General features: G+C 63.5%; 216 protein-coding genes, 4 tRNA genes and 1 riboswitch (1 of these 221 only partly in view). Of the genes, 106 read left to right on the top strand and 114 right to left on the bottom strand.

The genetic code is table 11. The features are described from left to right. Positions 1-188: the end of an acyltransferase family protein gene (locus BMY91_RS16670; protein WP_090823887.1), read on the top strand. It extends 1,168 nt beyond the left edge of the window; 188 of the gene's 1,356 nt are visible here — the last part of the coding sequence; its start codon lies beyond the left edge, outside the window; the stop codon is at positions 186-188. Then, positions 185-541 carry a GNAT family N-acetyltransferase gene (locus BMY91_RS16665; protein WP_090823886.1) on the top strand — a complete coding sequence of 119 codons (357 nt, stop codon included), beginning with the start codon at positions 185-187 and terminating at the stop codon, positions 539-541. Before BMY91_RS16670 ends, BMY91_RS16665 begins: the two co-directional genes overlap by 4 nt. A gap of 3 nt (positions 542-544) precedes the next feature. On the opposite strand, the gene BMY91_RS16660 is transcribed toward BMY91_RS16665, so the two are convergent. Next, positions 545-1,093, bottom strand: coding sequence for a hypothetical protein (locus BMY91_RS16660; RefSeq protein WP_256212796.1), 549 nt, complete (start codon positions 1,091-1,093; stop codon positions 545-547). 153 nt (positions 1,094-1,246) lie between these two features. Between BMY91_RS16660 and BMY91_RS16655 the strand changes: the two genes are divergently transcribed. Continuing rightward, positions 1,247-2,875 (top strand): sigma-70 family RNA polymerase sigma factor, encoded by a 1,629-nt coding sequence (locus tag BMY91_RS16655; RefSeq protein WP_256212795.1) that lies wholly within the window; start codon positions 1,247-1,249, stop codon positions 2,873-2,875. 188 nt (positions 2,876-3,063) lie between these two features. Next, positions 3,064-5,982 (top strand): DUF7507 domain-containing protein, encoded by a 2,919-nt coding sequence (locus tag BMY91_RS16650; protein WP_090823882.1) that lies wholly within the window; start codon positions 3,064-3,066, stop codon positions 5,980-5,982. A gap of 55 nt (positions 5,983-6,037) precedes the next feature. On the opposite strand, the gene BMY91_RS16645 is transcribed toward BMY91_RS16650, so the two are convergent. Next, on the bottom strand, positions 6,038-6,412 hold the full coding sequence (locus tag BMY91_RS16645) for a hypothetical protein (RefSeq protein WP_090823880.1): 375 nt from the start codon (positions 6,410-6,412) through the stop codon (positions 6,038-6,040). Between the two features lie 286 nt (positions 6,413-6,698). Between BMY91_RS16645 and BMY91_RS16640 the strand changes: the two genes are divergently transcribed. The 5 genes from BMY91_RS16640 (at position 6,699) to BMY91_RS16620 (ending at position 12,997) form a co-directional block, all read left to right on the top strand. After that, positions 6,699-8,261, top strand: a complete 1,563-nt coding sequence (locus tag BMY91_RS16640) for a pyridoxal phosphate-dependent decarboxylase family protein (protein WP_090823878.1) — start codon at positions 6,699-6,701, stop codon at positions 8,259-8,261. Next, on the top strand, positions 8,258-9,613 hold the full coding sequence (locus BMY91_RS16635; protein ID WP_090823876.1) for a lysine N(6)-hydroxylase/L-ornithine N(5)-oxygenase family protein: 1,356 nt from the start codon (positions 8,258-8,260) through the stop codon (positions 9,611-9,613). The genes BMY91_RS16640 and BMY91_RS16635 overlap by 4 nt, the downstream gene beginning before the upstream one ends. After that, positions 9,610-10,200 (top strand): GNAT family N-acetyltransferase, encoded by a 591-nt coding sequence (locus BMY91_RS16630; RefSeq protein ID WP_090823874.1) that lies wholly within the window; start codon positions 9,610-9,612, stop codon positions 10,198-10,200. The genes BMY91_RS16635 and BMY91_RS16630 overlap by 4 nt, the downstream gene beginning before the upstream one ends. Further along, a complete protein-coding gene (locus BMY91_RS16625) occupies positions 10,197-12,038 on the top strand; it encodes an IucA/IucC family protein (RefSeq protein WP_090823871.1) in 1,842 nt (613 codons plus the stop codon). Before BMY91_RS16630 ends, BMY91_RS16625 begins: the two co-directional genes overlap by 4 nt. 179 nt (positions 12,039-12,217) lie before the next feature. Beyond that, the gene (locus BMY91_RS16620) at positions 12,218-12,997 is read left to right on the top strand and encodes an SDR family NAD(P)-dependent oxidoreductase (RefSeq protein ID WP_090823869.1); all 780 of its coding nucleotides are present in this window, start codon (positions 12,218-12,220) and stop codon (positions 12,995-12,997) included. On the opposite strand, the gene BMY91_RS16615 is transcribed toward BMY91_RS16620, so the two are convergent. Further along, the gene (locus BMY91_RS16615) at positions 12,994-13,548 is read right to left on the bottom strand and encodes a TOPRIM nucleotidyl transferase/hydrolase domain-containing protein (RefSeq protein WP_090823867.1); all 555 of its coding nucleotides are present in this window, start codon (positions 13,546-13,548) and stop codon (positions 12,994-12,996) included. The genes BMY91_RS16620 and BMY91_RS16615 overlap by 4 nt on opposite strands. 14 nt (positions 13,549-13,562) lie before the next feature. Continuing rightward, positions 13,563-14,678 (bottom strand): FUSC family protein, encoded by a 1,116-nt coding sequence (locus BMY91_RS16610; protein ID WP_090823865.1) that lies wholly within the window; start codon positions 14,676-14,678, stop codon positions 13,563-13,565. 132 nt (positions 14,679-14,810) lie between these two features. On the opposite strand from BMY91_RS16610, the gene BMY91_RS16605 reads away from it, so the two are divergent. Together BMY91_RS16605 and BMY91_RS16600 are read left to right on the top strand one after the other, a co-directional pair. Next, complete coding sequence (locus BMY91_RS16605; RefSeq protein ID WP_090823863.1) at positions 14,811-15,281, top strand: SRPBCC family protein; 471 nt, start codon at positions 14,811-14,813, stop codon at positions 15,279-15,281. Next, the gene (locus tag BMY91_RS16600; protein ID WP_090823861.1) at positions 15,278-15,799 is read left to right on the top strand and encodes a GNAT family N-acetyltransferase; all 522 of its coding nucleotides are present in this window, start codon (positions 15,278-15,280) and stop codon (positions 15,797-15,799) included. The genes BMY91_RS16605 and BMY91_RS16600 overlap by 4 nt, the downstream gene beginning before the upstream one ends. A 12-nt stretch (positions 15,800-15,811) precedes the next feature. Here the strand turns inward: BMY91_RS16600 and BMY91_RS16595 are convergent, their stop codons facing one another. Together BMY91_RS16595 and BMY91_RS16590 are read right to left on the bottom strand one after the other, a co-directional pair. Continuing rightward, positions 15,812-17,197, bottom strand: coding sequence for a sensor histidine kinase (locus tag BMY91_RS16595; protein ID WP_090823859.1), 1,386 nt, complete (start codon positions 17,195-17,197; stop codon positions 15,812-15,814). Continuing rightward, entirely contained in the window at positions 17,194-17,877 is a 684-nt protein-coding gene (locus BMY91_RS16590) for a response regulator transcription factor (RefSeq protein WP_177179936.1), read from the bottom strand. Before BMY91_RS16590 ends, BMY91_RS16595 begins: the two co-directional genes overlap by 4 nt. Before the next feature lie 62 nt (positions 17,878-17,939). On the opposite strand from BMY91_RS16590, the gene BMY91_RS16585 reads away from it, so the two are divergent. Then, positions 17,940-18,944 carry an endonuclease/exonuclease/phosphatase family protein gene (locus BMY91_RS16585; protein ID WP_090823857.1) on the top strand — a complete coding sequence of 335 codons (1,005 nt, stop codon included), beginning with the start codon at positions 17,940-17,942 and terminating at the stop codon, positions 18,942-18,944. Here the strand turns inward: BMY91_RS16585 and BMY91_RS16580 are convergent. Genes BMY91_RS16580 through BMY91_RS16570 form a run of 3 tightly spaced genes read right to left on the bottom strand, consistent with a single transcriptional unit; the run spans position 18,941 to position 20,959 of the window. Beyond that, on the bottom strand, positions 18,941-19,363 hold the full coding sequence (locus BMY91_RS16580; RefSeq protein WP_090823856.1) for a VOC family protein: 423 nt from the start codon (positions 19,361-19,363) through the stop codon (positions 18,941-18,943). The two genes, BMY91_RS16585 and BMY91_RS16580, sit on opposite strands and share 4 nt — an antisense overlap. Before the next feature lie 9 nt (positions 19,364-19,372). Then, positions 19,373-19,996, bottom strand: a complete 624-nt coding sequence (locus tag BMY91_RS16575; RefSeq protein WP_090823854.1) for an FMN-binding negative transcriptional regulator — start codon at positions 19,994-19,996, stop codon at positions 19,373-19,375. A gap of 30 nt (positions 19,997-20,026) precedes the next feature. After that, positions 20,027-20,959 (bottom strand): DMT family transporter, encoded by a 933-nt coding sequence (locus tag BMY91_RS16570; protein ID WP_090823852.1) that lies wholly within the window; start codon positions 20,957-20,959, stop codon positions 20,027-20,029. On the opposite strand from BMY91_RS16570, the gene BMY91_RS16565 reads away from it, so the two are divergent. Next, on the top strand, positions 20,958-22,373 hold the full coding sequence (locus BMY91_RS16565) for an aminotransferase-like domain-containing protein (RefSeq protein ID WP_090823850.1): 1,416 nt from the start codon (positions 20,958-20,960) through the stop codon (positions 22,371-22,373). The two genes, BMY91_RS16570 and BMY91_RS16565, sit on opposite strands and share 2 nt — an antisense overlap. Before the next feature lie 112 nt (positions 22,374-22,485). Here the strand turns inward: BMY91_RS16565 and BMY91_RS16560 are convergent, their stop codons facing one another. From BMY91_RS16560 to BMY91_RS16540, 5 genes are all read right to left on the bottom strand, one after another. After that, complete coding sequence (locus tag BMY91_RS16560; RefSeq protein WP_090823848.1) at positions 22,486-24,120, bottom strand: MFS transporter; 1,635 nt, start codon at positions 24,118-24,120, stop codon at positions 22,486-22,488. 780 nt (positions 24,121-24,900) lie between these two features. Continuing rightward, on the bottom strand, positions 24,901-28,047 hold the full coding sequence (locus BMY91_RS16555; protein ID WP_371261057.1) for a type I restriction endonuclease subunit R: 3,147 nt from the start codon (positions 28,045-28,047) through the stop codon (positions 24,901-24,903). 196 nt (positions 28,048-28,243) lie between these two features. Then, a complete protein-coding gene (locus tag BMY91_RS16550; RefSeq protein ID WP_090823844.1) occupies positions 28,244-29,407 on the bottom strand; it encodes a restriction endonuclease subunit S in 1,164 nt (387 codons plus the stop codon). Continuing rightward, complete coding sequence (locus BMY91_RS16545) at positions 29,400-31,031, bottom strand: class I SAM-dependent DNA methyltransferase (RefSeq protein ID WP_090823842.1); 1,632 nt, start codon at positions 31,029-31,031, stop codon at positions 29,400-29,402. The genes BMY91_RS16550 and BMY91_RS16545 overlap by 8 nt, the downstream gene beginning before the upstream one ends. Beyond that, entirely contained in the window at positions 31,031-33,082 is a 2,052-nt protein-coding gene (locus BMY91_RS16540; RefSeq protein ID WP_090823841.1) for a helix-turn-helix transcriptional regulator, read from the bottom strand. Before BMY91_RS16540 ends, BMY91_RS16545 begins: the two co-directional genes overlap by 1 nt. A 283-nt stretch (positions 33,083-33,365) precedes the next feature. Here BMY91_RS16540 and BMY91_RS16535 point away from each other — a divergent pair, with 283 nt between their 5' ends. Next, positions 33,366-34,781, top strand: coding sequence for a DUF2130 domain-containing protein (locus BMY91_RS16535; RefSeq protein ID WP_090823839.1), 1,416 nt, complete (start codon positions 33,366-33,368; stop codon positions 34,779-34,781). 55 nt (positions 34,782-34,836) lie between these two features. Here BMY91_RS16535 and BMY91_RS16530 read toward each other — a convergent pair whose 3' ends face one another. Continuing rightward, the gene (locus BMY91_RS16530; protein ID WP_218143856.1) at positions 34,837-35,628 is read right to left on the bottom strand and encodes a putative protein N(5)-glutamine methyltransferase; all 792 of its coding nucleotides are present in this window, start codon (positions 35,626-35,628) and stop codon (positions 34,837-34,839) included. Positions 35,629-35,873: 245 nt separating this feature from the next. Here BMY91_RS16530 and BMY91_RS16525 point away from each other — a divergent pair, with 245 nt between their 5' ends. Further along, the gene (locus tag BMY91_RS16525) at positions 35,874-36,074 is read left to right on the top strand and encodes a hypothetical protein (RefSeq protein ID WP_090823836.1); all 201 of its coding nucleotides are present in this window, start codon (positions 35,874-35,876) and stop codon (positions 36,072-36,074) included. Between the two features lie 71 nt (positions 36,075-36,145). Next, positions 36,146-36,406, top strand: a complete 261-nt coding sequence (locus BMY91_RS16520) for a hypothetical protein (protein ID WP_090823834.1) — start codon at positions 36,146-36,148, stop codon at positions 36,404-36,406. A 58-nt stretch (positions 36,407-36,464) separates the two neighbouring features. Here the strand turns inward: BMY91_RS16520 and BMY91_RS16515 are convergent, their stop codons facing one another. Further along, complete coding sequence (locus BMY91_RS16515) at positions 36,465-39,020, bottom strand: ATP-dependent DNA ligase (protein WP_090823832.1); 2,556 nt, start codon at positions 39,018-39,020, stop codon at positions 36,465-36,467. A 38-nt stretch (positions 39,021-39,058) separates the two neighbouring features. Here BMY91_RS16515 and BMY91_RS16510 point away from each other — a divergent pair, with 38 nt between their 5' ends. Next, positions 39,059-39,925, top strand: coding sequence for a non-homologous end joining protein Ku (locus BMY91_RS16510; protein ID WP_024819116.1), 867 nt, complete (start codon positions 39,059-39,061; stop codon positions 39,923-39,925). Positions 39,926-39,954: 29 nt separating this feature from the next. Here BMY91_RS16510 and BMY91_RS16505 read toward each other — a convergent pair whose 3' ends face one another. From BMY91_RS16505 to BMY91_RS22950, 4 genes are all read right to left on the bottom strand, one after another. Then, positions 39,955-40,221 (bottom strand): DUF7218 family protein, encoded by a 267-nt coding sequence (locus tag BMY91_RS16505; protein ID WP_090823830.1) that lies wholly within the window; start codon positions 40,219-40,221, stop codon positions 39,955-39,957. Between the two features lie 55 nt (positions 40,222-40,276). Further along, positions 40,277-40,966 carry a DUF6766 family protein gene (locus tag BMY91_RS16500; RefSeq protein ID WP_256212793.1) on the bottom strand — a complete coding sequence of 230 codons (690 nt, stop codon included), beginning with the start codon at positions 40,964-40,966 and terminating at the stop codon, positions 40,277-40,279. After that, positions 40,959-41,471, bottom strand: a complete 513-nt coding sequence (locus BMY91_RS16495; protein ID WP_090823828.1) for a DUF6328 family protein — start codon at positions 41,469-41,471, stop codon at positions 40,959-40,961. Before BMY91_RS16495 ends, BMY91_RS16500 begins: the two co-directional genes overlap by 8 nt. Before the next feature lie 300 nt (positions 41,472-41,771). Then, positions 41,772-41,942 (bottom strand): cytochrome c-type biogenesis protein, encoded by a 171-nt coding sequence (locus BMY91_RS22950; RefSeq protein ID WP_139244934.1) that lies wholly within the window; start codon positions 41,940-41,942, stop codon positions 41,772-41,774. Positions 41,943-42,258: 316 nt separating this feature from the next. Here BMY91_RS22950 and BMY91_RS16490 point away from each other — a divergent pair, with 316 nt between their 5' ends. Together BMY91_RS16490 and BMY91_RS16485 are read left to right on the top strand one after the other, a co-directional pair. After that, positions 42,259-42,738, top strand: a complete 480-nt coding sequence (locus tag BMY91_RS16490; RefSeq protein ID WP_090823826.1) for a Dps family protein — start codon at positions 42,259-42,261, stop codon at positions 42,736-42,738. Positions 42,739-42,781: 43 nt separating this feature from the next. Continuing rightward, the gene (locus BMY91_RS16485) at positions 42,782-43,738 is read left to right on the top strand and encodes a DNA topoisomerase IB (protein WP_090823824.1); all 957 of its coding nucleotides are present in this window, start codon (positions 42,782-42,784) and stop codon (positions 43,736-43,738) included. Positions 43,739-43,848: 110 nt separating this feature from the next. On the opposite strand, the gene BMY91_RS16480 is transcribed toward BMY91_RS16485, so the two are convergent. The 6 genes from BMY91_RS16480 to BMY91_RS16455 all read right to left on the bottom strand — a co-directional run bounded on the left by BMY91_RS16480 (position 43,849) and on the right by BMY91_RS16455 (position 49,188). Continuing rightward, positions 43,849-44,127, bottom strand: a complete 279-nt coding sequence (locus BMY91_RS16480) for an HPr family phosphocarrier protein (protein WP_090823822.1) — start codon at positions 44,125-44,127, stop codon at positions 43,849-43,851. A 40-nt stretch (positions 44,128-44,167) separates the two neighbouring features. After that, positions 44,168-46,198, bottom strand: coding sequence for a PTS fructose transporter subunit IIABC (locus BMY91_RS16475; protein ID WP_090823820.1), 2,031 nt, complete (start codon positions 46,196-46,198; stop codon positions 44,168-44,170). Next, complete coding sequence (locus tag BMY91_RS16470; RefSeq protein ID WP_090823818.1) at positions 46,195-47,187, bottom strand: 1-phosphofructokinase family hexose kinase; 993 nt, start codon at positions 47,185-47,187, stop codon at positions 46,195-46,197. The genes BMY91_RS16475 and BMY91_RS16470 overlap by 4 nt, the downstream gene beginning before the upstream one ends. Further along, positions 47,184-47,981 (bottom strand): DeoR/GlpR family DNA-binding transcription regulator, encoded by a 798-nt coding sequence (locus BMY91_RS16465; protein WP_090823816.1) that lies wholly within the window; start codon positions 47,979-47,981, stop codon positions 47,184-47,186. Before BMY91_RS16465 ends, BMY91_RS16470 begins: the two co-directional genes overlap by 4 nt. Positions 47,982-48,553: 572 nt before the next feature. After that, complete coding sequence (locus BMY91_RS16460; protein WP_090823814.1) at positions 48,554-48,796, bottom strand: hypothetical protein; 243 nt, start codon at positions 48,794-48,796, stop codon at positions 48,554-48,556. Positions 48,797-48,855: 59 nt separating this feature from the next. Next, positions 48,856-49,188, bottom strand: coding sequence for a hypothetical protein (locus BMY91_RS16455; protein ID WP_256212792.1), 333 nt, complete (start codon positions 49,186-49,188; stop codon positions 48,856-48,858). Between the two features lie 272 nt (positions 49,189-49,460). Here BMY91_RS16455 and BMY91_RS16450 point away from each other — a divergent pair, with 272 nt between their 5' ends. From BMY91_RS16450 to BMY91_RS16440, 3 genes are all read left to right on the top strand, one after another. Next, positions 49,461-50,234 carry an ANTAR domain-containing protein gene (locus BMY91_RS16450; RefSeq protein WP_090823812.1) on the top strand — a complete coding sequence of 258 codons (774 nt, stop codon included), beginning with the start codon at positions 49,461-49,463 and terminating at the stop codon, positions 50,232-50,234. A gap of 215 nt (positions 50,235-50,449) precedes the next feature. Then, a complete protein-coding gene (locus BMY91_RS16445) occupies positions 50,450-50,902 on the top strand; it encodes a hypothetical protein (RefSeq protein WP_090823809.1) in 453 nt (150 codons plus the stop codon). A gap of 42 nt (positions 50,903-50,944) precedes the next feature. Beyond that, positions 50,945-52,090, top strand: a complete 1,146-nt coding sequence (locus BMY91_RS16440) for a glutamate--cysteine ligase 2 (RefSeq protein ID WP_090823808.1) — start codon at positions 50,945-50,947, stop codon at positions 52,088-52,090. A 32-nt stretch (positions 52,091-52,122) separates the two neighbouring features. Here the strand turns inward: BMY91_RS16440 and BMY91_RS16435 are convergent, their stop codons facing one another. Together BMY91_RS16435 and BMY91_RS16430 are read right to left on the bottom strand one after the other, a co-directional pair. Next, a complete protein-coding gene (locus BMY91_RS16435) occupies positions 52,123-52,524 on the bottom strand; it encodes a VOC family protein (protein ID WP_090823806.1) in 402 nt (133 codons plus the stop codon). Positions 52,525-52,534: 10 nt separating this feature from the next. Further along, positions 52,535-52,984, bottom strand: coding sequence for a helix-turn-helix transcriptional regulator (locus BMY91_RS16430; protein WP_090823804.1), 450 nt, complete (start codon positions 52,982-52,984; stop codon positions 52,535-52,537). A 26-nt stretch (positions 52,985-53,010) separates the two neighbouring features. Here BMY91_RS16430 and BMY91_RS16425 point away from each other — a divergent pair, with 26 nt between their 5' ends. The 4 genes from BMY91_RS16425 (at position 53,011) to BMY91_RS16410 (ending at position 57,963) form a co-directional block, all read left to right on the top strand. Next, the gene (locus BMY91_RS16425; RefSeq protein ID WP_090823802.1) at positions 53,011-53,628 is read left to right on the top strand and encodes an alpha/beta hydrolase; all 618 of its coding nucleotides are present in this window, start codon (positions 53,011-53,013) and stop codon (positions 53,626-53,628) included. A 207-nt stretch (positions 53,629-53,835) separates the two neighbouring features. After that, positions 53,836-54,837 carry a LacI family DNA-binding transcriptional regulator gene (locus BMY91_RS16420; protein ID WP_256212791.1) on the top strand — a complete coding sequence of 334 codons (1,002 nt, stop codon included), beginning with the start codon at positions 53,836-53,838 and terminating at the stop codon, positions 54,835-54,837. Between the two features lie 8 nt (positions 54,838-54,845). Continuing rightward, positions 54,846-55,577, top strand: coding sequence for an HAD family hydrolase (locus BMY91_RS16415; RefSeq protein ID WP_090823798.1), 732 nt, complete (start codon positions 54,846-54,848; stop codon positions 55,575-55,577). Between the two features lie 31 nt (positions 55,578-55,608). Continuing rightward, positions 55,609-57,963, top strand: a complete 2,355-nt coding sequence (locus BMY91_RS16410; protein ID WP_090823796.1) for a glycoside hydrolase family 65 protein — start codon at positions 55,609-55,611, stop codon at positions 57,961-57,963. A gap of 33 nt (positions 57,964-57,996) precedes the next feature. On the opposite strand, the gene BMY91_RS16405 is transcribed toward BMY91_RS16410, so the two are convergent. After that, on the bottom strand, positions 57,997-59,697 hold the full coding sequence (locus BMY91_RS16405) for a PucR family transcriptional regulator (protein ID WP_256212790.1): 1,701 nt from the start codon (positions 59,695-59,697) through the stop codon (positions 57,997-57,999). Between the two features lie 128 nt (positions 59,698-59,825). On the opposite strand from BMY91_RS16405, the gene BMY91_RS16400 reads away from it, so the two are divergent. The 5 genes from BMY91_RS16400 to BMY91_RS16380 are packed head-to-tail and all read left to right on the top strand — an operon-like array spanning position 59,826 to position 64,221. Then, a complete protein-coding gene (locus BMY91_RS16400; protein ID WP_177179935.1) occupies positions 59,826-61,112 on the top strand; it encodes an alpha-hydroxy acid oxidase in 1,287 nt (428 codons plus the stop codon). A gap of 10 nt (positions 61,113-61,122) precedes the next feature. After that, positions 61,123-62,064, top strand: a complete 942-nt coding sequence (locus tag BMY91_RS16395) for an ABC transporter substrate-binding protein (RefSeq protein WP_090823792.1) — start codon at positions 61,123-61,125, stop codon at positions 62,062-62,064. Between the two features lie 41 nt (positions 62,065-62,105). Beyond that, on the top strand, positions 62,106-63,029 hold the full coding sequence (locus tag BMY91_RS16390; RefSeq protein ID WP_090823790.1) for an amino acid ABC transporter permease: 924 nt from the start codon (positions 62,106-62,108) through the stop codon (positions 63,027-63,029). Beyond that, the gene (locus BMY91_RS16385; protein WP_090823788.1) at positions 63,029-63,793 is read left to right on the top strand and encodes an amino acid ABC transporter ATP-binding protein; all 765 of its coding nucleotides are present in this window, start codon (positions 63,029-63,031) and stop codon (positions 63,791-63,793) included. The genes BMY91_RS16390 and BMY91_RS16385 overlap by 1 nt, the downstream gene beginning before the upstream one ends. A 32-nt stretch (positions 63,794-63,825) precedes the next feature. Next, positions 63,826-64,221 (top strand): RidA family protein, encoded by a 396-nt coding sequence (locus BMY91_RS16380; protein ID WP_090823786.1) that lies wholly within the window; start codon positions 63,826-63,828, stop codon positions 64,219-64,221. On the opposite strand, the gene BMY91_RS16375 is transcribed toward BMY91_RS16380, so the two are convergent. The 3 genes from BMY91_RS16375 to BMY91_RS16365 form a co-directional block, all read right to left on the bottom strand. Further along, a complete protein-coding gene (locus BMY91_RS16375) occupies positions 64,218-64,574 on the bottom strand; it encodes a hypothetical protein (protein ID WP_090823784.1) in 357 nt (118 codons plus the stop codon). The genes BMY91_RS16380 and BMY91_RS16375 overlap by 4 nt on opposite strands. 176 nt (positions 64,575-64,750) lie before the next feature. Further along, the gene (locus tag BMY91_RS16370; protein WP_090823782.1) at positions 64,751-66,241 is read right to left on the bottom strand and encodes an MFS transporter; all 1,491 of its coding nucleotides are present in this window, start codon (positions 66,239-66,241) and stop codon (positions 64,751-64,753) included. A gap of 97 nt (positions 66,242-66,338) precedes the next feature. Next, complete coding sequence (locus BMY91_RS16365; RefSeq protein ID WP_090823780.1) at positions 66,339-66,797, bottom strand: MarR family winged helix-turn-helix transcriptional regulator; 459 nt, start codon at positions 66,795-66,797, stop codon at positions 66,339-66,341. 79 nt (positions 66,798-66,876) lie between these two features. On the opposite strand from BMY91_RS16365, the gene BMY91_RS16360 reads away from it, so the two are divergent. Both BMY91_RS16360 and BMY91_RS16355 read left to right on the top strand, forming a co-directional pair. Further along, positions 66,877-67,632, top strand: coding sequence for a class I SAM-dependent methyltransferase (locus BMY91_RS16360; protein WP_090823778.1), 756 nt, complete (start codon positions 66,877-66,879; stop codon positions 67,630-67,632). A gap of 196 nt (positions 67,633-67,828) precedes the next feature. Beyond that, positions 67,829-68,164 carry a hypothetical protein gene (locus BMY91_RS16355; protein WP_090823777.1) on the top strand — a complete coding sequence of 112 codons (336 nt, stop codon included), beginning with the start codon at positions 67,829-67,831 and terminating at the stop codon, positions 68,162-68,164. A gap of 70 nt (positions 68,165-68,234) precedes the next feature. Here the strand turns inward: BMY91_RS16355 and BMY91_RS16350 are convergent, their stop codons facing one another. Next, a complete protein-coding gene (locus BMY91_RS16350) occupies positions 68,235-69,833 on the bottom strand; it encodes an HNH endonuclease (protein ID WP_090823775.1) in 1,599 nt (532 codons plus the stop codon). A 145-nt stretch (positions 69,834-69,978) separates the two neighbouring features. Beyond that, positions 69,979-70,806 (bottom strand): tryptophan-rich sensory protein, encoded by an 828-nt coding sequence (locus BMY91_RS16345; RefSeq protein ID WP_090823774.1) that lies wholly within the window; start codon positions 70,804-70,806, stop codon positions 69,979-69,981. Between the two features lie 111 nt (positions 70,807-70,917). On the opposite strand from BMY91_RS16345, the gene BMY91_RS16340 reads away from it, so the two are divergent. Beyond that, on the top strand, positions 70,918-71,439 hold the full coding sequence (locus tag BMY91_RS16340) for a MarR family winged helix-turn-helix transcriptional regulator (RefSeq protein ID WP_177179934.1): 522 nt from the start codon (positions 70,918-70,920) through the stop codon (positions 71,437-71,439). On the opposite strand, the gene BMY91_RS16335 is transcribed toward BMY91_RS16340, so the two are convergent. The 6 genes from BMY91_RS16335 to idi are packed head-to-tail and all read right to left on the bottom strand — an operon-like array spanning position 71,434 to position 77,257. Next, positions 71,434-72,699 (bottom strand): prenyltransferase, encoded by a 1,266-nt coding sequence (locus BMY91_RS16335; RefSeq protein WP_090823770.1) that lies wholly within the window; start codon positions 72,697-72,699, stop codon positions 71,434-71,436. The genes BMY91_RS16340 and BMY91_RS16335 overlap by 6 nt on opposite strands. Next, a complete protein-coding gene (locus BMY91_RS16330; RefSeq protein WP_090823768.1) occupies positions 72,696-73,052 on the bottom strand; it encodes a lycopene cyclase domain-containing protein in 357 nt (118 codons plus the stop codon). The genes BMY91_RS16335 and BMY91_RS16330 overlap by 4 nt, the downstream gene beginning before the upstream one ends. Next, positions 73,052-74,704 carry a phytoene desaturase family protein gene (gene crtI / locus BMY91_RS16325; protein WP_090823766.1) on the bottom strand — a complete coding sequence of 551 codons (1,653 nt, stop codon included), beginning with the start codon at positions 74,702-74,704 and terminating at the stop codon, positions 73,052-73,054. Before crtI ends, BMY91_RS16330 begins: the two co-directional genes overlap by 1 nt. Further along, positions 74,701-75,606, bottom strand: coding sequence for a phytoene/squalene synthase family protein (locus tag BMY91_RS16320; RefSeq protein WP_090823763.1), 906 nt, complete (start codon positions 75,604-75,606; stop codon positions 74,701-74,703). Before BMY91_RS16320 ends, crtI begins: the two co-directional genes overlap by 4 nt. After that, positions 75,603-76,706 carry a polyprenyl synthetase family protein gene (locus BMY91_RS16315; RefSeq protein WP_090823762.1) on the bottom strand — a complete coding sequence of 368 codons (1,104 nt, stop codon included), beginning with the start codon at positions 76,704-76,706 and terminating at the stop codon, positions 75,603-75,605. The genes BMY91_RS16320 and BMY91_RS16315 overlap by 4 nt, the downstream gene beginning before the upstream one ends. After that, a complete protein-coding gene (gene idi, locus BMY91_RS16310) occupies positions 76,703-77,257 on the bottom strand; it encodes an isopentenyl-diphosphate Delta-isomerase (protein WP_090823760.1) in 555 nt (184 codons plus the stop codon). The genes BMY91_RS16315 and idi overlap by 4 nt, the downstream gene beginning before the upstream one ends. 103 nt (positions 77,258-77,360) lie before the next feature. On the opposite strand from idi, the gene BMY91_RS16305 reads away from it, so the two are divergent. After that, positions 77,361-77,954 carry a MarR family winged helix-turn-helix transcriptional regulator gene (locus BMY91_RS16305; protein WP_090823758.1) on the top strand — a complete coding sequence of 198 codons (594 nt, stop codon included), beginning with the start codon at positions 77,361-77,363 and terminating at the stop codon, positions 77,952-77,954. Here the strand turns inward: BMY91_RS16305 and BMY91_RS16300 are convergent. From BMY91_RS16300 to BMY91_RS16275, 6 genes are read right to left on the bottom strand one after another with little or no spacing between them, the layout of a single operon-like run. After that, entirely contained in the window at positions 77,944-79,662 is a 1,719-nt protein-coding gene (locus BMY91_RS16300; protein ID WP_090823756.1) for a CocE/NonD family hydrolase, read from the bottom strand. The two genes, BMY91_RS16305 and BMY91_RS16300, sit on opposite strands and share 11 nt — an antisense overlap. After that, positions 79,655-80,617, bottom strand: a complete 963-nt coding sequence (locus BMY91_RS16295; RefSeq protein ID WP_090823754.1) for an MBL fold metallo-hydrolase — start codon at positions 80,615-80,617, stop codon at positions 79,655-79,657. Before BMY91_RS16295 ends, BMY91_RS16300 begins: the two co-directional genes overlap by 8 nt. Next, entirely contained in the window at positions 80,614-81,546 is a 933-nt protein-coding gene (locus BMY91_RS16290; protein ID WP_090823752.1) for an alpha/beta hydrolase, read from the bottom strand. The genes BMY91_RS16295 and BMY91_RS16290 overlap by 4 nt, the downstream gene beginning before the upstream one ends. A gap of 13 nt (positions 81,547-81,559) precedes the next feature. Next, complete coding sequence (locus BMY91_RS16285) at positions 81,560-82,669, bottom strand: FAD-dependent oxidoreductase (protein WP_090823750.1); 1,110 nt, start codon at positions 82,667-82,669, stop codon at positions 81,560-81,562. 20 nt (positions 82,670-82,689) lie between these two features. Next, positions 82,690-83,643 carry a phosphotriesterase family protein gene (locus BMY91_RS16280; protein WP_090823748.1) on the bottom strand — a complete coding sequence of 318 codons (954 nt, stop codon included), beginning with the start codon at positions 83,641-83,643 and terminating at the stop codon, positions 82,690-82,692. Between the two features lie 14 nt (positions 83,644-83,657). After that, on the bottom strand, positions 83,658-84,668 hold the full coding sequence (locus tag BMY91_RS16275) for a phosphotriesterase family protein (RefSeq protein ID WP_256212789.1): 1,011 nt from the start codon (positions 84,666-84,668) through the stop codon (positions 83,658-83,660). A gap of 176 nt (positions 84,669-84,844) precedes the next feature. Between BMY91_RS16275 and BMY91_RS16270 the strand changes: the two genes are divergently transcribed. From BMY91_RS16270 to BMY91_RS16250, 5 genes are read left to right on the top strand one after another with little or no spacing between them, the layout of a single operon-like run. After that, on the top strand, positions 84,845-86,587 hold the full coding sequence (locus BMY91_RS16270; protein ID WP_090823745.1) for an MFS transporter: 1,743 nt from the start codon (positions 84,845-84,847) through the stop codon (positions 86,585-86,587). 13 nt (positions 86,588-86,600) lie between these two features. Continuing rightward, positions 86,601-87,773, top strand: a complete 1,173-nt coding sequence (locus BMY91_RS16265) for a cytochrome P450 (protein WP_090823743.1) — start codon at positions 86,601-86,603, stop codon at positions 87,771-87,773. Further along, complete coding sequence (locus BMY91_RS16260) at positions 87,770-87,964, top strand: ferredoxin (protein WP_090823741.1); 195 nt, start codon at positions 87,770-87,772, stop codon at positions 87,962-87,964. The genes BMY91_RS16265 and BMY91_RS16260 overlap by 4 nt, the downstream gene beginning before the upstream one ends. Continuing rightward, complete coding sequence (locus BMY91_RS16255; protein WP_256212788.1) at positions 87,961-89,202, top strand: NAD(P)/FAD-dependent oxidoreductase; 1,242 nt, start codon at positions 87,961-87,963, stop codon at positions 89,200-89,202. Before BMY91_RS16260 ends, BMY91_RS16255 begins: the two co-directional genes overlap by 4 nt. Positions 89,203-89,211: 9 nt before the next feature. Continuing rightward, entirely contained in the window at positions 89,212-89,826 is a 615-nt protein-coding gene (locus BMY91_RS16250; RefSeq protein ID WP_090823739.1) for a TetR/AcrR family transcriptional regulator, read from the top strand. Between the two features lie 37 nt (positions 89,827-89,863). Here BMY91_RS16250 and BMY91_RS16245 read toward each other — a convergent pair whose 3' ends face one another. Beyond that, entirely contained in the window at positions 89,864-90,700 is an 837-nt protein-coding gene (locus BMY91_RS16245) for a CPBP family intramembrane glutamic endopeptidase (protein ID WP_090823738.1), read from the bottom strand. Between the two features lie 190 nt (positions 90,701-90,890). On the opposite strand from BMY91_RS16245, the gene BMY91_RS16240 reads away from it, so the two are divergent. Then, positions 90,891-91,997, top strand: coding sequence for an EAL domain-containing protein (locus BMY91_RS16240; RefSeq protein WP_090823736.1), 1,107 nt, complete (start codon positions 90,891-90,893; stop codon positions 91,995-91,997). Here the strand turns inward: BMY91_RS16240 and BMY91_RS16235 are convergent. The 5 genes from BMY91_RS16235 to BMY91_RS16215 form a co-directional block, all read right to left on the bottom strand. Next, complete coding sequence (locus tag BMY91_RS16235) at positions 91,994-92,881, bottom strand: SGNH/GDSL hydrolase family protein (RefSeq protein ID WP_090823734.1); 888 nt, start codon at positions 92,879-92,881, stop codon at positions 91,994-91,996. The genes BMY91_RS16240 and BMY91_RS16235 overlap by 4 nt on opposite strands. Positions 92,882-92,929: 48 nt before the next feature. Further along, positions 92,930-93,679, bottom strand: coding sequence for a maleylpyruvate isomerase family mycothiol-dependent enzyme (locus BMY91_RS16230; RefSeq protein ID WP_090823732.1), 750 nt, complete (start codon positions 93,677-93,679; stop codon positions 92,930-92,932). Next, on the bottom strand, positions 93,679-94,515 hold the full coding sequence (locus BMY91_RS16225) for a fumarylacetoacetate hydrolase family protein (protein WP_090823731.1): 837 nt from the start codon (positions 94,513-94,515) through the stop codon (positions 93,679-93,681). The genes BMY91_RS16230 and BMY91_RS16225 overlap by 1 nt, the downstream gene beginning before the upstream one ends. After that, positions 94,516-95,652, bottom strand: a complete 1,137-nt coding sequence (locus tag BMY91_RS16220) for a cupin domain-containing protein (RefSeq protein WP_090823729.1) — start codon at positions 95,650-95,652, stop codon at positions 94,516-94,518. It lies immediately after the preceding gene. Between the two features lie 94 nt (positions 95,653-95,746). Next, entirely contained in the window at positions 95,747-96,592 is an 846-nt protein-coding gene (locus BMY91_RS16215) for an IclR family transcriptional regulator (RefSeq protein ID WP_256212787.1), read from the bottom strand. A gap of 48 nt (positions 96,593-96,640) precedes the next feature. Here BMY91_RS16215 and BMY91_RS16210 point away from each other — a divergent pair, with 48 nt between their 5' ends. Continuing rightward, positions 96,641-97,939, top strand: a complete 1,299-nt coding sequence (locus BMY91_RS16210) for an MFS transporter (protein WP_256212786.1) — start codon at positions 96,641-96,643, stop codon at positions 97,937-97,939. After that, positions 97,932-99,182 (top strand): FAD-dependent oxidoreductase, encoded by a 1,251-nt coding sequence (locus BMY91_RS16205; protein ID WP_090823727.1) that lies wholly within the window; start codon positions 97,932-97,934, stop codon positions 99,180-99,182. Before BMY91_RS16210 ends, BMY91_RS16205 begins: the two co-directional genes overlap by 8 nt. 17 nt (positions 99,183-99,199) lie before the next feature. Here the strand turns inward: BMY91_RS16205 and BMY91_RS16200 are convergent, their stop codons facing one another. Further along, positions 99,200-100,474, bottom strand: a complete 1,275-nt coding sequence (locus BMY91_RS16200) for a beta-ketoacyl-[acyl-carrier-protein] synthase family protein (protein WP_090823725.1) — start codon at positions 100,472-100,474, stop codon at positions 99,200-99,202. Positions 100,475-100,520: 46 nt separating this feature from the next. Between BMY91_RS16200 and BMY91_RS16195 the strand changes: the two genes are divergently transcribed. Continuing rightward, entirely contained in the window at positions 100,521-101,180 is a 660-nt protein-coding gene (locus tag BMY91_RS16195) for a TetR/AcrR family transcriptional regulator C-terminal domain-containing protein (RefSeq protein ID WP_256212785.1), read from the top strand. Between the two features lie 4 nt (positions 101,181-101,184). On the opposite strand, the gene BMY91_RS16190 is transcribed toward BMY91_RS16195, so the two are convergent. Together BMY91_RS16190 and BMY91_RS16185 are read right to left on the bottom strand one after the other, a co-directional pair. Next, positions 101,185-101,658 (bottom strand): PaaI family thioesterase, encoded by a 474-nt coding sequence (locus BMY91_RS16190; protein WP_090823721.1) that lies wholly within the window; start codon positions 101,656-101,658, stop codon positions 101,185-101,187. Between the two features lie 126 nt (positions 101,659-101,784). Further along, complete coding sequence (locus BMY91_RS16185) at positions 101,785-102,612, bottom strand: helix-turn-helix transcriptional regulator (RefSeq protein ID WP_090823719.1); 828 nt, start codon at positions 102,610-102,612, stop codon at positions 101,785-101,787. Between the two features lie 86 nt (positions 102,613-102,698). On the opposite strand from BMY91_RS16185, the gene ilvD reads away from it, so the two are divergent. Continuing rightward, positions 102,699-104,561 carry a dihydroxy-acid dehydratase gene (ilvD, locus tag BMY91_RS16180; protein WP_090823717.1) on the top strand — a complete coding sequence of 621 codons (1,863 nt, stop codon included), beginning with the start codon at positions 102,699-102,701 and terminating at the stop codon, positions 104,559-104,561. Positions 104,562-104,636: 75 nt separating this feature from the next. Here the strand turns inward: ilvD and BMY91_RS16175 are convergent, their stop codons facing one another. Genes BMY91_RS16175 through BMY91_RS16150 form a run of 6 tightly spaced genes read right to left on the bottom strand, consistent with a single transcriptional unit; the run spans position 104,637 to position 112,445 of the window. Next, positions 104,637-105,314, bottom strand: coding sequence for a response regulator (locus tag BMY91_RS16175; RefSeq protein ID WP_090823715.1), 678 nt, complete (start codon positions 105,312-105,314; stop codon positions 104,637-104,639). Next, positions 105,311-107,884, bottom strand: coding sequence for a DUF4118 domain-containing protein (locus tag BMY91_RS16170; protein ID WP_090823713.1), 2,574 nt, complete (start codon positions 107,882-107,884; stop codon positions 105,311-105,313). Before BMY91_RS16170 ends, BMY91_RS16175 begins: the two co-directional genes overlap by 4 nt. 29 nt (positions 107,885-107,913) lie before the next feature. Beyond that, the gene (locus BMY91_RS16165) at positions 107,914-108,528 is read right to left on the bottom strand and encodes a potassium-transporting ATPase subunit C (RefSeq protein ID WP_090823712.1); all 615 of its coding nucleotides are present in this window, start codon (positions 108,526-108,528) and stop codon (positions 107,914-107,916) included. 9 nt (positions 108,529-108,537) lie between these two features. After that, the gene (kdpB, locus tag BMY91_RS16160; protein WP_090823711.1) at positions 108,538-110,676 is read right to left on the bottom strand and encodes a potassium-transporting ATPase subunit KdpB; all 2,139 of its coding nucleotides are present in this window, start codon (positions 110,674-110,676) and stop codon (positions 108,538-108,540) included. Then, positions 110,673-112,340 (bottom strand): potassium-transporting ATPase subunit KdpA, encoded by a 1,668-nt coding sequence (kdpA, locus tag BMY91_RS16155; protein WP_090823709.1) that lies wholly within the window; start codon positions 112,338-112,340, stop codon positions 110,673-110,675. Before kdpA ends, kdpB begins: the two co-directional genes overlap by 4 nt. A gap of 6 nt (positions 112,341-112,346) precedes the next feature. After that, positions 112,347-112,445, bottom strand: coding sequence for a potassium-transporting ATPase subunit F (locus BMY91_RS16150; protein WP_090823707.1), 99 nt, complete (start codon positions 112,443-112,445; stop codon positions 112,347-112,349). Between the two features lie 480 nt (positions 112,446-112,925). Here BMY91_RS16150 and BMY91_RS16145 point away from each other — a divergent pair, with 480 nt between their 5' ends. Beyond that, positions 112,926-113,147, top strand: a complete 222-nt coding sequence (locus BMY91_RS16145; RefSeq protein ID WP_090823705.1) for a hypothetical protein — start codon at positions 112,926-112,928, stop codon at positions 113,145-113,147. Positions 113,148-113,199: 52 nt separating this feature from the next. On the opposite strand, the gene BMY91_RS16140 is transcribed toward BMY91_RS16145, so the two are convergent. Next, positions 113,200-113,697 (bottom strand): hypothetical protein, encoded by a 498-nt coding sequence (locus BMY91_RS16140; protein ID WP_090823703.1) that lies wholly within the window; start codon positions 113,695-113,697, stop codon positions 113,200-113,202. A gap of 54 nt (positions 113,698-113,751) precedes the next feature. Continuing rightward, the gene (locus tag BMY91_RS16135; RefSeq protein WP_256212783.1) at positions 113,752-114,621 is read right to left on the bottom strand and encodes a LysR family transcriptional regulator; all 870 of its coding nucleotides are present in this window, start codon (positions 114,619-114,621) and stop codon (positions 113,752-113,754) included. Positions 114,622-114,689: 68 nt separating this feature from the next. Here BMY91_RS16135 and BMY91_RS16130 point away from each other — a divergent pair, with 68 nt between their 5' ends. Then, positions 114,690-115,631, top strand: a complete 942-nt coding sequence (locus BMY91_RS16130) for an EamA family transporter (RefSeq protein ID WP_090824077.1) — start codon at positions 114,690-114,692, stop codon at positions 115,629-115,631. 261 nt (positions 115,632-115,892) lie between these two features. Here the strand turns inward: BMY91_RS16130 and BMY91_RS16125 are convergent, their stop codons facing one another. Further along, positions 115,893-116,609, bottom strand: coding sequence for a hypothetical protein (locus BMY91_RS16125; RefSeq protein WP_090823701.1), 717 nt, complete (start codon positions 116,607-116,609; stop codon positions 115,893-115,895). Between the two features lie 370 nt (positions 116,610-116,979). Between BMY91_RS16125 and BMY91_RS16120 the strand changes: the two genes are divergently transcribed. Both BMY91_RS16120 and glsA read left to right on the top strand, forming a co-directional pair. Next, positions 116,980-117,360 carry an META domain-containing protein gene (locus BMY91_RS16120; RefSeq protein ID WP_090823699.1) on the top strand — a complete coding sequence of 127 codons (381 nt, stop codon included), beginning with the start codon at positions 116,980-116,982 and terminating at the stop codon, positions 117,358-117,360. Between the two features lie 38 nt (positions 117,361-117,398). Beyond that, positions 117,399-118,421 carry a glutaminase A gene (gene glsA, locus BMY91_RS16115; RefSeq protein ID WP_090823697.1) on the top strand — a complete coding sequence of 341 codons (1,023 nt, stop codon included), beginning with the start codon at positions 117,399-117,401 and terminating at the stop codon, positions 118,419-118,421. A 26-nt stretch (positions 118,422-118,447) separates the two neighbouring features. Here the strand turns inward: glsA and BMY91_RS16110 are convergent, their stop codons facing one another. The 3 genes from BMY91_RS16110 to BMY91_RS23180 form a co-directional block, all read right to left on the bottom strand. After that, on the bottom strand, positions 118,448-118,855 hold the full coding sequence (locus BMY91_RS16110; RefSeq protein WP_090823695.1) for a DUF6855 family protein: 408 nt from the start codon (positions 118,853-118,855) through the stop codon (positions 118,448-118,450). A 30-nt stretch (positions 118,856-118,885) separates the two neighbouring features. Then, on the bottom strand, positions 118,886-120,289 hold the full coding sequence (locus tag BMY91_RS16105) for an MFS transporter (RefSeq protein ID WP_090823693.1): 1,404 nt from the start codon (positions 120,287-120,289) through the stop codon (positions 118,886-118,888). 94 nt (positions 120,290-120,383) lie between these two features. After that, a complete protein-coding gene (locus BMY91_RS23180) occupies positions 120,384-120,548 on the bottom strand; it encodes a hypothetical protein (RefSeq protein WP_175538769.1) in 165 nt (54 codons plus the stop codon). Between the two features lie 199 nt (positions 120,549-120,747). Between BMY91_RS23180 and BMY91_RS16100 the strand changes: the two genes are divergently transcribed. The 4 genes from BMY91_RS16100 to BMY91_RS16085 are packed head-to-tail and all read left to right on the top strand — an operon-like array spanning position 120,748 to position 123,957. Then, on the top strand, positions 120,748-121,584 hold the full coding sequence (locus BMY91_RS16100) for a hypothetical protein (RefSeq protein WP_090823691.1): 837 nt from the start codon (positions 120,748-120,750) through the stop codon (positions 121,582-121,584). Further along, complete coding sequence (locus BMY91_RS16095) at positions 121,568-122,317, top strand: LamB/YcsF family protein (RefSeq protein WP_090823689.1); 750 nt, start codon at positions 121,568-121,570, stop codon at positions 122,315-122,317. Before BMY91_RS16100 ends, BMY91_RS16095 begins: the two co-directional genes overlap by 17 nt. A gap of 51 nt (positions 122,318-122,368) precedes the next feature. Further along, complete coding sequence (locus BMY91_RS16090; RefSeq protein ID WP_090823688.1) at positions 122,369-123,157, top strand: 5-oxoprolinase subunit C family protein; 789 nt, start codon at positions 122,369-122,371, stop codon at positions 123,155-123,157. Further along, positions 123,151-123,957: an MBL fold metallo-hydrolase gene (locus BMY91_RS16085; protein WP_090823686.1), complete on the top strand. Its 807-nt coding sequence runs from the start codon at positions 123,151-123,153 to the stop codon at positions 123,955-123,957. The genes BMY91_RS16090 and BMY91_RS16085 overlap by 7 nt, the downstream gene beginning before the upstream one ends. A 27-nt stretch (positions 123,958-123,984) precedes the next feature. Here BMY91_RS16085 and BMY91_RS16080 read toward each other — a convergent pair whose 3' ends face one another. After that, positions 123,985-125,364: a DUF445 domain-containing protein gene (locus tag BMY91_RS16080; protein WP_090823684.1), complete on the bottom strand. Its 1,380-nt coding sequence runs from the start codon at positions 125,362-125,364 to the stop codon at positions 123,985-123,987. A gap of 50 nt (positions 125,365-125,414) precedes the next feature. Here BMY91_RS16080 and BMY91_RS16075 point away from each other — a divergent pair, with 50 nt between their 5' ends. The 4 genes from BMY91_RS16075 to BMY91_RS16060 are packed head-to-tail and all read left to right on the top strand — an operon-like array spanning position 125,415 to position 127,836. Beyond that, positions 125,415-126,302: a glycerophosphodiester phosphodiesterase gene (locus BMY91_RS16075; protein ID WP_090824075.1), complete on the top strand. Its 888-nt coding sequence runs from the start codon at positions 125,415-125,417 to the stop codon at positions 126,300-126,302. Between the two features lie 36 nt (positions 126,303-126,338). After that, entirely contained in the window at positions 126,339-126,773 is a 435-nt protein-coding gene (locus BMY91_RS16070) for a DoxX family protein (RefSeq protein WP_090823682.1), read from the top strand. 17 nt (positions 126,774-126,790) lie between these two features. Then, on the top strand, positions 126,791-127,528 hold the full coding sequence (locus BMY91_RS16065) for an AzlC family ABC transporter permease (RefSeq protein ID WP_256212782.1): 738 nt from the start codon (positions 126,791-126,793) through the stop codon (positions 127,526-127,528). Continuing rightward, positions 127,525-127,836 carry an AzlD domain-containing protein gene (locus tag BMY91_RS16060; RefSeq protein ID WP_090823678.1) on the top strand — a complete coding sequence of 104 codons (312 nt, stop codon included), beginning with the start codon at positions 127,525-127,527 and terminating at the stop codon, positions 127,834-127,836. Before BMY91_RS16065 ends, BMY91_RS16060 begins: the two co-directional genes overlap by 4 nt. Before the next feature lie 3 nt (positions 127,837-127,839). Here BMY91_RS16060 and BMY91_RS16055 read toward each other — a convergent pair whose 3' ends face one another. Further along, entirely contained in the window at positions 127,840-128,469 is a 630-nt protein-coding gene (locus tag BMY91_RS16055) for a TetR/AcrR family transcriptional regulator (RefSeq protein WP_090823676.1), read from the bottom strand. A gap of 92 nt (positions 128,470-128,561) precedes the next feature. Here BMY91_RS16055 and BMY91_RS16050 point away from each other — a divergent pair, with 92 nt between their 5' ends. From BMY91_RS16050 to BMY91_RS16040, 3 genes are read left to right on the top strand one after another with little or no spacing between them, the layout of a single operon-like run. After that, positions 128,562-128,894, top strand: a complete 333-nt coding sequence (locus BMY91_RS16050) for a thiamine-binding protein (protein WP_090823674.1) — start codon at positions 128,562-128,564, stop codon at positions 128,892-128,894. Between the two features lie 40 nt (positions 128,895-128,934). Then, positions 128,935-129,606 (top strand): O-methyltransferase, encoded by a 672-nt coding sequence (locus BMY91_RS16045; RefSeq protein ID WP_090823672.1) that lies wholly within the window; start codon positions 128,935-128,937, stop codon positions 129,604-129,606. Positions 129,607-129,609: 3 nt separating this feature from the next. After that, complete coding sequence (locus BMY91_RS16040; RefSeq protein WP_090823670.1) at positions 129,610-130,101, top strand: GNAT family N-acetyltransferase; 492 nt, start codon at positions 129,610-129,612, stop codon at positions 130,099-130,101. A gap of 93 nt (positions 130,102-130,194) precedes the next feature. Here the strand turns inward: BMY91_RS16040 and BMY91_RS23175 are convergent, their stop codons facing one another. Continuing rightward, on the bottom strand, positions 130,195-130,578 hold the full coding sequence (locus tag BMY91_RS23175; RefSeq protein WP_177179933.1) for a hypothetical protein: 384 nt from the start codon (positions 130,576-130,578) through the stop codon (positions 130,195-130,197). Here BMY91_RS23175 and BMY91_RS16030 point away from each other — a divergent pair. The 3 genes from BMY91_RS16030 to BMY91_RS16020 all read left to right on the top strand — a co-directional run bounded on the left by BMY91_RS16030 (position 130,569) and on the right by BMY91_RS16020 (position 133,871). Further along, entirely contained in the window at positions 130,569-131,774 is a 1,206-nt protein-coding gene (locus BMY91_RS16030; protein ID WP_177179932.1) for a cupin domain-containing protein, read from the top strand. The genes BMY91_RS23175 and BMY91_RS16030 overlap by 10 nt on opposite strands. 64 nt (positions 131,775-131,838) lie before the next feature. Beyond that, positions 131,839-132,678 carry a sucrase ferredoxin gene (locus BMY91_RS16025; protein WP_218143859.1) on the top strand — a complete coding sequence of 280 codons (840 nt, stop codon included), beginning with the start codon at positions 131,839-131,841 and terminating at the stop codon, positions 132,676-132,678. Positions 132,679-132,968: 290 nt separating this feature from the next. Next, positions 132,969-133,871 carry a spermidine synthase gene (locus BMY91_RS16020; RefSeq protein ID WP_090823666.1) on the top strand — a complete coding sequence of 301 codons (903 nt, stop codon included), beginning with the start codon at positions 132,969-132,971 and terminating at the stop codon, positions 133,869-133,871. Here BMY91_RS16020 and BMY91_RS16015 read toward each other — a convergent pair. Together BMY91_RS16015 and BMY91_RS16010 are read right to left on the bottom strand one after the other, a co-directional pair. Continuing rightward, positions 133,854-135,608 carry an ABC transporter ATP-binding protein gene (locus BMY91_RS16015; protein ID WP_090823664.1) on the bottom strand — a complete coding sequence of 585 codons (1,755 nt, stop codon included), beginning with the start codon at positions 135,606-135,608 and terminating at the stop codon, positions 133,854-133,856. The genes BMY91_RS16020 and BMY91_RS16015 overlap by 18 nt on opposite strands. Beyond that, positions 135,605-137,287, bottom strand: a complete 1,683-nt coding sequence (locus BMY91_RS16010; protein ID WP_256212781.1) for an ABC transporter ATP-binding protein — start codon at positions 137,285-137,287, stop codon at positions 135,605-135,607. The genes BMY91_RS16015 and BMY91_RS16010 overlap by 4 nt, the downstream gene beginning before the upstream one ends. 127 nt (positions 137,288-137,414) lie before the next feature. On the opposite strand from BMY91_RS16010, the gene BMY91_RS16005 reads away from it, so the two are divergent. The 6 genes from BMY91_RS16005 to BMY91_RS15980 all read left to right on the top strand — a co-directional run bounded on the left by BMY91_RS16005 (position 137,415) and on the right by BMY91_RS15980 (position 143,305). After that, entirely contained in the window at positions 137,415-138,281 is an 867-nt protein-coding gene (locus tag BMY91_RS16005; protein ID WP_256212780.1) for a helix-turn-helix domain-containing protein, read from the top strand. Between the two features lie 146 nt (positions 138,282-138,427). Continuing rightward, positions 138,428-139,360 (top strand): ABC transporter substrate-binding protein, encoded by a 933-nt coding sequence (locus tag BMY91_RS16000; protein ID WP_090823659.1) that lies wholly within the window; start codon positions 138,428-138,430, stop codon positions 139,358-139,360. Continuing rightward, positions 139,357-140,238 (top strand): siderophore-interacting protein, encoded by an 882-nt coding sequence (locus tag BMY91_RS15995; RefSeq protein WP_090823657.1) that lies wholly within the window; start codon positions 139,357-139,359, stop codon positions 140,236-140,238. Before BMY91_RS16000 ends, BMY91_RS15995 begins: the two co-directional genes overlap by 4 nt. Beyond that, positions 140,239-141,333, top strand: coding sequence for an iron chelate uptake ABC transporter family permease subunit (locus BMY91_RS15990; RefSeq protein WP_090823655.1), 1,095 nt, complete (start codon positions 140,239-140,241; stop codon positions 141,331-141,333). Next, positions 141,333-142,436: a FecCD family ABC transporter permease gene (locus tag BMY91_RS15985; RefSeq protein ID WP_090823653.1), complete on the top strand. Its 1,104-nt coding sequence runs from the start codon at positions 141,333-141,335 to the stop codon at positions 142,434-142,436. Before BMY91_RS15990 ends, BMY91_RS15985 begins: the two co-directional genes overlap by 1 nt. Then, a complete protein-coding gene (locus tag BMY91_RS15980) occupies positions 142,433-143,305 on the top strand; it encodes an ABC transporter ATP-binding protein (RefSeq protein WP_090823651.1) in 873 nt (290 codons plus the stop codon). The genes BMY91_RS15985 and BMY91_RS15980 overlap by 4 nt, the downstream gene beginning before the upstream one ends. Positions 143,306-143,319: 14 nt before the next feature. On the opposite strand, the gene BMY91_RS15975 is transcribed toward BMY91_RS15980, so the two are convergent. After that, a complete protein-coding gene (locus tag BMY91_RS15975; protein ID WP_090823649.1) occupies positions 143,320-144,216 on the bottom strand; it encodes a LysR family transcriptional regulator in 897 nt (298 codons plus the stop codon). A 137-nt stretch (positions 144,217-144,353) separates the two neighbouring features. Between BMY91_RS15975 and BMY91_RS15970 the strand changes: the two genes are divergently transcribed. The 4 genes from BMY91_RS15970 (at position 144,354) to BMY91_RS15955 (ending at position 148,700) form a co-directional block, all read left to right on the top strand. Then, positions 144,354-145,742, top strand: coding sequence for an MFS transporter (locus BMY91_RS15970; RefSeq protein ID WP_090824066.1), 1,389 nt, complete (start codon positions 144,354-144,356; stop codon positions 145,740-145,742). Positions 145,743-145,746: 4 nt separating this feature from the next. Continuing rightward, the gene (locus tag BMY91_RS15965) at positions 145,747-146,496 is read left to right on the top strand and encodes a 3-hydroxybutyrate dehydrogenase (RefSeq protein WP_090823648.1); all 750 of its coding nucleotides are present in this window, start codon (positions 145,747-145,749) and stop codon (positions 146,494-146,496) included. An 84-nt stretch (positions 146,497-146,580) separates the two neighbouring features. Next, positions 146,581-147,129, top strand: coding sequence for a hypothetical protein (locus BMY91_RS15960; RefSeq protein WP_143054079.1), 549 nt, complete (start codon positions 146,581-146,583; stop codon positions 147,127-147,129). Between the two features lie 245 nt (positions 147,130-147,374). Then, a complete protein-coding gene (locus BMY91_RS15955) occupies positions 147,375-148,700 on the top strand; it encodes an HNH endonuclease (protein WP_177179940.1) in 1,326 nt (441 codons plus the stop codon). On the opposite strand, the gene BMY91_RS15950 is transcribed toward BMY91_RS15955, so the two are convergent. Continuing rightward, positions 148,697-150,157, bottom strand: a complete 1,461-nt coding sequence (locus BMY91_RS15950; RefSeq protein ID WP_090823641.1) for an amino acid permease — start codon at positions 150,155-150,157, stop codon at positions 148,697-148,699. The two genes, BMY91_RS15955 and BMY91_RS15950, sit on opposite strands and share 4 nt — an antisense overlap. 257 nt (positions 150,158-150,414) lie before the next feature. Between BMY91_RS15950 and BMY91_RS15945 the strand changes: the two genes are divergently transcribed. Both BMY91_RS15945 and BMY91_RS15940 read left to right on the top strand, forming a co-directional pair. Continuing rightward, entirely contained in the window at positions 150,415-152,490 is a 2,076-nt protein-coding gene (locus BMY91_RS15945; protein WP_090823639.1) for an ALF repeat-containing protein, read from the top strand. Positions 152,491-152,642: 152 nt separating this feature from the next. Then, positions 152,643-153,449 carry an IclR family transcriptional regulator gene (locus tag BMY91_RS15940; RefSeq protein WP_090823637.1) on the top strand — a complete coding sequence of 269 codons (807 nt, stop codon included), beginning with the start codon at positions 152,643-152,645 and terminating at the stop codon, positions 153,447-153,449. A gap of 13 nt (positions 153,450-153,462) precedes the next feature. On the opposite strand, the gene BMY91_RS15935 is transcribed toward BMY91_RS15940, so the two are convergent. After that, complete coding sequence (locus tag BMY91_RS15935; RefSeq protein ID WP_090823635.1) at positions 153,463-153,900, bottom strand: SRPBCC family protein; 438 nt, start codon at positions 153,898-153,900, stop codon at positions 153,463-153,465. Between the two features lie 229 nt (positions 153,901-154,129). Between BMY91_RS15935 and BMY91_RS15930 the strand changes: the two genes are divergently transcribed. The 3 genes from BMY91_RS15930 to BMY91_RS15920 all read left to right on the top strand — a co-directional run bounded on the left by BMY91_RS15930 (position 154,130) and on the right by BMY91_RS15920 (position 157,902). Beyond that, the gene (locus BMY91_RS15930) at positions 154,130-155,857 is read left to right on the top strand and encodes a urocanate hydratase (protein ID WP_090823633.1); all 1,728 of its coding nucleotides are present in this window, start codon (positions 154,130-154,132) and stop codon (positions 155,855-155,857) included. Positions 155,858-155,862: 5 nt separating this feature from the next. Beyond that, positions 155,863-157,455 carry a histidine ammonia-lyase gene (gene hutH, locus BMY91_RS15925; RefSeq protein ID WP_090823632.1) on the top strand — a complete coding sequence of 531 codons (1,593 nt, stop codon included), beginning with the start codon at positions 155,863-155,865 and terminating at the stop codon, positions 157,453-157,455. A gap of 198 nt (positions 157,456-157,653) precedes the next feature. Continuing rightward, positions 157,654-157,902, top strand: a complete 249-nt coding sequence (locus BMY91_RS15920) for a hypothetical protein (RefSeq protein WP_090823630.1) — start codon at positions 157,654-157,656, stop codon at positions 157,900-157,902. A gap of 123 nt (positions 157,903-158,025) precedes the next feature. Here BMY91_RS15920 and BMY91_RS15915 read toward each other — a convergent pair whose 3' ends face one another. From BMY91_RS15915 to BMY91_RS15880, 8 genes are all read right to left on the bottom strand, one after another. Further along, positions 158,026-158,247, bottom strand: a complete 222-nt coding sequence (locus tag BMY91_RS15915) for a hypothetical protein (RefSeq protein WP_090823628.1) — start codon at positions 158,245-158,247, stop codon at positions 158,026-158,028. A gap of 102 nt (positions 158,248-158,349) precedes the next feature. After that, positions 158,350-163,221 (bottom strand): NAD-glutamate dehydrogenase, encoded by a 4,872-nt coding sequence (locus BMY91_RS15910; RefSeq protein WP_090823627.1) that lies wholly within the window; start codon positions 163,219-163,221, stop codon positions 158,350-158,352. A gap of 108 nt (positions 163,222-163,329) precedes the next feature. Further along, on the bottom strand, positions 163,330-164,190 hold the full coding sequence (locus BMY91_RS15905) for a phosphogluconate dehydrogenase C-terminal domain-containing protein (RefSeq protein WP_090823625.1): 861 nt from the start codon (positions 164,188-164,190) through the stop codon (positions 163,330-163,332). Between the two features lies 1 nt (position 164,191). Then, the gene (locus BMY91_RS15900) at positions 164,192-164,992 is read right to left on the bottom strand and encodes a sugar phosphate isomerase/epimerase family protein (protein WP_090823623.1); all 801 of its coding nucleotides are present in this window, start codon (positions 164,990-164,992) and stop codon (positions 164,192-164,194) included. Beyond that, entirely contained in the window at positions 164,989-165,813 is an 825-nt protein-coding gene (locus BMY91_RS15895) for a triose-phosphate isomerase family protein (protein WP_256212779.1), read from the bottom strand. The genes BMY91_RS15900 and BMY91_RS15895 overlap by 4 nt, the downstream gene beginning before the upstream one ends. After that, positions 165,797-166,267 (bottom strand): ribose-5-phosphate isomerase, encoded by a 471-nt coding sequence (locus tag BMY91_RS15890; protein WP_090823622.1) that lies wholly within the window; start codon positions 166,265-166,267, stop codon positions 165,797-165,799. Before BMY91_RS15890 ends, BMY91_RS15895 begins: the two co-directional genes overlap by 17 nt. Next, on the bottom strand, positions 166,264-168,021 hold the full coding sequence (locus BMY91_RS15885; RefSeq protein WP_090823620.1) for a dihydroxyacetone kinase family protein: 1,758 nt from the start codon (positions 168,019-168,021) through the stop codon (positions 166,264-166,266). The genes BMY91_RS15890 and BMY91_RS15885 overlap by 4 nt, the downstream gene beginning before the upstream one ends. Positions 168,022-168,103: 82 nt before the next feature. Beyond that, a complete protein-coding gene (locus BMY91_RS15880; protein ID WP_090823618.1) occupies positions 168,104-169,471 on the bottom strand; it encodes an MFS transporter in 1,368 nt (455 codons plus the stop codon). Positions 169,472-169,681: 210 nt separating this feature from the next. Here BMY91_RS15880 and BMY91_RS15875 point away from each other — a divergent pair, with 210 nt between their 5' ends. Further along, positions 169,682-170,425: a FadR/GntR family transcriptional regulator gene (locus tag BMY91_RS15875; RefSeq protein WP_090823616.1), complete on the top strand. Its 744-nt coding sequence runs from the start codon at positions 169,682-169,684 to the stop codon at positions 170,423-170,425. 23 nt (positions 170,426-170,448) lie between these two features. On the opposite strand, the gene BMY91_RS15870 is transcribed toward BMY91_RS15875, so the two are convergent. The 5 genes from BMY91_RS15870 to BMY91_RS15850 all read right to left on the bottom strand — a co-directional run bounded on the left by BMY91_RS15870 (position 170,449) and on the right by BMY91_RS15850 (position 174,695). Beyond that, positions 170,449-170,522, bottom strand: a tRNA-Cys gene (locus BMY91_RS15870). 110 nt (positions 170,523-170,632) lie between these two features. Continuing rightward, on the bottom strand, positions 170,633-171,556 hold the full coding sequence (locus BMY91_RS15865; protein ID WP_256212778.1) for a glycoside hydrolase family 43 protein: 924 nt from the start codon (positions 171,554-171,556) through the stop codon (positions 170,633-170,635). Between the two features lie 133 nt (positions 171,557-171,689). Next, complete coding sequence (locus BMY91_RS15860) at positions 171,690-172,154, bottom strand: hypothetical protein (protein ID WP_090823614.1); 465 nt, start codon at positions 172,152-172,154, stop codon at positions 171,690-171,692. Positions 172,155-172,217: 63 nt separating this feature from the next. Further along, positions 172,218-173,165, bottom strand: a complete 948-nt coding sequence (gene hutG / locus BMY91_RS15855) for a formimidoylglutamase (RefSeq protein WP_090823612.1) — start codon at positions 173,163-173,165, stop codon at positions 172,218-172,220. Positions 173,166-173,252: 87 nt separating this feature from the next. Beyond that, positions 173,253-174,695, bottom strand: coding sequence for an NCS2 family permease (locus BMY91_RS15850; protein WP_090823610.1), 1,443 nt, complete (start codon positions 174,693-174,695; stop codon positions 173,253-173,255). 114 nt (positions 174,696-174,809) lie between these two features. Between BMY91_RS15850 and BMY91_RS15845 the strand changes: the two genes are divergently transcribed. After that, the gene (locus tag BMY91_RS15845) at positions 174,810-175,442 is read left to right on the top strand and encodes a copper resistance CopC family protein (protein ID WP_090823609.1); all 633 of its coding nucleotides are present in this window, start codon (positions 174,810-174,812) and stop codon (positions 175,440-175,442) included. Between the two features lie 150 nt (positions 175,443-175,592). Next, positions 175,593-175,785, top strand: a riboswitch (cyclic di-AMP (ydaO/yuaA leader). Between the two features lie 3 nt (positions 175,786-175,788). Continuing rightward, positions 175,789-176,562, top strand: coding sequence for an NlpC/P60 family protein (locus BMY91_RS15840; protein WP_090823607.1), 774 nt, complete (start codon positions 175,789-175,791; stop codon positions 176,560-176,562). Between the two features lie 114 nt (positions 176,563-176,676). Here BMY91_RS15840 and BMY91_RS15835 read toward each other — a convergent pair whose 3' ends face one another. After that, positions 176,677-177,369: a Rossmann-fold NAD(P)-binding domain-containing protein gene (locus BMY91_RS15835; RefSeq protein ID WP_090823605.1), complete on the bottom strand. Its 693-nt coding sequence runs from the start codon at positions 177,367-177,369 to the stop codon at positions 176,677-176,679. A 415-nt stretch (positions 177,370-177,784) separates the two neighbouring features. Here BMY91_RS15835 and BMY91_RS15830 point away from each other — a divergent pair, with 415 nt between their 5' ends. Then, positions 177,785-178,822, top strand: coding sequence for a universal stress protein (locus BMY91_RS15830; RefSeq protein ID WP_090823602.1), 1,038 nt, complete (start codon positions 177,785-177,787; stop codon positions 178,820-178,822). Positions 178,823-178,873: 51 nt separating this feature from the next. After that, complete coding sequence (locus BMY91_RS15825; protein ID WP_090824059.1) at positions 178,874-181,549, top strand: PEP/pyruvate-binding domain-containing protein; 2,676 nt, start codon at positions 178,874-178,876, stop codon at positions 181,547-181,549. Here BMY91_RS15825 and BMY91_RS15820 read toward each other — a convergent pair. Further along, the gene (locus tag BMY91_RS15820; protein WP_090823600.1) at positions 181,546-182,466 is read right to left on the bottom strand and encodes a cation diffusion facilitator family transporter; all 921 of its coding nucleotides are present in this window, start codon (positions 182,464-182,466) and stop codon (positions 181,546-181,548) included. The genes BMY91_RS15825 and BMY91_RS15820 overlap by 4 nt on opposite strands. Positions 182,467-182,476: 10 nt before the next feature. Further along, on the bottom strand, positions 182,477-182,986 hold the full coding sequence (locus tag BMY91_RS15815) for a metallopeptidase family protein (protein ID WP_090823598.1): 510 nt from the start codon (positions 182,984-182,986) through the stop codon (positions 182,477-182,479). A 90-nt stretch (positions 182,987-183,076) separates the two neighbouring features. On the opposite strand from BMY91_RS15815, the gene BMY91_RS15810 reads away from it, so the two are divergent. Next, complete coding sequence (locus BMY91_RS15810) at positions 183,077-184,000, top strand: carbohydrate kinase family protein (RefSeq protein ID WP_090823596.1); 924 nt, start codon at positions 183,077-183,079, stop codon at positions 183,998-184,000. On the opposite strand, the gene BMY91_RS15805 is transcribed toward BMY91_RS15810, so the two are convergent. Beyond that, positions 183,997-184,938 carry a DMT family transporter gene (locus tag BMY91_RS15805; protein WP_090823594.1) on the bottom strand — a complete coding sequence of 314 codons (942 nt, stop codon included), beginning with the start codon at positions 184,936-184,938 and terminating at the stop codon, positions 183,997-183,999. The genes BMY91_RS15810 and BMY91_RS15805 overlap by 4 nt on opposite strands. Positions 184,939-185,232: 294 nt before the next feature. Here BMY91_RS15805 and BMY91_RS15800 point away from each other — a divergent pair. From BMY91_RS15800 to BMY91_RS15790, 3 genes are all read left to right on the top strand, one after another. After that, positions 185,233-185,305 (top strand) — tRNA-Glu (locus tag BMY91_RS15800). A gap of 84 nt (positions 185,306-185,389) precedes the next feature. Then, positions 185,390-185,463, top strand: a tRNA-Asp gene (locus BMY91_RS15795). Between the two features lie 46 nt (positions 185,464-185,509). Then, positions 185,510-185,585, top strand: a tRNA-Phe gene (locus tag BMY91_RS15790). Between the two features lie 373 nt (positions 185,586-185,958). Here BMY91_RS15790 and BMY91_RS15785 read toward each other — a convergent pair. Beyond that, positions 185,959-186,903 carry a hypothetical protein gene (locus BMY91_RS15785; RefSeq protein WP_256212776.1) on the bottom strand — a complete coding sequence of 315 codons (945 nt, stop codon included), beginning with the start codon at positions 186,901-186,903 and terminating at the stop codon, positions 185,959-185,961. Positions 186,904-186,905: 2 nt separating this feature from the next. After that, positions 186,906-187,577, bottom strand: coding sequence for a DUF6318 family protein (locus BMY91_RS23510; RefSeq protein WP_256212775.1), 672 nt, complete (start codon positions 187,575-187,577; stop codon positions 186,906-186,908). A gap of 173 nt (positions 187,578-187,750) precedes the next feature. Here BMY91_RS23510 and BMY91_RS15775 point away from each other — a divergent pair, with 173 nt between their 5' ends. From BMY91_RS15775 to BMY91_RS15740, 8 genes are all read left to right on the top strand, one after another. Beyond that, complete coding sequence (locus tag BMY91_RS15775) at positions 187,751-188,257, top strand: hypothetical protein (protein ID WP_090823589.1); 507 nt, start codon at positions 187,751-187,753, stop codon at positions 188,255-188,257. Positions 188,258-188,347: 90 nt separating this feature from the next. Beyond that, positions 188,348-188,794 (top strand): Asp23/Gls24 family envelope stress response protein, encoded by a 447-nt coding sequence (locus BMY91_RS15770; RefSeq protein WP_090823587.1) that lies wholly within the window; start codon positions 188,348-188,350, stop codon positions 188,792-188,794. Next, a complete protein-coding gene (locus BMY91_RS15765) occupies positions 188,791-188,982 on the top strand; it encodes a DUF2273 domain-containing protein (RefSeq protein ID WP_026542624.1) in 192 nt (63 codons plus the stop codon). The genes BMY91_RS15770 and BMY91_RS15765 overlap by 4 nt, the downstream gene beginning before the upstream one ends. After that, on the top strand, positions 188,979-189,359 hold the full coding sequence (locus tag BMY91_RS15760; RefSeq protein WP_090823585.1) for a hypothetical protein: 381 nt from the start codon (positions 188,979-188,981) through the stop codon (positions 189,357-189,359). The genes BMY91_RS15765 and BMY91_RS15760 overlap by 4 nt, the downstream gene beginning before the upstream one ends. Beyond that, the gene (locus BMY91_RS15755) at positions 189,356-190,003 is read left to right on the top strand and encodes a DUF6286 domain-containing protein (protein WP_090823583.1); all 648 of its coding nucleotides are present in this window, start codon (positions 189,356-189,358) and stop codon (positions 190,001-190,003) included. Before BMY91_RS15760 ends, BMY91_RS15755 begins: the two co-directional genes overlap by 4 nt. Further along, entirely contained in the window at positions 190,000-190,611 is a 612-nt protein-coding gene (locus BMY91_RS15750; protein ID WP_090823581.1) for a hypothetical protein, read from the top strand. Before BMY91_RS15755 ends, BMY91_RS15750 begins: the two co-directional genes overlap by 4 nt. A 101-nt stretch (positions 190,612-190,712) precedes the next feature. Next, the gene (locus BMY91_RS15745) at positions 190,713-191,048 is read left to right on the top strand and encodes a hypothetical protein (RefSeq protein ID WP_090823579.1); all 336 of its coding nucleotides are present in this window, start codon (positions 190,713-190,715) and stop codon (positions 191,046-191,048) included. A gap of 118 nt (positions 191,049-191,166) precedes the next feature. Beyond that, positions 191,167-191,847, top strand: coding sequence for a DNA alkylation repair protein (locus BMY91_RS15740; RefSeq protein ID WP_090823576.1), 681 nt, complete (start codon positions 191,167-191,169; stop codon positions 191,845-191,847). Between the two features lie 13 nt (positions 191,848-191,860). Here BMY91_RS15740 and BMY91_RS15735 read toward each other — a convergent pair whose 3' ends face one another. Continuing rightward, positions 191,861-192,262: a helix-turn-helix domain-containing protein gene (locus tag BMY91_RS15735; RefSeq protein ID WP_090823575.1), complete on the bottom strand. Its 402-nt coding sequence runs from the start codon at positions 192,260-192,262 to the stop codon at positions 191,861-191,863. Between the two features lie 253 nt (positions 192,263-192,515). Here BMY91_RS15735 and BMY91_RS15730 point away from each other — a divergent pair, with 253 nt between their 5' ends. The 5 genes from BMY91_RS15730 (at position 192,516) to BMY91_RS15710 (ending at position 197,254) form a co-directional block, all read left to right on the top strand. Further along, positions 192,516-193,808 (top strand): ABC transporter substrate-binding protein, encoded by a 1,293-nt coding sequence (locus tag BMY91_RS15730; protein ID WP_090823573.1) that lies wholly within the window; start codon positions 192,516-192,518, stop codon positions 193,806-193,808. Positions 193,809-193,892: 84 nt separating this feature from the next. Further along, positions 193,893-194,915, top strand: coding sequence for a carbohydrate ABC transporter permease (locus BMY91_RS15725; RefSeq protein WP_090823570.1), 1,023 nt, complete (start codon positions 193,893-193,895; stop codon positions 194,913-194,915). Position 194,916: 1 nt separating this feature from the next. After that, on the top strand, positions 194,917-195,801 hold the full coding sequence (locus BMY91_RS15720) for a carbohydrate ABC transporter permease (protein ID WP_090823568.1): 885 nt from the start codon (positions 194,917-194,919) through the stop codon (positions 195,799-195,801). Further along, complete coding sequence (locus BMY91_RS15715; RefSeq protein ID WP_090823565.1) at positions 195,798-196,070, top strand: hypothetical protein; 273 nt, start codon at positions 195,798-195,800, stop codon at positions 196,068-196,070. The genes BMY91_RS15720 and BMY91_RS15715 overlap by 4 nt, the downstream gene beginning before the upstream one ends. 128 nt (positions 196,071-196,198) lie before the next feature. After that, on the top strand, positions 196,199-197,254 hold the full coding sequence (locus BMY91_RS15710) for a LacI family DNA-binding transcriptional regulator (protein WP_090823563.1): 1,056 nt from the start codon (positions 196,199-196,201) through the stop codon (positions 197,252-197,254). Between the two features lie 114 nt (positions 197,255-197,368). On the opposite strand, the gene BMY91_RS15705 is transcribed toward BMY91_RS15710, so the two are convergent. The 5 genes from BMY91_RS15705 to BMY91_RS15685 form a co-directional block, all read right to left on the bottom strand. After that, the gene (locus BMY91_RS15705; RefSeq protein WP_090823561.1) at positions 197,369-198,280 is read right to left on the bottom strand and encodes a DUF8083 family protein; all 912 of its coding nucleotides are present in this window, start codon (positions 198,278-198,280) and stop codon (positions 197,369-197,371) included. A 34-nt stretch (positions 198,281-198,314) separates the two neighbouring features. Then, positions 198,315-199,121, bottom strand: a complete 807-nt coding sequence (locus tag BMY91_RS15700) for an exodeoxyribonuclease III (protein ID WP_090824055.1) — start codon at positions 199,119-199,121, stop codon at positions 198,315-198,317. Positions 199,122-199,194: 73 nt separating this feature from the next. Then, positions 199,195-199,761: an HdeD family acid-resistance protein gene (locus BMY91_RS15695; RefSeq protein ID WP_090823560.1), complete on the bottom strand. Its 567-nt coding sequence runs from the start codon at positions 199,759-199,761 to the stop codon at positions 199,195-199,197. A gap of 27 nt (positions 199,762-199,788) precedes the next feature. Continuing rightward, positions 199,789-200,415: a response regulator gene (locus BMY91_RS15690; protein WP_090823559.1), complete on the bottom strand. Its 627-nt coding sequence runs from the start codon at positions 200,413-200,415 to the stop codon at positions 199,789-199,791. After that, on the bottom strand, positions 200,412-201,569 hold the full coding sequence (locus BMY91_RS15685; RefSeq protein ID WP_090823558.1) for a sensor histidine kinase: 1,158 nt from the start codon (positions 201,567-201,569) through the stop codon (positions 200,412-200,414). The genes BMY91_RS15690 and BMY91_RS15685 overlap by 4 nt, the downstream gene beginning before the upstream one ends. Positions 201,570-201,729: 160 nt before the next feature. Here BMY91_RS15685 and BMY91_RS15680 point away from each other — a divergent pair, with 160 nt between their 5' ends. Together BMY91_RS15680 and BMY91_RS15675 are read left to right on the top strand one after the other, a co-directional pair. Beyond that, positions 201,730-202,302: a GlcG/HbpS family heme-binding protein gene (locus BMY91_RS15680; RefSeq protein ID WP_175538791.1), complete on the top strand. Its 573-nt coding sequence runs from the start codon at positions 201,730-201,732 to the stop codon at positions 202,300-202,302. Between the two features lie 9 nt (positions 202,303-202,311). Beyond that, positions 202,312-203,034 carry an ankyrin repeat domain-containing protein gene (locus tag BMY91_RS15675; protein ID WP_090823556.1) on the top strand — a complete coding sequence of 241 codons (723 nt, stop codon included), beginning with the start codon at positions 202,312-202,314 and terminating at the stop codon, positions 203,032-203,034. Here BMY91_RS15675 and BMY91_RS15670 read toward each other — a convergent pair whose 3' ends face one another. The 3 genes from BMY91_RS15670 to BMY91_RS15660 are packed head-to-tail and all read right to left on the bottom strand — an operon-like array spanning position 203,035 to position 205,692. After that, positions 203,035-204,249, bottom strand: coding sequence for an acetyl-CoA acetyltransferase (locus BMY91_RS15670; protein ID WP_090823553.1), 1,215 nt, complete (start codon positions 204,247-204,249; stop codon positions 203,035-203,037). Further along, positions 204,246-204,956 carry a CoA transferase subunit B gene (locus BMY91_RS15665; RefSeq protein WP_090823552.1) on the bottom strand — a complete coding sequence of 237 codons (711 nt, stop codon included), beginning with the start codon at positions 204,954-204,956 and terminating at the stop codon, positions 204,246-204,248. The genes BMY91_RS15670 and BMY91_RS15665 overlap by 4 nt, the downstream gene beginning before the upstream one ends. Before the next feature lie 19 nt (positions 204,957-204,975). Then, positions 204,976-205,692: a CoA transferase subunit A gene (locus BMY91_RS15660; protein WP_090823551.1), complete on the bottom strand. Its 717-nt coding sequence runs from the start codon at positions 205,690-205,692 to the stop codon at positions 204,976-204,978. Between the two features lie 170 nt (positions 205,693-205,862). Between BMY91_RS15660 and BMY91_RS15655 the strand changes: the two genes are divergently transcribed. After that, the gene (locus BMY91_RS15655; protein ID WP_090823549.1) at positions 205,863-206,633 is read left to right on the top strand and encodes an IclR family transcriptional regulator; all 771 of its coding nucleotides are present in this window, start codon (positions 205,863-205,865) and stop codon (positions 206,631-206,633) included. On the opposite strand, the gene BMY91_RS15650 is transcribed toward BMY91_RS15655, so the two are convergent. Then, a complete protein-coding gene (locus BMY91_RS15650) occupies positions 206,626-207,198 on the bottom strand; it encodes a GNAT family N-acetyltransferase (protein WP_090823547.1) in 573 nt (190 codons plus the stop codon). The two genes, BMY91_RS15655 and BMY91_RS15650, sit on opposite strands and share 8 nt — an antisense overlap. A 335-nt stretch (positions 207,199-207,533) precedes the next feature. Between BMY91_RS15650 and BMY91_RS15640 the strand changes: the two genes are divergently transcribed. Further along, positions 207,534-208,214: a fasciclin domain-containing protein gene (locus BMY91_RS15640; protein WP_090823545.1), complete on the top strand. Its 681-nt coding sequence runs from the start codon at positions 207,534-207,536 to the stop codon at positions 208,212-208,214. Positions 208,215-208,307: 93 nt separating this feature from the next. Here BMY91_RS15640 and BMY91_RS23170 read toward each other — a convergent pair whose 3' ends face one another. The 10 genes from BMY91_RS23170 to purU form a co-directional block, all read right to left on the bottom strand. Next, positions 208,308-208,481 carry a hypothetical protein gene (locus BMY91_RS23170; RefSeq protein WP_175538792.1) on the bottom strand — a complete coding sequence of 58 codons (174 nt, stop codon included), beginning with the start codon at positions 208,479-208,481 and terminating at the stop codon, positions 208,308-208,310. A 40-nt stretch (positions 208,482-208,521) separates the two neighbouring features. Continuing rightward, positions 208,522-210,543: a BCCT family transporter gene (locus BMY91_RS15635; protein WP_254780003.1), complete on the bottom strand. Its 2,022-nt coding sequence runs from the start codon at positions 210,541-210,543 to the stop codon at positions 208,522-208,524. A gap of 460 nt (positions 210,544-211,003) precedes the next feature. Further along, entirely contained in the window at positions 211,004-211,810 is an 807-nt protein-coding gene (locus tag BMY91_RS15625) for an IclR family transcriptional regulator (protein WP_090823539.1), read from the bottom strand. A gap of 129 nt (positions 211,811-211,939) precedes the next feature. Continuing rightward, positions 211,940-213,166 carry a molybdopterin molybdotransferase MoeA gene (locus tag BMY91_RS15620; RefSeq protein ID WP_090823537.1) on the bottom strand — a complete coding sequence of 409 codons (1,227 nt, stop codon included), beginning with the start codon at positions 213,164-213,166 and terminating at the stop codon, positions 211,940-211,942. Positions 213,167-213,270: 104 nt separating this feature from the next. After that, positions 213,271-214,488, bottom strand: coding sequence for a formaldehyde dehydrogenase, glutathione-independent (gene fdhA / locus BMY91_RS15615; RefSeq protein ID WP_090824051.1), 1,218 nt, complete (start codon positions 214,486-214,488; stop codon positions 213,271-213,273). A gap of 187 nt (positions 214,489-214,675) precedes the next feature. Continuing rightward, on the bottom strand, positions 214,676-216,994 hold the full coding sequence (locus BMY91_RS15610; protein ID WP_090823535.1) for an FdhF/YdeP family oxidoreductase: 2,319 nt from the start codon (positions 216,992-216,994) through the stop codon (positions 214,676-214,678). A 10-nt stretch (positions 216,995-217,004) separates the two neighbouring features. After that, positions 217,005-217,889, bottom strand: coding sequence for a bifunctional 5,10-methylenetetrahydrofolate dehydrogenase/5,10-methenyltetrahydrofolate cyclohydrolase (locus tag BMY91_RS15605; protein WP_090824049.1), 885 nt, complete (start codon positions 217,887-217,889; stop codon positions 217,005-217,007). Between the two features lie 14 nt (positions 217,890-217,903). After that, entirely contained in the window at positions 217,904-218,530 is a 627-nt protein-coding gene (locus tag BMY91_RS15600; RefSeq protein ID WP_090823532.1) for a cyclodeaminase/cyclohydrolase family protein, read from the bottom strand. Positions 218,531-218,533: 3 nt separating this feature from the next. Beyond that, positions 218,534-221,026, bottom strand: coding sequence for a GcvT family protein (locus BMY91_RS15595; protein WP_090823530.1), 2,493 nt, complete (start codon positions 221,024-221,026; stop codon positions 218,534-218,536). Between the two features lie 56 nt (positions 221,027-221,082). After that, positions 221,083-221,997, bottom strand: coding sequence for a formyltetrahydrofolate deformylase (gene purU / locus BMY91_RS15590; RefSeq protein ID WP_090823528.1), 915 nt, complete (start codon positions 221,995-221,997; stop codon positions 221,083-221,085). 119 nt (positions 221,998-222,116) lie between these two features. Here purU and BMY91_RS15585 point away from each other — a divergent pair, with 119 nt between their 5' ends. Both BMY91_RS15585 and pdxS read left to right on the top strand, forming a co-directional pair. Next, the gene (locus BMY91_RS15585) at positions 222,117-222,797 is read left to right on the top strand and encodes a GntR family transcriptional regulator (protein ID WP_090823526.1); all 681 of its coding nucleotides are present in this window, start codon (positions 222,117-222,119) and stop codon (positions 222,795-222,797) included. Between the two features lie 218 nt (positions 222,798-223,015). Next, a partial coding sequence (gene pdxS, locus BMY91_RS15580; RefSeq protein WP_256212850.1) for a pyridoxal 5'-phosphate synthase lyase subunit PdxS occupies positions 223,016-223,719 on the top strand: 704 nt, incomplete at its 3' end.

Below are 223,719 nucleotides of genomic sequence, written 5' to 3'. Positions count from 1 at the left end.
CCGCATTCAATGGATTAACGCTTGCGCTGTTGGGCGGGGGAGCGGCGTGCTTCGCTCTTGCGGTCCTGCTTCTCGGCAGGGTTCCGACCCCGGTGCTGCAGCCGCCTCAAGGAAAAGTTGCGGATCTGCGGAAGGCACCCCTGTCCACGTTGCCAGAGGCCGGTTTACGTGCCAATCTCGAAACATGACCGAGTTCACGGATTCACTGGCAGAGTCGTTCCGCCCCGACGTCACCACGGTGCGCAATGACAAATTTCACCGCTATGAGCTTCATGTAGACGGAGAGCTGGCGGTGATCTCCCAGTTCCTCGACCGGCCAGGACATATCGATTTCATTCACACGGAAACCAGGCCCCAGTTCAGTGGTCAGGGCCTGGCCAAAGTGTTGGCTCACTTTGCGCTGGATGACGTGGTGGCGTCCGGCAAGCGCATCATCCCGCATTGCCCGTACATCGCTGCGTACCTGAAGAAGCATGAGGGTTACGAGCAGGACGTTGACTGGCCCGCCGAGAAGCCGGTGGGTGAACCGGACAACGAGTAGGCCTTACAGCGGCATTGATTTCTCATAGCCCTTCCACCGCTTCTGAGGCCGCCCGGCATGGCTTGAGGGGAAGGGCCAGTCCCGCCGTGTCCCGCACAGGGAGACGATTGCATCGTGCTCATCGGAAATGCGTTGGCCCCGGCAGCTGGCGTGGACCTGCATCGCGCTGACCAGGCTTCCCCCGTGGAGATGATCGGAATCCGTGACCACGTAGGAGAAGCTCCGCATGGCGGATTGGCCCGGAGCGAGGAGGCTGATCCGAAGGTCCCGTTCCACCGGTTCTGACGTGTACTGGAGCATCTCCATGCCTTCGTTGGTGAAGGAACGCGGTATCAGGGTGACGTCACGGAGATAGCCCGCAGAGTCATTGGTGATCCAGGCCGTGAAAATGACCGTGTCGCCGGGGATAGCCAGTGGCCGGTCCGCTCCGTAGACCAGGGCGACGTGTCCCGCGTTCTTCTTTCGGGCGAGCAGACTTGAGCGGCGTTGGGCCGTCTTGTGCTGGAGTGCGCGCGACTGTTTCAGGAGGGGGCGGCGCTGCCTGATGCCCATGTTTCCTCGAATCGCTCCAGGGGTTGGAAAGTTCACGCCTCATAAGTGGCGCCAACTGTTGATTCGTGACGCGAAATCTGCAAAAAGTAGCTTCTTTACCGGTATAAGGGGCTCGATTCAAGTCATGCGGCTTCTGATGTCACACTATTGTTTATGGATCAAGTATTTGCGGTAAGGGGCGATGACGCCGCCTCCCCAACCTTGGCGATGGCCCGTGGAAGCGATCCCCACATCATTTCCATGGTGCGCGAAGGGATCACAGATGCTTTCGATGTGCTCTACGAGCGGCACTTCAAGATCGCCCAGTACGTGGCCCGTTCCCAGACAGACAACCCCAGTGATGCCGATGACGTGGTTGCTGAGTCTTTTGCTTCAATCTTCCAACTTCTCAAGGAAGGCAAGGGGCCAAAGGAGTTCTTCCGGTCCTATCTCCTGACGGTGGTGCGGCGCACAGCGCACGACCGGAACCGCAAGGCACGCCGCATGCCAACCGCGGCGGATGACGCGATCCTGGATTCCGCCGTGATGGATGCCGATCCGCTCCTCAGTGACCTTGAGTCGAGCATTATGGCGAAGGCCTTCAAATCGCTGCCCGAGCGCTGGCAAGCGGTCCTGTGGCACTTGGACATTGAGGGTTTGAAGCCTGCAGCGGCCGCTCCGTTGGTGGGCCTGACCCCCAACGGAGTTTCTTCGCTGGCTATTCGAGCCAGGGAAGGGCTGCGGCAGGCGTACCTGCAGCAGCACATCAGCCAGACCGTAGACGAAGCATGCGACGAATACGCCAGCCAGTTGGGCAAATACGCGCGCAACGCGCTGAAACGCACGTCCCAGGAAAAAGTCAGCGACCACTTGGATGGATGCGCCAAGTGCACGGCGTTGTTGATTGAACTTAATGACGTACAAGGCGGCATGAGGGCCATCCTGTTCCCTCTGGTTACCGGGATCGCCTTTACGCCAGGCGCCCTTGCGGCCATCGGGTCGGGTGCAGCTGCCGTAGGGGTTTCTTCCGGGACCGGAGTCACGGCCGGGCCGGGCCAGGCAGGCGCCACCGCAGTGAAGGGTGTCAGCAAGGCATGGAAGCTGACTGCTGCCATGGTGTTGGCAGTGGTGGCGCTCGCTGGAGTGGTTGCGTGGTTGCTTCAGCCGACGTCCGCCAACGAATCAGCGGCCTCGGGCGAGGCCGCCACCAATGTTCCCCCGGTCCAGGAAACATTGGCCCCTGTAATAACGCCGAGCCCTGAACCGACTTTCGCAACGAACTCCAGCCCAGCCGAGGTTCCCCCAACGGTTCCGAAGGCAACAGCGGTGCCGCAGCCGTCCGCCGTCGTGATTCCACCGGCGGTGCCGCCGCGGAGCGCTGTAGTGGTGGACTCGGGCACGGTTTCCTCCACCACGGCGCCCCTGGCTTCGGCCCCGGCGGTGCAGCCCACCCAAACGGTTGATGCGACATTCGCGGCGGCCTCAGGGTCCGGTCCGGCGGAGCGGGAGCTCCACGTGCAGTTCTCGCTGGCAGGAGAGGGCAGCCCCACCACGGGCGAAGCTGTCTTTGCCCTCCCGGACCAAGCAACGTTCGTAGCGGGGAGAACCGTTGCGCCAGCGGGCTGGACCTGTGCCAATTCTGAGGTGCGGCAGATTCGTTGCACCACCGCCGCGCTGTCCACCCAGGACCTCGCCTTCACGCTGGGCGTTGCCATGCCACCAACCGCCGAAGGCGGAATGTTGAACTACCGGTTCAGCGGTCAAGGCATCTCCGCCACGTCGTTCGCCAACGCTTTCCACTAGGCGTTTGCACCTTCGTCACTTGGCGGTGAAGAAGCGCTGAAAACTTTCCCAAAAGTTTTTAGATTTTCGCGTCACGATTCATGAGTTGCCGGCACTAATCATTTGGGTCTCCGTGTTTGTCGGTGCCCTCATTGGATTTCTTGAGCTTCCAATGACACCACCCTTCGGTTACGCCCTGGAGACAACCCATGAAGTACGCACGTCCACGCAGCCTGCTGGCGGCCATGATCGCTACGGCGATGATGTCGCTGGGGGTGGGGGGCGCCTTGGCACCTCCCGGATTAGCCACCATGCCGGGAACCCCCGGTGCGGCCCAGGCCGGCACCACCGTCTACGTTGAGAGCTTCTCCAACGAGGACGCCACGGCCGGGGCCATCAGCATCCTGCGGTACGAGGGCGGCCCCGCTGCAGCCAATGAAACCTATACAGCTGACACGCCCTACGCCCCGGCCGGCGGACAATGCGACGGTTGGATCCTGAACTCCTCCACGCCGTTGCCCACCTCCGACTCCGGCTGCCTCAGGAATCAGCCGGCCGGTTGGGGTCAGCTTCAGCAAATGTCAGTGGCACTTGGCCTGGCCCAGGGGCAGATTCCAACCCAAGCCGCCCGCAACCAGGCGTTGTCCGAATACACCAACAGCGCCTCCGGAAGCCTTGATGCCGGCGTCCAGTTCCGGACAGAGTCGAACACCATCCCCGCGATCGCTGGCCGCTACTACGCTGTGTCCGGATACTTCGCCCAAGTCAACTGCCATGCAGCACACGCAAGCGAGACCTTCAGCCTCCTCATCAACGGAACACGGCACGTGCTCAGCGCCGGGCTGGATCCCTGCGGCAGCAGCACGCAGCCTGATGTCCAGGTCACCAGGCTTCAATCGGCGGCGTACCAGATTCCGCTCGGCACCATCAACCCGTCACTTGGCCTGGAATTGCGGAACGAGGCCACCACCGGGTTCGGCAACGACGTAGCTTTTGACCTCCCGCAGATTGTGGACGTCACCCCCCAGCTGGATCAGTCCTTCACGCCGTCCCTCATCGGCCCTGGGGGAACCTCGCGGATGACATTGACTGTCACCAACACGGCGGATTTGCTCACCAAAAACGATTGGTCCCTCACGGAATCCCTTCCTGCCGGAGTTGTTGTGGCTGACACGCCCAACGTCGGGGGCACCTGTGTGCAAGCTCCGGGAACCAATGCCTTGGTGCGCACGGCTCTCCCCGGAAGTACCGACCTCTCCGTTACTGGCGGGGATCTGGCGCAAGGAATGACATCGTGCACCATCACGGTTGAGGTCACCGCTGCTGCTGAGGGGAGCTACGTCGGTGGGCCCGCCACCATCGTCACCAACCTGAATCCGCCGGCGAACGCTACCTTGACCGTCCGCGCCCCACGCCTTGAACTGAGCACACAACTGGACGGTCCGCGGGCCCGGGATTCGGACCAGTTCACCGCTGAAATTCGTACGGGCTCGGCCGCGGGGCCGGTGGTCAGCAACTCGGCCAACTCAACCACCACCGGTTCCGGCGCCGCTGTTACTCCGGGTACTGGCGTTACCGGCGAATACGTCGCCACCGAAGGCACCACCTATTACCTGACGGAATCGGGCAGTAACCTGTCCGGCTACGACAAAACCATCACCTGCGCCGATGCCTCCGGTCTTCAGCCCGGCCTGCCCAACGGCGACGCCTTGAGCGGTTCACTGGCGCTCACTCCCGTTACCGGAGCTGACATCAGCTGTGTGCTGAGCAATAGAGCGACGGCGGCACCGGACCTGGAGTTCAGTGCGTCTGCTGACATTTCAGCGGTCAATTCGCCTGCCGTGGTGGGTGATCGGATCAGTTACACGTTCGCGTCGAAGAACACGGGGAACGTGAAGCTGAGCGATGTGGCTATCGATGACCCGATGGCGGGGGTGTCGGCCCTGGACTACTCCTGGCCGGGGATCCCCGGCCAACTGCTGCCGGGCGAAACTGTCACTGCCATAGCGACGTACCCGATCACCCAGGACGATATCGACGCCGGTTATGTCGCCAACAGTGCCACCACCACGGGCAACCCGCCCACCGGACCTCCCTTGACCCCGGCTCCCGGTGAGATCCGTACCGTGTTGGCCGCATCCCCGGGAATGCAGTTCAGCACGGCGGCCCAGGCACCCGTTGCCGATGCGGAGTCCAGGGTTGGCGACGTCATCACCTACTCTTTCGCCTCGAAGAACAGTGGAAACGTCACGTTGAAGAACGTCTCCATTACTGACCCGCTGACTGGGCTCTCAGCCTTGAACTACACCTGGCCGGGAGCTCCAGGAGTGCTCCTCCCGGGCCAGAGGGTGACGGCCACGGCGACGTATGCGGTGACCCAAGCGGATATCGACGCCGGTCATGTCGCCAACAGCGCCACCACCACGGGAACACCCGTCCGGGGACCTTCCGTCTCGCCTCTACCGGGTGAGACGGATACCCCCTTGAAGACGCGGTCGGGCTTGGAGTTCACCAAGACGGCCGACGCTTCCGGAGTGCGTGACCCAGCCCGGGAAGGGGATGTGATCACCTACAAGTTCAGCGTGAAGAACACGGGGACCGTGCCCATCACAGGGGTTGCGGTCAACGACCAGATGCTGGGCCTGGCGGACCTGGATTACCACTGGCCCGGCGCGGCGGGAACCCTGCTGCCCGGTGAAACGGTGACGGCTACGGCAGCCTACGCCATCACCCGGGCGGACGCCGACGCAGGCATGGTCAGCACCACGGCTACCGCAACCGGTGCGGCTTCCACCGGATCTATGGTCACCACTGCACCTGCAACTGTGGTGGTGACCTTCCCGCCTGTGGCAACATCCGGGGGCAGATCCCCAGCCGGATCAGTTGGCGGCACGCCACCTGAAAGCACAGCTACGGGGACCACCGGCGGCACATCTCCGACGGGAGAGTCCCTCACCACTCCACCTGCAAGTGCAGTGGTGAGCCTCCCGTCGGTGGTTCCGGACCAATCCGAAGGGCCACTGGCCAGCACGGGAGTTGTTCTCACCGTGGTGCCAGCCAGCCTTCTGGTTGTTGGTTCGGGGCTGTTCCTGTACCTCGCCGGACGCCGGAGGCGTTCAGAGGCATAGGACGTGAAGTGCGCGGCGGCCGGGGCCCCAACCCCGGTTGCCGCGCATTTTGCGGTTAACGATCGTTTGTTGGCGGGAGCCGCTTCTTTTGCCACTGCATTGCGTGCCAGAACAGCAAGCCGCCGGTGATCAGGGCGGCAGCAAGGAGCGCATAGGGCGCGTTGGAGAGAAGCATGTAATTCACTTGGGCTGCCTCGGCACTTCCCGGCGACATGATCGTGGCCGCGGCAGTAGTGAACGCCCACAGTCCAAACCAGGCCAGCCCGGCATCCAGCACCCAGAGCGCAACGATGAACGGATTGACGGTAAGCCGCCTTCGCGCCGGGTCCGCCTCCGGAGGCTGTGGTACGTGGGGGCTGATGGCCTGCACCGCGTTGCCATGCTGGTCGATTTCGCGGAAACCGATGTGCTCGTGGACGTGGTCCTTCATAGGGTCCCCCAACCGTTGACTGGATTGTCCTTGCACTCTACTCCTCGTGACGTGGCCACCTCGGGCAGGATGCCAGTGGCCCAAAAAGACAATTCGGTGGCCGAAAAGAGTGCCACATTTTGCACCCAAAGGGGCCTTAAGAAAAGTCAATGACGTGCTACCGCGCGGTAGGACCGCGAGAAACCGCCTTCTACGCGAAATAGGTCACAAAAGTTTGACGGAAAGGCTTACCTAAGTAAGGCTTACCTTGCTAATAAGCGCCCCAACGCAATGGAAGGAAGCTGACGTGACGTCACCTAGTGTCGAAGAGCGGATCGCTCAGGAGCATGATTTTGGCTCCAAAGTGGAACTGGCCCTCGCTGCCACCAACCAGCTGTTCAACGCACGAAATTCGCCCAGTTACGTCGCGCAGGTTCTCCAAGGAGTCAACGCCGTCTCCACCAAAGTCCAGCGGACCACCCAGCCGTTCACCGGCGTCGGGCATGCCGAACTGAAAGCCAAGGTTGGCGCCGTTGACCTCGAACGCCCCCTGCCGGACACGGCCGCTGCCCTGGAAGAGCTGGACGAGCTCTACCTCAAGGACGCCATCTACTTCCACGATTCCCGCTACGCCGCACACTTGAACTGCCCGGTGGTCATCCCCGCCCTGGTAGGTGAAGCCGTGCTCTCGGCCGTGAACTCGTCCATGGACACCTGGGATCAGAGCGCCGGTGCAACCATGATCGAGCGCCGCCTCATCGATTGGACCGCGGAGCGCATCGGTTTCGACGCGGACGCTGACGGCGTGTTCACCTCCGGCGGCAGCCAGTCCAACTTCCAGGCGCTGCTGATTGCCCGCAACCACGCGGTCGCCAAGCTGCGGGCGACGAATGGGGACGCCCGCCTGCCGCACCTGCTGGACCGGCTCCGGATCTTCACCTCCGTGGACAGCCACTTCAGTATTCAGAAGTCGGCATCCATGCTGGGCCTGGGCTTCGACGCCGTCATCGCAGTGCCCACCACCGAAGACCACCGCATGGACCCCACCGCCCTCGCGGCTGCTTTGGCGGAAGCGCACGACGCCGGGCTGGTGCCCATGGCGGTTGTAGCCACCGCCGGGACCACGGACTTCGGTTCGGTTGACCCGCTCCCGGAAATGGCCGCGTTGGTTCGCGCTTACGATTCCTGGCTCCACGTTGACGGCGCCTATGGTGGCGGCCTCATCGTGTCCGGCCGCCACCGGCACCTCCTGAACGGCATCCACCTGGCGGATTCTGTCACCGTGGACTTCCACAAGACCTTCTTCCAGCCGGTGAGCTCCAGCGCAGTCCTGGTCCGCAATGGCTCCATGATGGGCCATGTCACGTACTACGCGGACTACCTGAACCCGGAAAGCGCCGCGAAGGCCGAGATTCCCAATCAGGTGGACAAGAGCATCCAGACCACCCGCCGCTTCGATGCGCTGAAACTGTGGCTGACCCTCCGCATCATGGGCGCCGACGCAATCGGTGCGCTCTTCGACGAAGCGATCGACCTCGCCGCCCGGGTAGGAACCTTGCTGGCTGAGGACGCCGAATTCGAGCTCGCTGCCGCACCGCAGTTGAGCACTTTGGTGTTCCGCTACCGCCCGATGGTGGACGGTGCAGCCCTCGACGCCGACGCTGCAGACGCCCTCAATCCCGCCATCCGCGCCGCGATCTTCGCCTCCGGCGAGGCCGTGGTTGCCGGCACCAAGGTGGCTGGCCGCCACTACCTCAAATTCACCCTCCTCAATGCCGAAGCAAGCTTGAGGGACATCCAGGAAATCATCGAACTGATCCGCAGGACCGGCGACAGCCTCCTCGCAAACACCACGGAGGCCGCCGCGTGAGCACCCAGGACAATGGCAGGATTTACGACGTCGCAGGCATCGGCGTCGGGCCCTTCAACCTTGGCCTTGCGGCCCTGAGCGAGCCCGTGGAGAACCTCGACTGCGTCTTCCTGGACCGCCGCGAATCCTTCGACTGGCACCCGGGCATGATGCTGGAACCGGCGCACCTCCAGGTCCCGTTCATGGCAGACCTCGTGACGCTGGCCGATCCCACTTCCCCGTTCTCCTTCCTGAACTTCCTGAAGCAGACCGGCCGCCTGTACCGCTTCTATATCCGCGAGAACTTCTACCCGCTGCGCGCCGAGTACAACCAGTACTGCCAGTGGGTGGCCGGCCAGCTTGAGTCCGTTCGTTTTAGCACGGATGTGCTGGACGTGGCCTACGACGACGGCGTGTACCGCCTTTCGGTGCAGGGTCCGGACGGTGCTGAGGTGCTTCGCGCCCGCAAGCTGGTCCTGGGCACCGGCACGTCCCCCTACGTTCCGGATTCCTGTGCAGGAATAGTGCCCGCCGGCGGACTGGTCCTCCACAACGCCGACTACCTGTCGAGGAAGAGTGAGCTGCAGTCCAAGCGCAGCATCACCATTGTGGGCAGCGGACAGAGCGCGGCAGAGCTTTACTACGAACTCCTCCAGGAAATCGACGTGTACGGCTACCAGCTCAACTGGGTGACCCGTTCCGGCCGCTTCTTCCCGCTGGAGTACACCAAGCTCACCCTTGAAATGACGTCGCCGGAGTACGTGGACTACTTCCACTCGCTCCCGGGCGAGCAGCGGGATTCCTTGATCAAGAGCCAGAAGAACCTGTACAAGGGCATCAACTCGGACCTGATCGACGACATCTACGATCTCCTGTACACCAAGAGCCTCTCCGGCATGGTGGACACCCAAATGCACACGCACTCCTCGCTCACTGCCGCGGAGTGGGACGCCGCCACCGGCACCCACACACTCCGGTTGCGCCACGAGGAACATGGCCGCGATTACAGCCTGGAGTCCGAAGCCGTGGTGCTGGCCACCGGCTATACCTATAAAGAGCCTGCGTTCCTGGCCGGCATCCAGGATCGCATCCGTCGTGACTCCAAGGGCCGTTTCGATGTGGAGCGCAACTATGGAACCGGCGTGGAACCCGGCGAAATTTTCGTCCAGAACGCCGAGCTGCACACGCACGGTTTCGTCACCCCGGACCTCGGCATGGCCGCCTACCGCAACTCCTGCATCCTTCGCGAAATCACCGGCCGCGAGGTTTACCCGATCGAACGCAGCATCGCGTTCCAGCAGTTCGGTGCTCCCGCTCCGGCAATGACAACAGAATCCGCTGCCGTCCCGGAAACCGCAGGAGCAACCGTATGAGCTTCACGTTCCGGCCCGTCGACCCCGTGGCGGACGCACCTGTCCTCCACAGCTGGGTGAGCCAGGAGTACGCACGGTTCTGGGGCATGGTCTCGGCCACTGAGCAGGACGTTGTGGAGGAGTACACAAAGATCGCGGAATCGGGCCATCACCAAGCGTTCCTGGGACTCGACGACGGCGTTCCCGCCTTCCTGATGGAGCGGTACCGTCCTGAATCCTCGCCCTTGGCGGACGTTTACGAGGTCCAGGACGGCGACATCGGAATGCACCTCTTGGTGGCCCCGCCCAGCGGTGATCCGCAACCAGGCTTCACCACCGCCGTCATGCAGTCCGTGATGACGGAACTGTTCCAGGACCCCGCAACGCTGCGGATCGTCGTCGAGCCTGACGCCCGCAACCACAAGATCCATGTCCTCAACGAGAAGGTGGGCTTCCGGCCGCACGGCGTGGTGACACTTCCCGCCGTCGATCCTGCCGAAGACCACAAGCAGGGGCTCCTGAGCTTCTGCACGCGCGAGGATTTCCTTGCTACCCTGACCCCGATTCTGGCCGCGCCTGCCGCGGCGACCAGAGGAGAATCCCTGTGACCACCACTGCCGACAACGCGACTGCCACCGCTGGTGATTCCGTGTCCCACCTGACCCCTGAGCGCTGGGCCGCTGCCAACCGGCACGTGGTCCGCAAAGCGATCGCAGAGTTCTCGCACGAGCGCATCCTGGTTCCGGAGCTGATCCGTGATGAGGGTGCCGGCGTGGGCCTGTACAAGGTGGTGAGCGATGACGACGCCACGGAGTACCGCTTCCGCGCCCGGGTGCTGCAGCTTGAACACTGGTCTGTCGCCGCTGATTCCATAGCCCGCCTCCGTGACGGTGAGGAATTGCCCCTTGACGCTTTGGACTTCATTGCGGAGTTCCACGAGGCACTGGCCATCCGGATGGAAATGCTCCCGGTGTACCTCGAGGAGATCAGCAGCACGCTGGCCAGTCACGCCTACAAGCAGGGCAAGCCGTTCAGCTCGGCTGAATTGGCAGCGGGCATCACGGGCGGGACTGACCGGGCCGCTGACTTCCAGGCCATTGAGCACAGCATGACCGAGGGCCACCCCTGTTTCGTGGCCAACAATGGCCGGCTGGGATTCGGGATTGCGGACTACCACGCGTTCGCGCCGGAAACCGGTGCCACGGTCAAGCTGCAGTGGATCGCAGTACACCGCAGCAAGGCTGTTTTCACTTCGAGCGCCGGGCTGGATTACCGCACGCACTTTGAGGCTGAACTTGGGCCGGCCACGTTGGCCTGGTTCAACGCGGAGCTGTCGGCATCCGGACTGGATCCCGAGGACTACCTCCTCATGCCGGTGCACCCGTGGCAGTGGGACAACAAGCTCACCGTGACGTTCGCGGCAGAAATCGCCCAGCGCCACATCGTGAACCTGGGCACGGGTGAGGACTCCTACCAGGCGCAGCAGTCCATCAGGACGTTCTTCAACACGGATCACCCGGAGAAGGCGTACGTGAAGACGGCCATGTCCGTGCTGAATATGGGCTTCATGCGTGGACTGTCGCCGCAGTACATGAAGGCCACGCCTGCCATCAACGATTGGTTGCAGGAATTGATCGGCAATGACCAGGAGCTCCAGAACCGGGGCCTGGCCATGATCCGTGAAACCGCGGCCATCGGGTACCACAACCACTATTACGAGGCTGCTTCGGCCAAGGGTTCCCCCTACCGCAAGATGCTCTCGGCCCTGTGGAGGGAAAGCCCACTGCCGTTGCTCAAGGACGGGCAGCAGTTGGCCACCATGGCGTCATTGCTGCACGTTGATGGCACCGGCAATTCCGTGGTTTCCGCCCTGATCGAGCGGTCCGGCCTGGCGCCCACCGAGTGGCTGCGACGCTACTTCGAGGCCTACCTCGTGCCGCTGGTGCACTGCCTGTACGAGTACGAGCTCGCCTTTATGCCGCACGGCGAAAACGTGATCCTGATCCTCGAAGACGGCGTGCCTGTCCGCGCGATCATGAAGGACATCGCCGAGGAAATCGTGGTCATGGGGGACCGGCTGGAATTGCCGGAGGACGTCTCCCGCGTCAAGGCCGAGATCCCTGCCGAGGAAATGGTCCTGGCCATCTTCACGGACGTCTTCGACTGCATCTTCCGCTTCCTCGGAGCCATCCTTGTGGAGGACGGGACGCTGCGCGAGGACGAGTTCTGGGGAACTGCTGCTTCCGTGCTGCGCGAATACCAGCAGCGCCATCCGGACCTCGCGGACCAGTTCGCCATGCACGATCTGTTTGCGCCGGACTTCGAGTTGTCCTGCCTCAACCGCCTGCAGCTGCGGAACAACCAGCAGATGCTGGACATCTCGGATCCCTCCGGCGGGCTCCAGATGGCGGGACGGTTGGCCAACCCGCTGGCCAAGTTCGCTTAATTCCTGCGGTGAGGGGTAGGCGCTGTGGGGGGTTGATGAACCCGGAAGCCAACTCCTCACCGAGGGGCCGTTGCATCGTTTCAAAGCCCATCCTGCGCACCGACGTGACATAAGATGCCAGCGGACATTGTCATGAGGCGGCACTCGGCGCGGGATGGAGGGGCGACTAGTCTTGGCGCATGACGACTCGAGCCAACGAACTGACCGCCCTGATCACAGGGGCCACCGCCGGGCTCGGCGCCGAGTTCGCCCGCCAGCTTGCCGAGGCCGGGCACCATCTGGTCCTGGTGGCACGTGACCAGCAGCGCCTCAAGGAAAAAGCCGAGGAGTTTGAGCGCGACTTCAGCATCTCGGTGGAGATCCTGTCCGCAGACCTGACCACCGACGTCGGGGTTTCAGCGGTGGCGGACCGCCTCAGGGACGCCGGACGGCCCGTGGATGTGCTGGTGAACAACGCCGGAATCGGGCTTTTGAAGTCGTTCGAGCGAAACGAGTTGAACGAGGAGCGGCGCCACCTGAGGCTCCACGTCCAAACGCCCATGGAACTCTGCCACGCAGCCCTGGAGGTCATGTTGGCGCGCGGTAAGGGACGCATCATCAACGTGGCCAGCGTTGCCGCGTTCGCAAACCGGGGCACGTACTCGGCAGCCAAGGCGTGGCAGGTGACCTTCAGCCGCTGGGCCAACATCGCCTATGCCAAGTCCGGAGTGCAGGTCACGGCGGTGTGCCCCGGATTCACGCATACCGAATTCCACGATCGCATGGGCATGGACAAGTCCGTAGCGCCCCGGTTCCTCTGGCTCACCGCCGAGCGTGTGGTGCGTGAAGGGCTGGAAGACAACGCCAAAGGGAAAGGTGTCTCCATCCCCACCAGGCGGTACAAAGTTGTCAGCTTCTTTGCACGGGCACTGCCCGCCAAGCTGACGTCAGGCCCGCCCCGCCGGCCTCTGAAGCCCTAGGCTTCGGGGGCAAATGAGGCGACGAGCCGCGCGAGCGGCTGGGGTGCCCGCCCGGTGGGCAGCGCCTCGACCAGCAGCGGCGCGTAGCGGACCTTGTTGCCGCTCCGCCCTCCGAAGAAGCGCTGCAACTGCTTCGTCACCGGCTGCTCCCGCTGTGACGGCTGCCGCTGGAGGAGCCTGAAGGACGCCAGCTCACCCTGGGCGTCGATGACGTTGAGCACGGCGTCGATGCCCAAGCAGCGAATGAGTTCATCCTCCAGATCCGTGTGGCAAACGTGGAAGCCGAGCTCATCAAGCGGACCCGGGCCAATACCGGCCCTGTCCAAGGCCCTGGCGATTCCACGTGACTCGCGTTCGTCGCATAGGCCCAGGAGCCGGTGGTTTTCGCCGGCAGGACCATAGCGATCCAGGAAACGGACAATGCTGGTGGCACCTCCCATGGGGACCACTGAGACGTGCTCAGCATTCAGGTCGTGCCCACAACGAACTGCGAGTGCCTGGACCGCAAGCCGGTCACTCTCGCCCTCGACCAAGACAGTCGTCGCCTGCATTGAACCAGTATGTCCTAGGAGTCCTGAACTGAGGATCCTCGAACCGCGGGAGCCTTTGGAACCGGAGCCCCGGAACCCGGAACCCGTCCGCGCGGTGCCCGCACCAGTACCGCCACCGCAATCCCCACCACCGCACCCACGAACGTCTCAATGGCCCGCTCCATCACCAGCACGCCTGGATCCATGGGAGCTGCAAGCTGTGCGATCAGCAGGATGACGGGCGTGAAGAACACCATGGCCCACCCATAATGCCGGGCCATGAACAGCTCGGTAGGGAACTGGCACAGGACCACCAGGACAGCGAGGACCACCGCTGTTTGGCCGGGGAAGTACTGCAGCGGCGAGAGCGGACTGGGGAAAAGTACGACGGCGACCACCGCCAACCCGAGGAACGTCCCCACGATGCGGTGGATGCCCCGGTGGACGCGGCTGGGGAGATCGGCGCCGGCGAGGGGGACCGCTGCTGCGGCCATGGCCCAGTGCGGATGGCCGCTGCCACTGAGCACACCAATAACTCCGGCCGCACTGACAGCCAGGGCGTACCGGGCCGCATGGACCAAGGCCGCCTGCCGAAGCGGGCCGCGCAGCACGGGCACGTCCCGGGCTGCGCCGGCTTCCCATTCACGGCGCCGGAGCCAGCCGGAAAAGCCCACCACCATCGAAAAGGCTGCCGACGAGGCTCCGATGAGCACCGCCGTCGTGAAGGGAACGTCGGTGGGCACGGAAGCGCAGGCGCCCAACGCGAGGATGCCGAAGAACGGTCCAATCGGTTTGAGGCGGACGGCGTCGGCGTACAGGGAGCCGAGCCCGGCGAACAGGGTAGCCACCAGCACCAACCACCACGAGTGGATGTGGTTGACGGACAGGAACACGCCGATTGCCAGCCCGCCTACCAGGAAGAGTGCCGCCTGGGACTGGTGCTTCAACCGGAGCTGATGTGTTTCGTTGCGCCCATACATTCCCGTCAGCGCGCCGAAGACGGCGTACATCATGAGGTCCGGACGCCCGATGAGGATCAGGAACAGCCCGGGGACTGCGACGCTCAGGGCAACCCGGACGGCGGACAGGCGATCGTTGTTGGCCGGGCCAAGCCGGTGGAGCTCGCGGGCGTGCATTATCAATGCGGGCATAGGAGAACACCACCAATCATCCAGGGTTGTCTTTGAAAATTATCAGGACCACCGCCGGGCCGCCATAAGCCCGGTCACAAGCTGTAGCGAGCTGAGGCACACGGAGCCGGTAAGGTCTGGGAAGATCGAGGTATGCCCGTCGCTTTCGTCTGCCGCACCCGTTCCGCCATGCCGCCGCAGGAGTTGTTCGATCTCTCCCGGAACATTGATGCCCACGTGGGATCCATGTCCAAAAGCCGTGAGAAAGCGATCGACGGCGTTACCACGGGACTCATCTCAGAGGGTGACACGGTTACTTGGCAGGCGTGGCACCTCGGAGTCCGGTTCCGCATGACCAGCCGCATCACGCGGATGGACGCTCCGGCGTCGTTCTCTGATGAACAGGTGAGGGGCCCCTTCAAGTACCTCCGCCACACGCACGAGTTCCGGCTTGACGGCAGCGGGACCCTGATGGTGGATACCGTGGAGTTCGCTGCCCCGTTCGGCCCGCTGGGACGGCTGGTGGAGAAGCTGATCCTGGCGCGCTACCTGCAGAACCTGATTGAGAAGCGCAATGAATTCCTGGTGGCCCAGGCACCTCCAGCGCTGGACACCCGGCAATGATCAGGCTCGCGCATGCGGACGACCTGCTGATTCTGCAGGACATCGAGCGTGCCGCGGGCGAGGCTTTCAGGTCTTTGGGAATGGACTCCATCGCTGAGGACGAGCCCTTTTCCATCGACGAACTCAGCGCCTACGTGGCTGGCGGACGGGCGTGGGTCTACGTTGACGGCCTCGACTACCCGGTGGCCTACTTGCTGGCGGACATCGTGGACGGCAATGGACACGTTGAACAGGTCAGTGTCCACCCGGACCAGGCACACCAGGGCATTGGCCGGGAACTGCTGCATGCCGCACGCGTGTGGGCCAGGGGCCATGGAATGCAGCGGCAGACCCTGAGCACTTTCAGGGACGTGCCGTGGAACGCTCCCTATTACCGGCGCCTTGGGTTTGAAGTGCTCGACGCCGGTGCCTGGGGTCCGCAGTTATCCCGCCTGATGGAGCATGAGGCAGAGCTGGGTTTGACGCGCTGGCCGCGGGTGGCGATGTGGCGCCCGGTGGTCCCGCCGAACCCCGCATAGTCGTCCAGGGGCTTAGCTGCCTTGGGCCAACGGCAGGGTGAGGCTGAAGTGCGCTCCGCTGGGACTCGGATGCGCTCTGGCAGTGCCGTGATGTGCGATTGCCACGTTGTGCACCACGGCGAGTCCCAGCCCGGATCCGGCCACGCTCCGCGCGTTGGTTGAACGGTAGAACCTGTCAAAAACATGGGCCAGATCCTGTTCCGGGATTCCAGGTCCCGTATCCCGCACATCAAGAGTGACGTTGGTCTTGGAGACGCTGAGCACCAGCCTGACCCGGCCTGGTCCTGGCGTAACTTCGCGGGCCTCGGGTGTGAATTTGCTGGCGGCGGGGGTGAACTTACCGGCATTATCCAGTAGATTCGCGATCGCCCGGGCCAGCCTGGCGCGTTCTCCGCTCACCAGGATGTGGTCCTGGGATCCTTCCAAGGACCACTCGATTCCGGGGTACCGCCGTTTGGCGTTGTCCATGCAGTAGAGAACAAGTTCGTGGAGGTCCATGTCCTCGACGAAGGCCGGCGCCTCTTCATGGCGGGCCAGATCGATGAGGTCTTCAACAAGGGACTGCATACCCATCAGTTCATGCTCCAAGGCACCCGTGATGCGTTCTTTGCTGCTCTGCTCCAGTTCGGGATTCCTCAGCATGGCAGCGTTCGTCCGCAGCGATGTCAGGGGAGTCCGCAGCTCGTGGGAGGCATCGGCAATCAGTTGTTCCTGCTGGCGGCGGGATTGCTCCAGTTCGCCAAGCATCGTGTTGAAGGCGCTGCCGAGCCTTTGGATCTCGGTGGTGTTGCTCCGAGGGATCCTGATGTCTGTGTTCCCGGTTCGGGCGATGCCCTCTGCTACCGCTGTCAGCCGATCCACGGGGCGCAGTCCGCGTCTGGCGGCCAGGTAGGCAGTGCCCGCCGCAACCAGCAAGGCGCCCAACACCGTGGCCGCCAGCAGCCAACCGAGACGCTCAAAGGACGCCAACACCCTGTCGTCCCTGACTCCAACCACCAGTGCTCTCTGGTTGGGCAGCGGCCTGACGTACACGCGGATTGGATCATCGCCGATGGTCGCTTCCGTGAAGAAGGCCGGACTCCCGCCGGAGGCCACCTCGCGCATCTGCCCGGTAATGGGCAATGCCGGCCCGGCACCAGCATCAGGGTCATCACTGGGCGTTGGCGCCACGAGCTGCGCGCATGCCGGCGAACGGACCCACGTGCACTGCGAAAAGCCCTGCCAGTTTGGATCGGTCTGAATCAGTTGGATGATGCGATCCGATTCCCGCCTCAGGGACAGATCCTCGTTCTTGCGCAGTTCATGCCCTACCAGGGCATAAACCAGTACGGCGAACACCAAAACTGTGAGGGTGATGGCGGCCGCGATCACCAGCGTCATTCGCAATCTCAGCGTCATGATGCGGCCAGCCGGTAGCCCACTCCGCGTACTGTCTGGATGAGCCGTGGTTCGCCCTCAGCTTCGAGCTTCCGGCGCAGGTAGCTGATGTAAACCTCCAGCGAGTTGGAAGCCGGGGTCATCGCATACCCCCACACCGCGTCACTGATCTGGCCCCGGGTAAGTGCCTGCTCCGGGTTTTCCGCCAGCACGCACAGCAGTGCGTACTCGGTGCTGCTCAAGTCAATCCACCGTCCGTTTTGCCTCACAGCGTGAGCCTCGGGTACCAGTTCCAAGCCGTGGTATCCAGTGGGACGATGCAGAAGGTGGGTGGTTCGGCGTGCCATGGCGCGCAACCGTGCCAGCAACTCATGAGGGTCAAACGGCTTGGAAAGGTAGTCATCCGCTCCTGCGTCCAAACCCGCAACGCAGTCAGCAACGTCGCTGCGGGCCGTCAGCAGCAGGATGGGAACCGTGTTGCCGGCGGACCGGAGCATCCGGCAGAGGCCGAGCCCGTCCATCACGGGCATCAAAACGTCCGCCACCAGGAGATCCGGGGACGTTGCGGCCACTCTTTCGAGCGCCTCCCTGCCATCAGCGGCCGATTCCACCACGTAGCCGGCAGCTTCAAGCAGGGAGTGCAGGGAGCTCCTGATTTCCGGATCATCGTCGACAACCAGGACTGTTATCGGCTCCGTCATGGGCACCAGCATAGTTCGCCGGGTTTCAGAATCCTTTAAGTTCCTTTCTGAACCATGGGGCTATGGATACGGACATCGGAACTACGTATGCAACCCCCACCCAGCGCGGGATGCTTGGGGCCCGGCGGCGCCGTCCGCGGGCCAGGGACTGGGTTGTAGGCGTCTTGGCGGGCGCCATGACGGTGCTGCTCTTCGGCCACGCACTGGTGCCGGAGGCTAACGGAGCGAGCCTGGTCATCGAGAGTTTCCTGCCGTGGCTGGGGGCGGTCATGGTTGCGCTGCTGATTGTGGCGTTGCTTTCGAAATCCTGGTTCGGCGCCATCCCCGTGGCGGCCGCGCTCATGGCCTGGTGCGTCGTCTTCTTGCCGGTCCTCATGACGGGCGTCGCCCCGGCTCCCGCTGCGGACACCACGAAGGAGGGCGAGGCCGGCGGATTGACTATTGCGACCCAAAACCTCCGTGCAGGAAATCCTGACGCCGACGCGGCCGTCCACCAACTGATCCAGTCAGGTGCCGACGTCGTGGTCCTGCAGGAGCTCACCGGGCCCACGCTGGAACGAATATCTCCTCTGTTGGACGGTACGTTCGGGTATCAGCAGACGGCTGGAACCGTTGGAGTGTGGAGCCGGTATCCGCTGAGCCAGGGAGAGCCGCTCGCCTTGGGTCTTGGCTGGTCGCGGGCCATGAGCGTGCACGTGGAATCGCCCGACGGCCCCGTCCAGCTCTATGGCGTACATTTGCCGTCTGTCCGGCCCAGCGAAGTCAGCAACAGGAACAAAGGGCTCGCGAAACTCACCCGCATAGTGGAGGCGGATCCTTCGCCGCGCATCCTGGTGGTTGGCGACTTCAATACTGCCACCACTGACCGCTCCCTGGCCCCCTTGCTGGAAATACTCGACGACGCCCGGGCCGGCTTCGGATTCACCTGGCCGGCTCGCCTTCCAGCCACCCGGCCGGACCACATTCTGTTCCGCGGGTTCACCATGACCGAAGCATCGGTCATCTCTTCTCCGGGGACGGACCACCTCGCCGCGATGGCACGGCTGCAACCTGTAGGAAGCCCCTAACTGCCAGCTACCAGCTCCACTTCGTAACTGTCCGTGTTGATCAGGTATGCGGCATAGTGTTCCGTGCCGCCTGCATGCGAATACTTCGATTCGAACATCCCGTACCAGCCTGCGTCTGCCCCAAGAGCCCGGATCCGGTCAACGTTCTCCCGGGTTCCGGCGTGGAAGGCAAGGTGGTTGACTCCCGGATCAGTGCGGCGATGCGCGGTACCGGTAACAGCGTCAGAACATTCCACCACGACGTAGCTGCCACCGAGTTTCCAACTGCATCCGGTGGGCCACTCCTGGAAAGCCTCGTAGCCGAGCTCGCCCAGGAGCCAGCCCCATTCCTCGCGGGCGCGGTCAAGATGTGGCACCCAGATCTCAACATGGTGGATGGACCCAACCGGGCCGGCGGACTCTGCAGCAACCTCACGCATGCGCCGAGTCTACGAGGTCCGGGCCCGTTGCACAGCGGCTGCGCTCGCCGGATCGCCGGCAGCCCGCAGTCCTGCAATGACGCCCTCAACGTCCTGGGGAGTACGGTTCTGGCTGAGTTTTGTCTTGGCCTCCACCCGGGAGATCACAAGTTCGACGCCCACAATCGCCCTGAGTTGCCCGGCAATGAACCGTTGAGGTGCTTCGTCCACGGACCAGGGTTTCGCCATGCAGGCCTCGTGCTGATTGGACAAGCGCCGCACGTGCTGGCCCAGCCACTCGGCGTCGTCGTGAATAACCAACTCGCCGTAGACGTGAGCCGTGGAGTAATTCCAGGTGGGCACCACGCGGCCGTGCTCCGCTTTGGAGGCGTACCAGGACGGGGAGATGTAGGCATCCGCACCCTGAACGATCATCAGCGCCTCGCCTGTGACCGGCGAGGACCACTGGGTGTTGTTCCGCGCCATATGTGCCTGCAGCGCGCCGTGCTCACCCACGGCGGGGTCATGGACGAACGGCAGCAGCGTAGCCTGCAACCCGCCCGGTCCCATGGTGACGAGGTTGGCGGCGCCCGCAGAATTCAGCAGTGAGGCAACCGCCGCAGGAGAAGCAGCGAAATGTGCGGGGGTGTACATAGGGGGTCCCTTTCTGATGAGGTGCGGGTTTCAGGAGGTCGACGGCGGGATGAGCCTGACGCGGACAGCGGCACCTGCACAGAGAATCACTGCGAGGCCACCCACAACGGTGGTCCAGGTCATTGACTCACCCAACAGCAGGCCGGCCCATGCGATGCTCATGACGGGCTGGACCAGTTGGATCTGGCTGACTTGGGCCATGGGCCCGATGGCGAGTCCTCGGTACCAGGCAAAGAAGCCCAGGAACATGCTCACCACGCCCAGGTACGCGAAGCACCACCACTGGACGGGGGTGGCGGAGGGTATTCCGGAACCCAGCGAGAACACCGTCAGCAGGATCATCACCGGCGAGGCAACCACCAGCGCCCAGGAGATGGTCTGCCAAGCGCCGAGTTCCCGGGCCAGAAGACCGCCTTCCGCATAGCCAATGGCCGCCGCGAGTACAGCGCCCAGCAACAACAGGTCTGCCCAATGGAGGGAACCAAAGCCGCCGGACTGAACCAGGGCAAACACCAGGGCGGCCATCACTCCGATCACCGTCAGGACCCAGAACAACGGCCTGGGGCGTTCGCGGCCCCGGATGACTGCTGCCGTCGCCGTGGCCGCAGGCAGCAGTGCGATCACCACAGCTCCATGGCTGGCGGAGGTGCTGGTAAGGGCGAAGGTGGTGAGCAAGGGGAATCCGGCCACAATGCCGCCGGCCACCACGGCCAGCCGGAACCATTGAACGCCTTGTGGGAAACGCTGCCGGGTCAGCGCCAGAGCCAACGCCGCAAGGACTGCCGCCACGACGGCCCTGCCGGCCCCGATGAACAGGGGAGACATTCCCTCCACAGCCACGCGGGTGAGCGGCACGGTGAAGGAGAAAGCAACAACGCCCAGAAGGCCCCACCAGATTCCGGTCGATGTCCGGGTGGATACCACTGGCCGCGAAAGTGTAGTAGCGCTACTATTGTGACTCATGAACAACGATAGCAGTTCCCTGATCGTCTCGCGAGTAAAAGAGTGGATCGCGGGGGCAGCGCCGGGAGCCAAACTGCCATCAACCCGACAGCTCGTGGCCGAACACAAGGCCAGCCCGGTCACCGTTCAGAAAGCCCTGCGAACGCTCACCGCCCAGGGCCTGATCGAGAGCCGCCCGGGCGTCGGAACGTTTGTCCGGGCGTATCGCACAGCCCGGCCTTCAGACTACGGCTGGCAGACGGCGGCCTTGAGGGCAGCCCAGGCCGCGCGGCCCCTCAACTCTGCTGCCATGCGCAGCGCCTCCAACGACGTGATCGCGTTCCACTCCGGCTATCCGGCCCGCGAATTGCTTCCGGAGCGGCTCGTCCGTGCGGCACTAACGCGGGCCGCCCGTGGAGACGCCGCCCTCTCAAGGCCTCCGGCGCAAGGCATTCCCGAGCTGCAATCGTGGTTCGCGCAGGAGCTCAGCACCTCAACGCCCGTAGGCGTCACGCCGCCCCAGCCAAGCGACGTCGTCGTTCTTCCCGGGAGTCAGAGCGGGCTGAGTTCCATCTTCCGCGGGCTGGTGGGGCACGGCCAGCCGTTGCTGGTGGAATCGCCCAGTTACTGGGGAGCGTTGCTGGCCGCGGGTCAGGCGGGAGTGAATGTGATCCCTGTTCCGAGCGGCCCGGAGGGGCCGGACCCGGAAGAGCTGGACAGGGCCTTCGAGGAATCGGGTGCACGGTTGTTCTACGCCCAGCCCAACTTCGCCAATCCCACGGGAGCGCAATGGTCGGCGGAACGCGGCGAGGAGGTACTGCGGATCGTCCAACGCCACGGTGCATTCCTTGTGGAGGACGACTGGGCGCACGACTTTGGCATCACAGCTCCCTCGGTGCCGATCGCTGCCAAGGACGATTCGGGCCACGTGGTCTACATTCGCTCCCTGACAAAGAGCGTCTCGCCGTCGGTCCGTGTTGCCGCGATCATCGCCCGCGGTCCGGCCCGGGAACGGATTATGGGTGCGCAGGCGGCGGAGTCGATGTACGTCAGCGGCCTGCTTCAGGCAGCAGCGCTCGACGTCGTGACGCAACCCGGGTGGCAAACCCACCTCCGCGGGCTCAGCCATCAACTGCAGTCGCGGCGCGACCTCCTGGTCGCCAGCCTGCGCGAACGCGCTCCCCAGGCGCACCTGAGTCACCTGCCCAAGGGCGGTTTGAACTTGTGGTTGCGGATGCCGGACGGGTTCGACGTCGAACAGCTCACCAAGGATTGCGAAGCGGCCGGGGTGCTCATAGCTGCCGGCACGGAATGGTTCCCCGCAGAACCGGAAGGCCCGTACATCCGGCTCAACTACGCGGGGCCCAACCCTGGCGCGTTCCCGGAGGGTGCGCGGATCATCGGCGAGGCAGTGCGGGGCTTGCTTCACGCTTAACAGACGTAGCCACCAACATCAAGGAGAGCGCCTTGAGGCTGGTGGCTGCGGTGGGCGGCAAGCTGCCGCGAACTATCAGTGTCGCTGCGCAGAAGTTGCAGGCAATGAGTTCCTAAGCGGGTGTCAGGTCCTTGTTGCCTTTGCCGAACACGGCGTCATCGATTGGCTGGCCGTCGAACGGCATCTCGTCCAGGTTGATGAGCGGGTTGGTGTCCTGCGTTGCTACGAGCTCGCGTGCTTCCGCCTGGGTGTCCACGCTGGGCATGGAGCCCGGCAGCGGGCGCTGGGCGGATTCACGCAGGAAGTAGATGGCGATCGCACCCACGATGGAGGTGGCCATCAGGTAGTACGCCGGCATCATGTCGTCGCCGGTGCCCTCGATGAGGCCCTGCACGATGAACGGTGTTGTTCCGCCGAAGATCGCAACCGAGAAGTTGTAGGCAATGCCCATTCCGCCGTAACGGCTGGACGTCGGGAACAGCGCCGGGAGGGCCGAAGCCAGGTTGGCGATGTAGAACGTCACAGGGAAAGCGATCAGTGCAAGGCCGGCCAGCGTGGACCAGATCTCGCCAATGCCGATCAACAGGAAGGCCGGGACGGCAAAGACGATGGTGCTGCCTGCGCCAATCCACAGCACCGGGCGGCGGCCGATGCGGTCGGACAACTTACCGGTCAGCGGGATGCAAACGGCCATGATCACCAGGACCGGGATGGTCAGCAGGGTGCCGTGGACGGGATCGTAACCCTTGGAATCCGTGAGGTAGGTGGGCATGTACGAGGTCAGTGCGTAACCAACGGTGTTGGCTGCGGCCGCCAGGATCATGGCCAGTACGATCTGGCGCCAGTACGCCTTGATGATGCCAATGGGTCCCTTGGCAACGGCTGCATCCTGGGATGCGGCGTCCTTGGCTGAGGCTTCCTGGGCGTCCAGGGTGGCCTGGAACTGGGGAGATTCCTCGATCTTGCTACGGAAGTACACCGCGATGAGGCCCAGCGGACCAGCGATCAGGAACGGAATCCTCCAGCCCCATTCCTCCATGGCTGCCTGTCCGAGCGTGAGCTGCAGGACGGAAACCAGGGCTGCGCCCAGGGCGAAGCCGATGTAGCTGCCCATATCAAGGAAGCTGGCGAAGTAGCCGCGGCGCTTGTCCGGGGCGTATTCGCTGACGAAGGTTGTGGCACCGGCGTACTCGCCACCGGTGGAGAAGCCCTGGATGAGCTTCAGGATCACCAGCAACGCGGCGGCCCAGATGCCGATCTGCGCGTAGCCGGGAAGAAGGCCGACGGCGAACGTACTTGCCGCCATCAGCATCAGTGTTGCTGCAAGTACCTTCTGGCGGCCCACCTTGTCGCCGAGCCAACCGAACACGACGCCACCAAGGGGGCGCGCGATGAAGGTTGCGGCGAAGGTGCCCAGAAGGAAGAGTGTCTGGACGGACTTGTCGGCTTCCGGCAGGAAGACAGGGCCCATGGTGGTGATGAGGTAGCCGAAAACGCCGACGTCGTACCATTCCATGGTGTTGCCGACGATGGTGCCGCCGAGCGCTTTGCGCAGCATCGGCTTATTCACCACGTTGACGTCGGACTCTTTGAGCCGGCGCTTCGGGCGAAGCTTCGTTTTCTTAGCTGCGTTCTTTACTGCGTTTGCTGCGTTCGTGGCGGCCGGGGTGGGGCCTGCCAATACCTGGTTCCCGGTGGCGTTCCTTGCGCCATCCGGAGAGACGGTGTTGCTTTGGTCTGTGGGCATTTGGGCTTCTCCTAGGGAGGTCATTTGCTTGCGACTTCTGCTGCCCCGCTCTGGGCAGGGTTTCAATTTTACGGGTTTTGGGCGGAAAACCCGAGTTGAGATCCGATTTTTGGCCCCTCAGAGGGTGCAAATTGCCTAGCTGTGTTGCATCTCATTGCCCGCTCTTGCCCTGCAATCATGCGGGTCCGGGGCCGTTTTTGCCCTCTGAAGCATGTTGTTACCAAATTGTTTAGCTGAGCCCACGTAACAGGGGCGAATCGGGCCTAAAAGCTGACTGTTTGGGAGTCGTCGCTCCGATCATCGGCCCACTAATACGGGCCGGGCAGTTGCGCGAGTAGAACCAGTCGATGGCACATTGACGTTGGCCACCAGCATTGCGCCGGTGGCCACCGCTCCCGGTTAGGGGATGTTGTGCCAGAACAGGCGGACGACATCAACGACTAGTCGGATGATGTTGACCACCAGGTTCCAGGCGCCCCATGGTTCTTCACGTTTTCGTTTGGATTCCATGCCTGGCACCTCCTCCCGGAGGAACAGGGCACGGCCTGCACGTGTCTGTGGGCACAACAACGTTGCGCCCTACGTGCGCAGGGCCATAGACTCAAAGTGTCCGGATTTGAGGATATGACCCTCTGACCGCACCAATGAGCGCACCGCGCTGAACAAAGACCCGATTGCACTCGGGTCTTTTGTTCTTTAACGGCACATCAGGCTCTTGCCTGATGATCCCAGCGTATCGGCCTGTAGGCGCCTCCACGGACACGACGGCGTAGCTTCCAGCTAGAGCCGTGCCTCCGCAAACCGAGGAGCCATTGACTCCATCTGCTCCATCACCAGTTTGATCGCTTCAGGCTGCTTGTCCGGCGGGTACCCGAAGCGGACCAGAAGCCTTTTGATCGAGGAACGAAGTTTTGCCCTGACGTCATCGCGCACCGTCCAATCGGTCCGAACGTCCCGGCGCATCACTGACAGCAGCTCGCGGGCGATATCGGCGAGCACGCCCTCGCCCTGTATCTCCACGGCAGACTCGTTGGAGGCCACAGCGTCATAGAAAGCCAGCTCGTCCGAATTCAGAGGGGGCGTGAAATGAGCGCCTCGGTTGCCCTCGGCAGCGACTTCGCGTGCCAGCTCCACCAACGCCGCGATGATCTCCGCCGATGTCAGCTGCTGGTTGGTGTACTTCCGCATCAGCTCGGTAATGCGTTCCGAGAAGGCCCGCTGGCGAATCACGTTGTTTCGCGTTGCGACGGCTGACTCGTCAGCGATGAGCTTCCGCAGCGCCTCTATTGCCAGCTGCGGGTTGCGGGCGTTCTGGGTCTTGGCCATGAATTCCGGTGTCAGGTCGCCCAGAGACGGCTTCGGCATGCCGGCTGCCTCGTAGATATCCAGTACCTCGCCTGACGAGGTTGCGGACGCCACGAGGTTGCCTAGCAGTCGCTGGATCTCCTCCGGCACCGGTTCGCCGGTGGCCTGTCGGTCTGCGGCGTCAAACTTGGCCATATAGACCCGCGTTTCCTCGTAGACCTGGATTTCGGGCCGAAGTTCAGCCAACGTATCAGAGCCGGAACACAGCGCCCACGCCCGTGACAACTGGCCGGAGTACCGGCGGTACTTCGAGGCCAGAGTTTCTTCGCCCTCGGCCGGCTTGTTTCCCGGTGTCTCGGGGCTACGCAGATAGTTAGCCGCGCCCGTCGCAGCGCTGACAAAAGCCCGCGGGCCACCCTTCATCAACACCGATTTCCAGTCGTAGCCGGAGAGCATCCCACGTAGTTCTTCGACCAGCAGCACCGTATGTCCAACCGCTTCATCTACGTTCTTGCCCACTGGCTTGTTCGCCTGATCGTCTTTCGTATACTCGCCCAACGCCTGGGTTAGATTCTCAGCCAGCGGAGCGTAGGCCACAAGCAGGCCGTCTTGTTTGCCGCGGAAGGTGCGGTTTACGCGGGCCAGAGTCTGCATCAACAGCGCACCCTTCAGGGGCCGGTCCAGGTACAGCGTGTGTAGGGGCGGTGAGTCGTAGCCGGTGAGCATCATGTCCTTGACAATGACGAGCTCCAGTTCGTCATCAATGTCCTTAAGCCGCTCTTTTACCGTCGCGTTCGCCGAGTCGCGGCGTACGTGATTGGACACCGGGGGAACATCGGTGGCGTTACCGGAGTACACCACCTTGATCTTTCCCTTGGCAAGGTCATCCGAGTGCCAGTCAGGCCTCAGCACCACGATGGCGGCGTAGAGGTTCGCGCAAATTTCACGTGTGCCGCCCACGAGCATCGCCTTGCCTGGCGCTTCAATGAACTTGCGCATGCGTTCGCGACGGTTCTCCCAATGCGCCACCAAGTCTTCCGCCAACGCAGCGATACGCTGCGGCGCACCGTACACGGCGTTCACGACGGCGACGCTCGCCTCGAGTCGGGCCCGTTCGGTATCGTCGAGGCCCAGGGTGGCCTCGTCGGCTGCCTGATCGAGGACCTCTTCTGTCACGTCGGTCGAGAGTCCCACCTTGATGAGCCGCGGCTCAAAGTACACCGGCACTGTGGCGCCGTCCTCCACCGCCCGAGACAGATCGTAGACGTCGATGTAATCGCCGAAAACTTCCTGCGTGTTCCGGTCATCAAAGGAGATGGGCGTTCCGGTAAATGCGATCAACGTGGCATGTGGGAGTGCGTCGCGCAGGTGCCGGGCGTATCCGTCCAGGTCGTCGTAGTGCGAGCGGTGCGCCTCATCAACCACCACAATGATGTTGCGTCGGTTGGACAGCAGCGGGTGCTCGGCGCCGGCATCTTTTTCGGCCTTGCTGCGCCCGAACTTTTGCAGGGTAGTGAAGTAGATACCGCCGGTCGCCCGGTTGCTTAGTTCGTCCCGCAGTTCGGAGCGCTTCCGGATCTGCTGTGGCGACTCGGCCAGCAGCAGGCTCCTATCAAAGCCCTCGAACAACTGGCCATCGAGCTCGTTCCGGTCCGTGATCACCACGACCGTCGGGTTTTTCAGCTTCGGATGCCGTGCCACCAGGTTGGCGTAGAGCTCCATCTCCATTGACTTGCCGGATCCTTGCGTATGCCAGACGACGCCTGCTTTGCCGTTGCTTTCCACTGCTTGAACGGTGCTGCCGACCGCCTTGGTGACCGCGAAGTACTGGTGCGGCTTCGCGATGCGCTTCAATAGCCCTTCCGGGCCGCCGTCGAAGGCAGTGAAATTACGGACCAACTGCAGAAAACGCTCCTGGTTATACAGGCCGTAAAGGGCGGTCTCCAGCGCCGTTACAGCGACGCCGGCTTCCATATAGCCAGGTGCGACCGGCAATCCATCATCGTCCACATTCCATGGCGAGAAGTGGTTGAGGGGAGTGAACGGCGTGCCGTACTTTGCTTGGACTCCGTCTGATGCGAGCGTGAACACGCAGAAGCGGAACGCCATGGGAAACTCGCGAAGATACGTCTGTAGCTGCGCATGCGCCGCGGCCACGTCAGCCGTGGCACTGCCTGCCTTCTTCAGTTCAATAACACTTACCGGCATTCCGTTGCAGTACAGCACGACGTCGAAGCGGCGCTTGTAGTCGCCCTGCACCAAAGTGACCTGGTTGACGGCGAGCCAGTCGTTCTGGTCGGGGTCCTGGCTCAGCAGGTGGATGGTGGGGTTGGCTTCGTTACCGTCCGAGTCGATGTAGCTGAGCCGATAGCCGTTCACGAGGTAGTTGTGGATTCGGTGGTTTTCGGCAATGGCGTCGTTCGATTCCGGAGAGGAGATCTCTGCGAGTGCCTGCTGCAGGTACTGGGCCGGAACCGTAGGGTTGAACCGCTGGAGGGCGGCGAGCAGCCGAGGCCGGATCAGCAGTTCATCCCACGTCTCCCGCTCGTCCGATCCGGGAGCGATGTCCTGCCCAGGCATGGGCCGCCAGCCGAGCGGCTCGGCCAAAAGCTCAAGGGCCATGCCCTCCCAGTCGGCTTCGGAGAAGGCTACTGCTGGTGTTGCTGCTGTCACGGTGTTCCCCCTGATGGACCAAACATAATTTGGATAGGTTCGTGTATTTAGCGTCGGATGGTAGATGCGAGTGGTCTGGAATTCGAAGGCTGGAGGCGGGCCGCGCTAACCGCCTCGAATTGACTAAATCTCCACGGAGCCGGGCCTATACGCCTGCGTCCTCCAACACCTTTTCGGCGTCTTTGACCTTCAGCTTGCCGGTCACGAGCTGAGGAAGGAGAGCCTCGCGGGTAGTCGCAAGCAACCGGTTTTCGAGTGCGATGCTCACTTGCAGCGAATACAGAGCCTCAACGGCGGTCTCGAATGCCACCAAGCTTTCTGAACCCGGCACCAAGACTTTTGCTTCATCCAGATCTTTCTTGTTGAGGTGGATGACAGTCGTGGCCGACTTTGAGCTTTCGATTCGCCGGAGTGGAGCCCTGAGGGTCTCACGCACAAATGCCGGCCCGGCAGACTTACCGCGTGCTCGGCATACCCGTTGGTTTAGCAGCCCAGGTTCGCCCAGCCATGTTGTAGGCCTGAATTCGGCATCCATCCCGACAACGACTTCTCCCGGCTGAATGAGGATTTCCCGAGATCGATTCTCCGTCGTCCAAACCTGGCTGGTGAATGTCTTCAAGTCTCTGATGCGGATCAAAGGTCGACCGGTGCCTGGGTCTGAGAAGTCACTCCCTTTGAACGGCTCGCCGAAGTCTACGTCGATGACCTCGAAGAGCGATCTTGAGGTTGTCCCCTCGGATTCGATTGCGCGTTGGAAATGAACTGAAATCAGTTCTTCTGCCGATGAGGCGAGTTTGGTGTTGGCGGCGATCTTGTCGTCGAGGGCGCCCAGCACCTCCGCGATTGCCCTCTGCTCGTAGACGGGCGGAACAAGGAACTCGAACTTGGACAGTACAGACTTGTTTATTATGGGCGTCGCCGAGCCAGAAGCGTGGTCCTTCAGTGACCCACTCCAGTTCTTGATCAGGTAGTAAATGAAGTCGGGGTCCGAAACTGGCCGACGAGCAATAATGCTATTTATCTGCTGGTTAGTTACCGCTGCGGACTGCGTCATCGAGACTTTGCCGATGGTGGAGCCAATACAAGTCAAATTGGTTGAACGGGCTGGAACGATCCGTTTGGTCAACCTTCGCGCACCGACCGAGGAAAGCCGTCGTGCTGCTTGTGCTTCTCGTTGGTTGTCCTTTTGATCAGAGGGAGTGATGAAATCGACTTCGTTACCCCAAGAATCTGTTTGGGCTGCGGCTGGAGTGGCTCCGGTCACAATGTCGGCGAGGTCTGACAAAGGTTGTGTCTTCCACTCAGACATCGACCCTCCCCAACTGCTCGCGCACCACAGCGGCCAGCCGCTCGGACTCTTCGAATTGGTCCAACAGCTCCTTCGAAAGCCGCGCGATCTTCTCCTCGATCGGTTCGCCGTCGTCTTCTACTTCGGCCGCGCCCACATACCTACCGGGCGTCAGGGCGTAGTCAGCAGCCTTGACCTCCGCGAGGCTGGCCGAGTAGCAGAAGCCTGCCTCGTCGTCGTACGTCAGCCCGGACTCTACGGCAGAAGTCGTCCCCCGCCACGCGTGGTAAGTGTTGGCGATCTTGGCGATATCGTCGTCGGAAAGGGCGCGTTCGGCGCGGTCTACCATGTGGCCCAAATTGCGGGCGTCGATGAAGAGTACTTGCCCCGTTCGGTCCACAGAACCGCGGGGGCCGGCCGTCTTGTCCTTGGCGAAGAACCACGTGCAGACCGGGATGCCGGTGCTGCGGAAGAGTTGGGTGGGCAGGGCCACCATGCAGGAGACGAGGTCGGCCTCCACCAGCTGTGCCCGGATCTCGCCCTCACCGCCGGAGTTGGAGGACATGGAGCCGTTAGCCATGACCACGCCAGCGCTGCCGCCAGGGGCGAGCTTCGAGATGATGTGCTGGATCCAGGCATAGTTTGCATTGCCGGCCGGAGGGACGCCGTACTTCCAGCGTGGATCTGACTCCAGTCGGGCCCAGTCCTTGATGTTGAAGGGCGGGTTGGCCATGATGTAGTCCGCGCCGTTGTTACCGGTCAGCTCCGGATGCTGGTCGCGGGCGAAGGTGTCGCCCCAGCGGGAAGCGAGGTTGGCGTTGAGGCCGTGGATGGCCAGGTTCATCTTCGCCATCCGCCAGGTGCGCTCGTTGAGCTCCTGCCCGTAGACGGAGATGTCGGAGCCTTCCATGTTGTGGGCCTCAAGGAACTTCTCGGCTTGCACAAACATGCCGCCGGACCCACAGCAGGGGTCATAGACGCGGCCGCGATGGGGTTCCAGAACCTCCACCAAGACGCGAACCACGCCGGCCGGAGTGTAGAACTCGCCGCCGCGCTTGCCCTCAGCTTTGGCGAACTTCTCCAGGAAGTACTCGTAGACCTCGCCGAGCAGGTCCCGGGCTTTGCTGGCACCCTGGCCCGTGAATCGTGCGGAGTTGAACAGGTCCAGCAACTCACCCAGGCGACGCTGGTCCACATTGTCCCTGTTGTAGATGCGGGGGAGCGTGGCGGCCAGGGACTTGTTGTCCATCATGATCATGTCCATGGCCTCGTCGATGAGCTGGCCCACTAGCTTCGGGTGCTCGCCCATGGCTGCAGGAAGGCCCTTGGCGTTCTCCGCCAGATAGGTCCACCGTGCCCGAGGCGCCACCCAGAAGACGCCGCGCCCGGTGTACTCGTCGACGTCGTCGATTAACTGAGCGATCTGGTCCTCGTTGAGACCGTCCGCCTCCAGTTCGGCTTGGATCTGCTCACGTCGTTCATCGAAAGCGTCGGAGACGTACTTCAGGAACACCAGGCCCAGGATCACGTCCTTGTACTGAGAGGCATCCATAGAGCCGCGTAGCTTGTCCGCGGCTTTCCAGAGGGTGTCCTTGAGTTCCTTCATGGTGGACGGGGCGAGGTCCACCTTCAATTTCGGGGGCATTACTGGGTTCCTTTTGTCTGTGGGTCGGCGAGATTAGTGTTTGGATCTATAAGAGTGAGGCTTCCGCTCGCCACGCCGTCCGTAATCAGCGTAGCGACTTCTTGGAGTTGCCTGAGTCGTTGTCGGGCTTGTTCCTGCTCGTGCTGCAGCCGGTCAAGAGTGTCGCCCAGTTTTCCCCGCTGGACCTCAGGTACGCGACGCAGGCGCCACCGGCGCCAGACCTTGTCCGTTGGGGAAATGCTGTTGATATCCGAGGCAACAACGCAAGGCAACAGCCCGCCCGGGTCAGCGGCGTCGACCCGTAGTACCTTCGCCGGGAATATGACAACGGAACCACCGTGTGCGTCCACCGTGGCAGCCGGCCGAGGGCTAGTGCAGAAGACGACGTCGCCTGGCTGAGTGAGCCGGCTTGCAGGATAGTTGGCTGCCAGGTCCATTAGGCCGATGTACCGGTGCGGTGCGTTGTGCGGGTCAAGCAGGTCTGCCGGGCCCAAGGCCCGGGCTCCCTTCTGCGGATTCAAGTCTGCCTCCGCCACCCGGTTTCCCTTGATGTGCTTGAGGGTGCCGTAGGTCATGAGTCTCTGGATAGAAGCGGCCTGATTCGCCATGTTGTTGTGTGTGGTCACGACCTGCAGAGCAGGCGATGCACCGGAATGCAGCAGACGTCCCAGTTCCTCTACCCGGAGTGCTGCCTCTGCGCCAGTTGGCATTCCAACCGAACTATGGGGCGGCGCTGGCACCAAGGACTTGCTGGCCAGCAGCTGCTGGGTTGGCATCAGTCGAGCGAATCGGAACGCATGGGCGCGGACCATAGCGCCGGTCCCCATCGAGGCAATAACGTCGCTGACCAAATCCTGCTTCACGTCTTCAGTGAGATCTTGAGTGCTGACGTCCGCCACCATGGTCCAGCGTCCAGCACTGGGATTGTCAGCTAGAGAGGGACCCATCACCCATAGGGCTTGAGCTTCGCGGGGTTTGGCGCGCAGCAGGCCTTGGGGCAATCGCACAATGGCGCGGACCCGCCCGATTCGCAGCAAATCTCCACGGAGCGCCGCTAGGCCGACGTCCATCGGGGAATCGCAGAGAACCCGTGCTGGGGCGATGATGACAGCCCGCTGCTGATCATCCATCTGCAGGAGAAGCTGTTCCACCGTCTCAAGGATCTGTATTCCGTTCATTACGGATTCACCTGGAGAAGGGTACTGAGCCACGTGAACTACAGGTCCTTGGACGGCGAACTCCCCGCTCGGATCGAGATGGATCTGCCCGCAGTCCACACCGTGCACCCGCAGTCGGCGACGCGCTAGGCGACCTGAACCGCCGTCGTCGTCCGCTGTCAGAAACGTCGCCGGTGCTGCTTCCCCGGCGGCATGGACGACGCCCAGCAGAAGATCGCTACCGCCTCTTGTGGAATCAGCAAAGACGCGGTTTCCGCCAAGAGTTGCGGCCAGTTCAACGGCGGCAGAGGCCACCAACTCCACGGCAGAATCGGTGAGGGCCGTGGCCGAGTACTCTTTCAGCCCCTCGCGGAACCTCCCAGCAAGCAAATGCTCGAAGGCCGCTGCATCGTTGTAGGCACTGTCCGCCAGTCGGTCGGCGTATGCCGCTGTGGAGGTAATCGAGGTGCCCCCGGCTTCTATTTCGGAGTACAGGAATGTGTCATCTGGATCGCACTCGTCAGCCGCGTCCAACAATTCTTCCGTGCTCAGTTGTGCCAGGGAGTTGCCAGTCATTGCCTTGAGGGTCAGGAGCGCAGTGAGGGTGTCGAGGGTGTTTTCCCCGGTTCTATCAGCAGTCGTGCCGGGCATGCGGGTGAAGGCGGCGACGTCGTTGGCTGCCTCTCGGTTGTTGCCCCGTCCAGTATCGGTCAGCCAAGCGGCGATGTGGTCGGGGTCGAAGAGTTCCAACCTGCCTTTGAGCGCTACAGGATTCGGAAATGGGTGCAGGGATCCCGAACTGCGTTTGCGCCACATGGACACCACTGGGCGCTGTACCTGTGCGAGGGCAGCAACATCCGAGAGGGTCATGAGCATTGCTTCTGTTTGGCTCATGGCCGCCTCCTTTCGTCGTTGACCTCAGCTTAGTGCCGTGGAGCACTGGATAGTGCGCGACTTCTGATAAGCGGGGTTATCAAAATATTTGCTTTCATGTTTCGATCCTTGCCGTAGCTTCGTTCTCAAGCAACGAGGGAAATCTCCGAAGTTGCGACTGCTGCGGGAAACCACGCATTGGGGGCGGTTTCCGCGTATTTCGACAATCCCTCTCCCTCCGAAAGAGCCGAGGGTCCACCAGTGCGGCTGTACGAGGCCGACATAGCTGATTGAGGTTCCAGACATGCATGACATCAAGTGCCCGCACTGCGGACAGACATTTACTATCGACGAAGCCGGTTACGCCGACATCGCCAAGCAGGTTCGCGATGCTGAGTTCGAACAGCAGCTCAACGAACGGCTTGAACTGGCAGAGCAGGACAAGGCCACTGCTCTCGAGCTCGCGGAGACGAAGTCCGCCAGCGAACGTCAGAAGATCGCGACGGCCAAGGATGCTGAGATCCAGGAGCTGAAGTCGAAGCTCGATGCTGGTGAGGTTGCACAGAAGCTCGCCGTAACAGAGGCGCTTAGTGCCGTCGAAAGGGAGCGCGATGGGCTGATGAAGGAGCTCGAACAGGCGAAGCAGGAGAAACAGGCATCAGTTGAACTGGCTGAGGCGAAGCTCGCCAACGAACTTCAGAAGGCCGCATCGGAGAGGGACTCCGCTATCCAGGACCTCAAGGCGAAGCTCGAGGCTGCCGAATTCGTGCAGAAGCTTGAGATCTCCGAAGCAGTCAACACGGTTGAAAAGGAGCGAGACAAACTCAAGAGCAGCCTTGAACGGGCCGATCTCGAGAAGCAGCTCGGTGAGAAGGCTCTGAAAGACAAGTACGAAACTCAGATCAAGGACCGCGAAGAACAGATCGAGCGGCTGCGGGACCTGAAAGCAAAGCTGTCGACCAAGATGGTCGGAGAAACTCTTGAACAGCACTGTGAGACCGAGTTCAACCGCATCCGTGCCACAGCCTTTCCCCTTGCCTATTTCGAAAAGGACAACGATGCGCGGGCCGGGAGCAAGGGTGACTACATCTTCCGCGACTCCGATAGTGCCGGTACTGAGATTGTGTCGATCATGTTTGAGATGAAGAACGAGAACGACGGAACCGCAACCAAGCACAAGAACGAAGACTTCCTGAAAGAGCTGGATAAGGATCGCACGGAGAAGGGGTGCGAGTACGCCGTGCTGGTCTCTCTGCTTGAGCCTGACAGCGAGCTCTACAACACCGGGATCGTCGATGTCTCTCACCGCTATCCGAAGACGTACGTCATCCGGCCGCAGTTCTTCATCCAGTTGATCGCGCTGCTGCGGAACGCCGCGATGAATTCGCTCGAATACAAGACCGAACTTGCGATGGTCAAGGCGCAGAACTTGGACATCACGAATTTCGAACAGCAGATCAGCGATTTCAAGGACGCTTTCGGTCGGAACTGGAGGCTCGCCTCGGACGGTTTCGTGGAGGCGATCAAGCGCATCGACGAAGCGATCAAGGACCTGGAAAAGACGAAAGTGGCGCTGCAGAAGTCTGCCGACAACCTGCGGCGTGCGAACGCCAAAGCCGACGATCTCACCATTAGGAAGCTCACGCGAGGCAACTCGACAATGACCACCAAATTTGCCGAGTTGGAGGCATCGAAGACGGCAGGGTGGGACGTCAACTGAAACAGTGAAGGCCGGCACCTGAAAAGGTGTCGGCCTTCGCTTTCTCCTTTGGTCCTCACTCCCTGACTCGTGACCCCACCACCACCGTCGCATCCAATCCCTCGTCTGAGACCACGTGCGCAGGCAGCCCCGCTTCGTCCAGGATCCCTGCCGTCGCCAGCGCCTGTTGCCCTGAAGTTTCGACAATCAGGAACCCACCCGGCGCAAGCCACTGAGCCGCCCCCAGCGCTACCCGACGCTGAACCGCCAAACCGTCAGTACCGCCGTCGAGCGCTACCTTCGGCTCGTGGAGGCGTGCCTCCGGCGGCATCATTCCAATGGACTCCGTAGGGACATACGGCGCGTTTGCCAGCAGGACGTCCACTCTTCCGCGGAGTTCGAGGGGGAGCGCGTCATAGAGGTCGCCTTGGTGGACCCGCCCGCCGCGTGGCTCCACATTGCGTCGAGCGCAGGCCACCGCTGCCGCTTCGATGTCCGTCGCGTGCAACCGGTAACTCGCCAGCTGATCGCTGAGTGCCGCACCAATCGCTCCGGAACCACAGCAGAGATCGACGATGACGGCAGGGCGCTCGGTGGGTAACAGTGTGGCGATCATCGCCGCCTGCCGCACCAGGAACTCCGTGCGACGCCGGGGCACGAACACGCCCGGGCCCACCGCCATGCGTTTCCCGCAGAAATCGGCCCAGCCGACGATGTGTTCCAAGGGCAGCCCCTGGACGCGTTGCGCCACCATGCGGTTGAGCTCGTCCGGATGCGTGGCGGAGTCGATGAGGACTTGGGCCTCGGCCTCGGCAAATACACAGCCTGCGGCACGCAGGGCAGTGGCAATCTCGGTTCCCCGGGTCATGGTGGCCATGCTAGCCAAGGGGTTCCCAAACTTCTCTTTTGTTGGTTAGGGTATAGAGCATGGGAACACTGATTTTTGAGTAGACCGGCGTGTGCCACTGAGCATGCTGCTGCGTTTGACCTGACAAAAATCCACGCCTGTTGAGGCTCTGCCTCCATGCCGTTCCCGTTGTCGAAGCCTTTTCTCGAACCGCAACGCCATGGGATAAGTGTCTCCTCAGGACTTCACACCTCTTAGGAGTCCACATGACTGCCAACCCTTCCGACAGCAACAAGACGCCGGCCGCCGGCGGCATCAAGTCCAAACTGACCGACGCCCAGAGGGCAATGCTTGCCAGTAAGTCCGGCGGTGGCGCGCCCGCTGGCTGGCAAAGCACCGGCAAGGGCCACAAGCCCACGTCCGCCAGCGGCAAGCAGGCCAAGACGGAGAAGAAAGTCCGCTGGTAAAAGCTGCAGACAACAGTCTCCGGCGCACCTAGTATTGAAATCCCTTCGTTTCATTGCAGAAAGGAAGAACCATGACTGCCAAGCACTCAGCCGAGAACATCAATCCCGAGGTGGCCAACCACTTGGTGGAGTCCATGGACATGGCTCCGATGCCCGAACCCGCAACAGTCGCGATTGCGCTGGGCGTTGACCAGGGCAAACAGTGGCCGGACGGTAACGGCAAACGCCGCCACCCGAAGGAACGCGACCAAGCCCACGGACGCATGGGCCAAGGTGCAGCAGTGACGGCGATCCACAGGACCAGCCGTCCGCAAATGCCGCACTCCTCCTGACGCCACCCGAACCAACCCCGTAGCCAGCCCAACCAAGCAGCAGCACTCGACCCGCTGCTTAGTTGGGCTGGCTCACGTCGTCCGGGGACTTGTCCGGGCGCCACCCACGCCACACCGGATGCCGCAGCCGTCCGGGTCCCGTCCATTCGCCGAACGTCACCTCGGCCACGAGGTCAGGTTCCACCCATTGGGCACCCGCAGCATCCTCGCGGGGGATGTCGGCGAAGGGGGAATCAGCCACCACCCGGGGCTCCAGCTTGTCCAGGATGTCCCGCAGTTGCCAATCCTTGAACCCGCTGCCCACCCTTCCCACATAGTGCAGCTTGTCGCCATCGGGGATGCCCAGCAGCAACGCTCCAAAGGTCTGGCTTCGAGCCCCCGCTCCGGGCCGCCAGCCACCCACCACCACTTCCTGGCTCTGTTCCAGCTTGAGCTTGATCCATGACCTGCTGCGGCGGCCGGTGACATAGCGGCTGTCGGCCTTCTTCGCCATGACGCCTTCCAGGCCGAGCTCGGCAGCGCTGGCCATGAGGTCCTCCACATCGTGGTCCAGGACCGCCGAAAGATGGAGTGGGCATGGTGCGCGCAGACGGTCCATAAACCCGGTGAGTCTCTCCCGTCGTTCGCTGAAGGGCAGGCCGCTCAGGTCAGTGCCGTCATCGTACAAGAGGTCGAACACCATGAGTTGCACCGGAACCGAAGCCCGGGCACGCTCAATGTCTGCGGACTTGACCAGGTTCATCCGGAGCTGCAGGCGCCCAAAGTCAGGCCGGGAGCCCTTGCCGAGTGCCACGATTTCGCCGTCGGCCACAAAGTCTCCTTCAGGCCAGCACGCGCGGTCCGTGAGCTCCGGGTAGGTGGCAGTGAGATCGTTCCCGTTACGGCTCATGAGGCGGATCTTGCCCTCGGTGCCCGTGATGATCGCCCGGATTCCATCCCATTTCAGTTCAAACAGCCAATCGCCGCCGTGGAGTTCGGCTGTGGATCCCGAGGTGGCCAGCATGGGGGCGTAGTCCGGCATGGGTTGGGGAGCGGCCGTGACGGGCGGCCGGGCGCCGGCCGGCGTTCCATGTGACGGCGCTGCCCGCCGCCCCCCTTGTTGTTCCTTCATCAGGTGGATCAGCCAGTTCTGGCCCGTATTGATGAGCGCGAACCGCTTGGTGCCCTGTAGTCCTCCACCTGGCTGGCCCGTGAGGGTGGCGATTACTTCCTTGCCGTCACGCCATTTCTCGCAGGTGAACTCGCCGCGATCCCAGATGCTGACCGTCCCTGCGCCATACTCACCCTTGGGAATGACTCCCGCGAAGTTTGCGTAATCCATGGGATGGTCTTCTGTGTGAACGGCCAGGTTGTTGCGGTCCACGGTTTCCGGGACGCCGCGCGGTAAGGCCCAGGAAACCAGCACGCCCTCATGTTCAAGCCGGAAGTCCAGGTGGTAGCGGCGGGCATGGTGCTCCTGGATCACAAAGATGCCGCCCGGTGGCGGGGGGTCGCCGGGCTTTGGCTGGTCAGGGGAGGAGCCTGCGGATTTCGGGGAGGCAGAAGCAGCCGACGACGACGGAAACGGTTCCGGAGTCTTGTCCGGATCGCGCATCCCCACGTATTTGGCGAGACGGTTCTGAACTGTCACGCTTTCTCGGGAGGTGCCGGGCACGCCGGTGCGTGGACTGCCTCCAGCAGCACCGCCGTCGTCCTTCTCATCCTCCCCGTGCGGCGGCAGGTGCCGATCGGAAATGGACGCGAAGTGATCCTTCCCTGTGGCGACGCGTTTCATCACGGCGTTGTAGTCCAAATGGTCCAACGTGGCCGAGGCGAGCTCGCGCCAGGTGCGCGGTGCGGCAACAGTGGGTAAGGCGCGGCCCCGCAGGGAGTAGGGCACGATGGTGGTCTTGTTCCCGCTGTTTTGGCTCCAGTCCACCAGGACCTTGCCCGCGCGGAGCGACTTCTTCATGTCGCTGACCACCAGCTCAGGGTGGTCGGACTCCAAAGCGCGGGCGAGTTCGTGGGCAAAGGCCGAGACCTGCTCGGACTTCAGCGTCCCGTCCAGCCCCGTGTAGAGATGGATGCCCTTGCTGCCGCTGGTGACCGGGACCGGGTCCATGCCCATGTCCTGCAGGATGGAACGGGCCAGCTTGGCCACTTCCACGCATTCGGGGAGGCCTGCGCCGGGGCCGGGATCGAGGTCCAGCACAAAGCGATCCGGTCGGAGCGGCTTCCCTGAGGCGTCCACCTGCCACTGCGGAACGTGGATCTCCAGGGAAGCGATCTGCGCCATCCAGGTGAGCGTGGCCAGGTTGTTGACCATGGGGTAATCGTTGCTGTGGTCCGAGTGGTGGATGGTGGCCCGCGGTATCCACTTGGGCGCAGAGTCCTCAAGGTTCTTTTGGAAGAACACCTGGCCGGGGTGCTCGGCGGTGCCCACACCGTTGACCCAGCGTTTGCGGGTGACGGGACGGTTGGCAGCGGCGGGGATCAGGAAAGGTGCCACGGCGGCGTAGTATTCCAGCACCTCGGCCTTGGTGGTGCCGGTTTCCGGGTAGATGATTTTGCCCAGGTTGGTGAGGGTGAGCTCGTGGCCTTCCACGTTCACCCGCTCCTGTTGCTTGCCTGCCACCTCTTCTCCTCTGCTGTCTTGTGCTGTTGACTGTGTGCATGAGGGCCATATGGAAGGGATCTATCGCGTTCGGTCTGGTCAACGTACCAGTGAAGCTCTACAGTGCCACGGAGGATCACGATATTGGCCTGCACCAAGTCCACAATAAGGACGGCGGGCGCATCCGGTACCAGCGCAAATGCGAAATTTGCAGCGAAGTTGTGGCGTACGAGGATATCGACAAGGCCTACGAAGAAGAGGGCCGCACGGTTGTCCTGACCGCAGCTGAGTTGAAGTCCTTACCGGAGGAGAACAGCCGCGAAATCGAGGTGGTGGAGTTCATCCCTGCTGAGCAGCTGGACCCCATCATGTACGAGCGCAGCTATTTCCTGGAGCCGGATTCCAAGTCGCCCAAGGCCTATATGTTGCTGCGGCAGACGCTGGAGGACACGGACAGGATAGCGATCGTCCAGTATGCGCTGCGGCAGAAGACCCGGCTGGGGGCCTTAAGGGTCCGGGACGACGTCCTGTTGCTCCAAGCGCTTTTGTGGGGTGACGAAGTCCGGGAGGCCAAATTCCCGTCCCTCGAAACGGACATCAAGATCTCGGACAAAGAGCTGGAAATGTCATCCGCCCTGGTGGAGTCCATGGCGCACGACTTTGACCCCGATTCCTACACCGATGATTACCAAGCCCAGCTGAAGACGTTGATCGAGGCCAAACTGGAGAAGGGCGAGGCCCTGGACACCGAGGCCACGTTTGGCGTGGTGGAAGGTGAAGGTGAAGGCGGCGACGTCATTGACCTCATGGAGGCGCTCAAGCGCAGCCTGGACAAGAAACGCGGCAAGGAAAAAGCGGACGACGACGACGCTGCCGCCAGCAAAACGGCCAGTAAACCGAAGGCGCGGGCCAAGAAAAAGGCGTGAACCGGCGTCGTCAATTCACAATGGCGGCCCTAATGGTTCCGCAACATGGAGATGAGTTCTGATTTTTTCTTGGCCGAATAACCTTTGAGGCCGAGTTCCTTGGCGCGGGCTCTCAATTTGTCCACCGTCCAATCGTCATAGTCTCCCGACTTTCCTCCTTTTCGGCCCACTTCCTTGCGGCCCCGCGCGGCCGCGGCATTCGAGATGCGCGCTGCCTTTTCCTTGGATGCGCCATCCTCGCGAAGCTCTTCGTACAGTTCGGGATCTTTGATGCTGGGATTCTTCTTTTCCGGCACGGTGCGTTTTCCTTTCACTGATGTGGCATGTTTTCTGTGCAGATGGTGGTTCCCGCTAGGTCCCAGTCTCATAGTGCGGTTCGGCGACGGGCTTGGATTCCGGCGAACCCCGTTCGCGCAGGTAGACAGAAGCTCCAACCAGCACTGCTACTGCCAGGAATTCACTCTGCCAGTTCTGGAAGGATTCGAACCAGAATTGGCTTGAGCCCACGTACTCCCAAGTGGAGACCTGCGGCAGGCCATGGCTGAGCTGTTCCTCGTTGAAGGCGGCGGTTCCACCGATGGCATGGAGGGTGAAGGAGGCCAGGAACAGGAGGGCAAAGAGCCCGGACAGTGAGTGTTCATAAACCTTCAGGACCCACCCTCCGCGCCTGACGGGCCACGGAGTCTTGTCGGTCTTCCGGGCGTCGCGCGGATCTTCATCTTGCGGGGAGTCCTTGTCCATGGGCTTGGATTCGGATGAGCCCTTTTGGAACAGGAAGACCGTGAGGACCACATACATGGCCATTTGCAGGAACTCCGACTCCCAGTTCTCAAAGACGGCTTCCACGAAGTGTCCTGTAGCAAGGTACTCGGGGATGCTGACGGGCGGCCCGCCGTGGGTTTGCTGTTCCTCGCTGTAGCTCGCAGCGCCGGAAATGATCATCCCGCCGAAGAACACCACGAACAGTCCCACGTTCGCCAGCAGCAAGCCATGGTTCCTGATGCGCTTCAGCACCACTCGCTCATCCTTGGGCTCACTCATCCTTGGGCTCACCATTGCTGCGCATCCCCTGCCGGTAGAGCCACAGAGGCATCCCCACCACCAGAACCAGCAGCACCAGGATGATGAAGCCGCCCGCCACCAATCCAGCGGTCCTGCCTGCAGTGACGTCGAAGACCAGTGATGCCGAGCCGGTAATCAGGAGGGCAACGCCAGCCAGCGCCCATTTGGTAATGGTGTCCGCGCTGGAAACCAGGACGGCCTTGAGGCCCCGGCGGAAGAGTCGTCGGTGAACGCTGACGGGAAGCACAATGAGGACGGTTGTCAGGGCGGCAACCATCACGTTGGTCAAGTAGAGGCTTCGCTGCCAGTCGTCCAGATCCCCAAAACGCGGCTGAAATGGCAGCGTCAGCAGGAAGCCGCCCAGGATCTGCACTCCGGTTTGCAGGACGCGCAGTTCCTGGATCAACTCCATCCAGTTCCGGTCCATCCGTTCTTCGGTGGATTCGTTTCTGCCGAATCTGGGGGCCGGCTCCGGCTCTGCCATGGGTGCACCTCCGCGTAGTGATGGACGCCGACGGTGCACCGGGCTACGGTCGGAATGTCGGCGGTCGTACTGTCAGCGTGCCCCCCGGCGTTTCATTGGGCATCAACTCAATCCAAGGAGGAGAGACCGGGGGATCGGAGGAAAGATCACGGATCCCGAACGCGCCGCCGCCGCCCTCAGCAACCGGTAGCGCTTTTGGGCGGCGGGTGGTCACACGGGAGGTCGTTTCACGCCGGGGACCGGCGCTGGCGCGGAGCCTCGTCGCGTGGGGGCCTCGGTGCGTGGGAGAACGTGACGCGTTCAGACCGTGTGGCCCCGGCGGCCGGACATGTAGCTCAACAGCCAGCCGATGGCCGCAACGACGAGCAGGATGACGCCTACCCATAGCAGCCAGTTGAGGGCCTGGGTGAAGCCACCCACAAGGAGGAGAACAATTGCTACTACACCAGCAATGATCAGAAGCGTATTCATGGTCAGCACATTCCTTTCTGGGGGAATCATTGACGATTGTCGCCGGTTCCCAACTATGCATTCCTGCTTACTTCGATTTAGTTATGCCGGTACAAGGGGCATTTATCGGCCCCAAGTGCCTTTGCCGCCATTGCGTTCCGGCCTCCGTCGAATGGGCGGGAGTTCGCCGGTCGTGAACAGCAACTGTCCTCATTGTACTACTAAGCACCCTTATGAAAGGCTAATGGAAGTCGTCACTTGATGATTGGGCGGTTGCCGGAGCTACATCGCCGGCACGAAATTTTTTCGCTCAGATGAACGTCCAAGAGAGGAACACATGAAAGCGTCACAGCAGCTTGCAGACAACCTTCAGATCGTCCTGACAGACCTTATCGAGCTCCAGCTCCAGGGAAAGCAGGCTCACTGGAACATTGTTGGGCCCAACTTCCGGGACCTCCACCTGCAGTTGGACGAGCTGGTTCTCGCCACCCGTCAGTTTGCGGACGACACCGCTGAGCGTATGCGGGCGCTCCATGCCCTTCCTGACGGCCGCAGCGCGACCATCGCCAAGGGCACCCGTCTGGAGGAGTTCCCAGCCGGACTGGTTAACACCAAGAACGCCGTCAAGCTGGTCACGGACCGTGTGGAACGCGCTGTCCAGACCATGCGCGACGTCCACGACCAGGTAGACGAGGAAGACCCCACCACAGCGGACCTGCTGCACGCGTTCATCTCCCGCCTGGAGCAACTGGTGTGGATGATCAATGCGGAAATCATGAATGCCGGCGCAGCCGTCACGGACCCGGACGAGGCCTAGCAGAAACCCGGCCCCGGCTGCTTGCGAGCAAGGCAGACAGACCATGCCCAGGCTTAAGCGAAGCGACCTCTCCAAGCCCGGCATTGTCCGGCGAAGAGTAGGCAAAGGGTTCAGCTACCGCCACCCCGACGGGAGTCTGGTCAGCAAGGAGGATCGCCAGCGCATCAGTGCGCTGGCGATCCCGCCTGCATGGACCGATGTGTGGATCAGCCCTTTCGAACATGGGCACATCCTGGCTACAGGTGTGGATGCTGCGGGGCGTAGCCAATACATTTACCACCCGGGCTGGCGGGAGCGGAAGGACACCGAGAAGTTCATCAGGGCGGCCAAGCTGGGCTTGGTGCTGCCTGCGGTACGCCGCAACGTTACCGTGCATCTCCAGGACTCGGAGGACCCCAGGCAGCAGACCCTTGCTGCCGCCGTGCGGTTCATGGACCTGGGTGCCCTGCGGGTGGGCTCAGAGATCTACATGAAGCAAAACGGCTCTTACGGGCTCACCACCCTCCGCTGCCGGCATGCCCGCGTGGAGGGGCCGGACGTTTTCCTCAAGTTCCCCGGCAAAAGTGGTCAGCTGTGGGACACGTCCATCCACGATCCCGCGCTGGCAGCGTTCCTGGAACCACTGGTGGAGCGGCCGGGAAAGGAACGCCTGCTGGCCTATCTGTCCGACGGCACTTGGGTAACCGTCGATGCCTCCATGATCAACGAGTACCTGCGGGGAATCGCTGGGGAGGCGTACACGTCCAAGGATTTCCGGACGTGGAGGGGGACGGCTGCGGCGGCCTTTAGCCTCATCAAATCGGGCCACAAAGGGACGCCCAGGCAAGCGATTGTGCGGGCCATCAAGGAGACCTCTGAACTCCTGGGCAATACTCCTTCGGTAGCGCGCTCCTCCTATGTGGACCCCCGGATCATCGAGGGCTACCTCGAAGGGGAGTTGAAGGACGTGAAACCCACGGAGTCCTCGATTGCGGCCTATCTGAACGGCGAAACGGGCTAGCCGAGCCTCTTCAGAGGCGCACCATCCGCCAAGTGAAACGCCAAGAGCCTGGCGACACCCACATCCGGGTGCCGTCAGGCTCTTTGCGTGTCGCTGAGGGGTTGGTGCCCCTACTCGGCGTCGTGGTCCGTTTCGAGGATCTTCACCAGGCTGTCCAAGGCGGCGTCCGCCCCTTCGCCCTCGGCGCGCAGCACCACCACATCGCCGTGGGCCGCACCCAGGCTCATCAGGGACAGGATGCTGGCGGCGTCCATGGCGTCGTCGGCGGGCTCGCCCTGACGTGCGATGGTGACGTCGAGGTCAAGATCGCCGGCTGCCTCCGCGAAGATGGCGGCCGGGCGGGCGTGGAGGCCCACACGGCTTGCGATGGTTGCTGTACGTTCTGGCATTGGAGCTCCTTTTGTGGTGGTGGGTGGCTTTGTGGGAAGTCTAGACGCTGGCGGTTGCCGGAACGGGTTCCGCAGCTACCGGCTTCTTGACAGCCCAACGTTTGAGGGCGATGACCGACAGCGCGGTGATTACCACGCCAACGGCGATCGCGAGGAAGAACAACAGGAAGTTGTCGATAGCGAAGAACACGAACAGGCCGCCGTGGGGAGCCTTGGACGTGACTCCGAAGGCCATGGACAGAGCTCCGGTTACTGCACCGCCCAGCATGCTGGCCGGGATGACGCGAAGCGGATCGGCCGCAGCGAACGGAATGGCACCTTCGGAGATGAACGATGCGCCCAGGAGCCAGGCGGCCTTACCGTTTTCACGCTCTGCCAGGGAGAACAGCTTCTTGTCCAGAACCGTGGCCAGGGCCATGGCAAGCGGGGGAACCATGCCGGCGGCCATGACTGCCGCCATGATCTGCCACGGTGCCTGGTTGGTGACGCTCGCGGCGCCGAGCCCTGCAACAGCAAATGCGTAGGCAACCTTGTTGACAGGACCACCGAGGTCGAAGCACATCATGAGTCCCAGGATGATCCCGAGGACCACTGCGCCGGCGCCCGTCAGGCTGGACAAACCGGCGTTGAGGGCGTTGGTCAAATCCACGATCGGGCGGCCCAGAATGAGGAACATGAGTCCGGATGCCACAAGGGATGCGAGCAACGGAATGATCACCACGGGCATGAGGCCGCGCAGCCAGCGCGGGACATCGAGTTTGCCGATCTGGTAGGCCACGTAGCCCGCCAGGAGGCCGCCGACAATGCCACCGAGGAAGCCTGCGCCCATGAATCCGGACACGGCACCCGCTACGAAGCCGGGGGCGATACCGGGGCGGTCGGCGATGGCGTAGGCGATGTAGCCGGCCAGCGCAGGAACAAGGAACCCGAGGGAGAGCGCACCGATCTTGAACAGGACCGCGCCAATGTAGGCACCAAGGGGTCCCCAAGCATTCTCGGGGAACTCGGTGGGCAGGTTGAAGATGCTGTTATCCACAACGATCTTGTCCGCGAAGTTGGTGATCAGGTAGCCGCCCATGAGGAAGCCAAGGGCAATCAGCAAACCGCCACCGGCCACGAACGGGATCATGTAGGAGACGCCGGTGAGGAGCGCGCGCTTCAGCTTCTGGCCGATGTGCTCGCCCTTTTCCTCCTCGGCACGCTCTGCCTGCTCCTCGGCACCGAAGTGCGGAACCCGGCGTGCATGTGGGTCCTCTGCGGCGGCGAGTGCTTCCTGGACCATCTTGGTGGGCTCGTCGATACCGCGCTTGACGGGGGCGTTGATGACCGGTTTTCCGGCGAAGCGTTCCTTGCCGCGGACATCGACGTCGACGGCGAAAATCACCGCGTCTGCCGCAGCGATCACTGCCGGGTCCAGAGGCTTGGCGCCGGAGGAACCTTGGGTCTCCACCTGGAGGTCAACACCCATTTCCTTGGCAGCGGCCACCAGCGAGTCGGCAGCCATGTACGTGTGCGCAATGCCGGTGGGGCAAGCGGTCACGGCGACGATGCGCTTTGGTGCGGAGGTCGTCGTCGTGCCTGCTGCGGGGGCCGCAGCAGCGGCAGGTGCAGCGGCCGGTTTGTCGGCCAAGGCGCCATCAACCAGTTCAACGATCTCTTCAGGGGAAGACGCCGCACGCAGTGCTGCCGTGAAGTCCTTTTTGATCAGCGAACGGGCCAGCTTGGAGAGCAGTTTCAGGTGTTCCTGGTCTGCGCCGTCCGGAGCTGCAATGAAGAAAATGAGGTCAGCCGGGCCGTCTTTGGCGCCGAAGTCCACCCTGTGCGAAAGGCGGGCCATGGCCAGGGCGGGTTCCGTGACGGCTGCGGAGCGGCAGTGCGGGATGGCGATGCCGCCAGGCACACCGGTTGCGGTCTTCTGCTCGCGGGCAAAGGCATCCGTAAAGAGGCCTTCCACCTCGGAAGCCCGGCCAGCGGCGGCAACCTTGCCGGCCAGGACGCGGATGACGTCGGCAGGGGAGTCGCCCAGGTTTTGGTCGAGGGTGACCAATTGGGGTGTGATCAGCTGGGTCACTGTGAGTCCTTCTGGAGGGCCGTGATGGTTACGGCGTCTGGGGTTGTTTGGTGGACTGCCGGGACAGTGGAGCCCGGCAGGGAAGCAGCAGCGGCACCATGTGCCACGGCTTGACGAAGGCAGTCCTGCGCGGAGCCACCTTGGGTTGCAGCCAGCAGGTATCCGGCCAGTGCAGAGTCCCCGGCGCCCACCGTGCTGACGGCTTTGATGGGCGGATGCGTGGCGAGCCATGCTCCGTCCGCCGTCACCAGGATTGCTCCCTTGGACCCGAGTGTTGCCAGAACAGCGCCCACACCGCTGGCGACGACGGCGGCAGCGGCTTGGGCGGCTTTGGCCGGGTCCGCTTCCAGTTCGTCAGCTGTGGAGACATTGGCGAAACCGGCAGCGGCGGCAAGCTCTGCGAGCTCTTCCGCGTTCGGCTTGAGGAGGTCCGGCTTTCCTGAGGCATCGCCCACCAAGGCCGCCGCAAGCGGTGCCCCGGAGGAGTCAATGGCGATGCCGGGTGCGGCCGTACCATCCGCGGTCAACCGAAGCCGACGCGTGATTGTGGCGTAAAAATCCGCGGGCACTCCTGGTGGGAGCGATCCCGCGAGGACCACCCAGCTGGCGCCACGGGAGCGCTCCAGCAGCAGCCCGATCAGGGCTTCCTGCTGTTCACCGCTCAGCTCCGGGCCGGGTTCGTTGATCTTGGTGGTGACGCCATCCGGTTCGGTGAGCGTGACATTGCTGCGCAGCGCCTGACCGATGGGCAGCGCCGCAAACGGCACGCCGCCGTCGTGCAGTCCGGAAAGGACGGGGTCCGAATCTGCGCCCGGAAGGACGGCCACGGTTTCAAGGCCGGAGGCAACCAGTGCGCGTGAGACGTTGACGCCTTTTCCGCCGGACTCCTGGTGTACGGCAACAGCGCGCTGTACTTCACCGCGGGCCAGGGCGCCGGGGAGTTCCACCGTGCGGTCCAAGCTGGGGTTGGCCGTCAAGGTGACGATCATGCGATCACCAGGTCTACGCCGGCATCGGCCAAAGCTGCGGCGAGCTCTGCGGAGGGCTGGTTGTCTGTAATCAACGTGTCAACATCCTTCAAGGTGGCGAACTGGACCAGGGTTTCGGCGTCCAGCTTGGACGAATCGGCCAGGGCCACCACACGGCGGGCTGACTTGACGAAGGCAGCCTTGACGGCGGCTTCCTCGGGATCGGGCGTACTGAGCCCGAAGGTCGCGTGGATCCCGTTGGCTCCAACAAAGGCGATGTCCGGACGCAAGCGGTAAGCGGCTTCCACGGTGGACTGCCCGACGGCGGCCTGCGTCAGTCCGCGGACACGGCCGCCGAGGATTTGGAGCGCAATGCCCGGAGTGGAGGAGAGCTTGCCTGCGATGGGAATAGCGTGCGTGATCACCACCAGTTCGTCGTTTCCGTTGGCGTTGGCGGACGGGGTCCGCTGGGCCAGTAGATCCGCAAGGGTTTCCGTGGTGGAACCGGCGTCCAGGAGGATGCTGCCGCTGCTGAGTTCGGGGATCAGTGCCAAGGCTGCGTTGGCGATGCGGAGTTTCTCGACTTGGCGCTGGACGGCACGCTCCAGGATGCTTTCTTCCCGGGTGCTCAGGCGGTCCGAAGGAACGGCGCCACCGTGGACACGCCGGAGGCCGCCGGAGACCTCGAGGGCTGCCAGATCGCGGCGAACGGTCTCGGTGGTGATGCTGAAACGGTCGGCGAGGTCTGTCACGCTCACCCGTCCGCGCTCTGCGACGAGTGCGGAGATCAGTTGCTGGCGCTCTTCTGCGAACACTTACCCTCCATTGCGGTAAAGCCAAGATTTCAGTGCAGCCACTGCCGTGACTGCTGTCACAACGATGTGGAATTGCTTGACTCTATCTTTGTTTGCGTTGGTAAGTCAATAGAAACCAACATAAACAAAGATTGACCGTGTGGTGGGTGCGCCAAGGTCCCGTCCGCCGCAGCTGAACACAGCACTCGCCGCTTCCGGGCACAGCCGCTCCTGGGCACAGCCGCTCCCGGGCACAGCAAAGGGCATGCCGCGCTCCCTGTAGCGCGACATGCCCTCGTTCGGATCCTGACTGGGGGATTTGCCAGGATCCGGCCTTGCAGGTGTGAACCGCCGGCGCTGCCTCGTGCGAGGGGGCCGGGGCCTTTCCTATGTCAGGGGAGTGGGTCCCGGCGGTGGCACCGTCGGGCCCGGGGTGGGATCAGGATATGAGGGGTCCGGAGTGGGCTCCGGGATGGGTGACGGCCCCGGCTCCGGCAAGGGGACCGGCTCTGGTGTTGGCCCGGGCTCGCGGGTTGGGTCAGGGCTGGGGTCCCGGGTGGGATCAGGATATGAGGGGTCCGGCGGGAATTCGCTCATGAGTGTGCGCTCCGTCTGCTGGTGGAATGGTGGGGCAGGAGGTAATCAATGGGCAGGTTGTCCGGGTCCGGCGGATCCGGGAGGCTGGGCTTGCTGGGCTGTCCGGACTGGAAGCCGGCGCGCCCAGGCTGGGCGCTGGGCTGTCCGGACTGGGCGTTGGGCTGTCCGGACTGCGCGCTGGGCTGCTCGGGCCTGGCGCCCGGGACGGAGGGGTCCGTCGTCTGTGGTTTTGCGTCCATGCTTTACCTCCAGGTAGCTCCAAAACTGTGGTCTTGTTCCCCGTGTCGCGGCCCCGGGGTCAATCCGGGATTTCCATGCGGAAGCCGCAGTGGCATCCCAGAATGCGCGTGTTGATCAGTACCTCGTACATCCGCAACTTGCTGCCGGGCTTCAGCACAAGGGGCGCCTGGATCCTCCGGAGCTCGCAGCTCCTGGTTTTCATTGGTTCGCCGCAGTGCAGGTATTGCCCGCCGAACTGAAGCACTCCTTGCTGGGCTCCGGGGCGGTTCAGCACCGCGGCCACTTTCTGGACGGACGAAATCTGCCGGTAGGAATACCTGCAGGCGTGGCATTCGTAGGCGACGTCCACCATGTTGGGAGCGGGGGGATAGTGGGACTGGATGGAGTTCACCAGAAGATGCTTGTCCGTGTCGCAGTGCGCACACCAAAGAGGCTCGTCAGGCGGTTGGTGGGCTTCGTCCGGAACTCTGGACGCTGGCTGGGCAGGCATGGGCATGTACCTCTGCATCAAATGCGGGTCGCCCGTCTGCTTGAGCTGAAAGCAAGGTCCTCTGATGGGAACTTTAGCTAGATTGTGCACATAGGTGCACCGCATATGCAAGGATTCTATGGCCAGTCATTATGGGGGTGACGGGCAGGGGTTGGACGACCGTAAACTAAGGCATGGATGAAATGAACATCGATATTTTGGCGCCTGATTCTGTCTCTGCGCCCGACGATGTTTCGGTGCCCGAGCAGCTGCAGGACCTCGTGATCGACAGTGATGACGTAGGTGGATTCCTGAATGAACTCGCGGTTTTCTCGGCGGCCGCTGTGTCCGAGGCCGTGGGCATGAACGTGCTCTGTGGCATCACCTTGAGTCGCCGGCGCCGCACTGCCACGGTGGCAGGAAGCACCCATGAGGCCAGACTGATCGACGAGGTCCAGCAGGCATATGGCGATGGTCCCTGCTTGGAGGCAATGCGAAGCCATGCGACCGTGCACGTTCCTGACACGTCCATCGAAGACCGCTGGTCCGAGTACTGCACAGTCATCGCGCAGCGCGGGCACCTGTCAGCTCTTTGCGTTCCCCTGGAGCTGGACGAGGGCGCCACTGCGGCTCTGAACTTCTTTGCCCCTCAAGCCAAGGTCTTCGACCCGGCAACCATCCTCAATTGCGAGCTCTACGCCAGCCAGGCCGAGCGCTCGCTGCGGTTGGCTGTCCGCATTGGCGTGAAGCAGCAGCACGCTGAGGACCTCCAGGTTGCCATGCAGACACGCACGGTCATCGATCTCGCCTGCGGAATCATCATGGGACAAAACCGTTGTACGCAGGACGAGGCATTCCAAATCCTCAAGAAAGCGTCCAGTACCCGGAACCAGAAACTCCGGGACGTGGCCGAATCGCTCATCACGAGTGTGGCCAAGCAGGCGCCCATGGCCCATTTCGAACCCTGATCCCAACGGGTTGGCGACAGCCAGCGAACCCATGACTTGTGACGTACGCCACCGTGAACTACATTTTAGGTGGGTTAAGCAGATAGCCCTTGGAGTCTCCTGACCTGGCGCCATCCCTGATGGTCCAAGAACTGCACCTTTCAGCCGTGGCCGCCATCGGCCGGCTCGCCGCGTGCACACCTGCAGGCTCCTTGGAGAGTAAAAGGAGAATGGCAATGACGCTTGGATCCCTTCCCGTCCCGAAACCTGCTCCAGGGGCGGAACCCGCAAGTGCCCCTGCCTGGGTTCAACCGTGGTGCACTGTTTGCGCCACGGATTCCTACATTTTCGTGGAAACAGTGGTGGAAGCTGAGCCACGTGAGTCGACAGTTGTCGACGTCAGCTACACCTGCAGCGAATGCGACACCTTCTATGCCCACGCTGTCCGGTTGGACACGCTGACACCGGAGATTCAAAGGGACTTTCTGTCCACTTCCGCAGCCGGACTCTGGTTCAGCTGCACACATTGTGGTGAGCCCATGACGCTGGGCCGTCCCACTGAGCGCGTGATTGAGGCTCCCCGGACCACTGACGATCCGGAGACCCCCAATCTGTTGGAGGTCTACCTGCAGACCCAGGTGCTGCATTGCCGTTGCGGTTTCCAAATGGAGGTTCCCCGCCACGTTTGATGACCGCCGGCTCTGAATAACTCACAAGTGGGAGTGGTGGCAATGCGTACCTTTGGCGTTGAGGAAGAACTTCTGATCGCGGATCCCGCGGATGGCTCCCCTTTGGCCTTGGCGGCGGACCTCCTGGACGTTGCAGCCACCGATGGTGGGCTCAGCGAGGAGTCAGGCACGGAGGCGTTGACCCTGAAGTCCGAGTTCAAGCAGGAACAAGTCGAGGTCAATTCGCGGCCCTGCGGAACTGCCTCTGAACTGCGGACGGAAATCCGCCACGGGAGAGCTGCTGCTGATGCTGCGGCCAGGGCGTTGGGAGCACGGGTTGCGGCGTTGGCCACGCCACCGGTATTCCACGCGACGCCAACCTCCGGCAACCGGCGGTACGCCACCATGGGCAACGAGTTTGGACTGATAGCCCGCGAGCAGCTCACGTGTGGCTTCCACGTCCACGTCTCCATCGAGTCTCCCGACGAAGGTGTCGCGGTCCTGGACCGCATGCGCCACTGGCTTCCTGTGCTGTTGGCACTGAGCGCCAACTCCCCGTATTGGATGGGTGCGGACACAGGCTTTGCGAGTTACCGAACGCAGATCTGGAACAGGTGGCCCACGGCTGGTCCCATGGACGTTTTCGGTTCGGCAGACGGCTACCGTTCCGTGCTTGCTGCGCTTCTCGGCACGGGAGTCCCGCTGGATGAAGGCATGATCTACTTCGACGCACGCCTGTCCCGGGGCCACCCAACTGTTGAGGTCCGGATTGCTGACGTTTGCCTCTACGCAGAAGATGCCCTGACCATTGCAGTCATTGCCAGGGCTTTGGTGGAGACCGCGGCGGACGAATGGCATAGGGGAGTTCCGGCGTCGGCCATGCCCACTCAGGTATTGCGGATGGCCAACTGGAAGGCGAGCCGATTTGGCGTCAACAACCATGTGCTCCACCCGCTTGAACAGCGGCCGTATCCGGCCGCTGAAGTGGCCAGCGCCTTGCTCCGGCATGTCAGGACTGCCCTGACCGCAGCCGGGGATTTTGCGCTCGCCCGCGCCGGAGTGGCCAATATTCTGCGCCGGGGAACCGGCGAGCGACTCCAACGACAGGCCTTCAGCCGGCGTCTGCGGTTGTCCGACGTCGTCTCGGCCGCCATCGCGTCCACTCACGAAGACGGCGAATTGTCCGACGCCGGCCTGCTCAGTCTCTAGCCGGCCGGCGCCCTGTTAAGCAGCCCGGTAAATCAGCCCTGGTTGATGCGGATCATGTTGCCTGACGGGTCGCGGAAGGCGCAGTCGCGCGGTCCCCACGGCTGGTCGATCGGTTCCTGAAGGACTTCGGCGCCGGATGCGCGGAGCTTCTCGAAGGTACCGTCAAGATCATCCGTGGTGAAGACAAGCATCGGCATGACGCCCTTGGTGAGCAGTTCCTGGATCGCGTCGCCGTCGGCCTGCGAGCGACCGGCGTGCGGAGGGGACAGGACCAGTTCCAAGTCCGGCTGGGCATCGCTGCCCAGGGTGACCCAGCGCTGCCCATCGGAGCCGACGTCGTTGCGGACTTCGAAGCCCAGGGCGTCGCGGTAGAAGGCGAGGGATTCATCAACATCGTTGACAGTGACGTGTGCGTACTTCAGTGAAATGTTCATGAATCACACGCTATTGCAGCTGTGCGGAGGGCGCTTCTTCAATCCTGCTCAGGTTTGGTGTTCCGTTGCGGTCCGGCCGGGTGTGCTGCTTGGCGATGCAGCTGGGCATGGCCTTCACGGCCTCATGCTCGCGGGACCGGTATTCGCTCGGGTTGATCCCAACGATTTCCGTGAAGCGCGTGCTGAAGGAGCCCAGCGATGTACAGCCGACCTCCATGCAGGCGTCCGTGACGCTGGTTCCCGCGCGAAGCAGGGCCATGGCCCGCTCGATCCGCCGGGTCATGAGGTAGTTGTACGGAGATTCGCCGTACGCAGCCTTGAACTGGCGGGAGAAATGCGCGGGGGACATCAGGGCGCCGGCGGCCATGGTGGGTACGTCCAAAGGACGCGCATATTCGCGATCGATGAAGTCGCGGGCGCGCCGCAGATGGGCCAGGTTGGCCAGTTCCTGCGGAGTCATGGCGTCAGTCTACTAGGCTCGTGCCCATGGATTCAGTGGTGTGGTCGAAGCCGGAACATGAGCGCGCGGGCACCCCGTTGTTGGTGATGCTGCACGGTTATGGCACCAGTGAGCAGCGCATGGTGGACCTCTTTCCGCACTTGCCGGACCAGTTCACCTGTGCAGCGTTGCGCGGGCCCAAGGTCATCGGCGATCACTACGGCTGGTTTCTGTTGGATTACTTCCTCACCAACGATTTCGCGGACGTCATTTCCTCCACCAACCGGGTGTTCGATTGGATCAATTCCGTAAAGAAAAACCACAGCAGCGTGAGCCTGTTGGGCTATTCGCAGGGCATGGCCATGGCCAGTACGCTCCTGCGCCTGCGGCCGAACGACTTCAAAGCCACCGTTGGCCTGTCCGGCTTTGTGATGGACAACGACCTCCTGGCCCTGAGTGAATCCTTTGACGCACCGCCTCCGTTCTTCTGGGGGAGGGACAAGGCTGATCCTGTGATCAATGAGGATGCGATTGCGCACACCAAGGAGTGGCTTCAGGCCAACGTTGCGTTGACCGCGCGGACGTATCCGGGCATGGGGCACAGGATCGAGCCGCCGGAGCTGGTGGACGTCAGTGCCTTCCTTAAGTACTACGTCTTGGCTTAATCCGCCGGGGATTAGAAGGCATCCGCGCCCGGGAATCAACCTCCCGGTGAGATTCGCGTCACAATTTCGTATTCGTCGGCACTCTATTGAATGACAAAATTGTAAGCGCTTACACTTTTGGCTGGTGGCCCGCTTCGGGACATGCGCAAAGGCGTCAGGCGAGTAGGGAAAGGGTTGAGGCCGTGTTGCATGGTTAGGACTCACAGAGTGACAATCCAGGACGTCGCCGTCCTCTCCGGATTGTCCATTTGCACGGTATCGCGGGCACTGAGGAACCTCCCCAACGTTTCCGGGAAGGCCCAGCGACAGGTGGCGGAAGCCGCCAGCAAACTGGGCTACAAAGCATCGGCCGCAGCCTCCAGGCTGGCAGGCGGAACCACAGGATCGGTGGCCATCGTCGCCCCGACGGCCACGGCCTGGTTTTTCGCCCAGGCCGTGGAAGCGGCAGAGGAAGTGTTTGGCGATGCCGGCTATGACACGGTCCTCATCAGCTTGCGCAACAAGATCAGCGTGAGGAAGCAGTTCTTTGCGGACCTGGAGAACCTGGCCCAGAGGGTGGATGGCCTGCTCCTGCTCAATATTGACCTCGCCCCCGGAGAAGTGGAAGCGTTGGAAGCCTCCGGGCTGGCGGTAGCCAGCGTGGGGATGGGAAATGTTCCGTGGGACAATGTAGGTATCGATGACGAGCATGCGGCCTGGCAGGCAACCCAACACCTGCTGGGGCTGGGCCATTGGGACTTGGCCGTTCTCTCGAGCAATGAACACTCCGTTGTGACTGAGACCCCTCGGTTCCGTGGCTTCAGGCGTGCGCTGGATGAACACCACCTCACCGTCCACCCGGACTCCGTGGTGGGTGTCGGGCCAAGCATCGACGACGGCCGGCGGGCAATGACTGAACTCATCACCCGCGGTGCAAGGCCCACGGCAGTGTTCGCCCATTGCGACGAAGCCGCGTTCGGTGCGTTGACCGCGCTCCGTGAGTATGGCTTTTCCGTGCCCAAGAACGTGTCTGTCATCGGTATAGACGACCACCCCATGAGCTGGTTCCTTGGCCTGAGCACTGTGGCGCAGCCCGTTGCCGACCAAGGTGCCTTCGCGGCAAACCTGCTGTGTGAACACCTGTTGAATCCTGAATCCCCCCATCAACCCTCCAACCACCTGCTCGATACCAAGCTCATCGAACGCAAGACCACGCGCCACAAGCGCTGAACGGAACAATGCACATGACTGATCTTCGTAATGCCTGGACTGGCGCCACTGCGCTGCTGTTCGACCTCGACGGCGTGCTGACGCCAACTGCCGTGGTGCACGAGCATGCGTGGCAGGAACTGTTCGACGGCTATCTCGCAGAGGCGGGCCATCCCCAGGGTTACCAGGAGAGCGACTACTTCGACCACATTGATGGAAAGCCGCGCTTCGATGGCGTCCGGGATTTCCTGGCGTCCCGCGGCATCACGCTGCCCGAAGGTCCGGTCCATGACCACCCGGACAACCAGACCGTGCAGGGGTTGGGCAACCGGAAGAACGCCATTTTCAATGAGATTGTGAACTCCCGCGGTGTTGAGCCATACGAAGGTTCGGTCAAGTTCATCAATGCCGCCGTGGAGCTGGGATTGAAGGTGGCCGTGGTGTCCTCTTCCCGTAACGCTCCCGCCGTGCTGAAGGCTGCAGGCCTTGACCACCACTTCGAGGTGGTGGTGGACGGACAGGTGGCGGCCGGCGTCGGGCTTCCCGGCAAGCCGGACCCGGCAACGTACGTCTACGCAGCGGGCCTTCTGGACGTGCCTGTGGAGGAATGCATCGTGGTGGAGGACGCAGTTTCCGGTGTGCAGGCCGGAGCGGGCGCCAACTTTTACGCCGTGATCGGTGTGGACCGCGGGGCAGGCCGCCAAACCCTGCTGGACGCCGGCGCCACACTGGTGGTCGACGACCTCAACGATCTTCTCTGACCCTACTTTTTTCGAAGGATTTCATCAGCCCATGGCACTCATCAGCTCCGATCGGCTGCGCTTCCCCTGCGAGCCCTGGAAACTCGTGGAAAACATCCACGTCCCCGGTGACGAGGGAACGCTGGAAACGCTGTTCGCGCTTGGCAACGGCCACCTTGGCATCCGTGGCTCGCATTCAACCACGGGGGATGGCGAGCTTCCCGGCACGTTCATCAACGGTTTTCATGAGATCTGGGACATCAAACACGCAGAAAATGCCTACGGTTTTGCCCGCACGGGCCAGCGGATTGTGTACGTTCCGGACGCCAACAACTTCACGGTTTCCATTGACGGCGAGGCCCTGAGCCTGGGCGAGTCCACTGTGGTGGATTACCACCGCAGCGTGGACTTCTCCACAGGCATCTATGAGGAAAGCATCACCTGGGCCTGTCGCTCGGGCGCTACCGTCACCACGGTTGAGCGCCGCGCGGTCGGGTTCGATTCCCGCGGTTGCCTTGGCCTGGAACTGTCCGTCTCCGCGGACCGTGACGTATCCGCAGACATCACGTCCGGCGTCGTGAACCGGCAGGACCAGCCTGTGGAGGACCACTCGGTCCATGACCCGCGCCGCTCCGGCCGGCACGCCGGCCGAGTGCTGCTGCCGCTGCACCTGCAGGGTGCCGACGGTTCGCTCCGCCTCGCATGGGAGACCTCGGAGTCGCGCCAACGCGTCGCCATGGCCGTGGACCACTGGATTTCCGCCGAAGGCCAGCCCTTCGAGACGCTGGTGGCGGAAGACGAATCGTCCGTACGTTACGTTTTGGCAATTCACGACGGCGACCCTTTCCGTCTGGAGAAAACGGTCAGTTACGTGGTGGCCGGTTCCACTGACGCCGAGGACCGCGGGGAGAGCCTTGCCGCTGACGCGGAAGCCAATCTGGTGTCCTTCGGCGAGATCCTGGCGCAGAGCGAGGCGCACTACCAGCAGTACTGGACCACGGCGGACATCTCCATCGGGGGTCAGCCGGAGATGCAGCAGGCCGTGCGCTGGGGCCTGTTCCAGCTGGCGCAGGCCACTGCACGCGCCGGTGTGGCGGGCATTCCTGCCAAGGGTGTGAGCGGGTCCGGGTACGAGGGGCACTACTTCTGGGACCAGGAAATCTACCTCCTGCCGTACCTGACCTACACCAACCCGTGTGGAGCCCGGAAGGTGCTGGAATCCCGGCATGCCATGCTGCCGGACGCCCGCGTTCGCGCCAAGGAGCTCAGCGTTGATGGTGCGCTGTTCCCGTGGCGCACCATCAATGGCCTGGAAGCCAGCGCCTACTACGCTGCCGGTACCGCCCAGTTCCACATCGCCGCAGCCATCGCCTTCGCAGCCAACCGCTACCAGTGGGCCAGTGGCGATGACACCTTCCGTGGGGAGTTGGGTGCCGACCTGCTGATCGAGACGGCGCGCATGTGGGCATCGCTGGGCTTCTTCGGCAAGGACGGCATGTTCCACATCCATGGTGTGACTGGACCGGATGAGTACACCGCCGTGGTCAATGACAACCTGTACACCAACGTCATGGCGCGCTTTAACCTCCGTACCGCCGCGGCGCTGGAGCACGAGGGGATCGCCGACACCGAGCGCATGGTGTGGCGGCAGGCAGCCGAGCGCATGTCGCTCCCGTACGATCCGCACCTGCAGGTGTTCAGCCAGGACAACGACTTCATGACCTTGGAGCCGTGGGACTGGAACACTCCCAAATCCAAGTACCCGTTGCTGCTGAACTTCCACCCCCTGGTGATTTACCGCCACCAGGTCCTCAAGCAGGCCGATACGGTGCTGGCGATGTTCCTGCAGTGGCAGGACTTTACCGCTGAGGAGAAGCAGCGCGCCTTCGATTTCTACGATCCCATCACCACCGGCGACTCCACCCTGTCCGCCTGCGTGCAGGGCATCATGGCGGCCGAGGTTGGGTATGGCGATGTTGCGCTGCAGCACTTTACCGAGGCTCTGTTCATCGACCTGGACAACTCGCATGGCAACACGATCGACGGCGTCCACATTGCCTCCACCGGCGGCATCTGGAGCTCGTTGGTGTGCGGCTTCGCGGGCATGCGCGACCAAGGCGAGATGCTGCGCTTCGATCCCCGGCTTCCTGTGGAGTGGGAAGGCCTGTCCTTCACGCTTAAGGTTCAGGGACGCCTGCTGGCCGTGGACCTGAAACAGGGATCCATCGCCCTGACGCTCGTAACAGGGCCGGACTACAGCGACGAACCGCTGGCCATTCACGTGCGGGACTACAGCGTCACGGTGGGTTCTGAAACCGTTACAGTGCCGCTGGAAACTGTCCCGGTCCCACCGCCGTCGATCTTCCCCAGCGTCTTCCCGACGGCGGGACTCCCCATCATCCGGTAGCGAAGGACGGCGGGCTGGTCCGATGCGAAGCTGCTACGTGGCCGCGAGGTCCATGGTGGTCACGCGCAGCCATAGCCACAGCCGTTTCTGCGGGTCCGCCAAGTCGAGGTTGAAGTCCTCGGCCAGGCGGGCCACGCGGTACCGGACCGTGTTGTTATGCACGTGGAGTTCCGCGGCCATGGCGGAGATGTTTCCGTTGAAGGCCAGATAGGCCCTCAGCGTGTCCAGGTAGTCGGTTTGCTGTTCGGCGTCGTGGGCTTGGATCCTGGCAATCTCATCCGCTCCGGCAAGCCCGTTTTCCTCGATGAACTCGCCGATCTTCAACAGGTTCAGCGGGATCTGGAAGTCTTCAAAAAGGGCAACGCCGGGCGCCTTCCCCTTTGCGGCCTTGGTTTTCCCGGCCCCGGCCCTCAGGTTCAGCAGGTGGTGCAGGGTCTGAAGTGCCTCGGACCTGGACCGGGGCAGGTCCTCTACGCCCACGGCAATTCCGCCCACGGTCGCGATCACCGGGAAGGAACTGATGGTGTGCGAGTACGCCTCAATCTCCTGGATGATCCGTCCGTGGAGGGCCCGCGGGGAGGCCCCGGTGCCAGGCAGCAGGGCATAGACGACTGAACCGATCAGGGCACTGTGGCTGGTGCCGAACTGGACGTTGCAAACGGTGGTCACCAGGTGCAGCAGCCGGTGGATTTCACGCACTGACTCCAAGCTTCCGGTCTCCGGACGGACGATCGAAAAGGCTGCCACCGCAAGGCCGTTGGCGGTGTCGAGACCGAGCTGCGCTGCGGCGAACGAGGCGTGGGGAGTGTCGTCCATGAGCGTCCGGATGAGGTCGGCGTTGCGCCGCTCACCGAAGTCCGAGGCCGAACGGGCGTGGAGCATGTGCAGCCCGGCCAGGGGTGCCATCCGATCCAGGGCGATCAGTGCCGTGGCGCGCTTTTCTTCTCCTGGATCGATGATCCAGATGGACCCCAGCAGTTCACCGCCTGCCCGCACGGCCAACGCAAGGCGGGCCATGCCGTCGTCGGGCGCCGGCACCAGCACCGCTCCCGGGGCAGCGTAGACAATCTTGAAGTCCTGGTCGAAGGCCGGCTGGGTGGTTTCCTGCAGTGTCAGGGTGGTGATGCGCCGGAGCTCATCGATGGGCTGCCCGGGCAGCGTGGAGTAGCCCAGGATGCGGCCCAGCGGATCCACAATGCTGGCCGCGCCGTTGGTGATGGAGGCAGCAGCATTGGCGAAAGCATAAAGGTCGCCCAGCCTGACCCCGGAAACTGAGTCCGCGGCAGCACCCATCACAGAGGCCCGGGCCAGTGCCACCAGGCGAGTCCAGTCTGCGTTGTCCGGAGCCACCAGCACGGACAGGCTGTGCCGGACGGCCGCGGAACGCAACTCCTCCATCCGGGCGCCGTGCGCCTTGACCACCACCGCCGCTGCGTTGCTGTTCGCGGCCCTGTGGAGGAGTTGATCGAAATCGGGGGAACCGTAGGTACACCCCACCGCGAGGATGATGCGGTCATCCACGCTTGACCAGTGGTCCAGGGGATCGTACATGAGCACGTCCGATACGGGGTGCCCCAGGTTCTCCGGCGTGGGGTTGGCATGCACCAGATCTGCCTGCATGAGCTGGATGCAGTCGGATAACCGCACCGTGGTTTGCTGCATCCCGGATTGCTGCATTCCGGAGGGGGCGCGCTCGGATGGTTGCGGCTCAGGGAGCGGCGTTGCTCTATCCATAGCTGGACGTTATCACAAGTCAAAGTTCTATCTTGTGGAGGAATTCACATGTAGAGCGCAAGAGATCTGCGTCACTATGGGGAAAGGAGCTGGGCGGGTAACCCCAGCAGGAACGCAGAGGACACACCATGAAACTCAAGGACATCAAGGCGCTCGCCTCGGTGCAGGGACCGGCCCGATCCGTCGCGGAGCGCCTGTCACGCAAGTGCTACAGCGTGGAGGACATGCGGAAACTGGCGGCCAAGCGCCTGCCCAAGAGCATCTTCGAATACATCGAAGGCGGCGGCGAGGACGAGGTGTCGCTTCGCCGTAACCGGTCCTCGTTCGACGATTGGTCCTTCCTCCCCAAATGGGGCTCCGTGGACAACCTGGACCTCGCCTCAACGCTCCTCGGCGGGCCGGTGTCCATGCCGGTGACTCTCTCGCCCACAGGCGGAACCCGGCTGTTCCACCCCGAGGGGGAGACCGCCGTCGCCCGTGCAGCGCTCGCCGCCGGCATCCCGTACGGCTTGGCGCACCTGAGCACCACCACCATGGAAGACGTCAGCGCCGCGGCGCCGGGACTTCGCCGCTGGTTCAACCTGGAACCCACCTCGGACAAAGGCCTGCTGCGGGCAGTCCTGGACCGGGTGTCCACGGCAGGTTACGAGGCCCTGCTGGTCAACGTCGATTGCCGGGCCATCGGACACCGCGAGCGCGATTACCGCAACGGATTCACCGCCCCGCCCTCCATCAAGCCGAAGACCGTTGTGGAGGGGATGTTGCACCCAGCATGGGCACTGGGCTTCCTGGCCAACGACGCCATCGCTTTCCCCAACCTGGACGCTGAGATTCCGGAAGGCCCGCTGGCCAGTTCGCCGGACATGTGGCGGACGCTGCTGGCAGGTTCCTACGAGCCCACCGATTGGGACGACATCCGGGACCTGCGGGAGCGCTGGAACGGTCCGATCGTCCTGAAGGGCGTAGTGAACGCGAACGACGCCGCCCTGGCCGCCTCGCTTGGAATCGACGCCATCCAGGTCAGCAACCACGGCGGACGGCAACTGGACCACATGGCAGCGCCCCTGGACGTCCTTCCGGACATTGTGGAGAAGACTGCCGGACGGATGGAAATCATCGTCGACGGCGGTATCCGCCGGGGTTCCGACGTGGTCAAGGCGCTGGCTCTGGGCGCGGACGCGTGCTCCATCGGGCGCCCGTACCTCTACGGCCTGGCCGCCGCCAGCCAGGCCGGCGTGGAACACGTACTGAAGATGTTCAAAGCCGAAATGACCCGCACCATGATGCTCCTCGGAGTATCAACCATTGAGGAACTGCGGACGGAAGGCCGGGAACTGATCCGGCACCGCAACGAAGCCTTCGCCCGCACCCAACCTACCCGTATCACCGAGGCCACCTTGGCCTTGCAGAAATGAGGACCGCCCAATGAAAACGTCGTCTACCACCCAACGAACCAAGTCCGGCCTACCCGTCGTGGTTGTTACGGCAGCGCTCCTGCTGGCCGTTACGGCATGCAGCCCCGCCGGCAACGCATCGGCGTCGAACCCGTCCGGCGACTCTGCCGGAGCGGGCACCGGCGTTCCCGCGCTGGAAGTCAACCAGGCCGCCGTTGACCTTCTGCCGGAGTCCATCAAGGCTTCCAAAGTACTGCGCGTGGCCATCCCCACCAACGAACCGCCAACCCAGTTTTACCGCGAAGGCACGCAGGAGATGACTGGAACCAACCCGGACGTGGCCCGTCTCATCGGCGAGGCATTGGGTGTCAAAGTAGACATCCAGGTGGCCAACTTCGACTCCATCATTCCCGGCCTCGCGGCCAACCGCTACGACATGACGGTCTCCTCCATGACCCCCACGGAAAAGCGCATGGAAGTCCTGGACTTCGTGGACTATATGCAGATCGGCAACGCCATTGCCGTTCCCAAAGGAAATCCCGGTGGCATCAAGGATGAGAACGCACTCTGCGGCAAGAAGGTAGGTCTCCTCACGGGCTCGTACCAGCTGACCGTAAACGTTCCTTCCTATGACGAAGCCTGCGCTGCTGCCGGCAAAGACGCCATCCAGAAGAGTGAATTCCAGGACACCCGGCAAGCTATTTCCGCCCTCACCAGCGGACGCCTGGACACCGTGCTCGCTGACTCGCCCATCCTGAATTTCGCCGCCACGCAGAACCCGCAGATCGAGGTTGCCCGGACGTACGAGTTCGCCCCGGTGGGCGTGGGTGTGCCGAAGGAATCCGGTCTGGTGAAGTCCGTCTCCGCTGCCTTGGATGCGGTGATCAAGAGTGAGTCCTACACCAAGGTCCTTGGCAAGTACGGACTCCAGACCAGCGCCATCACGGACGCCCGCGTCAACTTCGCCCAGTAGGAGAAACAGTCATGAATTCCCCCCATAAAGAGGTGACGGTTATGCATCAACAACCCCCAGTCCCCGACACCAAGGAGCCGGCCGCAGCGGCTTCCGGGGATTCGATTCCCGTAGTGCCGTTGAAGCACCCGGTCCGCCTGGCCCTTGCAGTTGTCCTCATCCTGGTGGCGCTCGGCGCGGCATGGGATGTGGCCGTGAACGAGCGGTACCGCTGGGACGTTGTGGTGTCTTACCTGTTCGCCCCACAGATCCTCGCAGGTGCAGGGTTGACGCTTCTGCTGACCGTTGTCTCCATGACCGTGGGCATCGCGTTGGGCACGCTGCTGGCGATCATGCGGCTCTCTGACAATCCGATCCTGAGTACCATCAGCCGGGGCTACATCTGGTTTTTCCGTGGGACGCCGCTGCTGGTCCAGCTGATCTTTTGGTACAACATTGCGGCCCTCTACCCGGTCATCGCGTTCGGGCTTCCTTTCGGTGGGCCGTCTGTGGTTCTCGGATCCGCAAATGTCCTGATTTCCCCGCTGGGTGCGGCGCTTCTTGGCCTGTCCCTGAACGAGGCCGCGTACATGGCCGAGATCATCCGCGGTGGCATCGGATCGGTGGACAAGGGACAGTACGACGCCGCCCGGGCCTTGGGGATGAGCGGAGGCAAGCTCATGAACAGGGTGATCCTGCCCCAGGCCATGCGAGTGGTCCTTCCTCCTACGGGCAACCAGGTCATCTCCATGCTGAAGGGCACCTCACTGGTGAGCGTCCTGGCGATCTCGGACCTGCTCTACTCGGCCCAGATCATCTACGCGAACAACTACCAGACCATTCCGCTGCTGATCGTGGCCAGCCTCTGGTACCTGCTCATGACCACCATCCTGAGCTTCTTCCAAAACAAACTAGAACGCCGCTACGGCCGCGGTTTTGACTCAGCGCCGCGACGGATCCGCAAGCCTAGGACAAGGACAGCATGATGACTACCGCAATGGTGGAAGCCCGGGGAGTCCGGAAGAACTTCGGCGTTATCGAAATCCTGAAAGGCATCGACCTCAGGGTTGAAAAGGGATCGGTGACCTGCCTGATCGGGCCATCCGGTTCCGGCAAGACCACGTTCCTGCGCTGCATCAACCACCTCGAGAAGGTGGACGCGGGCCGCCTCTACGTTGATGAGCACCTGGTGGGCTACGCCGAACGCAACGGCAAGCTCTACGAAATGAAAGAACGACAGACGGCCCGTTCACGGCTTAACGCGGGCATGGTCTTCCAGCGTTTCAACCTCTTCCCACACATGACCGTGCTGGAGAACATTATTGAGGCACCCGTGCATGTGCTGGGACGCCCGCGCCGTGAGGTTGTGGTGGAGGCACAGGCACTGCTGGACCGGGTGGGACTGGGCAACCGTGGGCACTCCTACCCCCAGGAGCTCTCAGGCGGGCAGCAGCAACGCATCGCGATCGCCAGGGCACTGGCCATGAAGCCGAAACTGATGCTCTTTGATGAGCCCACCTCCGCGCTCGATCCCGAGCTGGTGGGCGAAGTCCTGGACGTGATGAAGTCCTTGGCTGAGGCCGGAATGACCATGGTGGTGGTGACCCACGAACTTGGTTTCGCCCGCCAGGTGGCCGATCAGGTGGTCTTCATGGACGGCGGCGTGGTGGTTGAAAGCGGCCCGCCCGAGGAAGTCCTGGACAACCCACAGCAGGAGCGCACGAAGGCGTTCCTCTCGAAGGTCCTTTAGCAACTCTTTTCAATAGCAACGAAAGGCAATTCATGTCCCGCCAGCAAGTCGTCACCAGCCTCGCTCCCAGCCCGGCCGGCCCCTACTCCCAAGCCATTGTGGCCAACGGATTCCTCTTCACTGCGGGCCAGACACCTCACGATCCCATCAGCGACGAGCGCGTGGGGATCACCATTGAGGAACAAACCATCCAGGCCATGAAGAACCTCGGCGAGGTCCTTGGCGCGCACGGTTTGGACTTCTCGCACGTCGTCAAAGCCACCGTGCACCTGCACCACCCAGGTCGCGACTTTGATGGATTCAACTCCATCTACGAAAAGTATGTTGTGGCTCCGTTCCCGGCACGCACCACCGTGGGCTCGTTCCTGGGCGACTTCCTGGTGGAGATCGACGTAGTGGCTGCTATCCCCGGGACCAGTCCGCGCTAGTTGCTGCTTGCGGTTTCCTGCCGGGTTTTGGCCAAGGCACGACGCCGGTCCAACTCGCCGTTGATCAGGTCCAGTAGCGCTTGGGCCGGTTCGGATAAGTGATGGGTATCCGGTGAGCCAAGCTGGTCGCAGTGGACGAGGACGTGCCGGATGCGCTCCAGTTCCCGGGACGGGACCAGGGGCCAGCGGTGGAAGAGCTGCCTCACCGCTATGGCACCCAGGAGGGCGTCAGGTTTGTTGGGCGCGCGATGGTGGCCATGGTTTTCTGCTGCTCTTCGTCGAGCAACACTGGCCGCAGAGGGGCCGACACCATGGGCCAGGAGGATTTCGGCCTTGAGTGAATTGGGGGCCATTGGGGACCTGCCAAACGTGGAGCGAGGGAAGCCGGCTGCGTGACTTTGAATTCAGCTTACAGAATGTGAGTTATCTCACGCCAATGTTTACGAGAGGCGTTCGCCGTCGTCATTCATCGCTTCGGATCACAGTATCAGGCGCCGCCACCCCGATCGCGGGTGGCGGCGCCTTCGGCTTAGCCCAGGTGGACGTGGGGAGTGTGGTCCGATCCGCTGAACGTCCTGCGGTCGATCCTGATGAGGAGCAGCGCGACAGGGACCATCAACACTGCGACTCCGGCAGCCCAGAGGAAGACCAGCGAGTAGCCCGAGGTCAGTGCAGCGAGCCTTCCGCCGTCGGCCGCCGCTGTTTGCGCCGCAGCTGAGGCGGCCGCCGCGATGGCGCTGAAGAGTGCAATGCCCAGTGAGCCGCCGATTTGCTGTGACGCGTTGACCAACGCGCTGGCCACGCCGGAGTCGTCCTTGTTCACCCCGAAGAGAGCCAGGTTTTGCATGGGGACGAAGACCATGCCCAGCCCGATGCCCATCAGGACCAGCGCGGGCAGCATGGTGACTGCGTACGTGCCTTCCGGCGTTACCTGCGTGAGCCACAGCATGGCTGCGGCCATGAAAACCGGACCGATCGAACTGGGAATACGGGCTCCCAGCCTGGGCAGGTTTTTCGCCACCAGGCCCGCGGTAATGATGAGCACCACTGTCATGGGCAGGGAAGCAATTCCGGCGGTGAAAGGCGCGAATCCCAAGACAATCTGGAGGTAGAAATTGATGAACAGGATGCCGCCGATCAGGACTGCGCCGGCAAGGAATGATGCGAGGAAGGCCGCGCCCCTATTGCGTTCCGTTGCCACTCGAAGCGGCAGCAACGGGTTCTTGACCTTGCGCTCGACGGCGACGAAAAGCGCCAGCAGTGCCATACCAGCGGCGATAAAGCCCCAGGACTCGATGGCATCCCACCCGTGTTCTGCGTTGGCAAAGCCGTAGACCAAAGAGCCGAGGCCCACTGCGGCAAGAACGACGCCGGGCCAGTCGTATTTGGTGGAGCCGCCGGCTTTGCTTTCCCTCACCAGCCTCCACACGCCGATGAGCGCGACCATTGCGATGGGCACGTTGACGAAGAAGCACCAGCGCCATGAAACGCACTGGGTGAGGAAGCCGCCCAGCAGAACTCCTGCCGCGGCGCCCACGCCGCTGATGGAGCCGAAGATGGCGAACGCCGTGCCGCGGTCCTTGCCTCCCGGGAAGGTGACAGTGAGGAGGGCCAAAGCGGCTGGGGCAAGGAGTGCTGCAAAGACTCCCTGCAGTGCGCGGGCCCCAATGAGTTCCCATGGCTGCTGTGCGAGGCCGCCGATGAGGGAGGCGATGGCAAAGCCCGCCGAGGCAGTGATGAAGGTCCGTTTGCGTCCCCAAAAGTCCGCGATCCGGCCACCCAGCAGCAGGAACGCGCCGAAGACGAGGGCGTACGCCGTGACGACCCAGGCGCGGGTGGAGTCGCTGATGCCCATCTCCAACTGGAGGCGGGGGAGCGCCAGGTTCACGATGGTGCCGTCCAGAACCACCATGAACTGGGCGAGCGCAAGGAAGGGCAGCGATCGCCAGCCGATGCCTTTTTGGTTGTCTTTGCCCGGCCGGATCTGAGCGCCAGCCGATTCGAGTAGTTGTGATGCCACGCGTCTCCCATACTTAGTAAGTAGTAATACTTATGAAAGTATAAGTACTTTGGGATGTGCGCATAAGAGCTGTGCGGGTGATGTGCCTTACGTGTTCCTAGGTTGGGTTTTCGGGCTCCGCGAGGAACGAGGCCAGCCGTTGCAGCGCCGGAAGGCTGGCCGCAATCTGTTCACGTTCCTCCGGGAGAAGCCGGTCGCTGGCTTTGATGAGCGCATCCGCCCATGCACCTTCGAGGAGGGCCTTGATCCGTTTGGATTCATCTGTGGGGTGAAGGGAAACGTACCGCTTGTCCGTGGCGTCCTTGACCCGCGTCACCAGTCCGGCCGCCACGAGCTCACGTAATTGGACACTCACATTGCTCAGTTGGCGGCCCAAACGGGACGCTACCTCAGCCACAGTGGCACCCGGATGGCTTTCAATGACGCGGAGGATCTCCAGGACGCCGTTGGAAATGGGCCGGACGCCGGTTTCGTTGAGCGACTTACGCCGAATATCGGACGAAATATCGATCATGCACACGGCCAATGCCTTGTGGTCCACCGGCTTTTCTTCCATCCGTCAAGCATAGGTGGGGACGCCCTGCCGAGCCGCCGTTGCTTGCCCGCAGTACGTACCTGCCTGCAATAGTGGAAGCATGATCAACCAGCAACAGCTGTGGGACAACGAAGCGGCCAAGCAGTACGACACCCCCGGGGAAGGCATGTTTTCACCCGACGTGCTGGGCCCTACGGTGGAGGTCCTGTCCGAGCTGGCGGGCGATGGTGCGGCCATTGAGTTCGCCATTGGTACCGGTCGTGTCGCCATCCCGCTCGCGGAGGCGGGAGTCCAGGTCAGCGGCATCGAGCTGTCCCACGCGATGATCGCAAGGCTCCGCGAAAAAGTGGACGAGGACCGCATTCCAGTGGTCCAGGGCGATATGTCCCGCGTGCGGGCAGAGGGCAGCTTCACACTGGCATTCCTGGTCTTCAATACCATTGCCAACCTGCTGACACAGGACGAACAAGTCCGGTGTTTCGAGAATGCTGCCAGCCATCTGACGCCCGGTGGCCGGTTCGTCGTCGAGCTCTGGGTGCCGCAACTGCGATCACTGCCTCCGGGACACGGAGGCACGGTGGAGGTTAGCCAGCCCGGGTATCTCCTGGTGGATACCTACGATGTGCTGCGGCAACACGTCGTCTCCCACCACGTGCGGTTCGGTCCTGACCTGTCCGATGGCCGGGATGCGCGGATTGGGCGGACACCCCACCGCTACATTTGGCCGAGCGAACTGGACCTCATGGCGCGGATAGCCGGATTCGAACTCGAAGCCAGGTGGGCTGGTTGGGACCGCAGCGAATTTACGGCAGATTCGCGGAGCCACGTGTCCGTCTATAGGCTCATTGAACGCTAGGGTCTGGTCAGAAGGCCAGCAGGAATGACTCGGAAATGACGGCCGGGAACAACTGAATGAATACGCCCAGCACCACAAGGTAGACGAAGACATCCACGATATCGATCGGGCGGATCCGCATGCGGTGAGCGGATCAACGCCGCCAGCGGTGGACTAGTGGAACGGCCGCTCGTAGTCGGATTGCTAGGCTGGACTCATGACCCGTCGACTTGCAGCACTTTCCGCCGTCCCCCTTTTGCTGCTGCTCGTCGGTTGCGGAGCCGTGGAAGAGGCTGCCACAAGCGCAGCCAGCGATGCAGCCTCAAAGGTGGCCACTGCCGCCGCTGATGAGGTCACCAAGCAGGTTTGCGCAGTGGTCCAGGATGGGTTGGTCAGCGTTCAGGACAAGCAGGTCCTTGCCGGGCTTGTCTCGGCCGCCAGCACAGCTGGCGTCCCCGCAGAAATCACGACGCCGTTGAACCAGATCGCCGAAGCAGGAGACGAAGTGCCGGCTGAGTCAGTCCAGGCACTGAAGGACGCCTGCGCACCGTAGTAATTGACCGTAGTAATTGCTGGGTGATGCGGTGGCTTCCCGAAGCGCCCGGTATCCCACAGATTCGCCTCTAGGTGCGGACGAGTTGCCCGCGGGCACGATGAGGCGGTTCCTGTCTTGCAGGCGTTGGCCTCTCGGTACCCGATGATGCTTCGCCATCCGATGATGCTTCGCCATCCGATGATGTGGCATCGCTTTCGCCTCTTAAGGCACGCTCATACCCCGGTAGTGGTGGCGCAGTGGATTGGTACGTATGCCCCGTTGGTGTGCTGAGCTCCATGGTGTGGGCCTCTCCTGCGAGCGGTTTGGTGGTCCAGCCGGGATTTTCCTTGGTGTGGTTGCAGGCTTCACAGAGTCCTGCGCCGTTGGTCAGGGTGGTGGTGCCCCCTGAGTGCCAAGGGATCACGTGGTCGATGTGCCGGATGGGCGCGTCGCAGTACGGGGTGCGGCAGGTGTGGTCCCGGGCTTCAATGAAGCGCCGGAGTCGTGGCGGGAAAATCCTTGCTTTGGAGTCCATGCTGAGGAGCTCGCCTGTGGTGGGTGCTGTGTAGAGCCGGCGTAGCCACACGGTGAACTCATCATCCTGCGCACCCGTGGTTAGAAGCCCGCCCGGCGTTTCTTGGAGCCCGGCAGGCGCCTGCCTGTGCGGCGCTTCCTGAGGCCCCGTTTGCCCCTGCCTGTTTGGCGGCTCATTGCCGGTGCCGAGCATGGTTCTGGCCCACTGTGCCGGGACGATTCCGTACCCCTTGAGCCGGGCTGGTTCGCTGTCGCCTTGGAACAGGGTGCGGTCCGTCATCACAAGGTCCAGGTTGATCCCGGAGAACCCGCCCGGGGTTCCGGTGACCCGCTCCACCAAGGTGTCGGCCATGAGCTGGCCGCGGGAACGGGAATCGCCGCGGGAACGGGCTGAGTCCGCCGCCCGGGTCAACGCCGCGTATGCAGCCACACCCTGAGCCACCGGAAGCAATGCCGTGAGGTAGGTCATGGTGTCCGGAGCGGGTCGCAGGCTCACTGTTCGTTCGGTGGCTGCGTGGCTCGCACGACGAGCCGCCGAGCGGGGATCACGACGGTACGCGGCAGCCTTCGCAGCAGCGATGATTGCCCGGTCGCCTTTCCCTTCGAAAGTCCCGGCATCGGGAGCGAGTTCTTCATCCACCGCACACCGGTCCTCAACCGACAAACACGCTGTTTCCTTCACCAGCAGCGTGGCCCGCCATTCATTGAGCTGTCCGGATTCCAGGGCGGCCAGTGTGCGGGGCATCTCGGTCACCACAGCCTTCGCGAAGCCCAACAACCGGGATCCCCGGTTGGGGGACTCCCGCCGAGCCAACGCCACCTGAGCACCCACACCCTGACCCTGCTCCGAAGCCGGAACACCAGCAGCAGCCTGTTCCTGTCGTTGGGCAAGATCAAAGGCCACAGCCATTCGTGCCTGCAGCCCGCTGATGGCCGACTTCATGTTCTCCAGCCCGCGGATCTGTTCGATCAGCTCGCCGCTGGAGCTGCCAAAAGGAACAGAGCCAAGAAGTGCGATCAGGTCAGAAACCCGGGGCGCTGCCGAACCAGACAGAGGCGCTGAGGCTGGGGGCGTGGAGTCGTCCGGCAGAGGTTTCGCGGCTCGATCGAGCACATCGCCTGACGGCGTCTGCGTTGCCCGAATCTTCTCCATGCCTCAACTCTTCCAGCAGGCAGTTGAGCCTATAAGACCCCACCCGGCCTATGTGGAAAAGCACCCGGATTCGCGCCCAAAGGAGCACGTGGAAGCGAGGAGCTCCTGCCCTTCTGCGGTGTGTGTGACGGTTAACCCCGGCTCGTCACCGGTGGGCGGAAACCCCTGCCCCCAAACCTGCCCCAGCCCCCGCCATAACACCCCGGGCCCGAACGGTGATGGCCGCACCGAGAACCAGGGCAGCAGCAACAGCCGCGGCGACCGCCGTCGGGAATGACTCGGGTGCGTCGGTGCTGCGGCCAACCGTGATCCATACGAGGCCCCAGGCGATGGCTGCCGCCAGGGCCAAGCGGCCGTGGCCCTTGATGGCCAAAGCGATGCCTACGACCGCTACTACCACCAGTACGGCAACAGACCAGATTTCGGGACGCAGACCCAAGCCGGAGAAGCCGGAAGCCTTCAAAGCCGCGGCGATGTTGGCGCACACGGCCACACTGGTCCACCCCAGGTACAGCCCCAACGTTCCGTCAACCACTATGGCCTCAACCCACGAGGCAGCGCGGCTCTGGCTGTAGCGGAGGAACGCCAGGACAAGGGTCACCAGCAGCGCCAGGATGATCACGACACTGACCAAGAGCAAGCCGGCCTGTACGGACAAAATCCAGGCCGCATTCAGGACCATGGAGACTGCCACGATCCACCCCAACGAACGTTGCCGCGAGTTGGCCCGCTGTGAAGGCAACCACTGCCACACGGTAAAGGCCACCAGCCCGGCGTAAACAACTGACCAGATGGAGAAGGCAGGAGTGGCTGGCGCAAGGAGGGTGGAGTCGGCCGCCAACGCTCCGCCGGCAGCCTGCGCTATGGGGGTTCCGCCAAAGACTCCGACGCCGATCATCGAGCCAACAATGCAGATCACCAGGCTGACGGTCACTGTGATCTGCCGGGCCAGATCCGTGCTTCGAGTTTCCATGTGCAGGGCCTCTTTCCTTATGGGATGTGCGGTGTCATGCATTAGGGAGGTAGGTGACTTAGTATCAAAATGCTAGTAAGACAAGCTTTACGTTTATCGAAGGAACAACGGATGGACTCGGAAGGCCACGCAAAGGGCTACTGGTACGGCAAAGACCCAGGTCAGAAGGCAATTGCCATTGACGTGCTGAACGCCTTGCGGGATTACCGCGCCTCCGAGCAAGCGATGCGCCGACGGACGCGATCCTCCATGGGGATGGGTGAGAAGGACTTGCTGGCCCTGCGCTACTTGTTCGAAGCCGAGGCTGCCGGCAAAGTGATGAAGCCGAAGGACCTGGGCGACAAGCTGGGGATAACGTCCGCATCCATGACCACGCTGATCGACCGCCTGGTGGAGTCCGGCCACATACGCCGCGAGCCGCACCCCACGGACCGTCGCGCCCTGATCCTAAAGGCAACGCCGGGATCGGACAAGGAAGTGCGGCATACCTTGGGCGGAATGCACCGCCGGATGTTGGACGCGGCCTGTGCCTTGAACCCGGACGAGTCGCAGATCGTGGTGAACTTTCTGCAGCACATGCGCGAGGCCCTGGACACCATCGACGAAGACCCCCAGGAACCGTCCCAGTCATGACGTGAGGCTCCACTGCAGGATGAAAATGAGTGTCACCAGGAATCCCGAACCGTAGTTGAGCCAAATGAACCGGCGCCAGGCCACATTGGTGCGTGCCGCCGTCGTGTCCGTGACGTTCCAGTAGGGCGCGCAATTAGCGATGTACGGGACGGCGATGATCGCGGCCAGCGGCCCGGGCCACGGCGTGGCCAGCATGGCCAAACCGGCAACAAGCCAGAGTCCGACGGCGAGCCTCACCGTCCGGCGTGCACCGATGACTGTTGCTATGGAGCCGATGCCGGCCTGCCGGTCGGGTTCGATGTCCTGGACGGCGCCGAAGGCGTGGGCCGCCATGCCCCAGAGGAAGAAGGCGGCCAGCAGAACGAGGAGACCCGGCGTCACGTCGGCACCGGCCAGCGCCAGGCCGACGACGGCGGGACTCACGAAGTGCGTACTGGACGTCAGAGAGTCCAAGACCGGGCGTTCCTTGAAGCGCAGGCCGGCCACGGAGTAGGCCACCACAGCGAATGCACTCACGGCCAGGCTGATCCACGCCACGGGCCCACCCGCGAAGGCGAGCACCAGAAGGAACGGCACGTTGGTGATCGCCGCGAGCCAGAGCATGGGCCGGTGAAGGTGCGGCTGGAGGAGCGCACCTTCGATGCCGCCCTTGCGCGGATTCTTGAGGTCCGACTCATAGTCGAAGACGTCGTTGATGCCGTACATGGCCAGGTTGTAGGGGATCAGGAAGTAGAAGGTGCCCACGATCAGTACCCAGTCGATCTCCCGTGTGGTCAGCAGCATGGCCGCGGCGAACGGATACGCCGTGTTGATCCAACTGACCGGGCGGGACGCGAGCAGTGCTTGTGGCACCAGGCCTTTGAGGTTGTGTCCCGCACTCCGGGATTCGTCACCCCGGCCTCCGGAACGCTTGCGCGTCAGCCACATCCACAAGCCGGGCAGCGCCACCACGCCAGCCAGCGGATAGGCGAAGTCTTCGATGGGCGCCAGCCCAACCTTGAGGCCAAGAATGTGTGAGGCGTCGTAGTGGAAGAGTTCCATGCCGATCATGACGGAGTCGAACACTGCCGTGAGGACGGCCAGTGCGGCGAATGCGAGGGCAACTGCTTTCCAGTGGTTGGCTGCCTCACCTGACCGCGCTTCACCTGACCGCGCTTCACCTGACCGCGCTTCACCTGACCGGTTGCCCTGGCGGGCAAAAATCACGCCCGCGACGACTGCTGCCGCGATGAAGGCAAGGGCGAGCCACAGGTAGGTCATACGATCTCACGCTCCCGCTCGCTCTCCCTGCGTCTGGCAGGGATCCGGTCAAGCAGACGACGCGCGCCCGTGTACAGGACCATGGTGCACAGCACCAGGAACAGCAGGAACACGGGTTCTTCAAGGGGCAGCTCAGGCGCGATCAGCAGGCCGGTGGCAATGGTTCCTTCACCGCGGAGGAAGATCCCCAGCCCGATTCCTGCAAGGTCCCAGGCTAGGAGGAACAAAACCCCGACGACGGTCACGATCGCCGCTGCTTTGGCGTCGCGCCAGAAGAACAAACGGAAGCGGTGGTCAAGCAAGAGCATGCAGGCGATGCCCAGCACCAAGGAGAGCAAATAGAGAACACCCATTAGCCAATCCTGCTGGCTACAGGCCTCGCGGTTATAGGGCCGGGGCTGTGATCGCCGCGGATCCGCTTCAAAACCAGCTCTGCACTGATCAAGCACATGGGGACACCGACGCCGGGTGCCGTGGTGGCACCGGCGTAGTAGAGGCCGCGTACGCGCTTGGAGGCATTTTGGGCGCGAAACATGGCACTCTGCCGGAGAGTGTGTGCGGGTCCCAGCATGCCGCCGCGCCAGGAGTTGTAATCGCGGGCGAAGTCGGCCGGGCCGATGGTGTGCCGCACGACGATGCGCTCGCTGAGGTCCGGGATGTTGGCCCACTGGGCGATCTGGTCGATGGCGGCGTCGGCGGTCCGTTCGATGAGGAGATCGCCGCTGCCATCAGGGCCGCCGGCCCCAAGGGAGGGATCGGCAGGGACGGGAACAAGGACAAATAGATTCTCGTGGTTCTGCGGTGCGACACCGGCGTCGGTGGCGCTGGGTTTGCAAACGTAGAGGGATGCCGGGTCCGGGATGCTGGGCTCCTCGCCGAAGATCGACGCGAAATTCGCTTGCCAGTCCCGGGTGAAGAACAGGGAATGATGGGGCAGCTCCGGGAGTTTGCCCTTGACGCCCAACATCACCAGGACTGCCCCGGGCCCACTGGTGCGGCTCTGCCAGTACTTGTTGCCGTAACTGCGGTCCCGGACGCCGAGCAGTTGCGTTTCGGTGTGGTGGAGGTCGGCGCCGGAGACTACTTGGTCTGCCACGCTGTAGTGCTCTGCGCCGGAACTGTCGCGCCATTTCACGCCCGTGACCTCACGGCTATCCTTGCCGGACAAACCGGCGGGAAGGTTCAGGCCGTCAAAGCGCCCCAGTTTCTTGATGTGCGCCGCTTCACGGGTGGTGATTTTGAGGGCCTCCGCACCTGTGTGGATCCGCACGCCGGCAGCCAGGGCCAAAGCTTCCAGCCTGCCCACAAGCTCCCAGAAGCCGCCCATGGGGTACTGCACTCCGTCGCCAAGGTCCAAAGCGCTCATCAAGTGGTACATCGCAGGAGCAGCAGACGGGTTGGTGCCAAGAAAAACAGCCGGGTATCCCAGCACCTGCCGGAGTACCGGGTGCTGGAACCGTTGGGCGACGTACTTGTCCAACGGAGTCAGGAGAAGCTGTGCCAGCTTGGGCAGGCTCCGCACTACCTCCGGTTGGAGCAGGGCAGGCAGCTTGGTGAACGGGTTGTAGAGGAAGAAACGTTCAGCCATCTCCGTCGTGTGCCGCGCGGAGGCCAGGTACGCGGAGAGTTCCTTGGCGCTGCCGGGCTCAACCCTTTCGAAGGTCTCCAAAACCTGATCGCTGCCCAACGGGACAGTGAGCGGATCCGGCCGTACGCCGTCGTGATTTGGTTCGCTGAAGACGCGGTACGCGGGGCTGAGCGTTCGCAGGTCCAACTGTTCCGCAGTGGAGGTGCCCAGCAGATTGAAGAAATGGTCGAACACACCAGGCATGAGGTACCAGGACGGGCCGGTATCAAAGCGGAAGCCGTCCCGTTCGAGGCTGCCCGCGCGCCCGCCTACCCGCTCGCGCTGTTCGAGGAGCTGGACCTCGTGACCTTCGTGGGCCAGGAGGGCGGCGGTGGCAAGCCCGGCAATACCACCGCCGATCACTACTGTGCGGGTCATCGGTGCAGCTCCATCCAGGTTGAGGCCACGGCCCGTGCGGCCAGCCCGGCTTTCACGGCATCCGGCACGCGGACACGGGAGCGGTAAAGCTCATCGACGGTGGTCTGCTCAATCCTGTCCGTCAATGCCGAGAAGAGGGCAAGAGCGCTTCTAACCGCGGCCCGGGCGTCGTGGGGCAGCAGGGGAATGACGGCGCCCGCGTCTGCAAGTTGGGCGCGGATAGTGCCCACCCATTCAATGCGGTCACGGTCCTCAAGGTGGTCCGAAGTGCCAAGGTAACTGCGCCCGAGCCGGTGGGTGTCGTCCGCCAGATCGCGGAGGAAGTTGATGTTTTGGAAAGCAGCACCCAACCTTCCGGCGCCGTACTCCAGGGCCGCAGCGTCGGCGTCGTCGATGTTTTCCTCCCGCATGAAGACACGCAGGCACATCAGCCCAACCACCTCGGCCGAACCGTGCACGTAGCCTTGGTGCGCCTCGGAATCGAAGCGCAGGGGCACGGCCGGCGCAGCGCTGCGCTCGCCGAGATCGGTACGCATGGAGGCGAAGAAGGGGTCGATGAGTGTTTCATCAATGCCGGCCGCGCGGGCGGTCTGGGCGAAGGCGTGGATGATGAGGTCGCTGCTGTATCCGATGTTGACGGCGCTGTGCGTTTCATCAATGAAGTGGGTGAGGGCCTGGCACTGCTCCTCATAACTAAGGCCGGCTTCGGCGGTGACTCCGTCCACCAACTCGTCAGCCACGCGTACCAGGGCGTAGATGTTCCGGACGTGCTGGCGGTGCCTGGGGCCGAGCAGCCTGCAGGCCAGGCCGAAGGAAGTGGAGTAGGCGGCGATCACCTGGTTGGCAGCACGCTCGGCGGTGCGGGTGAAGTGAGTTAAGGAAGTATCGGTGGCGATACTCATGATTGCCGTCCTTCCAGTTGCGCCGCGAGGTCCAGCAGGACGTTCCGGGCACTCGGCGGAATCGTGTTGGTCAGCAGGTGGTTGAAGGCCTGCAGTTGCTCATCGATGAGCCCTTGGACGAAGGTCTCCGCCCCGCAGTCGCTCAGGCACTGGCGGACGTGTTCGGCTTCTGTCCCGTTGAGTTCCGGGCTGCCGAAGAACGGCTCGATGTCCGGCCACGCGCTGGTGGTCCGCGCGTGGGCAATGATGGCGGTTTCCTTGCCCTCGCGGAGGTCGGAAAAAGGATCCTTGCCGTGGCGGCGAGGATCCCCGAAGGTGGACAAAAGATCGTCCTGGAGCTGGAAGGCGAGCCCCAGATGCCTGCCGGCCGTGGCCAGCGCGGTCTCGACGGCGAAATCAGCACCGGAAAGCGCTGCGGCGGCACGCAGCGGCAACTCGAAAGTGTACGTTGCCGTCTTGTAGCCGCACATCACCAGGATGGTCTCCAGGTCAGGGGCGATGATGCCGTCGCCAAGGCCCACATCCAGCTGTTCGCCGGCTACGGTCTCGTTGATGGTGTGTTCCAGAAGATCGAGGAGCCGCAGGCGCAGTTGATGGGGAAGGTCGGCCCGGGCGAACGCCTGGTGGGTGGCGGCCAGCAGCATGTCGCCCATGAGGATTCCACCGGTTTGTGCCCAATGGAGATCGCTTCCGGTGCGTGCGCCGTCAATGTTGTCCGGAAGTGCGCCCGCTTCAGCAAGGAGGGAGCCGATCAGGTTGGGGTGCCCGCGGCGGACGAGGTCGCCGTCAATCACGTCGTCGTGGAGCAAGAAGGAATAGTGGAGCAGTTCGATGGCCGCGGAGATGGTGATGGCGGTTTCCCGCTGCTCTGGCGGTGTGGAGCCGGGCGGTTTCAGGGCGTCGTAGGTCTCCATGAGCAGCAAGGGGCGGACGAACTTCCCGCCCAGGACATTTTGGCCGGCAAGCGCCCACAGCCGGGCGAAGTGGGGTCCGTAAGCCGTCGCGGCGCCGGCCCTTTTGCCGATGAGCCCGCTGAGCTCATTTTCGACGGCGGTGCAAAGCTCGGTGCGGCTGCTGAGCGCGTTGGAGGTGATGGTCATGCCCGCGCTCCGCTGTGGAGCGGGAGTGCGCGGGCCTCCAGGAGCTGCGGAAACTGCAATCCGAGCCACGGACTGAATGCCGAAGGCGTGTGGTCCAGGGCTTCGGCGAGCAGGGCGGGTGAGATCCAGGCCCAGTCGGCTACCTCACTGGGGTTTGGCTGGAGCGGGCCGCTGATCCGTGCCACGAAGACGGGACAGACCTCATTCTCGACGATTCCAGTGGGGTCCACTGCCCGGTAGCGGAAGTGGGGGAGGACCAGTTCGATGCGGTTTGCGTCCACTCCCAGTTCAAAGTGGGCCCTCCGCATGATGGCATCTTCAAATGCTTCACCCGGTCCCGGGTGCCCGCAGAAACTGTTGGTCCATACGCCCGGCCACGTTTTCTTCTCGGGTGAGCGGCGGGTGAGCAGTACTTCTCCGGCGTCGTTCAGCAGGTAGCAGGAGAAGGCGAGGTGGAGCGGGGTTTCCAAGGTGTGAACGGCCGCTTTGGGGGCCTCGCCGATGGGTGTTCCCGCGTCATCCAGGAGGACCACCATCTCTGTCGCGTTCATTGTGCGCCTTCCTCCAGGAACCTTTGCCTCGCCGCAGCCGGATATTGCTAGACAAGCTAGAAGAAAGGCTACCATGTAGGAAGTTAGGTGTAACATACTCAACATGTCCAGTCCTGAAGAGATTCCTGAAGAAGCCGGGACCCCGGTTTCCTTCGGCATCTATCACCTGGACGCCAACGATCCCCATCAGGAACTGGTGGACAGATCAGGGCTTTCCGAAGAGGACGTCCAGCAGATCAGCCACCTCATGGCAGCGCTGGGCAGGCTGCGGGAAGCTGAACAGCGCCTCTCGGACGCCTCCTTGCGATACATGAAACTCAACCAGTCCGACATGCGCGCATTGCACTACCTGATTGTTTGCGCCAACCATGATGTGATCGCCACGCCGGGCGCAATAGCGGCGCGGCTCCACATCTCGACGGCGTCAACCACCAAGCTGCTGGACCGGCTGGAACGGGCGGGTCACGTCACGCGACGTGCCCACCCCTCCGACCGTCGGGCCCTTGCCATCGCGATCACCCCCGAGACGCACGAGGCCGCGATGCGGACCGTCGGTCGGCAGCAGGCAAAGCGGTTCCTGGCCGCAGCGCGGCTGACATCCACGGAACGGGACACGGTGATGCGGTTCCTGGATGACATGGCGGAGGAGATTGACGTCTCCGACGACGCCTGGGCAGGTTCCGCTCCTAGCCAGTAGTGGTGAACGGCAACACAAGCCTCGACTGATGCGCCGCGTCCCGGTAGATCTTGTGCGTGACGGGTCTGCCCACCGGCAGGTGGAAGGCATCCGGCGGGAGCAGGGCATTGTGCTCGTCAGCCAGGGGCTCGCTGTTCGAGAGCTCCACGGTCAGGTGATGGCCCGGTTTGAACGTGTTGGCGAACGGGTAGAGGCGCAGCACGTACTCTTCGATCTGCCCGGGTTCCACCGGAATTGCCCTGGTGTGCGGGTGGTACGGGCTGCCCTCGGTGGTCCGTTCGTCCAGCTCACGGTGTGATGCCTTGAGGTATCCGCTGGTGATCAGTTGGCGTTTGCCGTTGGGCGCGTAGTCCCACAGCCGGAGGATGAAGTTGGTGTCCGGCTGGTCGATTTCTGCGAAGATATGTGCGGCACCGGCCCCGATCATCTCCGTATCCTGCTCAAACGGCGGCGTGCTCCAGCTGAGGATTTCCACCTTGTCCGTCACGGTGAGGGGAGCTTGGTAGAAGCCGTCCGGTGCAGCGTACTCCGCACCCATCAACTCAGGTTCGGTGGAGAGCTTGTGCCGGGGGCGCAGGTAGAGCGAGGTGTACTCGATATCCTTCGGCGGCCATTGATCGGCAGTGACTACCTCGCGTGAGCCCTCCACGAAGACACTGACAGCCGGCTCGTCCATGATGCCGTTATCGATGCCCTTGATCCAGTAGTCATACCATCTGAACATCTTGTCGTGTTCTTCGATGAACGGCCGGGACTGCATGGGCGGATAGGGCCCGATATCGAGTTTTCGAGGACCTTTCAGCGAGTCGAACAATTCGATGGTGCCATCCATGGTCCACCCCCGGCCCTGGTCGATCTGCAGCCACACCGGAATGTCGATATTTGGCGCGAGGGTGACGGGATTCCGTTCCTCGTACCACTCGCCATCGAGTTCGTTCATGACGATGTCGAACCAGGCCTCATGGTTCTTGGGGTAGTTCAGCACATGGACCAGATTGGGCCAGGCGGCTACGTCCGGGTCCTTCAGGCGCTGTTGGACGAGGTCTTTCAGTTCGTCGGGGGAGTACTTCTCCATCATGCGCGACTTCACATTGTCCGTGAACGCCCAGCCCGAGTCCCCACCGCGGCCTTCCCGGGCAGCGCGCGGCATGAACCACATGATGCCGCCGTGGTACGTGGTCTCGTAGAAGTCGTAGTGGCCACCGGAAACGAAGATCGCCTTCAGGCTCGGCGGGCGCTCGGCCGCAGCGAGGACCTGCATGGAGCCGAAGTAGGAGATGCCCACCATGCCCACGTTGCCATCGCACCAAGGCTGTGCGGCTACCCACTCGATGAAGTCGTAGGCATCCTGGCCCAGGGAAACCCCGCCGGCGTTGTAATTGCCGATGTGCTCACCGCCGGAATGGCCGGAGCCGCGGAGGTCGCCGATCACATGGACGTAATCCTCCTGCACGATCCGGGCGATGTCGCCCGCTTCTATGCATCCATCCCACATCGGGCTCGGCCGACGCTGTGGAGGGGTAGTCAACGCCAGCGCCTGCAACTCCTTGCCGTAGGGGCTCAGGGCAACCAGCGCTGGCCGGGGTTTCTCCTCGGTGCCCTGGTAGGCGTCCGCCGCGAGTTCGATGCCGTCCCGCATGGGGACGCGCAGGTCCTTCCGGACCGCGATTTTTTCGCCGCCGGCACTGAGAAACTGGATGTCATCCATGGGTAGCCTTCCGTTCAAACCGGTTCGAAAAGTGTGTGGTGTACCCGTGCAGGGTGGTGAAGAACGGAGACGGTTCCAGGCTGGGGTCTCCGGTGTAGCCAAGGTCCTCTGCCACTGCGGCGAAAGGCGAGTAGGCCGACGTCGTGCCTTCCAGCCCTGCTTCAAGGCAGCGGCACGCGGCGCTGCTGACGCGGGTTTCGACGTCGATGCTTTCCTGGAGGGCGCGGCGCGCCTGTGTTTCGTCAAGCTCGACGCCGAACGGCTCACCATCCGCGCCCCGGTACGGATGACCCAGGTAGAGGTGCCACGGCCGGATGTCATCGCGAAGGTACTGCAGGCTGGCGCGGTACGCCGCCGGATCCACAAATCCCGGAAAACCGTTGGCCGCTCCGTGAACCTGGACGGCGTCGCCCACGAACACATCGTTCTGGCCGTCGATGACATAGGCCACCGAGCCCGGAGTGTGTCCCGGTACTGAGTGGACAGACACTGTCACGTCACCGCCCAGGGAAATGGTTTCGCCGCCCTGGACCAGCAGGTCAGGCTCCATTTCCCCGGAGATGACGGCGTCCGCCGCGGCGCCAACCCGGGACGCGCCGTCGGGGTCCGTTAAGTACTGCCCGCGGCCAGCCAGGTATTCGTCCACATGGGCGCGGCGTGACCGCAGCATCGGCGCGTCGGCTTGGTGGATGACCACCTTGGCCCGCCGTCCCGTGAGCTCCCACAGGGCATGGGCTCCGCCGATGTGATCGATGTGCCCGTGGGTCAGCAGGATCCAACGGACGTCCTCTATGCGGCGGCCGATCGCTTCCAGTGCCGGGATCATGCCCTCCGCGGGTGAGGACGCGATTCCGGTGTCCACAATGGCGGGCTCGGGAGCGTCGATGTAGAAGCTGTACAGGCCAAAACGGCCCCACGGAGAGACGAGCGGATGAACGCGTACTGGCTGCGTCATTTCCCGGGACTCCGGTTCAGGAATTCCGAGGTCTCCGCGAACACGCGGTGGAACTCCGGGATCCAGGAGAAGTTCTGGATGAAGCCGTGGTTGGCGCCGCTGTACCGGCTGACCGTGGTGTCCACGCCCGCCTCGTCCAATCGCCGTCCGTACAGTTCGCCTTCGTCCCGCAGGGGATCGAACTCGGCGGTGACGATCAGCGCAGGTGGCAGCCCGGTGAGGTCCGCCCGCTTGATAGGGGAGACGAGCGGGTCGCCCGGCTCCGCACCGCCGTCGAGATAGAAGGCGTTGAAGGGCTTCAGACCGGCCGTCTCCAAGCCGTAGCCCTCAGCGTTCTCGCGCAGGGATAGGTATCGGTTGGCATCGAAATCCAGGTCCAGCGACGGGTAATACAGAATCTGGTGGGTGATGTGGTGGAAGCCGTCATCGTGCGCTTTCGCGGCGACCGCTGCCACGAAGTTTCCGCCCGAACTGTCTCCGGCAATGGCAAGATTCCCGCCGTCCCAGCCGAGGCTCCCTCCGGTGGATGCAGCCCACCGGACCACGGCATAGCAGTCCTCCAGCCCAGCAGGGAAGGGTGCTTCGGGAGCCAGGCGATAACCGACTGAGATGACTTTATGGCCGGTTTCCGACGCCAGTGCCCTGGCAACGTGATCGTGGGTGTCCAGGCTGCCCAGGAAGAAGGCGCCGCCGTGGAAATACACAATAATGCTGTGTTCCGCCGCGTCGGTGGGCGTATAAATCCGAACCGGAACCTCACCGGCGGAGGTCACCGCTGTGGCATCGACGACGGCGTGGAGCGGCAGCCGCTGATCGGCGGGCAGGATCCGGGCTGCTTCGTTTGCGCGCAGTGCGGCGGGGTCCAGCGGCGAACCGTCGGGAGCAGGGAGAGTGGCGAGGATTTTGGCGATCTGTGGGTGGAGTGGCATTCCGGGCCCGTCCTTAGGCGTTGGCCGGGAAAGCTGAGTCCACTGCATCGGCGTGCCAACCCTGACGGGATACGCGCTGCAGTTCATCAGTCACCGGCTTTCGGGTGGCCTGGTAGATGGACAGGGCATCCTGCACGGAGTCGCCTTGGATCATCGCGTCAGCGAAACCGCCGGCGTCCAGGATGGCCGAGTTGGCACCCTGGCCCTGGTGGTGCAGCATCGCGTGGGCGGCGTCGCCCAGCAACGCCACGGAGCCGGTGTGCCAGGAATCGATGGGATCGATGTCGAACACTGAGCGGCTGGTCACCGTGCTCAGGTCCAGTTCCCGGGCAACCTGGACGATCCGCTCGTCGAAACCTTCCAGCAGCTTCACCAGGTATTCATTGGTGATCTCCGGTGCCCAAGAGGCGTCGTCGGAAGCGGCCGTGATGTCGTACGAGAGCTCGCCGCGGTGCCGCAATGGCAGGTTGTAGGCGATGGTGCCGTTGCTGCCCATGTAGAAGCGCGGATTATCGTCCGTCACCAAGCCGTGGGCGTCCTCGATCGAAATGACAGCGCGGTAGGCGTGCTCGCCGGAGAATACGGGTTCTTTCTGCGAGAAGAGCTGATGGCGAACTGTGGAACGAATGCCATCCGCGCCGATGACGAGGTCAGCTGTGACAACCTCGCCGTTCTGGAAGGTGAGCGTGGCATGGTTGCCATGGTCCTGGATGGTGTTCAGCTTGTAGCCCAGATGCACCATGCCCTCGGGGAGGGCGCCGAGCAGGGCGTCGATGAAGTCTCCGCGGTGGATCATTCGGTTGTGATTGACCTGCTGGTAGGCCCGCAGGAACGGCCATTCCTCCTTCGCGAGGATGTGGCTGCCGTCCGCCGTGAGGATTTCGAGGTGGTCGCTGGGCGAGCTCACGGCGGCGATGCGGTCAAAGATGCCCCACGTGCGGAACAGTTCCACCGACGGCGGGCGAAGGCCGATGCCCGCGCCCACCTGGGCCAACGCGGGCGCTTGCTCGTAAACGTGAACGTTCTCTGCGCCGATATTCTGCAGGGCTTTAGCTACCGAGGCTCCGCCATAGCCGCCGCCGATGATGGCGATCTTGAGGTTCTTGATCTCTGAAGTCTTCATGGGATTCTGTGCTTTCTGGGTCAGGCGCTGAGAGTGAGGAAGGTGGCCGGGTTGTCCACGAAGATCGTCCTGATGGCGTCTTCTTCCAAGCCGGCTTTGCGGAGGTCCGGGATGAGGTCCTCGAAGATGTAGTTCACGGTGTGGCCCTTCACGCCGGCCCACCCGAGCGGGCTGCAGTTGGCGTCGGCACCGGCCAGGGCCTTGTCCAGATGGCCTGCGTTGAGGAAGCGGAGGAAGTGGTCCAGGCGTTCCTGCCTGGGGCGGGCCCAGAAGGGAGGGTCTTCCAGCTCGGTCTCGTAACCGAAGGTGTCGAATCCCACCCGGCCTCCTTGCTCCGCGATCCAGGTGTCCCGCGTGTTTTCGGCGTTCACACCGTCGTCGACGTGTCCGAAGAGGACGCGGTCCAGCGGCAATCCTTCCTCCTGGAAAATGGCAATGGCATTCTCGGCATCTATGGCCAGATGCGTCAGAACAGGGGCTCCGGTCTGGATGGCTGCGCGCGCGGCCGCCCGGTAGATCCGCTTGTCCAGGTCCGTCATGCGACCACCGCGGCTGACGCCCACCTTGATGACGCCGGCGCGGCTGCCCGTGGTGCCGATGCCCACACTGATCTCGTGAATGAATACCTTGGCCAGGTAGTCCACCGAAGCGCGGGCAAAATGCGGCAGGGCGGTGTCTCCGCCCACGAAGCCAGTGCAGGCAACAATGTGGACTCCGGTCTTGGCGGACAGCGACTTGTAGTAGTCAACGTCGCGGCCGTTGCAGATGCCGGTGGCATCCACGAAGGTGCCGCCACCGTACTCGTGGAAGGCGCGGAGTTTGGGTACCGTCTCCGCGTATCGTTCCTCCGGCGTCTTCCACCAGGTGGTATCCAGCTCGCTGCCGGGCATGCCGTATCCGATGTGCTCGTGGATGGCCACGAGTCCCAGCTCTTCAGCCGGGATGGTTCCCAGCACTGTGTTTACTTTTGACACGTCTATTTCCCCCTTCAGGAATGTGTGAGGAGTTCGCGGGGGTTGTCCACCAGGATCCGGTGGGCATCCTCGTCGCTGAGGCCCTGTTGCTTGAGGAACGGCACGAACGTTGACAGGACGTGGCTGAACGGGAGGTGGTACTCCGGCAGCCCCTTGGCCACGCCGATGGCATTGCTGGAGAGGATGATCCGGTGGCTGTGGCCTGCGTTGACGAGTTCCATGACCAGGCTCGTCCGTTGGGCATCGTTGATGTAGTTGGGGTGGTCGTTGAGGCCCACGTGGTCCAAGCCGACGAACGCTCCGCGCTTGGCTACTTCCAATGCGGCACCATCGGCATCCGCACGGTCCAGCCCGCCCACCAGCACGCGCCCGGCAGGCAACCCCTCGTCCAGGACGATGCCCAAGTCATGCAGGGCATCGGCCCCATAGCGAATGGACAGCGGCACCCCGGTGTCCAGGGCGGCCCTCGCTGCGCCCCGGAACAAGCTCTCCTCCGTGGGAGTCATTCCGTTGGGATCAGCCGTTGTGGTCACGAGCCCGGCGGGTCCCCGGCGCTCCACCCGAGGCACCACCATGCCCTCGGTGATCTCCTTGCTGAAGAGCTCAGCGAACCTTTCTGCGGGCCATGGCGTGGGTGGATTTGTCTGGGGAGTGAGGAAGTAGCCGCCCAACATCTCTTCGGGGCCCATGCCGGTGGAGGCGATGATGTGCACGCCAGTGGCGCGGGAGAGTGCTTCGTAAAGTTTCACGTCACGGCCGTGGAACATGCCGGTGCTGTCCACGATGGTCCTTCCGCCGTGTTCGCGGAAATCCCGGAGCTTGGCCGCCAGGACCTCGAAGATCTCCGCCCGATCAATGGCGATATCCGGGGCGAACTGGGCTCCGGGGACCACGGAAAGCAACGCTTCGTGGACGGCGGTGACGCCGAGTTCGTGGGCCGGCACGGGGCCGAGGACCGTAGTGACGGTCTCATGGACTGTCGTGGCGACGGCTGCCGACACATCGACGGAAAGTGGGTAGATCACTGGCTTCTCCCTTGAAGTCCTGGGTGCTGATGTGCAGTCAGCATCACACAAATCTTTACACAGTGTCAAAGAATTAATCTCAACGTATATCTCTTGACATGACGTAAAGCTTGCATCCAGACTGTGAGCGAAAGCACTCCATTCCACAATCGACCCGAAACAAGGGAGTTTCATCGATGAGCCAGACCATTTCAGTGTCGAGCCGCGGCTCCGTGCCAGCCACCTTTGTGGCCGCCTACAGCGCAGTTACCCTCGCCCAAATCACCAACGCCCTACCAGGCGCGCTCAACGGAACGTTCGCCGTCGAGTTCCAAACATCCGGTGCAGGACTGACCTGGATCGCCGGCATGTTCATGATGGGAATCGTGGTCTTCGAGCTCAGTTGGGGACTTCTGGGTGACCTCTTCGGGCGCAAGAAGTTGCTGTACGCCGGAGCCGGGCTCAGCGTCCTGGGGTCCGTCGTGGCGGCCACTGCCACCACCACAGGGATGATGATCGCCGCTCAGGCAATCGGTGGCATCGGGGCAGGCATCCTGTTCCCCATTTCGCTGTCCATGCTGGCCGCCATCACTCCCGATCACAGGGCCCGGGCCAAAGCAATCGCCACCTGGGCAGGCTTCCTGTCCCTCGGTGCCGTCATCTCGCCCCTGCTGGCCGGGTTCACGGCGCAGTTCTTCACCGTTCCCGGCGCCACCGCAAGCCAACCCAATGCCTTCAGCGGGTGGCGCGTGGCCTACCTGGCAGCTGCAGTGATCGCCGTCATCGTCTTCCTCGTTTCCCTCCGGGCCAAGGATTCCGCGGCCGCCAAGGGACGCGCGCTGGACCTGCCTGGCCAAATCACCTTGGCTTTGGGACTCATTGCCGTGCTGTTCGCCACCGTCCAGGCAGTTGACGCCGGCTTCGGTGCCATAGAGGTGGTGGCCAGTTACGTGGTGGGCGGCATCCTGCTGACGGCCTTCGTCATCATCGAGATGCGCACAGAGCAGCCCCTCATCCATCTCTCCCTATTCAAGAACAGCGCCTACTCCATCACGGGCATCGTTGCGGTCACCGGCATGTTTGCGTTCCTCGCCATCTGCTACAGCACCAGCGTCGCCGTAGGTGGCCTCGCGCTCGCCGAGGCGTGGAAAGTGGGCGTGCTGTTCGTCTTCATCCAAGGCCCGGCGTTCGTCCTCATTCCCGTGGTTGGATGGCTCATCCACCACGTAGCTCCGCGGTGGGCGCTCACCGGTGGGTTTACCCTCATGGCTGTCTCCGGCTTCTGGCTGTCCACCTTCTCCCTCGGCACGCCCGAAGCCTTCGGCGGCACAGCCTGGACGGCGTTTATTCCGCCGCTCCTCATTCTCGGAATCGGCTTCGCCCTGACGGTCGGTTCCGTCACCGCCGTCGCCATCAATACCGTGCAGCCGCAGCACATTGGCATGGCCTCGGCCACCACCAACCTCCTGCGCGATCTCGGCTTCGCGCTGGGTCCGGTCATCGGCTCGGCCATCGCCTTCGGAGTGGGCGCCTCGGCCTTCGCAGCTCCGCTTAACAGGATCCTCGGCGGTACGGGGCTGCCCGCAGATGCCGTGGCCGGTCTGGCCCATGTGCCGCCGCTTGGCTATCTCTCCGGATGGGACGGCATGGTGGGCCAAGCCTCCGGCGAGGCGGCAGCTGCGGGCGCTTCCAGCCAGGCTGTGGACGGAATGACCCAGGCCCTGGCCTCTGTCCAGCAACAGATCCAGGGCGTTGCCGGAACCTCGCTGGGCGAAGGCTTCCACGTCGTCTACCTCGTGGCCGCCATTGCTGCCACGGTCTCGGCCCTCCTGACCGTCTTCATCTCCTCCAAGTCGGCGGCACCCGCGCCAGCCGCTGCCGCCGCTCCAGCCGCTGCCGCCGCTCCAGCCGAGACAACCACGTCCGAACCCGCGATCTGAAAGGGCCAACACCGTGACTGCTCCCACCGCATCAGACCTGGACATCTGGGACGATCAGCTCCTGATTGATCCCTACCCCGCTTACGCGAAACTGCGCGAACAGGGCGGCGTAGTCCACTTGCCCAAGAACCACCTCTACGTCATCACCCGTTATGACGCCATCCGCGAAGTCCTCGGCGATCCCGCCACTTTCTCGTCCACAACCCTCGGATTCAATCCCATGGTGAACGACGCCCTCCAAGGCACCTCCCTGGCCTCCGATCCACCCACCCACACTCAGCTGAGGGCCACTTTGTCGGAGAACCTGACGCCACGGGCTCTCCGCGGCCTGAAAGTGGTGATCGACCAGAAAGCGGACAAGCTCGTGGCGGAGCTTGTTGCCACCGGCAGTTTCGAGGCCATTGACTCGCTGGCACGCGCCTTCCCGCTGGAGATCGTGGCGGACCTCATCGGTTTCAACGGGCATGTCAAGGGCAACATGCTGCGCTGGGGCCAGGCCGCGATGCAGGTCATTGGACCCATGAACCAGCGCACCCAGGAGAGCTTCCCCATCGCGGGTGAACTGTACGGCTGGTGCTCCTCCGTGACGGCCCAGGACCTTACCCTAGGCTCCATCGGCCGCGGGATCTTCGATGCCGAAGCGCGTGGAGACATCCCCCAGGGCTCCGCGGGGCACATCATCCACCAGTATCTTGGTGCCGGCGTGGACACTACCATCGCGTCAATCGGCAACATCGTGGCACTGTTCGGACGCCACCCCGAGCAGCTGGAACTGCTCCGAGCGAAGCCCGCACTTGTCCCGGCGGCCTTCGCGGAGGTGCTGCGCTACTGGGCGCCCATCCACATCTGGGGCCGCACCACCACGGTCCCAGTGGAGCTGGATGGCGTGACCATCCCTGCCGGAGCCCAGCTGGGCCTGCTCATCGGCGCCGGCAACCGTGATCCGAGGCACTACGAGAACCCCGACACCTTCGACATCACGCGCAACCCAGTGGACCACCTGTCCTTCGGCTACGGCCCTCATGGATGTGCAGGCCAGGGCCTTGCGAAACTCGAGGCCCACGCGATCATCGATGCCCTTGCCCGCCGTGTGCAAAGCCTGGAGCTGGGCCGCGAAGTCCGGGAACCCAGCAACATTACCCGGAGCCACGAGCAGCTCCAGGTGCTGAAGGTGGTGGCCGCATGAGGATCCACCTGGACCGTCCGCGCTGCGAAGGGCACGGACTTTGCGAGGAAGCCGCGCCCACGCTCATGCACCTGGACGACGACGGCGAACTCCTGATCGACGCCCCGGACGTTGACGGGGCCGATCTCGACGCCGCTCAAGCCGCCGTCCGCGTCTGCCCGGTGGCAGCGCTCAGGTTGGAGGCGGCGTGACCACTGGCAAGGCAGCCCCCATGCGCCGGATCGTGGTGGTGGGAAATGGCATCGCAGGGCTCACTGCCTGCGACTCACTCCGGGCGGCAGGCTTTGACGGCGAACTCACCGTGGTGGGCGCCGAGCAGCATCAGCCGTACAGCCGCCCGGCGTTGTCCAAAGCGCTGCTGCACGTCGGCGAGGACAATGTCACAGCGCATCATCTCCCCGCGCCCGGCCACCAGGCCATCGAGCTGCTCGGTGTCGGCGTTACGGGTATGGACGTGGATGCCAGGCTGCTAACGCTCGACGACGGCGGGCAGCTTCCGTACGACGGCCTGGTCATCGCGTCCGGGGCCCGGGCGAAACGGCTCGCAGGTGATCCAGGGGGTGACAACGCACGCGTATTCACCCTCCGCACCGTCGAGGACGCCATAGCCCTGAAAGAGCGCATCACCGGACGCCCTTCCGTGATCGTGGTGGGTGGTGGGCCGCTCGGGATGGAAATTGCCTCCGGCTGCCTTGACGCCGGGTGCCAGGTCACGATGGTCGCGAGCGGCCCGCCGCTGGCCCGTCATCTTGGCGGGCACCTGTCCGGCATCTTCGTCGCAGCAGCCCTGCGGCGCGGGTTGAGGCTGGTCACCAGCGGCACAGCACGCCTGATGGGAACAAACGAACACTCACCGCACGACGCCGGTGCCCGGGTTGCTCTGGCGGATGGCACCGAACTGGGGGCTGACATTGTGGTGGCCGCCATCGGTGATGAGCCCAACGTCGGCTGGCTGACCGGCTCGTCTCTCCTGGAGGGAGGGGCTTTGCGCGTGGACTCCCGGGGCCGCCTCCGGCCGGACATTGTCGCAGCGGGCGACGTCGCGTACTTCCCAACACGGCTCGGGCTACGGCGGGTCCCGCTGTGGACGAGCGCCATTGACCAAGCCAAGGTCGCCGCCGTCGGACTTCTTCGAGGTGACGCCGCGCCGGAGGGTGACCTTCAGCCCTATTTCTGGACTGAGGGCTTTGGTCTGTCGCTCAAGGCGGTGGGTTTCACGCCGGTGGAGGGTGCCCCGGACTATTGCGACCCAGGCGGTGACTCGGAGTCGTTGCTCATGAGCTGGTACGGCAGCGGCGGTCAGGCCGGGGCGGGTAATCCGGGTACCGCGGCGGCCATCAATTACCGGATACCCATCCCGAAACTCCGCGCATTGGCGAACAAAGGACCAGGAGTCCTCCGGCCAGGAGAGGCGACCTTGCCCCGATAGGATTGGGCCATGTCCTCACTGCGCGAAGCCCAGAAGCAGCTGACCCGCGACACCATTATTGACCGCGCGCTGGAGCTCTTCACCCACAAGGGTTATGCCGCCACCACCATTGATGAGATCGCTGCTGCCGCCGGTACAACACGCGTGACGTTCTACGCGTACTATCCCTCGCGCAGTGATTTGATGAAGGACTTCATGGCGCGGGTGAACACGGTCCTGGACCGTGCCAATGGTCCGGACAGCGCGTCCACCGCAGCCGATTTGGTGGAGGTGGTGTGCTCGGGCGAGCTGCCCGGAATCCTGGCCTGGCTGGAATCCCGTGCTGCGCTGTGGCCCGTCTTCCGCCCCTACCTCGACGTCCTGGACGAAGCCGCGGCTGTGGACCGTGAAGTGCGGACGCTGGTGGAGGGGTGGCACGAGGAAGTCATCTCAGACCTTGTTCGCGGCATGGAACTGGCTGGCCGGTTCCCTGAGGAAACGCGGCACATCCGGGGGACGCTTGCCTTTACCCAGCTGGACTACGTGGCCACCCTCTGGACGCGCCGGAAGATGGAGCCCAACCGTGAACATGCCTTGGAAGTCCTGGCGGATGCCTGGTTCCATTTGCTGTGCGACGAGCGCTGAAACTCCAGTAGCGCTGAAATCCTCATACCGCTGAAATCTAGTACAGGAAGATCGGCAGCCACTCCCGGTTGTGTGCGTGGACCAGCGCCAGGAACAGCACAAAGTCGAAAAGCAGGTGCACGGACACCACATAGGTGAATGACTTGGTGAGTTTGAAGGTGTACCCCTGCAAGAGCGCGAACGGGAACGTCAGCAGCGGACCCCACGACTGGTAGCCGATCTCCCACAGGAATGACGAGAACACCACGGCTTGCAGGAGGTTGGCCAGCCAGTCGGGGAAGTGTTGGCGCAGCAGGGTGAACGTGGTGCAGATGAAGAACAGTTCGTCCCAGATTCCCACGGCATTGACGCCCACAAAGAGCCGCCAGAAGATCTGGGGATCGGAAGCATCCGGCCAGTTTTGGTAGACCCCCGTGCTGATCAGGTACACCGGCAGGATGAAGTAGCCCAGCGCTACGACGCCCATCAGGTACAGTTTTGCGGCCAGCGGCCATTTACGGCCCGTATTTACCGGGAACCTGATGATGTCTTCACGGTAAACGAAGCGGGACACCAGCCAAGGAACCAGTACAGCCAGCGCCAAGGCTCCGCCCATGAGTGCCATGTGTTCGGTGCTTAGGTCCGCATTGAGTGGAACCAGGCTGAAGATGGTCATGCCTGCCGCGATCAGGGCCAGGTGCCGCATCAGACGCAGGTCAATGACGGCGGCAGTGACCACGCTTGTGGCCAGGAGGCCGTATCCCAGCAGTTCGTTGCCCGGCGTCCTGAGAGGTAACGATGCGAAGAGTGGCACGCCGGACAAGGAAAGCAGCAGGGCGGGCAGCAGTTTCCAGCTGAGTGCGGTCCGGGGTGCGTCCGTCGAAAGGGAGGTCACCTCTCAAGCATCTCAGGGGTAGTGCCCCAGCGACACAGTTTTCCGTGCTGGGGAACTTCCGTGCGGGAGGCGCGTCCGGCATGAAGGGGGCCTTGAGCTTTCTCTGTTAGATTCGTGACAGTGCCCACACTTTTGTGGGCGGGCAGTTGTCTGGCATAGCCAGCGGGGGACACACATAAAGGAATAGCCGATGGCTCAAGACGAGGGCTCTCTCTCACCCGGTGGCGGGGCGGATGACGCACGCCAGCATGGCAATGATGCAACACCCTGTGCGGATGACCTGACCATGCGCGAGCAGGTCAAGGACATCATCGAATCCATCCTCGCCGATTCCGAGCCCCGCAGCGAAAGGGCAAGGAACAAGCTCCGGGCGCTGATTGAGTCCCGGCCCGAGGATCCTGAGGGAGCCCTGCTGGAGCATCTGCTGGAAACCCGCAAGGAGACCGCTGCTGCGTCCCCCGTCCCGGTACAGCGGGAGCCTGCCAGCCTGCACCTGGAATCGGCGGATGCGGCAAGGACTGTGTCTGTTCCGGTCAGCCACGAAGTGCGCGAAGGCATCCAGGCGATCCTGGCTGACAAGCTGCTGCTGACGGCCTTCCAGCCCGTTCACGCACTGCCGGGCGGTGACGTGGTGGGCGTGGAAGCACTGACCCGATTCGTCGGCGAAGATGGGGCCGGCGCCGATGTCTGGTTCAACGAGGCCGCAGCCGCCGGTTTGGGCACCGAGCTGGAAATTGCCGCCCTGCACTGCGCCCTGACAGCGGCGCACGAGGTTCCCGACACCATGTCAGTAGCACTGAACCTCACCCCCGCCACCTCCAGCGACCCCCGGGTGCGGAACCTGTTGGCCGCGGCAGCCCTGGCCCCTGACAGGATCATCGTTGAACTTACCGGCAGCCTGGAAGCGGTTGAAGGCCAAACCGGCGACGCCGGGCTGGGACCATTGCGCGCGTTGGGGTTGCGCCTGGCCATCAGTGCCTCGGGAGCCGCATTGGTGTCCTTTGAACGGATTGAACAACTGCGCCCGGACATCATCAAACTGGACCGCCACCTCATTGAAGGAATCGAACGCAACGAGGGCCAGAAAATCCGGGCCAAGGCAATCGTTGAGCTGGCCCGTGAAATAGGTGCCCAAGTCCATGCGCAGGGCATCGAAACGGCCGAGGAACTTGAGGAAGTTGCCGCGCTGAACGTCACCGCTGCGCAGGGCTACCTCCTGGGGCGTCCCTCGGTCCACCCGCTGGATTGGTCAGCGTGGAGCATTCGGGCGCAGACGGAAGCCCAACCCGCAGGCTAGCCGGGGTCTAAGAGGTTCCTGGGATCGTTGCCCACATAGGTTCCCGGTGGCATCGCAGCACCAAAGACCGGGCCGGGCAGTGGCCGCTTGGGGTGTCGGCCGTCGTCGGCATCCCGTTGCGTCAGGCGGCGCACCACCCACGGAAAAAGGTGTTCACGCGCCCAGATGATGTCGCCGGAGCGGGCTTCGCGCCAGCTGCGTTCGGGCAGCGCCTTGGGGATCAGCGGTTCCAGCGAATGTGGGACATTCAGGGTATCCAGCACCATGACGGCGATGGTGTGCTGGCCCAGCGGGGAGAAATGGAGTCTGTCCGGATCCCACATGCGGGGATCCGTGAGTTGGCGTAGCGCCCAGAGATCGGCCACCACGGCGTCATGGCGGGCGGCGACCACCCGGATGTTCTCGTTATAGATGGCCACCTTGCCGCGGGTCCGGCCCAGCACCGGCGTCGCACCCCAATCGGGACCCGTGAACAGCAGGATGGTTGCCCCGGTGGTGGCCAGGGCTTCCACGCCGGCGTCCAGTTCCAGTGCGAGTTTATCGGGGTCGGTCCTGTGGAACAGGAGATCATTGCCCCCGGCGTTAAGGGTGATCAGATCGGGCTGCAAGGCCAGCGCGGGAGCTACCTGCTCATCGAGGATCTGGCGGAGCAACCGTCCGCTGATGGCCAGATTGGCATAGGCAAAATCCTGGTGTCCCACGCTCAGTTCTTCGGCCACCCGGTCCGACCAACCGCGAAGTCCCCCTGGACTGCGCGGCTCGGGATCGCCCACGCCTTCAGTGAAGGAATCACCCAAGGCCACATAGCGGCTCCACGGGTGCGGGCCAGCCCCGAAGTTACCGGAACCACCCTGCGCCGGACCTGCGGCATTGTGGGCGTTCATCCACCCATAGTGCGCCTACTGGACACACATGGCTATGGGTGGCGTGGCTTAGATCCACGGTGGTGCAGCCGGGACCTTTCCGGTGGTGGTGACGCCCGTGGCGCCGCGGCCTGTGGCCCATTCGACGACGGCGGGAAGGGGGCCGGTGATGATCGTCGGGTCCGCGGCACTGGTGTCGCCGAACGTGAGGCCGGCGCCGTTCCCGGCAGGGCTGGTGACCTTGATGAGGAGTCCGGTGTCGGTACCGCGGGTCTTCCAGGCGCCCGTGATGTCTTGGAGCAGACGTTCGAGGACCGGGGCAGGGATGTCGCTGAAACTGGCGCCGTTGTCCAGGTCTACGGCGTGGACCCAGACTTCGCGGGTGCGCATCCACACGGTTTCCGTCGCCGGCACGGTGCGGCCTTGGGCGGTGCGGACCTGGTTGGCCCAGTTCGCGTCCGGGAGGTCGCGCCATTCAACGGACAGGTGCACCGCCGAGTGGTCGAAGAGATTCCGTAGGGCGATGGGGGAGAGAGTGGCGCCGAAATTGATGTCGTGGTTCCGCGCTTCGGGGGACGGATACATGGGCGTCTCTACTCCCGTGGCCGCCCATTCCACCAAACGTGCAATCGCGCGGGCGTTGTAGCCCACATGTGCCAGAATGTGGCGGCGGGTCCAGTCCGGAAGGAGGGTGCCGCCGTCGAGCTCTGCGTCGGTGAGCTCGTTGAGTTTCCGGGCGAAGAACGCGGTGCCCCGCCGGGCCTGCAGGAGGTCTTCCTGCAGGCCCGGATCGGTGGTGAGGTCGTGGCGGGCTGCCATCAGGCTTCCTTGACCACGCGGTTGTTCAGCTGGCCCAGGCCGTCGATGGTGGTGACCAGGAGCTGGCCTTCCTGCAGGTACCTTTTGGGGTCCTGGGCGTGGCCTACACCGCCGGGGGTGCCGGTGGCGATCACGTCCCCGGGGTTGAGCGTGATGATGGTGGAGATGTAGGAGACCAGGAATTCGGGGGTGAAGACGAGGTCGCCGGTGGGGGTGGACTGCTGGACCTCTCCGTCCACGGCCGAGGTCATGAGCGGGCCGGCAGTGAATTCGTCCTTGGTGACCAGGGCAGGACCGAACGGGGTGGAGTTCTCCCAGGTTTTGCCTTGGAGCCATTGGATGGTGCGGAACTGGTAGTCGCGCATGGAGACGTCGTTCAGGACCGCGTACCCGGCGATGTGCTCCGCGGCGTCGGCCTCGGTGATCCGGCGGCCTTTCTTGCTGATGATCACGGCGAGTTCGGCTTCCCAGTCCACGGTGTCCGATTCCTGCGGCAAGGCGAGGTCATCGTTCGGGCCGATCAGGGATTCCTGGTACTTGGCGAACAAGGTGGGGTACTCCGGGATCTCCCGGCCCATTTCCTTGATGTGGTTGCGGTAGTTGTGGCCGACGCAGATGATCTTCCCGGGTTCGGGCACGACGGCGGCGAGGTCGGCGTCGTCGGCCGCGTGCGTTGCGCCGTTGGCCGCCTTGGCCTTTTGTTCCCAGGCAGGGTCGGCCAGCAGCGCGCCGACATCGGCGAACCCGGGGATTTCGGTGAGGGTGTCGCCGTCCTGGCGGACAGCCACGGTGCCTTTACCGTCGGCGGTTTCGGTGCGGAGGGTGAGCAGTCTCATTTACTTGCGTCCTTCGGTGTAGCTGCGGTTGAAGTTCAGTCGTTCAAAGATGGGGGCGTCGCTGAAACGGAACAGATCAAACCCTGGCTGGTCGTTGTCTGCCGTCAGGGACCATTCCTGCCAGGACGGGACCACGAACAGGTCGCCCTTGGCCAGCTGTTTGTTTTCGCCGTTAAGGACTACGGTGCCCGTGCCCTCAAAGACCTGCCAGACGCTGGAGCCAACCTCGCGCAGTGGTTCGGTTGAGGCGCCGGCGCGGAGACGATGGAACTCGGCCCGGATGGTGGGCATGACATCCCCGCCCGTGGTGGGGTTCGAGTACCGGATGGCGGCGTGGCCCTGGGACACCGTGGCCGGGTGGCCCTCGTCCTCCAGCAACAATTGCTCACGCAGGGCGGCGTCGGTGTGTTCCCAGCGGTACGCGGCGATGGGGGAGTTGGTGGTGTCATCCAGACCGGAGAGGGGCCGGAGGCCGGGGTGTGCCCAAAGCCGTTCGGAGCGGGAAATATCCGGGGTGGCTTCGTCAGTGACGCGTTCGGTGCCGAACTCGAAGAACCCGGCATCGGCGTAGTGCACGAACGGGATGTCCAAGCCGTCGATCCAGGCCATCGGCTGGTCGGTGTCGTTGTGGTGGCCATGGAAGTTCCAGCCCGGGGTCAGCAGGAAGTCGCCACGTCGCATGGCCACCGGGTCCCCGTTCACCACGGTCCACACACCCTCTCCCTCCACCACAAAACGGAACGCGTTTTGGGAGTGCCGGTGCTCGGGGGCCACCTCGTGCGGGCCGAGGTACTGGATCGCGGCCCACAACGTGGGCGTCGCGTACGGGGTGCCGGCAAGGCCGGGGTTGGCCAGGGCTATGGCCCGCCGCTCGCCACCCCGGCCCACCGGAACCAGATCCCCGGCACGGGCAGCCAGCGGGTACAGGTCATTCCAACGCCACACATGCGGGACGGCCTTGGGCGTGGGGACCATCGGCATCAAATCACCGATCTCCGTCCACAACGGCACCATGTTGCCCGCGGCGAAGTCCTTGTAGAGCTGCTCCAACTGGGCAGCTTCCTCCGGAGTCGGTTCCGGCAGGGCGTGGCTCGCAGCCACAGATTCATGGGTCGTGTTCTCGGCGCTGATGGACACGTAAGCCTCCTCGGTAGGGTCCGGACAGATGTGGCGTTTGTTCGACCCTAGGGAGGCATGATCAAGACTCCCAGAAGATTCTGTTGTGCAGAATCTAGTGTTCAGGCTGGGCCGGGTTGGCGGCGATGTCGATCTCCACCTGCCGGCACGTTGAGCGCAGGGCGGCGACCAAACCGGCGTCGAACACTTTCCGGAAGCGCGTGGCGGGCGTCGCGATGCTCAGTGCCCCCACCACGTGGCCGTCCCGGTTGTGGAGTGCCATGCCGAGTGCGCTGACGCCTTCCTCCGTGCCCTCGAAGTTGGCCGCGAAACCGTTGCCGCGGATGCTGTCCAGCTCGCGGAGAAAGGCGGGGTACCCGGCGTCCGGAATGGTGTCCCCACCGATCTCCGCGTTGTGGCTGCGGAAGAGTTGCTCGATCATGGAGGGTTCCAGCTCGGCGAGCATCACTTTGCCGCCGGAGGTCTTGTCGGCCGGCATTACTGTGCCCTGGCGGTCTCCGATGCGCAGCACATTGCTGCCTTCAACCGTGGCCAGGAAGCGCACCTTGGTGCCCACGCGGACCATCAGGTTGACCGTCTCATCCAGTTGAGCGGAGAGGAGTTCCATGTGGGGCTGGGCAATGTCGCGCAGCAGCCGGGTCCAGCTGAGTCCGGCCGGGCCCACACCCATGGCCGGGCCGGGGACGTAGCGCCGGTTCTCGTCCTGGACCGCGAAGCCCCGGTAAACCAGCATCGCCAGGAGGCGGTGGGCAGTTGAGGGAGCCACGCCAAGCTCCGCCGCCGCGTCCTTGAGGCGAAGGGCGCCGCCGTCCCGGAGGAGCTGAAGGAGTTGCAGGGCGTTATCCACGGCCTCGATTGAATAGGTGGGCCGCTTCTGCACGGGTTTTCGGGCGGAGGCCGCAGTTTTTCTGGTGGAGGGCCCTGCTGATTTGTTCTGCACAACAGAATTGTATGGTGCTCCCTTTGCAAGAGACCGGACAGTGGTGGGATGAATCACACACTCCCCGATGCAGCGTCGCAAGGGCAAGCTTCCGGAGCCGTCATTGCTGACGCTCCCGGCGAAGCGCCACGCATTTCCAAAGCTTCAGCGCTGGCCGTCCTGGTCTGCTGGTTGCTGGTGGTCTTTGACGGCTACGACCTCATTGTGTACGGCACCGTCCAGTCGTCCCTGATTTCGGAGACTGGCTGGGGCCTGAGCAAGGCAACCGCCGGAACCATCGGCTCCATGGCCTTCCTCGGCATGATGATCGGCGCCATCTTCGCGGGCCGCATGGCCGATTCCTGGGGGCGGCGCAAAACGATCCTGGGTTGCGCAATCGTGTTCTCCGTTTTCACCATCCTCTGCGCCTTTGCACCCAACGCGGCCGTCTTCGGAGCATTGCGGCTCCTCGCGGGCATCGGACTCGGAGGGTTGGTTCCGTCCGCCAATGCCTTGGTTGCAGAACTGGTTCCGGCCACGTGGCGCTCCACCATTGCCACGCTCATGATGTCCGGCGTCCCGATTGGCGGCTCCCTTGCAGCTTTGGTAGGTATCCCCCTGATTCCGGCATTCGGCTGGCAGGCAATGTTCCTGGTGGCAGTACTGGCTCTGGTGATCGTGGTGCCTCTCGGGCTGAAATACATCCCGGAGACGCTGGTGCGCACCGGATCCACAGGCAAAACCTCCAAGGAACCCGCCGGATTCGGCTCACTGCTCCGGGCGCCCTACCTCGGCATCAGCCTACTTTTCGCCCTGGCCACCATCGCCACCCTGTTCGCCTGGTACGGCCTGGGTACCTGGCTGCCCAACCTCATGCAGTTGGCCGGCTACAACCTCGGATCGGCGTTGACCTTCGCGTTGGCGCTGAACCTGGGCGCAGTAGCCGGTTCGGTCATCACAGCCTGGGCGGGCACACGTTTCGGTCCGATTCCGACGGCGATAGCGGCAGCCGCCGTCGCCGCCGTCGGGCTTTCGGTCCTCTTGGCAAGCCCGCCGGTGACTGTTGTCTATCTGGCGCTGGTGCTGGCTGGCGTCGGAACCCATGGCACGCAGTGCCTCATCATCGCGGCTGTTGCCAGCCACTACCCTGACCACCTGCGCGGGACCGCGCTGGGTTGGGCGCTTGGCACGGGCCGCATCGGCGCCGTCGTCGCACCGCAGGTGGGTGGCCTGCTGCTGGCGGCCGGGTTGGGCGTCAACTCCAACTTCCTGGCGTTCGCCGGTGCCGCCGCCATCGCAGCGGTTCTGCTGGCCGCCGTCAGATTCACCATCAAAACCAAAATCTCCCAAGGAGCAAGCAATGTCTGAGCAGTCAATGTCCACCGATGTCCTGGTGGTGGGAGGGGGCATGGCCGGGTTGGCCGGTGCCTTGGCCCTCCGCGAAAACGGCGCGAACGTCACGCTGGTGGAGCGGGCGCCGGAGTTCGGCGAGGTGGGCGCGGGGCTGCAGATGGCCCCCAACGCCTCCCGTGTCCTGAAGCGGTGGGGCCTTCTGGAGAAGGCGCTGGAGATCGGGGTGCAGCCCAAGCATCTGGTCTTCCGGGATGCCGTGACGGGTGAAGAGCTGACCAGGCAATCTCTGCGCGGCGAGTTTGAAGAACGGTACGGCGCCCCGTACGTGGTGATCCACCGCAGCGACCTGCACCGGGTGCTCCTGGAAGGATGTGAAGCGGCCGGCGTGAAGCTGGTGAACGACGTCATGGTGGACAACGTGGAAACCTTGAACGGACGGGGCATCGTGCATACCGCGGCCGGTGTGGATTATGAAGCGGACGTGGTGATCGGGGCGGACGGACTCAAGTCAACGCTCCGTTCGCTGGTGGCCTCCGATGAACCGGTCTCCTCCGCCTACGTCGCCTACCGCGGCACCGTTCCCATTACCTCTGAGACTCCGGCCACCGACCTCGAGGACGTTGTGGTCTACCTCGGCCCCGACTGCCACCTGGTGCAGTACCCGCTGCGTAAGGGCGAACTGCTGAACACGGTGGCCGTCTTCAAGTCACCATCCTTTGAGCGCGGTGAAGAGCAGTATGGGGGAGTGGACGAGCTCCAGGCCGCCTACAAGGACTGCATTCCCGCAGTGCAGGCAGCCCTTGCGAACCTGGGCACCAGCATCCGCTGGCCCATGTACGACCGCGACCCGATCGAAAACTGGGTGGCCGGCCGCATGGTGCTTCTGGGCGACGCCGCCCACCCCATGCTTCAGTACCTTGCCCAAGGCGCCTGCCAGGCCCTCGAAGACGCCGCCGTCTTGCAGGACGTCACTGCCGGCACCGTTTTCACGGCCGACGGCGTCAATCCGGCCGCGTGGGACGGCGCCCTGGCCGCATTCAATTCCGCGCGTGCCGCCCGGACCGCCCGCGTACAGCGCACTGCCCGCATCTGGGGTGAATCCTGGCACGTCTCCGGCCTGGGCCGAACCCTGCGCAACCTGCTGTTCAAGAGCCGGAAGGACAATGATTTCCAGTACAACGACTGGCTCTACGGGCAGTCCGGCGAAGGCCTGCCGGCGCCGATGGCTCCGCGGGTGGACAGCAAGGCCGTCGCTTAGCACCACGGGGGCAGGGCTTACTGAAGGCCGGGTTTGCCGAAGATCAGGCTGACGTTCTGGCCGCCAAATCCGAAGGAGTTGGACAGTGCTGTGAGAGGTGTTCCGTGGCGCTGCTCGGTGATAGGGCGCGGCTCGGTGATACGGCGCGGCGCGGTAACCAGGTCCAGCCGGATATCCGGGTCCACGTTTCCGGGATGGAGGTTGCGGGTGGGAGGGATGATCCCCTGCGCAACGCTCCGTGCCGCGATGATGGCTTCGACAGCGCCGGCGGCCCCGAAGAGGTGTCCAAGGGATGCCTTGGGTGCAGTTACGGGGATGGTGTCGCTGAAGATGGCCCTAATGGCCTTCGCCTCAGCAAGGTCGCCCAGGGAGGTGCCTGTGGCGTGGGCATTGATGTGACCCACCTCCGCAGCGTTCATGCCGGCGTCGCTGAGGGCTTTGGTGATGGCGGTGATCTGGCCTTGGCCATCGTCCGCTGGTGCCGTCATGTGGAAGGCATCGGAGGCGATTCCCACTCCGCGCAGGACCGCATGGACAGTGGCGCCGCGCGCCAGTGCATGCTCGGCGCTTTCGAGCACAACGATGCCTGCTCCCTCGCCGAGGACGAAGCCGTCGCGGTCGGAGGCAAAGGGTCGTGATGCGGAAGCCGGGTCTGCCGCGAGGGTCGAGAGGGCCCTCGTTTGCAGGAAGGCAGCCACGGTGAAGGGCGTAATGGCGGCTTCGGCGCCACCGGCAATGACTACATCAGCTTCGCCGGAGCGGATCAGCCTGGCGGCCAGGGCTATTGCTTCGGCGCCGGAGGAACACGCTGAGACCGGGGTGTATGAACCTGCTTTGGCGCCATAGCGGATGCTTACTGCCGCGGCGGGTCCGTTGGCCATGAGCATTGGTACGGCGCGTGGGGAGACGCGGCGTTGTCCGCGGTTCTCCAGGGTGTCGTCCTCCCGGAGCAGTGTGCCGATTCCGCCCACGCCTGTTCCGATGGCTACAGCCAGCCGGGTGCCGTCCACCTTTGGTGAGCCAGCATCCGCCCAGGCTTCTGCCGCGGCAACCATGGCGGCCTGCTGAACCCGGTCCAGCCTTTTGGCTTCGACGGCGTCAAGGCCGTTGGCGGGGTCGGTAGCCATGGGCGCGGCGATGGTTACCGGGAGTCCGCTGTCCCGCAGCATCTCCTGCCCGACGTCGCGAACCCCTGAAACGCCCTCAAGGAGGGCGGCCCAGGTGCTCTCGACGGTGCCTCCCAACGGCGTGGTGGCGCCCAGTCCTGTCACTGCGATATCTCGTGCCCTCATGGCAACTCCCTTTCTTGTATGGCATACAAGATATCCAGATAATTGTATGAAGTACAATTTTGCTTATGACCGCAGAGCTTCCCTCATGACCGCAGAGCGCAAGGGTAAACGCCAACCGGGTGGCCCAACCCAAGCCCGTGGCCACTCGACCAGGGGCCGGATCCTGGACAGCGCGGTCAAGCTCTACCTCGCCAGTTCCTCCGCTGAGGTGAGCGTGGCGGCGATTGCCGCCGATGCCGGGGTCTTTCCCAACCAGGTGACGTACTACTTTGGTTCCAAGGACTCGCTCTTCATCCACGCAGCTTTCCTGGCGTTGCTCCACGACGCGGAGCGCGTTGAGTCGATCGGGCGCAGCGCCGGAAGTCCCGAATCATTCCGCAGGAACATGGCCCGCACAGCCTTGATGCTCCCGTCCATGCCGCTGGTGGTGCGCGCCCTGGCCGTGGGAACATCCCGCCCTGCCCTCGCTGCAGTGGTGGACCAGCATCTGAATCTGCTGTTCCGTCAGTCCGGCCGCTACCTTGCGCGAATCCTGAACCACAGGGACTGGGAAGTGGAACGGCCGCTGCATGTGGAAATCAGGACGTTTTGGAGCGCAGCTTTCGGAGCCATCCTTCTTTCGCAGGCCGGTGTCACGGGCTCCGGAAGCGACGTGGACCTGGCCGGCACGTTGACGGTTCGTGGTCGGTCAGAGCCCGGCAGCTAAGACGTCAACCGATGGGAAAGACCAGTAGCGAACCGCTGGCCGTCGCCACCACCTTGCCCTTCGCATCCGTGACGGTCCCGTCCGCGAAAGCCACACGGTTGCCCGGCTTCGTCACGACGCCAACGCATGTCAGCGGACCTGAGCCCGCATGGACGGGGCGAAGGTAGTTCACTTTGATTTCGATGGACGTGTAGCCCATACCTTGGGGGAGCGTGGTCTGGACGGCGCAACCCAGTGCTGAATCCAGCAGGGTGCACACCAGTCCGCCATGAACCGTCCCCAGGGGGTTGTAGTGGGATTCATCCGGTTGGCAGGTAAACGTTGCTGTTCCCTGGCCCGCTTCCACCAGCGTCATGTTCATCAGGTGGTTCATGGGCGGTGGAGGCAGGGTGTTGCCCATCATTGAGCGCAAATATTCCAGGCCACTCATGCTGGGCATGGCTGCCACTCCATCGGCCGGGTCCTGCCATGTGATCATGCGCTGGCGTTCCGTCTGAGAATGGCCGTCTGTCACTGGTGCACCCCTCAGTAAGTGGCTTTGCTGTAGCGATGGAGCGGTACCGCAGTACGCGGACGCCTGTCTCAGAGTGTAGTTCTCCGCAAGCTACGTCCCCATCAGTTTGCGCATCTGTTCCCCGGCATCGCTCCCGGGTGCAGGGGTGTAGACCACGATGTGCAGGTCCGGCCGGTCCGAAGGCGATACTTGATGGTGTTCCAGTTGCAGCACGCCAACCGCCGGATGGTGGAACTGGCGCTCGCGGGACTCGAAGCCCAGGATGTCGTAGCGGGCCCAGCTTTCCTGGAACTCCGGGCTGGCCTCCTTGAGCCGCTCCACCTGGTATTCGACGTCGGGATCACCCAGCCGCTGCCCGGTTTCGGCCCTGAACTCTGCCAGGAATCTCTTGCTGGTGACATCCCAGTCGGGCAGGAGATCGCGGATGTAGGGGTCGGTGAAGACGAGCCACAGGAGGTTCCGGTCCGAGGCATCGAAGGTGCCGATGTTGGGGTACAGCGCCTCGTAAGCCCGATTCCAGCCGGCAATGCCCCAATCCGGGGACAAAGCGTACGAGGGATTAGGGTCCAAGGCGTCCAGGAGTCGCTGCACATGCGCAGGAGCATCGGCCGCCACCGGACCCTTCGGCGGAGCGGACGAGTAGCCGCCCAGGGAAAGCACATAGCTCAACCCGGTGTCAGAGAGATGCAGCGCCCGGGCAATGGACTCGAGGACCTGCCGTGAGGGACTGATATCCCGGCCCTGCTCCAGCCAGGTGTACCAGGTGACGCTGACCCCGGACAGGAAGGCGATCTCCTCCCGGCGCAGCCCGCGCTCGCGGGATCGGCCTACCGGGGGCAGCCCGTAGTCCGAACGCAGGGCCTGGGTGCGGCGCGTCCTGAGGAAGAGCCCCAGCTCCTTGCGCCTCTCGTCTTTCACATCCCCAACACTATTACTCTGGTACTTTCACTACTAGTAGCAACACCGTCTTCCACCCGTCGTAGAAGAACAGCAGGATGGTATTCATGCCTGCACTACGCTCACGAACTGTCACCCATGGCCGCAACATGGCCGGCGCCCGCGCACTGCTGCGCGCCTCCGGCGTCGCCAACACGGACATCGGCAAGCCGATCATCGCCGTGGCCAACTCCTTCACCGAGTTCGTCCCCGGCCACACCCACCTCGCTCCCGTGGGCCGGATCGTCTCCGACGCCATCCTCGCCGCGGGCGCTGTGCCGCGCGAATTCAACACCATCGCCGTGGACGACGGCATTGCCATGGGCCACTCCGGCATGCTCTACTCCCTGCCTTCCCGCGACCTGATCGCCGACTCCGTTGAGTACATGGTCAACGCACACTGCGCCGATGCCCTGGTCTGCATCTCCAACTGCGACAAGATCACCCCGGGCATGCTCATGGCCGCCTTGCGCCTGAACATCCCGGTGGTGTTCGTCTCCGGTGGTCCCATGGAGGCCGGCCGCGTGACCCTGACCGACGGTTCCGTGCGCTCGCTGGACCTGGTGAATGCCATTGCCGATGCTGTGGACGAATCCATCTCCGATGAAGACATCAACCTCATCGAAGAGAACGCCTGCCCCACGTGTGGTTCCTGCTCGGGCATGTTCACCGCGAACTCGATGAACTGCCTGGCCGAAGCGATCGGCCTGGCACTGCCGGGCAATGGCTCCGTGCTGGCGACCCACACCGCCCGCAAGGCGCTGTACGAGAAGGCCGGCGCCACCGTCGTCGAGCTCGTGAAGCGCTATTACGACGGCGACGACGACTCCGTCTTGCCGCGTTCCATCGCCACCGCTGAGGCATTCGACAACGCGATGGCCCTGGACATCTCCATGGGCGGCTCCACCAACACTATCCTGCACCTGCTGGCCGCGGCCCAAGAGGCAGGCGTGGAGTATGGCCTGGCCGAGATGGATGCCAAGTCCCGTCAGGTGCCCTGCCTGGCCAAGGTGGCTCCAAACGTCGCCGGGGACAAGACCTATTACATGGAGGACGTGCACCGCGCCGGCGGCATCCCCGCACTGCTGGGTGAGCTGAACCGCGGCGGCCTCCTGCACAAGAACGTCCACTCCGTGCACTCCACCGACCTGGACGGCTGGCTGGACGACTGGGATATCCGCGGCGGCAAAGCCACTGAGGAAGCACAGGCCCTGTGGCACGCGGCTCCCGGTGGTGTCCGCTCCTCCACCGCGTTCTCGCAGTCGAACCAGTGGACCTCCCTGGACACCGATGCCGAGGGTGGCTGCATCCGTTCCGTGGAGCACGCCTTCTCCAAGGATGGCGGCCTGGCGGTTCTGCGCGGCAACGTGGCAGTGGACGGCGCTGTGGTGAAGACCGCGGGCGTGGACGAGTCCATCTGGATCTTCGAAGGCCCTGCAGTTGTGTGCGAGTCACAGGACGAGGCCGTGGAGAAGATCCTGAACAAGACCATCAAGGAAGGCGACGTAGTGGTGATCCGCTACGAAGGCCCCAGGGGTGGTCCCGGCATGCAGGAAATGCTGTACCCAACCAGCTTCCTCAAGGGCCGCGGCTTGGGCAAGAAGTGCGCCCTCATCACGGACGGCCGCTTCTCCGGCGGCACCTCGGGCCTGTCCATCGGGCACATCTCACCGGAAGCTGCCTCCGGCGGCACCATCGCCCTGGTGGAAAACGGCGACATCATCAGCATCGACATCACGCAGCGTTCCCTCCAGGTGCTGGTCTCCGACGAGATCCTCGCCGAACGCCGCGAAAAGCTCGAAGCCAACGGTGGTTACAAGCCGAAGGACCGCGAACGTCACGTGTCTCCAGCGCTTCGTGCCTACGCCGCCATGGCATTGTCTGCGGACAAGGGCGCCGTCCGCGACGTCTCACTGGTGGAAAACCTCTAGGGCAACGTTTCGCGCTTAAGCCGCCTGCCGGCGTCGTGCTTCTCTGAACGCACGACGCCGGTGGGCGGCTTTTGTTTACGGGACGAACCTGTAACCCATCCCGGGTTCAGTGATGAAGTGGCGTGGGGTACCCGGTTCAACTTCCAGCTTCCGGCGGAGTTGGGCCATGTACACGCGAAGGTAGTTGGCTTCCTTGGCGTATGCCGGGCCCCAGACCTCGGTGAGGAGTTGCTGCTGGGTGATCAGTTTGTCCGGATTGCGGACCATGATGTCCAGGATGTTCCATTCGGTAGGCGTCATTCTGACGTCCTGACCTGACTTGGTGATTTGCCTTTTTGCCAGGTCCACGGTGAATGAGCTGGTCTCGATGGTGGTGGTTTCCTCCCTTGAATCGGTGTTCCGCCGCAGGATGGCCCTGAGCCGTGCCAACAATTCGTCGAGTCCGAAAGGCTTGGTGATGTAGTCGTCGGCTCCGGCATCCAGTGCTTCCACCTTGTCGTTGGAGCCGTGCCGCGCTGACAGGACCAGGATGGGTACAGTGCTCCACTCGCGGAGGCGGGTGATCACCGTGGTGCCGTCGATGTCCGGCAAGCCGAGGTCAAGGATGACCACGTTGACTGGACGCTGGGCTGCAGCATGGAGTGCCGATTCGCCATCCATGGCTGTTGTGACGGTGTATCCATGGCCTTTGAGGGTGATGGCCAGGGCACGGACAATGTGGGGATCGTCGTCCACTACCAGGATGCTGTTCATGCCGGACGCCGTTCGCTGGAGGGTCTTTCGGGAGATGGCAGGGAGTACACGCCGGTGGACAACGGCAGCCGGATCACCATGGTCAAGCCGCCACCGGGAGTTTCTTCAGCAGTGAGGGTGCCGCCCATTGCCTCGGTGAAACCCTTGGCCACGGCGAGCCCCAATCCCACTCCAGTGGCGGCTGGGACATCGTCCAGTCGCTGGAAGGGTTGAAACATTTGCAGCACACTGGCGGCGGGGACTCCTTGGCCGTGGTCAATGATCCGCAGCTCGCTGGCTGGCTGTCCGGCCAATGTGGTGGTGCTGAGTCCACCGGCGGCGCCAACAATTACGATGTCGGAGTTCGGCGCGTACTTCACGGCGTTCTCCACGATGTTGGCGACCACGCGTTCAAGCATCCCGGCGTCGGCGTCCACCTCGGGCATGTTGGGGAGGAGATCCACCCGGACCCTTCCGGCCGGGACCCCGTGAAGTGCCGCCGGAATCACGTCGAACCAACGGAGCGGCTTGATCAGGGCGTTCACGGAATCGGAGGTAATGCGGGACATGTCCAGGAGGTTGCCCACCAGTACGTCCAGGCGATCCGAGCACTCATCGATGGTGGCCAGGAGCTCCTGTTCCTCCTGTTCGGTGTAACGGACTCCGGGTTGCCGCAGGCCGCCGACGGCCAGTTTGATGCCGGCCAAGGGGGTACGGAGGTCATGCGATACGGCGCGGAGAATGGAGGTGCGCATGGTGTTGCTTTCGGCCAGCCGCATGACTTCGCGGCGGCTTGCTGCAAGGTGTCGGCGTTCCAGCTGCGCTGAGAGATGCGAGCCAAAAGCACCGAGAAGGCGGCGGTCGCTCGCAGGGAGAACCCTGCCCGTAAGGACCAGCCGGGTGGTGGCATCGATCTGTTCAATGTTCTCGTTGTCTCCGGGGGCGTCATCGCCGGCCGCGGCTATGAGCCGCCATACGTCGTCGCCGGGAGCTGATTCGTCGCGGGGCGCTGACTCGTAGAGGGCAGCCCGGCGGACTTGGAAGACGTCCACGGCCTGCTCCAGCAGACCCACCACAGTGTCCTCGGCCGTAGTTGCTCCGCGGGTGAGATCGCCCAAGGTGGCTGCTTCCGATCGGGCCCGGGCGGCCTCCTTGGACCTCCTCGCTGAAAGGTCCACCACCACGGCCACAGCTGAGGACACGCCAGCGAAGACCAGCAGCGCCAACAGGTTCTGGGGATCGCTGATGGTCAGGGTGCCCAAGGGTGGGACAGAGAAGAAATTCACCAGGGCGCTGCTCCACAGGGCACCCAGCAACGCGGGCCACAGGCCGCCCACCAGCGCAACGGCAACAGAACCGCTGAGCTGTACCAGGACTGCCGTGGCGATGTTATGCGATGGGCTGGCGGCCAGCAGGAGTTGCAGCAGGACAGGCACCACAACGGCCATCGCAAAGCCCACCATCACCCGGACGCGGCCAAGGTCACGTGGCCGCGAGGGCTCCTTGCCCCGGCCACCCAGGGGGTGGGAGACCATGTGAACATCAATGTCGCCGGAGTCACGGACCACTTTGTTCCCCACGCCGCCGGTGAGCCGCCCGGCCAGGGCCTTCCGACGCGATACGCCCACCACGATCTGGGTGGCGTTGACGCTGCGGGCAAAGTCGAGCAAGGCCTTCGCGGGGTCCTCGCCAGCCACCGTGTGGTAGCTGCCGCCAAGGTCCCGGATGAGGGTGCGCTGGGCTTCCAACGCCTGCGGGGATTCGGCAGCAACGCCATCAGCCGCGCGAACATGGACGGCCAGAAGGTCGCCACCGTTGACGCGCTTGATGATCCTGGCGGCCCTGCGGATCAGGACCTCACCTTCAGGCCCCCCGGTCAATCCGATGACGATGCGTTCCCTGGCGGGCCAGCTCTCCTCGATCTGGTTTTCTTCACGGTACCTCGCCAGGCCTTCGTCCACCCGGTCCGCCAGCCACAGCAGGGCAAGCTCGCGGAGTGCCGTCAGGTTGCCCATCCGGAAGTAGTTGGACAGGGCCGCATCGATCTTGTCCGCGGTGTAGATCTTGCCGTCACCCAGCCGCTGCCTCAACAGTTCCGGTGAGATATCCACCAGATGGATCTGGTCGGCGCGGCGCACCACGTCGTCCGGGACAGTCTCCGCTTGGTGCACATCGGTGATGGCGCTGACCACGTCGCCCAAGGATGCCAGATGCTGGACGTTGACGGTGGAGAGGACATTGATGCCCGCTTCCAGCAGTTCCTCAATGTCCTCCCAGCGCTTGTGATTGCGGCTGCCCGGGATGTCGGTGTGCGCGTACTCGTCAACGATTGCGGTGTGGGGACGGCGTTCCAGGACTGCGTCCAGGTCCATCTCCTCAAACAAACTGCCGCGGTAGTCGATGCTCCGGGTGGGGATGACCTCGAGTCCCTGCGTCAGCGCGCGGGTGTCGGCGCGGCCGTGGTGCATGGCGAAGGCCACCACCACGTCCTCGCCGCGGCCAAGCAGCCTGTGGGCTTCCTCCAGCATGGCGTAGGTTTTGCCGACGCCAGGGGCAGCCCCCAGGAAAATTCTCAGTGTTGCCCGCGCCATAACGTCATTCTTCCACTCGGAACGGGCGCCTAATCATCATCGTGTCCGGCGGCTGCGACGTCCAGGTTCAGCAGCGTCACGTTCACCGAGGGCTGGCCCAGGAACGCTTCCAGTCCGCTGCTTGTCCGCTGGTCCACCAGCCCCTGCACAACGTCCGTGCTGAGCCCGTGGGCTGCAGCAACCCGGGCGATCTGGAGGTCCGCATACCCGCGTGAGATGTGTGGATCCAGGCCGGACCCGCTGGCCGTCACGGCATCGGCAGGCACCTCGGATTCACTGACGCCCTCAGCCTGGGCGACGGCCGCGCGGTTGGCGGCAACGGCGTCGAGCAGCTTTGCATCGTTGGGTCCCAGGTTGCTGGCCGATGACGACGCCGGATCCCACCCCACGGCCGACGGGCGCGCATGAAACCATGCTGGGTCCTGCGTGCCGGCGTCGTCTGCGGACACCTGGGAAATCAGGGCTGATGCGGCCGGGTTGCCCGCGGTGTCCTTGACCACGGAACCGTTTGCCTGGAAGGGCGCAATCAGCTGTCCGACCCCAAAAACCGCAAGCGGGTACAGGAGTCCCAGGACAACTGTGGCGAGGAGCAGGAACCGTGCGGCGGTGCCGGCCTGACGAAGATAACCGATAAACACGTTCATGGTGGTGTCCTAGCCGATGCCGGGGATGAGGGAAATGAACAGGTCAATGAGCTTGATTCCGAGGAAAGGCGCCACCAGGCCGCCCAGGCCATAGAGCAGCAGATTCCTGGCAAGCGCCTGGTTGGCGGACACTGCGCGGTATTTCACGCCGCGGAGCGCCAAGGGAACCAGTGCCAGGATGATGAGGGCGTTGAAGATCACCGCCGAAAGGATGGCGGACGACGGACTCGCCAAGCCCATGATGTTCAGCATCCCGAGCCCCGGGAACGCAGCAGTGAACAACGCCGGCACAATCGCGAAGTACTTGGCCACGTCATTGGCCACCGAGAACGTGGTCAGCGCCCCGCGGGTAATGAGCAGTTGCTTGCCGATGCCCACGATGTTGATCAGCTTGGTGGGATCGGAGTCCAGGTCCACCATGTTGGCCGCTTCCTTGGCAGCGGGTGTTCCCGAATTCATCGCCACCCCAACATCCGCGGCTGCCAAAGCCGGGGCGTCGTTGGTGCCGTCACCCGTCATGGCCACCAGCCGCCCTTCGCCCTGCTCGCGCCGGATGACGTCCAGTTTGTCCTCGGGCGTGGCTTCGGCCACAAAATCGTCCACGCCGGCTTCGGCCGCGATCGCTTTGGCCGTCACGGGGTTGTCTCCGGTGATCATCACGGTGCGGATTCCCATCCTGCGCAGCTCCGCGAACCGGGCGTGCATGCCGGGCTTGACCACATCGGCAAGGTGCACTGTTCCCAATACCCGCGCGCCGCCGTCGTACGTGTCTTCAGCCACCAGCAGTGGCGTGCCGCCCTGGGCGGAGATTTCCTGTACGCGCTGCTGGACTTCTGCAGGCATGTGCCCGCCGGATTCGCTGACGAAAAGTTCGACGGCGGTCGCGGCGCCTTTGCGGATCCGGCGCCCGTCCACGTCCAGGCCGCTCATGCGTGTGCTGGCCGTGAACTCCACGATGGTGAGTTCCTTGGATCCTGTGCGGAGTCCTTCCAATTCAGGGCCGTTTACGCCCTTGTCATTGGCCAGCTCCACAATGGAGCAGCCCTCAGGGGTTTCGTCTGCCAGGCTGGACAACCGTGCCGCAGTGATGAGGTCATGCAATTCCACATCGTTTGCCGGGAAGAAATTGACCGCCCGCCTGTTGCCGTACGTGATGGTTCCGGTCTTATCCAGCAACAGTGTGGTGATGTCGCCGGCTGTTTCCACGGCGCGGCCGGAGGTTGCCAGCACGTTGTGCTGGACCAGGCGGTCCATGCCTGCGATGCCGATGGCTGGAACCAAGGCGCCAATGGTGGTGGGGATGAGGCAAACCAACAGGGCAACCAGGACGATGGGCGACGGCGTTGCTCCCGCCAGCGACGCGAAAGGTGCCAGGGTCATGGTGACCACCAGGAACACGATGGTCAAGGACACCAGGAGGACATGCAGGGCGATCTCGTTGGGAGTCTTTTGGCGGACTGCTCCCTCAACGAGTTTGATCATCCGGTCTATGAACGTAGCTCCGGGTTCCGCTGTGATGCGGACCAGGATCCGGTCCGACAACACCTTGGTACCGCCGGTCACGGAGGAGCGGTCACCGCCGGATTCCCGGATGACCGGCGCAGATTCGCCGGTAATGGTGGACTCGTCCACGCTGGCCAGGCCGTCAATGATCTCGCCGTCAGAGGGGATGACATCGCCTGCTTCGCAGATCACAACGTCGTTCAGTGTGAGGTCAGTGCCCGGCACTTCCTTGGTGGTCCCGTCGTCCAGGCGGAGCCGGGCCATCACACCCTTGCGGCTGGACCGGAGGCTGTCCGCCTGGGCTTTTCCGCGGCCCTCGGCGATGGCCTCGGACAGCGTGCCGAAAAGGACAGTCAGCCAAAGCCACGCGGTCACCACAATGCCAAAGACGGCCGGCTTGACCACGCAAATCAACGTGCAGACGGCAGCGCCCACCAGCACCACGAACATGACGGGGGAGTGGACCATCTGCCGGGGGTCCAGTTTTTTGAAGGCCACGGGGAGAGCGGCGCGGATGGTTGCGGCATTGAGTTTCGCCGGCGCCTTGGTGTGGTGTTTGTGCTCCCCGGGGGTTCCGAGTGGGTTGCCGTCAGCATAGGTCAGTGCTGACGTGTCCGCGGCTGTTGCCGTGGTGGACCGGGTCATTTGATAAGTCCTTCTGCGAGGGGGCCCAAGGCGAGGGCCGGGAAGTAACTGAGGGCTGTCATGATCACCGTGACGCTGAGCAGGAGTGATCCAAAGAGCCCTCCGTGGGTGGGCACAGTTCCCGATGATGCCGGGATTTTCCTTTGCTGTGCCAAGGAACCTGCCAGTGCCAGCACCAGCGCGATGGGAAGGAACCGCCCCAGCAGCATGGCGATTCCGAGCATCACGGACAGGTATGGCCCGGAGCTGGTGATGCCGCCGAAAGCTGAGCCATTGTTGTTGGCGCCGGAGGTGAACGCGTACAACAACTCACTGAATTGGTGGGGTCCCGCCGCCGGTGCGTTGGCCATGACGTCCGGGAGCAGCGCTGTGATGCCGGCCAACACCAGCACCAAGGTTGGCGTGACCAGGATGTACAGGGCTGCGAGCTTCATTTCCCGCGGGCCGATCTTCTTGCCCAGGAACTCCGGTGTCCGGCCGACCATCAGCCCCGCGATGAAGACCGCGATGATGGCCAAAACCAGCATTCCGTACAGCCCGGATCCGGTGCCTCCGGGGGCCACCTCACCCAGCATCATGTTCACCATGGCGATTCCGCCCGCCAGTGGGGGAAGCGAATCATGCGCCACATTCACGGCTCCCGTGGAGGTGAGGGTAGTGGACGCGGCGAAGAGCGAGCTTGCGGCCGGACCCAGGCGTTGTTCGAAGCCCTCACCCAAGCCGCCGGCCGCCGTCGAAGCAGCGCCTTGGCCCGAAGCGACCGCCCAGCCCATCAGGGCAGTGGAGGTCAGCCAAAGAGCGGCCATCACGCCGGCAACTGTGAAGCCCTGGCGCCGGTCACCCACCATCCTTCCGTAGGTGCAGGGCAGGGCGGACGGGATGAGCAGGATCAGAAACACTTGGAACAGGCTGGTGAAGACGCTCGGATTCTCGAAGGGGTGGGCTGAATTGGCGTTGAAGTAGCCGCCGCCGTTGGTGCCCAGTACTTTGATGGCTTCCTGTGAGGCCACCGGTCCACCAGGAATCACCTGGGCGACTCCGGTGGCTTGGTTAACAACCTCGGTGGACCAGAAATTCTGTACGACGCCGCCCACCACCAATGCGGTGGCGCCCACCACGGCGATGGGCAGGAGAAGCCGGAAGGAGGCGCGGGTGACGTCTACCCAGAAATTGCCCAGGCGGTGGGTTTTGGTTCGCACGATGCCTCGGATCAAGGCCATCGCCACCACAACTCCAACCGCAGCAGAGAGGAAGTTCTGCACAGCCAGGAGGCACATCTGGACGAAGATGCCCACGGTGGCCTCCGGCACGTACGTTTGCCAGTTGGTGTTGGTAACAAAAGAGATGGCCGTGTTCATGGCGATCCACGGATCCACCCCCGGAAGTCCGTTGCTCCCGGGCAGCACGCCTTGAAGCCGCTGCAGGACAAAAATTGCCAGGATGGAAACGGCCGAAAAGACCAGAACGCTGCGCAGATATACAGACCAGCTCTGTTCAGTTCCGGCGTCCACCCCCGCCAGGCGATAGAACACCCGCTCCGGCCAGGAATGCGTACTTCCCGCGAAAACCCGTTCCATATAGACGCCTAAAGGCTTGTGCAACAGAACCAATGCGAGGAGCAGGACAACTATTTGGGTGATGAATGATGCAGTGCTGAAAACCATCTGCCGTCACCACTTTTCCGGGTGAAGCAACACAGCCAGCAAGTATCCGGCCATTGCCAGGCCAACGACGAACAATGCAATCCACATGATGGCGTCCATGTTCATTGACCGCTCACCGGGCCGTCACCGTCGATCATTGTGCCCAAGAGGTGGGCCACCCACATCACGATTCCCATGCTCGCCACGAGAATCGCCACAACAGCCACGTCGGCCATTGGAACGTCCTTTCATCCACGCCCCGTTCGCGGGGCTGATGTCAGTCAACTCCCGTGAAAGTGGCGAAAAGGCGTTCCTTACGGTTCCTTAACGCGGCGGCTCCAAATTTTGACGCGCTCTTAACGCCCGCGTCCGGCAGGTGGGCCTCCCAGGGCGATGGAGTGGCCCTTGGTTCTCCGCAGTAAACGCGGGGCGCAGGGCAATTTATCGGGTGAAGGACCACAAAATTGCGCCATTGTGGGCTATCTTGATCGTTAGGCGGCGCACATTGGAAATTCCTCCGGGAGAGTCCGCAGGCTGCTTAGTAATAATGTTGTTGATCCACGTTCCGCACGTTGCAATTGTTCTGTATCGATGAAAGGAAATGCCTTGGCTGTTTCTGTTGAATTGGGCAAAGCACTCGACAAATCCTACGAAAATGCGAGCCTGGACGAGGTCCTTGCCGCACCGCCGTCTGCACTTGCCGGACTGACCGACAAACACGATGAATTACTGGCAGGGCTGGGCATCAAGACGGTGCGCGACCTCGGCAGCAACAAATTCTTCGCCACCGCCGGCGTCTTGGTGGCACTGGCCGGAAAAGCTGACTAAAGACCAACGCGAAGCGGACGACGACGGGAGGTTCCCGTCGTCGTTCGCTTTTTCAGCGCAAAATCTCCACCAACGCCACCCAGGAAAACACCACCGCGCCGATCAGCGCCACGATGGTTCCGAGGGCCACCACCACCAGACCCACCGGAAGCGACACCACCAAAAGCACCCCGCCCACGGCATAGACCACCAGCGGGAAAACGAAGGACACGATGTGCTGGGCGTCCCAGCGATGCGGATGACCGGGAGTGCGGTCCTCCACGATTGCGCGGGCCGCCAGGAATGCGATGATCCCACCAGCCAGCGTTCCCACAAGGACCTCCACGCCGAAGGTCCACAACTCCTGCTCCGGGATGAGCGCTGCGCACGCCAGGACCACGCCCAGAATGAGCGCCGAGATGGCGGCACCCGCCCGCGCGGCAAGGCCTCGTGACTCGGCGATCTGCTTGATGTTGACGGACAGCGCCACAATCAACAGGCCTCCGAGCGCCGCCCCCGCACCGGCGATCGCCACGTTGAACTCGCTCCAGGAGGCCAATGCCGATTCCATGGGCCTAGGCTAGCCATCAGCGTTGGCCGGCGGAAGGCCAGCTGCGCACCGGAGTCAGGCGTACAACCCCTTCAGTAACTGCACCACCTGTTCGCACTCCCGGGGTGGCTCCTTCCTGGACCATGCCGCATAAACCCGCACGGGCGGGGCATCACGCACCGGCCTGTAGACGATGCCCCGCCGACGATATTGATGCGCTGTGGACTCAGCCGTGATCCCACGGGCCTTGCCGCTGCTGATCAGGTTCAGCCAATCGTCAACGTCATGGGTGGGAATCACGTCGCCAGGTCGCTCCGATTCGGGCCAGAGATCCAGCGTGGTGCTGCCGGTCCGCAGGTCCATGGCGACCGGCCGCTGGGCGATCCGTGCCAACGTCACCGATCGTTTGTGGGCCAGGGGGTCGTCGGAGGACATGGAGCAGTACCGCTTCTCCTCACCGATGCGCACATGCTCGACGGCGGCAGACTCAGGCAGCCGGCGGAGGATGGCGAGGTCTGTGCTCCCATCGGCCAGACCCGCGGTGGGCGTATTGGAGCGAACCAGGTGCAGCTCAGTGGATGCGAAAGTGGCTGCCCACCGGCGCTGGAACTCGGCGGTGTGCTGACCCAGCGCGGACCAGGCATAGCCGATCCGGAGGCGTCCCGTGCCTGCCCTGGCTTCGCCCTCCAGGTCAGCCAACAGAGCCAGGATTCGCCGGGCCTTGGCGAGCACACCCTCACCGGACGGGGTAAGGCCCACACTCCGGGTGGTGCGTTCCACGAGCCTTGTCCCGAGGGACTGCTCCAGGGCTGCAATATTGCGTGACACGGCGGCTTGGGACATTCGGAGTTCGATGGCGGCATCGGTAAAGGTGCCCTCATCCACCACGGCTACCAAGCACCGTAACTGCCTCAATTCGACGTCCATGAGGCCCATCCTATTCATGCGCCCAGCGTATAAATAGCGTTGTCCATGCATTTAGGGGATGCGTGGTGCAAGCGCAGAATCTCACCATGATCCAGACACGTGCAGCCGGCGCAAAGCCGTCCGGAAAGGCAGGCGGAGCTGCCACGCTCGTGGCCAGCGCACTTTCCAACCAGCTTGGTGCCGCGAGCGGTTCCCTTGCTTTCCCGGTCCTGGGGCCCGTTGGCGTGGTCGCCGTCCGCCAACTCATAGCCGCCGTCGTGCTCCTGCCGGTGGTCCGCCCGCGCCTGCGCGAACTGAGCTGGCCCCAATGGTGGCCGGTTCTTCTCCTCGCGCTGTCCTTCGGGACCATGAATCTGGCCCTGTACTCGTCCATTCAAAGGATTGGCCTTGGCTTGGCAGTGACCCTTGAGTTCCTTGGGCCCCTTGCTGTGGCACTGATCAGCTCGCGGCAGAAAAGCAGTGCGCTGTGTGCCATGGCGGCAGCAGTCGGGGTGGTGGCCATTACGCAGCCGGAAGCCTCCATGGACTTTCCCGGCATTGGATTCGGGCTCATCGCGGCGTGCAGTTGGGCGGCTTATATCCTTCTCAACCGGACGGTCGGCCAAAGGATCCAGGGGATCGAGGGAACAGCAGCCGCAACGGGAGTGTCCGCCACGCTCTTCCTGCCGGTCGCCGTCGTGATTTTCATCAACCAGCCCGTGGACGGCTTTTCGGTTCTCTGTGCTGTGGGCGCCGGAATCCTGGCATCTGTGCTGCCCTACGTGGCTGATCTGATGGCTCTGCGCAGGGTCCCGGCAAACCTGTTCGGTGTCCTCATGAGCATCAACCCGGTGTTCGCTGCGATCATCGGGGCGGTGGCCCTGCGCCAGGACCTTGCTGTGGGGCAGTGGGCCGGGATTGGGCTGATTGTTGCGGCGAACGCCACTGTCCTTTTGCTGGGCCGGAAGCGGGGACGAGGCCGGAAGCGGGGGCCGGGCCGGGGGTGCGGGCCGGGAAGTCCGGGGCCACAGAACGGCGCCGGTAACTGACGCTCATCAGCGCGGCGAGCGGTGCCAACAGCAGGAGCAGGATCCCCGTACTTACCGCAGCGGCGCATGTCAGCACTACCAGTCCGCCCATGAACAGCAGGCGGATGTCCGGTACATCGGGTAACGACAAGACGGCGGTAGCGGCCATTCCATGGGGTGACTTCACTTGTGCTCCTGCAGCGCATCCGGGGCTGATTTTTCCGGCTACTTATGAGTGGCCGGAACCCCGCAATAGTGTTGCGGGTTCAGGAGTCAGGTTGATCAGGGGCGGCGCAGGGGCATGTCCTTGGCCAATTTCACAACGATCTTCTGGTCGTTGCCAGGGTCCAGGGGGTCGTACCAGAGGGTTGTTTCCTGGCCGTCCACCACAGGCTCAGCGGCAGTTATCAGCAACGGGCGCTGCACCCAACGTTGAACCCCGCCCGCATCGTGGAACGTGAACGTCACCGTGGTGAGGATCTTCGCACTGTCGCTGAACGAGAGGTACCCCTTGTCGCTGACCCTCGCGGATGTCATGGTGCCTGTGCTCATCACCGTTGCTTCCAGGTGGGCGATGGTCCTGCGTTTGTGGGCAGCCCAAACTCCCAGGACCGCCAGCAGCAGTGAAATCGCCAGGCATCCGGCCCCCACCCAGATCAGGGCGGTTGGATAGCCAAGCCCGACGGCGGCCGCTGCCACTCCCAGCGCGGCGCCCAGCCACGCCAGGGTTCCGCCAAGGGTCAGGCCGAGTTTGTTGTGCTTCATGGCCACTGCGGTCCAGGCGATGGAGCTCAGCACCAATATCGGAATGCTTGAGATGACGGCCACGAGGGGGAGTAGTGGTGGTTCGATGTCCTCAAACGCTTCCACATGCGGCCAGCCGTAGCCCGCTGCCAATCCGCCGAGGAACTGGAAGGCCAGCGACACGACAATACTGATCGGTCCTGGGCGTTTGTTGGCACGCAGTCTCTTGAGGGCGATGGGGTCCACGGTGCTCATGGGCACATTAAACCGCGCGGATTTGATCAGGCGTGGACGCGCTGCCCGAACTGGCGTGGTGTCTATCCCGGAGTCTGCGCACGAGGTCCGTGAAGTTTCTTTTTAAACTCCGCGTCACGTTTGCGCAGGTCAGAGCACATATCCAGTGCCCATGTCGTTGGACCGCTGAATGCGCCCGTTGCCCTTTTCGGCCGTGTTGCAGCGCATCGACGACGTGACAGCGATGGGTGTGGCGGGTTCTGGGGCCCGCCCGGGGCGCCATCGCTGCGTAAACGGGCTAGTGCGGTCGGTCGTCTGAGTCGCGACCGACCGCACGATCCCGGGCACCGGACTCTGGTGAAACACAGAGAGGCAAACCTAGACTGACCGCATGGTGCAGACTCAGCCCCGCATGTTCCGCGTCGTCTCCCTTGCCTTCGTGACCTTGGCTTTCCTCGCCGGCTGTGCGGGCAGCGGGACCAGCCCGTTTGTTGGCGCCTGGGGTGAGCCCAACGATGCCAAAAAACCCTCTTTGGATCTCAAGTCCGACGGCAGCGCAACAGGAACGGACGGTTGCAACAGATTGATCGGCTCCTGGAAAGAGGACGGGAAGACCGTGAGTTTTGGCGGCTTTTCCTCGTCCCGAATGGCCTGCGAGGGTGTTGACACCTGGCTGTCCAACGCCGCAACCGCAAGGATCCAGGAGGACGGCAAGCTGGCGGTGTTCGGTCAGGACGGAACCCAGCTTGGAACCCTTGGGTCCAGCAAATAGGTCATATTCTCCAGCCACGGAATCTTCGGGGGTCAACGGTGTTGGAATCGAACGTTGAAGGCGTGGAACAGTCGGTTTCCACGGGAACATTGCCGGAATGGGAACGTGTTGACTCGCTGGTGGTCGCCTCCCATGAGCGGAACCGTGCCTGCCGCGACGGCGCGGTAGCTGACTACATTCCTGTCCTGGCCAGGGCTGATCCGGAGCTGTTCGGAATCTGCGTGGTGGAAGTGGACGGGGGAGTGCATGTGGCTGGCCAGGCGGAGGTGGAGTTCTCCATCCAATCCATCTCCAAGGCATTTGTCTATGCGCTGGTCTGTGAAGAGTACGGACATGCCGCGGTAGCTGACTTGGTGGGTGTGAACAACACGGGCCTGGCTTTCAACTCGGTGATGGCCATCGAACTCAACGACGGGCACCCCATGAACCCCATGGTCAACGCCGGCGCCCTCGCCACCACGGCGCTGATGCCCGGGTCAACGCCGGAGGAGCAATGGAAAGCTGTTCAGTCCGGCCTGTCAGCGTTCGCCGGGAGGGCCTTGGAAGTGGATGAGGAGGTCTACCAGTCGGAGGCCGCCACCAACACCCGGAACCGGGCCATCGCAGGTCTCCTGGAAAGCTACGGTCGAATCGACCGGGACCCGCAACAGGTAGTGGACGTCTACACCAGGCAATGCTCGCTGCGTGTCAGCGCCCGTGACCTTGCCCTGATGGGCGCAACCTTGGCCGATGGCGGCGTCAACCCGGTCACCGGCCAAAGGGTGGTTTCAGCCGATGTCTGCCGGGACACCCTGGCGGTGTTGGCAGCCAACGGGCTCTACGAACGGTCCGGTGAGTGGCTCTTTGAGATTGGGCTTCCCGGGAAGTCCGGTGTTTCCGGTGGATTGCTGACGGTCTCGCCGGGAAAGGCCGGAATCGGTGCCTTCTCTCCCCGGTTGGATCGGGCCGGCAACAGCGTCCGCGGGCAGCAGGCCACGGCCTACCTTTCCCGGGTGTTGGGCCTGAACATCTTCGCATCCCAAGCGTATGCCCCGCAGGCAGGGTCCGCGGGGGCCCGCTAGCACTGCGGTGCCGCCTGCCGGAGCTTCTACTTTGTGATCGCCCGCATGCTGTTGTTTCGCTTCTCATGGGTGAGCTCAGCCAAGCCGAGGGCTTCGAGCAGTGGCGGCATGTACATGCCGAACCTGCCCCGGTAGCCCTTCCTGAGGCCGTACCAACCGCCCACGGGGTTGCTCTCGCTGCGGCCCCACGCTTCCACCGTTCCTTCGGCTGCGTCCTTGCCTTCGTCGGCGGCTCCCAGCGGAACCCAATCACCCTGCTCCACGAGCCAGGCATGCAGGTCTTCGATGGCGCGGAGCTGGTACAACAGTTTTGTGGACCCGACCTGGCACACAATGGCCGGGGGATCCGCGGCCTCATCCCTGTACATGGTGTAGTCGGAAGAGCCCGGTGGCGTGGTCAGCTGCCAGGGATCGTCTTTGGTTCCAGCGGCCATGGTTGTCTCCTTCCTGAAGTAGTGAACACGCTACACAGAGTCGGGCTGTGCGTCTGCAGATTCCGGGTCCTCGGCAGCCGATGTCAGCGGATTCCGGAGCTCGTCCGTCATCATGCGTGCGGCGAACAGCGCCACAAAGGCCATGATTGGGCACACCAAGCCGGCAATGAAGAAGATGAGCCAGATGGGAACCACCTCGGCAACCGGTCCGGCCAGGGCCATGGAAACCGGCATCAGTGCCAGAGAAACAAAGAAGTCCAGGCTGGATATCCGGCCGAGCAAATGCCGTGGGACGCGTCGTTGCAGGAGCGTACCCCAGATGACGACGCCGACGCCCTCGGTGACACCGAAGATCAGCATCGCGGCCGCGAGCATCCACACACTGTCCATGAAACCAATGGCGGCAACCGGCAGGCTCCCCAGGCCCCACGTCACCACCATCACCGTCAGGTAGCGCCGGGGCAGAGGGAAGGACGCCGTCGCCAGTGCAGCCAAGGCACTTCCGACACCCATCACCGCCAGCAGGAAACCGAACATCCGCGAGTCCCCGCCCAACTGATCGCGGACGACGAAGGGGAGCAGCACCTCGATGGGGCCGATCAGGAACAGGACGGACAGGCATGCCCAGATCAAGGTCCACAGCAACCACGGGGTCCGGATGGTGTAGCTGAATCCTTCCCGAAGGTCCTTGAACAATGAGGACTTGGCCGGCACTCTGCTCGGAGTTTGAGATTCCAGTGCAGGAGTTTGAGTGTCCGGTGCTTGGGTGTCCGGTGCTTGGGTGTCCGGTGCTTGGGTGTCCGGTGCTTGGGTGTCCGGTTCCGCGGTGCCGGGGCCATTCGGTGCCTGACGGCTGAGCAGGTTCACAATCCCGAACGCCAGGAAGTGGCAAACGGCCACGCCGGCCACGGCATGCGCGGGGGACAGGATTGCCACCAGGATTCCCGCAATGGCGGGACCCGCAGCCTGCTGGAGGATCGGCCGCACCGTGCCCTCCAGGCCGTTCGCGGCCAAAAGGTCCTCTGCCGGCAGGATACGCGGAAGCATGGCCGAGTAGGCAGGGAAGAAGAACGCCTGCCCCACCCCCAGAACAAAAGCGCCGATGGCCAAGTGCCAGAGTTGAAGGACGTTGAGCATTGCCAGCAGCGTGATGGTGCCAATGACTGCCAGGTTGGCACCTTCCACGGCGATGATCAGGAGCCGTTGCGGGAAGCGATCGGCCGCGATGCCGCCCGCAAGCACGAACCCCACCAGGCCCACACTGGCCGCGGTGGCTACCAGGGACAACTCCAAAGGGCCGCCGCCGAGGTGGATCACCTCATAGACCATCGCCACGGCCCACATGCCGGATCCGAAGATCGAGATGGACAGCGCGGATATCAGCACCCGGAATTCACGGTGCGCAAAAGGACGCAGCGCCCTCAAAGCGGCCATTTCACTAGCCTAAGCCTGGCCGTGGACGCTGTGGAGGGGTGCCTATGGTGGAGGCCGCACGGGCCACCGTAGCGGGGTGCGGGAGGAAGCTACGTCATGAAGCGCCCGACGGCGGGGCGTCGTCGTCGATGTCCGGGCCTTCCGCCGGGTCCTGGCTGTGAATGCCGGTATCGTGTGAAACCCAGCCTTCCGTTTCACCCTCCGCAGGAGCGTCGGTATGGTGCCGGATGACATGCTCGTTCTTGTCTGTGGCCTTCATGACGGATACTTCCTGTCCTTGCTGGACTGCTTCCGTGAGTGCCTCCCAGTCTACGCCGCAGGTGTGCCGTTGTGAGGTCCGCCCTGCGCGGAATACTGTCCACATAAGGCGAAGTGAGGGCGTCGCACCACAAGCGTGTGACATAGTCTGAACCCAGCAGTTCCCCCGTTTTAGACCCCGCTGCCAAGGAGAGGTGAAGATGCCCAAGCGCCCCAACCCTGCGGTGAAAATCGCCCAGGAAACAGCCCACAATGCTGTGTTTGATGAGCAAGGCAACACCAAGCCAGGCGTACACAACGTGCTGCTGAAAGCAGTGGAGGTCCAGCGACCCCTGGTCCTGGCCAATCTGCGAAGACTCCAACGACGCCACCCCAACGACTCCCCGGCGCAGCTTGCCGCCAAACTTGAACGCCACTACCTGCTGGCCATCTCCGGAGGGGGCGCTGCAGTGGGTGCTACTGCGGTCGTACCTGGCATCGGAACCGCAGCATCGCTGGGACTGTCCGCGCTGGCGACCGTCGGTTTCCTGGAAACCACCGCACTGTACGCGTCATCCTTGGCGGAGCTTCACGGCATCAGGCTCACCGATCCCGTGCGCGCACAGACCATGGTCATGGCCATCATGCTGGGTGAGGAAGGCACGTCCATGTTGGGCGCGCTGAGCGGTCAGTCGTTGGGACGCGGCAAAGGCGTGACCAACGCCTGGGGCAGGACCCTCACCAAGAAGATCCCAGGCAGCGGCTTTGGCGTCATCCGGGACTCCATCCAACGTGCGTTCTTGAAGAACCTCGTGAAGCGGCAAGGTTCTGCGTTCCTTGGCCGCGCCCTGCCGTTCGGTGTAGGCGCCGTGGTGGGTGGTGCCGGCAACCTGATGATGGGCCGGGCGGTCGTTTCCACGGCGAAGGAGGCATTCGGCCCGCTGCCGGACACTGTTCCGGGCGAACTGCTCCCCAACGCACCACATAACGTTGTCGCTCCCGAGGCGACACCCGACAACCTGACGCTGGAAGGTGGCAACAGTGGATCTGAACGCTGATCTGGGGGAGTCCTTCGGCTCCTGGACTATGGGGGACGATGCTTCCATGTTCGGCATCGTCAGCAGCGCAAACGTGGCCTGCGGATTCCATGCCGGAGATCCCCTCACCATGCTGGACAGCTGCCGGGCCGCGTTCGAACTGGATGTCCGTGTGGGGGCGCACGTGGGTTACCGGGATTTGGCAGGCTTCGGCCGGCGTTCCCTGGACATGACGTTCGACGAGCTTTTTGGGGACGTGCTCTACCAACTGGGCGCTCTTGATGGCATGGCCCACGCGGTGGGAGCGTCCGTGGACTACGTGAAGCCGCACGGCGCCCTCTACAACAGGATTGTCCGTGACGCCGAGCAGGCCGAGGCCGTTGTTGCGGCGGTCCACGCCTACGATCCTGGGCTCCCTGTGCTCGGCCTGCCGGGTTCGGAGTGGTTGCGGCTGGCAGAGGAATCCGGACATCCAGTGTTCCGGGAAGCTTTCGTGGACAGGGCCTACCTACCCGACGGCACGCTGGTTCCCCGGACGCAGGAAGGCTCCGTGCTGCACGATCCCGCTGCAGTGGTGGCCCAGGCCGTCCGGCTGGCAACGCGCAAGGAAGTGCTGGCCATCGATGGATCAATTGTTCCCGTTCAGGCTGACTCCCTGTGCATCCACGGCGATACCCCGGGTGCGGTGGACATGGCGGCGGCCGTCAAGGAGGGCCTGGAACAGGCCGGCGTGCAAATTGAGGCATTCGCGTAGCGTCGTGAGCAGATCAGTGGTGGGACGCAGTTCTTTGTAGAGGAGTTCCTAATGGGTGCCGTTGTGGTGGATCCGGGGTCCTTGACCCTTGTACTTAGTCCCGGGCAGGTTTTGGACCGTGCATCCCTGCATTTGGCCAACGCCCTGTTGGGAAACCGGGACTCTGCCGCCGGCCTCGAAGTGCTGGTGGGTGGCCTCCGGCTCCGCTTCGTCACCGGAACGTCCATTGCCGTCACCGGCGCCGAGGGCTTGGTGACGCTCAACGGTGCCGAGCTGCCCCTGAACACGGCAGTCCGGGTGGCTCCCGGCGCAGTCCTGGAATGTGCTCCGGCGTTGTTCGGGATCCGGTACTACGTGGCCGTGCAGGGAGGCATTCCGGTCCAATCTGAACCATTGCGCGCCGGTGCATCCCTCACCTTTGGGCCGCCCCACGGACACGCTCCGCGGTTGGATCACGCACCGGCTCGACGGGCAGTGGACCCCAAACGGCCGGTGGTGGCCCGGGTTTCCCGCTCAGCCCACGCCACCATTGACGACGCCGGCACGTGGCTGCGGTTGACCACAGAACCATGGATTCTCTCCCCGGAGTCGGACCGGGTGGGGGCGCGGTTGGTGGGCCGGCCGCTGGGGGTGACTGCAGCTCCAGCAGCCCAGCCCCAACCGTTGACTTCCGGCTCGGTCCTGTTGCCGCCGTCGGGCCTTCCTGTCATTGCACTGGCCGGGCACCCGGCCACGGCGGAGTCGCCTGTGATCGCGGTGGTCCGCGACGAAGACCTGGACATGATCGGCCAAGCAAGGCCGGGACAGATGGTGCATCTACTGGGAGGCGCGGGATGCTGAAGGAAATCGCTGAGGGCGTTCTGGTTCACCAGAGCGAGTTCATCCAGAGTAATTCCTTGGTGGTCCAGGGACGGGAAGGCGTACTGCTCATCGACCCCGGGATAACCGCAGCTGAGATGGCATCCCTCGCCGAGGATCTCCGCGGGCTGGGCCAGCAGGTGGTGGCGGGTTTCTCGACGCATCCTGATTGGGACCATGTGCTGTGGCACCCCGATTTCGGCCACCCGCCACGCTACGGGACAGCCCGCTGTGCGGACTCCATTCAGGGAGTGCTGAAGCGGGCCGACTGGCGGGAAATCGTCGCGGAGGGGCTGCCCCCGGAACACGCCCACCAAATTCCCATGGAGCTGCTGGGGCTCATTTCCGGGCTCCCTGCCGATGCGGCGGAGATCCCCTGGGATGGCCCCACCGTCCGGATCCTTGAACACCAGGGCCATGCGCCAGGTCACGCGGGATTGCTCATCGAGGAACGCGGAGTCCTGGTGGCCGGGGACATGCTGTCCGATACCTTGATGCCTTTCCTGGACCTTCAAGCCGAGGATCCGATCACCGACTACCTTGCCGGGCTGCGGCTGTTCGAAAGCGTGGCGGATGACGTCAGCCTGGTGGTCCCAGGGCATGGCTCGGTAGGTGTGGGCCAACTGCGGGCTCGCATCGCGCAGGACCGCTCGTACGTGGAGGCCCTCCGTGACGGCCGGGCTGCTGACGATCCCCGCGTCAGTCCGGGGGCCCCGCTGGAGTGGCTGGCCGATGTGCACCAATGGCAGGTCCAGCAGCTCGCTGAAAAGGGGCGCGGGTAAGCCCTGAACCTACCCGAACAGCTGAACTTACCCGAAAAGCAGGTGCGCCACGGTGAAGATTGCCAGCCCCGCCAGCGCACCCACCACTGTGCCGTTAATCCGGATGTACTGAAGGTCCTTGCCCACCTGCAGCTCGATCTTCTGCGACGTTTCCTGGGCATCCCACCGTGCCACGGTGTCCGAGATGACGCCGGCGATGTCCGAACGGTAGGTGTTGACGAGGTAGCCGGCGGCATCGCCGATCCAGGCGTTGACCTTGCCCGCGAGTTCGTCGTCGTTGACCAGCCGCGATCCGAAGTCGCGTACGGCACCCTTGAAACGCTGGCTCAGTTCGCTGTCGGGATCGTCGACGGCGTTGAGCAGCGCGGTCTTCACCGTTCCCCAGGTGCGGGAGGCCAGTTCCCGGACTTCGGGGTCGCCAAGGATCTGCGACTTGATGGTCTCGGCACGCTCGATCATGGCGGGATCGTGCTGCAGGTCCTGCGCCAGATCCGTGAGGTACGCGTCAATGGACTGGCGCACCTGGTGGTTTTGATCGGACTGGACTGCGCGGACAAACTTGGACAGTTCAACGTAGACCCTGTCTCCCACCAGACCGTCCACGAAGGTGGGCACCCACAGCGGAGACCGGTCGGAGACCAGCCTGTTCACCGTGGCATGGTTGGCGTCCACCCAGTCGGCGGCGCGGTCAACCAGCAGGTCAACCAGCTTGTGGTGGTGTCCGTCAGCGAAGATCCGTTCGGCCATCCGTCCCACGGGCGGGCCCCACGGCGGGGTGAGCAGGTGCTTGCGGACCATTCCCTCAATGACGGCCTGCACGTCGTCATCATTCAGCACCGTGAACGCGCCACGGATGATCGCGCCGCCTTCCTTGGCAACGCGCTCTGCGCCGCCCGGGGCTGACAGCCACGTCCCGGCTTTCCGGGCAATATCGATGCTGGCCAACTTGTCCTGCACCACCTCCTGCGACAGGAAGTTGCTTTCCACGAAGTCGCTGAGGGATTCGCCGATCTGGTCCTTGCGGCGCGGAATGATGGCAGTGTGCGGGATTTTCAGGCCCATGGGGTACTTGAACAGCGCGGTCACGGCGAACCAGTCGGCCAGCGCGCCCACCATGCCGCCTTCAGCTGCCGCCCGGACGTACTCCAGCCACGGGTACTGCTTCTGAAACGCGAAAGCCAGCGTGAAGATCACAGCCATGGCGATCAACAGGCCCAGTGCCAGCCTCTTCATGCGGAGAAGGGCAGCCGCTTTTTCAAGATCACCAGCGGAAAGACCGACGACGGCGGAACGGCCCCGCGCGCGTGCGGCACCTGTCGCCGGGGCCGGGGCCGGGGCCGGGGCCGGGGCCGGGGTGGTGGGGTTGGTGACGTCTTCGGTTGGGATTTGTTCAGAGTTCACCTGCATAAGCCCAGCGTAGCCCCCGCGTGTCCAGCCAGGTGGGCTACCGTGTCCCCATGACTAGCGACGACTTCGCCCCTGGCCGGCCCAAGGTCTACGCCCACCGCGGTGCCAGCGCTGCTTTCGCAGAGCACACCCGCGCCGCCTATCTGAAGGCAATCGCTGATGGCGCCGACGGTGTGGAGTGCGATGTCCATCTGACCCGGGATCAGCATGTGGTGCTGCTGCACGACGCCAACCTGGACAGGACATCCACCGGGACAGGGCCAGTGGCAGAGCACACCTTGGAGGAGCTCAGGGCGTTGGACTTCTCCTCGTGGAAGGGCGCACGGATTCCGGAGGCCTACGGGGGAGTGTCTGATCAGTTCCTCACCTTGCCGGAGTTGCTGGACATCCTGCGCGGGGCGGGACGCGAGATAGGCCTGGCGATCGAGCTCAAACACCCCAGCCCTTACAAACTGAAGTTGGAGGAGCGAGTTCTGGCCCTGTTGGAGGATGAGGGATGGACTCCGGAAGAATCACGGCTGGAGAACATCCGGATCTCCTTCATGAGCTTCGATACAGACTCGGTCCAGCGGCTTCTGCAGAGTGTTCCGGGACAGCACATCTGCCAGTTGGTGGATGACTTCACTGTGAAGGAGATCCGGGAGGAGCTCGGCTTGGGATTCCTTACCGGAGGTGCGGTGGCCAATGTCATGCGGGCAACCCAGCTCGAGGCTGAACGCGTTCTGGACGAAGGCGAAGTGGACATTGCCGGCCCGGGCATTGAATACGTGAGGGAGCATGCCCGCAACGTTCAGCGTTGGTTGGAAGCGGGCCGCATTTTCCGGGTGTGGACCGTTGACTCGGAAAAAGACGTTGCTCTCTGCCAGGGCCTGGGCATCCAGGAGATCACCACCAACAAGCCGGCGCAGGTGCTCGCGCAGCTCATGGTCTCCAGCTGACTTTGGGGGTTACCGCGCTTGTGATTGAGTGGTCTCATGTCATTTCGCTGGTCAGCACAAGCAACCCGAACCACCTCCGCAGTCGCTTTAAGCGGATTGCTCCTGGCCAGCGCCGCAAAGCACTTCCGCAATCCCAAGTTCTACTATCCTGTGGTTCCGGATTACCTGTGCCGCAAGGATGAGCCGGGCAGCCTTCCCAACGGTCCCCTGGCAGTTATGTCCCGCGAGGAATGGGTTGCGTCGTCGGGCCTGCTTGAGGTGGCCGCTGCCGTCGGGCTTTTGATTCCGGCGACGCGAAAGGTTGCCGCGGACGCGACCACCGCGATGTTTGTTGCATTCCTTGCCGGGCATATTGATGCCCTGCGACGCGCCTACGGGCCCCATGGCACGGCCAATGAGCGCCGCGTCCACACTGTTCGCCTGCCCCTCCAGATTCCACTCATCCTCTGGTCGTGGAGCCTGCGGAAATGACGAGGGGTCCTGCTCCCATGAAACTCAGGGAGTCGCCGGCGTTCAAAATCGCAGTTTCCCTGAGCATCGCCACGGGCCTTTACGGTGTGTCGTTCGGAGCCCTCGCGGTTGCGTCGGGATTTGATTTCTGGCAGACGATGGTGCTGAGCCTCCTGCTGTTCAGCGGCGGATCGCAGTTCGCGTTCATCGGCGTCGTGGCGGGTGGCGGCTCCGGGGTTGCGGCCATGACGGCCAGTGCCCTCCTGGGTCTCCGCAACGGCATTTATGGCATGCAGATTAATGCGATGCTGCGCCCCGGGGGTTGGAGGCGCTACATCTCTGCGCACATCACCATCGATGAATCGACCGCCACGGCGTCCGGCCAGTCGGATCCTGACGAGCAACGGCGCGGTTTCTGGACTGCGGGCATCGGTATATTCATTTTGTGGAATATCTTTACGGCCATCGGGGCATTGGCCGGAGATGCCATGGGAGATCCTAAACAGTGGGGCTTGGACGGTGCTGCCGTTGCGGCGTTCCTGGCTTTGCTGTGGCCGCGGCTGAAAGGCCGCGAACCGTGGGCCATCGCCGCTGCGTGCGCCTTGGCCACCATCTTGGCCGTGCCGTTCGTGCCATCAGGGGTTCCCATTCTGGTGGCGGCCGTGGTGGCCGGTGTGATCGGCTGGTTCAGCCACGCCCGCATGGATGAAGGGCTTGAGCCGGACGTTGATCCCTACGCGGAGAAGCACCAGCGCGATCACGAGGGCAAGAAATGAACCTTTGGCTATGGATCCTGATCGCTTGCGCCCTGGCGTACCTCACCAAACTGGTGGGGTACTTTGTCCCGGCCAAGCTGCTGGAGAGTCCACGGATCATGCACGTGGCCGGCACCATGACCATTGGCTTGCTGGCGTCCTTGACGGCCGTGAACGCGGTGGCGTCGGGACAAGGCTTGGTCCTGGATGCCCGCATCGGAGCCTTGGTGGCGGCCGCCGTCGCATTGTGGCTTCGCGCGCCGTTCCTCGTAGTAGTCATTTCCGGTGCTGCTGCTGCGGCCGTGCTCAGGCTGCTGGGCTGGGGCTAAGAGCTAGACCGTCTCTGTAAACGTCACGCCCGGAATGCCCGACTGCTCCGGGAGCGGACGGGAAGGGCGTTCGGTCCGGATGGCATCCTCGATCAAGGCCACAGGGCGCTTCCAGGCCTCAGACCCGGGTTCCATGGTGTCCACCGCGCCGATGAGCATGGCCACCAGCCGGACCATGTCCTCAATGGTGATGTCGCGCCGCAATGAACCCTGGCCCTGGCCGCGCTCAAGCAGAGTGGCCATGGAACCGATGAGCCCTCCGGTGATGCCCATCAGGAGTCCGCGCCGGCCGGCGACGGCGTCCAGGAGGTTTGCGTCGTCGCTGGCTACCTTCATCACGGCATCGATGACGTTGATGAGTCCTTCGGCGGCGTCCATGCCGTCGAGCGCAGCTGCGGCCACCGGATCCACGTGCAGGCGCAATTGCCGGGACAGCGCGGCCAGGACCAGTTGCTCTTTGTCCGAGAAGTTGCGGAACAGCGTCGCGGGGCCAACTCCAGCGGTGGCGGCGATGGTCTGCAGGGGGACTTCGGGACCGTGTTCCCGGAAGCACTGCCTGGCAGCGGTAATGATTTTGTCCACATTGCGTGCGGCATCTGCCCTGAGGGGCTTGCGTTCAGAGGGCTGTTCCATGTTTGTCAGAGTAGCAATGCAGGCGTGCTGGCCCGTTGTTACGCGGGAGTACGTTGTTATATGACAAACCGGTACGTGAAACACTGGATTTCATGTTGCTTGCATTCTCTGTCGCGCCTTCGGGCCAGCCCGCTTCCGCCGCCAATGACGGACCCACCCCTGATGCCTCTGTGCACGATGCCGTTGCCGCGGCCGTCAAGATCGTCCGTGATTCCGGCCTGCCCAACCACACCGATTCCATGTTCACCACCATTGAGGGTGAATGGGATGAGGTATTCGACGTCGTCAAGCGTGCCACGGAGGCCGTTGGCCGCTACGGAAGCCGCGTCTCCCTGGTGATCAAGGCCGACATCCGCCCCGGCTACAGCGGTGAGCTCACCGGCAAAGTGGAGCGGCTCGAAGACGCCATTTCCGCCACGGACTAGATCCTTCCCCCGGGGTACGGCGAGTGCCAGACTGGGGGCCATGATTGAACACGTGACCGAACCCGGTTGGGCCGACGTCGAGCGTTACCTGACTGACGTCGTCGTCCGTCCCGATCCTGCCCATCAGCGTGCCCTGACATCCGCCGTGGAGGCGGGCATGCCAGCCATCGAAGTGGCACCGAACGCGGGCAAGTTGCTGCGGATGCTGGTGCAGATGTCCGGGGCCAGGCGCGTCCTGGAGATCGGCACCCTTGCCGGATTCAGCAGCATCTGGATGGCGCAGGGACTGCCCGACGACGGCCGCATAGTGACGTGCGAATTCCTCCAAAAGCACGCCGACGTGGCGCGCGCCAACATGGATGCCGCGGGGGTGGGGCACAAAGTGGACATCAGGGTGGGTGCTGCCTTGGACACCCTTCCCGCCTTGGCTGGCCAGGAATCGTTCGACTTTGTCTTCATCGACGCGGACAAGGAGAACGACTCGAACTACCTGGACTGGGCCATTCGGCTCGGCCACCCGGGCACGGTGATTGTGGTGGACAATGTCATCTGGGACGGTGCCATCCTTGAGCCCGGGCGGGACGAGGTCAATGCGCCGGGCATCGTGAAGGCATTGGAGATGATGGGGGAGGACCCGCGCCTGGACGCTACGGCCATTCAGACCGTCGGCAGCAAGGGCTGGGACGGTTTTGCGATAGCGAGGGTGCGGTAGCGCATGGATTTCACACTTCGCCCGGCAACGGTGGACGACGCCGAAGCCATGGCACTCATGCACGTCCAGTCCTGGAAAGAGAGCTACGGGCGCCTGCTGCCTCCTGAGTTCTTCGAGAAGCAGGAAGCTGCCTTGCCCCATAGGATCGAGCGGTACCGGGATTTCATCGCTGCGGGCCACACCCGGCTGTTGGCCCATGACTCCGAGGGGCACTTGGTGGGCCTTGGCGCGGCAGGTCCCGGACAAGATGAAGACAGCCCCTGCGAACGGGAACTTTTCATGCTCTATACCCTGGAGCGCATCCATGGCCGCGGGGTTGGGCAAGCGTTGGTGGACGCCTTGATCGGCGACGGGCCTGCCTACTTGTGGGTCCTCGACGACAACCCCCGCGCGCAGGCCTTCTACCGGCGCAATGGATTCGCACCCGATGGCAAGCGGCAGCTCTGCGACCCGTCGTGGTTCTCTCTGCCGGAGCATCGGATGGTACGTCCCTGAATGCGCGCGAGCTGTTCCCAGAGCTGACCCATCTCGATATTGTGATCACGGGCGGTATGGACAAAGATCGTCCGGTTTGGAATCAGGTTCCGATCACCGGGGCCTGAGTACGCCATTCGATTCCCGGGAGGAAGCATGTCTGTTCCAGAGCAGGATCCAAACCAAGGGGAAGGCCCCGCAGACGGCGGTGCAGCCGGAACCCCGGGCGTCCACGACGGCGGTGCCGATGGTGGCGCTGACGGTGGCGCTGAAGGCCCCGCAGACGGCGGCGCGTCCGGAACCGCGGGCGTCCACGACGGCGGTGCCGATGGTGGCGCTGACGGTGGTGCTGATGGTGGTGCCGAAGGCCCCGCAGACGGCGGCGCGTCCGGAACCGCGGGCGTCCACGACGGCGGTGCCGACGGTGGCGCCGACGGCGGCGCTGATGGCGGTGCCGACGGTGGCGCCGAACAGCGAGGCAACTAAGTTTGAGCTCAACCAGCACTGATGTCCAGGACCCCGGTGCGGTGAAGGGCGCCGGGGTCCTGGAAACACGCCTGATTGACATTGGCCGTGAGAAGTTCGCCAGTGACGTCTGGGGACGCACCGCGCTTCTCGCGCGCGGAGTCAGCGATTTCTCCGATGTCTTCTCTGCCAACGCCGTCGATGAATTGATTTCGCGTAGAGGGCTGCGGACGCCTTTCCTGCGCGTGGCCAAGGGTGGCTCTACACTTCCCGAGTCCTCGTTCACTTCCCCGGCAGGCGTTGGCGCAACCATCTCTGACCAACTGGATGACACGGAGCTTTGGCGCAAGTTTGCTGATGGTGCCACCTTGGTCCTGCAAGCGCTGCATCGCACTTGGGAGCCGGTGTCGAGCTTCAGCGCCCAGCTGAGCACTGAGCTGGGACACCCTGTGCAGGCCAACGCCTACATCACCCCACCCCAGAACCGTGGCTTCGACGACCACTACGACATCCACGACGTTTTCGTGCTGCAGATCGAGGGAACCAAGCGCTGGATCATCCATGAGCCGGTCCACGTGGATCCGCTGCGCAGCCAGCCGTGGACCGACCGCCGCTCTGCCGTGGCCGAGGCCGCTGAAGGCACGCCGTACATCGACACAGTCCTTGAGCCCGGCGATGTCCTCTATCTGCCGCGTGGGTGGTTGCATGCTGCCCAGGCACAGGGCAAGGTCTCCATCCATCTCACGTTGGGAGTTCACAGCTGGACCCGCCATGCCCTGGCCGAGCACCTCGTACAGGCTGCCCTTGCAGCAATGGGTGACGATCCTGAGATGCGCCGGTCCTTGCCCCTGGGTGTCGATGGACCCAACGGTGAGATCGATGCCGTCCGTGAACGTTTGGCGGCCGCCGTCCTGAAGGCCGATGCCACGGCGCTTTTCCACCGCACCCGGAGGGGACAGGGACGTCCGGCCCCGCTGGGTCCGGTGGCCCAGCTCGCCGCCGTCGAGGACCTTGGCGCTGGCTCGTGGGTCCGGCTTCGAGATGCCCTGGAAGCTCGGCTGGAGGGTTCACGGTTGACCACGCGGGTGGGTTGGCTCGACTTCCCTGAGGCAAATCTTCCGTCCGTGAGGCGCTTGCTGGACGGTGGCGATCACGTGGCGGCAGACCTCGGCCTTGAGCTCGTCGAAAGGCTGTTGCGCGCAGGAGTTCTTGTCCCCGTTGATCGTTGATGCCCCCGTGGCCGAGACGGAACGTTTCTTCTGTGCCAATAGCGCCCGGATGCGCGGCGACCCCATAGTAGGCACGGCCTCACCCGGCGTGGTGTGGGTTCTCATTGAGTACCGGGGTGGATGGCCACCCGAGGGCTTTGATGGCCTTGATCTGGAGGCTGGGACAAAAGCCCTCATTTCCTCAGCTGCGCGGACTGCGGGGGCACGGGTCCTGTTGGTGCGGCGCCCGGGCCCCCGTCGGCGCCCCGGACCCAGCCGCTGGGCCGTGCTGCGCCATGAAAGCCCGGGCGCCTATCAGCAGCTGTGGGGAACATGGGACCGGGACGAGGACCTTGCGGAAATAGTTTCTGCCTTGGCGGCTCCCGGTGAGCCCGGCTTTCCACCGGTCATCCTGGTCTGCGCTCATGGCCGGCATGACCCCTGCTGCGCGGTGCGTGGACGGCCCGTGGGACGCGCCCTGAGTGAGCGTTGGCCGGAGCTGGTGTGGGAATGCTCCCACGTTGGCGGTGACAGGTTCGCAGCTACCGCGGTGGTTGCTCCCGACGGCGTGTACTACGGCGGTCTCGACGTGGAGTCCTCCGTCGCCACGATTCAAGATCATCTGGCCGGCCGTATATCCGCGAAGTATCTCCGCGGATATACGGATCTCTTCCCACCGCAACAAGTTGCTGTCGCTGCCGTGCTGGAGCGTTTCGGCCCTGCCGGCCGGAATGATTTCCACGTCACTGAGACGCTGCGTGACGGGGACCGCTGGCGCATTCGTCTCACTGGAAGCCCGCCGCATCCGGCCCGTATCGATGTTGAACTGCTGGCCCACCGCGCACCGCCCTGCCAGCTGACCTGCCTGGCGCCGGCAGCGGGATCGGTGATGGTCTACCAGGCTACGTCCATCATCGGAACCTGACGCTTGCGGTCGGCCGGGTGAGCTTCCGGCCTATCCCTAACGCGGTTCCGGGTCCTCGGGCTGATTCAGCTCCAGGGGCGGGTCGAGGAGGCTTGGGTACGCGCGCCACCAGGAGGCAAACCACCGTCAGCCACGCAGCAACAACGGTCAAGACCTCCGCCCACACCAATTCACCAAGCTCCATGGAGTGATCTTATGGCCCAATCGGTCAAAGTTGTAAGCATCCTTACTACTGTGGTCGCTGTGGCGCTCCATTAGGCTTGACGCATGACTCAGGCAGGGCGGAAATAGTGGCGAAACGCGGTAAAAGGTCGACGGCGGGAGTCGTCGAGGTGCCCGCCGGTACCCGCCCTGACGGTCCGGTGGCGGGGGTCTACTACATCGACACCGGCGACTGCGAGCTCATCCAGGACCAGGACAACTCCAACGGCTGGCTACTGAAAATCAACGGTGTGATGAGCTCGCACATAGACCTCGCCGATCCGCTGTTCCTCGACTTCGAGTACATGCGCTGGATTGCGGCATTGGTGGAGTCCCGCTGGCCGCGGGAGCAGAAACCGAAGCTTCGTGCCCTGCACCTGGGCGGGGGAGCATGTTCCATGGCGCGCTACTTCCATGCCGCGTACACCGAAGCCAGGCAGGTGGTGGTTGAACTTGATGGCAAGCTGGCCGACTACGTGCGCGGCTGGTTCGATCTGCCGAAGGCCCCGCTGTTGAGGCTCCGTGTTGGAGAGGCCCGGCAAGTGACCGAATCCCTCACCCCGGACACCCGGGATCTCATCATCCGGGACGTCTTTGCCGGAGCCTTCACGCCCCGGGCCCTCACCACCCGCGAATTCACGGCCCATGCGGACGCAGTCCTCGCCCCCGATGGCCTCTATGTGGTCAACTCAGGCGACGCGCCGGACCTGAAGAACGCCAGGGCAGATGCTGCCACCATTGCGGACACGTTCCAGCACACCATGATCATCGCCGACCCCGCCATGCTCAAAGGCCGCCGCTACGGCAACATGATCATGGCGGGCAGCCACGCACCTTTCGGCGACGACCCCACGCTGGCCCGGAAGCTCCTTGGCGGCGGAGTTCCGGCGCATATCTGGGATGATGCCAAAGTGCGCGCCTTCGCCGCCGGAACGCCGGTCCGGCATGACCCCGTTCCACCGCCGGAGCCTGCCTCAACTCCTGCTGAGTGAGCTGTTCCAGGCCTCCCACAGAGTGGCGTATCGGCCGCCGTTAGCCAGCAGTTCCTGGTGCGATCCGGACTCGACTATCCGGCCGTGCTCCATCACCACGACGGTGTCCGCAGAAGCAGCCTGGCTCAAGCGGTGCGCGATCACCACGGAAGTCCGCCCTGCCAATGCGGCTTCGGCGGCCTGATCAAGCATAGTGGCGGACCCGGTGCCGGCTTCTGCGGTGGCTTCGTCCAGGACCGCAATCGGCGGGTCCTTGAGCTTGAGCCGTGCCAGGGCCAACTGTTGCGCCTGCTCGGGCGTGAGCTGGTGGCCACCGGCGCCTACGGAAGTCTCCAGGCCGTCGTCGAGCGTTTCCACCCAGGCAGCCCCAACTGCTTTCAGGACGCACGAAAGTTCCTCCGCAGAAGCGCCGGGTTTGGCGAGCCGTAGGTCCTCGGCGAGTGTCCCGGAGAAGACGTGCACCTCTTGGCTGACCATCGCGATCCGATCGTGCAGCTCAGCCGGGGCGGCACTGGCCGAGTCCAGGCCACCTACCCAAGCGGTGCCGCTGTCCGGGTGTTCCAAGCCCATGATGACCTTGGCCAGGGTGGTCTTGCCCGCGCCTGAGGTGCCCACAATCGCCACGCGCTCACCGGGCTTCACGGTGAGGGAAACGGCGTTCAGCGCGGGGCGCTGCCCGGGATAGGAGAAAGTGACGTCGTTCAGCACAACGCCTGCGCTGGCTACCGCCGCCGGAGCATGGGTAGCCGCCGGCCCGGGGGACATGGTCAGACCGAACATCCGGCCCAGCCCGGCAGCGGCTTTCTGGAGCTCGTCGAACTGTCCCAGGACCAAGCCGATCGGATCGAAGAGCCGGTAGAAATACAGTGCGGCCGCCGTGGCTGCACCGATGGTCACGGCGCCCTCGGCGTGCAGCCAGAATCCCACCACCAGCACCGCGGACAGGCCGATGAGTTCAGCAAGGTTGAGGCGGTTGTAGAAGCGGGTCAGGTAGTTGACGCCTTTAAGGGCATGGCCGATGTTTTCCCGGGAAGCCGCCGCCACCAGCCCGGCGTGATGTTCCCCGAGCCCCAAGGCCAGGACCGAGGGGGAGCCGTGGACCGTCTCGATGATCTGTTCTGTCCTGTTGGCCTCGGTGATCCGGACCGTCCGGTAGATGGGGGCGGTCCGCTTGAGGAACCAGCGCAAGGTGAACACCTGCAATGGCGCGGCAATGAGCACCGCCACCGCGAAGCGCCAGTCAATCACGCCCAAGCCCAGCAACGTGACAGCGATGGTGAAGGCGGCGCTGGTGAACGCGGGAAGGACACCCGAAATCGCCTCGCTGACGGCTTCAACGTCTCCGGACACGCGGGCCACGACGTCACCGATGCCCGCCTTTTCGATGTGCGCGAGCGGTTTGCGGACAGCTGCCGCGAACACTTCCTCGCGCAGCCCGGCCAAGGCTTCCTCACAGATCCGGGCCAGCAGGTTCTGGCCAAGGATTCCCAGCAGGGCACCCAATCCACCGGCCACCAGAAGCCCGATTGCCAGCCAGAGCAGCCACATGACGTCTCCGCCGCTGGCTGCAATATTGACCATGATGCCCAGGATGGCCGGTGCTGCCAGTCCGCAGCAGGACGCTGCCAGCAGCACCAGGATGGTGATGGTCAGCCTGCCGGGCCGCTGCGCCAACAGGCGCCACATGGCCTTCCGGGTCTCGCGGGGTGTGGCAATGGGAAGGATATCGGTGCTCAAGAGCCCACCACCTCGCGGTAGCCGGCGGACGTAGCCAGCAGTTCGCGGTGCGTGCCGCTTTCAGATGCTGCGCCGCCCCCGCCCATCACCACCCGATCGCAGACAGCCAGCAGCGTGGGACTGGTGGTCACCAGCACCAAGGCCTTGTCAGGGAAGTTCCGCAGGCCATCGGCGATCACTGCTTCCGTGGCGGTATCGACGGCGGTGGTGGGATCGTGCAGCACCAGCACCGGTTGCTTTTGGTGCAGGGACCGGCCCAGGACCAGCCGCTGCCGCTGGCCGCCGGACAAGCTTTGGCCGTGCCCGGTGAGTACAGTTTCGGTGCCTTCGGGCAGTTGCGACACGAAGTCCCCGACGGCGGCGGCCGCCATGGCGCGTTCCTCCAGCCGGGCGTCGGCTGTTGCGACATTCGCGCGGACACTGCCGTGGAAAAGGACGCCATCGTGGCTGTCGGCGAACACCCTCGAACGGACGTGGACAGGATCCAGGTCTGCAGCGTCCTGGCCGTCGATGGACACCACACCACGGGGTGCGGGTGTGCGGAAGCCCAAAGTGTCCACCAAGAGCCGTGCCTGCGTTCCGTTCGGAAGGACGACGCCCACGATTTCTCCGGCTGACGCCGTGAAGGGCGGGAAAGTTGCGTCGTCGGAGCCGGAGCGGAGTTCAAGCAGTGGGGCTGGTTCAAGCAGCGGGGCGACGGCCGAAGCTGAGCCGGCAGCCGTCGTCGTGCGTTCCTTCGGCTCAGGTGCGGGCACCGCGTCGGGTTCCGCGAGCAGTACGGCTATGCGTGCGGCGGAGGCACGTTTGCGGGCGAGTTCCACGCTGAGGAAGCCAAGCGCTGCCATGGGTCCCTGGACGAACTGGGCCACGCCAACAACTGCCACTAGCTGCCCAACTGTGATGCTTCCCTGGACGGCAAACCAGGCGGCGAAGAAGGCGATGCCGGCCAGGAAGGCAGCGGAGAGAGCCGTGCTGGCGCCGTTGTAAGCGGACCGGGACCGAACAGCCCTCAGCCCTGCCAGCAGTGATGTCCGGCTGGCGGCCTTGTAGCGGGACACGGCGGCTTCCTCGGCTCCGAGGCCTTTGAGGGGCCGCGATCCCGTGACGAAGTCCGTTGCGAGTGCGCCCGCGCGGGCTGCAGAAGATTGCTCCACGTCACTGCGGTCCTCCAGGGGCTTGGTGAGGCGATGCATCACCACCAGCATGATGGGGGTGGCCACCAGGACGGCGATGCCCAGTGGAACAGAAATCAGCAGCAGGGTCACGGCCGATGTCACCACGCCGGCAGCGGCCGCGAGTCCGCCACCGATGAGCCAGGACAAGCCTGCAACCCTGTCCGCGTCAGAGGAAGCGATGGCCACAATTTCACCGGGCGCTCGCCGGGCGGCCATGCCCCGCGGGTGAAGGGTCCGCTCCACCGCGAGCTGCCGGAGGTCATGGGAACCGTAAAGGAAGGACCGGTTGGTGGCCAGGGTGCCGATGCGCCAGGAAAGTGCCAGCACCACGAAGACGACCGCCAAGGCGCCAATCCACCAAAGGAGCGCGCCGGCGTCGTGCGGTGAAATCGCGTTGTCCACGGCGGCTCCGATGGTGGCCGGAACCAAAGCCTCGCTGACCTGGTGCAAAACGAGGCCGGCGCAGCCCACCAACAGGAGCTTCCAGCGGCGATTGGCGAACAAAGTGAAAGTGAAGAGACGGGAAACCGTCCAGGGTGCTTGCTTGTTACGCCCAGGCGGGCAGGACGGAGTGGCAGAACTGGAGGGCATGCTTACCATAGTAAGGCTCACCTAACTTCGAGAAGGCCAGATGACCCGCCAAGCTATATCGCAATCCGGACAGGCAGCTCCCCAGTTGGACGTCCAGGTGGAACAGCAGTTGGATGCCCCGGTTGAGGGCCGGACGTCGTCGCAGGTCTACGGCGTCTACACGGGATACTTTGAGTGCCCCACTCCTGCCACCTGGACTGACCACGTCCACGATACCCATGAGCTGTTGTGGGGTGCCCGCGGTGTGCTGACGGTGGAGGCCGACGGCGGGCTCTTTGCCGTCCCGGCCACACTGGGGCTGTGGATTCCGGCCGGCGTGGTGCACGCTGTGAAGTCCACCCAGGGGACAGGCTTCTACTGCTCGCACATCAATGCCAGGGTGGCGCCGCAGTTGGAAAGCCGCACGGTGGCCGTTACCGTGCCCACCGCCGCGCAGGAACTGCTGCGCCACATGAGCAAGTTCGACATGGACGACTCCATCCGCAAGCGCTCGGAGCAGGTGGTGGTGGGCCTGCTGGAGGTGGTGGACGCGCGGCCCATGCTGCTGCCCATGCCCGTGGACCCTCGCCTGGAACTCATTGCCCGAGCCCTCCTGGATGACCCTGCCCTGGACCGCTCGCTGGAGGAATGGAGTGTGGAAGTGGCCATCAGTGTCCGGAACTTGTCCCGCCTGTTCCATAAGGAAACGGGGATGACCTTTGCCCAGTGGCGCATCCATGCCCGCGTGCGTGTGGCCCTGGGGCTCCTGGCGGCCGGTTACCCGGTTTCCACGGTCAGCCGGAGGGTGGGCTATAACAATCCCAGCGCCTTTGTCCAAGTGTTCCGAAAGGTGATGGGGCACACTCCAGGCTGGTACGTGTCCTCGCTTAAGGCCGGAAACCACCAGTCTTTGGCCGGTTCCGAATAGAATCGAGCGGTTTTCTACACGGACTCGTTGTTAGGGTAGGTATACCTAACTTCGGCGGCCTGCCGAGATAACCTGCGGCCGCTACCGGGAGCTCTCCGTCTCCCCTGAGAATCAAGAGGACCGCAGTGATTTCACGCTCTAAAACCATGTCTGCCGCCGTTGCGGCCTTGGCTTCCGCAGCCCTGCTTCTGAGTGGTTGCGCCACCACCGATGCCAGCGCCACCACCAAATCCGAAACCCGGACGGTCCAAAGCGAGGTCAAAGAAGTAGTCATGCCGGCCGAGCCGAAGAAGGCCCTGGGCATGTACACCACGGACCTGGACATGCTCATCACCCTCGGCATTCCGCTGGCCAGCCAGCAACCCATTCGTGACAGCGGCTACAAGGGCTTCCCGTACTTCTTCGACCAGAAGGCGTTGGAGGGCATCACGCCGTTCACCAACTACCCGGAATTCAACTTCGAGGCCATTCTCAAAGCACAGCCCGACGTCATCCTGAACGGCCTGGGCTATGAGAAGGAGCTTGACGGCAAGCTCTCCGACATCGCCCCGACGTACACCTTCAACGGCTTCGACGGCAGCGACTGGCGCACCAAGTTCAAAACCGTAGCCGAGGCTTTCGGCAAGACCGAGCAGTACCAGGCCTGGATGGACAAGTACCAGGCCAAGGTTGATGACGTGAAGAAGCGTCTGGCCGAGGCCGGCAAGAGCAACATGGTGATCGGCCCCGTGGACTACTACGAGGACCAGGTGACGGTCAGCTGCTACGGAACGCCGTGCCTGGTCATCAAGGACCTCGGCCTGAAAGTCTCCCCGCTGGCCGACGGCGAAGGCGCCAAGCTGAGTGCCGAGCAGCTCGAACAGCTCAACGGCATCGACGCCATCATCACCACCGAGGTCCCCGAAAAGGACGGTGCCAACCCGGATGCCTTCGCTCCGCTGGCCAACAACAAGCTGTGGACCTCGCTGCCCTTCGTGGCCAACAAGCAGATCCACACCTATGACCTCGAAATGATCTACGGCTCGCCCAGCGGCCAGTACGCACTGCTGGAGAAGTTCGAAAAGGCGCTCCTGTCATGATGAGCATCTACCGCGCTGAGGTCATTTCCACCCGCCTGCTGACTCCGGGAATGGTCCGGATAACCTTCGGCGGCTCCGGCCTGGCTGGCTTCGACACTACGGGTGTCGGCGACGAATACCTCCGCGTCTTCCTGCCCGATCCGGGCACGCATGAAGCACGCCTCCCCATTTCCACAGGGGACTCCTGGGATTGGTCCGAAGGCGTCGAACCGTCCGCCATGCGGACGTACACGGTCCGCGCTGTGGACTCCGCCGCAGGAACCGTGGACATCGACTTCGTAGTTCACGACGGCGGATTGGCAGCTTCCTGGGCGCAGCGCGCCCAGGTGGGTGACGTCGTCGGGCTTAACTCCCCGACCGGACTGTATGAACCACCCGCAGAACTGCAGTGGCAGATCCTGCTGGCAGACGCCACCGGACTGCCCGCCGTGGCCCGGTTGGTGGAGCAGACGCCGCCCGGTGTCCGGACCCGCGTCCTGATCGAGGTTGAGGATCCATCGCACCAGCAGGAACTGACCCTCGGCGCCGGAACCGAAGTGGCGTGGATTTACGGCGGGAACGGCCACAGCCAGTCCCGTCTGGACGAGGTTCTGCGCTCCATGGAGTTGCCCGGCGGCGTGGGCTACATCTGGGTAGCCGGCGAGACCAAGGTGCTGCGCGGGATCCGCAAGTACCTCCGGCATGAGAAGAAGCTCACGCCCGAGTCCTACAAGCTGATCGGCTACTGGACGGACAAGAGCGAGGCTTGGGAAGCGCGCTGGGAAAACCTGGACGCCGAAACCCGGCGCTGGTTCGACGATCTCTGGTCCAACGAGAAGCGGGATCGCGAGGAAATCGTGGACCTTCAGGACGCCAAGTTCGAATTGCTGGGCCTCTAAATGGCGTCCGGAACCATGGCGCCGCGTTCTGTTGCAGCTGAGGTGCAGGACGCGGTGCCGGTTTCCACTTCGGATGCACGCCCGGCGGGCTTGGTGGCGGTGAACCGCTACCGGCTACTGGGTCTTCTGGCGGCAATTGGCGCATTGGTGCTGGTGCTGTGGCTGAGCCTGGTGGTGGGCTCCAAGGACGTGGACATGGCCGCTCTCTGGCCCGCCATCACTGCCTACGACGGCTCGCCGGAACACGTCATCATCCACGACCTCCGCCTGCCCCGAACGGCCACGGGTGTGGTGGTTGGCATTGCCCTGGGACTGTCCGGGGCACTGATCCAGGCACTGACACGGAACCCGTTGGCGGACCCCGGCATCCTGGGCGTCAACGCGGGTGCCGGGTTCTTTGTGGTCCTCGGCGTTGCGATCTTCGGAGTCACCAGCATCCAGGAGTACATCTGGTTCTCCTTCGCCGGTGCCGTAGCGGCCACCGTGGCCGTGTACTTCATCGGGTCACGGGGAAGGGGCGGGGCAACCCCGCTCCGCCTCACCCTTGCAGGGGTTGCCCTCGGAGCTGTGCTGGGCGGCATTTCGTCCGGCATCACGCTGCTTCGCCCTGCCGTTTTCGACAGCATGCGCAGCTGGAGCGCCGGAACGTTGAGCAACCGAACGTGGGAGATCTTCACCACCGTGGCACCTTTCATTCTTATTGGAACGCTCATCGCCCTCGCCATGGCCCGGCCCTTGAACGCTGTGGCCATGGGCGACGACACCGCCAAGTCCCTCGGTGCCAACATCGTGCGCACCCGGGTTTGGACCATCGTGTCAGTGACCCTTCTTTGCGGCGCCGCGACGGCAGCCGCCGGCCCCATCGGATTCGTGGGACTCATGGTCCCGCACGTAGCCCGATGGATCGTCGGTCCGGACCAGCGCTGGATACTGGCCTACACCCTGGTGCTCTCGCCAGTGCTGCTCCTGGTGTCCGACATCCTGGGGCGCCTTGTTCTCCGTCCCGGCGAAATGCAGGTAGGAATCATCACCGCCTTCGTTGGCGCACCCGTCCTCATCTGGCTCATCCGACGCCGGAAAGTGAGCACCCTGTGATGCGCACCGATCCCGTGCCGCCCATCAAGCAGGCCCCGACCATCAAGCAGGCCCCGCCCATCGACTTCGGTCGTCGCACCGTCGCCATCCGCCGCTTTGGCGGCCGCGTCTCACTCCGCGTGGACGTCCGCACCCTGGTTGTCACCGCCGTCCTGTTTGCCGCCGCACTGGCGCTCGCCGTCGTCGCCCTTGGCTTGGGCGAGTTCAGCATTGCGGTACCGGACGTTGTTTCGGCGTTGCTGGGCCGGTCCAGCGGTGCCGTGCACATGGTGGTGGTGGACTGGAGATTGCCCCGCGTCCTCCTGGCCCTGTTGTTGGGGGCGGCCATGGGGGTCAGCGGGGCAATCTTCCAATCGCTGACCCGCAACGCGCTGGGAAGTCCGGACGTGATCGGCTTCAACACGGGTGCCTACACGGGCGCGCTGGTGGTCATCCTGCTGATGGGCGGCGGCTACTTTGCGGTGTCGGCAGGCGCGCTGGCTGGCGGGCTGATCACTGCCGCGCTGGTTTACCTGTTCGCGTACAAAAAGGGCATCCAGGGGTTCCGGCTCATCATCGCCGGCATCGCCGTGAGCGCCATGCTGGCGTCGGTGAACACCTTCATGATCCTCAAGGCGTCCTTGGAGCAGGCCATGTCTGCTGCCGTCTGGGGTGCTGGATCCTTGAACAAGCTCGGCTGGGAGCAGGTGCTGCCGGTGGTGGTCGTATTCGTCGTGCTGCTGGCTGTGCTGTCCTTGTACGGCAGGCGATTGGGCCTTTTGGAAATGGGCGACGACGCCGCTCGGGCCTTGGGCGTTCGGCTGGAAGGCTCGCGGCTGGTCCTCGCAGTGGTGGGCGTGGCTTTGACGGCAATGGTCACCGCTGCTGCCGGCCCGATCGCTTTTGTTTCCCTGGCCGCGCCGCAGTTGGCCCGCCGCCTCACCAAGTCCGCGTCCGTGGGAATGGTTCCCTCTGCTGCCATGGGTGCGTTCCTCTTGGTGGCCAGCGACATCGTGGCGCAGAACCTTTTCGCGCCCATCCAACTGCCCGTCGGCGTAGTGACCGTCAGCATCGGCGGCTGCTATCTCGTGTGGCTCCTGGCCCGTGAGGTGAAGCGGCAATGAGTGAAGAATTGAAGGAGATTGCTGTGACTGATGTGTTGGATGTTTCTGTTTCTGTTGGCTCGGCGCTGGGATCTGGCTCGGCGCCGGCACGTGGTTCGCGGCTCAGCGCCGAAGGCGTGAGCCTCGGCTACGCCGGGCGCACAGTGTCGGAGGCGCTTGATGTGCGCATTCCCGATGGCGGGTTCACGGTGATCGTGGGACCCAACGCCTGCGGAAAGTCGACGCTCCTGCGGGCGCTGTCCCGGCTGCTGGAGCCCACCTCGGGGTCCGTGCTTTTGGACGGCAAGAGCATCTCCTCCTACGGGGCCAAGGAAGTGGCGCGGCGGTTGGGGCTCCTGCCGCAGACCTCCATAGCGCCAGATGGGATCACCGTGGCGGACCTCGTGGCCCGGGGACGCTACCCGCACCAGAAGTTGCTGCGTCAATGGTCCGAAGCGGATGAGGCGGCCGTCGTTGCTGCACTCCAAGCTACCAACGTGACATCGCTGTCCGGCCGTTTGGTGGACGAGCTCTCCGGTGGGCAGAGGCAGCGTGTGTGGGTGGCCATGGTCCTGGCCCAACAAACCCCTTTATTGCTCCTGGATGAGCCCACCACGTTCCTGGATATCGCGCACCAGATCGAGCTCTTGGAGCTGTTCCGGCGGCTCAATCGCGAAGGCAACACCCTGGTGGCCGTGCTCCACGATCTCAATCACGCCTGCCGCTACGCCACGCATCTCATCGCCATGAAGGACGGGGCAGTAGTTGCGGAGGGCCGACCCACCGATGTGGTGACTGCGGAGCTGGTGGAGCGCGTCTTCGGTCTGCCGTGCATCGTGATCGACGACCCCGTGAGCCACACGCCGCTGGTGATCCCGCTGGGGTCCTGATCCCCCGCGGCGCGCTACTCCGCGCCCAGCAACTCTTCCCGCCTTCGCTCCGTTTCCTCCCGCAGGCCCTGCACGACGGCGGCTACCGCGGGGCGGCGCATGGAGTCCGGCCGGAGGACCATCCAGTAGGGGAGGAGTTCCGCGAAGTCGGCTGGCAGGAGACGCACCAAATCCGTGTGCCGATCAGCCATGAAACAGGGCAGGAATCCGATGCCGGCCCCGGCCCGGGTGGCTTCGACATGGACGAAAACGTTGGTTGAACTGAGGCCGTCGCGCATAGTGGGGACCAGCCTGCGGGGCGCGTCCAGGTCGTCCACCTGCAGCATCGAATCCACAAAGTAGACCAGTTGGTGTTGCGTGAGTTCCTCGACGCTGGCGGGCGTGCCGTGGTCCTTCAGATAGGCGCGGGACGCGTACATTCCCAGCCTGTACTCACCAAGCCTGATGGCCTCTGCGCGGTGCACCTGTGGCGTCCCCACCACCACCTCAATGTCCAGGCCCGATCGCTGTTGCAGGGCACGTCGCGTCACCGTGACGATCTCGACGCTGAGGCCGGGGTGATCGCTTCGCAGGCGGGCTACCGCCGGGGCCGCGATATAGGCGCTGAACCCATCAGTTGCGGTCATGCGTACGACGCCGGTAATCGGGTCTGGTGCGCGGTCGCTCGGCCCCAGCGCACCCACTGCAGCCTCGATCCGCTCTGCGACCTGCACGGCGTCGGCGCCCAACTCCGTCACTTCCCAACCACCGGCCGCACGCGCGAGGACCCGGCCACCCATGGCCTTCTCAAGCGCCGCTATCCTGCGCGAAACGGTGGTGTGGTTCAGTCCCAAGGCTTGTGCCGCCGTCGTAAATTTTCCTGAACGTGACACGGCGAGCAAGATGAGGAGGTCGTCCGGGTTCGGTTTCATATCTGCAATTTTGCACATACTCAGTGCCACTTTGGTCATTGAGACGCAGCAAATCTGCGGCAATACTCAGTGGAGCATTTCGTGTTGTGGATCACATCACGTTCACAAGGGTCAAAGAGGACACTGAGGAGATGGATATGAGCGTAGAACAGCGCTCCGCATCAAGAGCCGGGAAAGATGCTGGAAAAGGCTCCGGCCTGAAGAAGATCGTCGCGGCCTCGATGGTGGGCACCGTGGTGGAATGGTACGAGTTCTTCCTCTACGCCACCGCCGCCACACTGGTATTCGGCAAGTACTTCTTCCCCAGCACCGGCAACGAACTGGACGGTATCATCCAGGCCTTCATCACCTACGCTGTAGGTTTCGTTGCCCGGCCGCTGGGCGGAATCGTCTTCGGCCAGATCGGCGACAAGCTGGGCCGCAAGCCCACACTGCAGCTGACCATCGTGATCGTGGGCGTCTCCACCTTCCTGATGGGCTGCCTCCCCGGCTTCATGGACATCGGCTACTGGGCACCCGCCATGCTGGTGGCGCTCCGCTTCATCCAGGGCTTCGCGCTCGGCGGCGAATGGGGCGGTGCCGTCCTCCTCGTGGCAGAACACAGCCCCAACAAGTCGCGCGGGTTCTGGTCATCCTGGCCGCAGGCCGCAGTTCCGGTGGGTAACCTCCTGGCCACGCTGGTCCTGTTCGTCATGTCCACCACCCTCAGCAGCGAAGCGTTCCTCGGCTGGGGCTGGCGCGTCGCGTTCTGGCTCTCCGCAGTGATCGTGTTCGTCGGCTACTACATTCGCACCCACGTCACCGAGGCGCCGATCTTCCTCGAAGCCAAGGCACAGGTGGAGGAGTCCAAAGCCATCAGCTACGGAGTTGGCGAGGTCATCCGCAAGTACCCCAAGGGCATCCTGCAGGCGATGGGTCTGCGCTTCGCGGAGAACATCATGTACTACCTCGTGGTGAGCTTCGCGATCGTTTACCTCAAGAGCGTCCATAAGTACGACACGTCCTCGCTCCTGCTGGCACTCCTGATCGCCCACGTCATCCACTTCCTGGTCATCCCGCAGGTGGGACGCCTGGTGGACTCGTGGGGACGCAAGCCCGTGTACTTGGTGAGCGCCATCACCGGCGCAACCTGGCCGTTCTTCGCCTTCCCCATGTTCGACACCAAGAACGCCGTGATCATCGTGCTCGCCGTGACCATCGGCCTCTGCCTCCACGCGTTCATGTACGCCGGGCAGCCGGCCATCATGTCCGAGCTCTTCCCCACCCGCATGCGCTACTCGGGTGTCTCGCTCGGCTCGCAGGTCACATCCATCTTCGCCGGCTCACTCGCACCGCTGCTGGCCACCCAGTGGCTCAAGGACACCGGATCCTGGGTTCCCACCGCGATCTACCTGGTGGTCGCCTGCGCCATCACCGTCGTCGCCGTCGTTTCGCTGAAGGAAACCAAGGGCATCGCGCTGGAGGCCGTGGACCAGGCGGACGCCGAGCGCCACGGACTGACCACTCCTTCCACTTCGAAAGGCTAGTTCCATGGACAACTCCTTGAACGGGCGCAAAGCACTGGTGACCGGCGGCGCGAGCGGAATCGGGGCCGCCTGCGCCCGGGCGCTCGCCGCCCGCGGGGCGAAAGTAGTAGTGGCCGACGTCGATGCCTCCGGAGCTGCAGCCCTCGCCGACGAGTTGGGCGGCACGGCCTGGACGGTGGATCTGCTGGACGTGGACGCGCTGGCCGCGCTCAGCCTGGACTGCGACATCCTGGTCAACAACGCCGGCATCCAGAAAGTTGCCCCCATCGAGGAGTTCGAGCCCGCGGAGTTCCGGCGGATCCTGGCCCTGATGCTGGAGGCCCCGTTCCTTCTCATCAGGGCCGCACTCCCGCATATGTACGCCAACGGGTTCGGCCGGATCATCAACATCTCCTCGGTCCATGGGCTCCGGGCCTCCGCCTACAAGAGCGCGTACGTGTCCGCCAAGCACGGCCTGGAGGGGCTCAGCAAGGTCACTGCCTTGGAGGGCGGCGAACGCGGGGTCACGTCCAATTGCATCAACCCCGGATACGTCCGCACGCCGTTGGTGGAGAAGCAGATCGCAGATCAGGCCCGGCTTCACGGCATCCCCGAAGCCGAGGTCCTGGCCAAAGTGATGCTCACGGAGTCCGCGGTCAAGCGACTTGTGGAGGTGGAGGAAGTCGCGTCGTTGGCCGTCTGGATGGCCTCCGACGACGCCGGTATGGTCACCGGTGCGAGCTACACCATGGACGGTGGCTGGTCGGCCAGGTAAGGCGCGGCGGGCTGGTTCCGGCCGTCGCGGGGTGACAGCGCCGACCCTCCGCGGGGTGAAGGGCTCGGCAGCTTAGAGTGTGGCATGGCTAAAGTGAGGTCTTTGCGGGATCGGCGTGCCACGGCAATGGTGATCAACCTTGCCACGGTGGCAGCATTCACGGCGACGCTCGTGATCACCGGAACGCCGCTGCGCTGGGTGGTCCTCTTTGCTGTTGTTGGGGTCTTCGGTTCATACATGGCCCTGCTTTTAGACGCAGTCTTTGCTCGGCTGCGTTTCAAGCGTTTGCTGCGACGCGGGCGTTTGGAATGTTGGATCCGCTGGCATGAGCCAAAGGAGGGCAGCCGTAGGGTGGGCTGGGAGCGGGGGCTGGTGTCGTTGAGAACTCCAGCAGTGGATTTCGTACGGACCGATGCCATCAGGCCGTCCCAGGAAAGACTCTTCACTTTCCTGGTCAGTGGGAGGGCCGAACCCAATTTGTGGGACCCGCACCCGAACAATGCCCGCTTTCTGGGCCGGGGTGCCCGCTCGATTCAGTTGGAAACAACACTGGGCGTCATGGACGTGGCCGGCTTCCCCGAGGCCATGGAGCAAGTAGAAGAAATGCTGTCCACCTTCGAACCGGCGAGGTGACAGATGATGCCTATGTTTGGGGGTTTTCCACATAGGCAACTTTGCCTCTGATGTTCGGTCCGAGTCGCTGGAAGAGTGGCTCCATGGACGGATTCCAGGGATCAGAGCAGGCCACAGTGGCTTCACCGCCCATGGATCATGCCCCCGTCCCGGCCTCCTCAATAGTGGCTTCGGGAGGGGCTTGGGAAGAGACTCCGGGATGGGCTCCTGGAGTGCCTGTGAAGGGGTTGGGCGTTCGCGGTCTCATGCTTGCAGTAGCGTCCCTTCCGATCAGCGCCGACAGTTCGGAGCTGATCGATGAAATACGCGAACTTGAGGATCTGAAGTCCGCTGTTTCCGCCCGGCAGGCCAGGGCCGCAGTGGCTCTTGACCTGGCGCAGCGATCCCAGCAGGCCGACGCCGGTGTTCCTGCGGCAGAGCGTGGTGCAGGGGTTGCTGCGCAGGTGGCGTTGGCGCGGCGGGAGTCACCGAACCGAGGATCCAGGCTCCTGGGGTTTGCCAAAGCGCTGGTCACGGAGATGCCGCGGACCATGGCAGCGTTGGAGTCGGGCCAGTTGAATGAGTGGCGGGCCACACTGCTCGTGAAGGAAACAGCCTGCTTGTCCGTTGAGGACCGCGCCGCTGTCGACGAAGAGCTCGCCCCTGACGCCGGGACCTTCGATGGGGCCGGAGACAAAGCCATCATCGCAGCCGCTAAAGCCGCCGCGTATCGTCGCGACCCGCGGTCAGTGGCGCAGCGAGCCAGCCATGCCGCCACGGAACGGACTGTCAGTCTGCGCCCGGCACCGGACACCATGACCTACCTGACCGCCCTGCTCCCGGTCGCCCAAGGCGTGGCCGTCTATGCCGCGTTGACCCGGACGGCTGATTCAGTCCGGTCCAGCGGAGACGGGCGCACCCGTGGCCAAGTCATGGCAGACACCCTGACCGAGCGCGTTACCGGCACGCCGGGAGGTGTTTCAGGTATCAACCTCAACCTCGTCATGACAGACCGCACGCTTTTCCAGGGCGACCCCGAGCCTGCCCGGCTGGAAGGCTACGGAATCGTACCCTCGGAATGGGCCAGGGCGCTTTTGGTTGAGGAACAAGGCGGGTCTGAAGACCAGCCCCGCCGGGACGCGCATCCCTTGGTCGAGGGTCCCCGGGACGCGCATCCCGCGGATCGCAGCGAGTTTAAAGTACTGCTCCGACGCCTCTACACCGCTCCCGGCAGCGGCGAGCTCCTGACCATGGACTCAAAAGCCCGGTTCTTCCCTCAACGGTTGCGGCGCTTCATCCACATCCGGGATCACACATGCCGCACCCCGTACTGTGACGCGCCCATCCGGCACATAGACCACGTGGTTCCTTGGCATTCAGAAGGCAGCACGCACCTCCACAATGGGGCCGGGCTTTGCGAAGCCTGCAACCACACCAAGGAAAATCCAGGCTGGGCCGCCAAGAGCATGCCCGGTGGCGTGCACACAATTCGCGTGAGCACTCCCACCGGGCATAGTTACGAATCCAAAGCACCACCGTTGCCGGGGCACAGATCCACCGGCGTCAGGATCCAGAGTGAATTCACCAACTAGAGCGCCTTCACTACGGGGATCTGCACAGTCTCGTCCACCAGCTCGGCCCGGCGAAGGCCGCCGCCGCGGACCCACAGCTTGTAGGCGACGAACAGCAACACCAGCCAGGTTCCACCCACGTACAGAGCAACGCGGGTGTCCTCGAAGACGCCCAGGATCACGATCACCATGGCCATGAACGCCATGGTCAGGATCGATGCTGCGGGCCAGAGCGGCGAACCGAACTCCGACGCCGGCAATCCCTTGCGCTTGATCTCCCGCTTCATCGCAACGTGCGAAGCCAGGATCATCACCCAGACCCACACGGTGGCAAACGTAGCGATCGAGGCGATGAGCACAAAGACATCCTCCGGAATGACGGCGTTCAAAACCACGCCCACCAGCAGGATGGAACCCATCATCACCACGGTCATCCAGGGAACACCATGACGGGAAATCTTGCCGAAGCTCTTGGGCGCATGTCCCTGTTGGGCCAGTCCGAACAGGATGCGGCCAGCGCCGAAGATGTCACTGTTGATCGCAGAGAGAGCGGCCGTAATGACCACGGCGTTGAGGATATGGGGAGCCGCGGGGATGCCCAAGCCATCGAAAATTTGGACGAACGGGCTGCCGCTGCTGCCAATCTCGTTCCACGGGAAGATGCTCATCAGCACGCCCAGGGTCAGTACATAGAAGAGCAGCACGCGGACCGGAACAGTGTTGACTGCCTGCGGGATGACTTTCTTGGGATCGGCCGCTTCGCCCGCGGTGATGCCGATGGTTTCGATCCCGCCAAAAGCAAACATCACGACGGCGAACGCGGCCAGGAGCCCTTCGAAACCGTTCGGGAACAAACCGCCATGGTTCACAAGGTTCCCCAGTCCCGGTGCCACTCCACCGCCGTCGCCCGTTTGGAAACCAAACACCACGATCGCCGCGCCGCCCACGATCATGGCAATAATCGCCACCACCTTGATGAGCGAGAACCAGAACTCCAGCTCACCGAACACCTTCACACTGAGCAGGTTCATGGCACCCAGGAACAGGATGATCGCCAGCACCCAGATCCATCTGTCCACCTGCGGGAACCAGAAGCCCATATAGATACTGAAGGCCGTGACGTCCGCGATGGCCACAATCGCCATTTCGAATACGTAGGTCCACCCCGTCACAAAGCCTGCGAACGGTCCCAAATATTTGCTTGCGTACTGGCCGAAGGAGCCCGAGACCGGGTGTCGGACAGCCATTTCACCGAGTGCACGCATCACCATGAATACGGCTGCGCCGCCGATGATGTAGGCCAGCAGGACAGCGGGGCCGGCTTTCTGGATGGCGGATGCGGAGCCGTAGAAAAGGCCAGTGCCGATCGCAGATCCGAGTGCCATGAAACGGATGTGGCGGACGTTGAGGCCTCGGCTGAGCGCCGTACCCGCGGCTTGGAGCACAGAGCTCTCCGTAGCCAGCTTGGTTTGTTGCATAGTAAAACCTTCTCGTCTTTGGGAGGGGATCGCTATCCAGCAGATCACTTTAAGGACCCTTGTGATCGGACTCACGGGGCATTGGTGTCTTTGATCGCAGACAGTGGGCTCAGGCCCGTTCTGGTGGTGGTAAAAGTCATAGTCTCCGTTCGGATATGATGACCGCGGACAGCTCATCAAGCCGGTCAGGCATCCCTCGCTTTGGCGTCGCCCCCAGTGAAATAGGCGCTGCCACCGCATCCTGACTTGGGGGACCCTTGATCTCTGCATTCCGCGCTACCCGGCGCCATGTTGCTGCCGCTCTTGTTGCCGTTGTTGCTGGGGCTTCTCTGCTCTTCGCCACTCCTGCGCAGGCCTACGACATTCCCGATTTTGAGGTCCCGAACGCCTCGCAGGCTCCTGTGCCATTCGTGGAACGGGCTGCCGATGCCGCAGGTGTTCTAGGGCTGTGGAGGGCCGGTGGTCCGGCAACCCGTGCCGCTGCCGCAACCGCGTTGGTGGGTGGACCGGAGGTGCTGCAGGCATTTATCGACGGCGGACAAGACGTCCCGCTGGCAGCGGACCGCAAGCAACTGGTCACCCGGCTGACGGAGCAGGGGAGCGCGCACGTACGGTCATCTGCGAAAAACATCCTGGCAGCGAATGATCCGGCAAGCATCGATGCATTCCTTGCCACAGGGTGGGCCAAGACGTGGGAAGGCGACCTCAAAGTTGCTGCGACTTTCTTCCAGGAATACGGCAACATTCATGTAGAACGCGCCGCTTCCGAGAGCCTCGACAACGGCAATGAAGCTGTGGAGCAGTTCGTTCTTGAGGGCTGGCGGCAGGCCGCCGAGGGGCAGGACCGGCAAGCGGCGTATGGACTCATCGCCTCCGGGATCCCTGCTGTTTCTTCTGCTGTCAAGGCATCGCTGGCAACCGACGACGCTGAAATCGTTGCTGACTTCCTGCGCTACGGGCAGTTCGTCGCAGCAGACCACCACAATGAGACCGCAACAGTGACAGGGCTGCTCCAACAGGTCAAAGCCGATATCGCAGCTAATCCCAACGGAACAGCAGCGGTTGCTGATCGCGCGATGGCCGCCGTCGGGAAGGCCAAAAGCACGGCATCAGCTGCGAGGGCAGCTGACACCGCGCGATTGATGGCCGACTGGAAGTTCCAGAGTTCGCAGGCGGTTCCGCGCGCTGTCATCGACGGTGCCAGTATGGCGGCCAAGAAGCCATTCCAGGAGGCTTTTGGAAAAGCAGCCAAGGAGGTGCCGGGTCTTCTCGCCAGCCTGACGGCGCCCGGAGCCGACCCTGACCTTCTGATCAAGGAAGCCCGTCAAGCCACCCTGGATCTCGCATTGGTGGGTACTCCTGAGGTCCGGAAAGCCGCGGAGGCTGCGCTGCTGGGTGGCGACGCCGCGATCAAGGACTTCGTCGCCGTCGGACACGATGCTGCCTTCGAGCTGGACGGCCCCGCCATCCTTGACGACAGAATCCGTGTAGCCCAGATCCACGCCACGGGCGGAGCGCATGTGCGCCAGGCCGCCTCCAACGCTGCCAAATCCGCCAGTCACGCAGATGTCCGCACCTTCCTGGAGTACGGATTCGCAAGTGCCCAGGACCTCGACAATCGCATCCTCGCCTACCAGAGGCTGGACGACGCAGCCCTGGAACTGCGGGTAGCCGCCAATGTGGCCTTGGAGGGCAGCCGGGCTGATGCGCAGGCATTTGCCACAGCGGGCCAGTTCGCCGCCCTCGACCGGGACAACGCCACAGCAGCCCACGTCGCTTCCATCGACGCCATGCTCGCCGAACTCACGGGGCTGGCGGACAAGGCCAAGCTTGACGCTGCGCAGGCGGCTGAAGCTGCTGCAGCTGCGGAGGCGGCACGCGCCGCGGAGCAGGCCCGCCAGGCCGAAGCCGCCCGCCAAGCTGAAGCCGCCCGCCAAGCGGAAGAGGCCCGCCAGGCTGCCACGGCCGCTGCAGGGGGCCAGGCCGCAGCCAGCCAGGTTGATGTCTCGCAGCACTCGGGTACGGGAGTAGCTCCGATAGTTGTTCCGTGGCCGCGGGACAATGCTCCCGCCGTCGGACTTCCTGAAGCCGCGCCGACGCAGGACGCCGCTGCAGAGCCGGTAGCGGTGCCCAGCATCTCGGTCCCGCCGGCCACGGCCAACGGGGATTCGCCTTCGGTTGACTCCGGGTCCCAGGAAGCCGCCGCACCCTTGGCTGTCTCCTCTGCCGGGCTGAGCGGTTGGACCATTGCCCTGATCGCAGGGCTGGTCCTGGCCGCTGCCGGTGCCATCACGTTCCTGCTGCGCTGCAAGGGTTCACCGGCGAAGGGCTAGGCTTTCACCGCACTGGATTCGGATGTCTGATATCCCGGACACCCATGAATGCCAGGTGACTGGCGCAAGCCGGCTGTTCGGTGCACGCTTGAGTACGGGATACCGGACTGGTCCGGTTCGGGGTTCCCTTGAGGTGCGAGCAGTGAGGAACCATGACAACCACGCCATTGGCACAAGGCAAGGCCACGTCCAAGGTCCCTGCCGCCGAAAACACGCTGCGCATCCTGAAGCTGCTGGCTTCGCGCCGGGGTCCCATGGCGGCGTCGAATATTGCCACGGCGCTGGGCCTGCCGCGCTCCAGCGTGTATCACTTGCTCGGGGTGATGGAGGCCAACGGCTTTGTCCTGCACCTGCATGAGGAACAGCGCTACGGGCTGGGTATCAGCGCCTTTGAGCTCAGTTCGGCCTACTCCCGCCAGGAACCACTTTCGCGTCTGGGCCGGCCGATGCTTGCGTCCCTGGTTGACGTGATCGGTGAGAGTGCGCACCTCGCTGTGCTTCACGGCCGCGACGTGCTCTACATCGTGGAGGAACGTGCCAAGAACCGCCCCAGCCTGGTCACCGACGTCGGTGTCCGCCTTCCCAGCCACCTCACTGCCTCCGGCCGCGCGATCCTGGCGGCCCTGCCAAAGTCGCAGGTCCGTGCCCTCTATCCCAATGCCGCAGCCTTCACGTCCCGGCATGAGGTGGAGTTCCCCATCATGAAGTACTCCGCTTTGTCCTCCCACCTGGATCAAGTGCGGCAGCGTGGGTACGCCACGGAAAACGGCGAAATCACGCCGGGATTCGGCTCAATCGCCGCCGCTGTGACGGACCATGTTGGGTGGCCGACGGCGGCAGTCGCCGTGACGTTCCTCGAGGACAAAGTGCCGACTGAGCAATGGCCGGTCCTCGCTGCGCGCATCCGGAAAGCGGCCGACGAACTATCGGTGCGGATCCACGGCCGGCCGGCAGGCTAATCCCTCCGGGAGGCTAGGCAGGTCCTGGCGTTTCGTGCTCGACCAGTTTGCGGAAAGTCTCGAGCTCCCCTTGGAAGCTGCCCCGGTAGGACCCGAGAGAGAACAGTCGCCCGAAGATCGCTGAAATGAATCCCCGGGTCACGAACTCCTGCTGGATGCGTGTGGCATCGCCCTCGGGCACAAAGGTCACGTCTGACTCGCCCTTCAGGATTGCGTTGCCGAACGGGGTACGGATGTGCCGGGGCCTCTCCACCTCAAGGATCCGGGTAGGGCTTGCCATGCGTCCGAACCACACGGTGTAGCTACTGCCGGCCTGGTCCATGGAGCCCACCCTGTCGGTCACATGGGTGACCCCTCCGATCCACTCCGGGAACCGGTCCAGGTCCGTCCACACTGCGAAGACGCGCTCTGGCGGCGCCGCCACGAGCGTGGAGACTCGGTACGTTGCCATGGGTCCAGCATGCGCTCATCGGCCCCTGAATGCGAGGGGTGGCGCTGCTTGAAAACAACGGCCGGCGCTGCCACAACACAGCGGCCGGCGGGTGACACTGACGGGCTGACATGCGTCTGTAATCCCGGACAGCACCCTTCCAAAAGCCGTTCCGGCCGCTCGGCAAAGGGGCTTTAGTAGAAGCAGAAGATCTTTCCACCACACACTTCCCATAGACGAAGGAGTCACCATGGCACCCGCCGATTTCACTACTGGTGCCCGTCCGGTCAAGGCCGCCCGGGGTACCGAACTCACTGCCAAGTCGTGGCAGACCGAAGCGCCGTTGCGCATGCTGATGAACAACCTGGATCCCGAGGTCGCTGAGCGTCCGGATGATCTGGTGGTTTACGGTGGCACGGGCCGTGCTGTGCGTTCCTGGGCTGCTTTTGATGCGATTACCCGGACTCTGGAAACCATGGAGAAGGACGAAACGCTCTTGGTTCAGTCGGGCAAGCCGGTGGGTGTGTTCCGCACTCACGAGTGGGCTCCCCGGGTGCTGCTGGCCAACTCGAATCTGGTGGGGGACTGGGCAACGTGGCCTGAGTTCCGCCGGCTCGAGGCTGAGGGTTTGATGATGTACGGCCAGATGACGGCCGGGTCCTGGATCTACATCGGCACCCAGGGCATCCTGCAGGGCACGTACGAGACCTTTGCCGCGGTGGGGAACAAACTCGCTGCGGAGGGCCGTCACCCGGCACCGGCTGCCGAGGGTTCCGCCGAGGGCCCGTTGGCGGGGACGCTGACGTTGACGGGTGGGTGTGGTGGCATGGGCGGGGCCCAGCCGCTGGCGGTGACCCTGAATGATGGTGCGTGCTTGATTGTGGACGTGGACGAGACCCGTCTGCGCCGCCGGGCGGGGAAGCGGTACCTGGACGAGGTCGAAACGGACCTGGATACCGCGATCGCGAAGGTCCAGAAGGCCAAGGATGAGCGTCGGGGCTGGTCCGTGGGGTATGTGGGCAACGCCGCCGAAGTGTTCCCGGAGCTGCTCCGCCGCCACAAGGCTGGGGAGATCACTTTTGATGTGGTCACCGATCAGACGTCCGCGCATGATCCCCTGTCCTACCTGCCCGAAGGCATCACGGTGGCGGAGTGGCATACCGAGGCTGAGGCGGATCCGGAAGGGTTCACCAAGAAGGCCCAGGCCTCGATGGCCCGCCACGTTCAGGCGATGGTGGAGTTCCAGGACGCCGGGGCTGAGGTGTTCGATTACGGCAACTCGATCCGTGACGAGGCCCGCAAGGGCGGGTACACCCGGGCGTTTGAGTTCCCCGGTTTCGTTCCGGCCTATATCCGTCCGCTGTTCTGTGAGGGTCTGGGCCCGTTCCGTTGGGTGGCCCTGTCCGGGGATCCGGAAGACATCGCCGTGACCGATGCAGCGATCAAGGAGTTGTTCCCGGAGAACAAGCACCTGCACAAGTGGCTCGACGCCGCGGCGGAGCGGGTGGAGTTCGAGGGCTTGCCGGCGCGTATTTGCTGGCTCGGGTACGGCGAACGGGCCAAGGCTGGGTTGTTGTTCAACCAGCTCGTGAAGGAGGGCAAGGTCAAGGCCCCGATCGTGATCGGTCGTGACCACCTGGATTCGGGTTCGGTCGCGTCCCCGTACCGGGAGACCGAGGCCATGGCGGATGGTTCGGATGCGATTGCTGACTGGCCGTTGCTGAACGCCCTGATCAACACCTCCTCGGGTGCTACCTGGGTGTCCATCCATCACGGCGGCGGTGTGGGTATTGGCCGGTCCCTGCACGCCGGGCAGGTCTCCGTCGCTGACGGCACCGACCTCGCCGCGGAAAAGCTCGAACGGCTGTTGACCAACGATCCCGGCATGGGCGTGATCCGCCACGTCGACGCCGGCTACGACCGCGCCGTCGAAGTCGCCAACGAACGCGGCGTCCGCATCCCCATGAACGAAAAGTAAGAACAATGACTATTACATCCAACGAACAGCTCACCGTCACCCTCGGCTCCAGCGGAGTCACCCCGGAAGACGTCGTCGCCGTCGCACGCCACGACGCCAAGGTGACCATCTCCCAGGACGCCCTGGACAACGTTGCCAAGGTCCGTGCGCACATTGACGATCTGGCTACCAGCGATGTCCCCGCCTACGGCATTTCCACGGGCTTCGGCGCGCTGGCCAACCGGCACATCCCCAACGACCTCCGCACGCAGCTGCAGAAGTCGCTGATCCGCAGCCATGCTGCAGGCATGGGCCCGGCCGTTGAGCGCGAAGTGGTCCGCGGCATCATGTTCCTCCGCGCCAAGACGCTGGCATCGGGCCGCACGGGCGTCCGTCCCGTGGTCCTGCAGACCATGGTGGACGTCCTCAACGCGGGCATCACCCCGTTGGTCCGCGAGTTCGGTTCGCTCGGTTGCTCTGGCGACCTCGCGCCGTTGTCCCACTGCGCCCTGGTCCTCATGGGCGAAGGCGAAGCGACCGGTCCCGACGGCGAACTGTACGGAACCGCTGGCAAGCCGCCGGTTGCTGAGCTTCTTGCGCAGCACGGCATCGAGCCGGTCACCCTCGCCGAGAAGGAGGGCCTGGCCCTCGTCAACGGCACCGAGGGCATGCTCGGCATGCTGCTGATGGCCATTGCGGACATCCGCTTGTTGCTTGCGACGGCGGACGTCACCGCGGCGCTCAGCGTCGAGGCGCTGCTGGGCACCGACCAGGTGTTCCTGCCCGAGCTTCACGCAGCACTGCGTCCCCACCCGGGCCAGGCCGCCAGCGCCGACAACATGCTCCGCGTGCTGTCCAACTCGCCGATCGTCGCATCGCACCGGATCAACGACACCAAGGTGCAGGACGCTTACTCACTGCGTTGCGCCCCGCAGGTAGCCGGTGCTGTCCGCGATACCGTGGACCACGCCGCGCTGGTTGCTTCCCGCGAACTCGCCGCAGCGATCGACAACCCGGTGGTCCTCCCGGACGGCCGTGTCACCTCCAACGGCAACTTCCACGGCGCCCCCGTGGCCTACGTCCTGGACTTCCTGGCCATTGCCGTCGCTGACCTCAGCTCCATCGCCGAGCGCCGCACGGACCGCATGCTGGACCCGGCCCGTTCGCACGGACTTCCGGCCTTCCTCGCCGGAGATCCGGGTGTGGACTCAGGTCTGATGATTGCCCAGTACACCCAGGCCGGACTGGTGTCGGACAACAAGCGCTTGGCTGTTCCGGCATCGGTGGACTCCATCCCGAGCTCCGCCATGCAGGAAGACCACGTCTCCATGGGCTGGCACGCTGCCCGGAAGCTGCGCAAGGCCGTGGAGAACCTCCGCCGCGTGCTCGCCGTCGAGCTTGTCACCAGCGCCCGCGCCATCGACATGCGGACCCAGATGTCCGACGGCGAACTCACCCCGGGTCCGGCCGGAACGGCCGTGCTTGAGGTGCTTCGCGAGGTGGTTCAGGGACCGGGGGCCGACAGGTTCCTGTCGCCGGAACTGGAAGCGGCTGACCGCTTGGTTGGCTCCGGGGCGGTCCGCGCGGCCGCCGAATCCGCCGTCGGGATTTTGGCCTGACGTCGAATAAAACGCTCATTTGATGGGCATATTTGTCACGCCCCGGTCTTTGTTCGCAACGCAATCTCCGGGGCGTGGCAAATGTAGTAGAACTTATGGTGTACGTCACGTCCACGCCAATGGTGTCGTGGGCTTGACGGTCAACCGTTCAACAACTCAATACACAACAGAGAACATCCACAAAGGGGTAGAAGTTCAATGAAGGCACGCGGAGCAGTCCTGTCCAGGCGAAACGCTCACTCGGCTACGGTTTCCGATTGGAAGACGCTGAAGGTTGGCGAGACGGTGGAAGTGGTCAAGTACGCCCACGTCATCGCAGCCGGTCGGGTGGAGGAAATCTCCAGCAGCGGAAACGTAGTGTGGCTTGAGCACTCGGGGCCGGGCGTCACCGAGGAGGGCAAGGAACTGTTCATGAAGTCCGACGGCGTGACTCTCCGCCGGGCGTAGGCGGCAGCTCCGCAGAGGTACTTATTAACAGAAACCGGGGCTCGTCCCCTTCCGCGGGTAGTAGATGCGGAAGGGGACGGGCCCCGGTTTTTGGCGTCGCTGCCAGGAAATACGTTGGGGGTATCAGGCAGCGAGGACTTCGTGGGTCTGACCGAAGGGAACGGATTCGTCCAGGGCCACGGTGTAGGTGCCGGGCTCGTGGCGCGTCACCAGAATTCCGCAGGCAGCGTCGGCTGCTGCGTTTTCGATCAGGGCATCCACGGCGCGGTCGAGTCCGTCGTGGATCTCGTCTGCCTTGGAAAAGGACAGGCGAATTTCGCGTTCTGCAGTCATTGCAGGGGTCATTGGGGGCCTCCTATTACGTGCCGCATGCGAGGGCGACCCATCAATCATAATCGGTGCGGACCCAATATTTGTAAGATGACTGGCAGGTGAGTGATCTGGGTCTCATCGTCGAACCATGGCGCGGAGCAGTTTCACGGCCACCGAAAGCGCGGCAATATCCACCGGACCTGGCTTGATGGCCTCTTGGATGGTCTCCTGGATGCGCGCCAATTGTTCGATGTTTCCGTGCTCCCAATCCATGATCCGTTCCACGGGATCGCTGGCCGAGGCGGATGACCGGGGGGTGTGCCGGACCACTGCCTTGGTCATGTCGGCCAACACCAGATACATGTCATCCCGCAGTGCAGCCCTGGCCAACGATTCCCAGTGGGTGTCCCGCGGAAGCATGGTGATATGTTCCAGCAGGGGGATCGCGGAAATCCGTTCGAACACGGCGAAGTAGACCTCTGCCACTGCCTCCGCAGGTTCCTGGAGTTCCTCCGCGATGGCTGAAATGTCCAAGAGTCCGTAGCTGACCAGCAGTTCCGAAGCCCGGATTCCCAGGGCATGGGGCAGTCCCACGGAGTCGGTGTGGGCCAGGCGCTTCAGGGAATGCGCCAGGTTGATCCCATGCAGGAAGCCTGTGAAGTTGGCCCGCATCAGGGACATCGGCTGCTCCAGACGCGCCAAGGCATCGGCAACGGGTTTGTCGCGGAAATCGTGTGTCACGTACCAGCGCACGGACCGGTCCAGCAGGCGCCGCATGTCCAGGGCCACGGCTGCTCCATGCTCGCTGGGGGTGCTGGCGGGCAGCTGGGAAATTGCGTGGGTTACCGAGTCCAGGTCCCAGATCTTTCGCATCACCACGAACCCGCGTGCCACCGCCGCAGCTGACACGGTGGTCTCTTCCATGGCCCGGAAGGCGAAGGCAATGCCGCCCATGTTGATCATGTCGTTGGCCACCACGGTGGCCACGATCTCCCGGCGCAGGGGATGTGTTGAGAGGTGTTCGCCGAACCGTTCGGAAACCTGGTGTGGAAAGTACCCGCGAAGAGTTTCGGAGAACCAAGGATCATCGGCCAGTCCACCCCCGGTCAACTCCTTGGCGAGTTCGATCTTGGCGTAGGCGGCCAGCACGGCAAGCTCGGGAGTGGTCAGTCCTTTCCCTGTGAGCACGCGGGCCTGTAGTTCCGGGTTGCTGGGGAGAAACTCCAGGTTCCGGTCCAGGTCCGTGACGGCTTCCAGCCAGTCCATGGTCCTTTCGAAGCTGGGGCTCCATTCCACGGCCAACTGCTTGTCGGTGAGCAAGAGGACGTTCTGGTGGTCATTGGTTTTCAGGACCAGCCGCCCCACGTCGTCCTGGAGTGAGTGCAGGAAAGCGGTCCGTTCCGCGGCGGACATCCTGCCGGCCGCGATCATGCGGTCCAGGAAGATCTTGATGTTCACCTCATGGTCCGAACAATCCACTCCTGCCGAATTGTCGATTGCGTCAGTATTAACCAGGATCCCGTTGAGCGCCGCCTCGATCCTCCCGCGTTGCGTGATGCCCAGGTTGCCGCCCTCGGCAATGATGTGGGTGCGGAGCTGGTTGGCATCCACCCGGATGGCGTCGTTGGATTTGTCCCCGACGTCGGCGTGGGACTCCGCGGACGCCTTGACGTAGGTGCCAATTCCGCCGTTGTACAGCAGATCCACCGGGGCCATGAGGACCGCGCGAAGAAGCTCAGGTGGGCTCATGGTCACCTGGCCTCTGGGCTCCGGCCCTTCTTCCAACCCCAGGGCGAGCCTCATCTGTTCGGTGAGCTTGATGGATTTATCGGTGCGCGCAAAAATGCCGCCACCCGGGCTCAGTTTTTCCGGGTTGTAATCTGCCCAGGATGACCGGGGGAGCTTGAAGAGCCGTTCCCGCTCGGCGAAGGACTCGAGGGGATCCGGTGTGGGGTCCAGGAAGATATGCCGATGATCGAATGCGGCAATCAACTTGATGTGCTGGGAGAGGAGCATCCCATTGCCGAAAACGTCACCGCTCATGTCCCCGATGCCCACCACGGTGAAATCCTCTGCCCGGGAATCGATCATCAACTCACTGAAGTGGTGCCGCACGGATTCCCACGCACCGCGCGCAGTGATGCCCATCTGTTTGTGGTCATAGCCCACTGAACCGCCCGAAGCGAAGGCGTCCCCCAGCCAGAAGCTGTACTCGGCCGCTACATCGTTGGCGATGTCGGAGAAGGCGGCGGTTCCCTTGTCCGCCGCGACCACCAGGTAGTAATCGTCGCCATCGTGCCGTACCACCCGGGGCGGCGCAACGACGCGGCTGGTGCTGCCGCCGTCGGGATCCGGCACGAGGTTGTCCGTGACGTCCAGCAGGCCGCGGATGAAAGTCCGGTAGCTTTCCTGGCCTTCGGCGAGCCAGGCCGCGCGGTCCTCTGCTGGATCCGGGAGGCGCTTGGGGAAGAAGCCGCCCTTGGCCCCCGTTGGCACAATCACGGCATTCTTGACCGTCTGCGCCTTCACCAGCCCCAGGATTTCCGTGCGGAAGTCCTCGCGCCTGTCCGACCATCGGAGTCCACCCCTGGCTATTGGACCGAAACGCAGGTGCACGCCTTCAACGCGTGGCGAATAGACCCAGATTTCAAACCGAGGGCGGGGCGCCGGAGCTGCCGGGATGCTGGACGGGTTGAGTTTGACACTGATGCACGGCTTGTTCAGGTAGAAATTGGTGCGCAGGGTGGCTTCCACCAGGCTCGCGAGGGTCCGGAGGAGCTTGTCGGCGTCCAACTCGGGGATGGCATCGATGGCTGCGGCCAGCACTGCGCGGGCGGCATGGATCGCCTGCGTCCGATGGCTGAGTTCGCTGCTGCCTTCTTCGAAGACGTCGCCGCCGGCGTTGTCCGGGCGGCGGCGCGCGGGGTTGTTAAGTTCCGGATCAAACAGGTCCGGCGCGTAGCTGTCCGGGTTGAACTTCGCCTCGAACAACTCCAGCAGCGCATGTGTGGCCTTCGGATTCCCCCGGAGGGTGTCCGCGATGAAGCCGTACGAATTAGTGCTCCCCAACTGCCTCAGGTATTTGGCGTAAGCGCGCAGGATGGCGACGTGCCGCCAATCGATTCCCTCCCGGATGACCAACGCGTCGAAGGCATCGGACTCCGCGTCGCCCCGCATCGCCGCGCAGAACGAAGCGGCCAACAGGTCACCCGTGGCCAGCGGGTCCACCCCGCGCGGGTACTTGAGCCCGAGGTCGTAGAGGAAGAACTGCCGGCCGTCGGCACGCTGCACATCGAAGGGACGCTGGTCCAGGACTTTCAGGCCAAGGTTGTGGAAGAACGGCAGGATCTGGGTGAGGCTCTGAGGCCGGGTGAGATACAGCCTGATCCGGGCATCCTCGGTGAGGACGGCGGTGCCGGGACGCCTGTAAACGGTCAGCAGCGGGTCTTCATCACCGTCGCCCGGTGGGAAACTCTCAAACCTCGAGATGTCCTCAACAGCGTCCTCAACTTCAAAATCGGCCTTGTAGCTGGCCGGGAACGCACCACCCCACTGACGGGAGAGCCGCGCGGCCTCGTCCGCGGGATGCCGGGCCTGCAGCGCCTCGGCAAGGCCTTGAGCCCAGGTCCTGGTAGCGGCGATGATCCGCGGCTCCAGTACTGAGGCATCCACGACGCCGGGACTCCCCACCTGCGCTAAACCCGCCTGGGGCAGGAGGATCCGGAAGAACACCCGCGCCATGGCTGATTCGCCCAAGCGAAGCTCGAACTCGATGGAGTCCGAGCCGAACGCCTCACGAAGCTCATGCTCGATGCTGAGCCTGACTGCCGTGCTGTACCGGCGGCGGGGGAGGAACACCAGGGCAGTCATGAACCGCCCAAACGAGTCCGGCCGGAGGAACAGCCGCGTGCTGTGGCGTTCCTGGAGCCGAAGGATCTCGCGGGCATGGGCGGCCAGCTGTTCTGCGTCGATGTGGAACAGTTCATCGCGGGGGTAGCCCTCAATAACAGCCAAAAGTTCCTTGCCATGATGGGATGTTGGCGGGTACCCAAACGCTTGCAGAACCTCGTTCACGGTGTCACGGATAACGGGAATTTCCAGCGCTGAGTGGGACGTCGAGCTGGGGGAGAACAGCCCAACGAAGGTCTGCCCGCTGCCGTCCCGCGCAAGCACCCTGATTTCGTCCAGGTAGGCGCGGCGCAGGACCGTGGAGCGTTGGCTGGACTTGGTGAGTGTGAGGAGCGGGGCATCCGGCGCGCCGCGGTTGGAAACCTCCGTGGTAGCCCTTTGGCGCAGCAGGCCCAGCCCACGACGCCCCCGGTAACCAAGGAACACAAAGTTGCCGTCGGCCAGCCAGCGCAGCAGCTCCTGCGCCTCCGCGCCCTCGCGATCCGGGCTTATGCGCCCGCCAAGCTCCGTGATTTCGTGCGCCAGCTCCTGGTGGATGGCTGCGTTGTCTTCCGCCGCCGCCCTCACATCGCGCAGAACCCCTTTCAGACGGTCGACCAGTAGTTCCGTGGCCACCTCGTCCGGGAGCCGGGGGATCTCCATGGCCATCCACGCCTCGGTGAGTGGTCCGCCGTCGTACTCCTCATCCGGTGGGGACAGCGGCGGGAAGCCGGCCGCGGACGTTTCGACGCCGGTGGGCAGCCCCGTGCGGTGTGGCGCCCTGTGGATGGTGACCAGGCGGTGGGTTGCGGGATCGCGGGTGACGCTGAAGGAGGGATGGACCAGAAGCCGGATGGAGGCGGTGTCTTCGGCAATCCGTGCGGTGATGGAGGGAAGGAGGTAGGGCATGTCGTCCGTGACGATCGCCACCACGCTCGCATCGGTCTCGTGGAGAACCCCCACAACCGCCTGCCCTGGCTCACGACGCTCGGCCAAGGACCGGTGGTACCGGGCACGTTCCAAGAGGGTTTCCGGCGTGTAGTTGCGGACGTCGTCCTGGGACACGTGCTCGTAGTAGTCGGTCAGAAATACGTCCGCCGGCTCGATCCTGGAGGACATATTCTCATGATCGCTTAAACGGCGCGGGATGGCACTTGATGCCAATGTTTTGGGCAAAACATTGGCATCAAGTGCCATCCCGGTTGAGGGCCTGGCGCCGGTGGAGGCTTAGCGCTTGACGGCGTCCAGCTTGAGCATCTTGGCGATCACGCCATCCAGCTCGGAGTCATCGAAGATCTTCTTCCAATCGTCCTTGATGATGGTGTCCTTGCCGTACTGGATGGCGATTTCGCAGGCCTCGGAGAACGGGTTGGATCCGCGCAGGGCGTTGGTGAGGGCGATCTGCACGTGCCCGAACAGCATGGCCTTGGCTGCTTCTTCGGGTACGCCGGCGGTGTGGACGGTCTCGTGGAGTGCCTCGTTGAGCAGGGTGCCGATCATGCAGGCCACGGTTTCCACCAGGGTGGGTTCCAGGATGGCGAGCTGCTTGACGGTGACCCAGTGAACATCGATCACGGGTGCGTAGATGGTGCGGATGACCGCTTCGGCCACATCGCGGGTTGCTGCGGGGGCGTCGTCGTCGATCGCGGAGACCACGTTCTGCGGGGCACCCTGTCCGCCGAAGGTATCGGCCCATTCTTCCTTGGTGGTGCGCTCCAGGAACACGGACGGGTGGCAGGGGTGCGCAACGGCCTGGACGACGTCGTCGCGCTTGGCCAGGAGGCCTGCGTAGGCGGCGGCGGGATCGAGGGTGAGGAGGATGGCGCCGGACTTCATCTGCGGGACGACGCCTTCGGAGACGATGCCCAGGACGGTGTCCGGCACGGCGAGGATGACGACGTCGGCCGTGGGGACGGCGTCGTCGGTGGCGGTGATGTCGCGGCCTTCGGCGCGGACGCGTTCCTGGCCCGCGGGGGAGTTCTCGCTGTAGAAGACGTTGTGGGTGGACTTCTGGAGGTTGCGGGAAACGCGCATCCCCATTTTGCCACCGGCTCCGACAACGGCGACGGTCAAAGTTTCTGCTGACATTTCACTTGCTCCTTAGGAAATCGAGGCTCTGCTGGGTCCACTGGTTTTCGAGGCGGATGGTCTCCGCTTCGGAGTCCTGCCAGGGCAGCCAGTGTTCGACGATTTGGTTGATGTGTCTTTCTTTGGGCTGGATCTTGCCGACCATGTAGTCGTAGTCGAGAAGGCCTTCGCCGAGGGGTGCGCCCGAGTACGTGAACCCGACCCATCCCTGTTTGCGGCTGAACGCAAAGTCTTTGATGTGCATGTTCAGGACGTAAGGCGCGACGGCGTCAATCACCTGCTGCGGCATCTCCAGCCCGGCCACGGTGTTGGCGGGGTCGCTGCAGATTCCCAGGTAGGGGCTGTTGACGCGGCGGACCACGTCCAGGATCCGTTCCGTGGGGACCTGTTCATAGGTCTCCACGGCGATCCTCACCCCGGCTGCCTCAAACTCCGGCAGGACGTCGGTGAAGATCTGGACGGCTTCGTCGTTGTCCGGCGTGTGGCCGGGGACGTTGAACATGGTGCGCAGCAGGTCCGAGCCCAGCACCTGGGCGATGTGCAGGAACGTGCGCAGGTGTTCCGGGCGGATACCTTTCGTCCCCACTTCCAGGGTTATGCCCAGTTCGTCTGCTGTGCGGCGGACGGCGGCGAGCTCGTCGTCGTTCATGGTTTCCAGCGGCGCGTAGTCGCAGATCTGGAACAGGTCCACGCCCAGATCCGCCGCTTTCCGCAACGCGTCGTGGATGTTCATCGGCTGGCTGACCTGGTCCGAGAGCTGCCAGAAGAACGCGTAGCTGCTGAGTCCGATCCTGCTGCTCATGCTGCCACCTTCTTCGCGGCGAGGCGTGCGGCGGTCTCGTCCAGGATGGTCTTCAGCGCTGCGGGATCGTGCGCGAAGCGGCCCAGGAACAAGCCTGCGACGGCGGTGTCCAGTTCCGTGATGAGGCCCGGTCCGGCGCTGCCGCCGTAGATGACGCGGCTGTCTTCCTGGCCCGGCAACGAACGCAGGTGCTGGTCCAGGCCGCGGACTACGGCGCTGATGTATTCCGGTGTTGCCGGTTCCGGGGCGCCGATGGCCCATTGCGGCTCGTAGGCCACGATGGTCCGGGCTGTGGGACCGAGCGTTCCGGCGCGGTTGAGGGCGGCATCGATGTCGGCCGTGCACTGGGCGATTGCTTCCTCGGGGGAACCGGCATTCAGTTCGCCAACGCACAGCACCGGGGTAAGCCCGTTGCGGTAGGCCGCGGCCGTCTTCAAGCCGATCACCCGATCGTCCTCGCCGAAGATCCGGCGCCGCTCCGCGTGCCCAACCTCCACATACCGGCCGCCGAGCTCGGCAACGGTCTTGCCGCCCACTTCGCCGGTAAACGCGCCTTCGTCTTCCCAGAAGATGTCCTGCGCCCCGGTTCCAACACCGGCAGCGCCCAGGATCCGGGCCGCTTCGGCCAGTACCGGGAGGGTGGGCAGCACAAACAGTTCGATGTCGCCGCTCACCACTGCAGGGTGCTTGAAGGCGATGGTGGCGATGTCGCGGCAGTAGTCCACGGAACGCTGGTAGCCGAAGTACATCTTCAGGCTCACACCGATCACCGCACGTGGTTGCCGGGATGCCGCGCTGGCGGTCTTAGCAGGAAGTGACACCCTCGTAGTCCTTAATCAGTGTGACTTTCTCGGCCGAGGCGGAGGTTTCGTCGAAGGTGTAGGTGAGCCATTCCTTGGCCAGGCGGCGGGCGAGCTCCAGCCCGACCACGCGCTGGCCGAACGTGAGGACCTGGGCGTTGTTGCTCAGGACCGAGCGTTCCACGGAGAAGGAATCGTGGGCGGTGACGGCGCGGATGCCGGGAACCTTGTTCGCGGCGATCGCAACGCCCAATCCGGTGCCGCAGACCAGGAGTGCACGGTCCGCCTTGCCGGCGGCGATCAGTTCAGCGGCGGCGATGGCAACAGAGGGGTACGGGGTGTGGCTCGAGGCGTCCACTCCGACGTCGGTCACTGATTCGACCAAGCCGTTCGCTTCCAGATCGGCTTTCAGGGCTTCCTTGTACTCGAATCCGGCGTCGTCCGATCCAACGACCAGGCGCAGTTTGGTGCTCATGCTGTTTCCTTTACTGAGATCTTCCCGGCGGTGTTACCGGCGAGGGTGTTGTGGATGGCCCGGACGATCAGGGCCATGGAGACGGCTCCGGCGTCGGGCGTTCCGAGGCTCTTTTCGGCGTGCGGGCGGGCTCGGCCCATGAGGGGCAGCAAATTGGCGGTTGCCTCGGCGGACTGCTCGGCGATGGTGGCAGCGGCACCCCACGCCTCCCTGAGGCTTGCTCCGCCCTGAACAGCGTCCGTGAGGGCTTCGCTGAACGGGGCCAGCACGTCCACCAGGGTTTTGTCGCCTACCTTGGCCTTGCCGAAGTCCATGATGGAACGCTTCGCCTCGGCCACCCCTGCGGCAACGGCTGCCGCGTTCGGGCGTTCACTGTCACCCATGGATTGGCCGACGGCGCGAAGGGCCATGCCCCACAGCGCACCCGAAGTGCCACCTGCTTTGTCCGCCCAGGCATCGGCAGCAAGATTAAGGACGGTCCCAGCTCCGGCACCGCGTTCGACGGCGTCTGCCGCAGCAGCGACGGCGGCGTGGATTCCGCGCTCCATGCCGATCCCGTGGTCACCGTCGCCGGCGATCGCGTCGATCCGGCCCAGTTCTTCCACGTTGGCATCCACCACGGCTTTGGCGGCGTCGAGGGCCGCGAGGATGGTGGGCGCTGCGGTTTTGGATTCTTCGCTGGCGTCCGGGATCACGGATTGCTGTTCGGCGCTCATGGAGAGTTGCCCGGCGTCGAGCGATTGGGCGCTTACCGCGCCGCGCCGGAAGGCCGGGGCATCGGCGGGGGCCAGCCAGAGTTCTTCGAGGTCGGTGTCCAGCCAGAACAGTGTCAGCGAGGTGCCGGCCATGTCGAAGCTGGTCACGAGCTCGCCTACTTGCGGGTCAACGGCCTCGATGCCGGCTTCGGCCAGGAGTTGGGCCACGCGGCGGTAGACCACAAAGAGTTCCTCGTACTTGACGCTGCCCAGACCGTTGAGGATCGGGACCACCCGTGCGCCGCGGGCGGACAGGCCGTCCGGGACCTCGGCGAGGAGGTCCTTGACCAGTAGTTCGGCCAGTTCATCCGCGGTCGGGATGTCAGTTTCGCCAATGCCGGGTTCGCCATGGATGCCCATGCCCACGGCCATACGCCCCTCGGGAACGGAGAAGAGCGGGTGGTCCGCGCCCGGCAGGGTGCAACCTGTGAACGCCACTCCGAAGGAACGCGTACGCTCGTTGGCGCGTTCGGCGATCTCCACCACGGCGTCCATCGAGTAGCCGGCCTCGGCAGCAGCGGCCGCAACTTTGAACACCGTTAGATCCCCGGCGATGCCGCGGCGCTTGTGCTTCTCGGCCAGGGGAGCCGAGGAAATGTCGTCCGTGACCGCGATGCTCCTGCAATCGATGCCCTCGGCGCGGAGTTTGTCCTGTGCCTGGGTGAAGTGCAGGACGTCGCCGGCGTAATTGCCGTAGCCCAGAAGGACGCCGCCACCGTTGTCGGCAGCTTTGGCCACGTTATAGACCTGCTGTGCCGAGGGTGAAGCGAACAGATTGCCCATCGCTGCGCCGTGCGCCAGGCCCTGGCCCACCAGACCGGCGAAGGCGGGGTAGTGGCCGGAGCCGCCACCGATCACCAAGGCGACCGAGTCCGGCGTCGAACGCGTGCTGCGGGCAACACCGCCGGAGACGCGCCGGACCCACCGGCCGTGCGATGCGACGAAGCCTTCGATCATTTCATCAGCGAAGGCTGAGGGCTCGTTGTAGAGGCGGGTCATGGGGTATCTCCTGGGCTGTACTGAAAAGTGTGAAGTGGTGGTTGTGCCCTCCCTGCTGGAAGGGCACAACCTGCTTGTGGTGTTACGGCTCCGCGTGCTGCCCGGCCCCTTGGGGGTCCAACGCCTCGGCAGGCGTACCAGCAGATGACTTGCCCTGCTTGCTGAGAGTCACCATGAGGATCGAGGAGAGCAACATGAAGCCGCCCACCACGAACATGGGGACCGTGTAGCCGCCCGTCAGGTCCTTGAGCCAACCGGTGATGTAGCCGGCGCTGAAGCCGGCCAGGTTGCCCACCGTGTTGATCAGTGCGATGCCTGCTGCTGCGGCTGCGCCGGTGAGGAACTGGGTAGGGACGGTCCAGAAGTTCGGCAGGGCCGCGAAGATGGACATGGCCGTGATGGTGATGACAGCGATGGTTGCTGCGGGAGATCCGGCGAACAGTGCCAGCGGGATGCTGATGCCGCCGATGAGGGCCGGGAGGGCGATGTGCCAGGTCTTCACGCCGCGCTTGGTGGCGTCCTTGGACCAGAAGTACAGGGCAAATGCTGCCGGAAGGTAAGGAATGGCCGTGATGAGGCCCTTCTGGAACACATCGAACTTGGTGCCGTAGAGGCCTTCAAAGCCCGCGATGATGGTCGGCAGGAAGAAGCCCAGTGCGTAGAGGCCGTAGATGAAGCCGAAGTAGATCATGGAGAGCATCCAGACGCGGCCGTTGCCGAAGACAGTGCGAACGCTGACGTGCTTGTTGCTGGCGGCTGTTTCCTTCTTTTCCTTCTCCAGGGCGCCGGTCAGCCAGGTCTTTTCCTCGGCGGTGAGCCACTTGGCCTTGGAGGGGTTGTCCGCCAGGTAGAACCAGGCGACGATGCCCACGATGATCGCGGGGATGGCGACGCCGAAGAACATGAACCGCCAGCCTTCAAGCCCGAAGAATACGCCGTGCTGCTGGATCAAAGCGCCAGCGAGGGGAGCACCGATCACCGTGGTGAGGGGCTGTGCCAAGTAGAAGAGGGCCAGGATCTTGCTGCGGTGCTTGGACGGCACCCACAGGCTCAGGAAGAGGATGGCGCCGGGGAAGAAGCCGGCCTCTGCCACACCCAGGATGAAGCGGAGGATGTAGAGCTGCTCAACGTTGCCCACCCAGGTGAAGAGCAAGGACACGATGCCCCAGCTGACCATGATGCGGGCCAGCCAGCGGCGGGCGCCGAACTTGTGGAGCGCCAGGTTGCTGGGGATTTCGAGCAGGATGTAGCCGATGAAAAAGACGCCGGAGGCGAAGCCGAACTGCGCTGCGGACAGGGCGAGATCGTTGTTCATGCCGTTGGGACCGGCGAACGAGATGGCGGTGCGGTCCAGATAGTTGATGAAGAACATCAGGGCGACGAACGGCACCAGCCGGATTGCCACCTTCTTAATTGCGGATTTTTCGACCACCGATTGTGTGGTGTCCACATTGACTCCTAGATGTTGGTGTCCCTGCGGATCCTGCACTGGATGCGCCGGGCTGGTTCGTGGCATTGCCGGCGGGGATCCGGCGATGGCGAAGCTTGTGATTTAAACCATAGGACTGGATTCTAAATTGGTCAACCGGTTGACTAGTTTAAGTTTTGCCCCTGCAATTGGGGCAGCTGAGATTGGTCATCCGGTTGCTACGCTGTGAGGGTGTCAGCGAACTCAGCCGCAGCAGCGGCCCACATGACGGCAGCGCTTGTCCCCATGGAGCAAGGCTCTGTTGTGTCCGAAGTAGCCGAGCGTCTCCTTGCCTACTTCACCAGCGGCGACATTGCCCCCGGCACCCGACTTCCCGCAGAGCGGCAGCTGGCGGCCTCGCTCGGAGTCGGGCGCTCAGCCATCCGCGAGGCACTGGCCGCCTTGGAAATCCTGGGCATCGTTATTGTTCGGCCGGGTTCGGGAACATACCTGCGCGACGGCGTCTCCGAACTCTTGCCTCGAACGCTCAGCTGGGGACTCATGCTGGGGGAGCCGCGGACCCGCGAACTGGTTGAACTGCGCAGCGGGCTGGAAGTTCAGGCTGTGGAGTTGGCCGCGCTCAGGGTCACGGACGAGGCCCTGGAGCGAATGAGGGCCGACTTGGATGTCATGGAGAAGAACCTCGACGACCTCGCAGCCTTCGTGGAAGCCGATGCAGCCTTCCACCGTGAGATCGCGGCTGCTTCAGGCAACATGGTGTTGGAGGAACTTCTCCAGAGCATCCGCTCGCTGTTGCGGATTTGGGTGGACCGTGCGTTGACCGATGAAGGCCACGCAGAAGCCGCCTTGCGTGAACACACCGCTATTTACCAGGCCCTCGTGGCCCGGGACGCATCCGCCGTCGCGCAGAGCATGCGCTCGCATATGGCCACCGCATCACGGCGCTTGCTGGCAGGCTTCGACGCCGCCCAATAGACGCATCACCATAACGGGTTCCTTGGACGTGGTGGCGGGATTCGAACCCGCGTGCGCTGCTTTGCAGGCAGCTCCCTGGCCTCTCGGGTACACCACGCTTTAACGACAGTAGGGGCCCGGCACAGACAGGTTCAACGTTCATTGCCCCCTCTTTCGCAGGGCTACGAAGCGTTGCCGCAGGTTGCTGTCCATGACCTGGACGAGGCCCTAATGCGACTCAATGCGAAGCAGGGTGGTGCGCTCGTTGGGGGTGTCGTTGGGGGAGTGAAACACGAGGAAATCGTTGCCGTTGGACGCATTGAGGATCATGCCATGGCCACCGTTGCGCGCCCAGAGCGGCTCGCTTTCCTGGGTCCACGGTCCAAGGATGGTGCCGGACGCGGAGCGTGCTATCCCCATGGCGTAGCCTTCGTCACCGAAGCTGGACCACAGCATGTCAAGGCCGCCTGTGGACCTTCGGCGCAGGAATGGCCCGTCCGTGAAGAGGGGATCCTTGGCGAGCCTTAGTTCAGCTGGTGGGGCAACACCTTCGGGGAACCGGAGCGGCCTGCTCCACGGGGCAGAGGAGGCGCGGAAAAGGAGCTGCGGCTCTCCCACGGCGCTTTTCAGGTCGTCGGAGAGCCGCATCGCGTACATTTCTCCGTCTGCCAGCGGTGGTTCACCCGCTGCCGTGCCCTCCGCGCCGCGACTGTAGACCAGCCACGGCGTCGAGTCGTCGTCCACGAAGAAGGTGCCGTCCAGGCACGGGATTCCTGCAGGCGTGATGGGGCCGTCGCTCCATGGCCGGAATGGTCCGGTGGGCGCTTCGGCCGCGAGGATCGCGACACCGCGGACGTGGGTGCGGTCCGAAAGGAAGGTCGCAAACAGGTAGAAACGCCCTTGGTACGCGTGGACTTCGGGCGCCCAGAACTGCGAGGTGGACCAGAAGCCCTCCGGCGGCCGGAACGCGGCAATCGGGCCGTTCCAGCTCTCCAGATCGTCACTGGTGTAGCAGTCGAATCCAGTTGCCGGGCCACCCCACACATTGTGGTCGGTGGTACCGAACAACACATAGCTGCCGCTGGTGGGCTCAAGGATGAACGGGTCCCGGATCCTGATATCTGAGAGTTTCTTCAGCGGGAGGGTGTTCATGGCAGTGTCCTTCGTTGGCAACAGCGGGGTGAGCCAAACAGTACAAAGGACGGCTCCCCGGGCCGAGGCCGCATGCCATTGACTGAAAACATTCCTGCCTTGCTGCCGTATCCAGCCCAACAACGTTGCGTATTCAGAGACTTTGCTTTGCCCGTCGACGCGACTCTTCACGGCCCGGTGCCGCCACCTTTGAAACTCCCGCAGCAAGCAGCAGCGTCAGGATGGCGGCAGCCATGTGGGTGTACAGCAGGAGGTGTATGTCGCCGCCACTGACGGCTGCTCCGGCCGGCAACTCTCCCAGGGCCTGGTCCCCGTGCAAGTGGTCCAGCAAGCCATTGCCCGGAAAGTAGCCCCCGAATGCGGCCAAGCCGAGGTGCAGCAACTGCTGCGCCACCCCGGACACCAGCAGCAAAAGCAGAGGCCCGTGGATCCAGCGGGCGATGACCTGGGCCACCAATGCGCCGAAGGCGGCGAAGGCTAAAAGGACAGGGACGGCCGGAGCGCTGCCGCCAGCCACCATGTGCGCTGCCAGTCCCAGAATCACAGCCACCGGCCCGGCCACCCAGGCCCACTTGTCCTGCACAGGAGTTGCGCTCATCGCCGTCCTTCCCTCCCCACAGGCTAAGTGGAAGGGGGGGACTGGAAAAGAGGCTCGGGAAATCTAGGCGAGGAGCGTATTCACCAAGCGTGCCGCAACCTTGGCGGTCCGCGAGTCAATGTCGAACTCCGGGTTCAGCTCGGCTACGTCCACGTGGAGGAGCTTCCCGCTGGCAGCCACTTGGCGGCAGATCGCGCTGATCACCGGCAAGGGCACGCCATAGGCGGCGGGCGCGCTCACCCCGGGAGCCACCGAGGCCGGCATCACGTCAAGATCGATCGTCAGATACAGCACATCCATGCCCGCCAGGAAGTCGGCAACGAATACCTCTGCGGCCTCGGGCGAGCACTGCTCATCAAGGAGGTACTCCACGCCCAGCCGGTTGGCGGTGTCGAAGAGCGCCCGCGTGTTGTTCGGCTCCGAAATGCCGACGACGGCGTACTGCAGTTCGCGCCCGGCGGCAGCTTCCGCGCGGGCCATCTGAAGGAACGGCGTACCCGAGCTCGGCGTTGGCTCGTCACGGAGGTCAAAGTGGGCGTCCAGGTTCAGCACACCCAGCCGCTTGCCACGAAGGGTTTCAGAACCGGCGACGCCAAGGTAGCTGGCAAACGCAGTCTCGTGGCCGCCGCCCAGCACCACGGTGAGGTTTCCGGCGTCGAGCAGTCCCGAAATGGCGCGGCCGGCTCGCTCTTGGCCCGCCTCAAGTGAGTCGTCCTCCACCACCACATCACCGGCGTCGAACACGTCACGGTCAAGGTGGAACGCCAGCGGACCCAGCGCCGATCGGATTGCGGCCGGAGCTTTGGCCGCGCCTACGCGACCCTTGTTGCGGAGGACGCCGGCGTCGCTGCAGAAACCCAGCACGACGGCGGGACGCGAGGCCGCTGCCGCCGCTGCGGACGTGTGCGGGGTGATGGCCTGCCACCAGCGGCGGTGCCCGGCGCCGTCGCCGTCAAAGCGGCCGGTCCACGGGGTGGGGCTGACATCTACTGTGGGGACGCTGGTTTCCATGCTTCAAGCACACCCGAACAGGCACACGAAAACCAGCGATCCCGCCAGGAGAGTGTCTGAAACCCCGGACATACCCCGCCAGGTGAGTTACTTGACGCCCAGCAGCTCTTCCACCGTTCCGATGCCGAAGAACAGCAGGAACGCGCCAGCCACTGCCCACATGAGCGGGTGGACCTCGCGGGCGCGGCCCTGGAAGGTGCGGATCAGGACGAAGGAGATGAAACCTGCGCCGAGGCCGTTGGCGATGGAGTAGGTGAACGGCATCAGGGCGATGGTCAGGAACGCAGGGATGCCCACGCCCCAGTCCTGCCAGTCGATCTTGCCCACCTGGGAGACCATCATGAAGCCCACCACCACCAGGGCGGGGGCAACGGCTTCGAACGGGACGAGGTTGATCAGTGGCGTGAAGAACATGGCCACCAGGAACAGCACGCCGGTAACGATCGAGGCAAGGCCCGTTCGGGCACCTTCGCCGATGCCCGCGCCGGACTCCACGAAGATCTGGTTGGACGAAACGGACGCGCCGCCACCCACGATTGCGCCGAGGGCGTCCACCTGCAGAACACGGTCCACGTTGGGGATGTTGCCGTCTTTATCCACCGTTCCGGCCTCGTTGGCCAGGCCCACCATGGTGCCCATGGCGTCGAAGAAGATGCTGAGGAGGATGACGAAGGCCAGCAAGGCGGCTGCGATGAAACCGAGGTGCTCAAACGCGCCGAACGGGTTCGCCTTGCCGATCAGGGACAGGTCCGGAGCGCCCCATTCCGAGAGGGTGGGTGCCACCAGCGACCAGCCGCGGGGGTTGACGTTCTTGCCGTCAAAGCTGGGGCCGATGTGGAGGGTGAACTCGAGGATAGCGGCCAGTGCGGTGGAGACCACGATGCCGATCAGGATGGCGCCACGGACCTTGCGGACCACCAGGGCGATCGTCAGGATCAGGCCGACCGCGAAAACCAGCGTGGGCCAGCCCATGAGCTTGCCATCCACGCCCAGTCCCAGGGGAACTGTGGTGCCGGCGGCATCAGGGATGCGGCGGACGAATCCTGCGTTGACCAAGCCAATCAGTGCGATGAAGAGGCCAATGCCCACCACAATCGCCGTCTTGAGGGCTTCGGGGACGGCCTTGAAGACGGCGGTGCGGAAACCGGTGAGCACCAGGATGAGCATGGTGACGCCGGAGAGCACCACGAGGCCCATCATGTCCGGCCAGGTCAGCCCGGGATGCGAGGCTACGGTGACGGCTACGAAGGCGTTGACGCCCAGGCCCGTTGCCACCGCGAAGGGGTGTTTAGCCCACGCACCCATGAGGATGGTCAGGATGCCCGCCACGAAGGCGGTGGTTGCCGCGACGGCCGTGAAGCCGAGGGACGCTCCGCTCGAATCGGGTCCGGAGAGGATCAGCGGGTTCAGCACCACGATGTAGCTCATGGCGAAGAATGTCGCGAAGCCGCCACGGATTTCCCGTGAGTACGTGGATCCACGTTCGGAGATCTTGAAGTAGCGGTCGACTGCAGAACCTTGTTTAAGCATGAAGGACTCCGGGGATCGAGGGGAGTGTGCTCTCAAATCCTAAGCCGTCGGATATGGGCGGCCCGGACGATTCGCCTAGTCTGTAACTAAGCCAACACTAGGAGAAACCGCCCCATGCGCACCATCCGCCCGCTTCTGGCCGCCGTCGTCGCTGCTCTTGCCTTCGCGTCCGCCCTGCTGTTTTCAGCGGCTCCGGCGTCCGCCCATGACGTCGCCGAGTCCACAGCGCCAGCCAACGGTGCCAGCGTGGCTGTGGTCCCGGCGTCGGTCTCCATCACCTTCAACAACCGGCCCCTGGCCATCGGATCCGGCGTCACCGTGACGGCTGGCGGCGAGAACTGGGCCGACGGCCCCGTTGAAATCATCGACAACCAGGCGGTTCAGAAGCTGCGCGAAGGCGCGCCTGCCGGCGAATACACGGTGGTCTGGCGTGTGGTCAGCTCAGATTCGCACCCCATTGAGGGCACCTTCACGTTCACGGCCACCGCTGGAAGTACGACGACGGCCAGTGGTTCCGCGGCTGCCTCACCGTCGGCTTCGGCTTCGTCAGCCGCGGTACCGTCCGCCGGCACAGCGGCTCCGGGGACTGGCACCAGTGAGCCTGCTGCAGATGCTTCGCAGCCCTTCCCATGGAGCATCGTGGGCCTGGCAGTCGTTGCCATTGGCCTTGTTATTTACCTGGCCGTTACCGCGCGGAAGAAACTTGCCGCTTCCAACGACTCTGAGGGCGAAACTCCCGCGGAATAGCAGGGTTTTCTACGTACCTGCGAAGATCTCGAAACGATCACCGCGACACGCCAAAACGGGAGTTCTCGTTACTTAAATGTGACTTCCGGGTGATTATCGCGTACGGTGGTACCTGTGCCTGTTCCACGTAGCGGGCACTTCCGGCCTGATTGCCTAGCTCTGCCGCAGTCCGGAATCCGTTCGCAGACAAACCTTACGGCAGAGACGGGGAACCCATTTTAGGTCGCTTTCGAGCGTGCCTTGGGGTGAAGTCACGAAGCTTCCGCCGAACAGCGGGAGATAGTGGCCGGGTGACTCCCATCCGAATCCGACAGCTAACCTCGCAGGCATCGGGAGAGGCTCTTTCATGTCTTCACGCATTCTTCGCGGCCGTCGTAAGGCGGACAGCGTACGTCCTAATCCGTTCATCTCCATCTCCAAGGCAGTGGCCAGCAACGCTTCCGGCGCTGGCCGCCAGGCAGCTGTCATCGCAGCAGCCTCGGGCCTTGTCCTGACCGGTTCCATTGCTGCCCACGCAGCCGAAGCTCCGGTTCAGCGGGACTCAAGCCCCGCCACGGTCGCAGAGACCACTTCCGAAGCCCCCACCCAGGTTGTTACCGCCGCATCCACGGCTACCATCAACTTCGAGCGCCCTGCTGTTGCTTCCGTAGCAGCTCCGGTCATCGAGAAGCCGGCTCCGGTTGTTGAGGCTCCTGTCGCCAAGAAGGCAGCAGTCACCACTGCCGCTGCTGCGGCGCCTGCCAAGGCTGCGGCTGCTGCTCCGGTTGCTGCTGCTCCCGCAGCCGCTGCGCCCGCCGTCGGTGGCGTCAACGCTGCCATGGTTGCCTCGGCCTACGCCCAGATCGGCATCATGCAGGACTGCACCGCCATGGTGGAAAAGGCCCTCGGCTCCGCAGGCATCCCCGTTGGTGACCTCGCCCCCATGCAGTTCATGAACTACGGCAAAGTGGTCAGCGACCCCCAGCCCGGTGACATGATCGTCCAGTCCGGCCACGTCGCCATCTTCATCGGCAACGGCCAGGCTATCAGTGGTGGCATCAACGGCAACCAGACGGGCATCCACCCGATCAGCTGGTTGACCGCAACGGGCCCCATCACGTACGTACGCGCTGGCGCATAAGCCTCACGCTTCAGTTCAAAGGCCGGTGCCTCCGAAGACTTGATCTTCGGAGGCACCGGCCTTTGGCGTTAAGTTCTGTGCGGAAAAGTGAATCTGTGCGTAAAGTCAGGGCGCCTACGCGGTAGCGACGCCCGGTCCTGCCGGCAGGGCTACCTTGGCGGAGATCGCCTGGCCCACTGCCTTGGCTTGCCGCAGGACCTCCTTGGGCGTGGGCGTGATGAGTTCGCCAACGCCCACCAGGTGCATCCCGACTGCCCGCATCGCGGCGGCAAGGTTCTGTCCGATGGCAATTCCCAGTTCGGCCAGCATCCTCCGCAACTGGCTCTGTGCGCAGCGTGTCACCACGATGTGGTCGGCCAGCAAGACTCCGTTGGCGGTGTGGACGGCCCACTGGCGTGGAATGGATTCGAGCGGTCCGGAGACGTGGAGCCCGGTCCTGAGCCCGCTCGTGGTCATGCTGGCAACCTGTCCGTAGCCAAGCTGCTGTGAGGGATCCGAGCCCAGGAAGTCCAGGCGGACGGCGCGGGTGGTGCTGCGGACGTCCAGGTGATGGCTCGCGGCGTAGTTCCGCAGATGACGGAGGATCTCGTTGCGTTCCTGCATGGCTGCGGGATCGGCTGCATCGCAGCGTTGGAGCATTCCAGTGTGGACTGAGGGGCCTGTGGCAGACAAGGCGCCAAAGCCGTCCACGACGATGGAGCCCACGCCATAGCGGCTGAGCTCACTGGCAACTGCCAAACCGGACAGACCGGCTCCGATGACCACGGTAGTGGTGCGTTCCGTGGCGGAATCAGGCGTGAGTGACACTGCTTGGTTCCTCCTTGACGTGTGTGCCCTTCGGCAGCGCGTGGGATCGCGTCCGAGTTCCCCAAGCGGCCGCAAATAAATGGCCGGAGTGTGTGGTGAAACACGTTTGCCGGCCATTCGGTGACTCGAACACTACCGAACTTTTTCGGCCATGGATAGCCTCCCGCATCCGCGTGTTTAGCGTGTTCATCCGCAGCGCAAAATGGGTGCCCTGGAACCGAGCCCGGACCGTTACACACATAGCCCGGAGTCGCCTTGATTCGTCATTGCCGACCGAGAATAGTGGGCATTGGAAGGGGAGATTACAGGTTGCCCCGGCCCCGGCCATTGACAAGGGAGCCATGAGGGAATCCGATGCGGAAAACCTCTGGCAGAATAGCCGGAACATCAAGCAGTAGGTGGAGAGGCGGGCCCCATGGACCAGCACGGCAGACACAGTGAAGAGCCACAGCAAGGCGAGGACCAGGCTGTTGCACCCGGCGGCATTGTCGTGGGAGTGGACGGTTCAGAGCACGGTCAATGTGCGTTGGTGTGGGCAGCGCGGGAAGCCGAACGCCGGCAGCTACCCTTACACATCGTTACGGCATACTCAGTGCCCATTTTTGCCGCTTCCGGGCTGGACGGCGGCTATGCAACGGTGGACGATTCGGTCATCCGCGAGGGCGCTGACGCCATCGTCAAGCAGGCCATGGACAAGATCTCCGGTTATGCCATCGACGTCGATGCTTCGGTGGAGAACGGCGACGCCGCGGGTGTCCTGCTGGACCTCTCGGAGGACGCAGCCCTTCTGGTGTTCGGCAGCCGGGGTCGCGGCGGCTTCGTTGGACGTCTTCTGGGCTCGGTCAGCAGCGCCTTGCCCGCCCACGCCAAGTGCCCCACCGTCACGGTCCCGCTGTACTGCGCGGACCGGCTCGGGGAGAACACTGAGGACAAACACATCAAGGCCGAGCATGCCAAAGCTGGTCCGCGCACAGTGGAGAACGTGGTGGCAGTAGGCGTGGATGGTTCCGAGCAAGCCCGGATCGCCGTGCTCGAAGCTGCCGAGCAAGCCCAACGCATGGGTGCAAAGCTCCGCGTCATCTGCGCGGTACCGCAATACAGCGGATCCCTTGCGTGGGTGCCGGCCCCTTTGGACCGCGACGCTCTCTTTGCGGATATCAGGGTCCAGTTGGACGCAGGTGTGGCCTGGCTCAAGAGCCACTTCCCCCAGCTGGCCATTGAGACGGACCTCCGGGACGGCTCGCCGGTGGACGTACTGGTGGAAGCAAGCCGGGGCGTTGAGCTGGTGGTCCTGGGCACGCGTGGCCGTGGCGGTTTCGCAGGAATGCTTCTCGGCTCCACCTCCGACGGCGTGCTCCACCACGCCAAGGGACCCGTGCTGGTTGTTCCGGACCGTGAGGACCCGCGGTTGGCAGACCGTTCCAAATTCGGCCCGATGCTCGGCGCAGCCTAAGCCGGGGCCTGCGCCGTGCTCATCCTGGACATCGCTGACATCCGCGGACCGATGCTCCCGGAGGTGGGCGGCAAGGCTGCCAATCTGGGTGAGCTCGCCGGCGCCGGGTTGCCGGTGCCGCCTGGCTTCTGCCTCACCACGGCCGCGTACGTGCACGCTCTCTCCGCGATCGGCATGGAGAGCGTGTTCGCGGCCCTGCAGAATGTCGGGGCGGCTGATCTGGACGAGCTGAACGGGCTTGCCGAACACGCCCGTTCCCTGGTGCTGGACGTCGGCGTGCCGGATGACATCTCGCAGGCCATCCGCGTTGCCTATGGTGAGCTGGGGGAGAACGTTCCCGTCGCCGTCAGGTCGTCGGCCACCGCGGAGGACCTGCCCTTCGCCAGTTTTGCCGGGCAACAGGACACCTTCCTGAATGTGGTTGGCATCGACGCCGTTTTGGACGCCGTGAGCCGTTGCTGGGCATCGCTGTGGACGGATCGTGCGGTGAGCTACCGGACCATCAATGGGATCGACCATGCGTCAGTGGCCCTGGCCGTCGTCGTGCAGGAAATGGTGGATTCCGCTACCGCCGGCGTCATGTTCACCGCCAACCCGGTGACGGGAAAACGGCACCAGACGGTGATTGACGCCAGCCCCGGCTTGGGGGAGGCCGTGGTCTCCGGGGCCGTGAATCCGGACCAATATGTTGTGGAGGTTCCCAGCGGCACCATCGTGCAGCGGACAGTGGGGGACAGGCAAGTGGAGATCCGCTCCGTTCCGGGCGGTGGCACGGAACGCGTCCCTGGTTCCCTGCCCGGCGGCGGCGGAGTTCCCCAACCGTGCCTCAGCGACCAACAAGTACGCGCACTGGCTGAGTTGGGACGCAGTGTGGAGAAGCATTACGGTGCGCCGCAGGACACCGAGTGGGCCATCGATGACGCGGGAAAGCTGTGGCTCACCCAGGCGCGGCCCATCACTACCCTCTACCCTCAGCCGACTCGAACCCCTCCTGGCCCCGGCCAGCACGCCTTCCTGAACTTCAGCCTTGCCCAGGGCCTCACTCGGCCTTTGACTCCCATGGGCTTGGCCGGTATCCGTCTCCTTGCCTCCTGTGTGGCAAGAACGGCGGCATTCGATGTTCCGGATCCACGGTCCGGACCTCCGCCGTACTACGAGGCAGGCCAGCGGATCTTCTTTGACTTCACGGCCGTCCTGCGGAGCCGGGTGGGCCGGGCCATCGTGCCACGGGTGTTCGACGTCATGGAGGCGCGCTCAGCAACAGTGATGCGTGGACTCTTTGACGACCCACGCTTTTCGGTGACAAACAAGACCCCCTTGAAGCTGATTCGCCACGTCGCTCCGGTCGCGGCCAAGTATCGCGTTCCTGAAACACTTCTCCGAGGACTGTTCCGGCCCGCTGCGGCCATGCAGAAGGTGGAGCGCCTCAATGCTGAGCTGCGCACCCTGTTCACCGTTCCATCGGAAGCCACAGCCCACCAGCGTTTGGCTCACGTGCAGAGAATCCTGGGCCAGGATGTGTTTGCCACCGTGCCGCAGGTGCTTCCTCTTCCTGCGCTGGGTTTCGGGATGGTGGCGCTCGTGAGGCGGTTGCTGGGCGCGCAGGCTCCGTACCAAGAGCTCCAAACCGTCATCCGCGGGCTTCCCAACAACGTCACCACGGAGATGGACCTGGCCCTCTGGCGGCTTGTTTCGGAGATCAGGAAACACCCCGACGCCGCTGCCTCCATGGGCGGTCAAACGGCGACAGAGCTGGCGGACCGGTATCGGGACGGAACGCTTCCTCCGGTCGCACAATCCGGGTTGGCGTCGTTTTTGCGCACCTTCGGGCATCGTGCCGTGGCTGAAATTGATCTGGGCATGCCTCGCTGGTCGGATGATCCCACCCACATCCTGGGCGTTGTTGCCAACTATTTGAGGCTTGGGGACGGCGCAGACGCTCCGGATCAGCAGTTCGGGAAGGCATCCCGGGAAGCCGACGATCAGGTGGCGCGTTTCATAGCGCGTGCCCGGGCCAAGAGCCCACTGCACGCGGCCATCGTGAAAATGGCTTTGGACCGGACAAGGAGGTTTGCGGGCCTGCGCGAGTTGCCCAAGTACAACGTTGTCCTGGGGTTGGCGTCCGCCAGGGAGCAACTGCTCCTGGTCGGAAACCAACTGGCCGCATCCCAGCGGATCGAGCGTCCGGAGGACATCTTCTTCCTGGACCTGGATGACGTGGAGGTGGCATTGGCCGGCGATGATCTCCACCACCTGGTGGCGGAACGCCGTGCAGCGTACCAGCAGGAACTCCGGCGCAGGCACATCCCCCGGGTGTTGTTGTCTGACGGGACTGAACCCGAGGCCACTGCAGGGGCGTCCGCTTCAGGGTCGTCCGGCGAAAATCTGCGCCCTGGCACTCTGTCCGGCAGCCCGGCGTCGGCCGGTCAGGTAACGGCGCCGGCACGGGTCATTCTGGACCCGGTTGGTGCGCACCTGGAACCAGGCGAAATCCTTGTGGCACCGTCAACGGATCCTGGCTGGACGCCGCTGTTCCTCACAGCTGGTGGGCTGGTCATGGAGATGGGCGGACCCAACTCGCACGGGGCCGTGGTGGCCCGTGAGTACGGTATCCCCGCTGTTGTCGGCGTCCCCGATGCCACAACGCGCATCAGTACCGGCCAACACATCACGGTTGACGGCGCCGCCGGGACCGTCAGCACAGAGGGCGGAGGCCGGGAATCCTAGGCGTGCTGGTGTGATTCGTGCTCGGAGTGGCTCACAGGCTCCAACTGGAAAGTGCAGTGTTCGGTATCAAAATGCCGGCCCAGGCAGGACCCCAACTGATCCAGGATGCTGTCCGCGCCGCTGGCGTTGAGGACTTCGTCTTCCACCACAACGTGCGCTGAGAACACGGGGACGCCGGAGGTTATGGTCCAAATGTGGATGTCGTGGGCCTCCACCACCCCGTCCACGGCGATGATGTGCTCACGGATCATGTTCACGTCCACGCCCTTGGGAGTAGCTTCCAGCAGAACATCCACCACATCGCGGAGCAGATGCCAGGCCCTGGGAATGATCATCAGCGCAATCAGTACCGAGGCGATGGGGTCTGCGGCGCTGAAGCCTGTGGTCATGATGACGATTGCCGCGACGATGACCGCGATGGAACCCAGGAGGTCGCCGAGGACCTCAAGGTAGGCGCCCCGGACATTGAGGCTTTCCTTCTGCGCCCCCTGCAGGATCAGGAGTGAGACCAGGTTTGCCACGGCACCCAGGATGGCGGCCCACAGCATGACGTCCGTATGGATTTCGGTGGTTTCTCCGAAGCGGCGGATGGCTTCGATCATGATCACCACGGCGATGACAATGAGGATCAGGGCGTTGGCCAAGGCAGCCAGGACTTCGGCCCGCTGGTATCCATAGGTCCGCTGGTCACTCGCGGGGCGGGTGGCAATCCACGCCGCCATGAGGGCAATGAACACGCCTGCGGCGTCGGAGAGCATGTGGCCGGCATCAGCCAGCAGGGCCAGCGATCCGGACACGACGGCGCCGATCACCTGGATGCCAACCACCCCTAAAGTGATGGCCAGGACGGCAATGAGCCTCTTCCGATGCTTGCCGGTTGCTGTAACTCCGTGGGAGTGGTTGTGGTCGTGCCCCATGGTTACAAGGCTAGCCCCAGCCGAGCTCGTGCAGGCGGTCGTCGTCTATCCCAAAATGGTGAGCTATCTCATGGACCACGGTGATGGCCACCTCATCGATCACTTCCTGGCGGGTACTGCAGATGTTCAGGATGGGCTGGCGGAAGATGGTGATCCGGTCCGGCAGGGATCCGGCGTCCCACCACGAATCGCGCTCCGTCAGGGGAACGCCCTCGTAAAGTCCCAAAAGCACTGTGCCCGGGTCCTCGCCGGGTTGCGGCGTGTAGTCGTCCTCGATGAAGATCGCCACGTTGTCCATGGCGCCGGCGGCCTTGGGCGGGATCAGCTGCAGGGCGTCACTGACCGCTTCCTCAAAGTCCTCGGGGGACATCTCGAAAGGGCCCGCAAAGCCGGCCGTTTCAACGGGGTCACCCGGAGCCTGCTCAACGGGGCTGTGCACCGCATTCCGTTCCCGGAGCGGGGACGAAGGAAGGTCGCCGTCGGGAACGATGGGGAGGCCGGGAGGAAGATTCGCGGGCATGACTCGACTTTAGTCTGCGGCGGCAGTATTGGCTCTGTGTGTGATGAGGGATACTGAACACAATCCCTTTTCGACAGACACAGGAACCGCATGACTTCCTCCCCTTCCCTGATGCCTGAGCCGCTCGACGTCGTCGTGGTGGGTGAGGCGCTGATCGACATTGTGCAGTCGCCCGCCGGCCAGGCCGAATATCCGGGCGGATCGCCCGCCAATGTTGCCTACGGCCTTGGCCGCCTGGACGTCAAAGCCGGCCTGTTGACGGCCATCGGAAAGGACCAGCGGGGCGACGCCATCGCAGCGCACCTTCACAGCGCGGGTGTAGTGCTGCTGCCGGGATCGAAGTCGATGGGAAAGACGGCGACGGCGACAGCCAGGATCGCTGCCGACGGTTCGGCCGACTACACCTTTGACATCGAGTGGGCGCTGGCCCCGCTGGTCCTGCCCTATGCGCCGCGGATCCTGCATACGGGATCCATCGCCACGTTCCTGGAGCCAGGGGCCGGGGTTGTCAGGAGCCTGTTGGAACAGGCGCAGGGTGGGTGCATGGTCACCTACGATCCCAATATCCGCACCGATCTGCTGGGCAGCCACCACGAGGCGCTCTCGCTGTTCGAAGAGATAGTGCCACTCACCGACGTCGTCAGGATGAGTGCCTCGGACGCCCACTGGCTGTACCCGGGCAAGGCGCTGGAGGATATCTCAAGCCACCTTTTGTCGCTTGGTACCACTCTGGCCGTAATGACCCAGGGTGCCATGGGCTCCTTGATGGCCACTCGCCACATACAGCTCAGGGTTCCCGCCGTCCCGTCGACCGTTGCGGACACCATCGGCGCAGGTGATTCCTACATGTCGGCGCTGATCATGGGGCTGCTGCTCCGTGGCAGCGATGGCCTGGCGCCCACCGTATTGGAACGGATCGGCACCATTGCCTCCATGGCCGCTTCCATCACTGTTGGCCGCCCGGGCGCCAACCCGCCCACGCACCGCGAACTCCTGGCGGGAATGGCCCGCTAGCGGCTGCGGCGCCGGGTCAAGCCGACACCGATCAGGCACACCACGCCACCGATCAGTCCCCAAATGGTGGGAACCTCCTGGAGGACAGCCCAGGAAATCAGGATGGTGGTGCCGGGCACCAGGTACGTCGTGGCGGCCAGCTTGCCAGCCGAAATCAGGGACAGTGCGTATGCCCATGTGGTGAAGGCGATGGCGGTGGGGAAGATGCCCAGATAGACCAAGCCCAGCGTTGCGGGGAGCGGTGCTGCCTGGACTTCGGAGACCAGCTGGCCTGTCCACGGCAGGCAGCAGACCGCGCCAACCATGATGCCGAACCACGTCGCCTGCCCGGCCGTGAACTTCCGCAGCACGGGTTTCTGCAGGATCGCGCTCACTGAGGCGAGCACAGCGGCAAGCAAGCACAGCAGCACCCCGGCGACATCCGCCGTCGAGCGCTGCCCGGAACCCAGGGCGATCATCGCTACGCCGCAGAACGCCACCGCACTGCCAATCAGCAGCCACTTAGGGAAGCCCTCCTTGAGGAAGATTCCGGCCAGAATCGCGATCAAGATGGGCGAGACGTTGATCAGCATGGCGCTGGTACCCGCGTCGAGCATGTGCTCCGCGGCGTTCAACGCAACGTTGTAACCGCCGAACCACATCACCCCGTAGGCCACGATCGGTAGCCATTCCCGGCCCTTCGGCCAGACCTTCAGGGTCGGCAGCACCACGATGCCAAGCACGACGGCGGCCACGGCCAGCCGCCCGAGCGTCAAGGAGCCAGGGGAGAAACTGGGTCCCACCGCGCGGATGCCCACAAACGCCGAAGCCCAAAGCACGACGGTGACAATGACGGCGGCGATGCCGAGTTTGCTGATGGCTGCCGCCGGCGCGGGGGTGATGCGCGGAGGCAGGTCCGGGGAAGGCTGGCCGGGTTCGGCCGGGGTGGTGGTTGTCATAGACACAATCTAGCCGTGGCGGGGCGGGAGCGGCTGGCGGTTTTCGGACGCGTCAGGGCAAGATCCTGCCAATGTTGAGCGGGCCGCCGTTTCCGGACCCTTTTTGGAGTGGGATGCCGGGGTGGGATGTCGCCCCTCGGTGCGCGTCGGGCGGGGTGCGGAAGGGCTCATAGACCTCGATTTGGGAATATCGCCATCTATGCTCTAAAGTTTTAGAGTCCAGTTCGGACGAGCGAGACACGGAAAGAACGCGTAAAGCGTCGCTTTTCCTTGCAAAATCCGAATTGAGTTCAGGCCCCCATCGTCTAGCGGCCTAGGACACCGCCCTTTCACGGCGGCGGCACGGGTTCGAATCCCGTTGGGGGTACGCAAGGAAGTGGTAAATCGGATGAAAAAAGTCTGGTAAGCTAGAAGCCTTGAAAAAAACGCGGTAGAGATACTGCAAACGCAAGGCCCTGTAGCGCAGTTGGTTAGCGCGCCGCCCTGTCACGGCGGAGGTCGCGGGTTCAAGTCCCGTCAGGGTCGCTCTGAGCGCCGAAGAAATTCGGTTCTCAAGGTGACATGTCACCTAGGCTCTGTAGCTCAGTTGGTAGAGCGTTCGACTGAAAATCGAAAGGTCACCGGATCGACGCCGGTCGGAGCCACCACTGGGAAGCATCAGTTCTTCGGAACTGGTGCTTTTCTTCTTTAACCCGTGCTTCCTGGCTCTTCTCCAACCCGAGCTCTCCGGCGGGTTGTTGGCCGCCGCGGTTGTCTGGCGGATTCCCGTCGGTGCCGCGCTCACGAGCTATTTTGCGTTCACGAATCCCCTGGACGTGCCGCCTCTTTTGGTGTGTCGACGGTACGGGTCCCTACCGCTTCTGCCTTTTCCGGTTCTCCTGCGGTCTTGCGCACGTGGTGTATGAGCCGCGCCACCTACTTTGCGTCGTGGGTGGCCTCGACGCGCCGCCTGTTTGGGTGTGTCGATGGGAGGTGGTGATCGAAGTGGGTGGTGGCGGTACGGGTTCTTTGGGTTGTTGGTCATTTGGGTGCAGTGCCGGGGCAGCCCCAGGAGTTGGGGTTTTGTTCGCAGGTGTCGGCGACGAGTGCTTTTTCTGTTTTCCAGACGTGGATGGTTTTGGCGGGTGTGGTGATGTCCAGGGTGCCGTTGACGGGTAGTGGTGGGCCGTTGTTGACGGAGTAGGTGCCGGTGAAACTTGTGGTGACGGCGGCTTGGTAGTTGCCGGTTTCTGTGTAGCTGTGGCTGGTGCGCGTCGCGTTGGTGAGCCATTCGGCTTCGGAGATGGGGTAGCCGGTTGTTGGTGTGGGGCCGAGGGTGGCGCCGTCGCCGTAGGTGTAGCTGTGGCTGGTGGGTGTTGCGGTGAGGTGGACGGTTTGGCCGAGGATGGTGAGGTTGAAGGCTTGTTCGGTGGCGGTGGTGTAGAAGTTGGTGGGTCCGCCTTTGAGGGTGTGGGGGAAGGGTTGGGCTTCCAACGTGCCGGGGTTGACGGGTAGTTGGCGGAAGTCGTTGATGATCCGGGCGGCGATGTCGGCCAGGACGTTCCCGGGTTCGGGGTCGTAGAGGCAGGTAGGTCCACTGACGGGGATCCAATCGGTCCAGCCGGGGTTGGTGATCGCTTTGGGTGCCTCTTTCCAGATCACCGGGGTACCTTCTTCACCGCCGGCTGTGTTCGGGGGACACTGGAGGGCATCACAGCCGGGGTCCTTGGTATCGGGTCCGTCCGCGCGGCAGTGCGTGTCTGCCTTGTACTGATTCGGGTCAACGACGGTGGGCGATGTCCCTGGGGTCGGCTCCGACTTTCCTGTTTCTGGGTTGAATATGAAGGTGCCGCCGACGCGAATCGCTGTTTCACTTCGGCCAACAGTGATGGGCCCACCATCGTCGGTCGGAGTATCGGCCGGCACCGCGAAACCCCAGTGCGTGATGAGGAGGAGAATGAGGACACCGAGGCGAAAAGTCGTCATGCCTAGCCAACAATCATTCCGTTGTCAGTAACCTGCCAAGCTCCTTCTGTGAATTTGGTAAAGACGGCCTCGGCTATGTTGGATGCCGGAGTGGACTCGCTGCTTATCGTCCCATCGGCATTGTGGTAGCTGGTCTCACTTTGAATGACCTGAACTTTGGCCTCTTGGATGCTTGCTCCATCCGCCCATAGAACGTCGACAACCGGCGTCGAAATCCTTCCCCCGACCATCCACCTTCCCTGGGCGTAGTTGCGCTCCACAGCTTCTTTATATGCGGCGGCGACGGGGATGGCCGTATCGGTTGTGTCCATCCAAGGACCCAGATTCCCGGTTTCTGTTGCGTACGAGAAAGTCGCGTACCAATACCCAATAAACGCCTCCAGCCCCGCCTTCGAATTCTCCTTTGCCAGCTCGGGCATCACGGGAACGGGCACGTTCTGGGCTTTCCCGGTCGCGTCCGCGGGTTTGTATGCGGGCGACGCGGTGGGGCTGGGGGAAGCATCAGAGACCGAGACGCTTGAGGTGGGTGACGTCGTCGTCGAGTTCGTGGCGGAGGGTGATCCGCCTGGAGCGGAGCCGCCCTGGCAACCTGCCAGCAGCAAGGCAGCGCCGGCGAAAGCCGCTGCAGTACGGGCGCGAGCACGTGGATAGAGGGCAAAAGTGGCGCTTGGCATGACAGGCTCCCCAGCAGCTGTTGTGGCGGTGTGTCGGCCAGTCTAGGTGGGGCAAAGGAGGGCAACCCAGTCAGGAATTGGGCCTTGTGGATAACCCACCTCTGTTCAGGGCAAGGGGTTGGGCGTATTCTTGCCTCGCCGGCTCGTCATCGTACGCATCCATCGGGGGAACCATGATCACGAAAACACGAACTCGCACGCCCGGGCGGCTCCTGCCCCTGGCCCTTCTGGTCGCTGCCCTCACGCTGAGCGCCTGTTCCCTTCCGACGCCCGTCGCCCAGTCCACGCCCAGTGCGTCGGCGGAGGCGCCCGCGGCGGAAGTGGGGACAAGCTCAGCCACTCCCAGTGCAGCAAGCCCGGAGGCAACCACGGGAACCGGGGGAGTTTACGGCGAATTCACGTCGATGTCGGAAGCCTGCTTGTCCGTGAGCGCCACCATGCTGAGCCTCACTATCCTCCCGTTGGCGGGACTGGTGGGCGGCAATCCTGATGACATCGAAAAAGCCAAGCAGGAATTGTCCCAAATGCAGGGCAAAGTACCTGACGAATTGAAGCCCGCGTTCGAGAAGCTGCGGGCGTTTACGGAGTCCGCGGGCTCGGACTTCAGTAAGTACGGCGATGGAAAGTTCGAGGAGCTCATGAAGCCCATCCAGGACTGGATGGATAAGAACTGCAAGTAGCCGCCGCGCGCACTCCCCTCTGGCCGGACGCTTCTCCCAAAGCGTCGGAGCTAGACGCTAGGGTGGTACTCAAGAGAAGGGGAGTGCTCCATGGAAGACCAGAACGTGCAGCTTGATCCCGTGCCTGGGGACGAGATCCTGGGTACTGGACGCACCATCATCTCCGAGGCGGCCGTGGCCAAAGTAGCGGGGATCGCTGCGCGCACCGTGCCGGGTGTCTATTCCTTGGGGTCGGGTCCGTCCCGTGCGCTGGGCGCGATTCGCGACGCCGTCGGCAGCTCGGACCACGCGGCAGGTGTCCGCGCCGAAGTCGGCGAAACCCAAGTGGCTGTGGACATCAACCTGGTTGCCCTCTATGGACATCCCTTGCATCACGTTGCCAACCAGGTCCGCGCGGCTGTTTACCGGGCGGTTGAAGAGCTCGTAGGGCTACAGGTTATCGAAGTCAACATCGAGATCAACGACGTCTATGTTGCCCCGCCCGCCAAACCGGTGGGCAGCAAGTCTGTCCTCGTCGAAAGGGAGGCTCTCCAGTGAGCATGACCGTGGTGGGAATCGCGATTGGCGCCTTTGTGGCGTTCATGTCCTTCTCGTTCGGGCTGTGGGGTTTCCTTATTTCGCTGCTGTTCATGGGCATAGGTGCGCTGCTGGGCCGGGCGGCTGATGGAAAACTGGACCTCCGCAGCGTCCTGGACGCCATTACGGGCCGGCGCTCTTCGTCATGAGCGTGGCTGAGGCTGTGGAATCCACCACCAGCCTGGCCGGCCACAACCGGATCAGTACCCAGGCTTTGACATCGTTGGCCCGCGCGGCTGCCGCCGAAGCTCTCGGCGTTGCGGCCAGCGACATCCGTGCTGATTGGGCGGACGACGACGGCCTGCTGGCTTTGTCGATCGTGGCACCCATCAGCATCCCGGCTTTAACGGAAGTCCTCCGCGATCCGCAACGGGTCCAGGGCTTCGGTGGATCGATCTGGGATCGCGCAGTAGCTGCCAAGGCCACCGTGCTGGAGACGGTCACCCGGCTCAGCGGATCGCAACTCAGCCGGGTGGACATCAGGATCAGCGGAGCGCACGTCACGGAGGGAGGCCGCGTTCAGTGACACAAGATCAGGAAACGCAACAAATGGATGTTCCGGACATCACCACAGGCGACAGCCCGGTGGCCGGTGAAGACCCCGGAATGAGCCGCATTCTCCGCCGTGAGACGCATTCGTCCCGGGCCGGTGCTGCCGTGATCGCCGCCGTCCTGGTGATTGTCCTATGCGTTTACGCCCTGCTGGAGGCAGGTGTGCGGGCCATTGGACAGCCACCCTGGCTCATCGATCCCACCACCGCCGCTCCGCGCATCATTGCCCTGCCGGAGGGGATTTCTCCCCTGCTGCTGGGCGCGAGCGGCGCGGTCATTGCCATGGTGGGACTGTTTTTCCTCCTCCACGCCGTGCTTCCGGGCAGGCGTGCCCGCCACCTGCTCCGGGACGCACGAACCGCCGTCGTGGTTGATGACGAGGTACTTGCCTCCGCACTGGCGCGTCGTGCGCGAACTGCCGCGAACGTTACTCAGGAACAGGTGATGGTGGTTGTTTCGCGGCAACTTGTGGTGGTCAACGTGCGGCCCACGTCCGGCAGCCGCGTCAGCGAAGAAGCCGTGCTGGCTGCGGTTCAGGCTGAACTGGAGGAAATGTCCCCGGTTCCGATGCCTGCTGTTCGGGTCAATCTGGCGTCGTCAGGGGTGATCGGGGCATGAACGGAACACCGCGTGCCGTCAACCGTGTGCTGCTGTTCATTATTGGTGTGAAGCTTCTGGCTGTTGGTCTCCTGCTGGTGCTGTTGGCCACTGTGCCTGCAGTGGCGGCGTGGTGGCATGGCTGGTCCGCAGCCGTCTGGGCGGGGGCGGAAAATGCCTTCCGACAAACCCGTTTCCCCGGCCGCGAAGAGAGTTGGCTGTGGATTGTGGCCGGATTGATCCTGGTGGCCATCATCATCGCGATGATCGCGTGGCTGTCGCAGCAGGGCAAGGGCCGCGCCAACCTCCTGGTGGCCAGCGATGACGACAGTGACATTGATGGCGAGGTGCGCATCGGCGGTGGCGTCGCAGAACAGGCGCTCCGGGCAGCCCTGGCCGAGCGCACCGACCTCGCCGGCGCCTCCGTGGCAACGTATGAAGTCAAAGGCCGGCCGGGCCTGCGCATACGCATTCAGCCGAGGCAGGGTGTAGCTCCACACCTTCTTGCGGCCGAGGTGTCACAGCTTGTTGAAGCGATGGATTTAGTGATTGGGCAGAAGACGCCAGTGCTGGTGCACATGGTTTCCGGGGCACGGTCCCGCTTCACTAAGGCGGAACGTGTCCGGTGATATTGCAGAATCCGAACCCAAGACCATAAGTTGAATCCAAAGGGGGATAACTTCCTTTGGCACGAACTGTCACAGATCCAACCGTCACAAAGGAGAGCACCATGAGCGAAGAGACCACGGGAGCCGAAGCGGTCAACGGCGCGGCGGAAAATGCCAAGGATGCCGCTGGCGAAGCCTTGGAGAACGTCAAGGAATTTGCTGGCGACGCAGTGGAAAACGTCAAGGAATTTGCGGGCGATGCTGCAGAGAATGTCAAAGAGTTTGCCGGTGACGCCGCTGAGAACGTCAAGGAATTCTTCTCCGGCGATGTTGGAGAGAATGCCAAGGAATTGGCCGGTGACGTTGCGGAAAAGTCAAAGGAAATTGCCGGCGACGTGGCCGAAAACGTCAAGGGCTTGGGATCGAAGATCGCCGGTCTGTTCAAGGGTGAGAAGTAGTTTTCACGCACCACTGAAAGAGCAGACAGAGGGACGGCAGTTCGCAGCAGCGGGCTGCCGTTCTGTTGCCCTGAGCGGGTAGCCTGACTTCAGAACAGGCGATGGACAGGAGACCCCAGTGGCTGGAACAACGGTGCTCGAAACAACGGTGGCCGACATCATGGCGGAACTGGCCACCTTGGAGGAACCCCGGGCACGCGAAGTGAACGAAAAGCACGGTGACGACCATGGAGTGAATCTCAGCAAACTCCGTGCTGTCGCCAAGAGGCTGAAGATCCAGCAGGATCTTTCACGCGAGCTCTGGGACACCGGTGACACCGCCGCCAAGTTGCTGTCACTCCTGATCTGCCGTCCCAAGGAGTTTGAACGCGACGAATTGGACACCATGCTGCGGGAAGCACGAACTCCCAAAGTGCATGACTGGCTGGTGAACTATGTAGTGAAGAAGAGTCCCCACTCGGAGGAACTCCGGGTGGCGTGGTTCACTGATCCTGATCCGGTGGTGGCAAGCGCAGGCTGGGCCCTGACGTCTGAGCGTGTGGTCAAGAAGCCTGAAGGTTTGCACCTGGATCAGCTGCTGGACATCATCGAAGCCAGCATGAAAGACGCTCCGGAACGCCTCCAATGGGCCATGAACCATTGCCTGGCGCAGATTGGGATCGAATTCCCGGAGCATCGGGCCAGGGCACTGGACATTGGCGAGCGGTTGGAAGTCCTTAAGGATTACCCCACGCCGCCCAACTGCACGTCGCCTTTCGCGCCAAGCTGGATCAACGAGATGGTGCGACGCAAGGGCTGACTCCCAGCGCGGCCTAGCCCCGGTTGCGGTGCATCATCCGGTACGTGAGCTCGGCGAGGAGTTCTTCGTCGGAGAGGTGCGATGCCCGGGCAATGGGCGCAGCGGGAACGGTGACACGGGGCGGCCCTTGCCGCGCTTCGTCGCTGGAGCGCATGTCATCGGGGGTGATCATGTCCGGCGCGAAGGTGGACTTGCCCTTAAGGACTTCAGAGACCGAACCGGACCGCCAGCCCAGGGCGTGCTCAAGTTTGCGCTGGTTGATTTCCTGCGTGCGCCGCGTCCCTGATTCCAGCGTCCGGACTGTCTTGATGGCGGTCCCTGCCTGCTTGGCCAACTGCACCTGGCTCAGACCTTGGGCCAAGCGTTCCTCTTTGATCAGGCGGCCGATGGTCTGTAGTGCTTCAAGTTCATCCACGCTTCCTACTTTTCCATAGGCAACACTGGGTAAACAAATCGGGAAGCGCTGATCCGCACTGAATGGCCGGGGCAAAATGTCGCCCGTGCAGTCGAGCGGACGACCCTTCATGAAAACAGGCAGGCTACTTGGTATCGTTGTGGTCACGGTGCGTGTAAGCGCTTGCATTTCCGCCCTCCCCGTGACTAATGTGAGGCTCACCACATAACCGCACCGCGGAAAAACCTGGTCCACTCACCGAGGAGTTCCCAGCATGAAATCCAAAAAATTCCTGCTTCCGGCGGCCATTGCCGGAGTCCTGGCTATGTCCCTGACTGCCTGTGGTGGCGGCGGGGGAGGTGGAAGCACCAGCTCCGGTGGTGCCTCCGGCGACGCAGCCAACAACCTTGACGGCCGCGGGCCGATCACCTATGTCCAAGGCAAGGACAACAGCAACGTTGTCAGGCCGCTCATCGAGAAGTGGAACGCCGCGCACCCGGATGAGAAGGTGACGTTCAAGGAGCAGTCGGACCAAGCTGACCAGCAGCACGATGACCTTGTTCAGAACTTCCAGGCCAAGAACACCAACTACGACGTCATGAGCGTGGACCTCATTTGGGTTGCGGAGTTCGCAGCCAAGGGATGGCTCCAGCCACTCAAGGACAAGACCGCAATTTCCACGGATGGCATGCTTGAGTCCACCGTGAAGAGCGCCACGTACAACAACACGCTGTACGCCGCACCGCAGAGCTCTGACGGCGGCATCCTCTACTACCGTGGCGACCTCGTGCCCAACCCTCCCAAGACCTGGGACGAGATGATGGGCATGTGCGAGATCGCCAAGCAGAACAACATCGGCTGCTACGCAGGCCAGTTCCAGAAGTACGAGGGCCTGACTGTTAACGCTGCGGAGGCCATCAACTCAGCCGGCGGCAAGATTGTTGACGACTCCGGCAAGGCGGCCGTGAATTCCGATGAGGCGAAGGCCGGCCTGACCAACCTGGTCAACGCTTACAAGGACGGCAACATCCCCACTGAGGCCATCACCTTCCAGGAGGAACAAGGCCGCCAGGCGTTTGAAGCCGGCAAACTGCTGTTCCACCGCAACTGGCCCTACGTCTACAACCTGGCCAAGACTGACGGCTCCTCCACAGTGAAGGACACGTTCAAGATGGCCCCGCTTCCGGGCAAGGACGGCCCCGGCGCCTCCTCGCTGGGCGGTCACAACATCGCCATGAGCGTCTACTCCAAGAACAAGGCCACGGTGACGGACTTCATCAAGTACATCGCCAGTGAAGAGACCCAGCGGTTCTACGCAACCCAAGGTTCGCTGGCTCCGGTGCTGACCAAGCTGTATGACGATCAGGAACTCGTAGCCAAGCTGCCGTACCTGCCGGTCCTGAAGACGTCCATCGAGAACGCGGTTCCGCGTCCCGTGACGCCGTTCTACCCGGCAGTGACCAAGGCTGTCCAGGACAACGCCTATGCAGCCCTCAAGGGAGAGAAGACCGTAGATACGGCAATCTCCGACATGCAGAAGGCAATTGAGTCGGCCGGAGCAAAGTAACCATCCGTGCCGTGGTCCGGTCGCCCGTAGCTGACGGGCGGCCGGACTGTCGGCGACGGCCTTCTCCCTGACAGGAGTCTTGACATGTCAACAGAACTTGAAAAACCGCAGACCACGACGGCGGCTGCCGGGCACAGGCTGCCCGGTCGCGAAAGTGCCGACCGGAAGCAAGTCACCCAAGGGCGGTGGGCGTACACGCTTCTGGCGCCGTCACTGATCCTGTTGGCGATCGTGATCATCTACCCGGTGATCAACGCGATCGTCATGTCCTTCCAAAAGGACTCCGGCCTGGATCCGGCCACGGGCTTTTTCTCCGAAGGCGGACCGGCCGGCTTTGATAACTACATCCACTGGCTTTTGCAGCAGTGCACGGCGCCGGGCGGCGGCACGGTGGCCTGTCCTCCCGGTACCTTGGGAGCCCAGTTCTGGGACTCCATGGGTACAACGTTCTTCTTCACCGTGGTCACGGTGGCATTTGAGACTGTCCTGGGCTTCTGGATGGCGATCATCATGGCGCGCGCTTTCCGCGGACGTAGCCTGATCCGCGCGGCCGTCCTGGTGCCATGGGCCATCCCGACGGCTGTCACCGCCAAGCTCTGGTTCTTCATCTTCGCTTTCGAAGGCATTGCCAACAAACTCTTTGGCACGCAGATTCTCTGGACGGGTTCTGAATGGCCCGCCAAGTGGGCCATCATCATTGCCGATGTCTGGAAGACCACTCCTTTCATGGCCTTGCTGATCCTTGCAGGCCTGCAGCTGATTCCGGACGAAGTCTATGAGGCAGCAAAGGTGGACGGCGCTTCCACGTGGCAGCGATTCCGTCTGATCACGCTGCCTTTAGTAAAGCCGGCCCTTATGGTGGCTATCCTGTTCCGCGTGCTGGACGCCCTGCGCATGTACGACCTCCCGGCCATCATGACCCAGGGTGCCAACGGCACCACCACGCTCTCCATTTTGGTGGTGCAGCAGATCCGGCAAGGATTCAATACCGCTGCGGCGCTATCCACTATTACGTTCATAGTGATCTTCCTGGTGGCCTTCATCTTTGTCCGGTTCCTCGGGGCAAATGCAGTCGATGCCGCCACAACGTCCGGAAAGGCCAAGTGAGATGAGCACAGCCACAGCTTCGAGGACTTCAACCGAACGGACGGAGCGTCCGAAACGCCCGTTCAACTGGGGATCATTCCGCACCTACATCAGCGCAGTCATCATCCTGGTCTGGTGCTTGGCCCCGTTCTACTGGATGGTTGTCACGGCCTTCAGGGAAGTCGGATACACCTTCGACACCACCCCGTTCTTCACCCACGTGACCTGGGATAATTTCACCACCGTGTTCGATGAGAGCCTGGGCAACCACTTCGGCAAGAACCTGTTGAACAGCCTGATCGTGGGCGCGGTGACTACTGTTGTCGCGTTGGTAGTGGGCGTGTTCGCCGCCTACGCACTGGCCAGGCTGAACTTCCGGTTCAAGTTCGTTGTCCTGGGCTTCATCCTGGGAGCTTCCATGTTCCCCGGCGTTGCCTTGGTAACCCCGCTGTTCCAGTTGTTTACCAACATCGGCTGGTTCGGTACTTATCAGGCCCTGATCATCCCGAATATCTCCTTCGTGCTTCCGCTGACCGTGTATACGTTGACCTCGTTCTTCCGCGAAATGCCGTGGGAGCTTGAAGAAGCGGCGCGCATCGATGGCTGCACGCAAGGGCAAGCATTCCGCAAGGTCATCCTGCCCCTGGCAGCTCCCGCCACCTTCACCACAGCAATCCTCGCGTTCATCGCATCATGGAACGAGTTCTTGATTGCAAGCCAGCTGTCCAACGACGCGACGAAGACCGTCACGGTGGCCATCGCGTACTTCGCCGGTGCCCAACCGCACCAGGAACCCTACACAGCTGTCATGGCTGCAGGTACGGTGGTCACCATTCCCTTGGTGATCCTGGTTCTTGTGTTCCAACGGAAGATCGTTGCCGGCCTGACGGCGGGTGCTGTCAAGTGAGTGGTTCGGCTGGCGGAAGACGGGACGCCTCCACCAGGAAAGCGGATCCGGACACCAAGCGTGTCCGGTCCGCCGAGGACTTCGACATCATCATCGGTTTCCTGGGTTTCTGGGCGCTGGTCCTGTTGGTGACAACCATCGTCATGGAAGTCACGGGCCAACCGGCCGTCGGATGGGCTTTGGGTCTTCTGGCCATTGTCCTGGCGCTCTGGGGAATGCTGCGTCTGCGTAAAAAGCTGCCCAGGAGGACTTCACGGCGCCTCAGTTGAACCACAGGGGAGTTGGGTGACGCAATAACCTGCGCGAAGTCGGCGAAGGGGACACACGCGGATTAGGCTGGGACGTGCCGTCCGGGAACGAGCCCTCGGCTTCGGCATGCATTATTGAGGGGGCTTGAGTGGCAAGAACAAACGAACGGTCCCAACGCGGCGGCCACGCTGGCGTCAGCATTGAAGATGTTGCCGCAGCGGCGGGCGTCTCGACGGCGACCGTCTCCCGGGCAGTCAGGGGATTGCCCAGGGTTTCCCCGGCAACCCGCGAGAAGATCCTCGAGGTAGCCAGCTCCCTGGGGTATGTAGCGTCGTCGTCGGCTTCCGGCCTGGCGACGGGCCGCACGCGGACCATTGGCGTCCTGGCGCCGTTCGTCAGCCGGTGGTTCTTCTCCAAGGCTATTGAGGGCGCGGACCGGGAACTGCATTCCAGGAAGTACAACCTTTCGCTGTTCAACCTCGGCGGCCACGGCAGCAACCGTGAGCGGCTCTTCAGTTCCACCATGGTCTACAAGCAGATCGATGCCCTGCTGGTGCTCTGCATGTCCTTGACCGAGGAGGAACTCGAGCATCTCCACAAGATCGACATTCCGCTGGTGGTGGTGGGCGGCCACGTTGAGGATTGCGCCTACATTGGCATCAACGACTACGACGCCGCGTCCACGGCGGTGCGGCACCTATTGGACTTGGGGCACACGGATATTGCGTTGCTCCACGGCGACGACGAAACGGACCTTAACTTCGACGTTCCCCGCGTGCGGATCCGGGCTTTCCAGGAGGTAATGACCGACGCCGGCCTGGAAGTCCGCCCGGAATGGGACCAGTGGGGCGATTTCACTGTTCCCAGCGGTCAGCAGGCGTTCAACCGGCTCTGGAGCCAGCCCGGCCGCAAACCCACTGCGATTTTCTGCTCGTCTGACGAGATGGCCATGGGCGTGATTTTCGAGGCCGGACGCAACGGCGTCAGGGTGCCGGAGGACCTGTCAGTGATCGGTATCGATGATCATGACTTCTCCGCATCGCTGGGTCTGACGACTGTGGGTCAACGGCCTGATGACCAGGCCGAGCTGGGCACCAAGATGCTGCTGGACGAGCTGGATGGGATCTCCGGGGCTGTCCGCTCACAGGTTGCACCCCACAAGCTGATAGTTCGCGAGACAACGGCGCCGCCATCCCGGCGGTAAGCCGCCGTCGCGCCGATTAATTGTTAGCGCTCAGCCGTGCCCGACGCCGTGCCCTCAGCTAGCGCGCACCGATGCGGGTGCCGGAACAATGCAGTCTAGGAACCGCACCCCAGTCTAGGAAGCGCGGGCCAGTTGCCGGATGGGAATCCAACGCGAGGCAAGGCGTCGGTATGCCGCTGCCGCGCCGGTCATGTCGCCCTCGGCCAGGCACTCGATGCCAAGGCGCACATCCATGGGGGACTCGTCCGGGTAGACCTTGTCAGCCACAGCCCCGTAGTCCAGCTCCACCATGGACTGGACATGGAACAATTCCAGCCACTCCGTAAGCTGCGTCAGGTCGTCGAGCATGTCCAGGTCTGGTGCTGCCAGCGCCAAATGGGCCACCGCGAAGCGCGCCCGGTCCAGTGCCTCTGTTAAAGGCGTCCACACCCGCACGGTAAGAATTCGCCCCTCGGATTCCACAACGTCCTTGCGGTCCGACTCGGCGAAGAGCGAGAACCAACTGAACGGGATTCCCCATGTGGAGGCACGGGTATGCACACGCTTGGCGCCTTCCCCGGCATTGATGCGGTCAATCCGGACCTGATGCTTATCCCGTTGCGAAACGGGGATGAGGAGGTCGGCCAGGGGACTGTGCACGCCATCCATGAGCGCGTTGGCTGCCAAACCGGCCCGAATCACCAGTTGGCTGGGGCAGTAAAGCAGCCGCCCGGCGTCGTCCGCTTCTTTGCCGCCGGCGGCTCCGTTGGCGGCGTTGCCGGGCGCAGCGTGCCGTCCGGGAGGAACCCGCGTCATGCGCACCAGGTCAGTGCGGCCTGTGGGGAAGGGGTCGCCGCCTGAGCGTGTGATGCGACCCAGCGACGCTTGCAGCTCCGCATTTTCGACGGCGGCCCGGGAACCAATCCTGCCGCTCTCCGCCACAAGCTGGCTCTGCTGCTCAGACGGAAAGGCTTCAAGGGGCTCGTATATGCGCAGCGACGAAGAGAACGGCAGTCCCGCCTGGCCCCGGTACAGGTTTCCAGTCATGTCCAGCCGGCCCCTTTCGTCGGTGAGCGTTTACTTAGTCCGCGAGCTCCACAATGACGGGAGCGTGGTCCGAGGCGCCCTTGCCCTTGCGCTCCTCGCGGTCAATCGAGGCACCCGTGACGCGTGCGGCCAGCTCCGGGGATGCCAGGCAGAAGTCAATGCGCATGCCTTCTTTCTTGGGGAAGCGCAGCTGCGTGTAGTCCCAGTAGGTGTAGACGCCGGGGCCAGGTGTGTAGGGACGGACGACGTCGGTGAAACCGGCAGCCTCGAACGCATGGAAGGCCGCGCGTTCGGGTTCGCTGACGTGCGTGTAGTTATTGGTGCGGAAGAGCTCGATGTCCCAGACGTCGTCGTCGAACGGGGCGATGTTCCAGTCACCCATGAGGGCGATCTGGGCCTTGGGATCCGACTTTACCCATTCGGCGGCGTGGCCCTGAAGGACGTCCAGCCACTTGATCTTGTACGGCATGTGTTCGTCGTCCAGCGAACGGCCGTTGGGAACATAGAGGCTCCAGATCCGGATGCCGCCGCAGGTGGCGGCAATGGCGCGGGCTTCCTGGGCAGGATCCTTGCCGGCCTTGCCGAACGCCGGCTGGTCCAGGAAGGTACGCTCCACGTCGTCCAAACCAACGCGGGAGGCAATGGCAACACCGTTCCACTGGTTCACACCGAAGTGCGCAACCTCGTAGCCCATGCGCTCAAAGAGCTCCCACGGGAAGTTCTCGTCCTTGCACTTGGTCTCCTGGATGGCCAGGACATCGCAGTCGCTGCGCTCAAGCCACGCTTCAACGCGGTCGGCACGGGCACGGAGGGAGTTCACATTCCAGGTAGCTATCTTCACAGCCACTAACTTACCGAACTTGGCGCTGAGCGCATCCCCCAACGGAGGATTACTGCCGGGCGGAGTTCAAAGATCAGTGACCGTACAGGGGCTGCGAATGGGCCAGTTTGCGCAGGCCGATGCCCGAGGCGATCAGCAACAAGCCCGTCACGATGGCAAAGGCCGCCAGCATTCCCACCAGGCCCAGGAATCCCAGGCCAGGATTGACCAGGACAATAATGCCGAACACGGTGGTGAGGAGGCCCGTCAGGAACCAGATGCCCCAGCCCCGGACAAACTCCCGGGCAGCGAGGGACAGGATGATCTGAGAGAGACCCAGCACCAAAGCCCACAAACCGATGAGGACGCCGATTGCTGCCGCCGTGATCCCGGGCCAGGCAATGGCGAGGATGCCGGCGGCGATGGAGATAAAACCGCCCGCCACAGTCCAACGGGAACGGCCCGCCGGATCATAGAAGTAGTGGGCCACGCTGGTGATGCCGTCAATGATCGCGAACACTCCGAACATGACCACCACCACGAATACCGTGGCGCTTGGCAAGGCAACGATTAACAGGCCAAAAACGATGGCGAGGACTCCCCGGACCAGCAAAGCAGTTCCGGGGGTTTTGAACATTTTGCGATCCGCTGCGTCCGACATAGGGTCAGCGTAACCAACCACCCGTCCTTACCGCATCCCCTCGCGCCGGATGGCTGTTGCAATGGCCGCCGCACGTGTTTCCACCCCGAGCTTGGCGTAGATGTGGGCGAGGTGGGTTTTGACGGTTGCCTCCGAAATGAACAGGCGTTTCCCGAGGTCACGGTTGCTGAGGCCTTGCGTCAGCAGGCTGAGCAACTCGGCTTCGCGCGGGGTGAGGATCTCGTCCGGGTTCCGCAATTGTTGGAACAACCGCGAGGCCACCGGTGCGCTCATCACGCTCTTCCCCTGCACTGCCCCGCGGACGGCCGCGAAGATCTCCCCTGGGGCGGCGTCCTTGAGCAAATAGCCCATCGCACCGGCGTCCACGGCGCGGACGATGTCCGCATCGGAGTCATACGTGGTGAACACGATGATTGCTTGCTGGGGGGTGCGCTGGCGCAGCTTCTGGATCGCCTCGATGCCATCCATCCCCGCGCCCATCGCCAAGTCCATCAGGATGACCGCTGGCTGATGCTCTTGGGCCGCCTGCAGCGCTTCCTCGCCGGACGCGGCTTCACCGACGACGGCGATATCGGCTTGGGTGCCCAGCAGCGCCTTGAGTCCGCTACGCACCACAGTGTGGTCATCGACGAGCAGCACGGAAATGGTGGTCACAAGCCCTCCTTGGATGGATCCACGGGCAGCGGGAGCTGGGCCGCGATGATGGTGCCCTCGCCGGGTGAGCTCTCTACCGACAATTCTCCGCCTAACTGCTCCACGCGCTGCCGCATGGCCCGCAGCCCGTAACCCCCGGCCTCCGACGGCGGAGGTACCGCTCCGGGATCAAAGCCGCGGCCGTCGTCGAACACGTCCAAGGTGACGGCGTCCGGAAGGTACCCCAAGGTCACGCTGGCATGGTCTGCATGGGCGTGGAGGTTGATGTTGGCCGCGGCGCTCTGGGTGACGCGGAGCAGGGTATGCCGGACCTCGGGCGGGAGCTGGCGTGCCTCGCCGGTGACCTGGACACGGATGCTGTCCACGTGCTGGCGTGCTGCGTGTTCCAGGGCTTCAGGAAGGGGTCCGGACTCGAGCCCTGGTGCCGAGAGCTCATGCACCAGGCTGCGGGTGTCGGCCAGGTTCCGACGCAAGAGGTCGGTGGCATGCCGAACATCGTCCTGCGCGGCCTTGGCGGGCCAGGATCGCTGGGCGGCTTCCAGGAGGAGCAGGCTGCTGGCGAGGCCTTGCGTGACGGTGTCGTGGATTTCACGGGAAACGCGCTCGCGTTCCGTGGCGATCCCGGCCGCCCGTTCGCTGGCGGCGAGCCGCTCCTGGTCGCGCTCGATTTTGTCGTAGATGAGGGTAAGCAGGGCGCCCGCCGCAAGCGGTCCGAGCAGCATGGCCACGTCCGTCCAGTCACTCATGCGGAAGAGCCCGACGGCGGTTGCGGCCGCCGTCGCGCCCCCGGCAACGTAGCCGGCCCATCCGCGGAAGGCTGTGCGCGTCAGGAAGAAAATGGCGAAGGAACACCACGCGAAGCTCGGGGCGACGATCACCAGTGCGGCCCACGCAACCACCAGGGCGGCCATCCAGGGGATCCACAGGGGACGCCGTTGGGCTGCGCGTCGATGCGCCAAGACAGCGGTGACGGCGTACAGCGCACACACTGCGGCTGCCAGGGCCACCGTCCACAGGTTGTCTGCGGGGGAGTGGCGCATGACGTACCGGACGGCCGATGCCACCATGAGCACGGCGAAACCAAGGTGCACCACGGCGTCGATCCGGCCATCGATCCGGCCGCTGGGCGCAGTCCGTGGAAGGGCAAGGGGCATCTCTCCATGCTAGATGCCGCACGGTTGCTGGTCTCTCCACCTTTTGGCTGATACAGCCGGCGGAAGGGATGAGGCCGTGGTCTGCTTCAGGCCGATGTGGCCATGGGCGGCTTTTCGGAAGCATGGAGTTGTACCCGATGCTTACTACGAGGAGAACTCCGTGAAGAAGTCCAACAAAATGATTGCCGCCGCCGCCACCGGAGCACTGTTGCTCACCGGCGGAATCACGGCCGTGGCCAACGCCGTGGCACCTGCAGCACCGGTTGCCGCCCCCGCCAAGGCTCCCGCAGACGTCCAGCCCGCCCCGGAAAACGTGGTGGCACAGAACCGCATCACCGTGGGTGCTTCCAGCAAGGCCGTCAACGCTGCGCTCGCAAAGTGCCAGGCTGACAAGCTGCCGTTTGTCACCGTTGCCCTGGTGGATCGTTTCGGCACTGTCCAGGCCCTCCTCCGTGGTGACAACGCCGCCGAGCACACCATCGAGGCCGCCAAGCAGAAGGCCTATACGGCAGCTGCATTCGGCGCCCCCACCAGCGAGCTCGCCAAGCGCATCAACGGCAACGGCCCGTCCATCGCCGACCTCCCCGGCACCCTCTTCCTGGCTGGCGGTGTCCCGCTGAAGGTCAACGGTGTATCGGTGGCGGGCATCGGCGTCGGCGGCGCTCCAGACGGTGCCCTGGACGAGGCCTGCGCCACCGCCGGCGCGGATGCCTTGGCTGCGGCTGCGAAGTAGCCTGTGAACATGCGGAACGCGCGCGGCTTGGCCTTGGGAGCGGCGATTCTGGTCGCCGGGTTCGTGGCCGGCTGCGCGCCGGCCGCGGCTCCAAGGCAGAACGGCACGACGGCGGCTTCCCCACTTTCCAGCCCGGCTGCGCCGTCGAGCGTAAGTCCCGTCCCGTCGTCGTCCGCTGTGCCGCCCCAAATCTCAGCGCCGTCCCAAATCTCAGCGCCGCCCAAACTCTCACCGGAGGCCCAGATGGAAACCGACCGACTCCTGATCCTCGCCGCCAAAGCCAACGATGTTGCGAAGGTGCGCGAACTGATCGTGGCCGGCGGCAACGTCAACGCCAAGGACGATATCCAGGACTCCGCTTTCCTGTACGCGGGGGCTGAGGGCTTCAACGAGGTTCTTCAACTGACCCTGGACGCCGGGGCGGACGTACGCAGCATCAACCGGTACGGCGGCACGGCCCTGATCCCGGCGAGCGAACACGGGCACACAGACACCGTGCGGATCCTGATTGCCGCGGGTGTGCCCGTGGACCACGTGAACAACCTGGGCTGGACCGCCATGCAGGAAGCCATCCTGCTTAACAATGGCGGGCCGAATCAGCAGGACGTGGTCCGGCAGCTTCTCGCAGCGGGAGCCAACCCGGATATTCGCGACCCCCAAGGCCGAACCGCCCTGCAGAACGCAGAGCGGCTCGGGTTTACGGAGATCACGGCCCTGATCCGGTCCCGTTAGCTACAGCGCTTCCAGCACGCTCACGTAGTTGGCGATGCCCACGCCGCCCATGTTTTGGACGGCGCCGCGGCGGGCGTTGGGCAACTGCATGTCCCCGGCCGTGCCGCTGAGCTGCATCGCGGCGATGACGTGCTGCGACACACCCGTGGCGCCCACCGGATGGCCTTTCGCCTTCAGGCCGCCGGAGACATTGATGGGCAGCTTGCCATCCTTGAAGACCCACCCTTCCTGGATGGCGCGCGAGCCTTCGCCGCGGGGTGTCAGGCCCATGGCCTCATACATGATGAGTTCTGCGATGGTGAAGCAGTCGTGCACCTCGGCGAAGTCCAAGCCTTCAATGCCGACGCCCGCCATGGCGAAGGCGCGCTCCCAGGACGCCCTGGTGGCGGCGAACTCGGTGGGATCGCGCTTCTCTGCCGGGAAGAAATCGTTGGCGTGGCCAAAGCCGGCAAGACGCACTGGTGCTGTTGCGCCCCCGGTAGCCGAGGTTGAGAGCACGACGGCGGCCGCACCGTCCGAGACCGGCGAACAGTCTGTGCGGCGCAGGGGTTCGGCCACCATGGGGTTCTTGTCCGAAATGGTCCGGCAGAACTCAACACCGAAGTCCCGGTGCATCTGGGCGTACGGATTGTCCATGCCGTTGCGGTGGTTCTTGGCGGCGATGGAACCGAGGACGTCACCCAGGCCGGCCTCGAAGCCTGGCCCGGCGATGTCGGCGCCGTAACGCTTGCCGTAATGCTTTGCCACCTCTGCGAACAGGCCCGTGAATCCGGTGGAAGACGCCTTGCCGGCCATCTCGTAGGAAGCGCCGAGCAGGGCTGCCCCCACAACGTCAGCACCGGCGTCGGTCATCTTCTCAGCGCCGATCACCAAGACGTTCCGGGCCGTGCCGGCGAGCACTGCTTTGACTCCCTGTTGAAACGCGGCTGAACCCGAGGCGCAGGCGTTCTCCGTGCGGGTGGCAGGAACGTTGGCCAAGTCTGCCGAGAGCTGGAGGGCCAAGGACGACGTGAAGCCCAGAGGCTGCATGCCGGAGTTGAACTGGCCCAGGTAGATCTCGTCGATGTCCTTGGGGTCCAGCCCGGAGTTGCTGATGGCCTCCCCGGCAACCTGGACGATCAAGGACTCCAGTGTGTCATCGGTCAGTTTGCCGAACTTGCTGTGGCCCCATCCAGTGAGCAGGATGTCTTTGCCGAACTGGTCTTTCAGGCTCATGCGTGTGCTCCTTCGAGGGTGTGTGCATCGGCTTCCGGTGAGCGGGCGTCGAGCGCGACTGTGAACTCCGCCTCCGTCTTTTCGCGGATCTCTTCCACCGTGACGCCCGGGGCGAGACGGGTCAGCACCAAGCGGGTGCCGTCGTCGTGGTCTTCCGTTTCCGGAACGATGTCGAAAACGGCCAGGTCCGTGATGATGCGGTCCACGCAGTTGAGCCCCGTGAGCGGGAGCGTGCATTCGGTGACGATCTTGGCCGAACCATCCTTGGCGTTGTGCTCGGTGAGGACCACCACCCGCGGTGTCCCGGCCACCAAATCCATGGCCCCGCCCATGCCTTTGACCATCTTGCCGGGGATGGTCCAGTTGGCCAGGTCCCCGGAGCCGGACACCTGCATGGCACCCAGGATGGCCACCTTCACGTGCCCGCCGCGGATCATGCCGAACGAGGTAGCGGAGTCGAAAATGCTCCCGCCGGGAGTGATGGTAACGGTCTGCTTGCCCGCGTTGATAAGGTCCGCGTCTTCCTCGCCCTCAAACGGGAACGGGCCCATGCCCAGCAGGCCGTTCTCGCTCTGGAGGACCACCCGGACGCCGTCAGGCAGGTTATTGGCCACCAGCGTGGGGATGCCGATGCCCAGGTTGACGTAGTCGCCGTCGTTCAGTTCTTCGGCCGCGATAGCGGCCATGTTGTCACGTGTCCATGCCATGGTGATGTGCTCCTTTGCTTCAGACCGTGAGTGCTTCAGTGCGCTGCCGGACGGTGCGCTGTTCAATGTCCTTGACCCGGGCGGTCGCCTGCACCAGCCGCTGCACGTACACGCCCGGGGTGACGATGTGGTTGGGGTCCAGCTCGCCCGGCTGCACAATGACCTCGGCCTCGGCGATGGTCACTGCGCCTGCAGTAGCCACCACGGGGTTGAAGTTCCGTGCGGTGTGGCGGTAGATCAGGTTGCCGTCGGTATCGGCGGTGTGGGCATGGACCAGGGCGACGTCGGCGGTGATGGCGCGCTCGCGGACGTACGTCACGCCGTCGAACTCTTCCAGCGGCTTGCCTTCGGCAACCAAAGTGCCCACACCCGTCCGCGTGTAGAAGGCAGGGATGCCGGCGCCGCCTGCGCGGAGGCGTTCGGCCAGCGTGCCCTGCGGAGTGAACTCCACCTCCAGCAGACCGGCCAGGTACTGCTCGGCGAAGAGCTTGTTCTCGCCAACGTAGGACGCGATGACCTTCCGGACCTGGCCTGCCTCGATCAGCACGCCCAGGCCCTTGCCGTCCACGCCCATGTTGTTCGAGACGATGGTGAGGTCCTTGGCGCCCGACTCCCGGACTGCGTCGATCAGATCTGCGGGGATGCCGCTGAGGCCAAAGCCCCCGACGGCGATGGTCAAGCCGTCTGCCATGAGGCCGTGGAGCGCTTGGGTTGCGCTCGCGTGGATGATGGACATTCTGGACTCCTCTTTGAGTTTGCCGTGTATCCACTTTGTGGACTTTTTACCTCTGTGTTGGAGCCTAGGATTCTGGCCGGCGGTGGTCAATGCCCGGATCTCTTGGAGACTCACTGTGTGGACGATAGGCTGAATGCTGTCCATATTGTGGATGAAATTTCCAGGGAGGCATGGTGGCAGTACAGGGAGCCCAGGTGGTGGGCCGTGTTGCCCTGCTGTTGCGGCTGGTGGGTCGGAAGCCCGAAGGGACGTCTCTGGCGGGGTTGGTGCGTGAATCCGGACTGACCAGGCCCACCGTGCACCGGCTGCTGACATCGTTGGCTGCTGAAGGACTGCTGGAACATGACTCGGGCTCCGGCAAATGGGTGCTGGGCCCGGAGATTTTCCTGCTGGGATCGGTGGCGGCGGCCCGCTTTCCCATGGAAGACATTGCCCGCCCGTCCCTGCGGCGGCTGGCCGCCGAGACAGGGGAGAGCGCGTTCTTCTCGATCCGGCGGGGAAATGAAACCGTGTGTGTCCTGCGCGAAGAAGGCTCATTCCCGGTGCGGTCCTTCGTGCTGCACGAGGGTGTGCGCTTCCCGCTGGGCGTGGCTTCGGCAGGAACTGCCATCATGGCTTTCCTGCCTCCCGAAGAACAGGAATTCCTGTTGGGGGACTGGCCTGCGCATGCCGGAGAGTTCGCCGTGGGACATCCTGCAGAGGTGGTGCGGGGAAATCTGGAACAGACCCGGCTCACTGGTTACTCCGTCAATCCCGGGCTGATCCTTGAGGGAAGCTGGGGGATGGGCGCCGCCGTCTTCGACCAACAGGGACGGCCCGCGTGGGCTCTCTCCCTGACAGGAATTGAACCCAGATTCCGCCCGGACCGTCAGGAATTCCTGGGCAGGCTGTTGCTGGAGGAAGCGCACCGGATGACGGCGAGGCTGCAGGGAGCTAGCTGAGGTCCAGACGCATCAGCACCCTTGGGAAGCCGTTGAGGACGGACGTCGTTTGGGCCACTTTCTTGAAGCCCGCCTTCTCAAAGAGCCTTCGCGTCCCGACGTAGGCCATGGTCAGGTCCACTTTGCCGCCCTTGTTGTCCACCGGGTAACCCTCAATGGCCGGTGCTCCATTGCTCTTGGCGAAGTCGATGGCCCCCCGCAGCAGTTCATGGGAAATGCCCTTGCCCCGATGCCCCGGTCGCACCCGAATGCACCACACGGACCAAACATTGATTTCATCCACGTGCGGGATCTTACGATTCTTCGCAAAAGTGGTGTCCGCGCGCGGGTGGACCGCCGCCCAGCCCACCACTTCATCGCCGTCGTAGGCCACAACACCTGGCGGAGGGTCCTCTGCCACCAGCTTCTTCACGAACTTTCCGCGTTCCTGCTTCTGGAGTTCCTGGTTCAACTTGGACGGAATCCGGTAACTCAGGCACCAGCACACATTCGAGTCCGGGTTCTTGGGGCCCACCATGGTTTTCACATCATCGAACACCGTCGCGGGGCGAACCTCGATAGCCATCCGCCCATCCTGCCATCGGCCTCCACCAGTCCGCCAGACCTGCGGACGTGATGACCGGGTCGGGCTTCAGCCCCGCACGGATCGGCTACCCATCCAGATGCAGCATTACGCGTTCCTGGTTGACGACCATCACTTTGACCGCGGCTATGAGCGTCTGGTGAGTGCCGGCGTCGAAGGTTTAAAAAAACTTCTTCAATCCGCACCCATCCACCCCGTCCCATCCTCCGAATAGCTGGTGAGACACAAACCGCTGGTGAAGCAAAAGCCGCACTTGCAGACCGTGTCCCACCACCCAATGGATCCAACGCCCTGGTTCCAAAAACAAGGAGAATGACATGTTGTCCACAAAGCGCCCCGCCCTCGCCTTCGTTGGCCTCACTGCAGCCGCCCTTCTCGGACTCACGGCTTGTGGTGGCTCAAGCACACCCTCATCTTCGTCTGCCGCACCCTCCTCCGCGGCACCGTCGTCTGCGGCACCGTCGCCGTCCTCCTCCGCCATGAGCAGCGCCGCCATGGATCCGGCCGCCAACCTCGTGGGCCCCGGCTGCGCCGGTTACGCCGCACAGGTTCCGGACGGTGCCGGTTCGGTAGCCGGCATGGCCCTGGATCCGGTAGCCGTAGCAGCATCGAACAACCCGCTGCTCAAGACCCTGACCGCCGCTGTTTCGGGAAAGCTCAACCCCAAGGTTGACCTTGTTTCCACCCTGAACGGCAGCGAATTCACGGTGTTCGCACCGGTTGACGATGCCTTCGCCAAGATCGACCCCGCAACAATCGAGACGCTCAAGACGGACGATGCCCTGCTGAGCAAGATTCTCACCTACCACGTAGTCCCCGGCCAGCTGACCCCGGACCAGATCGTCGGCACCCACAAGACTGTTCAGGGTGGCGAAGTGACCGTTGGTGGCACCAAGGATGCCCTCACGGTTGACGGAGCTTCCAACGTGATCTGCGGTGGCGTCAAGACCGCCAACGCCACGGTTTACCTGATCGACTCGGTGCTGATGCCCAAATAGGCCTTAGCCTTCAGCGGTACCAACAACAAAGCAGCAATAACAAAGCAGGCACCGGAATCCGGCGCCTGCTTTGTTGTGTTGTGGGTGCTCCCGTTAGCGGCTGAAGTCGCTGTCGACGTAGGAACCAGTCCGGTGGTCAGAGCCGCAGGGGCAACGGTCCACTTCGATCCGGAGAGTCACGGGCTTGGATGCTTCCAAGGTGAGCGTGGCGTCCTCGGTGGCTTGGGTGGTGACACGGAGCGTGTCCTGGTCAGAGAAGTTGGGCATGGTGAAACTTTCTGTGTGGGGGAATCGGCCGACAGCCGGGTTACTTGTCCCGGGACTCCGGCTGGGGGTTTCCCACCAACGGAATGGTCCCGGTGTGTGTACCGCCAGGACAGTCCGAGTCCTGGCATTTCTCAGCGCAGTCGTGCTTGGTGACCAGATCGAACTGAACGCCGCCGTGTTGCTCGACGCCTGTGCGAATGGCCCGTTCCACCACTGAGGTGGCCAGTCGTTTGTGCAATTGCAGGGGATCGCGGCGAAGGTCCTTGACCAAGGCGAAACAGAGCAACAGCATGACGATCACAAAGGGCAGGGCAGCCACGATTGTCACTCGTTGCAGGCCGGACAAGGCTTCCGAAGGTTTATCGCCGCCGGCAAGCAGCATGACAGCTGCTACTGCGCCGGTGAGGCTTCCCCAGAAAATGACCACACCTCGACGCGGGTGCTCGGCACCGTTGGAGCTGAGGGATCCCATCACGATGGAGGCTGCGTCGGCACCGGTGACGAAGAAGATCGCCACCAGGACCATGGCAAGCACAATGACGGCCGCTGTAGCCCAGCCAGGCATGCCCAGGTTCTTGATCAGGTCGAAGAGGGCGCCATCGAAGTTGATGGAGGGTGCACCGTCCACCATGGTCACGAGTCCTGGAGTTCCGGCCTTGTCTGCTTCTTGCTGAACGTGGAAGGCGGCTCCGCCGAAGATGCCGAACCAGATGACACTGACCACGCTGGGCACCAGCAGGACGCCGGTGACGAACTGGCGGATGGTGCGGCCACGGCTGATGCGGGCGATGAACATTCCTACGAAGGGCGTCCAGGAGATCCACCAGGCCCAGTAGAAGATGGTCCAGCTGGTCATCCAGCTGCGCAGTGAGTCATCTCCCACGGCTTCGGTCCGTGAGGACATTTCAGCCAAGTCACGGGCGTAGTCACCCACAGCCGAGGGGATCAGATTGAGGATGAACAGGGTGGGCCCGGCTACGAACACAATGAGGGCCAGGACAACGGCCAACACCATGTTGATGTTGGACAGCCACTGGATGCCGCGGCTGATGCCGGAAACAGCTGATGCCACGAAGCAGAAGGTCAGGATCGCTACGATGACCACCAGCACGGGGGTGCCGATCTCACCCAGCCAGCCGTTGGACGTCATGCCGCTGCCGATCTGGAGGGCGCCGAGGCCCAACGAGGCGGCAGTTCCGAAGAGCGTGGCGAAGATGGCCAGGATATTGATGAACTTACCCAGCGGCCCTTCCACCATGCGGATGCCAAAGAGCGAGGTGAAGGCCGCGGAAACCAGCTGCTTGCGGCCCAGGCGGTAGGTGCCATACGCCATGGCAATGCCCACCACTGCGTACATGGCCCAGGGGTGAAGGGTCCAGTGGAAGATGGAGGTGGCCATGGCCGTCTGGATGGCAGCGGGGGTGCGGCCGTCCACAGTGCCCGGGGGAGGCGAGATGTAGTGATACAGCGGTTCGGCGACGCCGTAGAACATGAGCCCGATGCCCATGCCCGCGGCGAACATCATGGCCACCCAGGAGACGGTGCGGAACTCGGGCTTCTCGCCGTCCTTGCCCAGCGGGATGTTGCCGAACTTGCCAAGGGCAAGCCACAGAACAAAGACCACGAACAATGAGGCGAGGACCATGAACAGCCAGCCTGTGTATTCCATGACCCAGTTCAGGGCGCCCTTGGACGTTTCAGAAAGGCTGTCCCTTCCGACGAAGCCCCAGACCACAAAGGCGACGGCGATGGCGCCTGTGATCCCGAAGGTAACTTTGTCCAAGGTAAGTTTGCGGTTCCGGCGGGCCGAAACGGCCTGCTCGGTCTTGGCGTGGCGCAACTCTTCCATGATCTCTGCGTATTCTTCAGAATCGGGAAGGGTCTCGGCGCCTCCATCCTCAGCGTTGAGGGCTGCCAGATTGACTTCGTCGGGGGAGACGCTGATGACTTCTTCAGACGTTTCCCTGCGGGCGGGGCTGGCTGCAGCCGGGGAATCTGCTACGTGATCGTTGGCAGGTAATTCCTCAGGTGTCAGCGGTTTTGTTTCACTGTTTATAGCCATGAGCGGGTCCTTTGCTCGGCGTGTCATGAGCCTGCATTTCTACGAGGCTTTGGTGAATGGATTGGGTGGGAAGGTTGGGTCTTCCTCCGATCCGATGGTCATGGCGGGCCGTGGTGCCTCCCCGAGTACGCGGTCACGGAGCGGGCAGGCGATAGCGATGATGTACCTCTTCTGGTTCGTTGGACGGGGGCGGTTGGATCGACGGTCCATGCTCTCAAGGCGTGTTCCGCAGGAATCAACAACATCCGCGCTATGCAACAGAGTGCTCTCCGTCACACCCAAAGTCAAGGGATTTGCGCTCTTTAACAGCAGATTGATATATCAATTGGCTGGAAGGGAAATGTTGCGTATCATGGGGTACGTTGCGAATGGCGCGTCAATTTGGCTGCCTAGAGGCAGCGAGGTCACACTGGCGAGTGTCGCCCGGCAAGTGCTGAGGTATGGCTGACGCGCGGTGACGCTACCGGCGCCTGTAGCCCATCCTCGCGCTGATGGTCAGGCCGGCCTCGCGGAGGCCGTCGATGAGTTTTGGCTGGTCCTCGGGCGCAAAGCGGAACGCGGGGCCGGAAATACTCACGGCGGCAATGACGCTTCCCTCGTGGTTGAAGATGGGCACGGCAACGGCGGTGAGCCCGATTTCAAACTCTTCGTGGACTGTGGCGTACCCGTTGCGGGCAACGTCCAACAACTGCTTTTCCAATTCTCCGCGGTTGGTCACGGTCCGTGGCGTTCGCGCGGGCAGGCCCACTGCCTTGAAGACCTGGCTTCTTTCGTCAGCGGTCAGTGCTGCAAGAAGAACCTTGCCGCTGGAGGTGGCATGCAGCGGCGTCAGGCTACCCACCCAGTCGTAAGTGGCCAGTGTTGAAGGTCCCATGGCCTGGTCCACGTTGACGGCATAGTTGGACCGCAGCACGGCAAGGTTCACTGTTTCCTTGTACTCGGCGGCCAGCGCCTCCAGGACTTGCCGTGCCTCATGGACAACGCTCAACCTGCCGGGGATGGATGAGGCCAAGCGGAGGATCCCAAAGCCCAGCTGGTACTTGCCCCGTTCACTGTTCTGCCGGACCAGTTCACGGTTGACCAAGGATCCCACCAACCGGGACACGGTGGATTTGTGGACGCCCATCTCCTCGGCGATGTCGCTCACGCCGGCATCGCCTTCCCGGGCCAGGATTTCCAGGATCTGGAGGGCACGGTCCACTGACTGGACGCCTCCGCCTTGGGCGTCTGCGTCCTTGTCGATGTCAGGGTTGTTGCGTGCGGCCATGGTGCCTCGTGTCCGTTGTCCAGGCAGGCGGCCCCGGGCTGGTAGCCCTGCCCGGCCTGCACCTTCGTCTTTCCACATCCTAGACGGAGTTTTGCACGGACCCTTTCACACCATGGGAAACCACCTGATTCAGGCGCTGATGGCGGCTCTTCCTGCTGTCCACGGCAGCGGCAGCACAGGCACAGACGCGCCGGCTGCTACACCTTCCGGGGGAACAGCCATGTACCCGTCTGCCCCGGCAAGACCCCGCATCATCCCCGGACCCGTGTGGGTGGCAGGGAGGGCGAGACGGTGGATGACCACGCAGGGCACAAGCCGTGTGCGGCCTGGGTCCGGATCAATGTCCGCCCCGGAGGTCACCATGCCGGCTTTCCGGAGCGGCCGGTTTCCCAATGCCGTCAGCAGTGGTTCGCCCAAGGTCATGAGGGCCATCATGGCGGCCAGTGGATTTCCCGGCAGTCCGATGATGAAGTGTCCGTCCGGGAGTTCGGCCAGGACCGCGGGGTGGCCCGGACGCATGGCGATCCCGTCCACCAGGAGCCGGCCGCCGAGTGCGGCAACGGCGTCGCGGAAGTGGTCGGTCCCGGATTTACCTGTCCCACCAGTGGTGATGGTGACGTCGGGGCTTTGGCCGTGGTCGACTTCTGTGAGCGCGGACAGCCACTCAGTGTATGAATCGCCAATCCGGAGCTGGCCGGCGGGTTCGCCGCCCAATTGCGAAATGACGGCGTCCAATTGCGGCCCGAACGCGTCGCGGACCTTTCCCGCCGCAGGCTCGCCGGAGGTCACCACTTCCGATCCGGTCAGTACGACGCCGACACGTGGCTTGCGCTGTACCAGCAGGTGGTCGTGCCCCGCCACGGCGGCGAGGGCAATATGGGCAGGATTGAGGACCGTTCCGGCGGGAACCAGCAGTTCGCCGGCGGATGCTTCCTCTCCGGCGGGGCGGATATGCCGGCCAGGGGACAACTCGCCGGGCCTTGAATCGGGCCCAAGCGAAAGATATCCGTCCCCGGAGACGAACCCACTTTCCTTGCGCAGGACTGCCGTGGCGCCACGTGGGACGAGCCCTCCGGTGGCGATCACGCTCGCTTGACCCTCAGCGAGCGGCATGCCGGATGTCGTCAGGATCCAGGGTCCGGTGCCGTCGCCAGTACCGTTAACAGCCCAGCCGTCCATGGCTGAGGACGCGTAATGCGGCAGGTCCTGATGGGAGGTGACCGGGCCGGTCAAGGTGCGCCCGATCGCGTCGCCGAGGCTAACCGACAAGGACGGGAGCGGCGTGGCACAGTCGTAAGCCAATTGCCGCGCATCGGCCCAGGTGAGAGCCTTTGTGCACGTTGCTTGTGCAAGCATTGATGCCCGCTTCCTGAAGTGAGGTGTGATGCAGATACCGGGAACTGCACGGCCTTCCCGTAATTCTTGCCGCGCAGTCCCCGGTATCAGTTGTGTGTAATGAACTAGGCCTTCACGTAGCCGTTGGGGTTCAGTACGAACTTTGTTGCGGCGCCGGCGTCGAATTCGGCGTAGCCGCGCGGAGCGTCCTCGAGGGGGATGGCCTTGGCGTTGACGGCCTTGGCGATCTGTACCTTGTCGTGGAGGATGGCCATCATCAGCTGACGGTTGTACTTCATTACAGGGCACTGCCCGGTGGTGAAGGACAAGGACTTGGCCCAGCCGGTGCCCAGGGAGAGCGAGAGGGAGCCGTGCTTGGCTGCCTCGTCGATTCCACCCGGATCGCCGGTGACGTAGAGACCCGGGATGCCCAGGGACCCGCCGGCGGCAGTGATGTCCATGAGGGAGTTCAGCACGGTGGCAGGTGCTTCGTGGGAGGCATCCTTGCCGTGACCGCGGGCTTCGAAGCCAACAGCGTCCACGCCGCAATCCACTTCCGGAACTCCCAGGATCTGTGCGATTTGTTCCTTGGGATCACCGTTGGACACGTTGACGGTTTCGCAGCCGAAGGAACGCGCCTGTGCCAGCCGGTCCTCGTTCATGTCGCCCACAATCACGACGGCGGCGCCAAGCAGCTGTGCGCCCACGGCGGCGGCGAGACCCACGGGCCCGGCACCTGCGACGTAAACCGTGGAGCCCACGCCCACGCCGGCAGTGACGGCGCCGTGGAAACCGGTGGGGAAAATGTCCGAGAGCATGGTCAAGTCCATGATCTTTTCCAGTGCCTGATCGCGGTCCGGGAAGCGCAGCAGGTTCCAGTCGGCGTAGGGGACCAGTACGAACTCGGCCTGGCCGCCCACCCAGCCTCCCATGTCAACGTAACCGTAGGCGCTGCCGGGGCGGTCCGGGTTGACGTTGAGGCAGATGCCCGTCTTCTGCTCTTTACAGTTCCGGCAGCGGCCACAGGAGATGTTGAACGGGACCGAGACGATGTCACCTACCTTGATGAACTCGACGTCGGGTCCCACCTCCACCACTTCGCCGGTGATCTCGTGGCCGAGGACCAGGTCCTTCGGAGCTGTGGTGCGGCCGCGGACCATGTGCTGGTCCGAACCGCAGATGTTGGTGGTCACTGTGCGGAGGATCGCGCCATGCGGCACCTTCCGTCCGACATTGGCAGGGTTGACGCCCGGTCCGTCTTTGAGCTCAAACGTTGGGTAGTCAGTGTCGATGATCTCAACGACACCGGGTTCCTTGTAGGCGACTGCTCTGTTTCCTGACATGGTCACTCCCTATTCTTTGGCTGTTACTGAAAATGCTGCCCAATGATCCGAAAGCGGTGCTTCGATGAGGAAATACCTCCCCAGGTTTCAGGCACCGAAGCACCAATTACGAACCACTGGACGGGTAAAAACTGACGGGTAAAAAACTGACGGGTAAAAACTGACGGGTGGAAAATCTGTTCTGGATCTAGGCTTTCTCCAGCCGGATGATCACCGACTTCGAGGTGGGCGTTCCACTGGTATCGGCCACGGAGTCCAACGGCACCAGGACGTTGGTTTCCGGGTAGTACGCGGCGGCGCACCCCTTGGGCGTCGAGTACGAGACGATGCGGAAGTCCTCAGCCTTGCGATCAACGCCGTGGAACTCGGAAATCAGGTGGACCATGTCGCCGTCGGAAAATCCCAGCTCGGTGATGTCGTCAGCGTTGATGAGCACCACGCGCCGGCCACCGTGGATGCCGCGGTAGCGGTCGTCTTTGCCGTAGATGGTGGTGTTGTACTGGTCATGTGAGCGCAGGGTTTGCAGGACCAAGCGGCCCGGCGGGATCTTGATGAATTCCAGTTCGTTGCCCGTGAAGTGTGCTTTCCCGGAGGCGGTGTGGAACTTCCTGGCGTCGCGCGGCGGGTGGGGCAGCACAAAGCCGCCCGGATGCTGGATTCGTGCTTCGAAGTCCTCAAAACCATCGAAGACGGCCTCAATATGCTTCCGGATCAGGGTGTAGTCGTCCCTCATGGCCAGCCAGGCAGCCTGGGGCGTGTTGGGCAGGCGGCTGTGGCCATCGGTGAACAGGCGGTGTGCAAGGTTGCAGACGATCGCCACTTCGGAGTGGAGGTGTTCGCTTGCGGGTTTGAGGCGTCCCCGTGATGCGTGGACGGCGCTCATGGAGTCTTCCACGGTGACCCGCTGATCGCCTGTGCGCTGGGTGTCCTTCTCGGTGCGTCCGAGGGTGGGCAGGATCAGCGCCCGGCGACCCGTGGACAGGTGAGAGTGGTTCAGTTTGGTGGAGATCTGGACGCTCAACCTGGTGTTGGCCAGGGCCAGTTCGGTCACGTCGGAGTCAGGAGCGGCCCGGACGAAGTTGCCGCCCATGCCCATGAAGAAACGGACTTTCCCGTCCCGCATGGCGCGGATGGCCGCCACGGTGTCAAAGCCGTGCTCACGGGGAGAGCGGAACTCGAATTCCTGGTCCAACCGGTCATGGAACGTCTCCGGCATCTTTTCGAAGATGCCCATGGTGCGGTCGCCCTGGACATTGGAGTGACCGCGCACAGGGCAGACGCCGGCGCCGGGCTTGCCGATGTTGCCTTGTAGCAGCAGAACATTGACCACATCGCGGAGGGTGGGTACGGAATGCTTGTGCTGGGTCAGTCCCATGGCCCAGCACACGATGGTGGCACTGGAGGCGAGCAGACGCTCACCCGTCGAGTGGAGCTGCTCCAGGGTCAGGCCGGTTGCCTCCACGATGTCATCCCACTCCACCTTCTCCAGGTAGCGCAGGTAGTCATCAATACCTACCGTGTGGTTGTTGATGAAGTCATGGTCCAAGACAGTTTTCAGGCCTGGCGTGTTCCGGCCATCAGCTTCGGCCTCAAGAAGGTACTTGCCCAGGCCTTGGAAGAGAGCCTGATCTCCGCCGGCCCTGATCTGCAGGAACTCGTCCGTCAGCTGGGTCCCTTGGATCATGCCCGCCACATGCTGTGGGTTTTCAAAGTGCAGGAGCCCGGCTTCAGGAAGAGGATTGACGGACACGATGATCGCGCCGTTCTTCTTCGCCTTTTCCAAGGCGCTGAGCATGCGCGGGTGGTTGGTGCCGGGGTTCTGGCCGGCCACGAAAATCAGCGATGCCGTTTCCAGGTCGGTCAGGCTAACGGACCCTTTGCCGATGCCGATGGTTTCCACCAGGGCTGAGCCGGAGGACTCGTGGCACATGTTGGAACAGTCCGGGAGGTTGTTGGTACCCAGGCCGCGAACCAACAGCTGGTAGACGAACGCTGCTTCATTGGAGGTCCGGCCGGAAGTGTAGAAAACTGCTTGATCGGGGTTTTCCAGGCCCCGCAGTTCCTCGGCCATAAGGTCATAGGCCTCGTCCCAGTCAATAGCCCTGTAGTGGGAAGCGCCTTCGTCCAGGAACATCGGGTGGGTGAGTCGGCCTTGCTGGCCGAGCCAGAAGTCATCGCGGGTTTTGAGCTCGTCAATGGAATGCTGGGCGAAGAATTCCGGCGTGACGCGGCGGCGGGTAGCCTCCTCGGCCACTGCCTTGGCGCCGTTCTCGCAGAACTCTGCCGCGTTGCGCTTTTCATGCTCGGGCCAGGCGCATCCCATGCAGTCGAACCCGTCCAGCTGATTCACGGCCAAGAGGGTTTGGACGCTTCGCAGCGGTCCCATCTGTTCCAGCGAAATTTTCAGGGCGTTGGCAACAGCGGGGATGCCTACGGCCTTGGTTTTGGGTTTGGTGACGGTCAGCTTTGACTCGTCAATGTTCTCGCGTGGAGCTTTGGAATGCATGGGAACCCCTTCAGATCCGGGACGTGGAAGCTGTGATCAGCGTGGTTCGGGATTGCTGCCGGGCGGCTTCCACGGTGTGCAGCAGCAGGAGCGCAGTGGTGACTGATCCTACGCCTCCCGGGACAGGACTCAACCCGGCCGCCACTCCGGTGACGCTGGCTTCGTCAACGTCCCCCACCAAGGTGCCGTCGGGCAGCACGTTCGTTCCGACGTCGATCACTACCGCCTCCGGTGAGACGTGGCTGCCTTTCAGCAGCCCGGTCCGCCCGGCTGCGACAACCACGACGTCGGCCGGCCGGGTGTAGCGTTCCAGCGGTCCGGATTTGGAATGGCAGACAGTAACAGTGGCATCCCTCGCGAGGAGCAGCAGGGACAGCGGCTTGCCCACCACAGCGGAACGCCCGACGACGGCCACGTTGCGTCCTGCGACCGGGATCTGGAAGTGGTCCAACAGTTCCACCACAGCCTGCGCAGTGGCGGGGGCGAAGGCGGGCTGCCCCACAGCCAAGCGGCCCAGGCTGAGGGGATTGGCGCCGTCGATGTCCTTTTCCGGAGCGATGAGGCCCACCAACCTGTCAGCGGCAACGGCGGCGGGCAGGGGAGTCTGGAGGATGATGCCGTGGACGGATGGCTCCGCACTGAGGTCCTCCAGGACATTGGCCAGCACTTGTTCGGTGGCGTCGTGGCCAAGATCGATGATCCTGCACCCGATCCCGGCACGTCCGGCCGCTCGCTCAATGGACCGAACGTACCAGTGCGTGGATTCGTCGGCCGTGGCAACAACCACTGCGAGCACCGGCCGGATGCCCTGGTCATCCAGCAGGGTGGTTTCCTCGTTGGCCCGCTGCTGAATGAGGGCAGCGAGGGGCTTGCCGGAAAGGACTTCGGTGTTCACGCGCACTGCAGCGGTCATGCGAGGATCCTTTCGCGGACGAGTTTCACCAGGGAATCAGCCGCCAGGACCACCTTGTCCTCAATCCCGTCCGTCTGTTCCGCCAGGCGGGAACGGGCTTCGCCCTGCTTGAGGGCGACCACGTTGATGTCGATGTTCACCCGGGCCGTGGTGGCGGCTGCGCGGGCTGCATCGGCGGCAGCTGCGACGTCGCTGATGACGTTGGGGTTGGCCACATCAAAAAGTTCGGTGGCAAGGTCCACCACCTCACCGGCAACCTTGATCAGCTGCGCTGGAGTATGGGCCGCCTGGACCAGGGCCTCCTGGATGGCTGCTGTTTTTGCGGCTTTGAGTTCGTCGGTTTCCGAGGGGAGCTTGTAGGAATCGATGACGGACTGGAAAGCGTGTTCGTCGGCATCCGCGAGACGCAGTGCCTCGACGATCAAGTGGTCGGCGGCGCTGGTGATCCGGGTGACCAGGGCGGCGTGCTCCTCGTACTTTGCGCCGGTGGTGTACCTGGCCACCATGCCCACCAAGGCAGCACCTTGGGCGGCATGCAGTGCCGCTGCCGCGCCACCGCCGGGGGTGGGCTGACGTGAAGCAAGCCTGGAGAGGTAATCACTGATGGTTTCTGAACTGATCATGGGTTAGCCCCGGAGTCGGCTCATGGTGGGGTCGTACAGCGGATCTTCGGTGACGGTCGCCTGGATGCGGCGTCCGAAGTACTCGATTTCCACGGAGTCGCCCAGTGATACTGCGGAGGGCAGGTAAGCGTAGGCGATCGGTTTGCGGACCGAGTAGCCGTAGGCGGCGCTGGTGACATAACCAACCGCCTGGTCCTTGTAGAACACCGGTTCCTTGCCCAGCACGAGGCTCCTGCCGTCGTCCACCGTCAAGCAGCGCAGGCGACGCGCGGAGCCTTCTTCGGTGCGGCCTTCCAAAGCGGCCTTACCGACGAAGTTCTCCTTGGTCATCTTCACGGCAAACCCGACGCCGGCTTCGTACGGATCGTGCTCGGTGGTCATGTCCGTGCCCCAGGAACGGTAGCCCTTCTCCAGACGCAGCGAGCTGAACGCAGCGCGGCCTGCGGCGATGACGCCGAACGGCTGGCCGGCCTTCCACAGGGCGTCCCAGAGTCGCTGCCCGTTGTCAGCGCTGGTGTAGAGCTCCCAACCGAGTTCGCCCACGTAGGACAGGCGCATGGCCGTGACGGTAACGCCGCCGATGGTGACCTTCTTGGAACGGAAGTACTTCAGGCCGTCATTGCTGAAGTCATCGCTGCTGACCGTGCTGATGAGGTCGCGGGCCAGGGGACCCCACAAACCGATGCAGCAGGTGCCGCCGGTGGTGTCACGGACCTGCACCCAGTCGCCGGCGTCGCCATTGGCGGTTTGCTGCCGGGCGGCACGTTCAAAGTAGGCAGTATCAATGTTGCCGTTGGCTCCGAGCTGGAAGGTGTCTTCGCTGAGGCGGGCCACGGTGATGTCGCTTCGGATGCCACCGGCCTCGTCCAGGAGGAGCGTGTAGGTCACAGCGCCGGGCTTCTTGGACATATCACCGGTGGTCAGTTCCTGCAGCAACTTCAGTGCCCCCGGGCCGGAAACCTCCAGGCGCTTCAGCGGAGTCATGTCGTACATCGCAACAGCTGTGCGGGTCTTCCACGCCTCGGCTGCCGCGATGGGGGAGCTGAACATTCCGGACCAGGCATCACGGGCCGGCGGCTGCCAGTCGTCCGGCATTTCCTTGAGGAGTTCAGCGTTGGCTTCAAACCAGTACGGGCGTTCCCAGCCGGCGCCTTCCAGAAAGTAGCCGCCCAACTGCTTGTGACGTGCGTGGAAGGGGCTGACGCGGAGGTTGCGGGGAGAGAGCTTGGGCTGGAGCGGGTGCATCACATCGTAGATTTCCACGAAGTTCTGCTGGGAGGTTTCGCTGACATATTCGGGGGTCAGCTGGACCTCTTCGAAGCGGTGGATGTCGCAGTCGCCAAGATCGATCTGTGACTTGCCGGTGGTCAGCAGCTCGGCAACGGCGCGGGCAATGCCGGCGGAGTGGGTGACCCACACGGCCTCGGCCACGAAGAAGCCGTCCACTTCCTTGGATTCGCCCACCAGCGAGCCGCCGTCCGGGGTGAAGGAGAAGATGCCGTTGAAGCCATCCTCGATTTCGCTTTCGCGGAGTGCCGGCAGGATCTGCTTGGTCGCTTCCCACGCGGGAAGGAAATCTTCCAACGTGAAGTCCAGGCGGGAGGGCATATTGTGTTCGGTGATGCTGCTGGGCTCATAGCTCCCCAGCTCATCAAGGTCCACGGGCATGGGGCGGTGCGCGTAGGAACCAATGCCGTAGCGCTCGCCATGTTCGCGGTAGTAGAGGTCCTGGTCCTGGTGGCGCAGGATGGGCAGCTGGGCGCCGTTGGGAAGCTCGTTCTTGCCCTTCTGTGCCGGCACGGGAGTGGTCTTGACGTACTGGTGTGCCAGCGGGAGCAGCGGAACGGACATCCCGATCAACTCGCCTACCTTTGCACCCCAGAATCCGGCGCAGGAAACCACGATGTCCGCGGGGATCACGCCGTCGGCGGTTTCGACGCCGGTCACGCGGCGGTTTGACTGCTCAATTCCGGTCACTTCGGTGTTGCCGATGTACTTCACTCCGGCGGCTTCGGTCCGCTTGATCAACAGCTGGACGGCACGGGCTGCAAGCGCCAGGCCATCGGTGGGGACGTGCAGGCCACCCAGGATGTCTTCCTCATTGATCAGGGGGTAGAGCTCCTTGCATTCCTCGCGGGAGAGGATCTTGCCGTCGATGCCCCAGGCCTGCGCGTAGCCGAGCTTGCGCTTCAAGTCAGCCAGTCGGGTTTCCGTGGTGGCAACTTCCAGTCCGCCCACCTGGTTGAAGCAGCTCTGGCCGTCCTCTGTCAGGGACAGCAGCTTTTCCACGGTGTACTTGGCGAAGAGCGCCATGGACTTGGAAGGGTTGGTTTGGAAAACCAGGCCCGGCGCGTGGGACGTTGAGCCACCGGGCATGTTCAGGGGTCCTTGGTCCAGGACGGTGATGTTGTTCCAACCGCGGGTGACCAGTTCGTCGGCGAGGTTAGTGCCAACAATCCCAGCTCCGATGATGACAATGCGAGGCGTGGATGCCATGGGGAATTCTCCTGCTGAAGTTAGGGGGTGAGTCTGCTGGTGTTCTGGTGCTGCTTTTAGCGGAAAACCACTGTGCTGGTTTGGTCCAGCAGCACACGGTGCTCGCAGTGCCACCTGACGGCGCGGGACAACGCCAGGGCTTCGGCATCCTGGCCCACGGTTGAGAGGGTGGTGGGGCCGTAGCTGTGATCCACGCGGATGACTTCCTGCTCAATGATCGGGCCCTCGTCCAGGTCCGCGGTGACGTAATGGGCGGTTGCGCCAACCAGCTTCACACCGCGGTCATAGGCCTGGTGGTAGGGGCGGGCGCCCTTGAACCCCGGGAGGAAGGAGTGGTGGATGTTGATGGCGCGTCCTTCAAGGGAACGGCAGAGGTCGTCCGAGAGCACCTGCATGTAGCGTGCGAGCACTACGAGGTCCACGTTGTACTCCTCCACCAGGTCCAAGAGCTGCTGCTCGGCATCTGCCTTGGTGTCCGGGGTGACGGGAATGTAGACGAAAGGCAGGCCGGCGGCTTCTGCCATGGCGCGGTGCGTCTCATGGTTGGAGGCAACCACCACGAGGTCGCCGCCGAGGCTGCCGCCCCGCCAGCGGAAGATGAGGTCGTTGAGGCAGTGCCCGAACTTGGACACCATCACAAGGACCCGCTTCTTGGTCTTGTCATGGAAGCTGAACTTCATCTCGAAGCGTTCGGCAATCGCGCCGAACTCCTCTTCGAGCCTCTCCGGTGAGTAGGACAGCGGCCCGGAGAAAGCGGTCCGCAGGTGCAGCGTCTGGCGGAGGCCGTCGTCGAACTGCTGGTGCTCTTCAATATTGAAACCGCGCTCGTAAAGGAAGGTGGTGACTGCCTGAACAATCCCGGCGCGTTCGACGCACGACAATGTGAGTACGAACTTCTGTGCTTGCTCTTCTTTGAGCAATTCGGGCTTCGGCAGTGTGCTTACCGTTGAGTCTGTTGCCACGAGGGTCATGTCTCCTCCTTTAGATATATTCCTGGGTCCTGAACTGATATATTAGGATTGAATTCAGCGTATACTGGTGGCTGAGGCAGGTCAATAGATTTTTTGGATGTGAAGAAGGGGCTGGCACTGTGGCTTTTGGAACTCTGGCAACCATCGGCGATGCCGCGAAGAAATCCCTGGCTGACATTGCCTATGAGCGCCTTCGCGACCGGCTGCTGATGCTGGAGATCAAGCCCGGCGATCTTCTCAATGACGATCAGCTGGCCAAGGAGCTGGAGATCGGGCGAACCCCGGTGCGGGAAGCCCTGAAGAGGCTTGAGCTGGACCGCCTGGTGATCACCTACCCGCGGCGCGGGACGTTTGCCACGCGGGTTGAAGTTACGGATCTGGCGTTTATTTCAGAGATTCGCGCCCAGCTGGAACCCTTGGCTGCCGCACGCGCGGCGCGGGTTGCTTCCGCCTCTACCAAGGAACACCTGCGGGAAGTGATGCGCGCGGTGGAGGACTTTGATGTCAGCGCGGCCTCTGTGGTTGAAACCTTGCGGCTCGACGCCAGTGTTCATCAGGGCATCTATGCAGCGGCGGCGAACCCGCACCTCGAAGACGTCCTGATCCGCTACGACAACCTGGCGACACGCATCTGGTGCATGGTCCTGGACCGGCTGCCCGATCTTGAGCACCACGTGCGCGAGCACCTCGACTTGCTGCGGGCCGTCATTGACGGAGACGAAGAAAAGGCTGCCGATCTTGCGCGCACACATGTCAGTGGCTTTGAGCACGCTGTCCGGCAGGCACTGTTCGCGGCGTAGTGCACTGCGCCGTTGACTGGATGCTTCGGCGGCTGCATACTGATGATTCCATCTAATATATCACCCGGATATCAGGCATGGCTCCTTCCGCGGACGCCTCTGCATCCGGGAGGTTGGGATGCCATCACAGCCTTCAGCCCTTGGAGTATCACGTGCCTAAAAGACCCCTCCTTTTTGAACACATCCCACTGACGGGCAGCAGCCGCGTTAAGCGGGGCATGGCGGAGATGCTCAAGGGCGGCGTCATCATGGACGTCGTTAACGTCGAGCAGGCCCGCATCGCTGAGGACGCCGGTGCCGTCGCCGTCATGGCGCTCGAGCGTGTCCCGGCTGATATCCGCGCCCAGGGTGGCGTGTCCCGCATGTCCGATCCCGACATGATCGATGCGATCATTGCCGCCGTGTCCATCCCGGTGATGGCCAAGGCCCGCATCGGCCACTTCGTCGAGGCCCAGGTTCTGCAGTCCCTCGGTGTTGACTACATCGACGAGTCCGAGGTCCTGACCCCGGCCGACTACATCAACCACATCGACAAGTGGAACTTCACCGTTCCGTTCGTGTGTGGTGCCACCAACCTTGGTGAGGCGTTGCGCCGCATCAACGAGGGCGCGGCGATGATCCGTTCCAAGGGCGAGGCCGGCACCGGTGATGTTTCCAACGCCACCGGTCACATGCGCCAGATCCGTGCCGAGATCGCCAAGCTGTCTGCCCTGCCCGAGGACGAGCTGTATGTTGCGGCCAAGGAACTGCAGGCCCCGTACGAGCTGGTCAAGGAAGTTGCCGCCACGGGCAAGCTCCCCGTGGTCCTGTTCACCGCCGGCGGTATTGCTACCCCGGCTGATGCTGCGATGATGATGCAGCTCGGCGCCGACGGCGTGTTCGTTGGCTCCGGTATCTTCAAGTCCGGCAACCCCGCCCAGCG

It is taken from the genome of Arthrobacter sp. yr096 (genome assembly GCF_900108925.1).
Taxonomy (GTDB): domain Bacteria; phylum Actinomycetota; class Actinomycetes; order Actinomycetales; family Micrococcaceae; genus Arthrobacter.
The sequence above is the reverse complement of the archived record's forward strand: the minus strand, read 5'-3'. Positions and strand labels throughout refer to the sequence as shown.

Excerpts from the sequence above, each read along its gene's own strand:
- BMY91_RS16510 (WP_024819116.1), top strand. The coding sequence starts at position 39,059 with ATGAGGGCCATATGGAAGGGATCTATCGCGTTCGGTCTGGTCAACGTA.
- BMY91_RS15845 (WP_090823609.1), top strand. The coding sequence starts at position 174,810 with ATGCGCACCATCCGCCCGCTTCTGGCCGCCGTCGTCGCTGCTCTTGCC.
- BMY91_RS16055 (WP_090823676.1), bottom strand. The coding sequence starts at position 128,469 with ATGGAACAGCCCTCTGAACGCAAGCCCCTCAGGGCAGATGCCGCACGC.
- BMY91_RS23180 (WP_175538769.1), bottom strand. The coding sequence starts at position 120,548 with ATGAAGGCCACAGACAAGAACGAGCATGTCATCCGGCACCATACCGAC.
- BMY91_RS16335 (WP_090823770.1), bottom strand. The coding sequence starts at position 72,699 with ATGACCTACCTGTGGCTCGCCCTTGCCTTCATCGCGGCAGCAGTCGTC.
- BMY91_RS16440 (WP_090823808.1), top strand. The coding sequence starts at position 50,945 with ATGCGTACCTTTGGCGTTGAGGAAGAACTTCTGATCGCGGATCCCGCG.
- BMY91_RS16400 (WP_177179935.1), top strand. The coding sequence starts at position 59,826 with ATGAAACTCAAGGACATCAAGGCGCTCGCCTCGGTGCAGGGACCGGCC.
- BMY91_RS16405 (WP_256212790.1), bottom strand. The coding sequence starts at position 59,697 with ATGGATAGAGCAACGCCGCTCCCTGAGCCGCAACCATCCGAGCGCGCC.
- BMY91_RS16350 (WP_090823775.1), bottom strand. The coding sequence starts at position 69,833 with ATGGAGAAGATTCGGGCAACGCAGACGCCGTCAGGCGATGTGCTCGAT.
- BMY91_RS15930 (WP_090823633.1), top strand. The coding sequence starts at position 154,130 with ATGGCACCCGCCGATTTCACTACTGGTGCCCGTCCGGTCAAGGCCGCC.
- BMY91_RS15720 (WP_090823568.1), top strand. The coding sequence starts at position 194,917 with ATGAGCACAGCCACAGCTTCGAGGACTTCAACCGAACGGACGGAGCGT.
- BMY91_RS15750 (WP_090823581.1), top strand. The coding sequence starts at position 190,000 with ATGAACGGAACACCGCGTGCCGTCAACCGTGTGCTGCTGTTCATTATT.
- BMY91_RS15670 (WP_090823553.1), bottom strand. The coding sequence starts at position 204,249 with ATGAGCCTGAAAGACCAGTTCGGCAAAGACATCCTGCTCACTGGATGG.
- BMY91_RS16150 (WP_090823707.1), bottom strand. The coding sequence starts at position 112,445 with ATGAACATGGACGCCATCATGTGGATTGCATTGTTCGTCGTTGGCCTG.
- BMY91_RS16305 (WP_090823758.1), top strand. The coding sequence starts at position 77,361 with ATGTCCAGTCCTGAAGAGATTCCTGAAGAAGCCGGGACCCCGGTTTCC.
- BMY91_RS15985 (WP_090823653.1), top strand. The coding sequence starts at position 141,333 with ATGCGCACCGATCCCGTGCCGCCCATCAAGCAGGCCCCGACCATCAAG.
- BMY91_RS23170 (WP_175538792.1), bottom strand. The coding sequence starts at position 208,481 with ATGCCCAACTTCTCTGACCAGGACACGCTCCGTGTCACCACCCAAGCC.
- BMY91_RS16235 (WP_090823734.1), bottom strand. The coding sequence starts at position 92,881 with ATGAACGCCCACAATGCCGCAGGTCCGGCGCAGGGTGGTTCCGGTAAC.
- BMY91_RS16540 (WP_090823841.1), bottom strand. The coding sequence starts at position 33,082 with ATGAGCCAAACAGAAGCAATGCTCATGACCCTCTCGGATGTTGCTGCC.
- BMY91_RS16630 (WP_090823874.1), top strand. The coding sequence starts at position 9,610 with ATGAGCTTCACGTTCCGGCCCGTCGACCCCGTGGCGGACGCACCTGTC.
- BMY91_RS16485 (WP_090823824.1), top strand. The coding sequence starts at position 42,782 with ATGCCCAGGCTTAAGCGAAGCGACCTCTCCAAGCCCGGCATTGTCCGG.
- hutH (WP_090823632.1), top strand. The coding sequence starts at position 155,863 with ATGACTATTACATCCAACGAACAGCTCACCGTCACCCTCGGCTCCAGC.
- BMY91_RS15770 (WP_090823587.1), top strand. The coding sequence starts at position 188,348 with ATGGAAGACCAGAACGTGCAGCTTGATCCCGTGCCTGGGGACGAGATC.
- BMY91_RS15655 (WP_090823549.1), top strand. The coding sequence starts at position 205,863 with ATGGTGGCAGTACAGGGAGCCCAGGTGGTGGGCCGTGTTGCCCTGCTG.
- BMY91_RS15825 (WP_090824059.1), top strand. The coding sequence starts at position 178,874 with ATGCTCCCGGAGGTGGGCGGCAAGGCTGCCAATCTGGGTGAGCTCGCC.
- BMY91_RS16570 (WP_090823852.1), bottom strand. The coding sequence starts at position 20,959 with ATGAGTCACAATAGTAGCGCTACTACACTTTCGCGGCCAGTGGTATCC.
- BMY91_RS16610 (WP_090823865.1), bottom strand. The coding sequence starts at position 14,678 with ATGCCCGCATTGATAATGCACGCCCGCGAGCTCCACCGGCTTGGCCCG.
- kdpB (WP_090823711.1), bottom strand. The coding sequence starts at position 110,676 with ATGACCCGGTCCACCACGGCAACAGCCGCGGACACGTCAGCACTGACC.
- BMY91_RS16575 (WP_090823854.1), bottom strand. The coding sequence starts at position 19,996 with ATGTACACCCCCGCACATTTCGCTGCTTCTCCTGCGGCGGTTGCCTCA.
- BMY91_RS16435 (WP_090823806.1), bottom strand. The coding sequence starts at position 52,524 with ATGAACATTTCACTGAAGTACGCACACGTCACTGTCAACGATGTTGAT.
- BMY91_RS15910 (WP_090823627.1), bottom strand. The coding sequence starts at position 163,221 with ATGTCCTCCAGGATCGAGCCGGCGGACGTATTTCTGACCGACTACTAC.
- purU (WP_090823528.1), bottom strand. The coding sequence starts at position 221,997 with ATGACCCTCGTGGCAACAGACTCAACGGTAAGCACACTGCCGAAGCCC.
- BMY91_RS16270 (WP_090823745.1), top strand. The coding sequence starts at position 84,845 with ATGAGCCAGACCATTTCAGTGTCGAGCCGCGGCTCCGTGCCAGCCACC.
- BMY91_RS15730 (WP_090823573.1), top strand. The coding sequence starts at position 192,516 with ATGAAATCCAAAAAATTCCTGCTTCCGGCGGCCATTGCCGGAGTCCTG.
- BMY91_RS16495 (WP_090823828.1), bottom strand. The coding sequence starts at position 41,471 with ATGGCAGAGCCGGAGCCGGCCCCCAGATTCGGCAGAAACGAATCCACC.
- BMY91_RS16110 (WP_090823695.1), bottom strand. The coding sequence starts at position 118,855 with ATGGCCGCTGGAACCAAAGACGATCCCTGGCAGCTGACCACGCCACCG.
- BMY91_RS15685 (WP_090823558.1), bottom strand. The coding sequence starts at position 201,569 with ATGCCCCTTGCCCTTCCACGGACTGCGCCCAGCGGCCGGATCGATGGC.
- BMY91_RS15665 (WP_090823552.1), bottom strand. The coding sequence starts at position 204,956 with ATGGCATGGACACGTGACAACATGGCCGCTATCGCGGCCGAAGAACTG.
- BMY91_RS16060 (WP_090823678.1), top strand. The coding sequence starts at position 127,525 with ATGAACCTTTGGCTATGGATCCTGATCGCTTGCGCCCTGGCGTACCTC.
- BMY91_RS16580 (WP_090823856.1), bottom strand. The coding sequence starts at position 19,363 with ATGCGTGAGGTTGCTGCAGAGTCCGCCGGCCCGGTTGGGTCCATCCAC.
- BMY91_RS16585 (WP_090823857.1), top strand. The coding sequence starts at position 17,940 with ATGGATACGGACATCGGAACTACGTATGCAACCCCCACCCAGCGCGGG.
- BMY91_RS16000 (WP_090823659.1), top strand. The coding sequence starts at position 138,428 with ATGTCTGCCGCCGTTGCGGCCTTGGCTTCCGCAGCCCTGCTTCTGAGT.
- kdpA (WP_090823709.1), bottom strand. The coding sequence starts at position 112,340 with ATGGTTTTCAGCACTGCATCATTCATCACCCAAATAGTTGTCCTGCTC.
- BMY91_RS16085 (WP_090823686.1), top strand. The coding sequence starts at position 123,151 with ATGCTGAAGGAAATCGCTGAGGGCGTTCTGGTTCACCAGAGCGAGTTC.
- BMY91_RS15745 (WP_090823579.1), top strand. The coding sequence starts at position 190,713 with ATGAGCGAAGAGACCACGGGAGCCGAAGCGGTCAACGGCGCGGCGGAA.
- BMY91_RS16320 (WP_090823763.1), bottom strand. The coding sequence starts at position 75,606 with ATGAGTATCGCCACCGATACTTCCTTAACTCACTTCACCCGCACCGCC.
- BMY91_RS16520 (WP_090823834.1), top strand. The coding sequence starts at position 36,146 with ATGACTGCCAAGCACTCAGCCGAGAACATCAATCCCGAGGTGGCCAAC.
- BMY91_RS15650 (WP_090823547.1), bottom strand. The coding sequence starts at position 207,198 with ATGGCTATCGAGGTTCGCCCCGCGACGGTGTTCGATGATGTGAAAACC.
- BMY91_RS15900 (WP_090823623.1), bottom strand. The coding sequence starts at position 164,992 with ATGAGCAGCAGGATCGGACTCAGCAGCTACGCGTTCTTCTGGCAGCTC.
- BMY91_RS15830 (WP_090823602.1), top strand. The coding sequence starts at position 177,785 with ATGGACCAGCACGGCAGACACAGTGAAGAGCCACAGCAAGGCGAGGAC.
- BMY91_RS16205 (WP_090823727.1), top strand. The coding sequence starts at position 97,932 with ATGTCTGAGCAGTCAATGTCCACCGATGTCCTGGTGGTGGGAGGGGGC.
- BMY91_RS15815 (WP_090823598.1), bottom strand. The coding sequence starts at position 182,986 with ATGCCCGCGAATCTTCCTCCCGGCCTCCCCATCGTTCCCGACGGCGAC.
- BMY91_RS15890 (WP_090823622.1), bottom strand. The coding sequence starts at position 166,267 with ATGAGCACCAAACTGCGCCTGGTCGTTGGATCGGACGACGCCGGATTC.
- BMY91_RS15840 (WP_090823607.1), top strand. The coding sequence starts at position 175,789 with ATGTCTTCACGCATTCTTCGCGGCCGTCGTAAGGCGGACAGCGTACGT.
- BMY91_RS15980 (WP_090823651.1), top strand. The coding sequence starts at position 142,433 with ATGAGTGAAGAATTGAAGGAGATTGCTGTGACTGATGTGTTGGATGTT.
- BMY91_RS15860 (WP_090823614.1), bottom strand. The coding sequence starts at position 172,154 with ATGAGCGCAACTCCTGTGCAGGACAAGTGGGCCTGGGTGGCCGGGCCG.
- BMY91_RS16200 (WP_090823725.1), bottom strand. The coding sequence starts at position 100,474 with ATGAGGGCACGAGATATCGCAGTGACAGGACTGGGCGCCACCACGCCG.
- BMY91_RS16190 (WP_090823721.1), bottom strand. The coding sequence starts at position 101,658 with ATGATCACATGGCAGGACCCGGCCGATGGAGTGGCAGCCATGCCCAGC.
- BMY91_RS15620 (WP_090823537.1), bottom strand. The coding sequence starts at position 213,166 with ATGCTTGCACAAGCAACGTGCACAAAGGCTCTCACCTGGGCCGATGCG.
- BMY91_RS23510 (WP_256212775.1), bottom strand. The coding sequence starts at position 187,577 with ATGCCAAGCGCCACTTTTGCCCTCTATCCACGTGCTCGCGCCCGTACT.
- BMY91_RS16650 (WP_090823882.1), top strand. The coding sequence starts at position 3,064 with ATGAAGTACGCACGTCCACGCAGCCTGCTGGCGGCCATGATCGCTACG.
- BMY91_RS15820 (WP_090823600.1), bottom strand. The coding sequence starts at position 182,466 with ATGGGGCACGACCACAACCACTCCCACGGAGTTACAGCAACCGGCAAG.
- BMY91_RS16300 (WP_090823756.1), bottom strand. The coding sequence starts at position 79,662 with ATGGATGACATCCAGTTTCTCAGTGCCGGCGGCGAAAAAATCGCGGTC.
- BMY91_RS16195 (WP_256212785.1), top strand. The coding sequence starts at position 100,521 with ATGAAGTACAATTTTGCTTATGACCGCAGAGCTTCCCTCATGACCGCA.
- BMY91_RS16340 (WP_177179934.1), top strand. The coding sequence starts at position 70,918 with ATGGACTCGGAAGGCCACGCAAAGGGCTACTGGTACGGCAAAGACCCA.
- BMY91_RS15625 (WP_090823539.1), bottom strand. The coding sequence starts at position 211,810 with ATGGCCGCACGCAACAACCCTGACATCGACAAGGACGCAGACGCCCAA.
- BMY91_RS15610 (WP_090823535.1), bottom strand. The coding sequence starts at position 216,994 with ATGCATTCCAAAGCTCCACGCGAGAACATTGACGAGTCAAAGCTGACC.
- BMY91_RS16105 (WP_090823693.1), bottom strand. The coding sequence starts at position 120,289 with ATGGCCGCTTTGAGGGCGCTGCGTCCTTTTGCGCACCGTGAATTCCGG.
- BMY91_RS16450 (WP_090823812.1), top strand. The coding sequence starts at position 49,461 with ATGGATGAAATGAACATCGATATTTTGGCGCCTGATTCTGTCTCTGCG.
- BMY91_RS16445 (WP_090823809.1), top strand. The coding sequence starts at position 50,450 with ATGACGCTTGGATCCCTTCCCGTCCCGAAACCTGCTCCAGGGGCGGAA.
- hutG (WP_090823612.1), bottom strand. The coding sequence starts at position 173,165 with ATGGAAACCAGCGTCCCCACAGTAGATGTCAGCCCCACCCCGTGGACC.
- BMY91_RS15695 (WP_090823560.1), bottom strand. The coding sequence starts at position 199,761 with ATGTCGGACGCAGCGGATCGCAAAATGTTCAAAACCCCCGGAACTGCT.
- BMY91_RS16065 (WP_256212782.1), top strand. The coding sequence starts at position 126,791 with ATGAAACTCAGGGAGTCGCCGGCGTTCAAAATCGCAGTTTCCCTGAGC.
- BMY91_RS15920 (WP_090823630.1), top strand. The coding sequence starts at position 157,654 with ATGAAGGCACGCGGAGCAGTCCTGTCCAGGCGAAACGCTCACTCGGCT.
- BMY91_RS16345 (WP_090823774.1), bottom strand. The coding sequence starts at position 70,806 with ATGGAAACTCGAAGCACGGATCTGGCCCGGCAGATCACAGTGACCGTC.
- crtI (WP_090823766.1), bottom strand. The coding sequence starts at position 74,704 with ATGACCCGCACAGTAGTGATCGGCGGTGGTATTGCCGGGCTTGCCACC.
- BMY91_RS16140 (WP_090823703.1), bottom strand. The coding sequence starts at position 113,697 with ATGGAATCGGCATTGGCCTCCTGGAGCGAGTTCAACGTGGCGATCGCC.
- BMY91_RS16600 (WP_090823861.1), top strand. The coding sequence starts at position 15,278 with ATGATCAGGCTCGCGCATGCGGACGACCTGCTGATTCTGCAGGACATC.
- BMY91_RS16135 (WP_256212783.1), bottom strand. The coding sequence starts at position 114,621 with ATGAATAGGATGGGCCTCATGGACGTCGAATTGAGGCAGTTACGGTGC.
- BMY91_RS16500 (WP_256212793.1), bottom strand. The coding sequence starts at position 40,966 with ATGAGTGAGCCCAAGGATGAGCGAGTGGTGCTGAAGCGCATCAGGAAC.
- BMY91_RS15810 (WP_090823596.1), top strand. The coding sequence starts at position 183,077 with ATGACTTCCTCCCCTTCCCTGATGCCTGAGCCGCTCGACGTCGTCGTG.
- BMY91_RS16090 (WP_090823688.1), top strand. The coding sequence starts at position 122,369 with ATGGGTGCCGTTGTGGTGGATCCGGGGTCCTTGACCCTTGTACTTAGT.
- idi (WP_090823760.1), bottom strand. The coding sequence starts at position 77,257 with ATGAACGCGACAGAGATGGTGGTCCTCCTGGATGACGCGGGAACACCC.
- BMY91_RS16380 (WP_090823786.1), top strand. The coding sequence starts at position 63,826 with ATGTCCCGCCAGCAAGTCGTCACCAGCCTCGCTCCCAGCCCGGCCGGC.
- BMY91_RS16390 (WP_090823790.1), top strand. The coding sequence starts at position 62,106 with ATGCATCAACAACCCCCAGTCCCCGACACCAAGGAGCCGGCCGCAGCG.
- BMY91_RS15955 (WP_177179940.1), top strand. The coding sequence starts at position 147,375 with ATGCTTGCAGTAGCGTCCCTTCCGATCAGCGCCGACAGTTCGGAGCTG.
- BMY91_RS15595 (WP_090823530.1), bottom strand. The coding sequence starts at position 221,026 with ATGGCATCCACGCCTCGCATTGTCATCATCGGAGCTGGGATTGTTGGC.
- BMY91_RS16425 (WP_090823802.1), top strand. The coding sequence starts at position 53,011 with ATGGATTCAGTGGTGTGGTCGAAGCCGGAACATGAGCGCGCGGGCACC.
- BMY91_RS16545 (WP_090823842.1), bottom strand. The coding sequence starts at position 31,031 with ATGCCCCCGAAATTGAAGGTGGACCTCGCCCCGTCCACCATGAAGGAA.
- BMY91_RS15960 (WP_143054079.1), top strand. The coding sequence starts at position 146,581 with ATGGCTAAAGTGAGGTCTTTGCGGGATCGGCGTGCCACGGCAATGGTG.
- BMY91_RS16165 (WP_090823712.1), bottom strand. The coding sequence starts at position 108,528 with ATGAACGTGTTTATCGGTTATCTTCGTCAGGCCGGCACCGCCGCACGG.
- BMY91_RS16130 (WP_090824077.1), top strand. The coding sequence starts at position 114,690 with ATGATCCAGACACGTGCAGCCGGCGCAAAGCCGTCCGGAAAGGCAGGC.
- BMY91_RS16045 (WP_090823672.1), top strand. The coding sequence starts at position 128,935 with ATGATTGAACACGTGACCGAACCCGGTTGGGCCGACGTCGAGCGTTAC.
- BMY91_RS22950 (WP_139244934.1), bottom strand. The coding sequence starts at position 41,942 with ATGAATACGCTTCTGATCATTGCTGGTGTAGTAGCAATTGTTCTCCTC.
- BMY91_RS15600 (WP_090823532.1), bottom strand. The coding sequence starts at position 218,530 with ATGATCAGTTCAGAAACCATCAGTGATTACCTCTCCAGGCTTGCTTCA.
- BMY91_RS16315 (WP_090823762.1), bottom strand. The coding sequence starts at position 76,706 with ATGACCATCACCTCCAACGCGCTCAGCAGCCGCACCGAGCTTTGCACC.
- BMY91_RS16225 (WP_090823731.1), bottom strand. The coding sequence starts at position 94,515 with ATGAGACTGCTCACCCTCCGCACCGAAACCGCCGACGGTAAAGGCACC.
- BMY91_RS15635 (WP_254780003.1), bottom strand. The coding sequence starts at position 210,543 with ATGGCTATAAACAGTGAAACAAAACCGCTGACACCTGAGGAATTACCT.
- BMY91_RS15785 (WP_256212776.1), bottom strand. The coding sequence starts at position 186,903 with ATGACGACTTTTCGCCTCGGTGTCCTCATTCTCCTCCTCATCACGCAC.
- BMY91_RS16430 (WP_090823804.1), bottom strand. The coding sequence starts at position 52,984 with ATGACTCCGCAGGAACTGGCCAACCTGGCCCATCTGCGGCGCGCCCGC.
- BMY91_RS15705 (WP_090823561.1), bottom strand. The coding sequence starts at position 198,280 with ATGACTGGAAACCTGTACCGGGGCCAGGCGGGACTGCCGTTCTCTTCG.
- BMY91_RS16470 (WP_090823818.1), bottom strand. The coding sequence starts at position 47,187 with ATGATCGTCACCTTGACGGCCAACCCCAGCTTGGACCGCACGGTGGAA.
- BMY91_RS15760 (WP_090823585.1), top strand. The coding sequence starts at position 188,979 with ATGAGCGTGGCTGAGGCTGTGGAATCCACCACCAGCCTGGCCGGCCAC.
- BMY91_RS16080 (WP_090823684.1), bottom strand. The coding sequence starts at position 125,364 with ATGCAGGTGAACTCTGAACAAATCCCAACCGAAGACGTCACCAACCCC.
- BMY91_RS15660 (WP_090823551.1), bottom strand. The coding sequence starts at position 205,692 with ATGTCCATCATCCACGCGAGCGCAACCCAAGCGCTCCACGGCCTCATG.
- BMY91_RS15675 (WP_090823556.1), top strand. The coding sequence starts at position 202,312 with ATGCGGAACGCGCGCGGCTTGGCCTTGGGAGCGGCGATTCTGGTCGCC.
- BMY91_RS15935 (WP_090823635.1), bottom strand. The coding sequence starts at position 153,900 with ATGGCAACGTACCGAGTCTCCACGCTCGTGGCGGCGCCGCCAGAGCGC.
- BMY91_RS15995 (WP_090823657.1), top strand. The coding sequence starts at position 139,357 with ATGATGAGCATCTACCGCGCTGAGGTCATTTCCACCCGCCTGCTGACT.
- BMY91_RS15915 (WP_090823628.1), bottom strand. The coding sequence starts at position 158,247 with ATGACCCCTGCAATGACTGCAGAACGCGAAATTCGCCTGTCCTTTTCC.
- BMY91_RS15725 (WP_090823570.1), top strand. The coding sequence starts at position 193,893 with ATGTCAACAGAACTTGAAAAACCGCAGACCACGACGGCGGCTGCCGGG.
- BMY91_RS16660 (WP_256212796.1), bottom strand. The coding sequence starts at position 1,093 with ATGGGCATCAGGCAGCGCCGCCCCCTCCTGAAACAGTCGCGCGCACTC.
- BMY91_RS16655 (WP_256212795.1), top strand. The coding sequence starts at position 1,247 with ATGGATCAAGTATTTGCGGTAAGGGGCGATGACGCCGCCTCCCCAACC.
- BMY91_RS16355 (WP_090823777.1), top strand. The coding sequence starts at position 67,829 with ATGACCCGTCGACTTGCAGCACTTTCCGCCGTCCCCCTTTTGCTGCTG.
- BMY91_RS15905 (WP_090823625.1), bottom strand. The coding sequence starts at position 164,190 with ATGTCAGCAGAAACTTTGACCGTCGCCGTTGTCGGAGCCGGTGGCAAA.
- BMY91_RS16285 (WP_090823750.1), bottom strand. The coding sequence starts at position 82,669 with ATGAAGACTTCAGAGATCAAGAACCTCAAGATCGCCATCATCGGCGGC.
- BMY91_RS16290 (WP_090823752.1), bottom strand. The coding sequence starts at position 81,546 with ATGCCACTCCACCCACAGATCGCCAAAATCCTCGCCACTCTCCCTGCT.
- BMY91_RS16040 (WP_090823670.1), top strand. The coding sequence starts at position 129,610 with ATGGATTTCACACTTCGCCCGGCAACGGTGGACGACGCCGAAGCCATG.
- BMY91_RS16395 (WP_090823792.1), top strand. The coding sequence starts at position 61,123 with ATGAAAACGTCGTCTACCACCCAACGAACCAAGTCCGGCCTACCCGTC.
- BMY91_RS16170 (WP_090823713.1), bottom strand. The coding sequence starts at position 107,884 with ATGGCGCGGGCAACACTGAGAATTTTCCTGGGGGCTGCCCCTGGCGTC.
- BMY91_RS16050 (WP_090823674.1), top strand. The coding sequence starts at position 128,562 with ATGTTGCTTGCATTCTCTGTCGCGCCTTCGGGCCAGCCCGCTTCCGCC.
- BMY91_RS16560 (WP_090823848.1), bottom strand. The coding sequence starts at position 24,120 with ATGCCCACAGACCAAAGCAACACCGTCTCTCCGGATGGCGCAAGGAAC.
- BMY91_RS16385 (WP_090823788.1), top strand. The coding sequence starts at position 63,029 with ATGACTACCGCAATGGTGGAAGCCCGGGGAGTCCGGAAGAACTTCGGC.
- BMY91_RS16525 (WP_090823836.1), top strand. The coding sequence starts at position 35,874 with ATGACTGCCAACCCTTCCGACAGCAACAAGACGCCGGCCGCCGGCGGC.
- BMY91_RS16005 (WP_256212780.1), top strand. The coding sequence starts at position 137,415 with ATGACCCGCCAAGCTATATCGCAATCCGGACAGGCAGCTCCCCAGTTG.
- BMY91_RS16590 (WP_177179936.1), bottom strand. The coding sequence starts at position 17,877 with ATGACGGAGCCGATAACAGTCCTGGTTGTCGACGATGATCCGGAAATC.
- BMY91_RS16075 (WP_090824075.1), top strand. The coding sequence starts at position 125,415 with ATGACTAGCGACGACTTCGCCCCTGGCCGGCCCAAGGTCTACGCCCAC.
- BMY91_RS15990 (WP_090823655.1), top strand. The coding sequence starts at position 140,239 with ATGGCGTCCGGAACCATGGCGCCGCGTTCTGTTGCAGCTGAGGTGCAG.
- BMY91_RS15775 (WP_090823589.1), top strand. The coding sequence starts at position 187,751 with ATGATCACGAAAACACGAACTCGCACGCCCGGGCGGCTCCTGCCCCTG.
- BMY91_RS16100 (WP_090823691.1), top strand. The coding sequence starts at position 120,748 with ATGCCCAAGCGCCCCAACCCTGCGGTGAAAATCGCCCAGGAAACAGCC.
- BMY91_RS16555 (WP_371261057.1), bottom strand. The coding sequence starts at position 28,047 with ATGGCCCTTGAGCTTTTGGCCGAGCCGCTCGGCTGGCGGCCCATGCCT.
- BMY91_RS16070 (WP_090823682.1), top strand. The coding sequence starts at position 126,339 with ATGTCATTTCGCTGGTCAGCACAAGCAACCCGAACCACCTCCGCAGTC.
- BMY91_RS16260 (WP_090823741.1), top strand. The coding sequence starts at position 87,770 with ATGAGGATCCACCTGGACCGTCCGCGCTGCGAAGGGCACGGACTTTGC.
- BMY91_RS16120 (WP_090823699.1), top strand. The coding sequence starts at position 116,980 with ATGGTGCAGACTCAGCCCCGCATGTTCCGCGTCGTCTCCCTTGCCTTC.
- BMY91_RS16480 (WP_090823822.1), bottom strand. The coding sequence starts at position 44,127 with ATGCCAGAACGTACAGCAACCATCGCAAGCCGTGTGGGCCTCCACGCC.
- BMY91_RS16615 (WP_090823867.1), bottom strand. The coding sequence starts at position 13,548 with ATGCAGGCGACGACTGTCTTGGTCGAGGGCGAGAGTGACCGGCTTGCG.
- BMY91_RS16595 (WP_090823859.1), bottom strand. The coding sequence starts at position 17,197 with ATGACGCTGAGATTGCGAATGACGCTGGTGATCGCGGCCGCCATCACC.
- BMY91_RS16360 (WP_090823778.1), top strand. The coding sequence starts at position 66,877 with ATGATCAACCAGCAACAGCTGTGGGACAACGAAGCGGCCAAGCAGTAC.
- BMY91_RS16645 (WP_090823880.1), bottom strand. The coding sequence starts at position 6,412 with ATGAAGGACCACGTCCACGAGCACATCGGTTTCCGCGAAATCGACCAG.
- BMY91_RS15850 (WP_090823610.1), bottom strand. The coding sequence starts at position 174,695 with ATGCTTAAACAAGGTTCTGCAGTCGACCGCTACTTCAAGATCTCCGAA.
- BMY91_RS15805 (WP_090823594.1), bottom strand. The coding sequence starts at position 184,938 with ATGACAACCACCACCCCGGCCGAACCCGGCCAGCCTTCCCCGGACCTG.
- BMY91_RS16415 (WP_090823798.1), top strand. The coding sequence starts at position 54,846 with ATGCACATGACTGATCTTCGTAATGCCTGGACTGGCGCCACTGCGCTG.
- BMY91_RS16550 (WP_090823844.1), bottom strand. The coding sequence starts at position 29,407 with ATGTCTGAGTGGAAGACACAACCTTTGTCAGACCTCGCCGACATTGTG.
- ilvD (WP_090823717.1), top strand. The coding sequence starts at position 102,699 with ATGCCTGCACTACGCTCACGAACTGTCACCCATGGCCGCAACATGGCC.
- BMY91_RS16365 (WP_090823780.1), bottom strand. The coding sequence starts at position 66,797 with ATGGAAGAAAAGCCGGTGGACCACAAGGCATTGGCCGTGTGCATGATC.
- BMY91_RS16330 (WP_090823768.1), bottom strand. The coding sequence starts at position 73,052 with ATGGGTGTTCTCTATTTGCTCTCCTTGGTGCTGGGCATCGCCTGCATG.
- BMY91_RS16250 (WP_090823739.1), top strand. The coding sequence starts at position 89,212 with ATGTCCTCACTGCGCGAAGCCCAGAAGCAGCTGACCCGCGACACCATT.
- BMY91_RS15950 (WP_090823641.1), bottom strand. The coding sequence starts at position 150,157 with ATGCAACAAACCAAGCTGGCTACGGAGAGCTCTGTGCTCCAAGCCGCG.
- BMY91_RS16565 (WP_090823850.1), top strand. The coding sequence starts at position 20,958 with ATGAACAACGATAGCAGTTCCCTGATCGTCTCGCGAGTAAAAGAGTGG.
- BMY91_RS15640 (WP_090823545.1), top strand. The coding sequence starts at position 207,534 with ATGTTGTCCACAAAGCGCCCCGCCCTCGCCTTCGTTGGCCTCACTGCA.
- BMY91_RS16665 (WP_090823886.1), top strand. The coding sequence starts at position 185 with ATGACCGAGTTCACGGATTCACTGGCAGAGTCGTTCCGCCCCGACGTC.
- BMY91_RS16620 (WP_090823869.1), top strand. The coding sequence starts at position 12,218 with ATGACGACTCGAGCCAACGAACTGACCGCCCTGATCACAGGGGCCACC.
- BMY91_RS16535 (WP_090823839.1), top strand. The coding sequence starts at position 33,366 with ATGCATGACATCAAGTGCCCGCACTGCGGACAGACATTTACTATCGAC.
- fdhA (WP_090824051.1), bottom strand. The coding sequence starts at position 214,488 with ATGTCAGGAAACAGAGCAGTCGCCTACAAGGAACCCGGTGTCGTTGAG.
- BMY91_RS15885 (WP_090823620.1), bottom strand. The coding sequence starts at position 168,021 with ATGACCCGCCTCTACAACGAGCCCTCAGCCTTCGCTGATGAAATGATC.
- BMY91_RS15940 (WP_090823637.1), top strand. The coding sequence starts at position 152,643 with ATGACAACCACGCCATTGGCACAAGGCAAGGCCACGTCCAAGGTCCCT.
- BMY91_RS16230 (WP_090823732.1), bottom strand. The coding sequence starts at position 93,679 with ATGGCAGCCCGCCACGACCTCACCACCGATCCGGGCCTGCAGGAAGAC.
- BMY91_RS16460 (WP_090823814.1), bottom strand. The coding sequence starts at position 48,796 with ATGGACGCAAAACCACAGACGACGGACCCCTCCGTCCCGGGCGCCAGG.
- BMY91_RS16210 (WP_256212786.1), top strand. The coding sequence starts at position 96,641 with ATGAATCACACACTCCCCGATGCAGCGTCGCAAGGGCAAGCTTCCGGA.
- BMY91_RS16490 (WP_090823826.1), top strand. The coding sequence starts at position 42,259 with ATGAAAGCGTCACAGCAGCTTGCAGACAACCTTCAGATCGTCCTGACA.
- BMY91_RS16125 (WP_090823701.1), bottom strand. The coding sequence starts at position 116,609 with ATGAGCACCGTGGACCCCATCGCCCTCAAGAGACTGCGTGCCAACAAA.
- BMY91_RS16375 (WP_090823784.1), bottom strand. The coding sequence starts at position 64,574 with ATGGCCCCCAATTCACTCAAGGCCGAAATCCTCCTGGCCCATGGTGTC.
- BMY91_RS15965 (WP_090823648.1), top strand. The coding sequence starts at position 145,747 with ATGGACAACTCCTTGAACGGGCGCAAAGCACTGGTGACCGGCGGCGCG.
- BMY91_RS16240 (WP_090823736.1), top strand. The coding sequence starts at position 90,891 with ATGGCTCAAGACGAGGGCTCTCTCTCACCCGGTGGCGGGGCGGATGAC.
- BMY91_RS16295 (WP_090823754.1), bottom strand. The coding sequence starts at position 80,617 with ATGACGCAGCCAGTACGCGTTCATCCGCTCGTCTCTCCGTGGGGCCGT.
- BMY91_RS15970 (WP_090824066.1), top strand. The coding sequence starts at position 144,354 with ATGAGCGTAGAACAGCGCTCCGCATCAAGAGCCGGGAAAGATGCTGGA.
- BMY91_RS16605 (WP_090823863.1), top strand. The coding sequence starts at position 14,811 with ATGCCCGTCGCTTTCGTCTGCCGCACCCGTTCCGCCATGCCGCCGCAG.
- BMY91_RS16410 (WP_090823796.1), top strand. The coding sequence starts at position 55,609 with ATGGCACTCATCAGCTCCGATCGGCTGCGCTTCCCCTGCGAGCCCTGG.
- BMY91_RS15865 (WP_256212778.1), bottom strand. The coding sequence starts at position 171,556 with ATGAACACCCTCCCGCTGAAGAAACTCTCAGATATCAGGATCCGGGAC.
- BMY91_RS15975 (WP_090823649.1), bottom strand. The coding sequence starts at position 144,216 with ATGAAACCGAACCCGGACGACCTCCTCATCTTGCTCGCCGTGTCACGT.
- BMY91_RS16175 (WP_090823715.1), bottom strand. The coding sequence starts at position 105,314 with ATGAACAGCATCCTGGTAGTGGACGACGATCCCCACATTGTCCGTGCC.
- BMY91_RS16530 (WP_218143856.1), bottom strand. The coding sequence starts at position 35,628 with ATGACCCGGGGAACCGAGATTGCCACTGCCCTGCGTGCCGCAGGCTGT.